Genomic DNA, 165,105 nt, shown 5'->3' with positions numbered 1-165,105 from the left:
CGTTCGGAACGGCGGATTGAGGCCGCCCATTTCCCCGCGAGACATCACTGCGGGCCTTCGACTTCGAGACGAACCCCAACGTGGACCCGGCGGTCATCCACACCCCGGCGACCTGCGAGTGGGGCAAGGAGGGCCTGCCGCTCTGCCTGATCGGCGACTCCGGCACGGGCAAGTCGCACCTGCTGAGCGCGCTGGGCACCGAAGCCTCGATGGCCGGCTACCGGGCATCTGGAACCTTTCGGACTCGCGGGGATCGAGCGCTGCCGGGGCTGGGGTTTCTGGAGCACGTACCGGTGTGAAGTAGCAACGCCGGTCGGCAGGCGGCTGGTTCCAGCAGTGGGCGCGAGGCGGGCGCCTCGGCCGACGAGTGCCTTCTACGAACCGGGGAACACCGTCCCACGCCATCGCTGCACTCCTTCTCCATACGGGAGGGAGCAGAGTAGACGGCTGAGGCGCCTGCCGTCGCCCGGTCCTGGATGTACAGGTCATCGACCCTCGTGACACACTGCGCCTGCCGTCGGCCATGATCGGCCAAACGTTCATAGGGGGAACAGTGCGAAGACTCGGCCTGTCCGCGGTGATGATCTCCATCCTGGCTGTCACCGGGTGCGGCGGAAGCCAGGACGGAGACGCCGCCGCGGCCAAGCCCGCCAAGAGCAAGGCGGCGTCCGCATCCCCGGCAACGCAGAAGAGCAAGGCCCCTGAGCGGAACCTGCAGCAAGTCGAGAGGGACCTGAGGTTCGCCGTGGCGCCCCACAAGCCCCAGATGCAGCCCCTACAGAGCGGATCCTGCATCGTGCACGGCGTGGCGCCCACGCGGAGGGTCCTCAGCAAAGCCGAATTCGAGGCGATCGTCGGGCGCTTGCAGAAGCGTGGGTGGTCGCCCCTGGGTCCGCTCCGCTACTCCGACGATGAGACCTACGGGAAGATGAGTTACCTCAGACTCCAATCCGGCGAGTGGGAGATCAGCCTGGGCTCGGCACCGATGCCCTCCGAGATGCGAGAGGCCTACGCCCCGAACGAGGGGTCCATCATCGCCGCCATCTCCTGGAAGTGCACCGGCGCCTGAGGTGGTGCAGGCGCCGCGGCAGTAGATTTCCATCCGGGTCCGGTCGTGGTGGGCACGAGGGCACTCGCCGGCGACCGCGAACAAGGGGCCCAGCCTCACGCGACGCCAGCAACGCCCGCAGCGCCTTCCGTGATCCTTACCGACGCCACGGCGGCACGACGTGTGGGGCCCCGCACGCCAAGCGAGCCGCCCGCGGCCTCACGGCCCGAGAGGGCATCTCGTACACCGCCGCCCGCCGCCGCACCTTGGCCGGGGCGGGCGGCGTCGGCCAGGAGCCGCGGCCGCCGATCGTCGTTCCGACCACCAGCACGCCGTGCCCGAAGGGCTGCGAGGGGTCCGGGCACACGTCCTTCCGGTGGGCCCGGCCCACGCCTGGGAAACGAAGTGGTTGCTCGCCCTGGTCTACGCGATGCTCACGGACCGGCCGAACTGGCACCCGAGCTGCTGCTGGACCGGGCACGGCTGCGGGCCGCCGTCGAGGCGGACGCCCTGGCGGCGGTCGACGCGGCCAAAGAGCCACTGGACCGCGCGGCCGCAGCGCCTCATGACGAAGATACCCGCGGTCTGGTGGGGCGAGGAGAAGCCGCGGATCGACGCGTACGCCGACGCAGTGGAGAACGACGACCGGGAGCTGAGCACCCGGGCAGGAGATCGACGCCCGGCACGTCGTGGACCGCCTCGTCGGCCAGTGGCACCGGACGTGGGAGCCAACCGTGCGGAACGCGTCGGGCGTCCTGGAACCGCCGGGCGTCCTGTGGGTCGCGGTCAAGGGTTGGTTGGATGCCCTCTTGGTCGGCCGGCACGGCGCCACGCACCCGGCGCCCAGGTCCGCATCGGCGACGGCCTCCTGCCGTGGTGTACGCCGTGGAGTGGGGCGGGGACGGTCCGCCCCTCGCCCACCGGGTGCGGGAGCCGGAGCCCGGCAGGCACAGCAACATGGGCCGCCGGGTGCCGGCCCCGACGAGTGACGTACCGGCCGGCCGCCGACCGCCAGGAGTAGGTGGTTGAAAAACATCGACGTCAGAACGTGCGCCCCCTGGAACTGCAACGACGAGCGAAGTCACCACCAGGCCTACGCGTCACGGCAGATGGCTTCCATGCCCAGGCCCTTCGTCCTTCATGCGCCGCGGCCTTCCAAGGTGCGTTGCGGACCCTGGCCCGGGTCCGTCCCCGAGAGGTGGCCCCGGCAGCTGCCACTCCGCCGCGCACCGGACACCGTGGCCCCCTGGTAGTCACGCCGACTCGGTGCAGAACTGCCCTACACCGCGGAGCGTGGTGCGCAGCCTCCGCTGGGTCGCGCGGGCTGTCGAGGGGCACGCCGCCACGCCGGGCGCCGCCGCGCCCGGCCTCGCCGCAGCTGTTCCGGCGCAAGCCGCCGAGTACTCCTCCGCGCTGAAGATCAAGGGCATGCAGTACGACGCTCCGGGCCGGGGCCCCAACAAGTACTCGGGCGGCAACACCAAGAACAAGTACCTGACGATCAAGAACTACTCGAAGACGGCGGCCGTGAACCTGAAGGACTACACGGTCAAGGACGCCGCCGGGAACACCTGCACCTTCAAGAACAGCCACACCCTGCAGCACGGCGACTACGCCAGCCAAGAAAGCCAACGACCACGACGGCAACATCACCTACCACGGCTGACCAACCAGCCCGAGCGGATGACCGGCCGCAGAATAGACACCCAGCAGCCGGCACCCCCTCCGCGCCCCGGACCACTGCAACTCGAAGCGAACGCCCCCGGACAGCACGCCATGACCGCGGCCCGTGCCCCGTACGCACGTGAGCAGGCAATCCTGGGCGGGTGGCCGGGAGAGCGCGGGTGCTCACCGGCAACGGCGGCCGTCGCGGGTGCGCACCTGCCTGTCAGCGGCTGGAGACGGCGCTGGCGGTGACGTCCGCCAGCTCTGCGGACGACTCGGGTATCAGACGGTAAAAGCCCTGAAGGCTGACCGAGTTCTCAAGACGGCCGTCCACCACGTACTTCAACTGGCGGGTCTGGCCCCGCCGGTTTCGCCAGGTGAGCCTGGCCAGCAGGTCGCTGGAGATGGGCGTATCGAAGCGCACGGGGGTGGCGTCCACGTGCACCGGGTCGGCGCCGCAGCCCTCGGCGCCGAGCATCGACCAGTCGTGGTGGCCGGGGTATGCCGGATCCTCCCACGTCGCGGGAGCCGTGCCGCAGCAGCCGTGCCGCTCGCGGTCGATCACCCGCATCCGGCTCACCACGAACACCTCGCGCCGGTTGACATGCAACGCGTACACCTCGTCCCCCGCACCAGCACCCGTCCATGCGGGCAGGGAAGAATGCACGCCACTGAACGCGACCGGCGGCCGCTCCCCCACCCGGCCGGCCCTGCGCAACGCGCGGCACACGTCATGGGTCCACAACACGGTGAAGGCATCAGACATGCAGTGATCATATGAACGAGCACTGACAAGCCCCCTCCTCGACCTCCCCGCCGTGGCTCATGAGCACGGGGCCCCGCGGCCACCGCGGCTGCGCCGCCCGCAGGGCACGTAGCGGTGAGGTTGCCTCCTCCGGTCAGGCGGTCACCAGGCTGATGTGGTGGCGATACTGCCGCCCCAGGTTTCCCGTTTGGTGCCCTCGGCGGAGTTCCACCACCAGTGCGAGAGTGTTCCGTCGGACGCGGCTCCATAGACGTGCTGGGTGTCACCGACCACTTGCGCCACCGGATCCGAGGAGATCGGGCCGGGCCACACGGCGTAGTTGTTGCCTGTGGTCGGGTCCCACCACCAGTGGGCGAGCGTGTTGCCCGTGATGCGGGCGAAGACATGCTGCTGTCCCCCGTGCACGAATGAGATGGGCGGTCCTGCGAGCGCGGTCGGGGTGCTCAGGACCTGACTCTTGACCACCTGGTCCGTGCTGTCCCACCACCAGTGGGTGAGCCGGTTTTCCGGGTCGGCGGCGTAGACATGCAGCTGGCCCTTTTGGACGAGGGCCGTGGCAGCACCCCTGGCCGATCCCGGCCAGAGTTCGTGGCGGATGCCCGGGCCCTTCGTCCACCACCAGTGGTGGAGCCGGCCGTCGGTGCCGGTGGCCCAGACGTGCTGCTGCTCGCCGTAGCGCACGGCGACGGGGTCACCGGCGAGGGTGCCCGCGGCGGCCCAGGCCTGCTGCTTCAAGGAGGCGGTGCCGGCGTCCCACCAGGTGTGCAGGAGCCGTCCGTCGGTCATGCGGACCCACGCGTGCTGTTGGCCGGAGGCGACGAAGCCGGTGGGTGCTCCAGCCACTGTGCCCGCGGCGAGCCAGGTTTGTGAGGAGAGGCCGGTCGTGCTCCAGAACCGGTGGATGAGGCTGCCGTCGGTCCCGCGCGCGAGGACGTGTTGTTGGACGGCGTCGTTGAAGGCGACCGTCTTCCCCGCGATGCCCGTGCCCCAGGTGCCGCGCTTGAGCGTGCCGTCGTCCTCCTCGAACCAGTGGCCGAGGTCACCGGCGGGTGTGGGTGCGAACAGGTGCAGCTGGTCTGGGCTGGTGGTGGCCAGGGCGCCGGTGTTCTGGTTCAGAGTGAGGGAGCCGGCACCGGCGGGGAGGTCCAGGTCGGCTTCGGTGAACGTGGCGAACCTGATGTCCTGATACTGCTTGGTGGTTCCGGCCTCGTAGAGGATGCCGAAGGTTCCGCCGCCCAGGACGGTCATGGAGCTGTAGGCGGAGTACCCGTCCTTCACGAGGGCGCCGTCGGCGGCATCCTGCCAGGTGAGACCCCCGTCGAACGAGGAGCGGATGGTGAGATCCTCGCGGTTCGGGCCAACCGGGGCGGCGAACAGAGCCCGGTCATAGCCGTCGCGGTTCATCTCGCGCAGGGCGAGGGTCGACGCCTGTATGCCGGTGCCGGGCAAGTCCATGTCCGGGAGGAGTGCGAAGTCGGACGTAAAGCTGAGCCCCTGATCACCAGAGACCGCGTAGACCGCCCTGTCCCTCGTCCCGGAGTCGCCTTCCTCATTGCGCGCCGTCACGAAGAGGCTGCCGTCACCGCGTTCGAACAGGCTCAGCTCCTGTGCCCCGATAGCGGGTTCGGCGCCGAGTGAGGAGGCGCCGAGCCTCCAGGTGAGGCCGCCGTCGTCGCTGTAGATAAGCGCTCCGCCCAGGTTGGCCGGCGCAGCCCCCGGTGCCACGCGTACCGTCATGCCGGCGACCAGGCGGCCGGCGTGACGGCCGTGGGTGAGCTGGATGGCGCTCGCGGGGCCTGTCGCCATCTGGCCGGCGTACAGGGCTCCCCAAGCAGTTGACCAGACGTCGGCGGAGATGTCGTCCGCGGCCGTCCAGTGCAGGCCGTCGTCCTCGCTGGCGATGCGGTGGATGTGGTCGTAGTTCTCGGTGTACAGCACAACGACCCGACCCGAGGCGGCGTCGACCACCGGCGTCACATTGTGGTAGATGTGCCCGGCGCTGTGCCGGGCCACCACCTGCAGGGCGCTCCACGCGCCGTTGACGTAACGCTTCACGACGATGTCGATGGAGGCTGTGTCAGAGCAGCTGCCAATCCGGCCCTCGGCGAAGGCGAGCAGGGTACCGTCGGCGGCCTTGACCACCGCGGGGGCCCGGAAGCACACGTAGGAGGCGGTGGCCCCGGCCTCTCGCTCGCCCTCGGTGAACACCGTCGTCTGCGATCTGGTCACCGGGGCCGCCGCCGCAACACCGGCGGGCAGGAGCAGCGCGGACAGCACCGCCCAGACCGCCGCAACCACAGTGGTCAGGGACGCGGCCCGCCTGCCGCCACTTGACCTCCGCACCCTGCGCGGCGGTCCTGGTCTGGTCGTCATTCCGACAGCACCCACGTCTCACTCCCCGTGCCCATGCGGGGACCGGGCGGCCGCGGCAACACTGGCCGGTTCCCCCTGGCGAATGGCGACCGCCCCGCCCTGCCACCAGGCAGTCTCAACGAGGCCGGTGAACCGCAGATGAGGAGAGGGTGAACGCGGCACCTGGCCCTGAAGGCTGCCAAGAACAAGCAGCGGCGTGCGGAGGGGCTGCCGGTGGAGTCGTCGGCCGGGGCGCTGTCTGAGGCGCGGCGCGAGTAGCTGGAGGAGATCGACGCCTCCTGGTGCCCGATCTGGCCGGTGACCTGGCAGCGGTGCTTCCACCTCGTCCGGATACACCTGGCGGCGAGGCGCTGCCCACCGAGACGGGCGACGTCCTGCGCCAGGGCGAAATTCTCGGACGGCGGGTGCAGTCGGTGCGGCTCGGCTGGGACCAGCTCACGAGCGTGCAGCTGTGGATGTGCGAGCAGGTTCTCGGAATTGAGTCCGCAGCCGAGGACGAGAAGCCGCGCCGTACACGGGCCGACAAATGGGCGCTGAACTACCAGGCCGCCAAGCAGTTCTACGAACGCGAGGGACACCTCCAGGTCCCAAGGAAGTGGGTTGAACGAATCGTCATCGGGGGCGACGGAGACGGCGGCGATGACAAGGAGGAACGGGAGCACAAGCTCGGGGCCCGGATCGGAATTCAACGCAGCCGAGCCGCAACCCCGACCCCGGAACGGATGGAGCTGCTGTCCGCGATCGGCATGCGATGGTCCTGATGGTGGACAGCGCTCCAGGTGCCGGAGCGGAAGCCAGCTGAGTGCAGGGAACCGTCAGTACGGGCGGGACTGTGCACTCGCCCCTTTACACAACACGCGGATCTGCAGCAGCGCCTCTGCCGAGATCAGCGTGCCGCTTCCACGGATAGCTGTCCCAGCCTGCATTCAAGATCGCGTTGCGGGCGAGGTTCCTTCCGCGGAAAGCAATATCGAGGGAGTACGTCGACGCCAGAGGGTCTGCCAGTCGTTCGCCGAGGAGCTGACTCACCGACAGGTCCCGCAGGGCCACGAGGTGCTCAAGTTCTGCGACGCTGCAGACGGTGACGGGAGTGTCCGTATTTGGCTGCATCTCCTTCTGAAAGGGCGCGTTGGCGGTGTGGAAGGGTTCCCTGGTCACTACCAGACCCTGTACAGGCCGGTTTGCGGCTATGTGACTGAACCTCGGGTTCTTGCTAGTGATCAGTGCTGCGATGGTCTCTACCTGCTTGTATGCGTGCTTGAGCTGGCGCAGGGCCGCGCTTGTTCGGTCCAGCACGCCAAGACACAGCTGCTGGGTAGGGTGCGTCGACTTCTGGGAGGGGAAGGCTCGGGGACGGTCAGCGCGAGGCGAGCGGCATCTCGGACTCGAAGCGGTCCAGGACATCCGTCCCGGCCTCGGCGAGCTCGATCGCCGCCCTCGGGCCGGCTCCGCCTGTACCGATCACGAGGACGGCGGTGGACAGACGTGTTCGGTGATTGCCATGTTCGTTCCGATCATTTGGGCCCTCTCCCAGTACGACCGGCTTACTCGGGCCGTGACACCGTGGCGGACGGGACGTGACACCGTGAGCGGACACGGTGTGCGCGTCACCGCGACGGTTCAGCAGCTCGACGACGCCGCGTAGGACGCCAGCTTGCCCGGGTTCGTCACCCGCATCAGCCGGTCGATGCCCTGGGTCGACGCGTCGATGGAGAGCAGCGCCACCGCCTTCCCGTCGGAGTGGACCAGCACGGCCGGACGGTCGTTCGCCTCGACCCAGCGCACCTGCGCCCCCGGCCACAAGCGCGGCGCGAAGGCGGTGAGGTACTTGGAGACGTGCGAGCGTCCGACCACCGGGATCCTGGAAGCTCCCCGGATGCCGCCGCCGTCCGCGTAGCTGACGACGTCCGCCGCGAGGACCTCCTCCAGGGTCCGGAGGTCTCCGGTTTGCGCCGCGGTCAGGAACACCTCCAGCAGCCGCTGGTGCTCGCCCCGGCTCACCTGTTCCCGGCGTTCAGTGGCGAGGTGCTTGCGGGCCCAGGCTCACGAGCTGACGCGCGTTGCCCTCGCTCGTCTCCAGGATCGCGGCGACCTGACGGTAGGAGTAGTCGAAGGCCTCCCTGAGCACGTAGGCGGCCCGCTCCACCGGGTTGAGCCGCTCCAGCAGAAGGAGCACCGCCATCTCGACGGCCTCCGCCCGTTCCGCCCCCAATTGCGGGTCCGCGCTGGTGTCGACCGGTTCGGGGAGCCAGGGCCCGACGTAGGCCTCACGCCGCACCCGGGCCGACCGCGCCGTACTGATGGCGAGCCGCGTGGTTACGGTGGCCAGGAAGGCGCCGGTTCGAGGATGTCCGCGCGGTCGGCCTTCTGCCATCTCAGCCACGCCTCCTGCAGCACGTCCTCGGCCTCGACCGTGCTGCCGAGCACGCGGTAGGCGATGCCGAAGAGCTTCGGACGAGCATCGACGAACTGCCGCGTCGCCTCCTCGATCGAGCCGAGGTCCTGGCCTGCGTGCATGGCGCCCCCTCAAACCGGGCTACGGGCCATGCTACGCCCGGCCCGCGGGTAGCGCCGCGCGGAGGGAGGGCGGTCACACACGCCACGGGGGACGCCGCTCGGGGCCGGCCGGAAGGCCCGTTCCGCCCTCCGTACGGTCCGTTCGGAGTCCGGTGAGGAGTCCGCCGTCACAAATCGGCATGCTGTCCGGTCCTCTTCTCAGCGAATCGCTACCACGCCCCACTGCGGTTGAGAGGGAGACCATGATGCTGACCCGCCGCCGGGACCCGTCACCGTGCACAGACTCGGGCGAGGGAGGACCGAGAAGCGGGACGGTCGCTCTGGCGGCCCTCCCCCGACCCGTGGCCGTGGAGGTAGGCGCGGGCGGGGTGCGCGGAGCGGTTCACGCGGGCGTCGGGCATGCCCTGGAACAGCGCGGATTCCGTCCGGACATGATCACCGGTACCTCGGTGGGGGCGTTGAACGGAGCCATCGCGGCGGCGCGCCCCGACCGTGCCGCCCCGTGGCTGGGGCACGTGTGGACCCAGCTGTGCCGCTGTGACGTGTACCAGCCGGGCTTCCCGGCCACGCGTGCCGGCATCTCCACCGACCGGGGCCTGCGCCGTCAGATCGAGCGGGACTTGGCGGAGGTGTCCGGTCGGCTCCCGACCGTCGCCCTGCCCGCCGGCACGGACGTCTGGCCCGCGCCCTGGGACTTCCGCCACAGCAAGCGGCTCATCGAGGCCGCCTCCGCTGCGGCCGGCCGCTTCCTCGACGAACTCAGCGTCGACGAACCAGTCCTCTGCCGGGCCGGGCACGACGCCGTCGCGTCGGTGACGACGTGGTGGTCACCGCGTCCCCCCTTTGCGGGGGCCGGCCTGTGAGTACGCTCGCGTTCCTCAACATCGGCATGCACGGTCACATCAACCCGACGCTGCCGGTCGCGGCTGAGCTGGTCCGTCGCGGCCACACTGTCACTTACCACACGTTCCCCGCCTTCCGTGAGGAGATCGCCGCCACCGGCGCGAACGTGCGTCTGTACCCGGGAGGAGACCAGCCTCTTCCCGACCCCCCGGCGCCCATCACACTGATGGAGGCGCTCGCCCGCACCTCCCTGGATCTGCTTCCCGCCGTCCTGGCCGACCTGCGCGACGACCGCCCCGACCTGATCGTCCACGACAGCGCGTGCCCGTGGGGGGCACTCGCCGCCCGCGTGCTCGGCCTTCCGGCGGTCTCGTCGTTCACCACGTTCGCCTACAACCGTCATGTGCCCAGCCCCACCCGCGCCTCGCGGGAGCTGCTGGCCGGGGCCGCGGCTCGCCCCAGGAACCTGGCGGGCTACGTGGGAGCCCGGCTGGCGCTGCGCCGCCGCTTCGCCGCGACGGGTGTGCCGCTGGTCGACCTGGCGGACATCCGGCAGCCGCTCAACCTCGTGTACACCTCCCGCGCGTTCCAGCCCGCCGTGGAGGAGTTCGACCGGTCCTACCGGTTCGTGGGTCCGAGCATCGGAGCCCGGCCGGACGACCCGTCGTTCCCTGTGAACCGGCTCCGGGACCCGGTTCTCTACGCCTCGCTGGGCACGGTCTTCAACGCCGATCCCCTGCTGCTGCGTACGTTCGCCACGGCGCTCTCCCCGTTGGCCGGGACCGTGGTGGTCTCCACCGGGCAGACCGACCCCGCCGCCCTGGGCGAGCTACCGGGCAACGTACTCGCGCGGCGTTCCGTGCCGCAGCTGGAGGTGCTGGACCGCGCGGCGCTTTTCATCACCCACGGCGGCATGAACAGCGTCAACGAGGCCTTGTTCGCGGGCGTCCCGCTCCTGCTCGTCCCGCAGGGCGCCGACCAGCCCATGGTCGCCCGGCGCGTCGTGGAGCTGGGAGCCGGACTGTCGATCCGTACCGAGAACATCACCGAGGACTCCGTACGCGCCGTCGCACGGCGCCTGCTCGAGGACTCCCGATACCGGGCCGCCACGTCCGGGCTGCGGGCCACCCAGCATGAGGCGGGCGGCTACCGGCGCGCCGCCGACGAGCTCGAGGGATACCTGCGCCCGACCGGTGCGGTGCCGGTGCACCCTGCTCCCGTCGATCCGCAGGGAGGCTGACGATGACACCCGCCGTCGCCGCTCTGCTGATGCTGGCCGGGCTGTCCGAGGCTCTCGGACGCGTCACCCCTGTCGCCGTACGCCGCCGAGGGGTGCCGCGCAGCCGGATCGTCCGGTTGGTCCTGGCCGGCGCGGTCGTCGAGGGCGCCGTCTTCGCGCTCTGGCCGCTGACGGCCTGGACCCTGGCCGAGCTCCTGCCGGCCTCGCCGTCGCCCGGTGACGGGCTGGACTGGACACCCGGACTCGTCACGCCCCTCGTGCTTTCGGCCGTGCTGGCGTTCCCGCTGCTCGGCCCCCTGCTCCACCTGCTGCTTTTCATGGGGGTCGGAGCCGGTCTCACCGGTCCGCTGTCCGCGGCGACCGGGCTCGGCTGGTGGACCGCGGCCGGCTGCGTGGCCGTGGCCGGCGTTGCGCTCGGTGTCACGGTCGAGGGCGTTCGGCGGCTGGTCGTGCGGATCAGCGTCACCGACACGGCGGAGACCTCATGAACGACTTCCTGCTCTGGGCCGTCGCTCTCGGACCGGCCCTGCTGGCCGAGGGCCTGCTGGCACGCTACGAGGTGCTGGCCTACGGCGCCGGCTGGCGGGCGCCGGTCACCGAACTCCCGGAGGGGGTCCCGTACGCGCGGGGCGCCGACCCGGACCGCCCTCCGGGCGCCTATCTCGTCTATCTGGACGGGATAGGCAAACGCCGCGTCCGGGACAGCCGGGACGGTGGGCAACTGGTCAGGGCCGTGCTGGCCGGTGCGCCGGAACTGCGGGTGCTGGGCCAGGTGCAGCCGTACTCCCCGCTGGCCGACCCGCTCGCCGACCGGCCGGTGTGGTCGTGGCTGCGCCGCCGCGTCGGACTGGTGCTCTTCCTGCACAACGTAATGCAGATCTTCGTGGCCGCGGACCGCCGCTACCGGCCGCTGTACAACCGGGCCGTCGGTTCACAGATCGCCACCCAGCTGCGACTGGCCGGCTACCGGCCCGGCAGCGGCGTCCCGGTCGTCCTGCTGAGCTACAGCGGCGGTGCGCAGGTGGCCACCGGCGCCGTCGACGAACTGCGCGAGCGGCTCGACTGCCCCCTGCTGCTCATCATGTTCGGCGGCTTCCACAACGGCGCCAATGACCTGACACGCGCCGAGCACGTGCACCGGCTCACCAGTTCCGCCGATCGGATCGAGCGCGTGGGTACCTGGATGTTCCCGCAGCGCTGGCCGCTGTTCCGCGGGAGCGGCTGGAACCGGGCCGTCCGCGCGGGGAACGTCACGGTGCACCGGTTCGACCCGGCCACCCACGTCGGACCGCGCAGTTACATCAGCCGAAGCACTCTGCTGCCCGACGGCCGCACCCATCTGGCCCGCACCGCCAACACGGTGGTGGAACTGATCCGCGCCCACTGCAGGAGCCAAGCGGCAGAGCGGCCGCTGCCCTGACGATCCGAGCTTCCGGTGTGACACTCACCAATCACCGAAGGCTCGCCGGCACGAGGCCGGCCGTAGAGGGTATCCGGTCGACGCTGCAGCACGACGCCCCGCCAACGGGTGAGACTCAGCGTTGGCGTGGCGGGGTGCGGGTGGCGTACCGGCGGTGGGCCGGTGCCGGGTGCCGGGTGCCGGGTGCCGGCGCGATCTTGCCGGCGGAGTTGATGTGCCTGGGGATCTTGCCCTCGAGGGGCTGCCGAAGAAATAGATACGTCATTTCATGGGTGCCCGGTTGCGCGTTCTGTCCCCCTTCTGACCGGGCAGGTGTGAGAAGTCCGGGGAGCGTCGAAGGTCGTCGGGGCGGCGAGCAGCGTCGGCACCGCCGCACCCGCCACCCCGTGTGTCGTCACGGCTCAGGAGAGCCAGTCGGTGTACCGGGTGTGAGCCAGACGGGCGTCCGTATCGGTGAGCACGTCGCCCTTGACGACCGCGAACATCCCTGCAGTGGGGTCGGTAACCACCGTGCGGCTGTCGCCCTTGCGAGAGAGGATCAGCCGGCCGAGGTCGTCGAGGGCAAAGACCTCGGGTCCGCCGATGTTGCGGATGCCGTTCAGTGGCGCGCCCACCGCGACCTCCGCCACCGCGGCGGCGACGTCCTTAGCGGCGATCGGCTGGATGGGCGTGGCCGGCAGCCGGACGCTGTCCTTGTCCGCCGTCCAGGTCAGGACCGCGTCCATGAACTCCATGAACTGGGTGGCCCGGACGATCGAGTACGGGACGGCGCCGCCCCTCAGAAGCTCCTCCTGGAGCACTTTGGCGCGGTAGTAGTCCAGTTCGGGCACCTTGTCCACGCCGACGATGGAGAGGATGACGAAGTGCCCCACCCCACCGTCCCCGGCCGCGGCCAGCAGGTTTCCCATGGAGGCCTCGAAGAAGGCCAGGGAGGCGTCGTCGAAGGTAGGGCTGTTCGTCAGGTTGACGACGACGCCGGCTCCCTCGACCGCCCGGTCCACCGCCTGGCCGCTGACGACGTCGACCCCGGTGGACAGCGAATGCGGTACCGCCTCGTGTCCGGCGGCGTTCAGGTTCTCGACGACCTGTGCGCCGATCAGCCCGGTACCGCCGATGACCGCGATCTTCATGACGTGCTTCTCCTCTTCCCGGAAACGTGTGGCTCCGGGAACCACTGTGTGCGCGCCGGCGGCATGCGGCGCTCCGAATGCTCCCGAAGAATGGACTTTCACGGGCCGTCGACGAAGGTGACCGTCTCCCCCAGGGCGGCCCTGCCCGTGCGCGCAGAGTTCGCCGCGGGCTCTTCGTAGCCGATCGACATTCCGCAGAAGAGCATCAGGTCGGGCGGCGGGGCCACGGTCTCGGCGACGGTGCTGTGGAACTTCGCCCAGGCCATCTGTGTGCAGCTGTGCAGACCCTCCTCGCGCAGCAGCAGCATCACATTTTGCAGGAACATGCCAACATCGGACCATTGCGGGTGCCCCAGGTCGCGGTCGATGTAGCAGAACAGCGCCGCGGGCGCCCCGAAGCACTCCCAGTTGCCGGACGCGGCCCGCTGGCGCGCCTCCGTGTCCTCGCGCGCGATGCCGAGGGCGCCGTAGCGCTGCTCACCGAAGGCAGCCCTCCGCTCGCGGTACGGCGACTTCAGATGCTGCGGGTACTGCTCGTACTCCGGCTCGTCGAAGGGGTCACCGGCGGCCAGGCGAGCCCCCGCGCGCTTCTTCAGGGCGGCCAGTGGACCGTCGCTGAGTACGAAGGCGTGCCAGGGCTGGAGGTTCGATCCGGAGGGCGCCCAGGCGGCGGCGGACAGCACGCGCTTGAGGACTTCTCGCGGGACGGGCCGGCCGGAGAAGCGGCGGACCGATCGCCGGCTTTTGACCGCCTCGTAGACATCCATGAGGTCACATCTCCTTAGTCACTCAAGATCATGGTTGCGATGATGACGGTATCATTCGCGACCATCTCGTGTATAACTAGATGCTGAGCCTGACCAGCGCCCGGCCGCTTCCGGGCGCCATACCGCTGTCTGGAGAACCCCATGGCCACGCTTCTGCACATCGACTCGTCCGTGTTCCCGGCCGAGGCGTCCGCGTCCAGGTCCGTCACGGCCGCGTTCCGCCGAACCTGGGAGGAGCAGCACCCGGAGGGCACAGTGATTTACCGCGACCTCGCCGCCGTCCCGGTCCCGCACATCACCGCGGACGCCTGGTCCGCCGGTTACGCCGACCCGTCCGAGCGCAGCACGCGCCAGTCCGCCGCGTTCGCCGCGCGCCTGGAGCTCATCGAGGAGCTGGAGCGGGCGGACGTCATCCTGATCGGGGCGCCCATGTACAACTACACGGTCCCATCCACCCTCAAGGCGTGGCTGGACAGCGTGCTCCTGCTCGGCCGCACGGCCGGCGAGGCACCCTCCGCACAGGGCACCCCCACCGTGGTGGTCGCCAGCCGCGGCGGCTCCTACGCGCCGGGCACCCCGCGCGAAGACTTCGAGTTCGTGCAGAACTACCTGGAGGCCGTTCTGCGCAGCACCCTGGGGCTGGACCTGGAGTTCATCGTCCCGGAACTCACCATGGCCCCGCGCAATCCGGCCATGTCCGAACTGCTCCCGCTCTTCGAAAGTTCGCGGGAGCGCGCCCACAGTGAGGCGGTCACCAAGGCGAAGGAGCTCACCGAACGTCTCACCGCGGACAACGGCAGGTGACGCCCGCGGCTGACCCGCCCGCCGACCGGAGCGGCTCGCGGCGCCGCCTCAGGGTGTGTCGTTCTGAATCAGGTCGGCTCCGGGCAACGGCGCCCTGCTGCCAGCCCGCGACCAGGCCAAGATCCAAACGACAACCTAGGCGTCGCTGCCGCCCGGATGCGCGAGGCGGGTCAGCAGACGCGTCAGCCGTTCGGTGTCGTCGGGGCCCAGGTCGGCGACCAGCCCTTCGGCCAGCGGCTCCGCCGCGACATGGGCCGCGTCGAAGAGCTCCAGCCCCGCCGGGGTGATCTCCACCGCCCGTGCCCGGCGGTCCCCGGGGACAGGCTTGCGCACGGCGAGATTCCTGCGTTCCAGGTCGTCGACGACCCGCATGATCCCCGCCTTGTCCGTCCCCGTCTCGGCCGCCAGGTCCCGCTGCACCGTGGGGCCGCGATCGACGAGCACGATCAGTACCGCGAAGTGCCGCAGCTCGATCCCGAGCGGCCGCAGTGCCTCAGACATCACCCCCGCCGCGCGCCAGTGCGCGCGGCGCAGCAGCAGCCCCAGGGCGAACGGCGAGACGTCTCCGGGGCGGTCGCTCGCGCGCGACGCGGCGTCCCGGGAGGAAGCGTGAACGGCCATGACGGCATCGTACCGCCGCCAAGTCACCCGATACCGTTTCACCTGAAACAGCGTTCGGTGCCCGCTCCGAGCAGCACGTCCGCCGCCTCCCGGGACCAGGACCGCGGAGTCGGTCGGGATGCTGCCGTGCAGGCTCTGCGCAACGGTTGCAGACCGATCCGTCAGGTGCGGCGGGCGCGGATCACGATGGCGGCCCGCGGCGATGGAGAGCACCGCGGCGCCACCGAGGAATGCGGTCCGTCCGCTGGTGCCGGTCTTGGCAAGGCTTGGCCGCGAGTCGCCCGCGGCCCGGAGGATCAGCTTGGTCACGTCGTCGGGGTTGGTCTCCTTGACGGCGTGCGGCGCGTCGACCTCGACGGTGGTGGCCTTGGCACGCTTCGCCATGAAACGCAGGTTGTCGGTGCCCATGGTGCGGTCGTCGGTGGCGACGAGGAACCAGGACGGGATGGTCTTCCACGCGACGGACTGTGTGGGCTCGTTGCCGGAGGCGGCGGTCGCAGGCCGCTGAGCGGCGGCAGGCACCTGGGTGCGACTCGGATCGAGCCGGTCGCTCAGGAAGACGTTGCCAAACTTCTCCGGTTTGAGGTGTAGGTCCACGTTGGTGGGGCCGCCGCCGAACGGTACGGGGTTCAGAGCCGTTGGCACCGGAGCGTGCGGGGCGTCCGTCACCCGGCTTCCCGGGTACTTGGCAAGGGAGAAGTCGACAGGGGTGAGAAGTCGGGCAATCCGGGAGCTGGAGTATCGACACCTGCCACCACCTGCCATCCCAGCTTGGCAGGGTGCAGCCGGCGGCGCGCCACCCCCGGCTGAGGCAGCGCGCCGCACACAAGGACAGTGCTGTGCCCGACGCTGGGCCGGGCCGTTGCCTGGCCCGGCCCGGTTGCGGAGCTCTGCGTCGCTTCCGCGGGGCAGGACGAGCTCGGCAAACGGCGTGGTGAGCGTTGGTTCCGGCAGCGTCCAGGTCATGCCTGAGGCCTTTCACGCCCGCTCGCTCTGTGCGCGTCTGGTCAGGCGGCACGGAATTCGTGAGCCGGGCCGCCGCGCCACTCCACCCAGCGACGGTCGTCCGGAACGGCTTCGTCGATGCCGACGCCCTCAAGGAACACCACCAGGTCGTGATCGCTGCAGACGGTGCCGAGTATCTCGTCCCGGCCGTATCGGTGCGCGCTGACCCTGCTGCTCCCGGAGATCGAGGGCCGGTGCACGACGACGGGCGCGCGACTCATACCTCCAGGGTGCTCCTGCCGGCCCAGGATCGCGAGCGACGGGATAGGGGTTGTTGCAAGATGAAACGGGCAGGGGAGCCGGTAAGTCCCAACAGTGCAGGCGGTGACTCGCATGTCTTTTCCTGCACGGTCCGGATCATCTTCCGCGCCCGCAGGAGAGGACATGAGTGCGGAGCTGGAACGACTGAGGGCGGAGAACAGACAGCTTCACGAGGCGGTCACCTCCCACGCCGTGGTCGACCAGGCCATCGGAGTCCTCGTCGCCCTGGGCCGGATAAGTCCTACGGACGGCTTCGCCGTGCTGCGCCAGGTCTCCCAGCACACCAACATCAAGCTCTCCGCACTGGCCGAGTGCATCCTCCAGCACGGCCGAGGTGCCGACCTGCCCGGCCCTGTGCAGACCGAACTTCTGACCGCGCTAAAAGAGCGTTTTGTCCCGACAGGGCTGTTTGATAAGTCGGGCGACGCAGCCGCTTGGATCAGGTGAACGTGCGTGCCACGATCGGGTCCTGAAAGCCCACAAGGACCGGTGTTGCGTGCGGGATCGTCCGTTGAGGCAAGGGGGTGCGCCGCGAATGGCCACCGGGGGAACAGCGCGGCTACTGATCAGCAACGGCGGTGACGCGACGTTGGAGCTGACCGTTGAGCCCTGGGCCGATACGTATCAGATTTTCCCGAAGCAGACGTGGGTCGTTGTCACCCACTCGCCTGCAGCGGATGGTTCATGGGCCGGGACTCTGCGTGGGGACGAGCCGTTCCAGGTCGACCATCAGCCCGAATCGGTCGCGGTGTGGGTCAACGGCAACTGCTTCCACCTCAGCGACGTGGAGGGGAACGCGATCGACTCGGCTGACTGGCACTGCCCTGTTCAGGGCTCTTCCTTCTGACTTGGTGCGCTCAGGCGTCGCGCCAGTTCGCGGTCGATTCGCGAGTGAGTCGTCGGCTTATGAGGTCGACCATGGCCACCTTGATCATGGCTTCGGAGCGGTGGGGGTGGGTCTCGTAGTCGCGGGCGAGGCGGCGGTGGTGCATGAGCCAGCCGAAGGTCCGCTCGACGACCCAGCGCCGCGGAATCACCTTGAAGCCCTTCTGGGCAGGATCGCGTCGGGTGACTTCGACGTCGATGCCGAGGGTGGCGCCGTGTTCGACGGCCTAGGACTTGTCCGGCCGATCATGTGACTACTTCGTCCACAGGTCGTTGATGCGGACATGGGGCGGGGAGATCTGACGGATGCCGAGTGGGAACGGCTGCTGCCCTTCCTGCCGGTGAGTAACGGTCGTTGCGGCCGGTGGCGGGATCACCGTCAGGTGATCGACGGGATTCTGCACCGGGTGCGGACCGGCGTTCAGTGGCGGGACCTGCCCGAGCGGTTCGGCCCGTGGAAAACCGTCTACGAACGCCACCGGCTGTGGTCAGCCGACGGCACCTGGGAACGTCTGCTGCAGCAGGTCCAGGCTGCAGCAGACGCGGCAGGTGAAATCGACTGGGACATCTCGGTGGACTCCACCATCGTCCGAGCCCATCAGCACGCGGCCGGCGCCCGCACCGATCCGCCCCCTGCGCCCGCCTCAAAGGGGGACGACGAGGTGGAACACCAGGACGAGACGCCGTGGCAGAGCCTCGTCGGCCGCCTGGTGGAGGTGGTGCTGGAAGTGAGGGCTTGGGTCGTTCGCGGGGCGGGTTCACCAGCAAGGTCCATCTGAGCGCGGACGGCCGCTGCCGTCCGCTCTCTCTGGTCATCACTCCAGGTCAAAGGGCCGACTGCACCCAGTTCAAGCCGGTCTTGGAGAAGATCCGCGTCCCCAAACTCGGCCCGGGCAGGCCACGCAAGAAGCCGGACAGCCTCGCCGCGGACAAGGCATACAGCAACGGGCCGTGTCGCGAGTACCTGCGGCGCCGGGGCATCCGGCACACGATCCCGGAGAAGACCGACAGCCATGCGGCCCGTCTGCGCAAGGGTTCACGCGGTGGGCGGCCACCGGGCTTCGACGAGGAGCGGTACAAAAAGCGAAACACCGTCGAACGGACTATCAACCGTTTGAAGCAGTCCCGAGCTGTCGCTACCCGTTACGACAAGCGCGGTTACGTCTACCTTGGCACCGCGACAGCGGCAGCCGTGGCGATCTGGCTCCGGACCTGAAGATCCGGGACGCAGCTCAAAGAACGCCCTCGGCTGGCCTCTGGTGCCCACACGGCACCTGGCCTCCGTTCTTGTCGAAGACCTCGGCATCGTCGCCAGAGTTCACCCAGACCGTGATGCCCTGACCATGCACGACCACATTGAACGGCGACTCCTCCGCCTCCGTCTTCGTCACCACCGTGAACTCCTCGCCCGGACGCATCCAGTGATCGGTTCCCCATGGCTCGACCCACAGGCAGAGCCTGCTGCTGGTCTCGTTGCTCACGCTCGTCTTCGACACGCTCGCACCCTAACCAGCAACATGATCGGCCGGACAAGTCCTAGGTGCGGTAGCCCGTGTCGGCCCATGCCTTCGTGACACGCGGGTGGTCTGCGGCGATGTTCGAGAGTACGTGGATGCCACCGACGTTGTCGGAGACGCTGGCGGCGGTGACCAGCACGGCCAGGAGGAGGCCGAGTGTGTCGACGCCGATGTGGCGCTTGCGGCCTGCGATCTTCTTGCCCGCGTCGATGCCCTGGCCGGCGGCCGGGACGTTCGCGGAGGTCTTGATGCTCTGGGCGTCCAGGACGCAGGCGGTCGGCTCGGCGTCGCGGCCTTCGGCTTCCCGGACCAGGCGCCGCAGGAGTCCGTTGAGCTGGTCGACGATCGCGTCCTTCTGCCAGGCGGCGAAGTAGCCGTAGACGGTCTCCCACGGGGCGAAGTCGTGCGGCAGGTACCGCCAGGGGATCCCGGTCCGGTCAACGTAGAGGATCGCGTCCATGATCCGACGCAGGTCATGCTCGGGCGGTCGGCCGATGTCCAGGCTCTTCCCTCTTCGTTCGGCCCGCCAGGCGGTCAGAGTCGGTTCCAGCAGTTCCCAACGGGCATCGGACAGGTCACTCTGATACACCCGCTGTCTGCGAGGCATGTTTCTGTAATACCGATGACGGCCACCCCACCACAGGGCGCAAACAGGTGTGACAGGGGGCGTGTTGGGATCAGACAGGAGCGAAGAGACCGAAACGGACCTTTGAAGGACGTCACCTGCCCCATCTGCCACAACAGACGTCCACTGCCTCAGCCGACCCGGAGCAGTCCGCCAGCTGGACTGTAACGAAGCAATACCTATCGGGATAAAACGCTCTTTAGGAACTCCTAACGGAATGATCTTCAAGATGGTTGGATCACTCCGGGACGGATTATCCGGGGGTGCGGGGTGGCGCGGCCGAAGCCATGGGAAGTCGACGACGAGCTGTGGGCGGTGATCGAGCCATTGCTGCCGAAGGTCGAGCGTCGGGCCCGGCACCCCGGGCGTAAGCGGCATCCTGACCGGTCGGTGTTCCAAGGCATCCTGTTCGTGCTGCACACCGGGATCGCCTGGGAGCAGCTACCGCAGGAACTCGGCTTCGGCTCGGGCATGACCTGCTGGCGCCGGCTGGCCGAGTGGACCAAGGCCGGGGTGCGGCCTCGGCTGCACGAGCTCCTCCTTGCCGAGCTCCTCAGCGCGAACGCCCTGGACTTCTCCCGTACGGCGGTCGACGGCTCCCACATCCGGGCGCTAAAGGGGGCTCCAAGACAGGACGAAGCCCTGTCGACCGGGGCAGGACGGGCAGCAAGCACCACCTGATCACCGACGCCACCGGCATTCCGCTCGCCGTCACCTTGACCGGGGGCAACCGCAACGATGGCACCCAGCTGATCCCGCTCCTCCAGGCCGTGCCGCCCGTGCGGGGTAAGCGCGGCCGACCCCGGCGCCGTCCGGGCGTGGTGCTGGCTGACCGCGGCTATGACCACGACAAGTACCGCCGCCTGGTCTGGGATCTCGGCGTGAAGCCACTGATCGCCCGCCGGGGCACCGAGCACGGCTCCGGACTCGGCACGCAACGCTGGGTCGTGGAGCGTGCGTTCGCCCATCTGCACTGCTTCCGCCGCCTACGGATCCGCTGGGAGATCCGCAACGACATCCACGAAGCCTTCCTCACCCTCGGATGCGCACTGCTCTGCTGGCGACGGCTGAACTCAACTATTGCTCACTAGTTTTTCTGCAGGGTGCGAGTGATACCGGCGATGATGGCGGTGGTCAGCATCCAGCCGAAGGCGATCAGCAGGTAGGACAGCCACTGGAGGCTACTGTTCGGCCAATACCACCCCGTGCGCTGACCCAGACCACCGAGGGGGATCAAAAGGTCGAGCGTGTAGACGAGGGGCTGGAACGGGCTGCCTTCGTCTCGTTTGACCGGGCTGGGAGAGTGAGTGCTAAAGGCCAGCGTACCCAGTAGGGTCAGCGCGAGGAGCCAGACGCCAGCCAGCCAGGGCCGATAGCCATAGCCCACGGTCACGTCCAGCAGGTGCCCCCATGCCCGGGCCGATGGGGACAGGGTGAGACGCCGGTGGCGCTGCTTGGCCAGGAGCACGCGGCGGGCGTCATCGTCATGGCCGATTTGCCGGTACCAGCCCGCGAGTTGCTCATACGGCTGCGGGACATAGCCAGGATTCCGGCGAAGCCAGGCCAGGCGACGGGCCACCCCATCCCTCGTGGGCGGTCCGTCGTCGCCTGCCGCGGACGGGGCGTCCCAGAATCGGATGGACCCGTAGGTGAACCCTTCCAGGAGCACCTCCCTCGGCCAGCTCTGCTCGCTGTCCTGACACCAGGTGGCCTGTGCGGACCGGAGATCCACCAGTCCAGAGAGCGGTGTTGCGGTTCTGTAGTCGAAGTCGCCCACATGCATGGATACGCAGTCCAGGGCTACGCCATCACCGTTCAGCTGGGCTCCTTCGAAGGTCAGCAGACCTTCTATTCGGGCCCTTCGCAGCAGTACGCCTCCTTGCGCGGCGAACCCCTGGGAACAGTCCACTGTCGAAGCGGCCATACCTCCTGCGGCAAGTGCAACGCCCGCGGTGTTCCCCAGCCGTGCGCCTTGCAGGAACAGGCCGCTGAGCAGCTGTGCGCCGGGCAGCCGCAGTCCGCCTTGCGTGGTGAGCCGCTGGCCGAAGACGCCGCCATTCAGGACAAGGCCGCCCGCGCGCACTGCCCACTCTTCCGGGTCCAAGATCCTGGCATCCGAGATCAGCAGATTCCCGGCCATGCGAGCGTTAACGAGTATGAGGGAGCCGCCTTCGAAAGTCGACCGCCTCAGGTCCAGGTCACCCTCGATCCGGGCGAGCTCGGGCGTTGATCCCCGGCACCCAGCTGTTCGTTATCTCGATCGTCCGAGTCGTTGCACCGTGCAGTTGCACCGCCTCGTCCAGCCGACAGCCCTGCAACGAGAACGTGTGACAAATCTCCGTCCCGGACAGGTTGAGACGACCGGTGATACGCGCCCCGGTGAGTCGCAAGGCGGCTACGGTGCCAGATCGGTCGTCGTTCGCGCCGAGCAACAGCGTCGCCACGACGGCCGCGCGGACAGTGCGGTCGGGGCCCCACCGGTCACCCGCAGGCGGAGCGTCCGTGTCGGGTACTCCTGTGCGCAGGTCAACGCGACGCCCCTCAGGGAAGGCATCCCACAGCTCGCGCTCCGGCGAGGTCAACTCGTCATAGGACAGCACCCATGCAGAGTAGTGATCTACTCACTCAGGCGCGCCAAGCGGGTCACCGGTTCATTCCGTTAGGAGTTCTAAAGCCCGCCGCTACATGTGCCGCGAGCTCCTCGCCAAGGCCCGACTCCACCCGATCGAGTCAGAAACCGACGACACCGTCCTGCCCACCGAACTCACCGCATAGCCTCGAAACGAGATCACCGAGTGGCCGTCGATACACCACTCCAGCGGACGTGACCGGAGCTGCTCCTGGCTCCGCGAGGCATCTGGTGGCACGTGCTGTGGCCCCTGCCCTGGTATCTCACCGGCCCGGCCGCCCTCGCCTGGGCATGCCTCCGCGCCCGCGAGAGGGCCGCACACGGGCAGGCGCCGGAGGGCGACGCCGACTCCCGAAGCGAGTGGGGCGAAGTCGCCTGACTGGACGACGCCGCATCCGCGTGGTCGGGCGCTGCACCGATAGGCACGAGGCAGGCCAATCCCGGCGCCCGGCGGCCAGGCAGTGATGACCGCTCGATGACTGTGATTTGGGGACCTGCTGGGTTGCGCGGGTCGAGCCGGTCTCGGTTAGGGTCGGTTGCAGTGCTTGGGAAGCAGGTGCTGCCCGCGGCCGGCGTGGAGGAAGCGGTCGCGGTCTTTCGTTGTGCCTGTCGTACCGCATCGCATTGGAGCTTCCCATGGGCCATCTGCCCCCGTACCCGAGTGGAGAGGCCGCCCCGACGTCGCACCCCGGATCGGTCCCGGCCGCGCAGAAGGGCCCGCGCTGGGCACAGGAGCAGCTCGATCGACGCAACCGCGCGCTGGGGCACGCCAGCGTCGCCCGCGCCCAGGACATCCTCGCCAGGCGGTACCGCCTGGAATGCGCCGATGCGGCGTTCGAGCTGCTCAAGACCTCGTCGCAGCAGTCCAACGTCAAGCTTCACACACTCGCCGACGCGGTCGTTCGCACCCCGGCACCGGACCTGGACGCGAGGTCGTGGCGCAGGCGGCCTCCGCCCGCCGGCAGATCACAGTGCGGGACGTGGGCACCGCGACCGTATTCGACGAGGCACCCCGTCAGGCCATCCTGCAGACGGGCAGCAGGGCCGCCCACAGCGTCCCCCCTGATCACCGTCAAGGGCCACGTGCTGGGCATGGTCTCCTCCCACCACGCACATCCCCTGCACGGCTTCAGCCGCCTCCAACTCGCCGCGTTGCAGCAGACGGGGACCGATGTCGGCCGGTGGCTGTCCTGGCACTGGGACACCGTTGTCCTGGACGCCCTGGAGCGCCTCCACGTCCAAGCTGTCGGCGCCTGCCGCTGACACATCCCGCCTGGGACGCGGGGGCTGCAACGGAGGAAACACGTCCTCGAAACTCACACGTGCCCTGAAGAGGGCGACGTCCGGGGTAACCGCCACCACGGCCACGCTCGGTGCGGGACTCCCACGCTCGCCCCTTCGGCGGGTTCCGCACCGTAGACAACGCGAACTGGACCCCGCTTGAGACTGGGGAAACACGTTCGCGAACGGCTACGTCGGCAACACTGTTGTCACAGTTGCTTCGAATTCGAAGCATAACCGTCCGCAGCTTCGTAGCGAAGGTGTGAACCGAAATGAAGGCAGTACGTTTCCACGAGTACGGCGCCCCCGACGTCCTGCGCTACGAGGACGTGGAGCAGCCCCTCCCAGGGGCCGGTGAGGTCCGGGTCCGCGTCGCCGCGACGTCGTTCAACTCCGTCGATGGCAACATCCGCGGCGGCTTCATGCGGGGCCCCATCCCGGTGGTACTGCCGCACACTCCCGGCATCGATGTCGCCGGCACGGTCGACGCGCTGGGCGAAGGCGTGGGCGGTGTCGCGGTCGGCGACGACGTCATCGACTTCCTGCCGATGGACGGTGACGGAGCCGCCGCGGAGTACGTCCTCGCACCCGCCGAGGCGCTGGCACCGGCGCCCAGGAGCGTCCCCTTGGCCGATGTCGTGGGTCTGACCGCGTATCAGGCGCTGTTCAACCGCGGCAGGCTGACGGCCGGGCAACGCGTGCTAATCAACGGCGCCGGAGGCACGGTCGGCGGCTACGCGGTGCAGCTGGCCAAGGACGCCGGTGCCCACGTCATCGCCACGGCCAGCCCGCGCAGCCGCGAGGCGGTCGCATCGGCCGGTGACGACGAAATCATCGACCACACCACCACCGACGTCACCGCGGCTGTGACCGAGCCGGTCGACATCGCGCTCAGCCTCGCCCCGGTCGCCCCGGCCGAACTGGCCGCGCTGGTCACCCTGGTCCGTCCGGGCGGGGTCGTCGTGAACACCACGGTCTGGATGCCCGCCCCCGGCGACGAGGAGCGCGGCGTACGGGGCATCGACCTGTTCGTCCGCAGCGACGTCGACCAGCTGGTGGCGCTGATCGTCGGCGGCGAGCTGCGCGTCGCCGTCACCGAGCGGGTGGCGCTGACCGAACTGCCGGCGCTGCACTCCCGTGCCGCCGAAGGGGCGGTGCACGGCAAGGTCGTCGTCGTCCCGTCCGCCGCCTGAGGGCGGTCCCCCGCCGAAGGCCGAAGGCGGCTGCACGGTCGGGGAGGCCGAGCCTGGCGAGGATGTACTCGATGTGGGTTCCCACGGTGCCCGGCGTGATGTACCACCGCTCGGCGATGTCCCGAGGACCATGGCCACTCCCCCGGCGTCCGCACATCGGTCATCCCACCGGTACGTGCGCTCTCCAGCGGCCGGCGGACGCCTCGTGCCGGCGGTGCCGTGCCGGACTCAAGTCCCCGCCTGCCACAGGGGCCGGGTGCCGAGTCCCACGGTGTCCAGGGCGAGTTCGGCGTACATCGCGTTGGCCCAGGAGAACCAGGGGCGGGTGAACCGGTGGGGATCGTCCTTGTGGAACGACTCGTGCATCTGGCCGGTGCCCGCGTCGGTCGCAAGGAGGGTCGTCAGTGCCCACCTGCGCTCAGTGGTGTCGTTACTGGTCAGCCCCTGTATGGCGATGGCGATGGGCCAGATATGCTCGTCGGGCGTGTGCGGGCTGCCGATGCCTTCGGCCGCTGTGCCCCGATACCAGGTCGGGTTCCGCGGTGAGAGGACGAACCCTCGTGTCGCGAGGTACACCGGGTCCGTGGTGGGGATGTTCGCGACGAGGGGCAGGGACAGCAGTCCGGGCATGTTGGCGTCGTCCATCAGTACCGCGTTGCCGTTGCCGTCCACCTCGTACGCGTATATCGAACCGAAGTCGGGGTGGCGCACGGTGCCGTGCCGTGCGGTGGCCGCGCGCAGCTCTGCTGCCAGTCGGGCGGCGTCCTCGGCGAGTTCGGTGTCGTGCGTGTGGTGGGCCAGTTCGGCGGCGCCGTCGAGAGCGGCGGCGGCGCAGAGGTTCGCCGGGACGTTATAGCCGAAGGCGCACGCGTCGTCGCTGGGCCGGAACCCGCTCCAGGTCATCCCGGTCCGGGTGACGGGCGTTCCTCGTCCCGCGTTCGGCAACGTGTCGCTCGATGGGCCGTTCTCGCGGCGGAAGCGGTAGGTGGAGAGGCGTTCGTGGTCCTGCTCCGTGCGCCACACCGAGATGACGGTGCGCGCGGTCCTGAGCATCCCGGGGACGTGGTCGGTCCGCCCGGTCGCCGCCCAGAAACGGTGGGCCAGCAGCAGGGGGAAGGCGAGGGAGTCGACTTCGTACTTCTGCTCCCACACCCACGGGTCCCCGCACAGGTCCTCGGGGTCGTGGGCCCGCCCGGAGGGTTCGGCGTTGAAGGCGTTGGCGTAGGGGTCGTGGGCGATCTGCTGGAACTGGCGGCGCAGCACGGCGAGCAGGAGGTGCTGAAGGGCGGTGTCGTCCTTCAGGAGTGCCAGGTAGGGCATCATCTGCGTGGAGGAGTCGCGCAGCCACATGGCGGGGATGTCGCCGGTCACGACGAAGGCGGTGCCGTCGGGCATCGGCCTGATGGTGCGGGCCAGGGTGTCGTTCAGGCAGCGGGTCAATGTCTGACCGGCGCGCGGGTCGCCGAGGTCGTCCAGCCGGTGAACGGCCTCTTGGACGATCGGGTGATCGGTGATGCTGGTGGGAAAGCTCATGGGTCGGCCTTTCGGCGGTCGGCCGTCGGCGGTCGGAGGCTTATTGACGGGATGTCAGACGCTGGTGTCAGGCGCTGGTGGGCGCTGCCCCGGTCCGTCCGCGGAGGGTGCGCCGTGGCGGACGACGCGGGTGGGGACGGTGACGCGGCGGGAGGCCCGCGGCGCCGCTTCGTCGTCCTGTTCGAGTCGGTCGATCAGCAGCCGTGCGGCCTGGCGGCCGATCTCGTCGGCGTCGTAGGAGACGAGGGTCAGGGGCAGACCGAGGACGTCGGACAGGTCGAAGTCGTCGAAACCGGCGACGGGCAGGGTGGTTCCGGATTTGTACAGGGCCCGGATCGCTCCCTGGCTGATGCGGTTGTTGGTGCAGAACAGCGCGGTGGGGCGTTCGGCCCGGCCGAGCAGGTCGAGAGTCGCGCGCTCCGCCGTCGCGGAGTCGACCAGGCCCTGGCAAATGAGGGCGTTGTCCGGTTCGACGCCGACTTCCTCGTGTGCCGCCCAGAATCCGCGCAGCCGTTCGGCGCCGGTGTACAGCGCCGGCGGGTTGCCGAGGAAGGCGATGCGGGTGTGTCCGTCGGCGAGGAGGCAGCCGGTGGCCTCGCGTGCGCCGTGGAAGTCCTCGACCAGGACGCAGTCGGTGTCGAGTCCGGCGGGCGGTCGTGCGGCGAGAACGACGGGGACGTGCCGCATGGCTCGGGCCAGATGCTGTTGCCGGCTGCCGGCCGGGACGACGATCAGTCCTTCGACCTGGTGATCGACGAGTCCGTCGATCAGTCCGGGTTCTCGGTCGGCCTGTTCGCCGGAGTTGCTGAGCACGACGCGCAGGCCGTACTCGGTCGCCACTTCCTGGACGCCGAGGGCGAGGCGTGAGTAGAAGGGGTTGGCGAGGTTGGTGACGACGAGGCCGATCATTCCGCTGCCTCCGAGGCGGAGACTGCGTGCCGTCTGGTTGCGGCGGTACCCCAGCCGGTCGACCGCCGCGAAGACGCGCTCGCGGGTCGCTTCCGACACGCCGGGGTCGTCCTTCAGTACACGCGAGACGGTCATGGCGCTGACCTGTGCCAGCTTGCCGACGTCGTGCATGGTCGGCCCACTGCCTCGGCGAGCGGTCATGCTCCTGTCCCTTCCTCTGCCTTCCTGCACCCGGTCCCCCTGTCCTCATGGCGCGTCCGGCGTGCCCTGTGCCCAGTGGGCGGCCCCGAGCAGGGGGGCCTCCTCGGGCTGCCGGGCCGGCAGAACAGGTACGTCCGGTCCGTCGGCCGGTGCCCGCCCCGTGGTGAGCGCGGGGTGGATCAGGTCCCACGACCGGGCCATGGAGCCACCGATGACCACTGCGGTGGCTTCGAAGCGGTCGATCCATGGAGCCAGGGCCTGGCCGAGTGCGTCGAAAGCGTAGCGGAAGGCTTCCTGTGCGGCGGCGTCGCCCTTCCTGGCGCGCGCGGCTATGTCACGGACGTCGGGGAGGTGCTGGTCCCCCGTCGCGCTGGTGAGGCGGGCGTAGTGGGCGCGGATGCCGCGCCGCGAGACCGTGTCCTCCAGTGGCCGGCCGTGCACCGTCAGGCGGTAGGCGTGTCCGCCGGGCGGGACAAGGGGACCTGAATGGACAGGACGGCCGCCGGACAGGAAGGAGGACCCCACGCCCGTGCCCAGCGTCAGGCAGACGACGTGGTCGTGTCCCGCGGCGGCACCGGAGCCGTACTCGCCGACGGCGAACGCGTCCGCGTCGTTGAGGAAGCGCAGCCGTTCGCACCGGTCGGCCAGGCGCTCGCGCAGGCCCGCGCCGACGTCGACGCCGTTCAGGGATTCGAACTTGCCGACGTCGGCGAAGCGGCCGACGCCGGTGGCGTAGTCGAAGGGGCCGGGCATCGCCACGCCCCAGCGCGGGCTGTGCCCGGCCGGCAGTGCGAGGGCGGCCCGGGCGATGGCGTCGAGGACGGCGTCGGCGTCCGCGTGGGCCCGCAGCGGCCTGCGGATCACCGGGGAGGGCACGGGGCGGCTCGCGGTGGGGTCGACGAGGGCCGCAGTGACGTGCGTACCGCCGATGTCGAGCACCGGGACCGGCCGCGACGCGTGTCTCGTGGTGGCCGTGATCACGGTTCGACCACCAGCGCCTTGACGATCCGCACCTCGTCGCCGCCCAGGGCGCGGACGCGGTACGGGCCGACCGCGGCGGGGATCGTGATGGTCTCCGCGAAGGCCAGGGTGTGGGTGCGGCCGTCGCGGGTCTCGATGACGGCGCCTTCGCCCGCGGCCACGTTGAGGATGTGGAAGCGCCCGGCGGTGTCGTCGAATATGTCGCAGCCCTGCGCCACGACGAGGCGGTGCACCGCGTAGAACATGTCGGGCAGTGCGCCCAGGACCTCCTCGCGCCAGCCCTCGCCGGAGCGCAGCGGACGCGGCTGCTGGATGAGGTCCTTCGTGACGTCCTCACCGCGCCGGGCCGTGTCCAGGTTGGCGAAGCCATGCTCGTAGGGCAGGGGCCGGGAGGCACCGGCGGCGTCCTTGCGCAGCCAGTCGTAGAGCCGCAGGGAGTACAGGTAGGGGGTGGCGCTCACTTCCAGCACCAGGTTTCCCGCGCCGGACGCGTGCGGTGTGCCCGCCGGGATCATGAACAGCTGGCCCACCGTCGCGGGGTGGGACTGGATGTGCTGCTCGACGGGCATCGGGGTGCCGTTGTCTATCGAGTCCTCCACCTGGCGCCGCATGACGTCGAGGTCGGCCTGACCGGTGAGGCCGAGCAGCACCCGGGCACCGTCCTCGCTCGCGGTGACGTAGTACGTCTCGTGCTGGGTGTAGGGCCAGCCGAACACCTCCCGCATATACCGCTCCCGCGGGTGGAGGTGCAGGGACAGGTTGCCGCCGCCCATCGTGTCCAGGTAGTCGAACCGGATCGGGAAGGAGGTACCGAAGGCACGGTGCACGTCCACACCGAGCATGTCCTCGGGGTGGGCGACGCACAGCAGTTGGAAGGGGACTTCGACCTGGGCCGCGTCCTTGTCACCGATCATGACCCCCGCTTCGGGCGCGATCAGCTCGTAGCCCAGGGCCGTGTTGCCCGACTGCGGGGTGAAGCCGAGTTCACTCGCTGCCCACTGGCCACCCCACGGGGTGGAGTTGAAGTACGGACGGGTACGGACCGGGCCCCGGGCCAGGTGTGCCAGCGTGCTGCGCAGTGCGGCGCCGTCCAGTGCGGTCGGGACGTCCGCGTTCTGTACGTCGATCCAGCGGTCGATCCGTCCGGCGATCGCGTCGCGGTGCCGGTCCAGTACGGGCCAGTCGGTGTAGAACAGGCGCACCAGGTCGCCAGGGACGGCGGGGCGCCCCAGGTTGACGCCGACGGGCAGCTCGCCCTTGGACACGGCCGCCTCGGCGTACCGCTTCGGCAGGTCCGCGTACCACAGCAGATCCGGCCCGCACAGTGACGCGCCCGGCCCGTACACCAGCGCCACTCCGTCCCGCACGGGCCGCTCGGGCCGTGGAGGGGAGTCGAACAGGTCCGCGACCCGCGCCTGGGACAGCGGGGTGAAGAACGGGTCGTCGGCGGAGACCGGCAGGGCCGTGATCCGCTCGTCGGCCGCCGCCGCGTAGTGGCCGCGCACATCGATCGGTTCGACGTCACGACCGGCGGCGCGTACGGCTCCCGCGAGGCCGTCGGCCAGCGCGGTCCAGTCGAGGGCCGCGGGGCCGTCGACCGCCAGGACGAGCGGGCCCGGCGGCAGATCCGCGGCCAGGGCCGGCCAGCCGACGGTCACCCGGCCGTCGACCGGCTGGTAGCTGGGGAGGGGGTCGTACGAACGAGACGCGGGCACATCTGCTCCTTACTCGGCTCCACTTGCGTTAACGATAACAGTGCTTGGCTGGAGGTGTCCACGGTCGATTCATGACCCAATGGAGCCTCGACCGCCCACTTGACCTGCATTTTTGATAACCCTCTCCATGCGGGGGGATTCTTTTCCCTTCGAAGTCTTGCTACCGACGGAATGGTGTCGTTAACCTCCACGCAACACGCACCGGGGCTGCTCCGGGGTCTCTCCGACGCCGCACACGTCCTGTGATTCACATCCGGCCATGCAGGTGGCCCGATTCCGTGAAGGTGATCAATGTCAGCATCGGGCAGGACCAGCAGTGCGGCCGTGCCGCTAGCTCGGCGCCGCTTCCTCACCGGGGTGGCCGCCGGCGCGGCCGCTCTGGCGGCCGGGGGCTGCGCGCGAGGAGCCAGCACGTCCGCGCAGCCGGGAACCACGAGCATTTCCAACGACAACGCCACCTGGGACGACGGCTACCGGGCGGCCGGCCGCGAACTGGAGAAGATCACCGGGTACACGCTGAGGCCGCTGTCGAATCCGTCGGTCACGTCGTACCAGCAGGTCGTGCAGATGACCCTGCAGACCTCGAAGTCGTCCGACCTGGTCAAGTGGGCGTCCGGCTACCAGCTCAAGCGCCTGGCGCGCGCCGGCGGGCTCACCGACCTGACGCCCGTCTGGAAGGGGTACGCGGCCAAGGGCTGGGTGCGCGGCACGTCGCGGGAGTCCGTCTCCTACCGGGGCAAGGTGTTCGGCATCCCGCTGTACGAGTCGTACTACGTGCTCTTCTACAGCAAGCCGGTGTTCGGGAAGCTGGGCCTGTCCGCCCCGAGCAGTTGGGACGAGCTGCTGCACTGCGCCGAAGTCCTCAAGCGCAACAGGATCACGCCCTTCCTCGCCAGCCAGGTGGGCAGCTGGCCGGCGATCGAGTGGTTCCAGGAGCTGGTCAGCAAGGTCGATCCCGGCTTCTACCAGCGGCTGGTCGCCGGCGAGGCCTCCTACACGGACGACCGCGCCCGCCGGGCCATGGACATCTGGCACGACTTCATGCGCAAGGGCTGGATGACGTCTCCCGACTTCGACCAGGCGCGCGGCCCCGGCGCGCTGAAGGAGGGAACGGTGGGCATGTTCCTGCACGGCACCTGGCAGGCGTCGGGCATGTCGGCGGCCGGGATGAAGCCCGGCACCGACTACGGCGCCTTCATCCTGCCGACGGTGCGTCCCGCCACCCCGAAGAGCGTGATCGCCGAGTCGGGAGTCTTCGTGGTGCCCAGCCGCGCCTCTTCCCACGAGGCGGCGATGGCGAACGTCGGAGCGTGGCTCGACCCGTCCGTCCAGCGGGTGTGGAGCGACTTCCTCCAGGACAGCTCCGCCAACCCGAAGGTGCGGGCCGGCAATCCGGTGGTGGCCGGACTCCAGCGGGACGTCGCCCGCAACCGCCGCACCGCACTGGTCCGCTACTGGGAGGCCGGCCCGCCCAGCCTCATCCAGGGCAACACCAACGACCTCGGCGGATTCATGGCCGGACAGACCTCACCGGCCACGACCCTGCGCCGGATGCAGGAGCGCGCACTCGACGAATGGGCGGCCTGGAAGCGAGACGAAGCATGAGCACCTCAGTGACCGACCGGCGCCCGCCGACACCGGCCGGCGGACCGGGACCGACCCGGCGCCCGACGCGGCGTCCCCCCTTGACGCAGAAGTGGGCCACCGCGCGTGAGCGCGTGACGGCCGGCGGGTTCATGGCTCCGGCCGTCCTCCTCGTCGCGCTGTTCCTGCTGGCCCCCTTCGTATGGACCATCTACCGCAGCTTCTTCAGCGACACCCGGACCTCTCCGTTCAGCTGGTTCGACAACTACTCGCTGTTCGCGTCCGACCCGGCCCTGTCCCGCTCCATCCAGAACACCCTGATGTGGGTGGTCGGCACGGTCGCGCTGCCGTTCGTGCTCGGGCTCGCGATCGCCTGCATGACCAACGCCGGCCGGTTCTCACGCCTCGCGCGGCTGTGCGTCGTGCTGCCCTACGCGCTCTCTGGATCCGCGGTGGCGGTGGTGTGGAACTTCATGCTCACCACCGACGGTGCCGTCAACCAGGTCCTGACCGGCCTGGGGCTCGACTCGCTGGCCCAGGGCTGGCTGCTGACCTGGCCGGGCAACACGGTCGTGATGATCCTCGCCAACGCCTGGCAGGCCACCGGCGTGGCCGTCATCCTCTTCCTGGTCGGACTGCAGTCCATCCCGCCCGAAACCCTGGAGGCCGGTGCCCTGGACGGCGCGAGCGGCTGGCAGCAGTTCCGCCACATCGTGCTGCCCCAGCTCCGCCCGGTGTCGATCATCGTGATCGGCATGAGCCTGGTCAACGGCCTCAAGTCCTTCGACCTGATCTGGGTGCTCACCCAGGGCGGCCCCGGACGGGCCACCGAGACACTCGCCGTGTCCATGTACAACGAGACCTTCCTCGAACTGCGGCCCGGCGCCGGAGCGGCGATCGCGGTCGTCCTCACCGTGATCGTGCTGGCCGCCTCCTGGCTCTACCTGCGCCGCCAGCTCGACGTGAAAGGCGTGTGACGATGTCCCTCGGCCGAGTTCTGCGCAACACCGTCATCGCCGTACTGGCCCTGCTGTGGCTGGTACCCACCTGGCTCCTCGTCGTCAACGCACTGGTGCCCGCAGGGAGTTACTCGGGCAGTCCGCACTGGCTGCCCCGGGACTTCGGGCTGTTCGGCAACATGTCCCAGGCCTGGGACAAGGCCAACCTGGGCCCGGCCCTCGGCAACAGCCTCCTGTACTCCGTGGTCAGCGCCGCGGCCGCCGCGGTGATCGCCGGCTTCGCCGCCTTCGCCACGATCATCATGCCCGTCAAGAGGCAGGCGTTGTGGTTCTGGGTGATCTACTCCGGCACCCTGCTGCCCCTCCAGGTCTTCATCAGGCCTCTGTTCCTGTCCTACGCGCACACCTCGCTCTACGACACCCAGACCGGTCTGGTGCTGATCTACACGGCGATCGCGGTCCCGTTCGCGTTCTTCGTCATGCGCAACTACGCCCTGACGCTGCCGCGGGAGGTCGTGGAGGCCGCCCGCATGGACGGTGCCTCGTGGTGGCGGGTGTTCTGGCAGATCCACGTTCCGCTGACCCGCTCCGCCATGATCGCCGTGTTCGTGTTCCAGTTCGTGGCCGTCTGGAACGACCTGATGTTCGGCATCACCATGGTCACCAGCCGCAACATCCGCCCCGTCATGGCCGCGCTCGCCGACCTGCAGGGCAACTACTCCAACGTCGGGCCGCCCATCGTCCTGGCCGGTGCCCTCCTGGTGTCGCTGCCGACCGTGGTGCTGTTCTTCTCCGCCCAGCGCTTCTTCGTCAGCAGCCTCAAGATCCACCGCTGAGCCCGCGTGCGCCCGCACCTCCCCCGTCATCGTCGCGAAGGGAACACCCATGCTGCGCTCGCTCCTCATCCGCGCCACCGCGCCCGCCGTCTGCGCCGGCCTGCTGTGGACCGCCGCCCCCGCGCATGCCCAGAGCCCCGCACCCACCCGCCCCGTCTCCTCCGACACCTGGGCCGACCGGGCCACCGGAACCTACCGCGCCCTGCAGAAGCACCTGTACGAGGGCCCCGGCGACCACGGGCTGTACCTGGAGCACACACCCCGGCAGGCCACCGACCAGGAGCACTCCTACCTGTGGCCGTTCCGCGAGGCAGCCCAGGCAGCCGTCGACATGCAGCGACTGCCGCGCACCGGGCCCGCCTACCGCCAGGACGCGGCCGAGCGGTTCGACACGGCCGAGCTGTACCACACCGGCGGCGAACGGCCGGGCTACCGGTCGTACCTGCCCGCCCCACTGGGCACGGGCGGCGACGTGTACTACGACGACAACGCCGTGGTCGCCCTCAGCCAGCTCGACCAGTACGAGGAGACCGGCGACGCACGGTACCTGCGGCGGGCCGAGCAGGTCGTGCCTGTCGTCTCCCGGGCCTGGGACGGCGACGCCGCCAAGGCGTGCCCAGGCGGCATGGACTGGTACGACGCGCCCGGCAACACCATCCGTGCCACCAACGTCACCGCCCTGTCGGCCCAGCTCGCCGCCCGGCTCTATGAGCACACCCGCAACCGCGCCTACCTCGACAAGGCGGAGCAGTGGTACGGCTGGGTGTACGCGTGCATGCGCAAGGCACCCGGCCTGTACGTCAACGACCGCGGCGACGACGGCAGCACCAACGAGACGCTGTGGACCTACAACTCGGGCGCCATGATCGGCACCGCCACCGCGCTCTACCGCGGCACGGGTGACGCCCGGTACCTGGAGAAGGCGGTGGCGGACGCCCGCGGCTCCCTGGCGTACTGGACCGGGGGCACCCGCCTGCACGACCAGCCGGCCGTGTTCAACGCCTTCTACTTCAAGGACCTGCTCGACCTGGACGCCGTCCGCCCGGACTCCGCCTATCTGTCGGCCATGAGCGCGTACGCCGACAGCACCTACCGGTCCAACCGGGACGCATCCAGCGGCCTGTTCCGCTTCCAGCCCTCCAACGGCGGCGACTACGACCCCGCCGCGCCGGCCGCGACCCTCAACCAGTCGGCCATGGTCCAGATCTTCGCCACCCTCGCCGACGCCACCCGCCGGGACCACCGGACTTCCTGACGCGGCGGACCGCGCCCCCGCTCCCCTCGACGCAAAGGACCTTCACGCACCATGCCCAAGCCACCGCTGACCCGGCCGTCCTGGTGGGACTCCGACATCGCGCGCGACCTCCTGAAGGAGCGCGTGGCCACCACCGCCGGCCTCGGCGGCCGCCAGGTGCGGCTGTCGGGAGAGCCGCTGCTGCGCCACGACGGGACGGGCGGACTGCTGCAGTCCATCCGGGTCGGGGTACTGCACCCCGGAGGCGCGCACCCGCGACCGCGCATCACCCGAGCCCGCGTCAGCACCGCCGGGGGCACCCCCGTCCGCTGCGAGACCGTGCCGGGACCGGGAGACGACGCCCGTCTCCTGGTCCCGGAAGTGGACGCACCCACCCCGCTCCTGATCGAACTCCCGGAACTCGAAGAGGGAACCCAGGTCGCCTTCGAGGCCCGGCCGCAGCGCCACTGGACGCTGCACCTGGTGCAGCACTCCCACCTGGACATCGGCTACACCGACCCGCAGGGCCGGGTGATGGCCGAGAGCCGCGCCTACCTCGACTCGCTCCTCGAACTGTGCCGCGACACCGACGACTGGCCGGAGCCGGCTCGTTTCCGCTGGGCCGTCGAGGGCTTCCACTCCTTCCAGGACTGGCGGGCCAACCGGCCCCGCCGCCAGGTGGAGAGCTTCCTGGACCGGGTACGCGAGGGACGCGTCGAACTGACGGCCATGCCGTTCAACCTGCACACCGAGACCTGCTCCACCGACGAACTGCACGAACTGCTGCGCCCGATGACCGAGCTGCGTGACCGGCACGGCATCGACATCACCACGGCCATGCAGACGGACGTGCCCGGCCAGGTGGTGGGCCTGCCCGACGTCCTCGCCGACAACGGCATCCGCTACCTGTCCGTGGCGCACAACTGGGCCGGCCGCGCCGTGCCCCACCTCGTCGGCGGGGAACACCTGCCCCGGCTGTTCCGCTGGCAGGCGCCGAGCGGCAACAGCGTCCTGGTCTGGCGGACGGACACGCCGCACGGCCTGGCCTACATGGAGGGCTCGATCCTCGGCTTCGACGAGTCGTACGACCACGTCGACGACCTGCTGCCCGCCTATCTCGGGGCCCTGGCCAGCTTCCCCTACCCCCACCAGGGGCGCGGGATCCCGGGCTTCCCCGCCCTCGATCTGCCCGGCACCGCCGACCCCTACCCCTGGGACGTGCTGCACCTGCGGGTGCTGGGCAAGTTCGCGGACAACGGCCCGCCGCGCCGCGTCATCTCCGACACCGTGCGCCGCTGGAACGAACAGTGGGCCTATCCGCGGCTGCGCGCGTCACGCAACCAGGACTTCTTCGAGGACGCCGAGAAGCGCGTCGGGGACCGCCTGGAGACCTACCGGGGCGACTGGACCGACTGGTGGGTCGACGGGGTCGGTGCGGGCGCCGTGCCGCTGGCGGCCACCCGGCGCGGGCAGGCTGCCCTCGCCGAGGCGCAGACCGTGGCCGGGTACGCGCACCTGATGGGCGTACCCGGCAGCACGGCCGTCACCTCGGCCGCACCGGAGGTCTACCGGTCCGCGTCGCTGTTCAACGAGCACACCTGGGGCGCCGGCGACCCCTGGACCCACGGCGACCACGGCCACGGGTCCGGCGAGAAGCAGTGGCACTGGAAGTACTCCCAGGCCATGCGCGCCCACGACGACGCCGAGACGCTCCTGGACGCCGCCTCCGCCCTGCTCGGCGAAGCCTTCGCCCCGTCCGGCGACGCGGCGGCGTCCTTCTACGTCGTGAACACGTGCAGCTGGCCGCGCACCGAGACCGCACGCCTCTTCCTGCCGGAGAGCACGGTCGCGCTCAGCGACGCGGTACGGGTTCTCGACGGGCGTACCGGCGAGCCGCTGCCCTTCGCAGAGGAGGCGCAGAGCAACGACCGCCACCGCGCGGCCGGGCGGTTCCTGCACGTGCCGGTCGCGGATGTGCCGGCCTGCGGCGCCGTGCGGCTGGACGTCGTGACCGGCGCCGACTCCCCGGCACCGGCCGACGGGGCGAACCCGCCCGCCGACGCCACCGTCCTGGAGAACGACCACCTGCGCGTGACGGTCGACCTGCGCGAGGCGTGCATCGCGTCCGTCGTCGACAAGTCGACCGGACGCGAAATGGTCCGCCAGGACGCCATCGTCGGCTTCAACGGCTACGTGTACGACGAGTACGCCACGGCCGGGGCGTTCAACCACCAGTCCAGCAAGACCGTGGCCGACGACTCGATGCACCTGCTCGCCTCCCGCAGCACCGCGCCGCCCGCCGCCCTCGTCGACCGCACCACGGACGCCACCGGGCAGACCCTGGTCTACGAGTGTGCCCCGGCCGGCACCCGTCGGCTCCGGGTGCGCGTGCACCTGCCGCACCACGCGGCCCGCGTCGACATCGAGAACCGTATCGACAAGGACGCGACCCTCACCAAGGAGAGTGCCTTCTTCGCGTTCCCCTTCGCCCTCGACGGCCCCGTCGTGCACACGGAGTCCACGGGCGGCGTCCTGGGCACCGACCGCGAGACCGTGCCGGGCTCCGCGGCCCACATGCGCGCCGTCCGGCGCTGGATCAGCCTGAGCGACGGCACCCGCCTGGTGGCACTGGCGACGGCCGACGCCCCGCTCGTCCAGCTCGGCGGGATCGCGATCCCCTACGTCCCCTATCCGCAGTCGCTGCCCCAGGAAGAGCCGGCGACCGTCTTCTCCTGGGTGCACAACAACATCTGGGACACCAACTTCCCCGCCCAGCAGGCCTTCGACCACGTCTTCCGCTACAGCGTCGGCTTCGCCACGACCGCGGAGAACGACACTGTGGGGGCCGACGGACTCGCCGTACGCGTCGCCGCCGTCACCGGCCACCCGCTCGTGCCGGTACGCGCCCGCGCCGACGCCGGTGCCGCGTCCCCGGCGCAGGCGCGGTTCCTGGCCCTGGACAATCCCCGGGTGCGGCTCGTCGGGGTGACGGTTCCCGACAGCGGCAAGCTCCTGGTGCGTCTACAGTCCCTGGCCGACGTCCCCGTCACATGCCGCCTGACCACCCCCTTCCCCGTCGTCCGCGCCGCCCTCACCACCTACCTGGGGCTGCCCCTGCGCGACATCAGCCCGGAACCGGACGGCGCGATACCGGTCGATGTACCGGTGCTCGCAACGGCAGCCGTGGTCCTCGATCTGTCCTCCGTCCCCACCGGTGGGTCAGCTGGGTAGGAGTTGCGCCCAGGTAGCGTTCACCAGCCGAGGAGTGCGGGGAGCGCCAGGTGGGGCTGGGTGACGCGGAGGAACCGACGGCCACCGCGGGCGGCCGTCGGCTCTTCCCTCCGGGGGCGTTGACGCCCCCGGGGTCAGGTCACGCGACTGCCCCAGGACGCCATCGACCACAACGTGAGCGGCACCCAGACCGTCCTGTCTGCGGCCGCCTCCTCCCGCCGCCCGAAGCGGCTGGTGTTCGTGTCGTCGGCGTCGGTGTACGGCTATGGCAACCCGGACGACTGGGCCGGCCCCGAGGACGAACACCGCAGCGTGCGGGAGCTACTGAGCAGCGTCTACGGGCGGATGCCGCCCCAGTTCGGGGAGGAGCGGCGGCTGCGGCCGCTGTCGGTGTACGCGAACACCAAGGCCTTCGGCGAGGTCCAGACCGACCTGACCCTGGGCCCGGCCGGGATCTCCTACAGCGTGGTGCGCTACTTCTCCGTCTACGGCCAGCCGCAAGTCATCAAGCCCGGCAGTCACTCGTGGGTGGTGGCCTGGTTCGCGGACCGCGCCGCCGCCGGGCTCCCGCTGCACCGCAACGGGGGCGGCCACCAGGTCCGCGACTTCGTCCGCGTCGACGACATTGCGGAGGGGACCCTGCGCGCCCTGACCGAGCCCGCCGCGGACCGGAAGACGGTCAACATCACCGGTGCAGGACCACGAAGCCGGTGGCGTCGGCCTGCGCCTGGACCAGCTCGGTCAGGGCGTCGACGAACGGCTGGGCGGGGCTGTCCGGCGGCAGGGTTTCGGCAGCCTGCTTCAGCCGCTCGTGCACGGTCGGGAAGAGCTCCTTGGCCCACGCGTCCTGTTCCTTGATACGCCGGGAGCCTGCCTCCAAGCTGATCTGCATGACGGTCCACTCCGGACAGTCGGAGGTGTGCCAGATCTCGTACGGCGTGCCGCCCGCGACGCGGACGTTCTCCCGGGCGGGGGCCCGCTGTGCAGTCCGACGTAAGGCGCTCGGCCGTGCTCTTCGGCCGAGCGCCTCCGTGTGTTCACTCCCCGCTCAAGGACGCCGTCACCCTGCAGCACGCAGGGTCACACCTCACGGATCGGGAGTCAGGACTTGCCCTTGCGGCCGGCGAGTACGGCAAAGACTGCCAGGAGCACTCCACATGCCACGGCGATCGCCCCGAGCACCATCGGTACGGCGTCACCGGTCGCGACTCCCGCGATACATCCGCTCAAACCTCCCACCATCAGAATGATGGAAAAGATCCGCACAGCGCGTACAGCGTCCGTCATCGGGGCGTCGCTCGCTGTCATTCTTACGTCACTCCCCTGTAGATCGTCTGGTTGACGTCTGATTGAACGTCATCCGTAGGTGATGACGTCGGCTCCGTAGTAGCCCGCGACGCCTCCCAACGCACAACTGCCCACCACGGCGGCACCAGCGCCGACCGCGCTGCCAACTCCGGCACCGACCACTCCTCCGACCGCAGCGGCGTACTGGATGGTTCCGGTTGATGCGGCTGCACCGATGCCCGACACGCAACCCGACACGCCGCCGAAGATTTTACTACCGGTGTCCAGAATGTCCGAGAAGCTGAACAAGCCGGTGGGGTCGGTCCGGTTGACCGGGTCGCCGGCGGCGTAGAGGTAGGGGTTGGTTTCCTGGCCGGAGGGGTCGGGCTGTGTGAAGCGGCCGAGGGTGGGGTCGTAGTAGCGGTGGCCCATCTTGTACAGGCCGGTCGGGTCGGCGTAGGCGCCGGCGTAGCGGTACGGCTGGGGGGCGGCCTCGGTGGTGGTGCCTCGGGGCGTGCCCGTCGGACCGTAGGCATAGGTGTGCGTCCGCTTGCCGGTGTCGTCGACGAGGCCAAGGACGTTGCCGGTGGCGTCGGTGAGGTAGTAGTAGGACTTCCCCCCAGTCGTCATGGAGTTCAGCGTGCCCGAAGGCTCGCGGATGAATCCCGTGTCGACACCGTTCGTGGTCGTGGACGCAAGACCCAGTGCGGTGTGGTGGAACCACGTCGAAGCGAGCTTGGTGCGCTCGGCATTGGTGGTGCCGGCGTGGACCAGGTCGTAGTTCGTGCCGCCAGTGGTGATGCCGGCGAGCTGGCTGTAGTCGGTCCAGGACTCGTCCGTGCGAGCGGTGCCGCTGGCTGCGTCGGTTTCGTTGCCGAGCTTGTCGTAGGACCAGCCCGTGGTGGAGCCGTTCTTACCGGTCAGCTCGCTGGCGTCATTGTAGGTGTACGTGGTGCCGCCCGGGCAGGCGCTTTTGCTGCCGTTCTGGCTGGTGAGGTTGCCGGCCTTGTCCCAGCAGTACAGCCAGGACGCCTTCCGTGCCCCCGCGGAGTCTGCCTCCAGGGCGTAGGAGAGGCGGTCCTGGGAGTCGTAGGTGTAGCTGGTCTTGAGGTTCGTGAGGTGGTCGGTGCGGGTGCGGATCTTGGTGGTGTCCTTGCCCACGCTGGCGTAGCTGTAGGTCAGGTCGACGAAGGTCTGCGTGCCCGAGGTGGTCTTGATGCGCTCGGGGCGGCCGTTGTCGTCGATGGTGACGGCCTGGGTGGTGCCGCCGGGGTAGACGGTCTTGGTGCGCTTGTCGTTGTTGTTGTAGTCGAAGTCGGTCTTCGCGCCGTCCGGGGCGACCAGGTAGTCCAGGCGGCCGGCCTTGTCCCAGGTGTAGTCCGTCGTCCCGGTCGGGTCGGTGTAGAAGTCGACGTCACCGCCCGGGGTGTACGCCAGCGCGGTCTGCGCGCCGTTCTGCAAGGTGCGGACGCTCTCGCGGTTGAGCTCGTCGTACTTCCACTTGGTGAAACCAGAGGCATCGGAGCGGGTCGTGACGTTGCCGTCACCGTCGTAGGTGTAGGTGACGGTGAAGTTGGTGGAGGAGACCTCGCGGACGCGGTCACGGGAGTCGTAGCCGTAGACGGTGGTGATGCCGCGGCCGTCCTCGACCGTCTCCACCCGGCCCAGCGCGTCGTAGGTGTAGGTCGTCTCCCCCAGCTGCGCCGGCGGCTTCACCTTGATCAGGTTGCCCTCGTCGTCGTAGGTGAAGGAGGTGACCTTGCCGTTGCCGTCCTTGGCCGTGCAGCGCTGGCCTTCGAAACCGCCGCACTCCGGGGTGGTCTCGTTGTAGGTGTACTCACGCGTGGCGCCCGCGGTGCCCGTCGTGGTCACCGACATCGTGTTGCCGTTGGCGTCGTACTTGTACGAGTCCTTGCGGCCGTCCGCGGTGGTGAAGTCGTTCGGCAGGTCCGTCCCCGCCACGGTCTGGTAGGCGGATACGGACGCCGTGGCGCCGAGCGGCAGCTTCTGGGATACGGCGTTGTTGCGGGCGTCCCAGCCGTAGGTGGTGGTGTTGCCGCCGGTTCCGTCCGTGCCGGTGCCCATCGCGTCGATCGCGGTCTGAGTGAGGTGGTTCTTGTAGGTGGAGTGCCGGGAGTGGCCGAGGGGGTCGGTGACCTTGGTGACCTCACCGTCCGCGTTATGCGTGTAGATCGTCTCGTCGCCGTCCGGGTCGGTGACCGTCGTCGTACCCGCGTCTGAGGGGGTGGCCGCCGTGTAGTCGTAGCGCCAGGTCGGGCCCGTGTGCCCGCTGCCCGACGTGCCGGTGGTCCGCTGCATCGAGGTAACGCGGTTGTGGCTGTCGTAGGTAAAGAGGGTGACCGTTCCTTCGGGGGTGGTCACCTTCGTGACCCGGCGGGAGGAGTCGTACTCGTAGGTGGTGGCCTTGCCGGCGGTGTCGGTGACCTTGGCCAGGTTGCCGGATCCGTCGAGGTTGAGGACTGCGGAACGGCCGGTGTGGTCCTTGGCCTGCCACTGGCTCGGGTACGTCTTGACGAGGTCGATCCAGCGGCCGGAGCGGGTCTCGGTGAGTCTGAAGCCCTTGTGCTCGCTGCCGTCGTCGTGCTGGTCGACGGTGATCGTGCCCTTGTTCTTGTCCGTGACCTTGGTAAGGGTGCCGTGCTCGTTGTAGGTGTCCTTGGCGCCGGACTTGCGGTCGGTCAGGGTGTAGCTGCCGTCCGCGTTCTTCTTCAGGTCCTTCGAGTAGCCAGCCGGCGTCGTGTAGGTGCCGTCCGACGCAGCTGTGAAGCGCAGCAGGTTGCCGGTGGCGTCGAAGACGTCCACCTCACCGTTGTTGATCTGCAGGTAGCGCTCATAGGCCTGCCACCAGCGCTGCGACACCTTCCCCCACGGCGCCTCCAGGGAGTTGTAGGTTCGGGGCAGCTGGAGCTTCTGGCCGACGCCGGCGATGTCGAAATCGGTCGCGGCGAGCATCAGGTTGCCGTTGGAGACGTTCACCCGCGCCACCAGGGCGTCGTCCAGGCGGGTGTCGAGGATCTGGTGCCAGGGCACCTCGCCCTGATCCTCGGGCAAGTAATCGTCCGTCGCCGCGGCAGCAACTGAGCGGGATGTGGAGCTCTTGGCAGGCTGCTCGCCCGTCGCGCGGGCCTTCTGCGCCGTCCGCCAGGCCGCAACCTCGGTCGACGGCTTGGCTTCTGCCTCCGACTCGGGCGCCTTGATCGAGCCGGCCGGGGTCGCGGGAGCCTCGACCTTGGTCGGCTTCGTCCACGGACTCTCCGGCTCCGGCAGCTTCGGCTTCGGCGTCGCCGCCAGACCGGGCGCTGCCGCGATCACCACAGCGGCCGTGGTGATCGCCGAAACGCAAGCGGTTCTGTGTGTTCTCCGGGCACGCCACATGGGCGTGCGCGCAGCACGCGAGTGCATCAGCTTCCCCCCACAGGAAGTCAGACCCGGCAACCCCAGCGGTCACCAGCGGCACACAAACTGTCACAAGAAGCACACAAACTGGCGCGGCGTCCCCCCGATGTACAGATACATGCGGGCCGGAACCAGCCCCACCGCTTCACCTCGACAAACCAGAACGTTAGCCCTGAAACCTCGCAGGCACCGGGGGGAATTATCGGATTCGTTACCGTTTCCGGAGGGCAGCTTGACCGGAATTATTCGGTTCAGGGTGCCAGCTGACTCACTGCGGTTCCCGACCGCCGCCTTTCGGCCAGGTTCAGACCTGTCCGATGGCCCGCCACGCAGGCTGAGCAGTACGTTCTCGCTGGCCATGGCGGAGAACAGGTGAACAGAAAAGTTGTCTCAGAGGGCCGGGTGCACGTCAGGTGCCGCTGTGCGCGCGGATTCACCAAATGCACACTTGGCGCGTCCTGCATGCGTGGTCCCCCAGCCCGCGGCAACCACCCCTGTCGTGAAGGGCATCCCCGCGATGAGCACACCGGGCAGACGCACGCCCTGCTCCCACCCCACCCGCCACCACCGCGTTCCCGCCCAGCGGCTCACGCGATCCGTCCAACAGGCCGGGCGTCTGCTGTCCTGGAACCTCGCCGCCGGCATGACCACCGCCGCCACCGACCTCCTCCTCGCACCACAGGCCGACTGGTGGCACATGCTGTGGCCCCTGCCCTGGTACATCACCAGCGCATCCATCCCGCTCTGGACCACCCTCCGCGCCCGCGAAAAGGCCGCGCACCAGCAATCACCCGGGGAAGACGACGACATCCACGACAAGTGGGGCCAAGCCGCCTGACCTGACGACACCACACCCGCCCTCAGCAACCGCAGCGTCCGTTCCCCGCGTCAGACGGTGCGGAAGTCGTGGGCGGGACCGCCGCGCCACTCCACCCACTGCGACTGGTCCAGGACGGCTTCAGGGGCGGCGACGCCGACGTGCTGGCATGGTTTTGGTCGGGGTGATGGAGGCATCCGGCGTTCTGTTTCCGATTGTTCGTCGAGGGTGTGCGATGGCGTCGATGCTGTGGTTACTGGAGGCGCGGGAAGCGTCTGCCCGCGAGCGGGTGGAGGTCCTGCGGGAGGAGGCGGCCCGTGCGGTTGCGGCCTTGGAGACCGGTGAGATCGAGCTGGACCGGCGGGTGATCGCGCGCGAGGAACTCGTCGAGGCCCTGGCCGTATCCGCCGCCGAGACCACTGGCGTCACGGAGGCCGAGGGCGAGGGCGAAACGGCTCTCGTCCCCGCGCCTGCGTCCGCGGCGGAGCCGGGTGCGATCGTGCCGCACTGGCAGGAGGGGCTGTCGGTGTCGGTGCTCTCGCCGAACAATCAGCGGATCTTGAACGTGCTTCAGGACCGGCCGGGTCTCGAGCCGGTGCGGGCCAAGGACATCGCGGCGGCCCTCGGGATCGAGGCGGCGGCGAAGGTCGAGGGAGTGCGGCCGAAGGGTGAACGCCTGGCCGAGCGGGGCTGGTTGCTCCAAGAAGCGTCGGGCGCGTTCAGTGCCGGCCGCAGGCTCGTGGCCTCGCCAGGCGGCGACCCATCCGCGTGATCATTGACCACTGGGTCATCGCCTCGCTGGTCGCGGGTAGCGTCTCGTAGTCCCGGCACAAACGCCGCGAGTGCATCAACCAGCCCAGGGTCCGCTCGACCACCCACCGCCTCGGCAGCACCACGAACCCCTTCGGATCGTCGGTCCGTTTGACGACCTCCACGGCCAGGGCGAGTTTCTCGCGGGCCCAGTCGATGAGGGATGGTGTAGCCGCCGTCGGCCCAGACCAGGCAGATGTCCCGGTACAGCTCACGCAGCCGGGTCAACAGGCCGGTGGCCGCCTCGCGGTCCCCAATGTTCGCGGCGGTCACGGCCACGACCCGCAGCAGGCCCAAGCAGTCAGTCACGATGTGCCGCTTCCGCCCATTGATCAGCTTCCCGCCGTCGAAGCCGCGTGAGGCGGCCGGCACCGTCGCGGCGGCCATCACCGACTGCGCGTCGATGATCCTCGCCGTCGGCTCCGCCTCCCGCCCTCGCGCTCCCGCACCCGGCCACGCAACCGGTCGTGGAACTCCGCGACTGGGCCGTTCTCGCGCCAGCGGCGGAAGAAGGCATAGCCCCGGGCCCAGGCGGGGAAGTCGGCGGGCATCGCCCGCCAGGAAATGCCGCCCGCGACCAGGTAGCGGATCGCGTCCAGCATCTGACGGTGGCAGTAGCCCTCGGGCTGTCCGCCCCGGCCCTCCAGCCAGGAAGGCGTGGGCAGCAAGGGCCGCACCGCCACCCATTCCGCGTCCGTCATGTCCGATGGATACCGGCGCTGCCGGTCGGAATGAGCGCCAGCGTTGCCGTACAAGTGCGCGAGGCAATCGCACGACACGACGGACGGGTTGAAGTCGACAGGCGCAACCGCGTACACATGTAACAACAGGGCCTCCTGGCGCTACTCGGATGGGGTCGCACGCCCGAGCTACCAAGAGGCTCTGCCTTCATACACGTACTGCCGGAAGACCACCCGACCAGGATCCCTGTTCGACCCGCACGTTCCAAGATCGTTTGAGATGCGGCTATTTAAGGCTTGGCCGGGTCAGGCAACGGGTTCTTCCGGGCGCCGTGGGACCAGGCGACCAGCACCACCAGGGCAGCGGCTGTGCCAGCGAGCGTCATGACCATGGATGGGGAGGAGTGGTCAACCACGACACCTCCGACCAGCGCCCCGATGGAAATGGTGGCCTGGAACGAAGCCGTGAAGAGCACGGAAGAGGCTTCGGGTGAATCGGGTGAGGCCTTGGCGAACCAGGTCTGCGAGCAGACAGGCACGGCACCGTAGGCAACGCCCCACAAAACCAGCAGGGCCACGGCGCCGAGATCCTCCTTGCCGAGCACCGGGAGCAGCACAGTCGCGCCGGCGATCATCAGGGCGGCGGCTGCGAAGGTGCCGATCGGATACCGCGCCACAGCCGATCCGCCCAGGAAGTTCCCGGCAATTCCTGCAACTCCGTACACGAGCAGATAGACCGTGATGAGCCCGGCGCTCACATGAGTCACCTGCTCCAGGAACGGAGTGACATAGGTGTAGGCGCCGAAGTGGGCGAGCACGACAAGGAACGTCATCACCAAGGCAAACCGAGTATTGACACTCCTGAGCATGCCCGTGAGCGCACTCAGACGAGTCGGCTCATCGGTCGGCAGCGGCGGGACCACCAGGAGCAACATGGCGAAGACACAGAGGGTCAGAATCCCCATGACAAGGAACGCGGTACGCCACCCCGCAACGTCTCCGATAAGCGTGCCCAGCGGGACTCCGAGCACGGACCCGAGAGGCACCGCGGAGAAGATCACGGCGGTTGCCCGGCCCACCGATTCGGCAGGAACCAGCCGGCTTGCCAGCCCCGCGCCGATGGACCAGAAACCACCGATGGTGACCCCGACCAATACACGTGAGACCAGGACCAGCCAGTAGCTCGGCGCAACCGCGGCCAAGAAATTCGCCAATGCCAGCAACAGAATAAACGTACCCAGCATGAGCCGACGATCGATGCGCCCCGTGGCGACAGTTACCACGGGCGCCGATACCGCGGCCAGAAAACCAGGCATGGTCATCATCAGACCAGCCATTCCATCGGAGATGGTGAAACTCGAGCCAATCGAGGTCAAAAGGCCGATCGGCAGGATCTCGGTGGTGATGATCGAGAAGATCCCCAACATCACCGAAATCACCGCCAGCCACGATACCAATGGCGATCGCGCCGGCAATGAAGGCGAGTCGATGGAAGTGGTGGTTGCTGTGGGCATGAATCCCGTCCTGTGTTGGGCCTCACATGAAGAGTGACACTATTTCAGCAGGAACAGGAGCCACCTTCTGGCAGTTTCGCGACGTCAACAACGGCTTCCGCGTCCGACATGTCCGAGGGATACGGGCGTTCCGGGTTCGGACGGTCGGCCGCGTTGCCGTACACATGCGCCAATCACACGATGGAGCTGCCGAGTTGAACTGAACGGGCTCGGACGCGTACAACAACGACACCAGGGCCTCCCGGCACTGCTCGGTTGGATTCGCATCCCGAGCTACCGAATAACCCTGCCTTCATGCGCGCACAACGGGAAGATCACCCCGGCGAGAAACCTGTTCGACCCGCACGTTCCACGATCAGTCGAGATACGGCTTCTAAGACGTCGTTTCTTATGGCTGGCTGCAGGCAGTTGGCGGACATGACCGGAGCGATGTCAGAGTCTGCGACTAGGGTTCGCGTCCATGGGCATCCACTGCGAGTACGTCCGTCTCTCCCCTGCTGAGCTGCAGCGGTCGTTGAGCGATCCGTCCTGGGCGCAGGAACACATCGACGAGCTGGGTGATGCCTGGGCGGAAGAGGACTCGCTTCCACCCGAGAAGGCACCGTATTTCAGCATCGAGAAGTCGTGGCACAAGCTGCACCACCTCATTGCCGCCCACGGTGGCATGCCGGTCGATGTCATCCACGGCGGGGCTGAGCTTCCGTTGGAGGACGACATGGACTACGGACCCGCCAGGTATTTGACCCCCGAGGACGTGGCCCGGGCCAGCGGCTGCCTTGCCACCACACCGTTTGACGAGTTGGCACGGCACTACGACCTGGCGGCCATGCGCAGCGCCGAGATCTACCTCCTGCCGGAGTCCGAGACCGGAGTCCCCTCGGACCTGGACACTCTGCGGCACCGCTACGAGGAACTGGCCCGGTTCTTCTCCACTGTCGCCACCGCAGGCGATGGCGTAGTCCTCGTGTTGGCCTGACACGACTCCCAGCCTGTCTGATCGGATCATCTGTCCAGACGGCGGTGGCAGATGAGGGCTGCGGCTATTCCGACGAAGGCGAGGAAGTGCTCGGCCTTGCGTTCGTAGCGACGGTGCAGGCGGCGGCAGCCGGCCAGCCAGGAAACCGTCCTTTCGACCACCCAGCGGTGGCGGCCCAGCCGCTGGGAGGACTCGATTCCCTTGCGTGCGATGCGGTGACGGATGCCTCGCTTGCGGAGCCATCGGCGCAGGTGGTCGTAGTCGTATCCCTTGTCGCCATGGAGCTTGGCCGGTCGTCGGCGGCGCGGTCCGCGCCGGGAGCGGATGGGCGGTATCCCACGCACGAGCGGTTCCAGGCCGAGGCTGTCGTGCATGTTGGCGCCGGAGATGCCCAGTGACAGGGGCAGACCGTTCCTGTCGGTGATCAGGTGGATCTTCGATCCGTTCTTGCCGCGGTCGGTCGGATTCGGTCCGGTCAGTGGCCCCCTTTTGCTGCCCGGACACTGACGGAGTCGATCGCACATCGCGACCAGTCCAGATCACCGCGGGCGCCGAGTTCATCGAGGACGACCCGGTGGAGACGAGCCCGCACCCTGGCCCGGCTCCACCGGGCGAAGCGCCGGTAGACCGTCGGCCAGGCCGGACCGAACACCGGCGGCAGTTGACGCCAGGTGCAGCCCGAGGTAGCTACAAAGATGATCGCCGCAAGAGTCTCGCGGTCACCTGCCCGCCGTCGCCCCCGCCCTGTGGACGCTGCACCTCAGTCGGTGGCACTACTCGCCGGAACAGGACCCACTATTCATCCGGCACCAACCGCTCAACCAGATCCGTCATGCACGGTTCAACGAGTGATCACGCCATAAGAAACGACGCCTAACAACGGCTAACACAGTGAGGTGGATGAGTCCTGGCTGCCGTGTCCGGCACGGGAGCTGAGCGTTCGGTTCGGTGTGGGGACGTCGCCGTGGATCGTGTCGGATGAACTGTGGGACCGTGTGGGCCGCTGCTGCCGCAGCGTGAGCGCAGGTTCCGGCATCCCGGTCGCAAGCCGTTGCCGGACAGGGACGTGCCGTGCGGGATCTTGTACGTGCTGCACACCGGGATCCCGTGGGAGTACCTGCCCAGGGGCCTCGGCTTCGGGTCGGGCATGCCGTGCTGGCGCGGGCTGCGGGACTGGAACGAGGCTGGCGTCTGGCAGCGGCTGCACGAGATTCTGCTGGCCGAACTGAACGCGGCCGCACGTCTGGACCGGTCCTGCTGTGTGGTCGACTCCTCGCACGTCAGGGCGCTAAAAAAAGGGGGGCAGCACACGGGCCCGTCGCCGGTCGACCGGGGGCGAGCCGGCTCCAAGCATCACTTGATCACTGACGGACACGGCACCCCGCTCGCGGTGCTGCTGACCGGCGGTAACCGCAACGACGTCACCCAGCTCCTGCCCCTGCTCGACGCGATCCCGCCGGTCCGCGGCCGGGTCGGTCGTCCTCGCCGGAAGCCGGACGCGCTGTTCGCCGACCGCGGCTACGACCACGACATCTACCGGGACCAGGTCCGGGCCCGCGGCATCGTGCCCGCGATCGCCCGCCGCGGCACCCTGCACGGCACCGCACTGGGCACCTACCGCTGGGTTGTGGAGAGGAGCTTTGCCTGGTTGCACGGCTTCCGTCGCCTGCGGATCCGCTGGGAGCGGCGATCCGACATCCACGAGGCGTTGCTCAGACTTGCCTGCTGCCTCATCACCCATCGGCAACTCAGGGCATTGCTCTGACACTGGAACCGCCGGGCACTCCGTGGATGTCCGTGGCTCATGCCATGATCCGGCCTCATGAGCGACCGATCGCTTTCGCCTGCCTGGCTGGCCTCGTGGACAGAGAGGGTCAGCGGGACTCTCACGGCCATGACAGGCGAGTTCGAGCATCGGCACGGCCTTACTCCTGGGACCAACCAGGTCCGGCCGGCCGACCACGATGATCAAGCCGCGGCTCGCACGCTCGCCCAAGTCACCCCTACACCAGCCGACCTGGCCACCTTCTATGAAAGCATCGGTGATGTCACCTGGGAGGACGTCGGCAACGGCTACTTCCTCAATCCGGCCGGTGACCTCCTGCTGCGGCTCCAGGAGTACGGCGTTGTCGACTTCGGCACGGACGAAAAGAGCCGTGGCCTGGTCATCGGCTCGAACGGCGGCGGCCTGATCTATGTCGCGGGGCCTGATGGGGCCGTTTACCGGACGCGGACGGCTTCGCTGGACGAAGCGGAGCTCGACAAGGTAGCCGATGGCCTACGACAGTTTCTGGAGCTGCTGGAGCGTTCCCTGACAAGGTTCAACGCCGACGGCGATCCGGGATATCTGTAAGCACAGGCCCGACGCCCATTTTGTTAGCCGTTGTACGTCAGTAGACGAGTTCTTCGAAGGGGGCGGGAGCGTCGAGGAAGGGTGGCGGGCCGGCCACCGGCCATCGCCCGCAGGCGATGGTGGTCCAGATGGCGCAGCCGGTGTCACGGCCGTCCCGGTAGGGCGAGTTCGCCGCCAGCGCGGTCAGCGTCGACAACTAGGGCCGCAGGTGGTTGCTCACCCTGATCGCTTCACGCGGATCGGCCACGCCGACGTGCACGTGGTACGCGCACGCGCTCTGCTCGTCGTCCAGTGCAGGGAAGAGCGACACGCTCTCCGCGTACCGTCAGCCCGGCGTTAGGGCACGAGTGCCGCCAGGCCGGTGATCGGGGCACCGCTGAAGGCGATGCGCGGGCGGGGTGCTGCTCGGCTGCTATGACACCGCTGACCGGCTCCGGTACACCAGCCGGACCCCACTCTGCCCCGCACCACCGCCGCGGTGGCGGGGCCGGTGACGGCTCCTACGACGGCGGTCCTCGGTGATGCAGATCTTGTACTTGCCCCGGGCTCTGGCGCCCGCCCGGTATGGCGCCCGGAGGGGCTTGAAGACGAGGCCTTCCTGTCCGGTAGACGTCCAGGTCAGCCATTGACGGGCGGTGTCCGGGTCGGCGGTGGACGGGCACAGCGTGAGCGGCGCGGTCATCCTGGTCTCGGCGAACAGCTCCTCAAGCGCGGTCCTGCGCCGGCTGCAGGGCCAGGGCGGTAGGTCTGTGCTGCCCTGGCGCATCAGGCCGAAGACGACGAGGTGAGCGGGGCAAGCCCGTGCGGCCGCCAGGGCGCCGGCACCACGGCGACGGGCGAGGCGTTGCTGGAGCCGCTCGAAGGCGAGGCGGCCGGACTCCCACACGACCAGCTCACCGTTCATGTGGGCTGCCGTGCCCGTTTCATCGCGGTTCTTCCGCGAGGCGGTGTGCGAGGTGGAGCAGGTCTGTCAGATGCAGCACCCGTCCGTCGAATCCTGGAAGAGGGACGTGGAGCGGCTGCGTCCAGCGGGCGGGGATTGCGTCCAGCCCGTAGTACGCCCCCGCGAGGCCTCCGGTGACCGCAGCGACGGTGTCCGTGTCACCGCCGAGGTCGATCGCCGCGCGTACCGCGTGCTCGAAGCCGGTCGTGGTGCGCAGGGCCCAGACGGCGGAGCCCAGACAGGGCCAGACGGCACCGTTGAACTCGGTCGCCTGCTCGGGGTGCCAGTCGGGCGCGAGGACGGTGGCGTAACGGCCGCGGTGGTCGGGGTGGACAAGAGCCAGGACGTCCGGGAGCGCGGCGAGGGGGTCAATGTCCTCGAACGCGACACGGATGAGTTCGTGGAAGATCGCGGTGCCTTCCCAGGCCGCACGGTCCCCGTGGGTGAGGGCAGCGATACGGCGGGCCGCCTCCATGGTGGCTTCCTGGCCGGCGGCCGCGAAGTGGACTGCGGAGGTCGACGCCCGCATCAAGGAGCCGTTTCCCGCTGCTCGTTGGTTGACCTGGAAATGGATCGCTGCGGCGAGGTCCCAGGGCATGCCGTTGGTCAGGACGTCTTCGGTCTGCAAGCCGATGTCTTTCGGCTCTGATGCCGCCCACCGCTGGAAGCGGGCGAAGATGTCCGGGAGATCCAGCCCGCCCCGCTCCAGCAGAGACTCCGCGACCAGGACGGCCATCTGCGTGTCGTCGGTGGCCTCGCCGGGGTCCCAGCCACCACCTCCGCACATCTCGCCACCCGAACCGGGCGCGGGAAACCGCGCAGAGAACGCTCCCTGGGGTCCAAACTCGAAGGGGGCGCCCAGAGCGTCACCCACCGCTGAGCCGACGACCGCGCCGGCGGCCCGCTGAATCCACTTCATTCGCGCAGGCTATCCGCGCCGCGCCGAGGGCCACACGACCCTTGGATCGTCGGGAACGCGGCGGTCATATCCGTGCCCGCGCGGGAGCGCGGGAGGACCCGGCCGTCGGCGTAGCGGGCGAGCTGCGCACGGAATCCGTCCTTCTCCAGACCTATGCATGTATCAGAGATATGGGCGGCTGCCCGGAACGGGCGGCGCAGTAGGGGGCGTCTTCTCGGACACTTCCGCCTCCGCCTGACGGTCCTGAGCCACGGGCCAAGGACCGTCAGGGGCCCGCCGTCAGAGGTCTCGTCGGCAGGGCCGACCCTGCGAACACGACAGCAGCCTGACCGCGGCAGGAGGACGGGACTGGCGCGGAAGGCCGGTAGGGAGGCAGCCGTCAGGATTCGAGTTCCAGGCAGGGCCCGACCTGGCGCCCCCGGCCCGACCCTGAACAGGTCCGCTGCCAGATGTGACGAGGCGTGCAGGGCCGGATCGGGTCGGACTGGTGTCTCCGCTCTCACGCACGACGAAGGCGCACCCGCTGTCCCTGGCTCTGGCTTTTGGGCTGTTGGGCGTGTCAGTCGAGGGGGCGGGCGTACATCTCATACAGCTTGAAGCGGCTTCGCTGACCGTGTGCTGGCCGACTGGGTTGCATATCACCCTTGTCTGGCCGCATCGGACCGCATGCCGCAGGGGAAGTCGTTTCACGGCAGCCGGTGGTCTCCGTTCTTCGGAACGGGGCGCGGCTTCGGCCGCATGTCTCCGCCGTAGGTCGTGTGGTAGTCCGGGACAACGATCCGGCTCATCGGGGTCTCCTGGTGCACCAGTGCGACGAAGGCGTCCAGGTCCATCGCGGGGTCCCGGCGCGGTGTTTCGCTCAAGGGCTCCTCGAAGTTGTCCCAGTGGACGGGTACGACGACGCCGGGCTGTCCGAGTGCTCTCAGCAGCCGGGGCACGTAGCGGGACGTCGAGGCGCTGGACGGCACCGCGATCATCGCGAGGTCGGGGCTCAGCCCCTGGACCGCTCGTTCGGAGAAGTCGCTGGCGCCCATCAGAAAGGCTGAGGGTCCGGCGCTGCCGGTCGTCACCTGGTAGGCGAGCGTGTCGCCCTCCGGCAGGTCGGAGATGATACGGGGGGCCGTCGGCGGTGGCGCGTTCAACGTTCCCGGCGCGAAGTAGGTGTGCCGCTTGTTGCGGCTGTGCAGGCTCGATACGACCTCGACCGTGATCCCGTCGAAGTCCAGCACCTCACCGCCCTTGACCACCGAGATCTGCCCGGGGTCGACGCCGAACGCGACCAGCAGGTGGAACGTGGTCTCGGTGCCGACGATCCGGGCACCGGTGGTCTTGGCTATGTACGGCACGTCGGCGATGTGGTCCCAGTGGGAGTGGCTGACCAGGACGATTTCAGGGCGGCCGATACGCTCCCGCACCAGCTCAGGATCGGACCTCAGCTTCGTCCCTGGTTTGAAGTTCCCGTCAAACAGGCCGGTCTTGAACCGGGTGATGTACGGGTCGAAGAGTACTGTCCGCTCCTCGACGTCGATGCGCCAGCCGGACGTGCCCAGCCAGCGGAAGGACGGCGAACCAGCCAGGGAGGCCCTGCGCGTCGTGGCGGTGTCGCTGGCGGTGGCGTGAGCGGGGGAGGCGAGAAGCGGGGCGGCCGCGCCGAACGCGGCGCCGCGCAGCACCGTGCGCCGGCCGAGATCCTGGATGCGCCGCTTCGGGCGGGGTGCGTCTGTGTCGTCGCTCATGCGGCCAGGAGATCAGGAGACACCCGCTACGGTCCAAGATCGAGATGTACGCGCTCTCATATGCATACTCGTATGGGACCAGGTCAGCTGCCGCGACGGTGGAGGAAGTCGACAGCGATTCGCGCCGCTGTGCCGATCGCCGCGTCGACGGCCGTACGTGATGAGGCCAGTTCCCGCGTGCGGGCGAAGACGGAGACCGCGTAGCGGCTGCCGTCGGGATACCGGACGACTCCCGCCTCCATGTGAAGGCCGGGAAGGGTTCCGGTCTTCGCCGCGACTGTCACCTCGTCAGGGAATCCCGACACCAGCCTGTGCCGGAACACCTGCCGGGACATCAGTTCCCGTACCCACGCACAGGCTTGCGGTGGGCCCGCCTCGTCGCACCAGATGAGGCGCAGCAGCCGGGTGATCTCACGGGGCGTGCTGGCGTTGGTCCGCGAGGGGTCCAGCACGCTCATCCGTCTTTTGCGGGCCTCCGGAAGCGCCGGGTAGCGGAGGGCGAACTCGCTCTCGTCGCGTGCGCCGACCTCGCTGAGCATCGATTGCAGCACATCGCGAGGACCGCCCACGATCCGGGTCCGTTCGAGGCGGAGCTCTTCGACCAGGAGCCGTACCGTGTCCAGACCGACCTGCGCCAGCAGCAGGTCCGCCGCCGAGTTGTCGCTCACCGAGATCGCGAAGAGGGCCAGGTCGCGCAGGGACAGTTCGACATCGTCCGCACAACCGGCCGTACCCCAGCCACCGAGCCGGTCACCGGCCGTGACCCGGACCCGTGCACGGGGGTCGAGCTGGCCGGCGGTGACCTGGCGCGCGAACTCGAGGACCAGCAACACCTTGAAGATTGAGGCGATCACGACGGGCTCATCAGCGCCAACAGCAACCTCGTCGACTGCCGCCCGCTCACCCACGGCCGCCGTGTCGCCTGCTGAACACCTGCCGACCGTCACCTCATCACAGCCCGGCTTCCCGCCGATGGGAACCGCGTGCAACAACCCCTCGGCTCCCGCCCCCGCGAAGGCCTCATGTATCCGGTCCTCGACCATCGCTTCGCCCCTCACGTAAGCTCGCTGGCTGTGGATCTCTTGCGCCACCTGCGCATCTTTGTCGCCGTTGCCGAAGAGCTGCACTTCAGCCGGGCCGCCGACCAGCTTGGCATGGCCCAGCCGCCTCTCAGCCAGGCGGTGCGCAGGCTGGAGACGGAGCTCGGCGCCGAATTGTTCGACCGGTCGCGCCGACAGGTCAAACTGACGCCCGCAGGCGCCGTGTTGCTGGATGAGGCCCGTTCACTGCTGACCGGAGAAAAGCGGCTGCGGACGCTGGCCCGCCGCGCCGGAGATGGCGAACTGGGGACCCTGCGCGCGGGCATACCCCCCGGCACGATGGTTGCCACGCTGTCGCTGCTGCTCGGCGCATGTGCGGAACACTATCCGGGCATGTCCGTCGATCTCCAGGAGATCACCACCGGCGAGCAACTGCGGCTGATCGCGTCCGGCGGGCTCGATGTCGGCCTCGTCCACCAGCCCGTGGACATCACAGGGCTCCGCATGGGTCCGGAGGTGTCCGTGGAACTCGGCGTCGTCCTGCCCCGCATCTCACCGCTGGCCCAGCTCCCGGAGGTCCCACTCGCCCATCTGGCCGGTCAAGACCTCGTGCTCCTTCCCCGTGAGCAGGCCCCTGGCTGGTACGACCGGATTCTGGACACCTGCCGGACCGGGGGCTTCGTTCCCACCGGACTGCGGCATGCCTCACGCCCCGAGCTTCTGTTGGCCCTGGTCAGCGCGGGGCACGGCATCGCCTTCGGCCAGGAGGCGGTGGCCGGCAAGGAGCCGCGTGTCGTCTGGCGGCCACTGTCAGGCCGCCCTCTCATCCAGCGGACCAGCGCGGTCTGGTCGGCCGTCCGATCCTCCCACCCGGCCGCCCCTCACTTCGCCGAGCTCGCAGCCGACGTACTCGCCCGCGACCGTACGGCGACCCTGCACGGCGACGACGGCGCGCCCGCGGAGACAGGGTCGCCCCGGCCTTGGGCAGTGGTGTATGACGAAGCAACGTGGCGCTGGTAGGCGTTCTCGACTCCGTGGATGACCGGGGATGCTTTCCTGGGCTTTTGCTGCGGTCGAGACGATCACCCTGGCTGCACTTGGCCCGAAATGGGTGGGACTTGTTGTGTGCCTTCTTCCAGTCGTCGGCGATCGTGAGTGTTCTGCCGACGGCGGCATTGGCGCCGGCTTCCTCCCATGCCTTGCAGTTGTTGCGGTTCCCAGGCATGGGCCGGCCGGTCACGACGACGAGCCGGGTATCGGCGTCGACAAGGACCCGGTGGTTGGTGGAGTACCGATAGTTCTTCGAGTGTTCGGCGATGGCGTAGTCGCTAGGGGGTGTGGTTTGGAGCAGGCCGGCCGCGACCGACGGTGCCTTGTGGCCGACCCGAGCGGGGTCTGGTGCGTCCAGCTGCAAGGCGGAGGAGGGCGACAACGCGATGGGGTCCCCCCGCGCGAGCGCAGTCGAGCGTCGGGGAGTTGGCAACCGACGACAACGCCCCCAGATGCGCGTGCCAGACCCCGCGACCCCGGCAAGATCTAAACGACACCCCCTAGTAGGGGCCAGAGTGCCGTCCATGATGAGCACTGCGTCCTTGGCGAACCGCTTGCGAGGCTGCAGGGCGAGCATCGGCCCGAGGCGGTTGATGATGCCGTCCGCTGCCGACTTGGATACCCCCGAGTAGCGGGCTGAGCTGGTGCATCGTCAGGTTTGTACGCCAGTAAGCCACGACCCGTGGTGCCCGGTCCTCCAGCGGAAGGCTCCGTGGCCGCCCCTTGCGGACCGCACCGCACCCTGGCGCCGCAGCACGGTCACGAGCTTCCAGGAACAGCGTGGGCTCAGCCCGGTGAACGGGGCTGTCCAGGACAGCTCCGATGCGTGATCACATCAGCTGTCGGTGTGAGGTCTCAGGAGTTCCTTGACGGTTTGTCGTCAGGAGATCCTTGACGGTCCCTGCTGGGTGCCCATGCCTTTGACGTAGAGCCTGGTGATCGGCTCGCGATTCTTGCGCGGCCGGACGGCGAGTTCGTCCTCGCCGTGCAGGCTCTGGTAGTGAGTGTCCTCGATGACGACGGTGACGAGCTTTCCCGCATGCCGCGGACCGAGCTTGATGAACTGACCGTTGATCATGAAGCGGCCGCTCGCATGCACCTTTCGCTGGGCCCGGAAGGCACCGGCTGGCAGGGGCGGAGGCGGCAGAGGGGACGTCCCCGTCCGTGGCACTTCGATCTGCCCCAGACGGTCGGCTGGAACCGGGCAGGGCCACGTCCCCGTTAGGGCGTCGTCGGCGATGGCGTGCATGAGGTGCCCGTCGAGGCGGAGAGTGATCGTGCGGCTGGCGAGGGCGAATCCGACCTGGTAACGGCCGCTGGCCAAGCGGACGAGCCCGTCACGATGGACCTTGCGGTCGACCTCGACCGGTTCACCGGCGGCGAGGATGGCCGTGCCGCTGCGGGCCCTGGGCAGGGCGGCGGGTGCGGGCTCGGGACCGGCCGGACGGGCGCCGTAGCGCATGGTCAGGTAGGCGAGATCCTCCGGTCGCAGCCGGGACGGGACCGTGGTGACGGGGTGCCCGTCGAGTAGGAAGTGGACGCTGCGGTGGTTCGCCCAGACCGTCAGCGTCCTGCCGGCCAGTGCTTGGTGGATGCCCACCCGCTGCCTGCCCGTGACCAGGGTGATCTCGCCGCTGGGTGGCACCCGCACTTTGAACTCGACCGCAGTGCCCTGCGGCGGCAGGGCGGGCGGTTCGACGACCTCGATGGACAACTCCGGCTCCGGCGCTGTCTGTTCAAGATTTTCATCATCACCGCGGAGGCGGACGGCAGTGTGGGGCCGGAAGAGGCTGATCGGGGGTGGCCGTGTTCAGGGCCTGGTGCGGGCGCTGGTGGTTGTAGGCCTGTACTCAGCCGTCGATCGCTTGCTGGGCCGCAGCCAGCGACTCGAACGGCACGACGTGATCGAGGAACTCCTCGCGCAGGGTGCGGTGAGAACGTTCGATCTTGCCCGTGGTGGTGGGTGACCGCGGCTTGGTCAACCGCTGGGTGATGCCGTTCTCCCGGCAGATACGCTCGAAGAGCACTTCCACCGGCTGCGGCCGTTGGTGCCGGCCGGTGAACTGCTTGCCGTTGTCCGTCAGCACTTCGAAGGGCACGCCGTAGCGGCGCATCGCGGCTGCGAAGGCCGAGCACACGGCGCGGGCGCTGGGCACGGCCACGACGGAAGCGATCACGACGAACCGGGAGTGGTCATCGATGCCGGTGACCATCTTGCATTCCCGTCCGTCGGCCAGCGGCACACCGCCGACCAGGTCCATCTGCCACAGGTGCATGGGCGCCTCGCGCTGCCACCGGCGGTACTTGCGCGGATGCTGCTGTTCCTGGGCGCGGACCAGGCCGTTGCGGGACAGCACCCGGTGGACCGTGGCCCGCGACGGCGCCGACTCCAGCCCGCGGACGGAGAGTTCATGGGCGATCCGGCGGGCACCCCACCGCAGATGCCGGCGGCGCAGCTCGCAGATCTCGGCCTCCATCTCGGCAGACAGGCCCGCGGGGCTGTTCCGCGGGCGCCGGGATCGGTCCAACAGGCCTGGCATACCCTCCAGCACGAACCTCCGGCGCCAGGTGTGCAGAGTCTGACGCGAGGTGCCGTACCGGGCGGCGACCTCCCCGATCGGTGACCCGCCGAGCACCTCGCGGACGGTCCGGTAGCGGTACTCGGCCAGTTGCTGTACATCCACGACCTCCGACCGAAGCACCTCCGCCCCACCGAGGGACGGGAGACGGCGGACGTCCAACCGAACGTGTCACCCACGTCCTGAGCACAAACGGTCAAGCATCTCCTGAGACCTCACACCGACAAGCAGAACCGCAAGATCATCTGACTTGTGACCAGCGATCAAAGGGCATCCTTTAGCAGTGGTGCCCATCCGGGCACTCGGGGAACAGCACTCCGAAGAGCAAGAAGAAAAGAATCGGCACACTGGACACCGCGGCCATGATCAGGAATCGTCCGCGTGCCTCTCGCCGGTCCCCGATCTGAGCTGCCACCAAGCCCGCTGTCGGCGCGAGCGCGGCAGTGAGCAGCGCCAGCAGGCCGAACGCCCAGCCGACCTCTCGTCGTACGTCCGGCAACCCCACCGCATACGCGATCGCCGGGATGAACAGAAGGAGGGGCGCAGATGCCCACCACCACGACAGTGCTGTGATGATCCGATCCGCTCGTGCAGGCACCAGGCCAGTCGATCCTCCTGCCCCTCGGCGGCTTTCCGGAGCGCTCCCAGACGATGGCATGCCCACATCGTAGGCAGCAGTGAGGACATGTGGTCGCCTTGGGCCCTGGTTCTCTAGCGAACGGGACAATCCAGGCCAGCTCCGAAACCGTGATCATGCCAGATGTCCCAAGGTCGTCCCGCTAGTGACCAGCAGTTACGGACAGCCCCGAGGGGCACAGAGCAGAGGGCTTTGCAGGTCAGCCGGACGTGCATGAAGGTGAGGACGGCGGTGATCATCTGTGCAGTGACGCAACACCACATCGACCGTCCGCACACATCACACACCACAGGCGGATCCTCACACGCCGGCACGGGCCGACCCAAGCGGCCAACATCGCGCCAGGTTTCGGACACCCTTAGAGGTCGTCTCAACTGGCTTGATCACTAGGCTGGCGACCGTGATGGCGATGGTGGAGCGTCTGGTGCCGGACGGGTTGTGGGAGTTGTTCGAGCGGGTGGTTCCGGCTGCTCCGGTACGCCCCCAAGGCGGCCGAGGCCGGTATGGGGACCGGCAGGTGCTGGCGGCCATCGTGTTCGTGGCCACGACCGGCTGCACGTGGCGCCAACTGCCGCCGGGCTTCGGCCCGTCCGGGCCGACCGCGCACCGGCGGTTCACCGAGTGGAGCCGGGCCCGGGTCTGGGGCAAGGTCCACCGCCTGGTGCTGGACGAGCTCGGTGCCGTCGGCGAGCTGGACTGGTCGCGCTGCGCGATCGACTCGGTGAACATGCGGGCGGCGAAAGGGGGGATCTGACGGGTCCGAATCCCGTAGATCGTGGCAAGAAGGGCTCGAAGATCCACTTGATCACTGAGCGGACCGGTCTGCCCCTCTCGATCGGTGTCTCCGCCGCGAACACCCACGACAGCCAAGGTATGGAACCCTTAGTGCGCGGCATCCCGCCGATCTGCTCCCGGCGCGGGCCACGTCGCCGTCGGCCCGCCAAGCTCCATGCCGACAAGGGGTATGACTACGGCCACCTGCGCGGATGGCTCCGATCCCGGAATATCACCCCGCGCATCGCCCGCAGGGGTATTGAATCCTCTCAGCGGCTTGGCCGTCACCGTTGGACCGTGGAGCGGACGGTGGCGTGGCTGGCCGGCTGCCGTCGCCTGCACCGCCGCTACGAGCGCAAGGCCGAGCACTTCCTGGCCTTCGCCGGAATCGCCGTTGCCTTGATCTGTTTCCGCCGGCTGGGCCGGGTGACCGGTTCACACGGCGCCGAGAAGGCCCGGGTCAGCTCCATCGAACTCTCGGCACGAGTCGCGGGCGACACCGAGCAACTCCGCCATGGGCACGGCGCGACGACTGGTCGCGGAGATGTCCTGGCGCGCCTCGGCGGACCACAACGGTGGAAACAGCGACAGTCCCTGATCGCTCTTCAACGCCCGGACCTCGTCCTGCCATCCGGTCCAGCGCAGATCCGTATAGAACTCAGCGAGCGCCCCGGAAACCAGCCAGGCCAGCCACGCCGAGTGGCCGGCCCCCAGTGCCTCCCAGCGAAGCGAATCCGGGGCGAAGTAGACGATCTCACCGGGTGCCCCGGGGCGGCCGGCGCGGGCGAGAGCTCCGCCGTTGACAGCGAAGACGCCACCCAACACGTCATGCGCCACCACCAGACCGGCATCGGGTTGCCAGGCGGAGTCGAACGCTCCCGGGAACTGATTGACCTGGGCCAGACTCGGCACCGCCCCCTCCAACGGGCTACCGAAGACCCGCACCCACCCGTTGTCCACCACGAGACCGCCGCAGTGCAGCACCACTGCACCCAGATACGACCTGGCCGTCACCTGCAGCTGAAGAAGCGATGTCCTGGCCACGTCGGTATCGGCCGGCAGCACCTCGACAGGTACTGACCCACCGCCGAGAGTCTCTCTGAGCTCTGGCCAGGCCGGTTCCTCGACGTCGATCAGCTGGTTCAACTCACGCATGCCCGCATCGTCGCACCCCCGCGTGGCGCCCCAACCGGAAGGGCGCTTCGATGACCCCCACCTATCGAGATGACGTCTTAGCCAGTGCTGCCCGTGATGCCAGGCATGCCTGAGCAACGTACGCACGACTATGTGCGCAACGGCCTGACCACCCCTTGTTCGCAGTCTTCGACGTCGCCACCGTTTCGAGGTGCACTTCACTGCGATTGGCGAGCCGCCCCGGTGCCCGCAAGAACTCGGAAGCCCTTGAGGCCGACCTCCGGGTCTGGGGCAAAAGGTGGGACGAAGGACCATTACAGCGCCCCTTCCCGTATATGCCGCAGCAATCCTTCCAGGGCAGATGATGTGCCAGTGGACCGGAATGCTCCGTCGGACCTCCCGGAGCGGGGCTGCCGGCATTCCGACGTGGTACGACGGCGTAAAGAGCAGGCGCGCGCGGCACTCCGCACCTGTTCAGAGTGCGCATATCACCCTACGGCCCAATTACCCCCACAGACCGTCCTCCGGGGCCCTCCTGAGTCGTTGGACACAGTCTTCGGACGCTAGGGTGACGGGCGCCTGACGGTTACCTGTCGCAGGCAACTGGGTTGTCGGCGTACGCATCTGCACACATGCGCTTGACTCCCAGAGGTTTGTCCAGTGTCCGACAACGTCGCACCGCTTGTGCCGAGAAGTGCCGACGTGGAGAGAAGAAGGTACGTGAGTTCCCTGCACAGCGCTCCCCGGCGCACTGGCGTCTCCCATGTCGGATCCATATCGCATGGTTGCGACGTCGACCCCGTAGGCCCTGACGTCAAACCGGCGGGGAAACGGTCGGCGGTCCCGCGGTTCGTTCTCGCCGCCACCCCCGCCCCCACGGGCACTTCCCCGACCCGGACCCGGGCCCGGACCTCTTCGGGCAGACATCGCCTGGCACCGGGAAGTGCCCGAAGAGCGCGCCGCGACTCGCACGCGCCGCGCCTCCTGGTCGGCGTGCGAGAACGAGCGGCGGACGACGGAGGGGAGGGGGTTCGAGCCTTGCCAGAGGCGTCCGGTCTTCGGGTCTGTGCTCTTTCGGCAACCGAACAGGGCTGGAGCGGACGGTGACGGGCAGGTTCGAGTTCATGCACCAGAGCTCCCACCCCGACAGACCGACCACCCCGGCAGACGATTGGAGCGGGGCCAACGCGGCCCACCTCGCTGCACCCGCTCGCATCGCAGCCGCCCCGGCCTCTGTGACTGACGAGGACGTCGCGCTGGTACGGGCCAGCCTGACAGTTGTCACTCCCCATGTGTCCGAGCTGGCAGCGCACTTCTACAGCATCCTGTTCTCGCGTTACCCCCAGGTCAGGGATTTGTTTCCGGCGGAGCTCGATGTCCAGCGGGAACGTCTGGTGCGCGCACTGCTGCGCATTGTGGAGCTGGTCGACGACCCCGACAACCTCGTGGCGTTCTGCTCCCGCCTGGGACGCGGCCATCGCAAGTTCGGCACGCAGAGCAGCCATTATCCTGCTGTCGGCGAATGCCTGCTGCAGGCCCTTTCCCACTTCGCGGGCCCGGCATGGCATCCGGCACTGGCGACGGCATGGCAGCGCGCCTACACGGCAGCCGCGGACGTGATGGTCCGGGCCGCGGAAGAGGACGCCCGTAGCCGCCCAGCCGTATGGGACGCGCACATCGTCGGGCATGTCCACCGGGGGCACGGAATAGCCGAGATCACGGTCCGGCCCCACCAGCCGTACCCGTTCGTGGCGGGCCAGTACGTGAGCATCGAGACGCCGTGGGCACCGAGGCAGTGGCGTCAGTACTCCCCCGCGAACGCCCCGCGTCCCAATTCCGAACTGACCTTCCACGTGCGAGCCGTGCGCGAGGGAAAGGTCAGCAACGCGCTCGTCCACCACGCTCGTCCGGGAGACCCTGTCCGACTCGGCCCGCCGGAGGGCGACATGGTCTTGCGTCCAACCCGCCAGCGGGACCTGCTCTTCGTGGCCGGCGGCACCGGCCTCGCCCCGATTCGCGCCCTGATCGAAGAGGTGGCCCAGGGCAGTATCGGCGACGCACGTGAAGTCAGTCTGTTCATCGGCGCCAGAACGGCGAACGAACTGTACGGACTCGATGACATGCTGCGCATGTCCCAGCGCTACCACTGGCTGCGCGTCCGGGCGGCGGTCTCCGATGAGCGCATCCCGGGCCTGGAAGGCACCCTGCCCGAGGTATTGGCGGAATTCGGCCCCTGGTACCGGCACGAGGCGTATCTGTGCGGCCCACCGCAAATGCTGAGCGGGGCCGTGCACGCCCTGCGGCGCCACGGTGTCCCGCCTCGCCACATTCACTACGACCCCTGGGACACCCCTGTGCTGACCGCACCTTTGGGACCGCCTCCGCCCGACGAGGAGGACGACCAGCTGTGAACGGCCCCGAGACACCGGGCTCTTCCGGAGAACACCTGCTGCAGCAGCAGCTCGGCACCACCGACCGGGCGGCCGTCTTCTACGACCGACAGGTGCACCCTTACCTGACCCCTGCCATGCGGGAGTTCATAGCCCGGCAGAACATGGTGTTCCTGTCGACCGCGGACTCGCGAGGAGCCTGCGACGCCAGCTTCCGCGCCGGGCCGCCCGGTTTCTGCGTCTCCCTGGACGACCGCTCGCTGACGTACCCCGAGTACCGGGGCAACGGCGTTCTGGCCAGTGCGGGCAACATGACCGAGAATCCCCAGCTCGGCATGCTGTTCATGGACTTCACCCATGACCACATAGGGTTGCACGTGAACGGAACGGTCCGGCTGTACACGGATCACGAGATCCGCGCGTGGTACCCGCTGCTGCCGACCGAAACCGCGCCCGGCCGCCAGCCTCACCTGTGGGTGCACCTCACCGTCGAGGAGGCTTACGTCCACTGCTCCAAGCACATCCCCCACCTCGAGCCGGCTCCACGCCCCCGCTCGGCCACGCAGCGAAGCCGCCCCAAGGACAGCGCGTACTTCCCGGAGCCCCTTCCGGTCCATCAGGCCTCCGAACCGGCCGGCGCCGAAGCCGGCCGCCCATCGTGGCGCGACCGTCTGCGGATCCGCCCCTGATCCATCCGCCAGTCCGACGACAGCTTCGCTCCCGTGCTCGGCCCACCGCTGGACGCCCGCGGGATCCCGACTGTCGCCGCCCGCGAAGGCGGCCCCGCGCTGGTGGTCACCCTCACCGCCTCGGCGCTCGCGCGGGTGTGCACGGTGGGGATGCATGGGGCCGTTCGCCTCGTGGAGGCCGTCGCCATACGTGGGCGCCCTCGCGGTGCACGTATGGCTGGCCTGGCCGGGTGCACAGCGGCCGCTGGGCGGTGAACTCATACTGGTTCGGGAGCAGTTGGAGCGAAGAGAAACGAGATGCAGATCGACGCCACCGAGCCGCAGCGGGGTCGGTTCGACATCTCGCCGCCGACCCGTCCGCCAAGCTCTGGTACGACGTCTACAACGTAGTAGAGGACTGGGCGTGCCGGACACCAGAGTCACTGGCCCCCGTTGACACCGGTGCTGGGACCGGCCCTACACCTACTCCTACGGCAGCAACCAACGCTGGGCCCCAGATGGCGGGACAGCCTGCCGATTCCCAGCAATGCGACCACAGTTGTGGGCCCCGCCACGTAGACGGGGCCCACAACCCGTCGTCCACCGGCCAGAGGTCAACCGCTGACCGTGATGTTCGAGCTTCCACTGCTCTGATAGCCCTCAGTGGCCATGATCATGTAGTACCTGAACTGGCCCATGTTCATGCCCACGCGCGCCCAGGCGTCGAAATGGTTGCCGGTGGTGATGGTGCCGGAGCCACTGGTCACCTTCGACTGCCGGACACTCCAGTACTGCTGGAAGGTCTTGGTGCCTTCCACGGAGGGGGCGTTGTACCGGGTCGTCTGGTAGATGTCGTAGGTGCCTCCGTCACTGGAGACGGTGCCCTTGTACGTACCGGTGGGCCGGTAACTGCCCCAGTTGTCGACGATGTAGTACTCCACCAGCGGGTTCGAGGTCCAGCCGTAGAGGCAGCCGTAGCCGTTGCCCGACGGGTTGAAGTAGCCGTTGTAGCGGACCGTCCGGCGTCCGCCGGTACTCCAGCCCTTGCCGGCGACGAAGTTGCCGCAGTTGGTCCACTGGGTGCCATAGCTGCCGCCACCGTTGAGCGTCATGGAGACGGAGCCGCCGCCGTCGGTCCAGAACGAGTAGTACATGCCGTCGGTGCCAGTCTGGTTGGTGGTGATGGTAGTGGCGGCGTGGGCTGTGCCGGGCAGCAGCAGCCCGGACGCGGTAGCGAGCGCGAGGGTGCCGGCGCCACCGAGGAAGCCTCGTCGGCTCATTCCGTTGAGAGGGGCGGGACTCTGCTTGATCCGGTCCTGCTGTGTGCCGTCCTGCTGCATGCGTTCTCCTGATGAAGGCTGGTGGGGGGCGGGCGGCTTCTGCCGCCCGCGGCCTTGCCCGAACCATGGCCGGGCCGCCCGGTCGTCACGCCGCGACCGGTCACATGTCGCGAGCGGACCGACGGCCTTCCTGTCGTTCGGTGGCCACAGTTTTCGTAGGACGCCATGACCCTGTCAACAGTTTCGACAGCCTTTCGGAAACCTTCCCTTCGCGGGCGGAGGCCTTAGCTAACACGAACTACATGGTCACAGCACCTCGCGCCCGAAGCATCGTGAGCAACGAGAAGAGGAACAGGAAGGGAAATACGCAATCACACGCACAATGTTCGAAACTTTCGACGACCTTAGGAGTCGAGTCGGCAGCCGGGAGACAGGCACGGCGAGACAGGCGGTGCGTTTAGAGCGCGCTGACGCGTTCTCGTACTCGCGGCGGGCCTTGCGCTGTGCCGGGACAGTCGGGGTGCCGTGGCCGCCGTCGAGGGGCTGGCAGCGGGCGAGCATCTGGCGGTGGATCGCCTGGATGGTGCTGACGCGCAGGCTGTAACCCTGGCCGCGTCGCACGGTGCCGCCGTGGTCGATCCCGGCCTGCTCACCTGGCGGTGCGGTGTGCCTGGCTGGAAGGTCTGGCGTGCGGGTGGTGACGGTACGGCTCGGCAGTACTGCCAGGGAGTGTGGTGATCCGCTGCCGAGACGCCGGCGTTCACCTCCCTTTGAGGGTCCGGACGCTGACGAAGTCGATCGCGCACCACGACCGGTCCGGTCTGCTGCGTGCGCCGAGTTCGTCCAGGACCAAGGCGGTGGAGCTTGGCCCATACCCGGGCCTCGGTCCATTCGTCACAGGTGCGTCGCCCGGCGTAGCAGACGGTCGATGTTCTCGCGGCTGCGTCTGTCGGCGGGGGTCTGGACGACGAGGCGGACGCCGGGGTGGTCGGTCAGTTCCATGCTGGTGGCACGCAGGATCACTTCGCCGATCCCCGTGATGTCGTAGTGCTTGTCGCACAGGTGCGGTGGAGCAACGTCGTGCGTGGCCCAGAGCCGAGAGAACAGCGGGCTGGCGGTGCGCAGACGGGTGACGAAGTCCTGCCACCGCGGGTCACCCGCGTTCTGGCTGTAGCGATAGCGGAACCCTGCCACGGCCTCGGGCGCCTGCTCGTCGCGGTTGACGATGCGGGGCTGCCCCTCCGGTGCCGCGAAGAGCTGCCAGAGGGTGTTGCGCTTGCCGGGCGGAGCACTGACCAGAGCGGGGTGCAGGGCCGCGTATGCGCGGTTCCAGCGCAGCACGTCGGTGCGGGCGTCGACCAGCATGGCGGGCAACGGGTCCAGGGCTTCCAGGACGGTGTCGAGGTGGCCGGGGAGCTCGGTCGGCGGATCGCTGATGACCGGGGGCTGGGGGACCTCGGCCAGACGGTAGAGGTGGTCGCGCTCGGCGGCATCCAGAATCAGCGTGCGGGCCACCGCGTCGAGCACCTGGGAGCTGACGTTGATCGGCCGCCACTGCTCCAGCCACGTGTACCAGGTGATGCCGACACCGGCCAGCTGGGCGACCTCCTCGCGGCGCAGTCCGGGGGTGCGTCGACGGACTGTCGCGGGTATGCCGACGTCCTCGGGTGAGACCCGTGCGCGTCGTGAGCGCAGGAAATCCCGTAGTTCGGCCCGGTTCGTGTTTGTCGGCACAGGTCCACTGTGCCAGAGCCTGGAGGCGTCGGCCTGGTGCTGCCAGTACCAGTATCACCAGGCTTCTGGCACCGGTGTCAGCACCAGGCGCAGGCTCGTATCGCCTGTGTTCCTCAGGACTCTTTCGGGACGTCTTGCACGACGTTCCCCAAGGACGGCTACCCAGATGAACGGACGACGAGTTCCATGAGCAACGCATTTCACAACAAGGTCGCGGTCGTGACGGGTGGAAGTGCCGGCATCGGGCATGCCACCGCGCGGAAGATCGCCGAAGGGGGCGGCACCGTCTACATCACGGGACGGGACCAGGACGCCGCGACGGCGGCGGCCGCGGACATACCGGGTGATGTCATCGGGGTGCGGGCCGACTCGCGCTCGACCGACGACCTCGGCCGACTCTTCGCGCAGGTGAAGCGGCGCAGCGGCCGGCTGGACGTGCTGGTCGTCAACGCGGCGGCCATCGCGACCGCACCGCTGGGAACCATCACCGAGGACGTCATCAGGACGGTCTTCGACGTCAACATCACCGGCACGATCATGGCCGTCCAGAAGGCGTTGCCGCTACTGGCGGACGGTGGTGTCATCGTCCTCACCGGCTCGATGGCCGCTCACAAGGCGTCGCGCGGGCGGAGTCTCTACGCGGCTTCCAAGGCCGGGGTCCGCGCTCTCGCCCGTACCTGGGCCCTTGAGCTGACCCCACGCGGGATCCGGGTGAACGTGGTGAGCCCAGGCCCGACAGATACGCCCCGTATCGCGCAGCTGGCCGCCACCGCCGAGGAACGCGAGGCGCTCATCGCCACGATGGGCACCGGGACCCCGATGACCCGGGCCGGTACCGCGGAAGAGGTCGCCGCCGTGATCTCCTTTGTCGCCTCGGACGCGGCCTCCCATGTCAACGGCGCCGATTACCAGGTCGACGGTGGTTACGGCCAGGTCTGACACCGGGCCAGGTCTGACACCTCTCAGGGCCGTCGTTTCTCCGCCGAGGCCCGCCGCCCCTACCGCGCCGGGACCACCTCCTGGCTCAACTGGTGCGACCCCGGCGACGGACTCGATCCTCACACCTGCGCACGGGCCAACATCGGGGCGTGGATCTTTGACGAGCACGAGAACGCAGCCCGAGCCACCCGGGCCGTGATGGTCTCCGCCGTCTGAGCTTCTGCTCGCTCTGGCGTCGCCGCCGGGGTCGACACCGAACTCGCACCCTGGACGTCTACGTCGGGTGCACCGTCGCCGGGACGTTCGAGCCCGACCCGCTCACCGGCCGTGTCATCAGCCCCGCTCACGACACCCACCTCTCTCGGGGCGCGCTGCTGACCGGGTCTTCCAACCGGGCCCGGGGCGCTCGCCTGGCCCGCTCCGACACGATCAACCGGTACGTGCGCGCCGTGGTCGCCTCCCACGAGGGGTTGGCCCCCTACGCGGACGTACTGAGCGCCGACTTCATTGCCGCGACCCCGGCACCGGGCAAACGCCCCTAGGACGGCGAGGGGACAACGAGTAGAGAGGGCTAAGAGGTCCTGACGAAGGCGTCGGACGTGGCGGTGGGTGATCAGGCAGACGGCGAGGCCAAGGAATGCTTCGTGGATGTCGTCGCGTCGTTCCCAGCGGATGCGCAGGCGGCGGAAGCCGCGGAGCCAGGCGATCGTTCGCTCGACGACGTAGCGGAAGGTGCCCAGGCCGGTGCCGTGCGGCTCGCCCCGCTTCGCGATCACGGGGCGGATGCCTCGTTGCCAGAGCAGGCGGCGGTACTTGTCGGGGGTCGTAGCCACGGTCGGCCAGCAGAGCGTCGGGGCGCCGGCGGGGTCTGCCGACCTATCCGGCGACGGCAGGGATCTTGTCGACCAGCGGCTGGAGCTGGGTGACGTCGCCCGCGGTTGCCGCCGGTCGGCGACACCGCGAGCGGGACGCCCTGTCCGTCGACGATGAGACGGTGCTTGCTGCCCGGCCGTGCGCGGTCGACCGGGCTGGGACCGCTTTTGGGCCCCGCCGGGCGGCCCGCACGTGCGAGGAGTCGATCACCGCCCGCTCCCAGTCCAGCCAGTTCTTCGACCGCAGCTTCTCCGGCAGCAACACGTGCAACTGGTCCCAGACACCGGCCTCGTTCCAGGCCGCCGCAAGGCGTCCCCAGCAGGTCGTGCCCGAGCCGAAGCCGAGCTCCTGGGGCAAGCACTCCCACTGGATGCCGGTGTGCAGGACGAAGAGAATCCCGGACAGGGCCTGCCGGTCCGGCACCCGCGGTCTGCCCTCGGCCTTCTTCGGACCCGGCTTCGGCAGCAACGGCTCGACCAGCGACCACAGTTCATCCGACACGACCCTCGGCCGCGACTGACGGTTTCCCATAACCAGACTCACGGGACAGCAGGCCGAGATTCTCATGATCAGCAGCCTTTGTCAGAGCCAGTTAGTGCCGGCGATCAGAGGGCAAGGAGCACAGCAGCGCCGACGCCTTCCCGTGCAGCGTGGGCCCGTCACGTTCGGCGCGGGACTTTCGGCAGTGAGGCCGTCCGGGGCGCCCGGAATCGGGTCGATCAGCCTTCTTCGGTCACGGCCGTGTGCGCGGCAGCGAGGATCTCGCCGGAGATCGGGAGCCCCTTGGTGGCCCGGGACAGGACCAGCGCACCGAACAGCGTACAGAGACGAACGAGGCCGTCATGGTCGTCACGGGCCAGGAACTGGGCGAAGTCGGCCACCCCCTCGGCGTAGACGCGACGGGCCTCACGTCCCTCGCCCCCGCCCTCCCGCGCGATGTCGGTGGCGAGCGCGGCGACCGGGCAGCCGTCCGCCGGGGCGTCGCGGTGCTCCACGGAGAGGTAGGCGTCGATCAGCGCTCGCTGGGCGGCGACGCGCTGCCCGTCGTGCCGCTCGAGCCCGGTGCTGTACCCCTGGGCGAGCTCGGCGAAGGCGTGCGCGGTGGCCTCGTCGACGAGCGCCTCCTTGGAGGCGAACTGCTTGTAGAAGGCGCCGTGGGTCAGACCGGCGGCCTTCATCAGGTCGGTGACGCTCACGTGGGTGCCATGCTCTCGGAACAGCCGGGATGCGGTGTCCACCACCCGCCTGCGGTTTTCCTCCGCCTGCGCCTGCGATACGCGGCCCATGACCAGCTCCCGTTTAGATGTCGACTGGCATCTATCGTAGCCCGTCGTTTAGATTGGAGTCATAATCTAATACAGGCGGGTGGCCCAATGGCCCCTGCCAGAACGTAGGAGCAGACATGGAACTGAAGAACGCGGTCGCGGTCGTCACCGGCGCCAACCGGGGCTTCGGTCGACATCTGGCCGCCCAGCTCGTCGAGCGCGGCGCCAAGGTGTACGGCGCGGCCCGGCGCCCCGAGACGGTGGACGTACCTGGCGTCATCCCGCTACTGCTGGACGTCACGGACGAGGCGTCTATACGAGAGGCCACGCGCGTGGCGTCCGACACGACACTTCTGATCAACAACGCGGGCATCTCCACCGGCGCGACACTGCTCGGAGGCGACATGACCGAGGTACGCCGGGACATGGAGACCAACTACTTCGGCCCGCTCGCCACGACCCGGTCCTTCGCCCCCGTCATCGAGGCCAACGGCGGCGGAGCGGTACTCAACGTCCTTTCCGCCCTGTCCTGGTTCCACCCGGCAGGGCTCGGTTCCTACGCCGCGTCCAAGGCCGCCGCCTGGGCTCTGACCGGTGCGACGCGCGACGAGCTGGCTCCCCGCGGAATCGCCGTCTCGGCGCTGCACGTCGGCTACATGGACACCGACATGGCTGCCGATGTGCCCGCCGGCCAAAAGGTCGACGCCGGCGAAGTCGCAGCCCAGGCCCTGTACGGCATCGAGACCGGCCTGCCCGAGGTCCTCGCCGACGAGACCAGCCGGCACGTCAAGCAGAGTCTGGCCGCGGCACCCCAACCGAACGCCGACTGACGCCAGCCCCCTCACCCCGGCGCGACCGGCACCGACGTCCAGCTGACCGAGGACCTGGCACCCGACCCGCCCTCCCCCACGACCGAGGTCGCTTCGTTCAGTACTGGGTGCGGCGTGCTCGGACGCGAGCGCTGCCCCGAGCAGTTCCGTGTCGTGGGCCACTACTGAAACGGACGCAGCAACTGGTGGAACAGGGCGAGTTGAACGGTGCCTGTCGGATGCGGGTCGCGTGTGACGTCTGCTGTGAGCGGGTCGGAAGAGATCGTTAGACTCACGGCACCCGGCGGCTCGAAGGGACGACACTTCCGTGCGCATGTACGACAATCCGGTGATCAGCGGGTTCCACCCCGATCCGAGTGTGTGCCGGGTCGGTGACGACTACTACCTGGTCTGCTCCAGCTTCGAGTACTTTCCCGGGCTTCCGCTCTTCCACAGCAAGGACCTCGTGCACTGGGAGCAGATCGGCAACGTGCTCGACCGGCCCGGGCAACTGCCGCTGCCCGTCCCCGGCGCCAAGGCGTCCGGCGGCCTCTACGCCCCGACCATCCGGCACCACGACGGCCGCTACTGGGTCATCAACACCAACATCGACGGTGGCGGCAACTTCGTCGTCTCGGCCCGGCGCCCCGAAGGCCCCTGGAGCGATCCCGTGTGGATCGACCTGCCCGGCATCGATCCCGACCTGGCGTGGGAGGAGGACGGCACCTGCTGGTGTGCCTTCTCCGGCCCCGAGGGGGGCATCAACATGGCCAGGATCGACCCGGTCGAGGGCACAGTGCTGGAGCAGCCCTTCGTCACCTGGTCGGGCAGCGGCCTCAAGTACCCCGAGGCGCCGCACCTCTACCGCATCGGCGACTGGTGGTACCTGCTGATCGCGGAAGGCGGCACGGAACGCGGTCACAGCGTGTCCGTGGCCCGCAGCCGCTCGCCGCGCGGCCCCTGGCAAGGCGCACCCTCCAACCCCCTGCTGTCCCACAGCGGCACCCCCCGCCCCATCCAGAACACGGGCCACGCGGACCTGGTGGAGGCTCCCGACGGCAGCTGGTGGATGGTACTGCTCGGTGTCCGCCCCCGCGGCTTCACGCCCGACGTGCACGTGCTCGGCCGCGAGACGTTCCTGACCCCGGTGGAGTGGGACGCGGACGGATGGCCCCTCCTCGCGCCCGTTCCCGTGAGCCATGCCGCCCCGGGCGGCGCCTGGCACCCCGTCCCGGCCCCGCCCACCCGCGACGACTTCGACAAGCACTCCCTCGCACCGCACTGGATCTCACCGTTCACCCGCCACGAGGGCTCCTGGTCGCTCACCGAGCGGCCCGGCTGGCTGCTCCTCGGCGCCACCGGCCCAACCCTCGACCGCCCCGGCTACACCTTCGTCGGACGGCGCCAGCAGCACCACGACTGCCGCGTCACCGCGCTGATCGACCCGGGCACAGGACGCGGTGGTCTCTGCGTGCGCCTGGACGAGGCCCACCACTACGAGGTGGAGGCAGGGGACGGGGAAGTCCGTGTCGTCGCCCGGATCGGGCCGCTGCGCCAGACCGTGGCCCGTCGACCGGTCCCGGCCGGGCCACAGCACCTCACCGTGACGATCCGCACGTCGGACCTCGTTCGCGCGTCACCCGAACTCACCGACGGCGGGACCACCGGGCCCGACACCATCGCCTTCGGGCTCGGCGACCCCGACACCCCGGACGCCCGACCCCTCGCCGAACTGGACGGACGCTACCTGTCCACCGAGGTCGCCTGCGGCTTCACCGGCCGTGTGATCGGCATGTACGCCACCGAGGGCACGGTCGCCTTCGACTGGTTCGAGTACGTCCCGACGCCGTCTGTGTGAGGCCCATGAACGGCCGTCCGCCTGTTCCTACATCGGAGCCGGGCGGCGAGGTACTCGCTCGCCGCTTCGAGTGAGTCGGTGTCGGGGCCGGTCAGTACCTGTGCGCAGACGGTCTCGCCGTCAAGGCAGTCCAGGCGGCAGCCGAAGGGATCCCTTGCGCACAAGGCCCGCGGTTCCAGCACCGAGTGCCGCTACCGCGGGCTTGGGGCCTGCACAGACCCGAATGAGAGGCGCCGCCCGGCTACCAGCCGGCCTTCACCGCGTTGTAGGCCGTACGACAGTCGGCGTTGGTGGCGTCCGCGGCCAGCTTCTCCATGGAGTCGCGCCAGACCGTCTTGGCCACCCTTTCCATGTCCCGGGTCTCGGCCGGGACATTGGGGGCGTGCTTCTTGATCGTCGCCAGTGCGGACCTGGCGAACTTGTTGCACACGGGTCCGGCGGCGTTCCGGTAGCGGCTGTCCAGGTCGGTCGCGACCGCCTGGCCGTTCTGGGTCGCCCAGGTGTTCCAGGCCGCGCACGCCACCTCGGTGAACACTGCCTGGTCGGCCTCGCTCATCCCCAACACCTGGGCCGTCATGGTGTTCTTGACCTTGTCCGGGACCGTGAAGTCCACGACGGGGAACTTGTCGAGTGTTTCGAGCAGCGCTTCCTGACATGCGGGCGGCAGCGGAGCGGCCTGTGCGGTGGAGGGGACGGCCAGCGTGGAGACGCAGACCACGGCCGCGGTGAGGACGGCGCGCCGGGCGGTACGCGAGACAGACATGGGGCGGTGCTCCTTGCAGTGGTGAACGGGTCGTTCCGGGCACCGATCCAGCGCCCGACAGCTGAACGATCACCGCCTGCCCAGGTCACGGGCGTATCGGCGGGACAGGGGGCGCACACGGGGTCGATGGCCGTCCGTGCGATGGGCGGAGCCCCCGAGCGGCCCCGGGGCAGCCGGGCGGTCAGGCGGGTCCCACCCTTTCCGGCGCCGGGCCGGACTCCGCCGGGGGCCGGTGAACGCCTGGGCCCTCGGTTCCTCCAGCGCCGCGGGGCGCCGGAAACGGCGGCTTCCTGTGCCGCACGAGCGCGTTCCGGGTACGTCGGCGGAAGACCAGGAATGCCGCCGCCGACGCGCCGGTGAGCCAGAGGCACTGGGTCAGGAGCGCCCGGCCGCCCGACGCGTCGGAGAAGGCGGCGGACATGCTGGCCTGTACCGCTCCGTACGTCGGGAGGAAGCGCACGACGGCACTGTCGGACCCGGAGCTGGAGAGGGGATTCTGCAGGGCGACGTCGAGGACGCTGATCATCAGGATGGCGAACATCCCTTCGACCTCGCGCCGGAGTACCGAGCCGAAGACCACGCCGAGCGCGCCGTAGGTGAGGGCGGCGCCGAACAGCGCTGCGGTGAGCAGCAGGGGCTGTCGCGGCGTCCAGGCGAACCCGGCGACCGCGGTGGCGTACACGGAGATCGCGACGCAGACCAGCGTGAGCGCGGACAGCTTGGCGAGGACGAGGTGGAACCGGGGGTAACCCGCCATCGCCAGCCGGCGGTCGAAGGCTCCCCCGGTGAACGTGGCCGCGAACATCATGAACCCTGCGATGAGGGTGACCGCGTTCAGCGCACCGGTGATCTGAGTGAGGTGGTTGCCGGGCGGGGAGAGCACCTCGCCGGTCGCCCGGAGCCGGAAGGGGGCGGGCTGATCGGGAATGGTCACATAGGCGAGGGCGATCCACACCGGGATGTACACGACCACCAGCAGCATGGCGAACCGGTTGCGGGCGTGTCCGATCAGCGCGTACCGCGATGCCGTGACGAACAGGGACAGGTGCCGCCTCACGCCGCGGCCTCCGTAGGCCGTTCCTGGATGTGCAGGCGCCCGCCCTCCAGGCGCCAGAGCTGGTCCAGCCGGTCGATGTCGTACGCGAGGTGCGAGACGACCAGCACCGAACGCCCTGCGTCGCGCAGCCTGGTCGCCAGTTCCCAGAAGCGCAGGTAGGTCTCCCAGTCGAAGCCCTGGTAGGGCTCGTCCAGCAGGAGTACGTCCGGGTCGTGCATGAGGGCCAGGGTCAGGTTGAGCTTCTGCCGCGAGCCCCCGCTGAGCCGACCCGCGCGCTGGTCGAGGTACTCGGTGAAGGCCAGTGTCTCCATCACCTCCTCGGCCCGTTCGAGCCCGGTGAGGCCGAACGCGCTCCTGAAGAAGTCGAGATGCTGGCGGACGGTGAAGGAGTCGTCCAGCACCACGGTCTGCGGACAGTAGCCGAACCTGCCGCCATGGTGCACGGTCCCCCGGTCCGGACGGAGTTCACCGGAGAGGATCTTCAGCAGGGTCGTCTTGCCCGCACCGTTCTCGCCGACGATCCCGGCCAGGGTGCCGGGCTTCAGCCGGAGGCCGACGCCCCTCAGGACGGCGTGCTGTCGGTAGGAATGGTGCACATCGTGGACGTCCATCGCTTCGCTCCGTGGTACCTGGCCTGCGGTGCGCGGAACCGGTCCGCACGTGCCCAACGAGTCGGCCGGGCGAGGGAAACGGCAGCCTGGAGAACGCCCCCTGCGGTGTCAACCTGGCGCCCGCCTGTCACGCGTGCGGCGGGAAGCCTGCCCAAAACCGCCTCGGTCGCAGTGGCGGCGGCTACCGTGACCGGCCTCCCGGAAGGTCGTACCCGTCTGACGTGAAAGGCCGGTCAGCCATGCGGAGAACATGCGTGATCGGAGCCGGCCCGTCCGGCCTGGCCGCGAGTAGAGTCCTCGCTTCGCGCGGCATCCCGTTCGACTGCTATGAGGCGGGCTCGGGCATCGGCGGGCTCTGGCGCTATGGCAACGACAACGGCATGTCGGGGGTGTACGCGTCGCTGCACGCGAACATCTCCAAGGAGAGCATGTCCTTCTCCTCGCTGCCGATGCCGGATTCCTACCCGGTCTTCCCGCACCACACCCAGGTCCTCGCCTACCTGGAGAGCTATGCGGAGACCTTCGGGCTGCACGGTCACATCGGACTGCGCACGGAGGTCTCCTCCGTGCGCCCTGTGGAGGGCGGCGGCTGGGAGGTCACCCGCCGGAGCCGAGGAGCGGCGGAGGCGGAGACCGATCGGTACACCGAGGTGGTGGTGGCCAACGGGCACCACTGGGACCCGCGTCTTCCGAGTCCCGCTGTGCCCGGGGCCGGGGTGTTCGAGGGCTCCGCCGTCCACGCGCACGCCTACCGCTCCCCCGAACCGTACGCCGGGCAGCGGGTTCTCGTCGTCGGGATGGGCAACTCCGGGTGCGAGATCGCGGCGGAGATCTCCCGTTCGGCGGCCCGGACGTTCCTCTCCGCCCGCGCCGTGGCGCACGTGTTCCCGAAGATGCTGCTCGGGCGGCCCGCGGACCACTGGGCGGTGAGCAGGGCGGCCGTGCTGCCCCGCTTCCTCAAGGACCCGGGGATGGCACTCCTGCTGCGGCTGGCCCGTGGGGCCCCCGCGCTCTACGGGCTCCCCGAACCGGTGCGGCGGCCTCTCGCCGCCCACCCCTCCACGTCGGACGAGCTGCTCGTCCAGCTGGCCCGGGGCGCGGTCACCGCGAAGCCCGGTATCCGCTCCTTCGGCAGGGACTCGGTGTCTTTCACGGACGGCAGCCGCGAGACCGTGGACGCCGTGGTGTACGCCACCGGGTACTCGCTGTCCTTCCCCTTCCTGGACCCCGCCGTCTTCGCCGCGCCGGACGGCCGCACCGAGCTGTATCTGCGCACGGTGCCGCCCCGGCTTCCCGGGCTCTTCTTCATGGGGCTCGCACAACCGGCTGGAGCGGCCTTCCCGTTGCTCGAACCGCAGGCCGAATGGATCGCCGACCTGATCGAAGGGGAGGTCCTCCTGCCGACGCCCGCGGAGATGACCCGGTCGATCGCCCGTGCGCGGGAACGGCACGACAAGGTCTACGCGCCGTCCTACCGGCACGGGATCGAGATCGACATCTGCGCCTACCGGCGGGCCCTTCGCCGGGAGCTCCGGGCGGGCAGACGCCGAGCGCGCCGGGCAGACGCTCGACGCCCCGACGCCGCGCCTCGTCCCGCTCCGGTGTCCGACACGGTGTGACGAGCCCTCCCGCACCGGTACGGGGCGGCAGGGCTGGTCATGTAACGGGCCGGGGCGGCACGGAGCCCGCGCCCCGGCCCGTACGCCCGCTCAACCCCGCTGCACGCTCTCGGCCAGCTCTCGCACGCCCTGTTCCCACAGCTCCGGCAGCAGCTCGCCCAGCGGCAGGGCGCGGTCCGCGACGAAGGACACCTCCGCCCAGTCGCCGAAGAACGACAGCCCCACTCCGCAGAGGTGTCCCGGCACGAGGAGCGGCAGCAGGGCCGTCCCCGTCACCCGGGTCTCCCCCAGGCTCCCCTTTTCGGCGAGCGGCATGGAGGTGGCCATGACGTTGGTGACGCGGGGGGACAGCATCCTGCGCAGGTACCACGCGGTGGGACGGTCCGGCATGTAGCGGACCAGGTCCTGAACGGCCTGTCGCCAGGTGTCGCCCCGCAGCTTCCGGGTCACCGCCATGATCTGGTCGAGCCGTCGCAGCGGCGCCTCCTCGTCCGGGGAGCCGTGCGGGCGGCCCGGGGCGGGGCCCACCGGCAGGTCGACCGGAAGGGCGAAGCAGCGGTTGCCCCAGGTCTGCTCCTCATCGGCCCGCCGCGCGTCGACGGGCAGCACGGCCGTCACCCGGGGCAGTGGTACACCGGAGCGGGCCGCCCACACCGACAACGCCCCGGCCAGCGCTGCGAGATGCGCGTCGTGGGCCGAGCCACCGCGTCCGGCGCCGATCAGCCGCAGGGTGTCCACGGGGACGCGCCCCCGCCACAGCCGCCGCTCACCGGCAGGGGCGAAGGCCGGGTCCGGGCGGTGACCGCGCACGGTGAAGGTGCGCGCCAGGAACCTCGTGGCCAGCGCGACGGCCGCGCCGAACCGCCGGGGCACGCCGAACACACCGCTCCCGCCCGGCAGTGGACGCGCTGACGGCTCCCCGTCGCCCAGCATCGCGCGGAACGTCATGGCGGCGGCCGAGCCGTCCTGGCAGGCGTGGAGGAAGCGGTAGCAGAGGGCGTACGCGTCGGGTTCGTGGCCGTGGATCAGCCAGACCCCCCAGTAGGCGCCGGGGGCGAACGGGGCGTTGAGCGCGCTGTGCAGGGCTGTGTCCCAGTCGGCGGGTCCGTCGGCCACCACCTCGTACACATGCCGGTCGACGGGGAAGTCCTCGGACGGCTGCCACCCGGGCCGCCTGCCTCCCGTCACCCGGCTGGTGAGCAGCGGCAGTTCACCGAGCCGGAACGCCACGTACGCGCGGAGATCGGCCAGGCTCGGGGGCGGACCGCTGAGATACGCGACGCCGCCCGCGTCCCAGCGGACCTCGGGGCGGCGGCGCTCCAGGTCGAGGAACGCGCGGTCGACCGCGTGGGTGGGATGACGGGGCGGGGGGACGGAACGCTTCGGCCGGTCGGACCCCGTAGAGGGGTCCGCCGGCGCGGTGGGCGGGGCGGACACGGTGGACTGCTCGGAATCGGGCATGCGGGTGCGGGCTCCCGTTCGGGCCGAGGCGGTCGCGATGACCACCGGTGGTGGGACAGAGGTACGGCAGCACGCGAAGGGCGGGGAATCCAATGGCCGGGCGCCCCACCCACCCGAGCCGGTCGCGCTGCCGGGACCGGCGGCTCACCAGGATGACCGGCGACCGGGGCTGCGCCGGCCGGCTGCGGTGGCCCGTCCCGGCTCCGCGGGCGGGCACCGGACGGTTCCGCGCCGGTCGCCGCCCACCCGCTCTCCGCACCTCGGGGCCTCGTTTTCCCGTGCCGCGGCGGGCCTCCGACGCCTGGCGCGCGCGGCCGTGTCCCGGGGCGCGGCCTCCGAGGGTGTGATCCCGGTGCACCGTGACGAGTTCCACCGAAAGAGGGACCGGCCCGAGCGGCGTGCACCGGCGGCACCCACGGTCGAGCGAGATCCTCCGTTCGGGTGGCCAGGACGGATCAATGGGTGTGTTCCGTCCGCCGTCTGCCATTGTGTGAAAACGCCGGAGATCACCAGGGTTCGAAGGCCTGGTGAGCCCTGTCCGGGACGGGCGTCGGCAGCGCCGGCGACACCGGCAGCACGGATCGGCGGGACGATCCGGACCGTGCGCGGCGCGATCGCCGACGACGACCCGCGCGGGACGGTCGACGCCGTGCCGCTCGTATCCGCTTCGGGTCCGCCGCACCGCCGGTGCTCCGCCTCCGCACGCCCCGCACGGCGGGGACCGCCCTTCTCACCGCTCTGGGAGCCACGCTCGTGCACGTCGCACTCACCGGCGCCACCGGATTCCTCGGGCTGCGCCTGTTACGTCGTCTGCTCGACACGCACGCGTGGGTGACGGTCCTGGCCCACGCCGGTTCGGGCGACGCGCTGCACCGCATCACCCGTTCCCTCGAACTGATGGGTGCGCCGAGCGCGTTCCTCGCACGACTGCCGGAGCGGCTGAGGGTGGTGGAGACCGATCTGGCACTGCCCCGGCTGGGCCTGTCCGCACGGGCGTTCCGAGAGCTGGCCGACGGCCTCGGCGCGATCTGGCACAGCGCGGGAAGCATCCATCTGGAGGGGGACCTTCCCGAGCTGCGGCGGACCAATGTCGAAGGCACCCGCCACGTCCTGGAACTGGCGGCCGCCGGGCGCGCGGAACCGGTGGTGCGCCATGTGAGCACCGCGTTCGTGGCCGGCGCGCGGCGCACCGGGGTGGCGTACGAGGACGAACTGGACGACGGCGCCGGTTTCGAGAACGCCTACGAACAGTCCAAGTACGAGGCGGAGCTGCTGGTTCACGCCTGGTCCCGCGAGCACGGGCGACCGGCCTTGGTGCTGCGGCCGAGCATCCTCGTCACGGACGTGCCCTCGCACCCGGAGCTGCCTTCGCACCCCCTGCAGGTCGTCGAGCGCATCCTGCGCGACGCGCGACGGGCGACCGTCGCCGCACCACCGACCGCCACGAGCTCTCCCAACGGGGCTCCGGACGGTTCTTCCCGCGGCGCTCATGGGTTGCCGGGCCCCGGGGCTCGGCCCCGGGTACGGACGGTGGGGCACCCGCACGGGCGGCTGAACCTGCTACCGGTGGAACACGCGGCCGACGTCATGGTCCGCCTGTCCGAACTGCCGTCCTCACACGGGGTCGACACGTACCACGTCGTCCATGACCGCGATGTCCCCGTGCCCACCGTCGTCGCCCTGCTGGAACGGCTCGTCCCCCTCTCGATCGACCTGGTCGACGCCAAGCCGGAGGACCCTTCGGCGCTGGAGACCATGATCGATTTCTACCCGGGCATCACGGCCTACCTCACCCACCGGCGGCGGTTCGACGACACCCGGGTGAGGACCCTGCTCGGTCCGGCGGCGGTCTGCGCTCCGGTCGGTCTCGATCGGCTGTGGTCCGGACTGGCCCCGAGGAGCGGGGCGCTCCCCCGGCCCCCGGACACCCCGCCCGCCCCTGCGCCCGCACCGTGCTCCTGAGCTTCCCGTACGTCGCAGACGGCGTACGCCCGACCAGCAGCAACCGTCCCGCCCCGTTGGAGCTTCCGTGTCCGTTCTCGCCGCTCCCCGCGCCCTTGCCGTGCGTCCGCCGGTCTTCTCCCCCCAGGGGATCGCCGACCGTGTCCGGCTGATCCGGGAACCCGTGCACGTCGTCAGCGGCCCGGACGGCCGGGAGCTGGGCCTCGCGACCGGGGCGCCGCCCGCCGGTCCGGTGCTGGGCACGCTGCCGCCGCTGTATCCCGAGTGGCTCGGCGGCCGGACCTTCTGCGAGGCGCACGGCGTCCGCTTCCCCTATGTGGCGGGGGAGATGGCGAACGGCATCGCGACCACCGGCATGGTCGCGGCGATGGCGCGGGCGGAGATGATCGGCTTCTTCGGTGCGGGCGGCCTGCCCCTCCCGGAGGTGGAGCGGGCTGTGCACTCGCTGGCGCAGGAGCTGGGGTCCCGCACGAACTGGGGAGTCAATCTCATCCACTCACCGGCCGAACCGGAGCTGGAGTGGCGGGTCGCGGAGCTTCTGCTGCGCTGCAGCGTCCCCCGGATCTCGGTGTCGGCGTTCATGGAGCTGACCCCTGCGGTCGTACTGTGCTCGGCGCAGGGCCTGCGCCGGGGTGCGGGCGGCAGCGTCGTCCGGCGTACGCGGCTGCTCGCGAAGCTCTCCCGTCCCGAGGTGGCCGAGAGGTTCCTCTCCCCCGCCCCGTCCGCTCTGCTGGACCTTCTTGTCGCGCGTGGCAGCCTGACCCGCGAGGAGGCGGCCCTGGCGGCCCTGGTGCCGGTGGCCGAGGACATCACCGTCGAGGCGGACAGCGGCGGGCACACCGACAACCGGCCGTTGTCGGTCCTGCTGCCGCGGATCGCCGCCCTGCGCGACACGGTCTGCCGGCGGTTCGGGTACCGGCGGCCGGTCCGCCTCGGCGCGGCCGGGGGCCTCGGCACCCCGGACGCGGTGGCCGCCGCCTTCGCTCTCGGCGCGTCCTACGTCGTCACCGGTTCGGTGAACCAGACGGCGGTCGAGGCCGGTCTGTCCGACGAGGCCAAGGCGATGCTGTGCGACGCGGACGTCGCCGATGTCGCCATGGCGCCGTCGGCCGACATGTTCGAGCTGGGCGTGAAGCTGCAAGTGCTGTCGCGGGGCACGATGTTCGCCCGGCGGGCCGGCCGCCTGTACACGGCCTACCGTGACCACGGCTCGCTGGAGGAGATCCCGCCCGCGCTGCGTACCGCCATCGAACGCGACGTGCTGGGCGCCCCGTTCGAGGAGGTCTGGCAGCGCACGCGTGCCTTCTGGGAGGAGCGCGATCCGGCGGAAACCGTCCGTGCGGAGGCCGACCCCCGACACCGCATGGCTCTGGTGTTCCGCTGGTACCTGGGCAGTTCCAGCCGGTGGGCGATCACCGGGGAGAGCGCGCGGCGGGCCGACTACCAGATCTGGTGCGGACCGGCGATGGGCGCGTTCAACCGGTGGGCGGCCGGCACCTTCCTGGCAAAACCGCCCCACCGGTCCGTGACGCAGATCGCCCTCAACCTGCTGGAAGGGGCCGCGACACTCACCCGCGCCCATCAACTGCGCACGTACGGCGTTCCGTTGCCTTCCGAGGCGTTCACCTACACGCCGCGCGAGCTGGCGTGAGCGGCCCCGCCGCGGCACCGTCCGCCGCCGCCCGACCCCGAGGAGAGACCATGTCCGGCTCCACCCCCCGCCAGGTCCCCATCGCCGTGGTCGGCGTCGGGGCACTGGTTCCGGGCGCCACGGACGCAGCCGGCTACTGGCGGGTCGTGACCGGCGGCCGCGACCTGATCACCGAGGTCCCCGCCTCCCGCTGGCGGGTGGAGGACCACTACGATCCGGACCCGGCCGCCCCCGACAAGACGTACGCCCGCCGGGGCGCCTTCCTTCCCGAGGTGGACTTCGACCCGATGGCCTACGGGGTGCCTCCCGCCAATCTGCCGGCCACGGACACCTCCCAGCTGCTCGCCCTCATGGTCGCCGACCAGGTGCTGAGGGACGCCGGCGGGACGTCCGGGATCGACCGGGACCGGACCGGCGTTGTCCTCGGGGCGGCCGCCCTCGAACTGCTGCCGCACATGTACGGGCGTTCCCAGCGCCCCGCGTGGCTGGCGGGGCTGCGGGAGAGCGGGCTGGATGAGGCCGAGGCGCAGGCCGTGTGCGACCGCATCGCCGCCCGCTTCGAGCCGTGGCGCGAGTCGACCTTCCCGGGGCTGCTGGGCAACGTCGTCGCGGGACGGATCGCCAACCGGTTCGATCTGCACGGCGTCAACCACACCACCGACGCCGCCTGTGCCAGCTCGCTGGCCGCCCTGTCGACGGCGGTCGGAGAACTGTCCCTGCGCCGGGCGGACCTGGTCATCAGCGGCGGCGTGGACACCGGGAACGACATCGGCATGTTCCTGTGCTTCTCCAAGACGCCCGCGCTCTCCCCCAGCGGCGACTGCCGCCCGTTCGCGGAGGCGGCGGACGGCACGATGCTCGGTGAGGCGGTCGTGATGTACGCCCTGAAGCGTTTGTCCGACGCAGAGCGCGACGGCGACCGGATCCACGCCGTGATCAGGGGCATCGGCACCTCGTCGGACGGCCGGAGCACAGCGATCTACGCCCCGCTGCCCGAGGGGCAGGAACGGGCCCTGCGACGCGCGTACGAGGAGGCCGGCTACCCGCCGGAGACCGTGGAGCTGGTCGAGGCGCACGGCACCGGCACGAAGGCCGGGGACACCGCGGAACTGGCCGCGCTCAACGCGGTGTTCGGCGCTTCGGGACGTCCTGACGGCCAGTGGTGCGCGATCGGCTCGGTGAAGTCTCAGATCGGGCACACCAAGTGCGCGGCGGGTGCGGCGGGGCTGCTCAAGGCAGTGATGGCCCTCCACCACAAGGTGCTCCCGCCCACCGTCAAGGTCGAACGGCCGAACCCGGCGGCCGCCGCCCCTCACGGCCCGTTCTACGTGAACACGCAGGCCCGGCCGTGGGTGCGGCCGGCCGGTCATCCGCGCCGGGCGGCGGTGTCGAGTTTCGGCTTCGGCGGCAGCAACTTCCACGTCACCCTGGAGGAATACGCCCCGCCGACCGTGCCCACCCCCTCATCGGGCACGCACGCAGGCACCCCTGCGCGCCCCGCGCCGAAGAACACGGGCCGCCCTGCCCTGCGCCACCGCACGGCGTCGAGCGAGCTGGTCCTGTTCGCCGCCGCCTCGCCGTCCGCCCTGGAGGAACGACTGCCCGAGGACGGACGGCCGCTGGCCGCGCTGGCGAGGGAGAGCCACGCCGCGTTCTCGCCCACCGCCCGGGTGCGGCTGGCCGTCGTCGCCGCCGACACCGATGACCTGCGGGGGAAGTACGCGCAGGCGCTCGCGCACATCCGGCGGCGCCCCGAGGCGTCGTTCTCGGCCCCTTCCGGAATCCGGTACGCGTACGGGGAGCCCGCGCCCGGCCGCATCGGCTTCCTGTTCCCCGGGCAGGGCTGCCAGTACGTCGGGATGGGGGCCGAGCTCGCGATGCTGGCCCCGACCGCGCAGGCCGTGTGGGACCGGCTGGGTTCCATCCGCTTCGACGGAAGGCCGCTGCACCGGGCCGTGTTCCCGCCGCCCGCCTTCACCGAGGAGGAGCGCGCCGCCCGAGCGGCCCTGCTGAACGCCACCGAGTGGGCTCAGCCGGCGCTGGCTGTGCACGCGCTCGCGCTGCTGGCGGTGGTGCGGGAACTGGGGCTGCGGCCGGACTGCGTGGCCGGCCACAGTTTCGGCGAACTGGTGGCACTGCACTGCGCGGGCGCCCTGGACGCGGAGTCGCTGGTCGGGCTGGCGCGGCGCCGCGGCGAGCTGATGCGGGAGGCGGCGGCCACCCCGGGCGCGATGCTGGCGGTGGCGGCGGACCGCGTACGCGTGGCGGAGGTACTGGCCGGCGGTGGCTTCGAAGACATCTGGCCGGCCAACCACAATTCGCCCCGTCAGACGGTGCTCTCAGGTTCGGCGGCGGCGGTCGAAAGGGCCAGGAGCGCCTTCTCGGCCGCGGGGATCGCCTCCCGCGGACTGTCCGCGTCGACCGCCTTCCACAGCCCGCTGGTCGCCCCGGCTGTTGAGCCGCTCGCCGCCCACCTGCGCACGGTGACGTTCTCGGAGCCCCGGATCGAGGTCTACGGCAACACGGACGCGGCACCCTACCCCTCCTGCCCCGACGCGGTGCGCCGCCGGGTCGCCGGACATCTCGCCTCGCCGGTCCTCTTCCAGGACCAGATCGAGGCGATGTACGCGGCGGGGGTGCGGACCTTCGTGGAGGTCGGCGCGGGGGCCACGCTCACGGGCCTGGTCGGGCAGATCCTCGGCGGCCGTGAGCACGCGGCCGTGCCCCTCGACCGGCCGGCCGGGGCGGGTGCCGACACCTTCCACGCCGCGCTCGGTGAACTCGCCGTGCGGGGCGTTCCCCTCGACCTCAATCCCCTCTGGACCCCCTACGCATCGCCCGTAACACCAGCGAAGGAGCGCGAGCCCCGAATGACCGTGAAGATCAGTGGAGCCAACTACGGTCAGCTCCCGCCCTCCGGAACCCCGCACGTCGAACCGACGCCCGCCCCGGACCACGGGCCGCGCCCCGACGCCGTACCGGCGGTCGCCGCCCCCGTACCGGCGGTCGCGCTGCCCTCGCAGGCCCCCGGCGACGTGCCACTGCCACCGGTGTACGAGCCGGCTGCCGCGTCCTCGCCGCAGGAGTTCGGCCCGTCGCACCCTGCGGAGGCGCCGGCTGACGCCCGCCCGGTCATCGGCGACGATCGGCAGCTCGCCGTCGAGAGCATCCACCGGCAGACGGCCGAGACCCACCTCGCCTGTCAACGTCTGCTGACGGACAGCCATATGGCCTTCCTGAGGATGACCGAGACGACCCTGGCGGCGCTGCTCGGTGCGCCGGTCCCGGGTGCGGCCCCGGGCATGACAGCGCCCGCTGCGCTGCCGCTCCCCCGCTCCGTCGGCCCGCTCGACGTACCGGCCGCCGTGGCGCCCCCGGTGGCGGCGCCGGCTCCCGCCGCGGTCGTCGGGGCCGCGACGCCGTATCCCGTCCCGGAGGCGAGCGACCCTCCGGCGAGCGCCGCGATGCGCCCCTCGGTGTCGGAGCCGGCACTACCGACCGAAGCACCGGCACGGGACGCGTCGGCGCCGGACCGATCGGCGTCGGAGCCTACTCCCTCGGAGCTGTCTTCCTCGGAGCTGTCTTCCTCGGAGCTGTCTTCCTCGGAGCTGTCTTCCTCGGAGCTGGAGGAGTTGCTCCTGTCGGTGGTGGCCGACCTCACCGGCTACCCGACCGCCATGCTGCACGTGGACATGGATCTGGAGGCGGACCTGGGCGTCGACTCCATCAAGCGGGTCGAGATCCTGTCGGCCGTGCGCCGCCGGGTGGGCGACGTGGCGGTCGGGGACGCCGGACGGCTCGGCAAGCTCCGCACCCTGCGGGAGATCACCGCGGCACTCGCCTCCGGCGCCCGGACCGCCGGGCCCGCGCCGGAGCCGGACGTCCCTGTCGTGCCCGCGCCCCGCGCGGACGCGTTCGAGCCCTCCCCGGCAAAGGCTCGCGCGGCCGCCCCGTTCTCCACGACCGTCGATGTCCCGGCCGTACGGGGCGACGGATCCGAGCCGTCCGCCGATGAGGCGGGGGTGGACGGGTGGACACCCCTGACCCGGCTGGTGCCGCGCATGGTGGAGTCCCCGGTGTGCGGGCTGGCCACGGCGGGGCTGCTGGACGGGCCGGTCGTGGTGAGCGGCGAGGACGTGGCGGGGTGCCCGGTCGTCGGCCTCGTGGCCCGGAAGCTGGCGGAGCGCGGTGTGGACGCCACCGCCGTGGCGGAGGTACCCGAAGGGGCGCGCGGCGTCATCCACCTCGGCGGCCTGTCCGCGAGCGGCACACCGGACGAGGCCCGGGAGGTCCACCGCTCGGCGCTCCGCGCGGCGCGCGCGCTGGCACCGCGGGCGGCCGGGGGCGGCGGCCTGTTCGTCACCGTCCAGGACACCGGCGGCGACTTCGGGCTCGGCGGACACGCGCCCGGCCGTGCGTGGCTGGGCGGGACGGCCGGACTGGCCCGGACCGCCGCGAAGGAGTGGCCGGACGTCCGGGTGAGGGTCCTCGACTGCGAGCGGGGCGGGCGGAATGACGAAGAGGTCGCCGACGCGATCGTGTGCGAACTGCTCGAAGGCGGAGCCGACACGGAGGTCGGCCTTCGTGCGGACGGCACCCGCGCCCTGCTGCGGATGGTGCCCGGCCCGCTCACACCCGGCGGCGCCCCGCGCATCGGCGAGAACTCCGTGATCGTGGCCACCGGCGGCGCCCGCGGGGTGACCGCCGCCGCGCTGCTCGACCTGGCCAGGACCCACCGGCCGCGGATCGTCCTGCTCGGACGGACGGAGGCGGCCGCCGAGCCCGCCGGTCTGGCATCGGCCACCAATGAACGGGCCCTCACCCGACTGCTCGCGCAGCGAGCCGGGGATGCGGAGGGGTCCTCGCCCGCCCGGATCGCGGAGGAGGCCCGGAGGATTCTCGCCGCCCGCGAAGTACGGACGACGCTGGCCGGGCTGGAGGCCGCCGGTTCGCCCGCCCGGTACGTCAAGGTGGATGTCCGGGACGCCGACGCCCTCACCGCGGCGCTGCGCGAGGTGCGCGCGACGTGGGGGCCGGTGACCGGCATCGTGCACGGGGCGGGCGTGCTCGCCGACAAGCGGATCGCGGACAAGACCGACGAGCAGGCCGAGCCGGTCATGGCCACGAAGGTGGACGGCCTGCGGGCGCTGCTGTCGGCGACGGCGGACGATCCCCTGGACACGATTCTGCTGTTCTCGTCGGTGGCCGCCGTGTTCGGCAACGCGGGCCAGAGCGACTACGCCATGGCCAATGAAGTCCTCCAGCAGGTCGCGTCGGCCGAGCAGGCTCGCCGCCCCGACTGCCTGGTGCGCTGCGTGGCCTGGGGCCCCTGGCAGGGCGGCATGGTCACCCCGGCCCTGGCCGCGCACTTCGGCCGGGCCGGGGTGCCGCTCATCCCCCCGGCCCAGGGCGCCGCGGCCTGCACCGCCGAACTAAACGGTGCGGCCGGCCAGGCCCGTGTCGTGCTGACGGCCGGCGACGGGCCGACGGCCGCGGACGAGCGGTTGCGCGCACAGGTGCTGGTCAGCTCGGACACCCTGCCGCAGCTGGCCGACCACGCGCCCGCCGGCGTCCCGGTGCTGCCCGTGGCGCTGGTCCTGAACTGGTTCGCGGGCGCAGCGGCAGCCTGGCTGCCGGCCGAGGGGCAGCTCGTCCTGCGTGATCTGCGGGTGTACCGGAAGTACGACCTGCCGGAGCTGGAAGGCGTGGGCCACCGGCTCACCGTGCTCGGCAGCCGGGGCGCGCCCGGCTCCCCGGCCGGGGTGGAGGCGGAGCTGCGGGGCGAGGAGGGGCCGGCGCATTTCCGTGCCGTCGTGGACACCGGCGACGGCGCGCCCGACCCGTCCCGCTGGGACACCCCGGCGGACCTGAAGCCGCTCGACGTGTCCGCGCCGTACGACGGGGGCGTCCTCTTCCACGGTCCCCGGTTCCACGCCCTGCGCGAAGTGCGCGGTGTGTCGGAGCACGGGGCGGAGGCGACGGTCGCGGGCCTGCGGTCCCTGGGCTGGCCGGGCGGGCGCGGTCCGCTGGATCCGGCGGCCGTGGACGGGGCGCTCCAACTGGCGCTGCTCTGGGGCGAGAAGGTACTCGGGGCCGCGACCCTGCCGATGGCCGTCGCGGAGTGCAGGGTGTACCGGCGGGGGCCGGTGGACGACGCCGTGCGCTGTGTGGTGCGGGAACGGAAGGTCCACGACACCGGGGCACGCTGCGACGCCGCGCTGATCGGCCCCAGCGGGTCCGTCCTGCTGGAGCTGACCGGCGTCGAACTCGTCAGCCGCCCCTCCTGACCGGGCACTTCCCCTCCTGTCCGAACCCGCCGTGAAGTGAGACCCGCATGCGTTTCGAACCGATCGCCATCGTCGGCCGGGGCTGTGTCCTGCCCGGCGCACTGGACCCGGACGGGTTCTGGGAGAACGTCGCCGCCGGGCGTACGAGTCTGACGGCGGCCCGGGAAGGCCGGTGGCGGCTGCCGCGCCACCGGGTCATGGGCACGGTGGACGACCACCTCGACCGCACCTGGACCGACATCGGGGGGTACGTCGAGGGATTCGAATCCGTCTTCGACCCGGAAGGCTTCCTCCTCCCCCCGGAGCGGATCGCGACGCTGGACCCGCTCTTCCACTGGGTGCTCTACGGGGTACGGCAGGCACTCACGGAAGCGGGCCGCACCACACCGCTGCGGCGCGGCGGGCTGATCCTGGGCAACCTGTCGTACCCCACCCCCACCGGGGCGGCCTTCGCCGAACACGTCTGGCTGTCGGCGCAGCGCCCTCAGCTCCGCGAAGCGCTGCTGACGGGTGGACGCCACCCCCGCCCCGATGCCCGCAACCGCTTCTCCTCCGGCCTCCCGGCCCTGCTCGCGGCCCGCGCGCTCGGGCTCGGGGCCGGGGCGTGGTCCCTCGACGCGGCCTGCGCCTCCTCGCTGTACGCGATCAAGCTGGCGTGCGACCGCCTGCACGACGGCACGGCCGACCTGATGGTGGCCGGTGCGGCCAGCCGGCCCGACCCTCTCTACCTGCACGTGGGGTTCTGCGGGCTGTCCGCGACGAGCCGCACGGGGCGCAGCCGCCCCTTCGACCGGGACGCCGACGGGCTGGTGCACGGTGAGGGCGCCGGGTTCGTCGCCCTGACGCGGCTCTCCGACGCCCGCGCGGCGGGGCTCCCCGTGTTCGGCGTGATCCGCGGGGTGGGGCTGTCCAACGACGGGCGGGGGTCCGGTCTGATCAGCCCGTCCGAGGAGGGCCAGGTGCGGGCGATGCGCCTGGCGTACGAGGTGGCGGGCGTCGCACCCGAGTCGGTGTCGCTCGTCGAGTGCCATGCGACGGGAACCCCGGTCGGCGACGCGGTGGAGGCACGGGGCATGGCCCGGGTCTTCGGGGCCTCCGACGACGTGCCGATCGGTTCGGCGAAGTCGAACATCGGGCATCTGCTGGCCTCGGCGGGCGTGGCGGGCCTGCTGAAGGTGCTGGGTGCGATGCGCGCCGGGGTGCGCCCGGCGACACTCGGCGCGCGCCGGCCGCTGGACGCCCTGTCGGGCACGCCGCTGCGCGTGCTGGACACGGCGGAGCAGTGGGCGGGACCCCGCAGGGCGGCGGTCAGCGCGTTCGGGTTCGGCGGGACCAACGCCCACCTGCTCCTCGACGACCCGGACGACGCTCCCCCGCCCTCCGTGCCCCGGCCGGCGTACGGACCGCGGCCCACCGCGCGGCGGGCCGCACCGGCGGACGGGGCACCCCAGGACCCGGTGCCGGGACCCGACGCGCCGGACACCCCGGCCGCGGCGGCCGACAGCGGTGCGCCGGGCGACCGTACGCCCGGGGCATGCGCGGTACCCGTGGCGATCGTCGCCATCGGGGCGCGGGTCGGGGAGGGAACGTCGGTCGAGGACCTCCGCCGGGCGGTGCTGGGCGGTGAACGGCGCGGCCCGGTCGCGGAGATCGCCGTGCAGCTGACGGGCCTGTGCTTCCCCCCGCTGGCCCTGGAGCGGACCGTACGCCATCAGCTCCTGGTGCTGGAGGCCGCCCGGGAGGCCGCCCGGACGGTGAACCTGCCCCGGGAGCGGACCATGGTGGTCATCGGTACCGGCGTGGACCCGGAGGTGGCCCGGGCGGGCGCGCGCTGGCGGATTCCCCACTGGCTGGAGGAGTCGGGTGTGCCCGTCACCGCGGCGTCGGCGGACCTCGCCCGGGACGCCTTCACCCCGCCCATGACGGCGGAGGGGGTGGTGGGCAGCATGCCGAACCTGGCGGCGAACCGCATCAGCACCCAACTGGACCTGGCGGGACCGAGTTTCACGGTGTCCGCCGAGGAGGCGTCCGGGCTGGTGGCGCTGGAGGCCGCGGCCCGCGCCCTGCGGTCGGGGGAGGTCGACGCCGCACTCGTCGGCGCCACCGACCTGTCCTGCGAAGCGGTCCACCGGGCCGCCGTGCGGGAGTCCGCTCCCGGCGTGGAGCCCGGTGACGCGGCGGTCGTCGTGGTCCTCAAGCTGCTGGACGCCGCCCGCCGGGACGGGGACACCGTCGTCGCGGTGCTGGACGAGGAAGCCGGCGGCGAACCCGACATGGTCATCGGCGACGGCCCGGACGCGGGATTCGATCCGGCCTCCGCCTTCGGGCGCGCCCATGCGGCGTCCGGGCTGGTGTCCGTCGCCGTCGCGGCGCTCTCGCTCCAGCACCGCGTGGTCCCCCGCCCCGACGCGTCCGCCGACACGACGGCCGTCACCCACACCGCGCGGGCCGTCGCCGTACCGGTTGAGGGGCCGGCCATGAGCGTCCGGCTGCGCGCCGGGGATCCCCGGCCGTGGCTGCCGGGACCCGCCCCGCGCCTGCGCGTCTTCTCCGGGGCGGACCGCGCTCAGGTGCTGGCCGCACTGGAGGCCGGGACCGAGTCCTCGGCGGGCCCGGCCCGGCTGGCTCTCGTGGCGGACGGCGGCACCGCCTGGGCGGAGCGCCGCGAAGCGGCCCGTCGCTGGCTGGCGGAGGGCGGGGCCCGCCCGGCGGATGTCCTGTACCGGGACGCGCCGGTCGGCGGCGAGACCGCCTTCGTGTACACCAACGGCTCGGCCGCGTACCCCGGGATGGGCCACGCGCTGACGCTGGCGTGCCCGGCGCTGGGCGAGAGCGTCCGTGCGGGGCACCGGGCGATCGGGACGCGGCTGCGCTCCGGGAGGGGGCCCGGCGTGCTCGACCAGATCTGGTCCGTCGCCGAACTGGCGGTCTTCCACACCGTGTTCAGCCGTGAGGTGCTGGGCCTGCGGCCGGACGCCGCGATCGGCTACTCCTCGGGCGAGTCGACGGCACTGGTCGCGCTGGGCGCGTGGCCGGACGCCTCGGGGCTGTACGAGGCGACGCGGGAGAGCGGGCTGTTCACCACGGAGCTCACGGGTGAGCTGCGGGCGGTGCGGCGCTACTGGCGGCAGCGCGGAATCGGCGGCGACCGCTGGTCGAGCTATCTGGTCGCCGCGCCTCTGGAGGCCGTCCGCGCAGAGCTCGCCGGGGAGCGGGCGGTCCATCTGATGGCGGTGAACGCGCCGGGGGTCTGCGTCGTCGGCGGCGAGTCCAAGGCATGCGCGGCCGTGGTCACCCGGCTGGGCGTGGACCGGGCCATCGAGCTGGACTACGACATGGCTGCCCACGCCCCGGAGTTGGCGGAGGTCCGCGAGGTGTGGCGCGAGGCCCACCGCCGCCCCACGGTCGAGGTGCCGGGGGTCCGGTTCTACAGCGGGGCCACCGGCCGGGCGTACCGTCCGACGACTGAGCGGGCCGCCGAAGCGCTCACCGCTCAGGGTCTGGGCACGATCGACTTCGCGGCGACGATCGAGCGGGCGTGGGCGGACGGTGTCCGCGTCTTCGTGGAGCACGGGCCCCGGAAGCTGTGCACCGGCTGGATCAAGCGGGTCCTCGGGGACCGGGAGTTCGTGGCCGTCGCGCTGGACGCCCCGGACGACACCGGGCTGCGGAATCTGTGCCTGGCCGTCGGCGAACTCGTGGTGGCCGGGGTGCCGGTGCGGGCCGACGCGTTGACCGCCCGGCTCGAGGAGGCCGCCACCGGTCTCCCAGCCCCCGGACCAGCCGTCACCGTTGCCGTACCCCTCACGCCCTGCCTGCCGCCCCTCGAGCCCGCCGTGACCGTTCTGCCCCGGGCCCCCGAGCTGGCGCCGGTGCCGGCGGAGCGGCCCGCTCCCGGGGAACGGCCCGGTGCCCCGGTTGCCGCCGGGCCCGCCGCCGCGGTGGGGCCGGTGGCCCGGCTGTCCGACCCGGCGTCCCCGGCGCCGGGGTCGCCGGGGGTCGCGGGCACGGTCGCCCGGCAGAGCCGGCGGGCCGCCCTGGTGCACGAGGAGATCATGGCCGCGCACGCGGAGGCCCACCGGCGGTTCCTGCATGTGTCCGCGCTGGCCGTCACGGCGCTGACGGCGGGCGGCAGGGCGGACGCCGGACGCGCGGCGGTTTCCCTGCCCCCGGGGGGCGTTGCCTCCGTTCCGGCGTCCGCCGCCCTCCCCGTACGACCGCCGTGCGCCCCGCCCGTCCCCGTGCGGCCGCGGGGCCCGGTACCGGCCCCGCGCCCCGGCACGGCTCCGGCTGCGGTCCCCGTCCCGGGGGCGAAGCCGGTGTTCGATCGGGCCCAGTTGGAGCACCTCGCCTCCGGGGAGATCTCCACGCTGTTCGGTCCGCGCTTCGCCGAGCAGGACCGGTACGCGGTGCAGACCCGGATGCCCGGACCACCCATGCTCTTCGCCGACCGGGTCACCGCCATCGACGCGGTGCCCGCGGCGCTCGTCCTGCCGGGGCCGGTCCGCACGGACGGGCGGATCTGGACGGAGACCGACGTCCTGACCGACAGCTGGTACCTGGACGCGACGGGACGCATGCCGGCCGGCGTGCTGATCGAGGCGGGACAGGCCGATCTGCTGCTGCTCAGCTGGCTGGGGGCGGACCTGCTCAACCGGGGCGAGCGCGCCTACCGCCTGCTCGGCTGCGAGGTGACGTTCCATGGCGGCCCGCCCCGCCCCGGCGACACCCTGTGCTTCGAGATCCATGTGGACGGCCACGCCGAGGCGGGCGGGGTCCGGCTGGCCTTCTTCCACTACGACTGCTACGTGGACGGCGAGTTGCGGCTCAGCGTCCGCGAGGGCCAAGCCGGCTTCTTCACCCCGGCCGAACTGGCCACCAGCGGCGGGGTGCGCTGGGACCCGGCCGAGCACGCTCCCGGCGACGACCTTCCGTTCGACCCTCCGGCCGTACGCTGCGAGCGGAGCCACTTCGGCACGGACCGGGTGCGGGCCCTGGCGCAGGGGTCGCCCGCGGAGTGCTTCGGGCAGGGCTGGGAGGCGACGGCAGCCCATGTGCGGACTCCCCTGCTCGACGGGGAGCGGCTGCGTCTGCTGGACGAGGTCACGGTGTTCGACCCCGTCGGCGGACCGTGGGGCCGGGGGTATCTGCGCGCCGAGACGGCGGTGTCCCCGGACGACTGGTTCTTCACCGGCCACTTCAAGAACGACCCCTGCATGCCGGGCACCCTGATGCTCCAGGGCGGTCTCCAGGCCATGGCCTTCTATCTGACGGCCTCGGGCCACACCGTCGACCGGGACGGCTGGCGTTTCGAACCGGTCGACACCCAGCCGTCCCGGACCAAGTGCCGGGGCCAGGCGACCCCGGAGTCCCGGAGGATCGTCTACGAGCTGTTCGTCCGGGGTGTCTCGGCCGGGCCGGTGCCGACGCTCCACGCCGATGTCCTCGGGTCGGTGGACGGCAGGAAGGCGTTCCTGGGGCGCGGCATGGCACTCCGGCTGGTGCCCGACTGGCCGTTGTCGCAGTGGCGGGACTCGGGCCCGCCCGCCGTGCAGGAGGACGGAGCGCCAGTGCCGCCGCCACGGCTCGGCGGGCTGTCCGGGCACCGGGAGGCAAAGGCGGTGGCCGTCGCGGCCGACGGATTCCGCTTCGACTACGCGTCGTTGCTGGCATGCGCCTGGGGCAGGCCCAGCGAGGCGTTCGGCACCATGTACGAGCCCTTCGACGGCACTCGCAGGGTCGCAAGGCTCCCCGGGCCGCCCTACCACTTCATGAGCCGCATCGTCTCGGTGGACGGCGTCCAGGGCGGCATGCGAGAGGGCAGCGTCGTCGTCGCCGAGTACGACGTACCGGAACGGGCGTGGTACTTCGAGCAGAACCCGTCCCGGTGCATGCCGCTCGCGGTCCTCATGGAGGTCGCGCTGCAGCCCTGCGGGTGGCTGGCCTCGTACGCCGGCAGCGCGACGACCAGCGAGCAGGATCTGCTGTTCCGCAATCTGGACGGAGTGAAGACGGTCACCGGCGAGGTCACCGCCGGGACGCGAACGATCCGCACCCGGGCCGAACTGACCCGTGTCTCGCGCAGCGGGGACATGATCATCGAGTCGTTCCGGGTGGTGTGCACGGCCGACGACGCGCCCCTCGCCGAACTCACCACGGTCTTCGGCTACTTCCCCCGGTCGGCGTTCGACGACCAGCAGGGGCTGCCGGTCCCGGCCGAGGAGCGCGCCCGTCTCGACGAGCCCTGCAACCGAGTGGTCGACCTGACCGCCCGCCCCGCCCGCTACTGCGCCGGGGAGCCGCGCCTGCCGGGCCGCATGCTGCTGATGCTGGACCGGGTCACGGGCTCCTGGCCGGAGGGCGGAACCGCGGGTCTCGGCCGACTGCGGTCGGAGAAGGACGTGCACCCGGACGCCTGGTTCTTCCGGGCCCACTTCTTCCAGGACCCGGTGCAGCCCGGTTCCCTGGGGGTCGAGGCCATGTGCCAGCTGCTCCAGTACCACCTGATCGAAGGCGGCGCGGCGGACGGGATCGCCCACCCCCGGTTCGAACCGGTGCTGCCCGGCCGGGAGACGGTGTGGACCTACCGGGGCCAGATCACCCCCGCCAACCGGCTGATCCGGGTGGACATGGACATCGTGGAGACCGGTACGGACGCACGCGGGCCCTATGCCGTTGCGGACGCGACGCTGTGGGGCGACGACACGTGCATCTACCGGGTGCGGGGGCTGGGGATGCGGGTGGTGTCGGGCCCCCCGCCCGTGCGGTGATCTGCTCGGCCCTCCAGCGCGAGGTCGGCCGCCAGGCCCGTACGACCGCCGTGCTGGCCGCCGCGGTGCCGGTTCGCGCCGGGCAGGTCGCCTTCCCCCCTGCCCCGGCGGTGACGCGTTCTGGGTGGGGCTGGTCGACCGGCGCCTCGCCGCGATGCAGGCTGCCGGCGCGGAGGGTTGAAGCTCTGATGGCCGTTCAGCTCTCCGCGTCGGATGGGGGCGGGTGCCAGGAGTGCGCCGGTGCGCCGGGCTGCTCGGTTGGCTGCGTTGAAGCCGCAGCGGACGGCGATCGACTTGGGGGCGGTGGAGAGGTAGATGTGGGGTTCCGGCAAACCTACCCACGCCAGTCCACAGGGGGATGCCTCCCCACCGTGCATATGCCCGGGCGGGAGCGCAGTCGCCGGCCTTGCTCCCGGTGGGACGGTGTCTCCTGCCACTCGTGGCCGCAGTACGGATTCCGCCACCGCATGAGCTTGGGCGAACCGGTCTGGGTCGACCTCGTGCCTCGAGGCGTCTCGCGGGACGTCCTGCTGTACGCGGAAGCGGTCCTGCCGACCGACTGAGGGCCAACCGCAGCGTCGTGCATGCGGGACGGCGCGGGCGGCGGCGACGTTCCCTGACGTTCCGCCCACAACGCATATGTGATCATGACGTGTGGTGGCTGGGGTGAGTTTCACACGATCGTGTAGGTCATGTGATGGGTCGTCACAGGCATTGATCTTGCCTTGTCTTGGAGAGAGTAGGACGAAGTGACCTCGTCACTTCGTCGATGACTCCCGTCGACGCTTTCCAGAGGACGACCACATGAACCAGATCAACGCCGCACGCCCGGACGCACCGGTGAGGGACGAGGCAGTTCCGTCGCGCTACGCGCTGAAGGTCGGCGACATCGATGTCACGGTGATCAGCGACGGGGTGCTGGCGATCAACCCTGCGACGCTGGCCACCAATGCCGACAAGGCCGAGCTGTCGGCCTGGCTCCGTGACAACTTCCTGCCGCCCGAGGTGATCGACTACCCGCTGAACGTTTCCGTGGTCCGGAGTGGGGACCGGACCATCCTCATCGACTCCGGGCTGGGTACGGAGTTCCCGGGCTTTCCCCGGGCCGGGCAGTTGGCCATGCGGCTGGACGCCGCCGGGATCGATCCCGCGTCCGTGACCGACGTGGTGCTCACCCACTTGCACATGGACCACATCGGGGGGCTGCTCGTCGAGGGCCTGAGGGGCCGACTGCGCAAGGACCTCCGGGTCCATCTGGCCGCCGCCGAGGCCGAGTTCTGGCAGGCGCCGGACTTCTCCCGCACCGCCATGCCGGCGCCGGTGCCCGAGACGCTCGTCACGACCGCCGCGCGGTTCCTGGATGTCTACCGCGGCCAGTTGCGCCCCTTCGAGACCGAGTTCGAGGTGGCGCCCGGCGTACGGATCGAGCGCACCGGCGGTCACACTCCCGGTCACAGCATCGTCCGCCTGGAATCGGGCGGAGAGCGGCTGACGTTCGCCGGTGACGCTGTGTTCCAGTGCGGGTTCGACCAGCCCGGCTGGTACAACGGCTTCGAACACGACCCCGAGGAGTCGGCTCGGGTCCGGATGGCTCTGCTGAAGGAGATGGCGGCGAGCGGTGAGCATCTGATGGCCAGCCACCTGCCGTTCCCGTCCGTCTGCCACGTGGCGACCGCCGGCAACGCCTTCCGTTTCGTGCCGACGGTCTGGGACTACTGAGCCTCGGCGGCGCTGCCGGTTCCGTCAGCCCGAGGGCCTGGGCGGGGCGGAGGCCGAGGGTCCGGTCCGGGTGAAGACGAAGCGGTGGCCGACCCCGCGTTGCGGCAACGCGCGTCGGGGCGGCCCGTCCATCGCGCATGGGTGTCCACAAGGACGACCACGTCCCTGATCACGACGACCCTTCGTCCGGTGCCCGGTGATCGTGCCGTGCACCGGACGGTTCCTCCGCGAGATGCCCCTACGGCTTGACGAGCACCTTGCTGAGGAGCGGACGGTGGTCCGAGGCCGCCGGGTCGTCCTTGAGGACCTGAGCGACCAGGGGCGTCACCCTGCGGGTCGCGTAGATGAGATCGATGCGCTCAGTCGGCGACTGAGCGGGGTAGGTTGCCCCGTCCCCACGCGCGTGCAGGGACTTGGCCCACGCATCGGTGTACGCATTCTGCAGCGGCTGCGACTCGGGAGCGGCCGGCAGCGCGTTGAAATCGCCCACAAGGATCCCCGGCTTCCTCGTGCCGATCAGATCCACCACCTGAGCCGTCTGCTGCAGGCGGTCGGCCTGTGAGCCGGCGGCCAGATGCGTGTTGTAGAACTCCACCTTCCTGCCGTGGACGTCGAGCGTGGCATGCAGCAGACCGCGCTGTTCCTGGCCCGGCGACTTGTACAGCCAGGTGTTGTCCGAGGCGGTGATGGGGTAGCGCGAAAGGATCGCGGTGCCGTACTGCACGCGGTGGCCGCCGGGCGCGGGCGGGCTGTTGTCGATGTTGGCGCCGAAGACGACGTGGTAACCCAGCAACTCCGCCAACTCCGCCGGCTGGTCCGCCCAGTCGCTGCGCGCCGAGTAGTGCTTGTCGACCTCCTGGAGGCCGACCACATCTGCGCCGCTCTTCCGGATGACGTTCGCCACGCGCGGCAGGTCGAGGACGTCGTCGGTGCCCTGGGCGTGATGGATGTTGAACGTCATGACGTCCAGGACACGGTGGCCGGGCAGCCGGTCGGCGGGGACGTCGTCAGCAGTGGCGGGACCGGCGGCTGCGGCGGCGAGCCCGACGGCGGCGGCGAGGACGGGCAGGGTCCGGCGGAACATGGAAGGCCTCCTGGTGCAAGTTCACTGACCAGGGGGATCATGAATCCGTCCGTCGACGTGCCGTCGACCGCAGCATGAAGATCAGTGGCTTCGCCGGCAACGGTCTTCCACCGCTTACACCGGTGAGTGCCGCCCTCGACTCCGTGATCACCTCGACTGTGTCGACCACGGTCACGCTCTACGGGTCGGCCGGCGCTCTGTTCCGTCCCTGGCGGAACTTCGACCCAAGGTGCCTCGTTGTCCCTTTCTGCCGGTTTTGGATAAAATCGCGCAAGGGGCGATGCTTATGGTGAGAAAGTTGCGGTTGCGCGGCCGTCTCGGTGAGTGCGACGCGCTCGACCGGTTGACGGGCACGGTGACGTCCGAACGCAGCGCCGTCCTGGTCGTACGCGGTGAGCCGGGCATCGGGAAATCCGCCCTGCTGGATCACTACGCCGAGCGAATCTCCCGGCACCGGGTCGTACGGGTGGCCGGGGTGGAGTCCGAGATGGAGCTCCCTTTCGCCGGTCTGCATCAGCTGTGCGCCCCCTTCCTCGGACATCTCGACAGACTCCCCGATCCTCAGAGCGAAGCCCTGGCCACGGCCTTCGGCTTGAGTTCGGGCCCCCCGCCGGACCGCTTCCTGGTCGGTCTGGCGGTACTCAGTCTGCTGAGCGATGCGGCCAACGAGGACCCCCTGTTCTGCCTGGTGGACGACGCGCAATGGTTCGACGAGGTCTCCGCGTAGACCCTGGGCTTCGTCGCGCGACGGCTGCTGGCCGAGCCGGTCGCCCTCGTTCTCGCCACCCGCGAACCGCCGGGGCAGGCGCCGCTTGCCGGTCTGCCAGAGCTTGTGCTGAAGGGTCTGGAGGACGCCGAGGCCCGCGCCCTGCTGGACGGGGCGTTGCGCGGCGAGCTCGACGACCGCATCCGCGACCGCATCCTCGACGAAGCGCGGGGCAATCCGCTCGCCCTGCTGGAGCTGCCGCGCGGCCTGACGGCGACGGAGACGGCCGAGAGCTTCGGCCCACCGGCCCCGGCGCCGACGGCCGACCGCATCGAGCAGAGTTTCCTGCGGCAGGTGAGCTCGCTTCCGGTCGCCACGCGCAGACTGCTGCTGGTTGCCGCCGCCGAGCCCATCGGGGACGCCGTGCTGCTCAGGCGGGCGGCACGGCAGCTGGGCATCGAACCCGGTGCGACAGCTCCCGCGGAAGAGGCCGGCATGATCGACATCGGTGCTCTGGTGCGCTTCCGGCACCCGCTCCTGCGCTCGGCCGTCTACCGGTCGGCCGGGCTGCTGGAGCGGCAGGAGACTCATCGCGCCCTCGCGGATGTGACCGACCGGGCCCTCGACCCGGACCGCCGGGCCTGGCACCTGGCCTGGGCCACCCTGGCCCCCGACGAGGCTGTCGCCGCGGAGTTGCAGACCTCGGCCGTCCGGGCGCAGTCGCGCGGGGGCGTCGCCGCGGCGGCGACCCTCCTGGCGTACGCGGCCACGTTGACGCCGGAGCCGAGGGTCCGGGCGGCACGGGCGGTGGCCGCCGCCTCGGCCAAGCTCCGGGCGGGCGCGCCCGACGCCGCGCGCAAGCTGCTGACCATGGCGGAAGGGGGCCCTCTGTCCGAGTTCGACCAGGCCCGCGCACACCTGTTGCGCGCGCAGATCGCCTTCGCCTCGAGTCGTGTCAGTCAGACCGCTCCCCTGCTGTCCGCCGCCCGTGGCCTGGTCCCCCTGGATGCGGCACTCGCCCGCGAGACCTTCCTCGACGCAATCTCGGCCGCGATGTTCGCCGGCCGGCTGTCCGCCGACGCCGATGTCGGCGCGGTGGCCCGAGCCGCGCGGGAGGCGCTGCCCGAAACGGAGGGGCCACGCACCGCGGACCTGCTCCTGAGAACTCTGGCGGTACGGTTCGGGACGGGGTACCGCGATGCCCTGCCGCTCGCGAAGCGGGCTGTGGGCCGGCTGCTGGTGGAACCGGACGCGGGCGAGGTACTGCGCTGGTCCTGGCTCACCTCGGCCGTCGCCGCCGACATGTGGGACGACGAGGGCTGGGCGGCACTGGCGGCGCGACACGTACGGACCGCCCGGGCCACCGGAGCCCTGAGCGAGCTTCCGCTCGCCCTGAACTCGCAGGTTCTCGTCGACCTCTTCGCCGGTGCGCTCGACGCGGCGTCGTTGCTGACCGCCGAGATTCCGACGGTGCTGGAGGCGGCCGGCGGCGACCTGGCACCGTACGGCGCCCTGACCCTGGCGGCCCTGAAAGGCGACGGGCCCCATGCCGAGCAGCTGATCCGGAGCAGCCTGGAGGACTCCGCAGCACGCGGCGAGGGGATCGGTGTGAGCATCGCGCAATGGGCCCGGGCGGTGCTCTGCAACGGCGCGGGCAAGTACGAGCGAGCACGCCAGGCCGCTGACCAGGCCGCCGCCCACACCAAGGATCTGGCGGCCGTCAACTGGGGGCTCTGTGAGCTGGTGGAGGCCGCGGTCCGCAGCGGGGACCGCGACACGGCCGTCGACGCCCTCGACCGGCTCGACGAGGCCACCCGCGGGGCCGGCACGGACTGGGCTCTGGGCGTCCAGGCACGCGCGCGGGCCCTGCTCGGCACGGGCACGGCGGCGGAGACGCTCTACCGGGAGGCGATCGAGCGGCTCGCCCGCACCCGCGTCAGGACGGAGCTGGCCCGGGCACACCTGGTCTACGGCGAATGGCTGCGCAGGGAGAACCGGCGCGAGGACGCTCGCGCCCAGCTGCGGACGGCGCACGCCATGTTCACCGGCTTCGGCGCCGGTGCGTTCGCCCAGCGCAGCGGCCGGGAGCTGCACGCTCTCGGTGAGCGGACGGTCGGCCGGCCTGCCGCCGCCCCGACCGCGCTCACCGCTCAGGAGACGCAGATAGCCCACCTCGCCCGGGACGGGCTCACCAACGCCGAGATCGGCGCCGAGCTGTTCATCAGCCCGCACACCGTGGAATGGCATCTGCGCAAGGTGTTCGCCAAACTCGGCATCACCTCACGCAGGCAGCTGCGGTCCTCCCTGGGTGACCGCCCCTTGGCGCCTGCCCCGGCCTAGGCACCGACCGGCGGATCCTGGACGGCTGCTTCCTGCGGAGGCTGGGGTCCGACCATGGGATCACTGGGGGACGGCTCCCGGAGCCGTTGGGCGTTCGTGGGTGAGACCACGCCAGTCGTGGGTCACGACTGGCAGGCGTTCAGAGTGACGCGGCCTATCGCGTCCCGCAGGATCCGCTGGATCTTGAGGGGCTCCGTCGCCGCGCCCGCATCTCCGCGGGCCCGCCTCTCCTCCGCGCTGTAGGCACGTTCCATCGCCGTCTGCACCGCGTGCAGGTCGTCGCCGGCCCCGTCCACCACGTAGTACATCCAGACGAGGCGGGAACCCTGAGCACGGAACGGCACTCCGATCAGCCACGTCACCGACTGGGCGCCGTCGGCACGGCTGCCCGTGCTCGGCCCGTTCACGGTCTGCCGGGCGCCGTCGTCCATCGGGCGGGTCCGGTCCGCGAGCTCGGCACCGGGAATGGTCTCAAGACCGGGAGGGTCCATCTCGAGCAGCATGATCTCGTCTCCGTTCCGGCTGCGTCGTAAGCCGGGAGGTCCCGGCGTGGGATCAGCGACGCACTGGTCGGTGGTCTCTTCACCCTGTTTGACTGGACGGCCCCTCGTTTTGTGACGGCCCCGTGGTGCGGACGGTGCACGGGCAGCCCCATGGGGACCGGCAGCCGCCCCGGCCCCGGTGGTCTGGTCCCGGACGCCACGAAGGGCGGACAGGAGCCGCTGGGGTGCGCCGACGGTGCGGCATTCATGGAGCACGCGTTCGTGTCGTCTGGCGGGCTGGTGACTCGGGCCAGGCTTGCCGGTGGGGTCGCCCCGGAGTGTGCCTGCGCTCGATGTCTCCCGTTCAGCCGGGTGACGTCAGCACCGGCATACCCAGCCCGTGCTGCTCCCGCTACCAGCATGTGGTGGGGCCGGCCGGAACCAGGGCATGTGGCACGACCGGCGCGGTGGCGGGCGCGGCTACCGGATGCGAAGCCTGAGTCCATGCTTCTGGTGGGGCGGGAGTTCCGCAGGCTGATCCGACGGCGCCGTTTCTGGTCTACCCCTTGGATTGGTTACCGTCCCTCTTGAGAGACACGGGGCGTTTGCAGTGCCGACCGGCGGATCGCCTCACTCCGCCCTTTCTTTCTCCCAGTGCACACCCCGCGTCCTCCTGTGGCGCCCTTGGAATGCCGTAGGCCGATACGTGAGGGCCCCTGGCAGGTCCGTGGCCCCGGGGTGGGCCGACCGTGGCGGTTCCGTAGCCCCCGGGGGGGGTCGGCCGGAGGGAGTGAGCTGCGGGCCGGGAACTGTCGTCACGGCCGTCGGTCAGTGCTCATCGGGACGGACGATCCGGAGGGCCGGGCGGCCCCGCCCGGCGGACGAGGTGCCGGTGCCGTCAGGCCCGTACGTCGGGAGAGCCTCGAGGTACACGTTCCAGGAGCCCGCGCCGTCTGTGCCGTACCGGTACTCGCGCCCCGGGTCGTGGGCCCGGTAGGCCGCCAGCGCGGTGAGACAGTGGGCCCGGCCGAGGAACGGACCGCCCACGTGCTGCCAACCCGGTCCCGGTGTGATGCTGCCGCCCCGGGCTTCCGGGCGCGGTGCCCGGCCCCGCACCGTCGCGCGGAGAGCCATCGCGGCTCGGTGTGCCGCGCGCGCCCTCCCTGACGCGCGGGAAACCAAAAGAGCCAAACGCACAGTGCCACCCGTCCCACTCGGAGTCACTGTACGGACCGATCATGGACCTCGTCTGTGACAAGGTCCCTCCGGGATTCCAGGCGGCAGTCGCGGCGTCACACATCAAGCCTTCGTGCGGTCTCTTGGGGTGAAAAGGATGTTCCGGAACATTCACCCGCGGGGACGCGCCATGAGTGCCGTCGTCCTCGCGCGGACAAGGGAAAGGTCAACCCGATGACATCAGGGAAGCCCACCGTCGTGCTCGTCCACGGCGCCTTCGCGGACTCGTCCAGCTGGAACGGCGTGGTGGAACGGCTCCAGTCCCATGACTACAGGGTGGTGTCCGCGAGCAATCCGCTGCGCGGCCTGACCAGCGACGCCGCGCACGTGAGGGAACTGGTGGCCGCCATCGACGGCCCCGTGGTCCTGGCGGGCCACTCCTACGGCGGCTCGGTCATGAGCGTCGCGGCGAAGGGACTGGGCAACGTCAGGGCGCTCGTCTTCGCCGCGGCCTTCCTGCCCGAAGTGGGCGAGAGCGCCATCGCACTGTCCGGCAAGTTCCCCGGCAGCACACTCGCAGACGTGCTCCGGCCGGTGCCCGTCACGCTGCTCGACGGAAGCCAGGCCGCGGACCTCTACATCGAGCAGAGCGCGTTCCATCAGCAGTTCGCCGCCGACGTTCCCGCCGAGACCACCGCGGTCATGGCAGCCATCCAGCGGCCCGTGACCGATGCCGCGCTGGGTGAGGGCGCCTCGGCCGCGGCGTGGAAGGACATCCCCTCGTGGGTTCTCGTGGCCACCGAGGACCGCAACATCCCGGCGCAGACCCAGCTCTTCATGGCCGAACGTGCGGACGCAACGGTCATGAGCCTGACCTCCTCGCACGCGGTCAGCGTCTCGCGTCCCGGCGATGTCGCGCGCCTCGTCAACGAGGCGGCACAGGCCACCGCCTGAGGGTCCGACGCTCACACAGAGCACCGTCGGGCGGTCGGCCGGGAGAGCCCCCGGCCGCCCGACGGGCGAAACGGCGAGTGAGGGGGCTGCTCAGCGACTTGGGACCGTCCGCTCGACGTGTCCGAGGTGTCGCTCGCGGTCCGAAGGGCGCCGGATAGGTCACACCTCATCGCACTCCTCGACGGCCGGCCGCCGACTCGCGGCCGGCCGTCCCGCGTTCCCGGAGTCGACAGAGCCGGCTGTCCGCCGAGATTCGCCCGTTGCCTCGGCCGGCGCCTCGCCGGCACCGGCATCACGCCGGCCGACCATGGCACGCCACCCACCGGCCGGCCGTCAACGGCCGCTCAGGGAGCGGGTGGTGGTGCGGGAGCGCCACGCGGTGGGGCGATCTTCGCGTACGTCGCCGTCCCCGCAGCCTGCGCGGGAACGACGGCGGCCGCTTCCGCGGGGGCGGCGGTGATGCCACCGCCCGGGATCCAGCCTCGGTCGACGACCTTCGTCTGCATGAGCCAGGCACCGGCCAGGATGAGCAGACCGAAGATCAGCATGCCGATCAGACCCGCGGTTCCGTCGAGCTTGCCGATGCTGCCGAGTACGGCACCGAACCAGCCGAAGTCGGCGTCGCCGAAGGTCGTGTTGGCCTCTCCGAACGAGCCGAGCGCCTTGAGCAGGATCGCCGGCAGGAACGTGATCAGCAGACCGTTGAGGAAGGAGCCCACCGCGGCGCCGCGGCGTCCGCCGGTGGCGTTGCCGTAGACGCCGGCCGCGCCGCCGGTGAAGAAGTGCGGCACCAGGCCGGGCAGCACCAGGGCCAGCCCGAAGGCCGGGTTGAACACCCAGATGAGCGCCGCCAGACCCGTCAGGCCGCCCAGGAAGCTGAAGATGAATCCGATCAGTACGGCGTTCTGCGCGTACGGGAAGACGATCGGGGCGTCCAGGGCCGGCTTGGCACCGGGCACCACACGGCCCGCGATGCCCTGGAAGGCGGGCACCAGTTCGCCGAGGATGGTGCGGACACCGAAGAGGATGACCGCGACGCCGATACCGAACTGCAGGCCCTGCATCACCGACTGCATGAGGTAGTTGCCCACGTCGGCCGCCGGGTCGCCGCCACTGCCGGCGAACGCCTTGAACGCCGCGTCCTGGCCGACCTTGGCCAGGAACAGCAGGGACATCACCAGGTAGATGAGGACCATCGACAGGGCGGTGGCGACCATGGAGTCACGCAGGAAGCGCAGTCCCTCGGGCAGCTTCATCTCCTCCGTGCTGCGACTGTTCTTGCCCACGAGCTGCCCCGTGGCGCCGGACACGATGTAGCCGGCGGTGCCGAAGTGGCCGATGGCCAGAGTGTCGTTGCCGGTGACCTTCTTCGTCCAGGGATGCGCGAAGGCCGGGAGGGCGACCAGCAGGATGCCCAGCAGCACGCCGCCGCCGAGTACCACCGCGACCGAGCCCTGCCCGGCGGTGGCCATGACGATGGTCAGCAGCGTCGCCATGAACAGCATGTGGTGGCCGGTGAGGAACACGTAGCGCAGCGGCGTGAACCGGGCCAGGGCCAGGCTGACCAGGAACCCGAGGATCATCAGCCAGGCGACCCGGGCACCGAACTCGCTCTGCGCGATGCCGACGATGGCCTCGTTGGTCGGAATCACGCCGTGGGTGCCGGTGGTGCCCTGGATCATCCGGCCCAGCGGATCCAGGGACGAGCTGACCAGCCCCGCGCCTGCCCCGACCAGCAGCAGGCCCAGGGTCGCCTTGATGGCGCCGCCGACCGTCTGCCCGACGGACTTCTTCAGAGCTGCCAGGCCCACCGCGGTGATGATGCCTATCAGGTAGGCGGGCTGGCTGAGTATCTCGTTGACGAGAAACTTCGCTGTGTCTATGACCCAGTCCATGACAGGTTCTTCCTCGTCACACGTCGTAGGTGTCGCGCAGGACCGCGTCGACCTCGGTGGTGCTGCTGAAGTCGCGGACGACCTTCACAGGGATGCCGACGTCACCCAGCGTTCTGGCTATCTCCTGAGAGGTGAGGATGGCGACGGCTTCCGACGCCTTCCCCTTGGCGGAGATGGTGTCGGTGGCCTCCACCGACACCTGACGGGACCACCCCCAGCGGTCCAGGACCTGCTCCAGGGTGTTCTTCAGGAACAGACTGGTTCCCACGCCGTTGCCGCAGACCGTGAGGATCTTCTGCTCCGACAGGGCCGGAGCGGCGTCCTTGGCCGAGGTGGCCCGCGAGCCGCCAGGGCCGCCGGTGCCGGTTGGCTCACCCTTGAGCACCCGCAGCACTTCCTCGGGGCTCGTCGCCTGCTGAAGGGCGCGGACGTTGTCGCCGTCGGCGAGTACCTTCGCCAGCGCCGCCAGCGCCGCCGTGTGCGCCTTCGAGTCGACGGCGGCCAGCGCCACGACGAGTTGCACCGGATCATTGGTCTCGTGACCGAAGACCACGGGGGAGGCCAGCCTCACCCAGGACATGCCGGTCTTCAGCACCGCGTCGAAGGGGCGGGTGTGGGCCAGGGCGAACCCCGGGGCGATCACTATGTACGGGCCGTTCTCCTCTACGTTCCGTATCATCGCCTCGGTGTACTCGGCCGTACTGATGCCCTCGTCGACCAGCACCTGCCCGGACGCGCGAACGGCGGACCTCCAGTCCTCCGCTTCTACGTCGAGCCGGATGCCGTCGACCGACAGAAGGTCGGTGAGTGCGCTCATGACAGTGGAACCTCCTTCGTGGGCGTAAGCCGGTCGGTTCCAGCTCATGACTGTTCCGCCGTTACACCCCTACTTGACCATCCGTGACCTGATATGTGACGCCGGTAAGGTGTGAGGTGCGTCTCGCCGTCCGGAAACAGGAAAACGGTCGACGACCAGGAATGGACGCGCCGTCGGGATGCCGCATGAAGTGGACACCGGGAGCGACTCCGGTGAGTCGTCGGCGTCCGCCCGGGCGAAGGCGCGCGAGGCGTGCCTGCGGACGCACCGGAACCGTCGCGGTCGCCCACCTCGACACGGAAGCCGTTCGATCCCGGACCAGCTCTGGCCTCCGTGACCGCGCCCATCGTGGAGCAGGCCTCGCGCGCGTCCGCTCCGGCGTTCTCCCGGAACATCGGGGAGAGGTCCACTACCTGACGCCCCGACCAGAACCCGGGACCGTGCCGACGCCTCGCCGGGATCGGAGGCAGGCCGCTGCCGGGCTTGAGTCTCCCCCCGGGAGAGGCCCCACGCTGGCGGACATGAACAGCAATGATCTCGACGAACGCGTCACCGTGGTGGCCGGCGGCAGCAAGGGAGCCGGGCTGGCGACGGCACGGCTGCTGCGGGAGGCGGGGGCGAGGGTCGTCTCCATCGCCCGCACGGCTCCGGCGACGGCCGACGTGGTCTTCGTGCCCGCCGACCTGAGCACACCCGAGGGTGTCAAGGCGTCGTCCGAGGCCGTGGCCGAACTGGTCGGCGTGCCGGACATCCTGGTGCATGTCGTGGGCGGCTCCCGCTCTCCGGCCGGTGGATACGCGGCGCTCGACGACGAGCGGTGGGCGCAGGAACTGTCACTCAACCTTCTGCCCGCGGTCCGGCTCGACCGCGCGATCGTCCCCGGCATGGTGGCTCGTGGTTCGGGCGCGATCGTGCACGTGACCTCCATCCAGCGCCGGATGCCACTGCACGACTCGACCCTGGCCTATGCCGCGGCCAAGAGTGCTCTGACCACGTACAGCAAGGGTCTCGCCAACGAGGTGGCCCCGGCGGGTGTCCGGGTCAACTCGGTCGCTCCCGGCTTCATCCGCACCGACGGCGCCGAGGCTCTGCTGGCACGCCGGATGAGCGAGAGCCGCATCACTCGCGAGGCCGCGCTCGGCGAGCTGATGCGGGTACTGGGCGGCATCCCCCTGGGACGGCCCGCGGAGCCCGAAGAGGTGGCCGAGACGATCGCGTTCCTGGTCTCGGACCGGGCCAGTGGCATCACCGGATCCGAGCACGTGGTCGACGGCGGCACCATCCGCACCGTGTGAACCTTCACCGTCACGACATGGGAGACAACCGTGCAGGACATCCGTGCCTTCGTCGAGGAGTACGTCGCAGCGGCGACGGGTCCCGACCGCGAGCGCTACCTCGGTCTGTTCCGCGACGACGCCGCCGTGCACGACGACGGGCGCAGCCTGAGAGGACTCGCGCAAGTGCGCCGGTGGCGCGAGGAGACGCCGAACGTCGACTACGACCTGCTGGAGGTGACCGGCACCCCTGCCGACTGCCGAGCCGTCGCGCAGATCTCCGGAGACTTCCCCGGCAGCCCGGTCACCCTCCGCTTCGCCTTCGAGCGCGACGCACGGGGGAAGATCACGGTGCTGACCATCACCCCCTGACCACGCGCGACCGGACGACGGACCGCCCACGAGGAGGAGCGCACCATGGCGGACAGACTGACGATCGGGGAGTTCTCCCGCATCACGCACCTGAGCATCCGCATGCTCCGCCGGTACCACGAGCAGGACCTGCTCGTCCCCGCCGAGGTCGATCCGGACACCGGCTACCGCTACTACTCCCCCGCGCAGATCCGGCCGGCGCTGACCGTCAGGCGCTTCCGTGACCTGGACCTCCCACTGGCGGATCTGCGGCGGTTCCTCGCCGCCGAGTCCGCGGACGGGCCGGACGACGGCACCGCACAGCAGGTCGTCGCGGCCCACCTCCGCAGGCTCGAGGACCGGCTCGGCCGCACCCAGCGGGCCGTCGAAGTGCTCCGGGAACTCCTCGACCCGGAGGCGGAGCGGGCGGTGACGCTGGAGGAACTCCCCGCTCGGCGCGTCCTGGCGGTGACCCTCGACGTACCGGAGGGAGCGGGCCTCGACTGGTACGACGAAGCCATGCGTGACGTGGACTCGGCAGCCGGAGAGCGCTCGGTCCTCCCACCTGGCGGTCGGTACGAGCACACCCTGTTCACCGAAGGCCATGGCCGCGCCACCGTGTACGTTCCCTTCGAAGCACCGCTGCCACCGGAAATGCCGGGCAGGGTGCGCGAGCTGCACCTGCCGCGGCGTACGGCCGCGGTCGCCACCCATCAGGGACGGCACGACGACCTCGACCTGACCTACGGCGCCGTGGGTTCCTTCGCCGCCCGCAACGACCTGCGCTCGCAGGATCTCGTCGAGGAGGTCTACCTCGTGGGGCCGCGCGACACCGACCGGCCCGAGCTGTGGCGCACCCTCGTGGCGTGGCTGATCGCTCCGGAGAACGGCTGACCCGCGATGGACGGTGCCGTCCGCGGCCCCGGCCGGCCGGGGCCGCGGGTCAGCGGAGGGAGTGGCCGGCGACGGGCCCGCACACGTAGTTGCCCGGCTCGTCGGGGTCGTCACTGATCCAGAACTGGATCCACAGCGCGGCGAACTCGGACCGGCTGAGGTGGCCGTCGGCATCCTGGTCCAGACGGTCGAACGCGTCTCCGGTCGTGATCCCCTGCCCGTGCCACAGGTCGATCAGCCGCTGGTGCTCGTTCCTCGAGATGCGGCCGTCACCGTTCTCGTCCACCGCGTCGAAGACCGTGTCGGCGGTGGCGGCCACGGCATCCTGCATGGTGGGCAGCCGGTCGACCATGGCAAGGAGGTCGTCCATGTCGATCCTGCCGTCGTTGTCCGTGTCGACGGTCTGCGAGAGGTGCTGCCACCATCCCAGCAACACCTCCTCCACCCGCGCGGCCAGTTCGCCGTCCGCCCGCACGCGGGGCAGTCGGCCCCAACGGGACGCGAGGGCAGCGAAGTCCTCCTCCTCCAGACAGCCGTCGCCGTTCACGTCGAAGGCGTTGAACATGTCCTGCAGCTTGGTCCGCTGAAACTCACTGGCCATCACAAGCCCCTTCTCTCGCGGTGCTGAAAGGATGCTGTCCGCGCGCGCCGGTCCCCCAACGGCGTGTGAGAGCGCGAGGTGTCACAGCGGCGCCGCCGAGCGCTCTGCCCGTGCGCCGAGCGCCGGTTTGAACGCGTGTCGCGCCCTCCGCCAGGCCGCCGGACACCGACCGGTCAGGCTGTGTCGACGCCGGTCAGGACGAGCGGAAGCCGGTCGCTCGCTCCCTCGACGAGACGGACCGGGATCTTCCAGTCCTTCTGGTGCACGTGGCATGCCGGGTACGGGACATCCGGGTCGTCGTCGCAGGACGCGGCCGTCGCGGAGACGTGCAGCATGCCCTCGGGCACCGACGGGTCGAGATCGAGGGAGCGGGACAGGTCGGTGCCCGCGCCCTCGCCCGCACGCAGCAGTCCGGGCGGGGTGGCGGAGACCAGGAGCCGTGTCGCGGGCCCGTAGCGCTGGTCCAGCTTCTGACCGGCGGGCGCCCGGAAGGCCACTTCCAGGCGCAGGGTGCCCGGCGCCGCCTCGGTCGTCCCCCGCAGTACAGCCTCGCCGGACCCGGTGCCCAGGGCGTCGTGCGGCAGCCGTAGCCGGGTCAGCCGGTGCCGGGCCGACTCGACGACCAGGACGTCGCCGCCGACGACCACGGCGTCGCTCGGCTCGCGCAGGTCGGTCGCCAGCGTGCTCACCTCACCGGTGGGCGGTGTGTAGCGGCGGAGAGCGTGGTTGTAGGTGTCGGCGACGACCACCGAGCCGTCCGGCAGGGCCGCGACGCCCAGGGGATGCTGGAGCAGTGCCCGGGCGGCGGGCCCGTCGCGGTGTCCGAAGTCGAAGAGTCCGGTGCCCACCGCCGTGCGGACCGTGCCGTCGAGGTCCACCCAGCGCAGGGCGGAGGTCTCCGAGTCGGCCACCCAGAGCCGGTCGTCCGTCGCGGACAGCCCCGACGGCTGTGCGAACCAGGCCTCGGGGCCGGGCCCGTCGACCAGCCCCTCGTTGCCGGTCCCGGCGGTGACGGTGACACTCCCGTCCCGCGGATCGTAGGCCCAGAGCTGGTGCACCCCGGCCATGGCGATCCACACCCGGTCGTTCCACAGGGCGACGTCCCAGGGCGAGGAGAGGCTCACGGCACGGGCGGCTCCGCGGCTGGGCTCGCCCGGTCTGTGCTGCCTGCCGGTCCCGGCCAGGGTGGTGACCTCGCCGGTGCCGGGCTCGTACCGGCGCAGGGCGTGGTTCACGGTGTCGGCGACGACGACCGAGCCGTCGCCGAGCAGGGCGAGTCCCTGCGGCTCGCTGAACTCGGCCCTGTCGGCCGGGCCGTCCGTGAAGCCCCGTCGCCCGCTGCCGATCCGCCGCACGGGGCTCTCCCCGTCCTCGGCGAGCTCCACCAGCTGGTGCCGGGTGGTGTCGCTGACCAGGAACGTACCGGAGGGCAGTGACACGGCCTTGCCGGGGAAGCGCAGGGTCGTCGGCTCCGGTTCCGGCGCCACGTACGGGGCGTCGCCGCGCCGCAAGGTGCCCTTGACCGTGTGCCGGGCCTCCAGTTCCTCGACCAGCCGCTGGATGGCGTGTGCGTGTCCCTCGCCCGTGTACTGGGCGACGACGTAGCCCTCGGGGTCGATCACGGCGAGGGTGGGCCAGGCGCGTACGGCGTACTGCCGCCACGTGACCCGCTCCGGGTCGTCCAGGACGGGATGCTCGACGCCGTAGCGCTCGACGGCGTCCAGGACGGCGCGGTGTTCGGCCTCGTGCGTGAACTTGGGCGAGTGCACACCCACGATCACCACGGTGTCCCTGTGCCTCTCCTCCAGCTCGCGCAGTTCGTCAAGGGCGTGCAGGCAGTTGACGCAGCAGAACGTCCAGAAGTCGAGGACCACGATCCGTCCGCGAAGCGCCGCGAGACTCAGCTCCCGGTCACCGGTGTTGATCCAACCGCCCCTGCCCACCAGCTCGGGGGCGCGGACCCGTGCATGCTTCACCATGGTTCGAGCCAATCACACCGCCCGCCCACGACCGGGAGCGTGCGACGCGTGCCCGTCCCGCGCGGGGTGCCCGGCACGGAGGCGGACGGCCTCCGCAACGACCTGCGCGTCGTGGTGCCGCGCGCCGCGCTCTCCGGGGTCTCCGTGCCGGGACGGCGGGCGGGCCGTCCGGTCGTGCTCCCGTTCCGTCACCTGGCGCGGCGGTGACGTGTCCGTGGCCCTGCGCACCGTGGCGCGGGAGGCCGACACCGCGGCGCGCAGCAGGTTCGGGCAGCACGTCGTCGCCCAGACCTGCCGGCGGTCGTCGCGAGGGGACTGAGACGGTCGGGCTCGGACCGCAGGACAGCGTTCATGGTCGCGGACGGCGCGGCGGACACGACACACCGTCGGAAAGGCGGTCGAGCAGGCTGCGGTGGGTCTCAAGGCGTTCACCCCCAACCGGAACAAGGGAGGGCTCCCGCAGGCCGCGACGCGGCACCGCAGCCTTGTGGGCGGCCCACAACAGGGGGAAGACCGTGGCGGGCGGGAGGTAAAGGAACGATCGTTCTTGACTGATCGTTCCTCAAGTGCTTGGCTAGCGGCCATGGGCAGGCCAAGGGCATTCGACGAAGACGAAGCGGTGCGCGCCGCTGTGACTCTGTTCGGCGGACGTGCGTATGACGGCGTGTCCGTCGACGACCTCGTCAGTCACCTCGGCGTGCACCGCAACAGCTTGTACAAGACGTTCGGCAGCAAACGCGGCCTCTACCTGACCGCTCTGCGCCGCCACCTCGCCGACGACGTCGGCCCGTTGCTCGACGACCTTGCCGGCGCACCGGACGCCGCGGCCGCTCTGCGGCTCGTCACGTCGACCGACCTCGGACTGCTTCTCCTCGCGATCACCGAACGCGCACCGGTGGACGAAGAGGTCGCTGCCGAGGTGAACGCCGCTTTGGCCGCCGTCGACCGGGCGGTCGCCGACGCGCTCGGCGTCTCCGCCGACCTGGCCACCGCCGTCACGGCCGCCGCGCTGGGCATCGTCCTGCGTGGCAACCCCGACAACGCCGCCACCGCGCTGGCACAACGCCTCAGTCCCCGCACCTGAAGAGGATTCCGACATGGCACTGATACGTATCGAAGGCGACGACCTCGTCGTCGTGATCGAGGGTCTCGACAAGCTCTGGGCCTTCAAAGGCAGCCTGACCATCCCGCTGGCCCACGTCCGTGGCGCGACCGTCGATCCCGGTATCGCCGCCGAACCGAAGGGAGTCCGCGCGCCGGGCTCCCACCTACCCGGCGTGATCATCGCGGGCACATTCCATCAGGAGGGCGAGAAGGTCTTCTGGGACGTCAAGGACCGTTCGAAGGCTGTCGTGATCGAACTCTCCGACGAGCAGTACGCGCGCCTCGTTCTCCAAGTCGACGACCCCCGCGCGACCGTCGCCCTGATCGAGGGCACCCTCGCCGGAAGGAGGTAGGCCGATGTTCCGCCACTTGGCAGCCGTCGCGACGGCACTGGCCGTCGTCACCGTCACTCCGGTCGAGGCGACTCCCGCCCTGGTGCCGGCCGTCGACCGCGACGTCGCCTTCACGGCCGACGGTACGACCGCGTACGGCACCCTGCACGTTCCCGAGCACCGCGCCGGGCAACGGCTGCGGGCGGCGCTGCTGCTGCCCGGCAGCGGTCCCACCGACCGCGACGGCAACCAACCGCCCGCGTCCTTACCCGACACCCTGGCCCAGTTGGCCGATACGCTGGGCAAAGACGGAGTCGCCACGCTGCGGTTCGACAAGTACGGCACCGGCCGCACCGGGCTCGGCACCTACCAGGATCGTCCGGAGGAACTGGATTACCCGGCGTTCGTCCGCCAGGCACGGGCCGGCTACGAGTCGTTGCGTGACCAGTCGGAGACCGACCCGCACGCGCTGCTTGTCGTCGGACACAGCGAGGGTGCGATGACGGGACTGCTGCTGGGCGGCACGGTGAGCCCGCGCCCGGCCGGCCTGGCGCTGCTGCAACCACAGGCGATCCGCATGTTGGACCTGGTCGCGTTGCAGCTCAGGGCTCAGATCGCCGAAGCGACCCGACAGGGTCAGTTCACACCGGAGCAGCAACGCACCGTCAACGCGGCCGTCGACGCCGCCGTCACCGCCCTGCGCGAACGCCGACCGGTCGACACCGCCGATCTACCCTCCCCGATCGCCCGGCTCTTCGAGGCGTTCCAAGGGCCGAACGCCCGGTTCGTGCGAAGCGACGACGCCGTCTACCCACCGGACACCGCCTTCGCGCTCCGGCCGGGAACCAAGGTGCTACTGACGTGCGGCACCCACGACGTCCAGGTCCCTTGTGATACGACGAACGCCCTGACAACCGCCTTGCGTCACGCGCATGCCCATGGACCGGGCCGAGTGGTGCTTCCGGGAGTGGACCATCTGATGCACGACACCGACCACCCGACCACGCTCGCGCCGCCCGTAGTCGATTCCTTGCACTGGTTGGCCCAACACTGACACCGCACGAGGGCACCCTCGGGCACGGGAGGCAGTGGAACATCCGACCGAGCATGCGGTTGCAGAGGCTGCGCTGAGCGGCAGCGTGCCAGTCCCCGTGCTCGTCACGCCGGCGGCGGTAGGGGGCCATGGCTCCGGACGGCCAGGGGGGCTGCGGTCACGCAGGCACGAGCGCTTCGCTCTACGCTGTTCGCTCAGCGCCTTTCGAGCAGGGCTTCGTGCAGGAATCCGTCCGACGCCCACGCAAACCACCACCACGGAGACTGCACGCCGCCCTCTGCGGAGGTCCCGAGGAACCCGGACCTGAAGGGCCACTCCCTGCCACCACCTTGCCCCTCCTATCGAATTTCGATAGATTGCCATCGCATTTCGATCGAAGGAGAGTTGATGGGAAAGATCACCATGGTGGCGCTGCGCACCGTACTCGTGGCGCTGCTCGCCGGTTCGCTGTTCGTGCAGACCGTAATGGTCGCGCTGCTGGCCGACGACATGGAGGGCGGTGTGCTCGCGGACCGGCGCGTTCCGATTTTGCTGATCGTGGTTCTGGGCATCGTCACGGCCCAGACCGTCCTCGTCTGCGTGTGGCGCCTGGTGAGCATGGTGCGACGTGGCAGCGTGTTCTCCGACGGCGCCTTCCGGTACGTGCACATCGTGATCGGCGCGTTCACCGCTGCGGCGGTCCTGGTCTTCGCCCTGGGCGTCGTCCTGGCGCCGGGCGAGGCCGTGGCCCCGGGCGTCGTCCTGCTGCTCGGCGGCGTCTCCTTGGCGGTCTTCGCGGTCGCCCTGATCGTGCTCGTGCTGCGGATGCTGCTCGCCCAGGCGGTCGCCCGCGAGGTCGAGGCGACCCGGATGCAGACCGAGCTGGCCGGGGTGATCTGATGCCGATCGTCGTCGACATCGACGTGATGCTGGCCCGGCGCAAGATGTCCGTGGGTGAACTCGCCGAACGCATCGGCATCACCCCCGCCAACCTGGCGGTCCTCAAGAACGGCCGCGCCAAGGCGGTCCGGTTCACCACGCTGGCCGCGCTCTGCGAGGTCCTGGACTGCCAGCCCGGAGACCTGCTGCGCTGGGAGGCCGAACGCCTGGCGGACGAGGCCACGCCCGCGGAGCGTCACCTGTGAGCACTCCGACCGGCACCGACTTCCTCGGGGCCACGGCCCGTACGGATGTCCTCGTCGTCGGCGCCGGACTGGCCGGCCTCCACACCGCTACGCTCCTCGCCCGGCAGGGCCACGGCGTCCTCCTGATCGACCGGCGAGCCAGTCTTGTCGGCGCGGTCCGCACCACGGGGATCTTCGTGCGGAAGACGCTCGACGACTTCCCGCTGCCTCCCGAGCACCTCGGCCCACCGATTCGACGGGTCGTCCTCTACCCGCCCGATCTGCGCCGCCCCGTCTCCCTGGTCAGCGGCCGCGATGAGTACCGCGTAGGAGACATGGCGCCTCTCTACACCGCGGCGGCGGCCACCGCGACGACCGCCGGCGTGCGCATCGTCCTGGGCACGCGCTACGCCGGACGCCGGGGCGACACGTTCCACCTGCTCGGTCGCGACGGGCCGACGGCTGTCCGGGCGCGGTTCGTCGTCGGTGCCGACGGAGCCCGCTCCAGCGTCGCCCGCGACCTCGGCCTTGACCGCAACCACCATCTGCTGGTCGGAGCCGAGGAGGTCTTCGAGCTGGCCGGACCCGAGGAACCACCGACCTTCCACTGCGTGCTCGACCCCTCGCTCGCTCCCGGCTACCTGGCTTGGGTGGTCAACGACGGGCAGCACGCGCATGTGGGCGTCGCCGGCTATGCGGAACGCTTTCCGGGCGGACTTCGCCAAGCACTGCAGCGGTTCAGCGCGTCAGCGCCCGGGTTGGCCGGCGTGGACCGTCCGGAAGCGGTGGAGCGCCGCGGCGGTCCGATTCCCGTCGGCGGCGTGCTGCGCCGGATCGGCTGCGCTGACGGCATTCTGGTGGGGGACGCGGCCGGCGCGGTCTCCCCGCTCACCGCCGGTGGCCTGGATCCGTGCCTGCGACTGTCGGAGTTCGCGGCCGAAGTCCTGGACCACGCGCTGCGTACCAGGCGGCCGGATGCGCTGTCCGCCTACGACGGAGCCGCTCTGCGCGCCGCTTTCCGAGGCCGGCTGACCCTGCGCAGGGCCCTGGCCCAGGTGCGCACACCGACCGTGGCCCAGGCGGCCTTCACACTGCTCCGCACGCCGATCGGCCGGGCCGCGGCAGGCCGGGTCCTGTTCGGCGACAAGTCCTTTCCGACTCCTGCCCGTTGACCGGGAGACCGAACACCCACCTCAGGCACGGGCCAGAGCCGCCTTCATCTGGTCGGCGAGGAGATGTCCCGAGCAGAAGGCCCAGCCGAGACGAGAAGCGTCATGGATCGGTACACCCACTGCTCAGTGAGGTTCTGCACGTGGCGCACCGATCCGGTGCCGGGCCGTGAAGCGCAACGAACGAGGCCCCCGCGCTGTCGTTCAGGATGAACCTGTGCGGTCCGTGTCGGGAGCCGGCCTTCGAGGTGTCATGGGTGAGCTCCCGTGCCGTCGCGAATCACTACGACAAGGTGTCCGGGGACAAAAGGACTACCCGCTCCCGGGGAACGGCCCGGACTCCGGTCGCGCAGTGCCCGTGCACCGTCCGCGGCGCTTCGTATTGGGCCGGGGAACAGAGCTGCGCGAGGGGCGTACGGGGCGGCGCGTGGGCCTGATTGAATCCGCGCCCACCCATACCCGTACGCGCGCCCCACTTGGGGTGCCGGCTGAACGTGAGCGGAGCCGCCCATGTCTCTCGGACCGCAGCCCTGGTACGAGCCGCCGAAGCGTGACGATCCCGCAGCCGGGGAGAGACCTCCGCCGGAGCCAGGGCAGGACGTCGGGAGCGAGGCGGCGCGGCTGGCGGTCGGGCTGCGGCTCGGTCTCCGGATCGCCGCCGTCTGGCTGCTCTACGCGCTGTCCGCCGCCCTCGTACCTGCCGCGTACGGCACACTAGTCGCCGGACCGGTGAGCCTCGGCGTGATCCTGGCCGCAGTGCCCCTTGCCGTCGGTGTGCACGCGCTGGTGGGGTACGGGCGCCGGCTCGACCGGCTCGGTTCGGGGCCGGACGCCCGGAGGTGGTCATGACCACGCTGCTCGACCCCTCGTCCCGTTCCCTCGTCCTCGCCGTGTTCTCCGTGTTCGTCGTGATCTGCCTGATGCTGTGCATCGTCACCGGAGCCGACGACGACGACCGGGCCCTCGTGCGGTCCGGCAGCCGGCGGCTGCGTTCCTGGCAGCAGGGCATCGCGATGGGCGGCGACACCACCACGGTCGCGACGGTCACCGTGCTGGTGGGCATGGTCGCCACGTCCGGCTTCGACGGCCTCGGCGTGATGCTGGGCAGCCTGATGGGCGTCGTGCTGCTCCTCGTGCTGATCGTCGAGCCGCTGCGCCGGCACGCGTCGTTGACGGTGGCGGACCTGCTGGACGCGCGCGGCAGCGGCGGCCCCACGGTGCGCGCCTCGTGGGGTGTGGTGACCCTGCTCGTCTGCTTGCCGCTCCTGGTCGTGCAGTTGGTGGTGGTCGGCAACGTGGCCGCGGCGCTCATCGGGCAGCCCGGTGCGCGGACCGGCTGCATCGTGGTGATCGGCTGTGTGATGACGGCGCTTGCCGTCATCGGCGGCATCCGGGGTACGGGCGTGGTGATGATCGCGAAGTCCGCGGTCACCCTGCCCGTGCTGGTGGTCGCCGCCGTGCTCGTGCTGCACCGCTTCGGCGGCAATCCCGGACGGCTGCTCGACGCCGCGGCGCACGGCTCGGGGCTGGGCGGGGCGTATCTACGCCCGGGCGGCTACACCGGTGAGGGCTGGGTGGGGGCCGTGAACCGGATCGGACAGATCTTCGGCATGTCGATGGCCACGCTGGCGATGCCCGCCGTACTGATGCGGGCGATTTCCACGAAGAGCCCGCGCGGTGCCCGGACCGTCGGCCGCTGGATGCTCGGCGAACTCACTCTCCTGTACGCCGCGCTCGCCGTCGTCGGCATCGGTGCGGCGGCGCTTGTCGGCGGGGCGTTGCGCGAGGCCGGTCCGTCGGCGCAGGTGTTCACGCCGCTGCTGCTCGGACGCGCGCTCGACAGTGGCGGTGTCCTGGTCGCGGCCCTGGCCTGCGTTTTGTTCCTCACGGCGCTCGCGGCCGTGGTGGACGTGACCCTCGCCGCCGGGATCGCTCTGGGACGGGACGTGCTGGACGCGTCCGGCAGGCGCGCGTCCGGCGCACCCGGCGACAGCCACGCGTCCGGTGGGCACGCGGCGGGCGGCGTGGACGGTGCCGCGTCGCGGTGGTCGGCGGCGTTGACGGGGTCGGCTGCCGCGCTGGTGGCGGTCTTCACCGCCGACTGGAACCTCGTGGTGGTCTCGACGCTCTGGCTCGCGGTCTGCGGCGCCGCCCTCGCGCCCGTTCTGCTGTACGCGCTGTACTGGCCCGGTTTCACCGCCCGCGGTGCGCTGTGGTGCCTCTGGGGGGCCACCGTGGTGAGCGTGGCGGCGCTGGCGGTGTCACCGTACGTGTCAGGTGCCCCTGCGGCGATCTTCCCGGACTACGACTTCAAGGTCTGGGACGTGACGATCCCGGGTCTGGTGACGGTGCCTGCCGGATTCCTGCTGGGCTGGTTGGGCAGTGTCACCGATCCCCGCCGTGGGGCGCGCCGCTTGTCCGCTCCGGAGCGGCACAGGGAACTGGACGCCGCCTGAGCGGGCCGTGCCGCCCGACGGTGACCTCCTGGGGCGGCACGGCACGGCCACCTGCCGGGCACGGGGTCGCCTGTCCGGTGCGGGGGCTGTCCGGTGCACGACTGTTCGTCACCTGGCGTACCCGGCACTGCCCTCCGTGCCGAACGGCGATCCCTGCCCACCCGGCACCACACACCACACACCACACACCACACACCGAGAAGGCCTCGGTCGGGCCGGGCGCAGCGCCGTCGATGCACTGCGCCCGCCGGGGGAGGCAATCGGCATGCACTCACCTCTCCCCCGGTTCGCTCTCATGGCGTGCCCCGCCCCTGCCCGCCGAGCGCTGCACCGAGTTCGAGGCCTGGCGGGGCCTGATCGCCGACATCACCACCCATGCGTCCCGGGTCGTTCGGCATCGCCGCGCGGCAGCGCGCCCTGCGACAGCTCTGACCAGGTCCTTCGGGGAGAGCATCAGGCCCGGGCGAGTTCCGCCGCGCCGAAGGAGACGTTGAAGCGGTCGCACCAGACGCTGACGCTGGTGTAGCGGGAGGGATCGACGTCGGCGGGCACGTCGTAGTTCTGGCTGCCCTTGTTGCCCTTCAACTTGCCGAGATCGACGTACTCCCCGTCGTCGAAGAGGTGCCAGCCGGCCTTCCCCTCCTTCACCGGAGCGTCGGTCAGCCACACGTGCACATCCGGGCCGTTGCTGGTGTCGAGGTTCTCCAGCCGCACGACGTGGGAGCCGTCGGTGAGCCGTACCAACTGCGCCGTGCCGGAGGTGGAATGTTCGTGGCTGACCAGTTCCCCGCCCGCCACCGTCCGCGGCCCGGCGTCCCGGGTCGGCGACGGCGCGGGCGCGGCGGCGGGCGGGGGCGAAGTCGTCACCGCACCGGGCGGGGAGGCAGTCGTCACCGCACCGGGCAGGGCCTCGTCCACGGTCTCGTCCTGCCACAGCTTCCACGGCTGGAACCAGTACAGCCCGAGGGTGCCACCGACCACCGCCAGTGCCAGCGCCCCGATGAGCAACGGCCTGCCTGCTGCCTTGCGTCCACGCCTCATGCCCGCCTCGCCCTCCCAGCGCCTTCCACCGGCGCCCCATTCAAGCCGAGGGACGGCACCCGGGGGGGCCGGAAAGGATGACGGAACCCTTACGCCGCTCCGCCGACGCCGACGCAGCCGGTAGCCGCGCCGTCCCCGTCGCCTCTCTCATGGCTCCGCAACACCGGGGCCACGCGCGTGTCTTCGTCCGCGAGGGCCAGTGGGACCGCTCGGCCGACACCGCGACCGGCCCCCTCACGAAAGCGGCTTCTCGGTTCGGCGACAACCACCCCGGTCAGGGGGCTGTCCCCCGTCGGCCGTCACCCACGCCGAGGCTGCGAGGCGTGGGAGGCCGACGTGTCAGCGGACGGCCCGCGCGAGGGCCTCGAGGATGCGGGCGGGCTCGCTGCGGATGACGTAGTTCGGGTGGACGTCGATCCAGCGCAGCACGCCCTCCGCGTCGACGATCGCCACGGTCGGCATGAGGATGTCGCGGGTACCGTCCGCGTTCACCTCGGTGAGGTCCAGGCCGAGCGAGGCCTGGGCGTGCTGGACGCGATCGGTCGGCCGCGTGACGATGCCCAGCGCCCGGCCGATGTGGTTGCCGGGGTCGGAGAGGACGTCGTAGGAGAGGTCGTTGGTCTGCGCCATGGTCAGCGAGCCGTCCGGCCTCTGCGGGCTGACCGCGATCATGGAGACGCCGCGCTCCGCCAACCGCGGGGCCAGTTCCCGCTCATAGGTGCGCAGCGCCAGGTTGCAGTACGGGCACCACGCGCCGCGGTAGAACACCACGACCGCCGGGCGGCCCTCGCGGACCTGCTGGAGCGTGGTGGCGTTCCCGTGCACGTCCAGCAAGGAGGCGTCGGGCATGAGGGATCCCGCTGTCGCGATGCCCGAGGGAACTCCGGCCGCGTCCAGCTCGGCCTGCTCGGCGCCGAACGCCTCGAGTGCCTCGGACGGAGTCCGGTCGGCCATGCCCTCGGCGAGCACCGCGGCCTGGTCGGCGATGGGTGTGGTGGTCATGATCGTCCCTTCGGCACAGGAGCGGCGGAGACATGTCAGTCGTAGTCCGCCACGCCATTTCTAGAGTGATGGCTCTAATGCTTGCCCTGCCGAAATTAGAATGTCAACTCTAGAAAGTGGTAGCTTGAGGAAATGACGAGCAGTACCGGGACGCGACGTCTGACCGCGAAGGGGCGGGCCACCCGCGACCGCATCGTGGCGGCGGCCGCTCAGCTGATGTACGAACGCGGCGTCACGGGCACGAGCACCGAGGACATCCTCAAGGCCGCCCGTGTGGCCAGCCCTTCCCAGCTCTACCACTACTTCGGCGACAAGCGGGGACTGGTCCAGGCCGTCATCGAGCACCAGACCGAGCAGGTCCTCGGCTTCCAGAAGCCGCTGCTGAGCCGACTGGACAGCATCGAGGCACTCGAGGCCTGGCGCGACGCCGTCGTCGAGGCGCAACACGCCCGAGACTGCCAGGGCGGCTGCCCCCTGGGTTCACTGGCGTCGGAGCTGTCCGACCTCGATCCGCAGGCCCGCGCCCGGCTCGTGGCGGGTTACGAACAATGGGGCAACGCCATCCGTGAAGGCCTGCGATCCATGCGGGAACGTGGCGAACTCGACGGCGGCGCCGATCCGGACCGGCTCGCCCTGGCGCTGCTCACCGCCTTGCAGGGTGGTCTGCTCATGACGCAGACCCGACGCGACACCATCGCCCTGGAGGCCGTCCTGAACACGATGATCGACCACATCCGCTTCCGCACGACGCCCTAGCCGCGCCCCTCGACGTATGGGGACCCGCCGCCCCGGCGGTGGCCCTCCTCACCCGCACACCAGCGCGCGCAGGCGGCGGTTGGTCTCCGTCACCGCCACGGTCAGGTCCCGGTACGGCTCGTCCCACGGGTCCTTAACTGGCTCTAACAAAAGCTGCTGATCATGAGGCTGTCGGCCGCTCTGCTCGTATGTCTGGTTATGGGAAATCGTCAGTCGCGGCCGTGGATCGTGTCGGATGAACTGTGGTCGTTGGTCGGGCCGTTGCTGCCGAAGCCGGGTCCGAAGAAGGCCGAGGGCAGACCGCGGGTGCCGGACCGGCAGGCGCTGTGCGGGATCCTCTTCGTCCTGCACACCGGCATCCAGTGGGAGTACCTGCCCCAGGAGCTGGGCTTCGGGTCGGGGATGACGTGCTGGCGGCGCCTGGCGGCCTGGAACGAGGCCGGCGTCTGGGACCAGCTCCACGAGCTGCTGCTGAACGAGTTGCGGTCGAAGAACCAGCTGGACTGGGAGCGGGCGGTGATCGACTCCTCGCACGTCCGCGCGGCCCGACGGGGCCCAAAAGCGGGCCCAGCCCGGTCGACCGCGCACGCCCGGGCAGCAAGCACCACCTCATCGTCGACGGCCAGGGCATCCCGCTCGCGGTGTCACTGACCGGCGGCAACCGCAACGATGTCACCCAACTCGAGCCGCTGCTCGACAAGATCCCCGCCGTCGCGGGCCGGGTCGGCAGACCCCGCCGACGCCCCGACGCACTGCTGGCCGACCGCGGCTACGACCACGACAAGTACCGCCGCCTGCTCTGGCAGCGAGGCATCCGCCCCGTGATCGCGAGGAGAGGCGAGCCACACGGCACCGGCCTGGGCATCTTCCGTTACGTCGTCGAGCGCACGATCGCCTGGCTCCACGGCTTCCGCCGCCTGCGCATCCGCTGGGAGAGACGCGACGACATCCACGAAGCATTCCTCGGCCTCGCCGTCTGCCTGATCACCCACCGCCACGTCCAACGCCTTTGTTAGGACCTTTAAGCCCGAAACCGCGCTGAGGGTTCTCCAGCCAGCTGCACCAGTGCCGGCCCAGGCACCACGGCCGGGCGGCGAACGCCTCGGCGAAAGCCGTGTAGCCCGCGCCGCGCTCACGCTGGTCACGGGCGGACGCCCGGGGCTCATGAACGTGGGGCACCAGTTACCGGTGTCGGCGATCAGCACAGGCAGGCCGGTCCGTTCGTGCCACCTGCCGATCACGTCCAGGGCCCGCTCCGCGCTCCGGGCCCCCGGAGAGGGGGACGTCTGCACCGACAGCACATCGACGTACGGCGCCAGGGCGTCCAGGACCACGTCGGGCACCCCCGCACGGGTGCCGTAGCGGTCGCCGAGGATCAGGTGGTGCGGGTCATGCCGCCGGATGGCCTGGCACGGGACGCCGGGGGCCTGCCGCCAGAGGCCTCGGCCTGGCCCACCTCATCGCCGCTCCGGATCAGCCCGACCCGGCCGAGACACCGACCGGAACCACGGCCTGGTGCCGGGCCACTCGCCCGTCACGGATGAAACGGGTCGTACGGCGGTGGCGTCGCCGTCGACCAGCGTCCGCCGGGTGTGACCTCAACCCCCGACCTCTCGAAAACCCAGTCGTCGCCGGGACTCCCCGGTAAGGAGGTCCCGACCAGCGCGGCTCCGTACTCGCACCTGCTTCTGCGCTTCGCTGAGGACGGGCCCTGCCGCCGGACCGGGATACGGCCTCACCCCCGGCTCACCAAGTGCACCGTCACCCGGCTCCGTTCAACACCTGCGGGCACCAACCAGTCGGCGCTCGACCGACCACAACCAAGCCCAGCCTCAAAGGCGCCCTGCCTCTACGTGCCGCGAACCTCCTTCGAATATGTGACCCATGCCACATCCAGTTCCTGTCAGGAATCGGGGCGCTGTTCCGCTCAAGTCACCGAGAGCAGCGAACAGACAGGAGCGGCACATGAAGCACCGCATCGTCGTCCTCGGAGCCGGCTATGCCGGGGCGTACGTGGCCGGGACTCTGGCCCGCCGGCTGTCCCGGCAGGACACCGAGATCACCGTGGTCAACGCCGAGCCGGACTTCGTCCAGCGGCTGCGGCTGCACCAGCTCTCGGCCGGTCAGGCGATCGAGGCTCCACAGCTCACCGAGGTCTTCGCAGGCACCGGGATACGGCTGCGCCTGGCCCGTGTCACCGCCGTCGACCCCGAGCGCCAGGTCGTCGCCGTGGCCGACGCCGACGGTGGCGAAGGCCACGGCGAACTCGGCTACGACACGCTTCTCTACGCGCTCGGCAGCCACGTCACCACCCACGGCGTCCCGGGCGTGGCCGAGCACGCCTTCGACGTCGCCGGCCGGCCCTCCGCACTGCGCCTGCGCAAGCGCTTGGACGTCCTGAGCAGGCGGGATGAAGGCGGGAGTGTGCTGATCGTCGGCGTCGGACTGACCGGCATCGAGACCGCCACCGAGATCGCCGAATCCCGGCCCGGTCTGTCGGTAACGCTCATCGCCCGCGGAGAGCTGGGCGCCCAGCTCTCCGCCGGAGCACGCCGCCACCTGCGCCAGGCCTGCGACCGGCTGGGCATCAGCGTCCTGGAGCACACCGAGGTCGAAGCCGTCGAAGCGGCGCGAGTGCTGTGCACCGACGGCACCGCCTTGACATCCGACGCAACCGTGTGGACGGCCGGGTTCGCAGTCAGCCCCATCGCCGCCGCCGGCGGGCTGGAGGTCACCGAGACCGGCCGGATCGTCGTCGATCGCACCATGCAGTCGGTCTCGCACCCGAACGTCTACGCCGCCGGCGACAGCGCCTACGTCGTCGGCGACAACGGCCGACCACTGCCGATGTCCTGCGCCTCGGCCGGATACACCGGCATGCAGGCCACCGCCGCGATCGTGGGACGCCTGACCGGCCGCACGATCCCGAACACCAAACTGGAGTACCTGGGCAATCACATCAGCCTCGGGCGGCGAGACGCGATCCTGCAGATGGTCGACGACGAAGCGCAAGCAAAGCAGAACTATGTGGGCGGCCGGAAGGCCGCGCGAATCAAGGCGGGCATCCTCAAGATGTCGCTGTGGACCACCTCGCACCCGACCTTCGGCCTGCCCAGGCGCAGACACCACCTGGCCCCCGTACCGAATGGATCAGCCGACAAGGCGATCGCGCACTCAGAGAAGACGGCAGCGTAGCCGCCCAGGGTGATCCGCGTGGACAGCACGGCCACTGATCGATTCGACACCAGCCGGTTCGAGGCCAGCCGGAACCGGCTGGCCTCGCTGGCGTACCGGCTACTGGGCTCAGCCACCGACGCCGAAGACGCCGTACAGGACGCGTTCCTGCACTGGCAGTCCGCCGACCGGCAGCAGATCAAGGTGCCGGAAGCATGGCTGACCAAGGTCGTCACCAACCTGTGCCTCGACCGGCTCCGCTCGGCACAGGCCCGCCGCGAACGCGCCGCCGGCGTGTGGTTGCCCGAACCGCTCCTCGCCGGCGACCCGATGCTCGGCCCGGCCGACACATTCGAGCAGCGCGAATCGGTCTCCCTGGCCATGCTGACCCTCATGGAGCGCCTGTCACCCCTCGAGCGGGCCGTCTACCTCCTGCGCGAAGCGTTCTCCTACAGCCACACCGAGATCGCCGAGATCCTCGACGTCACCGAGTCCGCAAGCCAGCAGCACCTCCACCGGGCCCGGCACCGCATCACCGCCACGCGCCGCCGCGGCGCCGAAGTCGACCCGGCGTCCGCCCGGGCCATCGTCGAAGAGTTCCTCGCCGCTGCGACCTCGGGCCGTATGGAACGGCTCGTGGCACTGCTCACCGACGACGCGATCGCGATCGCCGACTCCAACGGCGCGGGCCTGGCCAAAACGCTGCTGCGGTACGACACTCCGGAGCGCGTCGCCGCCATCGCACGAGCCGGTTTCAAGCCCACACCCGCGAAGCGGCGGCTCGCCGGCGGCCCGCCCGCCATCCACTACGCACTCGTCAACCGCACCCCCGCCCTCCTCTTCCTGCTCGGCGACCAGGTCACAGGCACTGTGACGTTCGACGTCACCGACGGCAAGATCGCGACCGTGCGCGGTATCGCCGCCCCCGCCCGCCTCGTCCGCCTCACCGGAACCTGGCGCCGGCACGGACCAAACTTCCCGCTCATCACCCAGTGGTGACCCCGACTCCCACTGCGGCCAGGCACCGTAACCGGTTTTCATGGGTGGTCACTAACCGCCTGTACACAAGCGTGAGGACCTCGTAAGAACACGCACCTTTGTCAATGCTCGCATGCTGCTTTCCCTCGTTGACGTTCGATGGATGGGAACTGGATGGCTACGGAGAGGTGAACAACCCGGCGACATCACGAGTTCGCCCTGCGCCCAGCCGGAAGGCCGGTCCGGATGTCACCGCCGGGCCCGACGCACCGGGCGGTGTCGTGTCGGCGGGCCGAGCCGGCTCGCGGTCGCAGACCCCGGGCCCCGGCGGACACTTGCGCCGGCTACGCCTCCCGCAGTGGCTGGATGACGCGACCGCTGACCTGGTGCGGCAGGACACGGACCCACAAGTCGCGCCTTCCCCCCGCCCAGGGGACGGCCCCACGCCTTCGCGCCAGGGCCTCCAGCGCCTCGCGCTCGACCGGGTGCTCGGCGGTACCCGCCAGCAGGACGCTCCAGCCCAGGCCCGTCATCTCGTCGACGTGGTCGGCCTCGAAGGCGACTGGCTCTCCCGCACGGATGCCCGCCACGCCGGCCGGATCCGTGCGATAGACGACGCTTCGTCCGTCCACGAGGAAGTTGACCGGCACCACCACCGGGGCCTCCTTGCCCGGGCCGGCCACGTAGGAGATGCGGCCGATGCCGTGCGTTCCCAGCCGCTGCCAGCACTCCTGCTCGGACAACCGCACCAGGACCGGATGCGCGGCTGGCCCACCCCGGCCCGGAGGCGCGTCGGTCCGGCCGGCCGTCAACTCCTCGTAGGGCATCTCCAACACGACCGCGAGCCGCGCGAGCGCCCCGGGGTCGAAGTCGCGGGCCCGGCTCTCGACCTCCCGCAAATACGTCGTGGACATGCCCGCTCGCCTGGCCAGCTCGTCGCGGGACATGCCCAGCTGCCGGCGCCGCACCGCCATCCGGTCGGCCATGCGCCCGGCCTCGGAGGAGGGCTGGGCCCCGTCATCTGACCGTTCTGGCTCGGCGTGCACGACTGTCCACTCCATTCCTTGCGCCTTCCTCCAGAGGAGCAGACGCACCGTCCGTCCGCCAGCGCAGTGAACCGGAGCGGAGCCCGCCGCACGCCGTGGGGCCGCATTCGTATCCGGCTCGGGGCTCGTGCGCGCCGAAGGTCCCGCAGGGCTGGGCCAGGCGGTATCGATGGGCGGCCTGTCCGGCCCTCCCCGCGGACCGCACGCTCGACGAACAATGGAGGTGGCGAATGAGTCGCGCGCCGAGAGGACCTCGACGGGGTCTCCAGAGCGCCGCGCGTACAGAACGGAGGCCACGGAAGACCGTCTCAGCACCCGGACGTCCGGCGCAGGAGCCGGACCGCCGGTGGGGTCACCAGGAGGGCTCCATGGCTCAGCTCCGACTCGACCAGCGGACGGTCACCACTTTGGTGGCCGAAGCAACGACCGCTCCGTCGATGCACAACGCGCAACCGTGGCGTTTCCGATTCCTCGCAGCCGAACGACTCGTGCTGCTGCGCGCCGATCCGGCCCGGGCCATGCCCCGGTCCGATCCGGGGAACCGCGCGCTGCACATCGGCTGCGGGGCGGCGCTCTTCAACCTTCGCGTCGCCGCGGTGCACGCGTCCCTCGTGCCACGCATCCGGTTGCTTCCCGACCCGCGGGACCCGTTGCTTCTCGCGTCCGTCCAGCTGGCCGATCTGTCGGAGGCACCGCAGGAGAAGGATCTGTGGCGGCTGCACCCGGCGATACGACAGCGACGCACAAGCCGTCACCCGTTCTCCGAGAGAGACATTCCCGAGAACGTCCGGGCCACGTTGCAGGCCGCTGCGGCACGAGAGGGAGCGACCTTGCTCTTCCCGGGTCTGTGGCACGTCGACACCCTGCTCGAACTGGTCCGCGATGCCGAGAGCCGCGACCTGGTGCGTGCGGAGGAAGACGAGGACCTGGTGCGCTGGACGAGACTCGGCGGTGAGGTGGACACCGCCGTCGACGGCGTCCCGGCGTACGCCTTCGGTCCCCGCAAGAGCGACGGAAAGGCCCCCGTCCGCGACTTCTCCGGACGCAGGCCGGTGCCCGACCGGGGAAGTGCGGCCTTCGAGCGCACTCCGCACCTGGCCCTGCTCGGCACCCGCGGTGACGGCCCCAGGGACTGGCTGGCGGCCGGCCAGGCACTGGAACGCGTTCTACTGGAGGGCACTCTGCGGGGGCTGTCCACGTCCTTGACCTCTCATCCGCTGGAGGACCGCGAGCTCCGCCTGCTGACCCGAGACCCCGGGTCGGGGGTCGGCCATGTACAGATGGTGCTTCGGCTGGGGTACGGGCCGAAGGGCCCGGCCACGCCTCGACGGCCGGTACCGGACGTACTGAGTGTCGTCTGACGGACTCTCTCCCCCACCGGGTCGGCCGGCATGGGCGACGGACCGGGCCGGCGGCGCCCGGATGCAGCACGAAGGGCGATGCGGTAGTCCTGGTAGAGCGCACCAAGTTCACCCAGCGGAGGCTGCCTGTGATGTCGTCGGCCGTCGGCGCGGGACTTGACGCCCGGGAGGCACGCTGTGGCTGAGCCGGGAGGCCACGAGGGTCCGGCGTCGACACAGCGCGCGAAGGTCTGTGAGACGCACACCGCGATGGTCTTCTTCGTGGAAGATCGCGTGTACAAGCGCAAGAAGCCGGTGGATCTGGGCTTCTTGGACTACACCACCCGGTCGTCGCGCCGCGCCGTGTGCGAGCGCGAGATCGAACTCAACCGGCGGTTCGCTCCCGACGTGTACCTGGGCCTGGGTGAGCTCCGCACCCCGGGCGAGCAAGAGGCCGAGCCGCTCGTGGTGATGCGTCGCATGCCCGATGATCGCCGTCTGTCGCACCTCGTCCGGACGGGGGCGCCCGTCGCTGACGACCTACGGGCCGTCGCCAGGCATCTGGCCGCCTGGCACTCCGCCGCCCCCCGGGGCCCCGCCATCGCGGAACAGGGGACCCGGGACGCCCTGGCGGCGCGGTGGGAGGCCAGTTTCACGCAAGTCGACGTCCTGGCGGCCAAGGGTCCGACCCGGGACGAGACCGGGGAGGTCGAACGGTTGGTCCGCCGCTATCTCGCGGGGCGCAAGCCGTTGTTCGATCTCCGCATCGAACAGGGGCGAGTGCTCGATGGGCACGGTGACCTTCTCGCCGACGACGTCTTCTGCCTGGGCGACGGACCGCGGATCCTCGACTGCCTGGAGTTCGACGACGCACTCCGGTACGTCGACGGTCTCGATGACGCCGCGTTCCTGGCCATGGACCTCGAGTCGCTCGGTGCGCCCGAGTCCGCGGCATTCTTCCTTGCCCAGTACGGCGAATACTCCGGTGACCCCGCACCGCCGTCCTTGTGGCACCACTACGTCGCCTACCGTGCCTTCGTCCGCGCCAAGGTCTCCTTGATCCAGGCGCGGCAGGGCGCGCCCGGCGCGCACGCGACGGCGCGACGGCTCGTCCGGATGGCGCTGCGCCATTTGAGGGCCTCGGCCGTCGGCCTGACGCTCGTCGCCGGACTTCCCGGCACCGGGAAGTCCACGCTGTCCGGCGCGCTGGCCGACCGTCTCGGAGCGGTGCTGCTCAGCAGTGACCGTCTACGCAAGGAGATGGCAGGGCTCTCCCCGCAGCAGACCGCCTCGGCAGACTACGGCGAGGGGCTGTACACCCCCGAGTGGACGGCCAGAACCTACGCCGAACTGCTGGACCGGGCAGCGGCCCTTCTGGCCCTGGGCGAATCCGTGGTTCTGGACGCCACGTGGATCGACTCGGCCCAGCGCGAGGCGGCACGGCATACCGCCGAGAGCGCGGGCGCCGACCTCGTGGCCCTGCACTGCCACGTGCCCGACGACGTGACAGCTGCCCGACTGAGCACTCGTGCCCCTGGCGCATCCGATGCCGACCTCGGCGTGGCCGAAGCCATGGCGGCCGAGGAACAGCCATGGTCCGGGGCGGTCGGCGTCGACACCGGCGGCTCCCTGGAAGCCGCGGTCGGCCAGGCGCTGGCAGCCGTCCGGCCCTGGGGCTCGGACCAGGCCAAGGTCTTTCGACGCCCCTACATGGAGCCGGACTGACGCATGACGACGACCCGACCGGCCTGTGAAGGAGCCGATCGTCTCCCTGGCCTAGGGTGGCGCGCCGCGCTTCCATGGAGTGAGCGGATCGACGTTGCCGCGCCGCACGGACCGAGGTGCCCATGGACCGCTTTCTCCTCGTCGCGCGACTGCGCCGCTCGACGGCGGTGCTCGCGTCCCCCCTCCTCGAGCGTGGGCTCCTCGCCGTCACGACCGCGGCTCTGACAGGTGGCGGCGTCGCCCACTTCCTCGACGCCGACGGCATCGCCGAGCTCTTCTGGGGACTGGGTACCGTGGCCGCCGTCATCCCCGCGGTGGGCTGGGTGCTGGTCGCACTCCGGCGGGGGCACGCCGGCGTGGACCTGATCGCCGTACTCGCGCTCGGCGGCACCCTGGCCGTCGGTGAGTACCTGGCCGGGGTCCTGATCGCGCTCATGCTGGCCACGGGCCGCACCCTGGAGGGGGCCGCTCAACGACGCGCCTCCCACGACCTGCACGCCCTGCTCGCACACGCGCCGCGCTCGGCCCGCCGTCGCACCGGCGACGGCGTGGTGAGAGTACCCCTGAGCGAGATCACTGCCGGGGACGCTCTGGTCGTCGGCCCGGGTGAGGTCGTCCCGGTCGACGGCCGCGTCGAAAGCACCGAAGCCGTCCTCGACGAGTCGGTGCTCACCGGTGAACCCCTCCAGGTCACACGCCAACGGGGAGAAGGGGCACGCAGTGGCGCGGTCAACGCCGGCGGCGCGTTCGACCTGCGCGCCACCGCCATCGAACAGGACAGCACCTACGCCGGCATCGTGCGGCTCGCCCAGCAGGCGGGTGCGGAATCGGCGCCGGTGGTGCGGCTGGCGGACCGGTACGCCGCCTGGTTCCTCCCGCTGGCCCTCGCCACGGCGGCACTGGCGTGGCTGGTCAGTGGCTCCGCGGTGCGTGCGGTCGCCGTTCTGGTGGTCGCCACCCCGTGCCCCCTGCTACTGGCTGCTCCGGTGGCCGTCGTCTCCGGTCTTTCCCGTGCCTCCCGCCGCGGTGTGGTCGTCCGGGACGGCGGAGCGCTGGAGAACCTGGGCCGGGCCCGCACCCTCCTGCTGGACAAGACGGGGACCCTGACCGTGGGCCGCCCGTGCGTCCTGGATGTGGTGGCTGCTCCGGGCCACGTGCCGGCGGAGGTCCTGCGAGTGGCCGCCTCGCTGGACCAGCTTTCGCCTCATGTGCTGGCCCAGGCGATCGTCGACGCCGCGCGGACTCGGAGACTGGAGCTGTCGGCGCCGACGGAGGTGACGGAGGAGCCGGGTCGGGGGGCCAGTGGCGTCGTGGAGGGCCACCGGGTCTTCATCGGTCGCGACGACCCCACCCGGGCGCGGCCGGCCTGGGCGAAGGCGGTCGGCAACCGCGCCCTCCTCGACGGGGCGAGCGTGGCATGGCTGACTGTCGATGAACGCCTCACCGGTGCCGTCCTGCTGCGCGACGCCCTGCGCCGCGACGCTCCGCACGCCGTGCGCCGGCTCCGGTCCGCCGGCATCGAGCGACTGGTGATGCTCACGGGCGACCGGGCGGCCACGGCTCAAGAGGTGGCGGCCGTTCTGGGACTCGACGGCGTCCGCGCCGAGCTCGGTCCCGCCGACAAGGTGGCCGCCGTGCGCGGTGAACGCGAGCACGCCGTCACGGTGATGGTCGGCGACGGGGTCAACGACGCACCCGCCCTGGCCGCTGCGGACATCGGTGTCGCCATGGGTGCCCGGGGCACCACGGCGTCCTCCGAGGCGGCCGACATCGTGCTCACCACCGACCGCGTCGACCGCCTGGCCGACGCCGTTGTCATCGCTCAGCGGTCACGCCGTATCGCCGTCCAGAGCGCCCTCGGAGGCATGCTGCTGTCGCTGGGTGCGATGGCCGCGGCCGCGCTCGGTCTGATCCAGCCCGCCGCCGGTGCCCTGCTGCAAGAGGGCATCGACGTCGCAGTCATCCTCAACGCGCTGCGCGCCCTGCGCGCCGACCACGCCGGGCAAGGGGTCCTCGCTCCTGCCACCGAAGCCCTCATCCACCGTTTCGCCGCCGAGCACGAGGACCTGCAGGACGTTCTCCAGGCGGTGCGCGACGCCGCGGACCGCCTCTCCGGTGTCCCCGGGCCGACGGCCCTCGCGAGCGTCGAGGAGGCGCACCGCCTGCTCACCGAGCGACTGCTGCCGCACGAGTACGCCGAGGAGCATCAGCTCTACCCGGCTCTCGCACCGGCTCTCGGTGGCCCCGAGTCCACGGTGACGATGAGCCGCGCGCACACCGAGATCGGACGTCTGTCCCGCCGCATCGCCACCCACCTGCAACTCGCTCGCACGAACGGCGGCCTGGCCCCCGAACAGCTGGACGACCTGCGCTCCTGCCTGTACGGCCTCAACACGGTGCTGCGTCTGCACTTCACCCAGGAGGAGGAGAGCTACTTCTCCCTGGCTCCGTGACGTGGCCCCACGAGTGAACCCAGTGCCGCGTCGAGACGGCGGCCGGCCTCTTCCGCCACGGGCGCCATGGCGTCGAGACCCGTGAGGGTGACCATGGTGTCGGGGTCGATCACCTCGACGATCACCCGGTCGCCGTCGCCGCGGACGACGACGTTGCAGGGCAGCAGGAGCCCGACGGACCGGTCGACCCCCAACGCCCGGTGCGCCAGCGGCGGATTGCAGGCTCCAAGGATCAGGTAGGGCTCGATGTCCTGGTCCAGTTTGGCCTTGAGAGTGGCCTGAACGTCGATCTCGGTCAAGACCCCGAAGCCCTGGTCGGCCAGGGCCTGACGGACGTCCCGCTGCACGTGCTCGAACGGGCCATCCAGCGTGATGGTACGGCCGTAACGCATGGGCTTCCTCCCGATTTCCGAGGTTTCCGGAGTACCCGGCCGGGAGCACTCTTCACACGAGGCCCCGTGGGAGTCCACGACGACCGACACGCCTTTCCGGCCGTCGGGAAGCCGACCGGGTACCGGTACGCGATCAACACGCATATGCGCCGCTCGTGCCCGAACAGTACCGTGCAGACACGGAACGCATCGGAACTCGGTGGAGGCAGGAGGCCGCATGGCAGGCACGGAACTCCGCAAAATCTCAGGCAAGGTGTACGAGAAGGAGTTGCGGCGCCTGCAGATTGAATTGGTGAACCTTCAGGAATGGGTTCTGACCGAGAAGAAGCGCGTTGCCGTGGTGTTCGAAGGACGGGACGCGGCCGGAAAGGGCGGCACCATCAAGCGGCTCACGGAACACCTCAACCCGCGGGTGACGCGGATCGTGGCGCTGCCCAGACCGACCGAACGAGAACGGACACAGTGGTATTTCCAACGGTACGTGGAGCAGCTTCCGGCGGGCGGCGAGATCGTTCTCTTCGATCGCAGCTGGTACAACCGGGCCGGGGTCGAACACGTCATGGGGTTCTGTACCGACGACGAATACCGACGATTCCTGCGTCATTGCCCTGTCTTCGAACGAATGCTTGTCGAGGACGGGCTCCTGCTGCGCAAGTACTGGTTCTCGGTGAGTGACGTGGAGCAGCAGGAGCGCTTTCGACGCCGCCTCCAGGACCCGCTGAAACGCTGGAAACTCTCCACGATGGACCTGGAGTCGATCACTCGGTGGGAAGCCTATTCCCGCGCCAAGGACGAGATGATGGCCGCCACGGACACCCCCGAGTCCCCGTGGTACGTGGTGGAGAGCGACGACAAACGCCGGGCGCGGCTCAACATGATCGCCCACCTCTTGGACTCCCTCCCCCATCACCGCGTGCCACCGCCTTCACTCAGGTTGCCGGAACGCCCCCCGCCGACGGGTTACACGCGGTCGCCCCGGGACCGGCAGACGTACGTCCCGGACCACGCGGCTCGCTTGTGACGGTTGCCCGCCCGTGACGCCGGGTTCCGGAGCCGCACGTCGAGGCGTCAAGTCGCCTGAGGCACCACAGCGACCGGGCAGGCCGCGTGCTGCAGCAGCGTGTGGGTGACCCGCCCGAGCTGAAGACCGAAGTGTCCCGACCTGTGGCGTGCTCCGACCACAACGAGGTCGGCGGCGGCCGTCCGATGGACCAGCACCTTGCGGGCCGGTCCTTCGATCGTCGTCTTGCGCAGCCTCACGCTCGGGTGTTCCGCAGCGGCTTCGGCCACCAAGGTGTCGATCAGAGCGGAAGCCCGCCGCTCGGGCTGATCCTCCGAGTCGTCACTCGGTGCCCCCTCGTCGGTGTTCTCGTACGCCGGGCACCGCCAGGCCCGTACGACGTCCAGCTCGCAACCCCGTACGTCGGCCTCTCGAAAGGCGAACCGCACGGCCGCACCGCTGGTGTCGGGGTCGCCGGCACCCAGCAGGACACGCTCGTGGGAGCCGGACAGCGCCGACTTCTCACCCCTGACAACGACCACCGGGCAGTCGGCCCGAGAGGCGACGGCGAGGCTGACAGAGCCGAGGAGCGCCCCCTTCAGCTCGCCACGGCCTCGGGATCCGGTGACCACGGCGGTGGCGTGCCTGCCTTCGGCCAGGAGGGCGGACACCGCCTCCGCCGGCACCGTGTCGGTGTCGACCGTGAGGCCGGGGTCGTACCGCCGGACGCGCTCCGCGGCGGTGCCGACGATGTTCTCGGCCATCACCTGCTCGGAGGGGCGCTCTCGGCCCATGGCCGGCAGTGCTCCCTCGTACCGCTCCCAGAGAGAGGCGTACACCAGGCGCAACGGGAGCCCCCGGCGCTGTGCCTCGTCCACCGCCCAGTCGATGGCAAGCAGGCTGCCGTCCGACCCGTCGACGCCTACCACCAGGGGGAGTGCCATCATCCCCACCGCCCTTCTCTCTTTCTGCCAGTTCGTGCAGCGGGATTACCACTTTCACGGTGGCACCGGGCGCCCGGGTCCGGCAGGGGGCGATCGGGTCCCTCCGAGGGACCTTCGGCCCCAACGACCGCATTTCGGGCGTGGAGCTGGGCCGGTCGGCCCACCCGTACATGCCGTCTCGGCCCCGTACCGAAGGCCGGGGGGCCCATGGCCCCGCATCATGCCTACGGGCGATCATGAAGTCAGGGGTATCGCGAGACGAGGCGATCGTCATGGAACGGATCCAGGTGACAAAGCGGCCCCGCCCACCACGACGGCCGGATCTTCCTGACCTGCGCACGCCGTCGGGTCGACGTATGCCCTACTAGGGCAGGCGGCACGACGAGGCCGGTCGGCCCTTCCGCCCCGGCGGATCCGCGTGGTGTCCTGGAGACGGCGGGAAGGGCCGCAGGGAACGCGGGGAAGCGGCCGGCGGCGGCGCACCGTGCAACGAGGATCCGCGAGAAGCGGATGTCCTTCCCGCTCTTGGTGTGCCTTCGCCGCCGTGGCCCGTCCGGCATCTGCGGCGGTCCTCCCGCGCCCGGCCCGGACCGCTCCCTCCGTCGTGGCACTCGGTTGGCCGCGCTTGTCCGGGGCCGACGGTCCCTCGGCAGTGCCCGAGAGGCCCATGGTGCCGGCGGCACACAAGCGGCAGGCTGATACCGGGGAAGAGCAGTCGCACCTGGCAGCCGCCCGAGCGACCGCCCCCGACGGACCGCGGGAAGTGGAAGGAAAGGAAACGATGACCTCCACAACTACCCTGCCCATAGCCATGCCGGCGCAGCACCGCGAACGTCTGCTGCGGCTCGCCCGCGAGGTCTCGTTCCCGCCTGGTGCGCGGCTGTTCGAAGAGGACCGGCCCGCCGATCGCTTCTGGATCGTGCGTACCGGAACGGTCGTTCTGGACATCCGCGTCCCCGACGGGCGCAACGCCGCCGTCGAGTCGCTGGGCCATGGCGAACTGCTCGGCTGGTCCTGGCACTTTCCTCCGTACCGGTGGCACCAGGGCGCCGAGGCACTCAGCCCGGTACGGGCCTGGGAGTTCGACGCGAAGACCGTCCTGACCACGTGTGCCGAGCACCCCGAGTTCGGCCGGGCGATCGCGTCCTGGGTCGGACAGGTGGTGGCCGACCGCCTACAGAAGACGCGTATCCGTCTGTTGGACCTGTACGCCCCGCACGGCAGCGGAATCCTGCCGTGAGTACGTCCCCTCAGGCCGGGTCGAGGAGGAAGCCATGCTCAACAGCCCTCGCACGGTGAATGACGTGATGACGCACACGGCCGTGGCCGTGGGTCCAGAAGCTCCGTTCAAGGACATCATCGCGCTGTTGGACCAGTGGAAGGTCAGCGCCCTGCCCGTACTCGAGGGCGAGGGACGAGTGATCGGCCTCGTGTCCGAGGCCGACTTGCTGCCCAAGGAGGAGTTCCGGGACAGTGACCCGGACCGCTTCACTCAGATGCGCCGCCTGACCGATCTGGCCAAGGCCGGCGGTCTGACCGCGGCGGACGTGATGACGGCTCCCGCCGTCACCGTCCACCCCGATGCGACCCTCGCCCAGGCCGCGCGCATCATGGCGCAGCGGAAGGTCAAGCGGTTGCCCGTCGTCAACGCCGAGGGACTTCTCGAAGGTGTCGTCAGCCGAGCCGACCTGTTGAAGGTGTTCCTGCGCACGGACGACGCCATCGCCGAAGAGGTCGGCCAGGAGGTTGTCACACCGCTCTTCCCCTCGCCGGCGGAGACCGTCCGGGTGGAGGTGTCGGACGGCCGCGTCACTCTCGGAGGGAGGGTCAGGGACACCTCGCTGGTGCCCGTGGCCGCCCGCTTGGCGCGCGCCGTGGAGGGCGTCGTCGACGTCAGGTGGGACCCGACGGACGTCAAAACCTCAGGTGAAGGAGATCAGGCGTTGCGGTCCAACGCGTAGTCAGCCCCGGGGCGCGTCGACCGCGACTCCATAGCCACCCCCACCAGGTGTGGGCAGGACGAACACATCACCCGCCTGCACCGCGATGAAGCCGCAGGCCGCCATCGGCAGGACAGCGCCCTCGCGCTCCACGTGGTGGTGTCCGAGGGCACCCGGCTCGCCGTCTCGACACGGACGCCGTGCGGACCGGAAGCGACGTGCGCTCCGGGAAATCCGGTCTCGGCCCGGCCGAACAGGTCGGGCCGCCCGGCAGTCGCTCCAGCACGCCGGTCATGTCTGCCTCCTTTCCACCATTCCATGATCGTCCCGTCGGGCCCCGCGGGGAAGGTCCTAAGGCCCCGGACGGTGCGCCGCAGCTCCTGCCTCCTCCGACTCTCCGGTCATGCGGTGCCTGGGGCCCGTCAGCACGCACCGCACGTCCACGACGCCCTCGACGGAGCGCACCAGCCGTTCGGCCAGCGGAACGAGCGAGGTGTCCGGCACCCGGCCGGTGAGGGTGACCACTCCCTCGTGCACCTCCACACGGACCGATCCGAGACCTTCCGGGAACCGGCCGCCGACGATCTCCCGGCGGACCTCCTCGGCGATGTCGGGGTCAGAGCGCAGGAACACCCTGAGCAGGTCCGCGCGGCTGACGATGCCCTGGAGCACACCTTCGTCGTCGACGACGGGGAGACGCTTGACCCTGCGACGTGCCATGAGGCGGGCCGCCCGGGCCACAGGTGCCTTCGGGTGGACGGTCACGGCGGGAGCCGTCATCAGATCCTCCGCGGTGACTGCCCGCGCCTTCACCAGCGCTCCGGGAGGACGACTCCGGGGGCCGCGCAGCTGGTCGCTGTCACGGAATTCCTCCTTGCGCAGCACATCTGCCTCGGAGACCACACCGATCACATGGCTTCCGGAGTCGATGACGGGAAGGGCGCTGATCAGCTGTGTCTCCATGGTTCTGACGATGTCCTTGAACGTCGCTCCACCGGCCAGGGCGATGACCCTGCGGGTCATGACGTCCTCAACTCTGTAGGCGTGGCCGTCCATGGCTGCCTCCCACCTGAGCGGAGAGTGTCCCGACAGCTTCAGTATCCGCGACCCTCCCGGCGGGAACACGGGGCCGAGTGGCCACGGGAAGCGGCCGGCCGGCCCTTCCCCACGTCCCGGGGTGCCGGTGACGCTTGTTCTGACCGGGCACGAGCGGCTACGGGCGGGTGAGCACCATGTCGGATGTGACCACTACGGACTTGTACGAAGTCACGATGGCCCTGTCCTACCTTCTCGAAGACATGAGCCGGCCCGCCACCTTCAGTCTGTTCGTGCGTGACCTGCCCTCCGAACGCGGGTTCCTCGTCAGCGCGGGCATCGAACCGGCGCTCGACTACCTCAGCGCCTTCCGCGTCACCCCGTCGGACGTGGAGGACTTCGCCTCCGCGCTGCACCGGCCGTACGCCGACCTCTCCCCGCTGTGCGGGATGACGTTCACCGGCGAGGTGCGCGCCGTGCCCGAGGGACGTGTGGTGTTCGCCGGAGAACCCCTGCTGGAGGTCACCGCGCCGCTCGCGGAGGCTCAGCTCGTGGAGACGTTCCTGCTCAATCAGGTGTCGCATCAGACGGCCGTGGCGTCGAAAGCGGTGCGGTCCGTCCTGGCCGCCGCGGGACGGCCGGTGGTCGACTTCTCGCTGCGCCGCACGCTCGGGACCTCCGCCGGGATGCAGGCCGCGCGCACGGCGGCGCTCACGGGGTTCGCGGGAACCAGCAACGTGGCGGCGGCGGTCCGCTGGGGCCTGCCCGCGTCCGGGACGATGGCGCACTCGTACGTCGAAGCGTTTCCGGACGAGGAGGCCGCCTTCCGCGCCTTCGCCCGCGCCCATCCGGGGCCCGTGACGTTCCTGGTGGACACGTACGACTCGGTACGCGGGGTCCGTACCGCGGCTCGTGTCCTGCGCGATCTGGGTCGGGGACCGGGGTGCGCCGTTCGGCTGGACAGCGGTGACCTCGGTGATCTCGCCCGTCGGGCGCGCGCCGAACTGGATCGCTCCGGTCTTCCCGGCGTCCGTGTCGTCGCCAGCGGCGGTCTGGACGAGTACGGCGTGGACACTCTGGTCCGTTCCGGGGCTCCCATCGACGTGTACGCGGTCGGCACCCGTGTCGGCACGTCCGCCGACGCTCCGTATCTGGACTCGGCGTACAAGCTCGTGGAGTACGACGGCCGCCCGGTCATGAAACTGTCGTCCGCCAAGGTCACGTCGCCAGGGCGCAAACAGGTTTTCCGCCGACCGGGTGGTGACGACGTCATCGCCCTGCGGGACGAGCCGGGTCCTGCCGGGGCGGAGCCACTGCTGCGCACGGTCATGCGTGACGGCCGGCGTCTCGGCCCGCCGGACACCCTGCCGCAGGGACACGCGCGGCTGAGGGCGGACCTGGCGGGGCTGCCCGCCGACGCTGTGCGTGTCCGGGCTCCACGGCCGGCCCGAGCCGTGTTCTCGGAACGGCTGTCCGAGCTGACCGCGGACCTCAGCGACCGCCTCCGCTCGTGATCAATACGTCCAGGTGTGCTGTCCGGCCGGCCCTCTCTCCACTGGCGCGGTGGCGTGGTACCGGGCAGCGTGGACAGGGGCGGACGACGCTTGTGAGCGAGGTGACCATGCAGTCCTCTGAGCCGACAGCACGGGTGGTCGTGGGTGTGGACGGGTCTCCGTCCTCCTATGCCGCGCTGCGCTGGGCCGATCGGTATGCGCGTGCCGTCGGTGGTGTCGTCGAGGCGGTCCATGTCTGGGACACACCGTCCGCCGTCGGTTTCGCCGGTCCGGCCATCGATCCCGATTTCGATCTGGAGCAGGCGCGTGAGCGTTTCGCGGCGGAGCTGGAGGCCACGTTCCCCGGCGAACGGCCGCCGGGTCTGAAGGAGATCCTCGTGGAAGGCGACCCGTCGGAGACCCTGATCCGTGCTTCGCAGGGAGCCGAACTCCTCGTGGTGGGCCGCCGGGGCAGGGGCGCGTTCGCACGGGCGATGCTGGGCTCGGTGAGCCAGCGCTGTGCTCAGCACGCGGCCTGCCCCGTCGTCGTCGTCCGACAGGAAACGGAAAGCGACCCGGTCCACTGATCCGTCTCACCAGCGGGCCGGCGGGCCACTGGTCCGGTGTCCGCGGAGCAAGGCGTCCCCACACCGTCGGCCGCGAGACGTCGCACGGGGCGGGAGCCGCCATACCCGCACGGCTTCAGTGCGGGCTCGTCTGCGTGTCGCGGGCGCTCTCCTCCGAGGGTGCGCCGCGCACCTCCAGCGTCGTCTCCGGCGCCCGGGCCAAGGTGTTCGCCACGGTGCAGTGCGACACCACCGCACGAAGGGCGGCCAGCTTCCCCGCCGGCAGGGTGGGGGCCGTGACAGTCAGGAGCAACGACGCGACGCGAGGCGGTCGGTCGTCAGCCATGTGGAACCCGGCACGGACGGAGAAGCCCTCCCGGCCGGCGCCGTGCCGGTCCAGAAAGCGCCCCGCGTAGTGCGCGGCGCACGAGGCCACCGCCGCCACGAACAGCTCCACAGGCGTGGGGGCGGTGTCCTTTCCTCCGTCGGCGAGCGGCTGGTCGACGGTCAGTACATGCCCACGGACCCGGACCTCGTAGGCGTCTTGGACGACCGGCACCACCTCGACGACTCCGGGTGCCGCACTGGGCTCCGGGTCGACGGCGGCTGCCTGGAACAGCAGCAGACCGGCGAGACGTCTGGCCTCCTCTGCCGTGAGCGACGTCCACAGTTCGTCCTCGTCGTAGGAGGCGAAGGACGTGTCCAGGACGACGCGCCCCATCCGGGTGGGCAGCCCCCGGGGGGTGAACCGGGTGACATTGATCGTACGACCACAGCGTGTGTGCAGTTTCATCTCGTCTCCCGCCGGGTTTCGCCGGTCGGCCTCATTGCCGTCGGCGGGTCCTGGTCCGGTCCCGCGCCGGCCGGGGCGCGTGTCTCCGGGCCCAGGGGCCCTGCCTCGTGCGCCGTGTGAGCACACGTGCCTCAAGAGCCGGACACGGAAGTGATACGTCGTCCTGTCAGACGTTCCGTCTCCACGGCAAGCCACATGGTGCGCCGTCCGCCGGCCCATGGCTCGGTGTGCGCCTTCTCCGCCAGTCGGCGTACCTCCTCCGGGTCCGTCACGGCCCTGCAACGACCGACCGCGAGGACACTCCATCCCTGACTCATGGGATCGTCGATGTGGTCGACCTCGAAGGCGACCTCGCTGTCCACGGCCGCGGCAGTGGCCGCGTCGGGGTCGGTGCGGAACGCGATGGTTCCCTGGGACACCACGTAGTTGAGGGGGAAGACCGCCGGGCCGTCCGGCGTGTTCAGCGCGAGGCGGCCCACTCCGTGTGCCGAGAGCAGGGCCCGGCACTCCTTCTCGTCGAGGTCGCGCAGTGTCGGATTGCGAAGAGCCGCTCCCTGCCCCGGTGGACGGTCGGCACCGCCTCCCTGCAGCTCGGCGTAGGTCGTGCCCAGGGCATCAGCCAGTCGCACGAGGCTGCCGAATCCCGGATCCGCGGTGTGGGTCTCCAGGTAAGCGAGATACTGCGGCGCCATCCGGGCCCGCCGGGCCACCTGCTCCAGGCTCAGTCCCCTGCGCCGGCGCGCCGCGGCCAGCCGTCGACCGAGGTCGCCGGCGCCGGCGGCGATCAGGGAGGAGTCCACCCCTTCGCCGCGGGACACGCCCGAAGGCGCCCCCTGCGACGCCTCCGCCTCTTCTGCCCCGTGGTTCACACGCGCGTCGGGGCCGGGGAACACGAGCGTGACATCCCCGGTGTCGGACCAGCGCACGTCGTACGGCGGAGTTCCGTCGTCGTGGTGGAGGCCGACGATCTCCCCGTCCCGCCGCGTGACGCCGGTGGACGGACTTTCGACGATCAGCCGGTCGCCGAGATGTGCGTACATGACCGCGCCCTCTCCGTCGAAGGAGTTCCTCACTCCAGCCTCGCGCGGGGACACCGCGCCCACCAGGCGGCCGACGGTCCCCGCGGGCCTGCCGAACGGCCCTCATCCTCGGCACGAACGCCCCAAGTCAGGGCGGCTCCGAGCGGCACGTTGAGAGTGAGGAAGTGCGGACTGCGGTGGCATCGGTGCTCCACGGCGGCTCACCGCCGAGAGGAGGCTCGTCATGCGGCACCGGACTGTAGGTGATCTCATGACCCGGCCCGTCGTCGACGTCCGAACGGACGCATCCCTCTAGGCGGTCGCCGAGGCATTGACCCATAACGACGTCACCGCCGTCCTGGTGGTGGACGGCGTCGGCCGCCTCATCGGCGTCGTGTCGGAGGCGGATCTCGTCCGCAAGGTCGCTCGGCCCGGATCCTGCCGAACCGGTCCGGCTGCTCCAGCCGACGGACCGCTCCGCCGGTGAGCACGTCACGATCGATGAGCTGATGACGGCACCCGCAGTGTGCGTGACCGGAGTGGAGCATCGTGGAGGCTGCGCTCCTCATGGTCACCGAGGAAGTCAAGTGTCTCCCCGTGGTCGACGAGGCGGACCGCTGGGTCGGCGTCGTCAGCCGCGGCGACCTCCTTCGGGTGTTCCTGCGCCGGGACGACGCACTGCGGGAAGAGACATCCCGTGCCGTGCTGATCCGGACTCGGGGTCCGGCGCCCACCGGCATGACGGTGGACGTGGACGAAGGCCGGGTGACCGTCGGGGGCCGCGTGGACAATGGGCAGCCGCTTCCCGTCATCGAACGGCTGTGCCTGGGCGTCGACGGCGTCGCCTCGGTCGATCTGCACGTGACCGGCCGGGAAGACCGCACGCGCCCCCTCGACACTCTCGGCCGAGCCCGCCCGACCACGCTTCACGTGGACGTGCCATGAGCGGGAATCCGACGGTCCACACCGGAGAGGCCGCCACCCGCTCCGCATCCCGGTTGTCGGACCCGCCGAGGGTCGGGGCCGGTCGACCCATCCGGATTCCCCGTGCGTGCCCGAACGGCCCCTGGTCGGCAGACCACCGCTGAGTGAGGCTGAAATCGACAGCCGGAGGTGGTCACGATGCGCGCAGGCACAACCATTCGGCGGTCCCTGTGGCGTTGGCGCCGCAATCCGCTGCGTCGCCGCGAGGACGTACTCGAGGCCTGGATCCTCCTGATCGTCTGGCTCGTCGTCGCCCTCGCGGGTCCCGTGGCCGGAGTGCTGGCGGCACACGCCTCGGCACACGGCGCCGCACAACGACGCGCGGAGCGGCACTCCGCAACCGCCACCCTCGTGTCGGACGTGTCCGGCAGTCCTCTGTCCACGGGGACGACTGGAGGCCGGATCGAGGCCACCGTGCGGTGGACGGCGCCTGACGGCACCCGGCACTCGGGCAAGATTCCCGTCGACGAGGCAATGAAGGCGGGCTCGCGGGTCACGGTCTGGACGGATCACCGGAACCAACTGACGACAGCGCCGCCCACCACCGCCCAGGCAGGGGTGGACGCGGCGTTCATGGGTGCCGCGTCCTCCTTCGCCGTCGTCACCGCGGCGGCCGCCGGCTACTACGGCGCGCGAGTCGTCCTCAACCGGCGTCGTCGCGCCGCGTGGGAGCACGAGTGGCAGGACATCGGTTCCCAGTGGGGACGCGCGGCCAGTTGATCCGGGACACGTCGTAGGGCTTCCACCGGCGCGACATGGAACGGTTCTCGGGTGGTGAGGAAGCCCGTGAGGGGGGAGGAGGAGCGATGAGCGACTTCATGGTCGTGGGCGCGGACGGTTCCGCGCCGGGTCTCGAAGCCGTCGTACGGGCGGCTGGTGGCGCAGGCTCTGTCCGCCGCTGCGGTCGTGGTGGGTCATAGGGGTCCCCATCCCTTCCAGGGAGCTCTGATCGGATCCCTCGCGACCGGGCTCGCCGCCCACTCCGAGTGCCCCGTGGTGGTCGTAGGCGAGCCCGAGAATCCGGCGGGTCCTGTGGCCTTGGGAGTCGACGGATCGGCCGCCGGAGCGGCTGCCGTCCGGTTCGCCTTCCGGGAGACTTCCGTGCAGGGTGCGGACATCACCGCCGTGCACGCCTGGACGGCCTGGAACGCGCCGATGCCGCCTCCCCGAGACGAGAGACCGAGCCCTACGCCTGTGAACCCGGCGTGCTCGCCGCGGAGGAAGGGCGGCTGCTGGCCGAGACGCTCGCGGGCATGTGCGCCCGCTCTCGCGAGGTGAGGGTAGAACGCAGCACCGTCCACGGAGCGGCACGGCCGACGTTGATCGAGGAAGGGGGCACGATCACGACGGAAGTCGCTCAAGGCTTTCCTGCCGGCCCAGCGTCCGGCGACCCGGCCCGGCGGACTCGACGCCCGCCGGGCCGGCCGTGTCACACCGCGTTTGCGGCGACGACTTCGCGCTTCGGGCCGCCGAGGACCACCTTGAGCGCTCCGGTGTCGGCTGCCGCGGAGAAGACCTCGTACGCCTCCTCCATGCGCTCCAGCGGGAACGTGTGGGTCACCAGCTGGCCGGTGGGGAGTCGGCCGGACGCCGCCATGCGCAACAGCGTCGGCGTGGAACGGGTGTCGACCAGACCGGTGGTGACGGTGACGTTCTTGCTCCACAGGTCTTCCAGGTGCAGGGTCGCCGGCTTGCCGTGCACGCCGACGTTGGCGACGTGCCCGCCCGGGCGCACCATGCGCGTGCACATCTCGAACGTCTCGGGGACGCCCACGGCCTCGATGACGACATCGGCGCCGAGGCCCCCGGTGAGGTCGGCGACCAGTTGCTCCGGGTCCTCGCGGGCGTCCGCCACGGCCTCGGCCCCGAGCTTCCGGGCGGCCTCCAGCCGGGCGGTGGCCAGGTCCACGACGACGATCCGTTCGGGCGCGAACAGCCGTGCCGTGGCGACCGCGGCGAGTCCTATGGGGCCGGCGCCCACCACGACGACCGTGTCTCCGGGGCTGACGCGTCCGTTGAGCACGCCCACCTCGTAGGCCGTCGGGAAGATGTCGGCGAGCAGCACGGCGTCCTCGTCGGTCACCGCGCCCGGCAGGGAGTGCACGGAGAGGTCCGCGTACGGGACTCGCACGTACTCGGCCTGAGTGCCGTTGATCAGGTGGCCGAGGATCCAGCCCCCTCCGCCGAGGCACTGGCCGTACACGCCCTCACGGCAGTAACGGCACCTTCCGCAGGCGGTGATGCAGGACACCAGGACGCGGTCTCCCGGCCGCACGGTGCGTACGTCCGTGCCCACCTCGACGATCTCGCCGACCGCCTCGTGGCCGAGGACGGTTCCGGGCCGCACCTCGGCCACGTCCCCCTTCAGGATGTGCAGGTCCGTCCCGCAGATGGTGACGGCGTCGACCCGCACGATGGCGTCGGTGGGCTCCTTGAGTTCCGGATCCGGTATGTCCTCCCACGCGGACCGGCCCGGACCGTGGAATACGTAGCCTTTCATCGTGATGCTCACTCTCCTTGTGCTCGGGAGCATCCGGGGCCACGGTGACCGGACCGCGCCGGGCGGGCCCACGACCGTCGGTACGACGGGGATTGCCCCACACCTCCAGACTGTCCCCGGCAGCACGAACCCGCTTGGGCCGGTCGGCCCCCGCCCGCCGCCTGCCGGCCCCGGGTCTGTTCGGTGTGCTCACGTCCGCTCCGGCACGACGACGACCGGGCAGGCCGAGCGGTGCAGGACGGCGTGGGCGACCCGGCCGAGCCGCCCCTGGGTGCGGCGGCCGATCACCAGCAGGCCGGCTTCCGCCGAAGCGGCGGGCAGCACCGCGCGTGCCGGGCCCTCGACGGTGTACCGACGCACGGCGACGTCGGGCGGTGCGTCTTCCAGGGCTGCTTCCAGTTCCCTGGCTGCCCGCTCCTCGTACCGCCGGGCCGGTTCTCCCGCCGGCAAGGGGTGATCGATCGTCTCGTGGGCGGGACAGCGCCAGGCCCGAACGGCCGCAACGGGCACCTGGCGCAGACGTGCTTCCATGAAGGCGAGCCGTAGGACCGACGCCGATACCTCGCCGACACCGACGACGATGCGGCCGTTCCGTCCTCCGATGGCGCGGTTGTCGTGGTTGCCGCGCAGCACGACGACCGGGCAGTCGCTCCCGGCGGCCACGGTCCGGCTGACGGAACCCAGCAGTCTGTCGGCGATGCCGCTGCGGCCTCGGCTGCCCATGACGATCATGGATGCGTTGCGCCCCGCGCAGATCAGGGCGTGCTCGGCCTCGTCGGGCACCGTCTCGGTGGTGACGACGAGGTCGGGATGCCGACGCCCGGCACGGATGGCGGCGGCCGCGAGGATGTCGTCGGCCTGCATGTCGGTGGAGGGCTTCCCCGGCTCACGGGCGAGCGCGGCGCCCTCGTACCGCTCCCACAGGTCTCCGAAGACCACCCAGAGGGGGACTGCGTGCAGGGCGGCCTCGTCGGCCGCCCAGTCGACGGCTCGCAGGCTGGGCTCGGAGCCGTCGACCCCGACCACTAGAGGCAGATACATGACGCCCCTCCTCTCGACCGGGATGCGTCAGGGATGGGCCACGACGGCGACGGGGGCACTGACACGGTGCAGCACCGCGTGGGCGACCGCACCGATGTGCACGCCGAGCGGGCTGGGCCGGATGCGCCGTCCGACGACCACCAGGGACGCCTCGTGCGACGCTTCGGCCAGAAGGTCGGCGGGGCTGCCGGGGCGGGATGCCTCGACGACCTCGACATCCGGGTACGACTGCCGCCAGGGCAGGAGCAGCCGGGTGAGGTCGGCGGCCTTCCTGCGGGCCACCCCTTGGTCCGGTACGCCGCCTGCGGTCAGCGAGGGACAGTACGGCGGTGGCCGCCATCCGCTGACCACGTGCACGGCCGTGCCGCGGCGCTGTGCCTCGTCGAAGGCGAACGAGAGCACGCCGTCGTCGGGGCTGCCGATGTCGAGTCCGACGACGACCGGCCGGCGGCGGTTGGCCGCGGGCGGCACACCGACGGAATCCACGACGTGTTCGCCGGCCGCCTGCTCACCGGCACGTACGAGGACCACGGGAGTCTCGCTGTGGGCGATCACGGACTGTCCGACGGAACCGGCCAGGAAGCCGCCGAGTCCGCTGGGCGCGCGCGAGCCGAGGACCAGCAGTTCCGCCCCGTCGGCGTCCCTGACCAGGGTGTCCGCCGGTGGGCCGGACCGCTGGTCACTGGTCACCACGACACCGGGGTGGCGCAGCCGCAGCCCTTCGCCCACCTTCTGCGGGACACGCTCGGTCCAGTGCTGGTGTGTCTTCGCGCCGAGGATCGAATCCTGGGCCAGGACCGCGGGAGCCGGCTCCCACACGTGGAGCAGACGTACCGGCAGGTCGCGCAGCTCGGCCTCGCGGGCCGCCCACTCGGCGGCGGCGTGGCTCTCGGGCGAGCCGTCGATTCCCACCGTGATCGTGCGGGTCATGTCGCGCACCTCCCGTGTCGGCCCTTCCGACTCCAGCGTGTCGCGCAACTGAGCCCCGGGGTAGGGCCACTCGTCCTCGGACACGGCCGAGGGTCCCTTCGGCGGGCCCGTGCGGCGAACCGCGGGTCGGCATGCCGGAAGCACCGTCCGCCGGGTGCCCTGCGGGTGTTCAGTGCCGCTCGCCCTTCAGCCGGTCCTCCGCGTGGGCGGCGACGACGGGGGCGGCCGGCACGAGGTCCGAGCCCTCGATCGGCTTCAGGACCTGGGTGAGGTCCGGCATGCTCGACCGCGGCTCCCGCCACGCGGTCACCCCGTCCCGCACGCCGTACGTCCCGCAGGTCACGTCCGGACGCAGTGCGGGCACACGCGCGAGGGCCTGCTCACCGTCCGTCGTCGGCCGCTGCCGGGGGACGGTCCTGTGCACGGAGCCGGTCTCCTACGGTCCGGCACCGAACGCGGGGGCCGGTCGGCCCCCTTCCGGTCTCACCCGCCCGGCCTGGCGGTCCCGGCACCCGGCGGGCCCCCTTCCCGCTCACCCCTTGCCGGTCGTCCAGGTCCGTCCGTCCGACATCACCCCGAACGCGGCGACGCCGGGCAGCGTGCCCAGCCACCCGCGGGCTTCGGCGCCCATGCAGTACGCCGCCGTCGCAAGCATGTCGGCCTCGGTGAGGGAGGGGCCGGTCACGGTGAGCGAGGCGAGGCCGTCCGTCGGCGGCGCGCCCGTGTGCGGGTCCACGATGTGGCGTCCCCGCTCGCCGGGCCCGGACGTGGCGATTCCCAGCGGGCCCCCGGGCGACTCGACCACCGCGGCGCAGGAGCCGGGCCGGAGGGGATGGGTGATGCCCACGCGCCAGGGGCCGCCGTACAGTTGCACATCTCCTCCCCCGTTGAGGCACACGTGCTCCGCTCCCGCCGCGCGGAGGAGGCGCGCGGCACGTTCCACCGCCCATCCCTTGACCAGGCCGCTCGGGTCGAAGACGCCCGAGTGCCACGCCGCGAACCGGCCGCCGGTGCGCCGGTGGGCGTCGGCGCACAGGGCGAGGACCTCGCTCAGCTCCGGTTGCCACTCCTCGGGCACGGGACGCCCCTGCCTGACCCGGTTGACGGCGCTGTCCGGCCGGAAGGGCGAGAAGACCTCGTCGACATGGTGCAGCGTGCTTTCGGCCGCGTCGAGGGCCCGGCGGAGGCCGGGTGTCTCCTCGGCGCGCACCGTGCAGGAGAACACCGTGCCCATCGTGTGCACCACCCGGTGCAGTTCCGGTTCACGCACGAGTCCGGTCCAGCGCACTCTGCAGAGAGCCGATGTAGCCCTCGCTCGTATAGGTGGCGCCCGAGACGGTGTCGAGGTGGGCGCTCTGCGCGTTCAGCGTCTCCCTGATGAGGGCCGGCACCGCCGAGGCGTTGATCTGCCGGCTGCGGGGATCACCGCCGGGAGACTGCACGGCGCGCGCGGCCACGATCCGCGAACCGTCGAGCGTGAGCTGCACCTGAACGGCTCCGTAGCGGGTCTGGACGGCGGGACCTGTGACCGTGCGTGTTCCGGAGGACGTCCCCCCGGTGCCGGTGCCACTGCTCGGCGTGGGCGTCGTGGCGGGAGGCAGGGCGCCGGCCGGCGGATGGTGAGGCTTGAGGGACAGTACGAGGACCGTCACGGTGACGGTGGCGGCGCAGGTCAGCGCGGTGCGGCGGACGGGGTGGGCGCGCATGGCGGGGCTCACAGTTCGAAGGACTCGTGGTGGATGCGGGACGCGGGCACCCCGGCTTCCCGCAGGGCGTCGTACGCGGCCAGGGACAGACCCCTCGGTCCGCACAGGTACACGTCGTGCCGGTCGACGTCCGGCACGATCGCCCTGAGCCGTTGCGCGGTGATCCGGGCGCGCGATCCGTCCGGGGCGTTGAGGACGTACACGAGGCGGGCGCCGCGTGCGGCGGCGACGGCTTCCAGTTCTTCGCTCAGCGCCAGTTCCTCCGTGCTGCGCGCCCGGTAGAGCAGCGTCAGGTCGCCGGGCGCGGCGGGCAGCGTCTCGAACAGCGTGCGCAGCGGGGTGATCCCGGTGCCCCCCGCGACCAGCAACACCTTCCGGCGGCTGCGTCGTGCGGCGGTGAGGGCCCCGTACGGCCCTTCCGCCCACACCCGGGTGCCCGGGCGGAGGGCGGCGACGGCCGCACTGTGGTCGCCGAGCGTCTTGACGGTGATGCGCATCAAGTCGTCGCGCGGCACGGCCGAGAGCGAGTAGGGATGGCTGGCACCCCGCATGCCGGGGGTCAGGAAGCGCCAGCGCAGGAACTGTCCGGGCCGGGCGTCGAGCCGGTCGAGCCGACGGCCCCGCATCCAGACGGAGTGCACACCGGGCCCCTCGGGCACGACGGCCTCGACGCGGATCCGGTGCCGGAGGTTGAGACGCACCGGGGTGAGGACGCGGAAGTACAGCACCAGGCAGGCCACGGAGAGGTACAGCGCGTACCACGCGGCGCGGGCGGGTGCGTTGCTCACGAAGTCCGCCCCGAGGGCCAGCTGGTGCGAGAAGCCGAGGAAGACCGCCGCGTACGTGAACAGGTGCAGGTGGTACCAGGTCTCGTAGCGCATCCGGCGGCGTACCGCGCGCGCCGAGGTGTAGCCGACGGCGAGCAGTATCAGCGCACCCGCCGTGGCCTTAAGCATCTCCGGCAGGTCGAACACGATCGTGCCGAGTTCCCTCACCACCGCCACCTGTGCCTGGGCGGCATAGCCGAGGACGATGAGCAGGACGTGCGCCAGGAGCAGGCCGATGGTCCAGCGGCCCGCCGAGGCGTGCCAGCGTGCGGCACGGTCGCTGCCGACCCGGCTCTCCAGCCACGGCACCCTCGCCATCAGGGCGACCAGCAGGGCGCACATGTATCCGCACAGGAGCCCCGTGATGCGCCCCGCACCGGTGAGCCAGCCGGCCGCGCCGACGACCGCGCCCGTGTCCCGCCACCACAGGGCGAGCACGGCGATGCCTCCGGCCCACGCGGCCGCCTGGAGCACCACGGCCCGTGATGCCCGCCACGGCGGGGCAGGGGCTCGGTGCCGCGCCGGGTGCGGTCGGTCGGTAGCGGTGGCCATGGACGTCTCCTCGGGGCAGGGGCTGTCCACTGTGGCGCCGCAATCTCTGAGCGGGCTCTGAGCGGCCCGGCCCGGCGGTACGGGGAGGGCGCAGAAGGCGTTCAGAGGAAATCCAGAGGGTTGCGGGAGATGCTGGGAAGGCCATGAACACACGCAGCGCAGCCCTGACCCGTTCCGACGGCACGCCCGTGCGCGTCCTCGTCGTCGACGACGAACCCGACCTCGCCGAGGTCGTCACCGGAGCCCTGCGCTACGAGGGCTGGGACGTACGCGCGGCGGCCTCGGCCGACGCCGCCGTCCGCGAAGCCCGCGCGTTCCGGCCCGACGCCGTCGTCCTGGACATCATGCTCCCGGACCGCGACGGGCTGTCGGTCCTGCGCGACCTGCGCGCCGAGCAGCCGCACGTGTGCGTGCTTTTCCTCACGGCGCGGGACGCCGTGGAGGACCGCATCACCGGGATCACCGCGGGTGGCGACGACTACGTGACCAAGCCGTTCAGCCTCGGGGAACTCGTCGCACGGCTGCACGGCCTGCTGCGCCGCGCCGGGATGACACGCGAGCGGGCGACCGACTCCCTGCTCGTGGTCGGGGACCTGGAACTGGACGAGGACGCGCACGAAGTCACCCGGGGCGGGGACCTGATCGACCTGTCGCCGACCGAGTTCCAGCTGCTGCGCTGCCTCATGCGGCACGCGCGTCAGGTGCTGAGCAAGACACAGCTTCTCGACCTGGTCTGGTCCTACGACTTCGGAGGCCGGGCCCACGTCGTCGAGCTGTACGTCTCGTACCTCCGCAAGAAGATCGACTCGGGCCGCGCGCCGATGATCCACACGGTGCGGGGCGCCGGATACGTCCTGAAGCCGGCGCCCCAGTGAGGTGGCCGCGTCTTCATACGCTGCGCGCCCGTCTGACCGCCGGGCTGCTCGTGCTGCTCGCTGTCGCGTGCGCCACGGTGGGCGGGGCGGCCGTACTGGAACTGAACGGGTTCCTCACCGACCGCCTCGACCAGCAGCTGACCGACACGGGCAGTGCTTTCGCGGCGAGTCTGGAGCACCCGGACACGGACCACGACGACCACGACGGAGACGAACGCGGTGACACCCGCCGCCAGGCCGCCGAGACGCTGGGGGTCCGGATCGCGGACGGCCGGGTGACCAACGCCGCCGTGGTCCGACAGGGCGACGCACCGGCTGACGTGGTCACCCTTGAGCTCGACGCCGACGACGCCCGGGCCCTCGCGGCTGTGCCCACGGACGGACAGGGCCACAGCGTCGAGCTGACCGGCCTCGGCGACTACCGGGTGATGGCATGGCAGGGGCGGGACGGCGACACGCTGATCACCGGCCTGCCGCTGGAGCCGGTCGAAGCGGCGGTCCACCGGCTCGAACTCGTCGCGGGCGGCGTCTTCGGGCTGGCGCTCGTCGGTGCCGGCGTCGCGGGTGCGCTCTGGGTGCGCTGGTCCCTGCGCTCCCTCAGCCGCATCGCCGACACCGCGACCCGGGTCAGCGAGCTTCCCCTCGCCAGCGGGACGGTGGCGCTGCCCGCGCGTGCCCCCGACACCCGGCCGCGCAGCGAGGAGGTCGACCAGGTCACCACCGCTTTCAACCGGATGCTGGGCCACGTCGAACACGCCCTGACCCAGCGCCAGCGCAGTGAGGAACGTCTGCGCAGCTTCTCCGCCGACGCGAGTCACGAACTGCGCACCCCCGTGGCCTCGGTGCGCGGCCACGCCGAGCTGGCCCTGCTCCACCCCGGGCCGCTGCCCCCCGAGGTGAGCCGTGCGCTGGAGCGGATCGCCGCGGAGTCCGCCCGGATGGGCGCCATGGTCGACGACCTCCTCCTGCTCGCCCGGCTGGACGCCGGCCGCCCTCTGGAGCACGAACCCGTCGATCTGACACGGCTCGTGCTGGACGTCGTCACCGACGCGCGCGCGGCCGGCCCGGAGCACCGGTGGTCCCTCGAACTGCCGCGAGAGCCGGTCGTCGTATCGGGCGACCGGCACCGCCTGCACCAGCTTCTCGCGAACCTCACGGCCAACGCCCGGCTGCACACACCTCCCGGCAGCGCCGTGACCGTGGGCGTACGACGGGACGACGACGGCACGGCCTGCCTCACGGTGACCGACGACGGCCCGGGAATCCCGCCCGCCCTGCGCGACCACCTCTTCGACCGCTTCGTCCACGGAGACGGCCCCCGCGGCGCCGACGGGGGCGGCACGGGTCTCGGGCTGTCCATCGTCGCCGCGGTGGCCGCCGCGCACGGCGGCACCGCGACCGTCGCCGGCGAACCGGGCACCACCACGTTCACCGTGCGTCTGCCGAGTCGACCGCCTGGATAGCCGCGGCCGACACGTGGAACTGCCGCGTCGCACTCGCGGGGTGCGCCGGACGTGCGGAGGAGCCAGTCTGGAAAAGGAACCGGCAGTGATTCCTTCAGGGCACTCCGCCGGGCTTGCGGCGTGTGCCCCCACCGACCTCAGGAGGCGGCCGTGAGTACGGAAGCGAACGGTGTGGATCCCGTCGACGTGGCCCGAGCGGCGTTCCGGTCCGTGGCCACCGGACATCTGGACCGTTTCACCGAACTGCTCCACGAGGACGTCGTCTTCGACGTCGTCCCCGTGGGCCTGCGCCGCGGCCGACAGGCGGTGCGGCAGTACTTCGAGGAGGTCCGCCGGGCCATGCCCGACCTGGTGATGACCCTGGAACACGCAGTCGGAGACGACCGGTACGCGGCAGTGCAATGGCGCATGACCGGTACCTTCGACGGAGCGCCGTACCAGGGTCTCGCCCCCACGAAGCAGCCCGTCGCCCTGCAGGGTGTCGACTTCGCCGAAGTCGACGCCGGACGCATCAGGCGTTCCCGAACCGTGTTCGACGGCGCCGAGCTGGGTCGCCAGATCGGCCTGCTGCCGTCCCGCGGTTCAGCGGCCGACCGTGCCGCCACCAGGGCCTTCAACGTGAAGACGCAGCTGACCGACCGCTGGCGGGCGCATCACCCGCGGCAACGCAGCCACGCTCCGTAGCGCTCCCGAGGGCTTCGCCGCCCGCGCGGACCGGCCGTCACCGCATTCCGGACCTGGGGGGACGCCGGGCGGGCGATCCGGGTGACCGCGTGCCCCCGGGGCCCTGTCCACCGGGCAGCGCGTGCCCGTCCCGTCCCCCGTCCGGCAGGGCGGCGACCGCCTCTCGTTCTCGGGCCGCCTGCTCGGGATGGCGACGCTGCCAGTACGGGTTGTCGTGCGACAGCTTGCTGGAAACCCGGCCGTACATGCCGAACGTGGCGATGACCAGTCCCATGACGAAGCTGAAGATCACGTTGGTCATTCCGAAGTCGAGGATGTTGGCTCGACGGTCCAGGACGAAGACGTGGAAGAACCCGCTCAGGACGAAGAGCGCGCCGATCGTCATGTTGAGGACCGAGGCGAAGTTGCCGCCGATCACCGCGCCCGCGAGCAGCGCCAGACCGACGACGGCGGAGATGACACTGAGCGCGACGTTGGTGGTCATGCCGGCGATCGTGTCGCCCGCCGTGTCGAACGGGCTCAGTGCGTCGGCGAAGCCAAGACCTGCGAAGACCAGCAGGACCAGCCCGCAGAAGCCCGCGCCGTAACGGTAGACGGTGGCCAGATGGTGATCGACGGGCATTTCGTCTTTTAGCCTCATGCCGGTGTTTCCGCGTGCGCGCTCGCTCCGGATGCATCTTCGGCGACAGGTCCCCCGGCCGGTACCGAGGCGTGCATCCGCCGCGGCCCCTGCATGCGAAGTGGGCAGTGACGACCAGGTGCGCGCCACGGCCGCACCCCCGGCCTTCCGGCAGGAGACGCTCATGCACGAGGTGGCGACGGACCAGGCGCTCGGCACCCGCGTCCGACGGCACGACGACGGCATCGGCGACCGGCGGGGGCAGGACTCGGTGATACGGCAGGTGCCGCTCACCTGGCGCGACCTGGGACTGGACACGATGGCATCGCTGCTGGTGGAGTCCTTCACCCGGCTCGGGAAACGCTGCTTCGCGGCCCGTTGCCAGTGGCCTCGCCTGCACCCCTTGAACGAACGCGCGGTGGGCGCGGTGGCGCATCATCCGCTGATCATGGCGGAGTCCACCCGGCAGCTCGCCGTCGCCCTGGAGTACGGCCGTCCCTCGGGGGCAGTTCGTGCTCGGCTCGAACCCGTTTCGGTCGGCCTGGGACTGCGGCTGCGGTCGTGGCCCGTGGAGCGTCGCAGCGCCACCGACGTGGACGTGCGGATGAGCGTGAGCGATCTGGTGACCAAGGCCGGCCGGCCCGTCGCCCACCGCGTCACGGCCGAATTCCTGCGCACAGGGGAACCCTTCGGATCGTGCAGCATGCGGCTCCTCCGCCGGGCGGGCTCGGCGGCACCCTCGGGAGAAGTACCGCTTCCGGGCCTGCTCCATCCCCCGGCAGCCGCGGTCGGTGCCGCGGCCGACGGTGACGTGATGCTGGCCCGGGGCCCTCGGGGACGGCTGGTGACCGCCCCGCGCGACCCCGGGCACCCGGTGTTCCTGGCCGGCCGGCCGGCGCGCATGCCCCTGCTGGCGATCCTGGAGGCGGGGCGGCAAGCGGTTCTGCTGGACAGTGGGATGACGGCTGCCGCGGTGATCGGGCTGCGGGCCGAGGTGTGCGCACCGGTGCCGTCGCGGGGTGCGCGGGTCGAGACCTCGAAGGAACCGGGCGGGTCCCGGTTCCTGGTCACCGCCGCCGGCCGCCTCGCCGCGACGGGCGCGGTGACGCTGTGGAGCCGATGATCGAGATCCGGGCGGGATGTCGTGGGCGGAACCGGAAGGAAAGAACCGTGGCGGCGAACGGACGACGGGACCGGGAACGACTCCTCTGTCTGGTGACCGGCGCCTCCGGATACATCGGGGGACGCCTCGTGCCCGAGCTGCTGGAGGCCGGTCACCGGGTACGGTGCCTGGCCCGCACCCCGGCCAAACTGCGTGACCAGCCCTGGGCGGCCGACGTCGAGAGCGTACGGGGAGACGTCACCGACCCGCGTTCCGTCGCCGAGGCCATGCGCGGCGTCGACGTCGCCTACTACCTGGTGCACGCCCTCGCGTCGGGCACCGGCTTCGAGGACACCGACCGCCGCGCGGCACACGTCTTCGCCCAGCAGGCGTACGAGGCAGGCGTGCGGAGGATCGTCTACCTGGGTGGTCTGACTCCGCGGGGCGTTCCCGAGCGCACGCTCTCCCCTCACCTGCGCTCCCGCGCGGAGGTCGGCCGCATCTTCCTCGACGCCCCCGTACCCGCCACCGTACTGCGGGCCGCGGTGGTCGTCGGATCGGGGTCGGCGTCCTTCGAGATGCTGCGCTATCTGACCGAACGGCTGCCCGTCATGGTGACACCCAGTTGGGTGCACACCCGCACCCAGCCCATCGCGGTCCGCGACGTGTTGCACTACCTGGCCGGGTCGGCCACCATGCCGGACGACATCGACCGGGCTTTCGACGTCGGCGGGCCGGACGTGCTCACCTACCGCGAGATGATGCGCCGCTACGCCACCGTGAGCGGACTCCGGCGGCGGATCATCGTGCCCGTTCCGGTGCTCACCCCCGGGTTGTCCAGTCACTGGGTCGGCCTCGTCACGCCGGTCCCGGCCTCCATCGCCCGGCCGCTGACGGAGTCTCTGCGCCATGAGGTCGTGTGCCAGGAGCACGACATCGCCCGCTACGTCCCCGACGCTCCCGGCCGGCCCCTGCCGTTCGACGTGGCCCTGGCGCTGGCCCTGCGGCGGGTCCGGGAGGCCCAGGTCGCCACTCGCTGGTCGTCCGCCTCCGTGCCGGGAGCCCCCAGCGATCCCCTGCCCACCGACCCCGACTGGGCCGGCGGCAGCCTCTACGAGGACGAGCGGCACCTGCCGGTCGACGCGTCCCCGGAGGCGCTGTGGAAGGTGGTGGAGGGCATCGGCGGGGAGAACGGCTGGTACTCCTTCCCGCCGGCCTGGGCCGTCCGCGGCTGGCTGGACCGGTTCGTCGGCGGTGTGGGTCTGCGCCGCGGCCGGCGTGACGCCCAGCGCCTTCGGGTCGGCGACTCGCTGGACTTCTGGCGCGTCGAGGAGATCGAACCGGGACGGTTGCTGCGGCTGCGTGCGGAGATGCGGCTGCCCGGACTGGCGTGGCTGGAGATGTACGTCGAGACGGATGCGGAGGGCCGTACCCGCTACCGGCAACGCGCCCTGTTCCATCCGCGCGGGCTGCTCGGCCACGCCTACTGGTGGTCCGTCTCCCCGTTCCACGCCGTCGTCTTCGGCGGCATGGCACGCAACATCGGCCGGGCCGCAGCCAAGGGACCGGTCACCCGCGGGAGTGAAACCCGGTCGCGACGCATCCGGCGTCGACGAAGCCGGCGAAGTGCGGAGCACTGAGTCTTCGTCCACGCACCACTGCGCCAGGAGTGACGCCATGACCGTCGCGGTCGTCCTGTTCACCTCGGACCTGCGTCTGCACGACCATCCGCCCCTGCACGCCGCGCTCCAGGCGGCGGACGAGGTGGTGCCGCTGTTCGTACGCGACACCGGCATCCACGCGGCGGGGTTCGACGCGCCCAACCGCAGGGCCTTTCTGGCCGACTGCCTGAGCGACCTCGACTCCTCGCTGCGCCACCGCGGCGGCCGGCTCGTGGTCCGCGACGGGCCGGTCGTCCGGGAGGTCCGATCGGTCGCCGCCCAGTGCGGGTCCACCGAGGTGCATGTGGCCGCGGGCGTCACCGGGTACGCCCACCGCCGCGAGGAACGGCTGCGCGAGGGACTCCGCGACGACGGCGTGTCCCTGCACGTGCACGAGCCGGTGATCACCGCTGTCGCTCCGGGAGCGGTGACGCCCGCGGGCTCCGACCACTTCGCGGTGTTCACTCCCTACTTCCGCCGCTGGTCCCGGGAGTCGCCGAGGAAGCCCCTGGCCGCGCCGCGCACCGTGCGTGTTCCGCGGGGAGTCCGCGGCGAGCCGCTGCCCGACCGTGCGGACGTGGCCGGTGCCTCGCCCGGTCTGCCCGCCGGCGGGGAAACGGCCGGGCGCGACCGGTTCGCACGGTGGTCGCGCTCCGGACTGTCGCGTTACGAGGACCGGCACGACGACCTGGCGGACGATGCCACGTCCAGGCTGTCGCCGTATCTCCACTTCGGTGCGCTCTCCCCGCTGGAACTGGTCCACCGGGCCCGCGCGCACGGCGGGCCCGGCGCCGAGGCGTTCGTCCGCCAGGTGTGCTGGCGGGACTTCCACCACCAGGTGCTGGCGGCCAGGCCCGAGGCATCGGTGAAGGACTACCGCACCCGGCACGACCGGTGGCGTGGCGAGGAGGACGCCGCCGAGGACATCGCCGCCTGGCGGGACGGACGGACGGGCTATCCGGTCGTCGACGCGGCCATGCGCCAGTTGCGCCACCAGGGTTGGATGCACAACCGGGCACGGCTGCTGGTGGCGGGCTTCCTGACCAAGACGCTGTACGTCGACTGGCGCATCGGCGCCCGGCATTTCCTGGACCTCCTCGTGGACGGCGACGTCGTCAACAACCAGCTCAACTGGCAGTGGGCCGCCGGCACCGGCACCGACACCCGCCCCCACCGCGTCCTCAACCCGCTCGTCCAGGCCAGGCGGTTCGACCCGGACGGCGTCTACGTACGGCGCTGGGTCCCCGAGCTCAGGAGCGTGGAGGGCGGGAAGGTGCACGAACCCTGGCGCCTGGCGGCGGCGGAACGCGGTGAACTCGACTACCCGGACCCGCTCGTCGAGCTCGCCGACGGGCTCGCGCGGTTCAAGCACGCCCGCGGCCGGGACTGAGGGGACGCGTCGTGCATTGGCTCTTCGGCGACCAGCTCGGCCCCCACTTCCTCACGCCGGGCGAAGAGGGGCCCGGGCCGGAAACTCCGCTGCTCATGATCGAGGCGCGCTCCGTCTTCCGGCGGCGGCGTTTCCACCGGGCCAAGGCCCACCTGGTGCTGTCCGCCATGCGCCACCGCGCGGCCGAACCGGGCGACCGCGTCACGTACGTACGCGCCGACACCTACCGTCAGGGACTGGCCCGGACCGCGCGCGGGCGCCCGGTCGGCGTCCACCACCCCACCTCGCACGCGGCTCTGCGCCTGGTGCGCGCCCTGCCCCAGGTGACAGTGGGGCCCGCCCGCGGCTTCCTCGTGCCGATGACCGGCTTCGCCGCCTGGGCCGAGGGTCACGGCGGCAAGCGCCTGCGGCAGGAGGACTTCTACCGCTGGGTCCGCCGCGGGCACGGCCTGCTCATGGACGGCGAGCAGCCCGCGGCGGGACGGTGGAACCTCGATCACGACAACCGGGAACCCCCGCCCCGCGAGGCCGCCTCCCTCCAGGTCGGCCGCCCGTACCGGCCCCGCGAGGACGACATCGACGAAGAGGTCCGCCACGACCTCGACCGCTGCGAACGCGACGGGGACGTCTCCTTCGTCGGACGGGACGGTCCCCGCCTGTTCCCCGCCACCCGGACGGAGGGGCTGCGGGCACTGCGACGCTTTGTCGAACACCGGCTCGCCACCTTCGGACCCTACGAGGACGCCATGCTCGCCGCCGACCCCGTCATGAGCCACAGCCTCCTTTCGTCCTCCCTGAACCTCGGCCTGCTCGACCCGGTCGAGTGCGTCGAACGGGCTGAGCGGGCTTGGCGCGAGGGCCGGGCGCCGCTGAACAGCGTGGAGGGCTTCGTGCGGCAGATCGCCGGCTGGCGCGAGTACGTCTGGCAGCTGTACTGGTACTTCGGCGAGGGCTACCGACGCTCCAACGCGCTCGGGCACACCGCCCCGCTGCCGGACTGGTGGAACCGGCTGGACGCGGACGCGGTCCGGGCGAACTGCCTGCGCACCGTCCTGGCCCAGGTCCGGGACACGGGCTGGACGCACCACATCCCCCGGCTGATGGTGCTCGGCAGTCACGCGCTCCAGCGGGGCTGGGACCCCGCCGCCGTCACGGACTGGTTCCACCGCTGCTTCGTGGACGGCTACGACTGGGTCATGCTCCCCAACGTCGTCGGCATGTCCCAGTACGCCGACGGCGGCCGGATGACCACCAAGCCCTACACCTCGGCGGGTGCGTACGTGAACCGCATGAGCGACCTCTGCGGCCCGTGCGGCTACCGGCCCGGCGACCGCACCTGCGAGCACGCGTGTCCGTACACCGCCGGGTACTGGGCGTTCCTCGACCGGCACCGGGAGCTGCTGGCCGGCAATCAGCGCGTCGCCCGGCCGGTACGGCAGTCGGACCGGCTCGCCGACCTCCCGGACGTGTGCGCACAGGAGCACGCGCGGGGTGACGCACCGCCATGAGCCCTCGCCGTTGCGCCGACGGGGTGAAGTCGGACCGCACCCCGTGCCGGAACGGGCAGAAGTCAGTGCATCCACAACAGGGCACCCGGCGGAAGCAGTGGCGTGCGGACAACCGAGAGTGAGAAGGGGCTGCGCATGCCTGGACTGCCGCCGATGGTGGCCCCGCCGGCCGAACAGGTCGACGACCCCGTCACCGCGACCGATGCGGCGAACGCGGTCGACGCCGTCCTCCGGGGGGTACTGGACGAACGGCTGCGCCACTGCCGTGCCGTCGACCCCCTCTTCGCCCGGGAACTGGCCGACCGTCTCGCGGCGCTGACCGCCCGGGGCGGCAAGCGGCTGCGTACCGCGTTCGCCCACTGCGGCTGGCGCGCCGCGGGCGGCTCGGGAGACGCCACCGCCGTCCTGCGAACGGGAGCCGCGCTCGAACTGCTCCAGGCGTGCGCTCTGGTCCACGACGACGTGATGGACGGCTCCGTGCAGCGACGAGGCGCACCGGCCCTGCACGTCGACCTGGCCCGCGGGCACTGGGCAGCGGGTATGCACGGCTCGTCGGAATCCTTCGGCACCTCGGCCGCCGTCCTCACCGGTGACCTGGCGCTCGCCTGGGCGGACGACCTGCTGACCGAGACGGCACTCGGTACGCCGCACGGCCCGCGCCTGCACGGGGAGTGGCGGGCGATGCGCACCGAGATGGTCGCCGGCCAGTACCGCGACCTGCACGCGCAGGCGGCACGGTCCTCCGGCGTCGACGAGGCGCTGGCCATCGCCACCTTGAAGAGCGCCCTGTACACCGTCGCGCGGCCCCTCGCGCTGGGAGCGGTACTGGCCGGAGCAGCCGACGGGGACGCACTGGAGGCGCTGCGGGCGGCCGGCCGGTGCGCCGGGCTGGCCTTCCAGTTGCGTGACGACCTCCTGGGCGCCTTCGGCGACCCCGCGCTGACCGGGAAGCCGGCCGACGACGACCTGCGCTCCCGCAAGCTCACCTACCTGCTCGCCGTCGCCGTCCGGCTCGCCGATGCCGCCGATGATCACCTGGCGGCCGCGGCGCTGGCTCCGGACGCGGACCCGAAGTCCGAGAAGGCCGTGCGGCAGGTGCGGTCCGCGCTGGTGCGCACCGGCGCCCGGGACCTGGTGGAGACGAAGATCGGGGAGCTGACGGACATGAGCCTCGCGCACTTCGACCGCTGCGGAGCGCGCCCGGCCGTGCGGCACGAGTTCGCCGCACTGATCGGGCGCGCGACGGGCGCGGCCCCGCGTGGCACCGGGGAGGTCGTGTGAGGAGGGTGCCGGGGCCGACCGACCACGTCGTCGTGGTCGGGGCCGGGCTGTCCGGGCTGGCCTGCGCCCTGCACCTGCTGGGGGCCGGCCGCCGGGTCACCGTCGTCGAACGGGACGCCGGTCCGGGCGGCCGGTCCGGCCGGGTACGGCTGGGCGGTTACGAGCTGGACACCGGTCCCACGGTGCTGACCATGCCGCACCTGGCGGACGAGGCGTTCGCCGCCGTCGGGGACAGCCTCCGCCGCCGCGTCGAACTGACGGCGCTGGACCCGGCCTACCGGGCCTGTTTCGCGGACGGTTCCGCACTCGACGTGCACACCGACGGCGAGGCGATGGAGGCGGAGGTGCGCCGCTTCGCCGGACCGGCGCAGGCGGCCGGATACCGCGATCTGCGGCGGTGGCTCGAACGGCTGTACCGGGCGCAGATGCGCCGCTTCATCGACACGAACTTCGACTCCCCCCTCCAACTGCTGCACCCGGACCTGGCCCGGCTGGCGGCACTGGGGGGATTCGGACGGCTGGACGGCCGCATCGGACGCTTCCTGTCCGACGAGCGGCTGCGCCGCGTCTTCTCCTTCCAGGCGCTGTACGCCGGTGTGGCCCCGGCCCGCGCCCTCGCCGCCTACGCGGTGATCGCGTACATGGACACCGTGGCCGGCGTCTGGTTCCCCAAGGGCGGCATGCACGCGCTCCCCCGCGCCATGGCCGACGCGGCGGCAACCGCCGGTGCCGATCTGCGCTGGTCGGCCGAAGTGGAGGCGCTGGAGCGGTCCGCAGGACGGGTACGCGCCGTTCACCTGGCCTCCGGAGAGCGCATCGCCTGCGACGCCGTGGTGCTGACGTGCGAGCTGTCCACCGCCTACGGGCTGCTGGGGCGGGCCCCCCGGCGGCCGGCCCGGCTGCGGCACTCTCCGTCCGCCGTGATCCTGCACGCGGGCACCGACCGCACCTGGCCGCACCTCGCCCACCACACCCTCTCCTTCGGCGCCGCGTGGGAGCGCACCTTCGAGGAACTGACCCGTACGGGAGAACTGATGAGTGACCCCTCCTTGCTGATCACCCGCCCCACCACGCACGATCCCGCCCTGGCACCGCCGGGGCGCCACCTCCACTACGTCCTCGCGCCCTGTCCCAACACGGACGTCGGTCCGGATGCCGTCGCGTGGCGTGACCTCGGCCCGCGCTACCGCGAGAGCCTGGTCGGCGTACTGGAGAGCCGGGGGCTGGAGGGGTTCGCGGACAGTGTCCAGGAGGAGCTCCTGGTGACGCCGCTCGACTGGGACGCGCAGGGCCATGCGGCGGGCAGCCCCTTCTCGGTCTCCCACACCTTCGCCCAGACCGGACCGTTCCGCCCGCGCAACCTCGTACGGGGGCTGGACAACGTGGTGCTCGCGGGCTGCGGGACCACCCCGGGTGTCGGCGTTCCGACCGTACTGGTCAGCGGCAAACTCGCCGCCGCGCGGGTCACCGGCGGTGCCGGGTCCCGGCCCGCCCGCACGCGTCGGTCCCCAGCCGTTTCCGACCCCTGCCCCGCCCCGGTCCCGGCAGGTGCCGATGACCCGTCGTGAACTGGACGCCGCCGGGATCACCGATCCCCTGCTGCGCGCCGCCTACACCCGGTGCCGCCGTCTCAACGCCCGCCACGGCAAGACCTACTTCCTGGCCACCCGTCTGCTGCCGCTCGAACGGCGCTCGGCCGTGCACGCCCTGTACGGCTTCGCCCGCTGGGCGGACGACATCGTGGACGACCTCGACCGGCACCGCACGGCCGGGGAACGCGACCGTGCGCTGCGCCGCCTGGAGAGCGACCTGGCCGACGGGCTGCGCACCGGAACGGGCCGGGAACCGGTGGTCCGGGCCGTCGCGGACACCGCCGACCGGTACGACATCGACCACGTGCTCTTCGCCGACTTCCTGTCCTCGATGCGTGCGGACCTGACCGTCACCCATTACCCCACCTACGCCGATCTGCAGGCGTACGTACACGGTTCGGCGGCGGTCATCGGCCTGCAAATGCTGCCCGTCCTCGGCACGGTCACGGACCGGAAGGAGGCGGCACCGCACGCGGCGGCGCTGGGCGTGGCGTTCCAGCTCACCAACTTCCTGCGCGACGTCGGCGAGGATCTCGACCGCGGCCGTGTCTACCTGCCCGGCAGCCTGCTGGCCGCGCACGGGGTGGACCGGCCCCTGCTGGAGTGGAGCAGGCGCACCGGGCGCCGCGACCGCCGCATCCGGGCCGCTCTCGTCGCGGCGGAGGCCATGACGCGGCGCGTGTACCGGACGGCGGAGCCGGGCATCGCCATGCTCGATCCACGGGTGCGTCCCTGCATCCGTGCCGCGTTCGCCCTCTACGGCGGGATTCTCGACGCGATCGCCGAGCAGGACTACACCGTGCTGCATCGTCGCGCGGTGGTGTCGCGCCGGCGTCGGGCGGCAACGGCCGCCGAGGGTGTGCTGTGCGTGGCCGCTGCCCGGTGGCGTGCCCGCACCTCGCCCCGGGTGGAGGCGGCGAGTGGTCCGGCAGCCGAGTGGCAGGGACCGGTGCGGTGAGTGGTCGACGGGGCGTCAGGCGGTGGTCGCCACCCGTGCGCCGACGCGGTGCGGGCCCCGACTGGGCGGCTCAGACTCCGACCTGGCGGCAGGCGCGGCCCTCGCTCATCGCCGACGCGCTCGAGCGGGCCTCCGCCCGGCCCTCCGGCAACTGGTTCGTGGTCGGCGCCTCCCGGCAGGTGCGCGCGGGCGACCGGCCGTACGGCCGGACGGTCGGTGGGGTGGAGGTCGTGCTGTGGCGCTCGGACGACGGCGAGCCCCGTGCCGGCTCCGGCATCTGCCCGCACCTGGGCGCTCCGCTGCGCGACAGCCGGGTGGTGTGCGGCACGCTGGTCTGCCACTGGCACGGGCTCGCCCTGGACGGTTCGGCGTCCGCCGGCTGGCGGCCGTTCCCGGTGCACGACGACGGTGTCCTCGTCTGGGTAAGGCTGGACGAGGTGGGAGGCGAGGAGCCCACCGAGCGGCCCGTCGTGCCCACGCGGCCCGCGACCGGCCGGGGGGTCGACTCCGTGTTCACGGCGACGGGGCGGTGCGAACCGCAGGACGTGGTGGCCAACCGGCTCGATCCGTGGCACGGCTCGTGGTTCCACCCGTACTCGTTCGTGGACCTCTCGGTCGTGCGGGAGCCGCAGGGGGGCGAGGACGACGCTTTCGTCGTCGACGTCTCCTTCCGGGTGGCCGGGCGGCTCGTGGTCCCGGTGCGGGCCGAGTTCACCGCGCCGGAGCCACGCACGGTCGTCATGCGCATCACCGACGGCGAGGGCGCCACGTCCGTGGTCGAGACCCACGCGACGCCGCTGACCGGGCCGGACCACAAGCGTCCCCGCACCGCCGTGGTCGAGGCGGTCGTCGCCGCGTCGGACCGGCCCGGTTTCGCCCTGGCACGGGCCGCCGCCCCCGTACTGCGCCCGTTGATGCGCCGTACGGCCGGGCGGCTGTGGCGCGACGACCTGGCCTACGCCGAACGGCGCTGGGCACTGCGCAGCACCGGCCGGTTTCCCGGCTGAGGACGCGGGCGCCGGTCAGGGAGCCGAGCGGTGCCCCGCGACGGCTCCGAACGCTCGGAGCACGGGTGAACGACCCGTCCGGGGGACCGTCCACAGGACCTGACCACGCACTCCCCGGTCGGCGAGCAGGGCGTTCGCGGCCAGGAAGCCGGTGGTGGCGGCTCGTTCCATGAGGGCGACGGGCAGGTCGCAGCGGATTCCGTCGCCGGCCAGGGTCAGCCAGGGATGCGGGGTACGCACGGTGGGGCGCCGCCGGTGGGAACCGACCTCGAACATCGGGCAGTCCGCGCGCCATTCGTGCCGGGCGTCGACGACGCGGGCCTCGCGGGTCTCCGGGTACACCTGGTGCAGCCGGTCGACGAGCTCGTCCTGCACCTCCTTCGGTTCGGCCGCCGGGTCCACGGCGTAGGCGTGCAGTTCCACGACGGATCCCCCGGTCCACGCGGCCCAGCGGGCGGCCTCGCCCTCGTACCGCTCCAGGACGCTGACGTTGTCCAGTCCGCCGTAGCCGCTGGTGCCGAGGAACCCGGGCCGGTCGGCGTCGACCGGCCGGTCGAGCCAGAGCCGCGAGACGAGGAACGGCGGCGCGGTGCGCAGGGCGGCGATGCCGTCTCGCCAGGTGTCGGTGCCCAGGCCGGGTGACGCCGCGACGGTCTGCCGCAGCCCCGCGGAGTCGAGGGCCAGCACCACCGCCTGGTGACGGTCGGCACCGGTGTCCGTGAGCACGTCCGCTCCCCCGTCGGCGCGGGGAAGGACCCCGTGCACCGGGGTGCCGGTGCGCACGTCGGCTCCGAGGCGTCGGAGGTAGGCGCCCAGTGGGTTCCACAGTGCCTGGGGGAAGGGTTCGACCGGCACGTCGAAGAGCAGGCCCTCGGACGATCCGAGGAAGTAGATGTGGAACATCAGCAGCAGTTCCGCGGCGGACAGCCGGCGCGGATCGGCGAAAAAGCTGCGGGAGAACACCTCGAAGGCCAGGTGGTGCGCCGCTTCGGGGAAGCGCACGCTCTCCAGGAACGCGGTGGCGGTGACGCCGTCGAAGCGTTCGTACACCTGGGGCACGCGCACGTCGAGGAGCGGCAGGGCGGCCCGCGGGTCCATCGCGGCGAGGTCGCGCCATCCGAAGGTGGGGCTGAGGGCGACGAATCCGATCGCGCTGAGGGGCGGGGTCCGCGGGACGCGGGCGAAGCCGTCGGTCAGGCCACCGCTGTGCCGCAAGGGGTAGTCGGGCAGCGGGGTGAGGCGGTCCAGGCCGGGGTCGGTACGGCGGAGCAGTCCGCGGAGGTTGTAGTACTGGCGGAAGAAGGCGTGGAACCCGCGGGTCATGGTCACGGCGCTGCCGTCGGCCAGGGTGGTGCGCCGGCCGGAGAGCCTGCCGCCGACCGCGTCCTCCTTCTCGTACAGCGTCACGCGGGCGCCGCGTTCGGCCATGAGGGTGGCCGCGGCCAGACCGGCGATCCCGCCGCCGATCACCGCGACGGACGGCTCGTCACCGCGTCCGAATCGGTCCGCACCGGGTGCGGGGAAGACGATCTCGGCCTTGCGGTCGCGGCCCCGTCGGGCGGCGGCGGTGCGGCGGACGGTCACAGGACGCGCTCCTCTGTCGTGGTGGGGTTGCCGTTGCGGGCGAGGAAGGTGTGCACGATGCCCGTCTGCCATCCGGCGACGGGGGCGACGCGCACCGAGGTCAGGCCGGCCCGCGTCAGCCGGGCGGCGAATTCGGGGGCGGTGTCGAAGGCGACGACGCTGCGCCGGAGGTGGCGGTAGAGGGAGCGGTCGCCGGTGAGGGTGCCCGCGGGGATGAC

The 165,105-nt window shown here is 70.8% G+C and carries 136 protein-coding genes and 17 pseudogenes (1 of these 153 only partly in view); 82 read left to right on the top strand and 71 right to left on the bottom strand.

Going from position 1 to position 165,105, the window contains the following annotated elements; genetic code table 11:
• Together R2E43_RS38910 and R2E43_RS38905 are read left to right on the top strand one after the other, a co-directional pair.
• Positions 1-248: pseudogene (locus tag R2E43_RS38910) on the top strand (ATP-binding protein); the annotation flags it as partial.
• A 332-nt stretch (positions 249-580) separates the two neighbouring features.
• The gene (locus R2E43_RS38905) at positions 581-1,069 is read left to right on the top strand and encodes a hypothetical protein (RefSeq protein ID WP_234308248.1); all 489 of its coding nucleotides are present in this window, start codon (positions 581-583) and stop codon (positions 1,067-1,069) included.
• Positions 1,070-1,471: 402 nt separating this feature from the next.
• Here R2E43_RS38905 and R2E43_RS38900 read toward each other — a convergent pair whose 3' ends face one another.
• Positions 1,472-1,708, bottom strand: a complete 237-nt coding sequence (locus tag R2E43_RS38900; RefSeq protein WP_332057093.1) for a hypothetical protein — start codon at positions 1,706-1,708, stop codon at positions 1,472-1,474.
• 633 nt (positions 1,709-2,341) lie between these two features.
• Between R2E43_RS38900 and R2E43_RS38895 the strand changes: the two genes are divergently transcribed.
• Complete coding sequence (locus R2E43_RS38895) at positions 2,342-2,965, top strand: lamin tail domain-containing protein (protein ID WP_408649135.1); 624 nt, start codon at positions 2,342-2,344, stop codon at positions 2,963-2,965.
• On the opposite strand, the gene R2E43_RS38890 is transcribed toward R2E43_RS38895, so the two are convergent.
• On the bottom strand, positions 2,937-3,479 hold the full coding sequence (locus tag R2E43_RS38890; RefSeq protein ID WP_332057092.1) for a hypothetical protein: 543 nt from the start codon (positions 3,477-3,479) through the stop codon (positions 2,937-2,939). The genes R2E43_RS38895 and R2E43_RS38890 overlap by 29 nt on opposite strands.
• A gap of 141 nt (positions 3,480-3,620) precedes the next feature.
• Complete coding sequence (locus R2E43_RS38885; RefSeq protein WP_332057091.1) at positions 3,621-5,777, bottom strand: exo-alpha-sialidase; 2,157 nt, start codon at positions 5,775-5,777, stop codon at positions 3,621-3,623.
• 356 nt (positions 5,778-6,133) lie between these two features.
• On the opposite strand from R2E43_RS38885, the gene R2E43_RS38880 reads away from it, so the two are divergent.
• Positions 6,134-6,613 carry a helicase associated domain-containing protein gene (locus tag R2E43_RS38880; protein WP_030872778.1) on the top strand — a complete coding sequence of 160 codons (480 nt, stop codon included), beginning with the start codon at positions 6,134-6,136 and terminating at the stop codon, positions 6,611-6,613.
• Positions 6,614-6,698: 85 nt separating this feature from the next.
• Here R2E43_RS38880 and R2E43_RS38875 read toward each other — a convergent pair whose 3' ends face one another.
• From R2E43_RS38875 to R2E43_RS38870, 3 genes and pseudogenes are all read right to left on the bottom strand, one after another.
• Positions 6,699-7,010 carry a hypothetical protein gene (locus R2E43_RS38875; protein WP_332057090.1) on the bottom strand — a complete coding sequence of 104 codons (312 nt, stop codon included), beginning with the start codon at positions 7,008-7,010 and terminating at the stop codon, positions 6,699-6,701.
• 238 nt (positions 7,011-7,248) lie between these two features.
• Positions 7,249-7,335 (bottom strand): annotated as a pseudogene (locus tag R2E43_RS39085) (FAD-binding protein); the annotation flags it as partial.
• 137 nt (positions 7,336-7,472) lie between these two features.
• A pseudogene (locus tag R2E43_RS38870) lies at positions 7,473-8,369 on the bottom strand (RNA polymerase sigma-70 factor).
• Between the two features lie 341 nt (positions 8,370-8,710).
• Here R2E43_RS38870 and R2E43_RS38865 point away from each other — a divergent pair.
• From R2E43_RS38865 to R2E43_RS38850, 4 genes are read left to right on the top strand one after another with little or no spacing between them, the layout of a single operon-like run.
• Positions 8,711-9,232 carry a patatin-like phospholipase family protein gene (locus R2E43_RS38865; RefSeq protein ID WP_332057089.1) on the top strand — a complete coding sequence of 174 codons (522 nt, stop codon included), beginning with the start codon at positions 8,711-8,713 and terminating at the stop codon, positions 9,230-9,232.
• Positions 9,229-10,452 (top strand): glycosyltransferase, encoded by a 1,224-nt coding sequence (locus R2E43_RS38860; protein WP_011026800.1) that lies wholly within the window; start codon positions 9,229-9,231, stop codon positions 10,450-10,452. The genes R2E43_RS38865 and R2E43_RS38860 overlap by 4 nt, the downstream gene beginning before the upstream one ends.
• Positions 10,453-10,454: 2 nt before the next feature.
• A complete protein-coding gene (locus R2E43_RS38855; RefSeq protein ID WP_030872775.1) occupies positions 10,455-10,940 on the top strand; it encodes a hypothetical protein in 486 nt (161 codons plus the stop codon).
• On the top strand, positions 10,937-11,872 hold the full coding sequence (locus R2E43_RS38850) for a hypothetical protein (protein ID WP_011026802.1): 936 nt from the start codon (positions 10,937-10,939) through the stop codon (positions 11,870-11,872). Before R2E43_RS38855 ends, R2E43_RS38850 begins: the two co-directional genes overlap by 4 nt.
• Positions 11,873-12,273: 401 nt before the next feature.
• Here R2E43_RS38850 and R2E43_RS38845 read toward each other — a convergent pair whose 3' ends face one another.
• Positions 12,274-13,002: an SDR family oxidoreductase gene (locus tag R2E43_RS38845; protein ID WP_332057088.1), complete on the bottom strand. Its 729-nt coding sequence runs from the start codon at positions 13,000-13,002 to the stop codon at positions 12,274-12,276.
• A 98-nt stretch (positions 13,003-13,100) separates the two neighbouring features.
• Positions 13,101-13,769 carry a nitroreductase gene (locus tag R2E43_RS38840; RefSeq protein ID WP_011026804.1) on the bottom strand — a complete coding sequence of 223 codons (669 nt, stop codon included), beginning with the start codon at positions 13,767-13,769 and terminating at the stop codon, positions 13,101-13,103.
• 141 nt (positions 13,770-13,910) lie between these two features.
• Between R2E43_RS38840 and R2E43_RS38835 the strand changes: the two genes are divergently transcribed.
• On the top strand, positions 13,911-14,573 hold the full coding sequence (locus tag R2E43_RS38835) for an FMN-dependent NADH-azoreductase (RefSeq protein ID WP_011026806.1): 663 nt from the start codon (positions 13,911-13,913) through the stop codon (positions 14,571-14,573).
• Between the two features lie 135 nt (positions 14,574-14,708).
• Here R2E43_RS38835 and R2E43_RS38830 read toward each other — a convergent pair whose 3' ends face one another.
• Together R2E43_RS38830 and R2E43_RS38825 are read right to left on the bottom strand one after the other, a co-directional pair.
• A complete protein-coding gene (locus R2E43_RS38830) occupies positions 14,709-15,863 on the bottom strand; it encodes a MarR family winged helix-turn-helix transcriptional regulator (RefSeq protein ID WP_332057087.1) in 1,155 nt (384 codons plus the stop codon).
• Between the two features lie 338 nt (positions 15,864-16,201).
• Positions 16,202-16,420, bottom strand: coding sequence for a hypothetical protein (locus R2E43_RS38825; RefSeq protein WP_332057086.1), 219 nt, complete (start codon positions 16,418-16,420; stop codon positions 16,202-16,204).
• A 163-nt stretch (positions 16,421-16,583) separates the two neighbouring features.
• On the opposite strand from R2E43_RS38825, the gene R2E43_RS38820 reads away from it, so the two are divergent.
• Both R2E43_RS38820 and R2E43_RS38815 read left to right on the top strand, forming a co-directional pair.
• Positions 16,584-16,907, top strand: a complete 324-nt coding sequence (locus R2E43_RS38820; RefSeq protein ID WP_011026809.1) for an ANTAR domain-containing protein — start codon at positions 16,584-16,586, stop codon at positions 16,905-16,907.
• An 88-nt stretch (positions 16,908-16,995) separates the two neighbouring features.
• Entirely contained in the window at positions 16,996-17,307 is a 312-nt protein-coding gene (locus R2E43_RS38815) for a hypothetical protein (RefSeq protein WP_030872760.1), read from the top strand.
• 10 nt (positions 17,308-17,317) lie between these two features.
• On the opposite strand, the pseudogene R2E43_RS38810 reads toward R2E43_RS38815, so the two are convergent.
• Positions 17,318-17,569 (bottom strand): annotated as a pseudogene (locus tag R2E43_RS38810) (transposase); the annotation flags it as partial.
• Between the two features lie 60 nt (positions 17,570-17,629).
• Here R2E43_RS38810 and R2E43_RS38805 point away from each other — a divergent pair.
• A protein-coding gene (locus tag R2E43_RS38805) for an IS5 family transposase (RefSeq protein ID WP_408649106.1) occupies positions 17,630-18,561 on the top strand; the annotation gives its coding sequence in 2 pieces (ribosomal slippage) (positions 17,630-17,962 and positions 17,965-18,561; 930 coding nt in all).
• A 16-nt stretch (positions 18,562-18,577) separates the two neighbouring features.
• Here the strand turns inward: R2E43_RS38805 and R2E43_RS38800 are convergent.
• Positions 18,578-18,841, bottom strand: coding sequence for a hypothetical protein (locus R2E43_RS38800; RefSeq protein ID WP_332055754.1), 264 nt, complete (start codon positions 18,839-18,841; stop codon positions 18,578-18,580).
• A 46-nt stretch (positions 18,842-18,887) separates the two neighbouring features.
• Positions 18,888-19,469, bottom strand: a pseudogene (locus tag R2E43_RS38795) (IS5 family transposase); the annotation flags it as partial.
• A gap of 288 nt (positions 19,470-19,757) precedes the next feature.
• Between R2E43_RS38795 and R2E43_RS38790 the strand changes: the two are divergent.
• Positions 19,758-20,578 (top strand): IS5 family transposase gene (locus R2E43_RS38790; RefSeq protein WP_408649134.1). Its coding sequence is split into 2 segments (ribosomal slippage): positions 19,758-20,100 and positions 20,100-20,578, totalling 822 coding nucleotides; the frame shifts between segments, so codons are not numbered across the junction.
• On the opposite strand, the gene R2E43_RS38785 is transcribed toward R2E43_RS38790, so the two are convergent.
• Together R2E43_RS38785 and R2E43_RS38780 are read right to left on the bottom strand one after the other, a co-directional pair.
• Complete coding sequence (locus R2E43_RS38785; RefSeq protein ID WP_319125366.1) at positions 20,575-21,627, bottom strand: hypothetical protein; 1,053 nt, start codon at positions 21,625-21,627, stop codon at positions 20,575-20,577. The two genes, R2E43_RS38790 and R2E43_RS38785, sit on opposite strands and share 4 nt — an antisense overlap.
• A gap of 58 nt (positions 21,628-21,685) precedes the next feature.
• Positions 21,686-22,087: a hypothetical protein gene (locus tag R2E43_RS38780; protein WP_319125367.1), complete on the bottom strand. Its 402-nt coding sequence runs from the start codon at positions 22,085-22,087 to the stop codon at positions 21,686-21,688.
• 665 nt (positions 22,088-22,752) lie between these two features.
• Here R2E43_RS38780 and R2E43_RS38775 point away from each other — a divergent pair.
• From R2E43_RS38775 to R2E43_RS38765, 3 genes and pseudogenes are all read left to right on the top strand, one after another.
• A pseudogene (locus R2E43_RS38775) lies at positions 22,753-23,007 on the top strand (ANTAR domain-containing protein); the annotation flags it as partial.
• Positions 23,008-23,199: 192 nt separating this feature from the next.
• The gene (locus R2E43_RS38770) at positions 23,200-23,379 is read left to right on the top strand and encodes a hypothetical protein (protein WP_234328738.1); all 180 of its coding nucleotides are present in this window, start codon (positions 23,200-23,202) and stop codon (positions 23,377-23,379) included.
• A 290-nt stretch (positions 23,380-23,669) separates the two neighbouring features.
• The gene (locus R2E43_RS38765) at positions 23,670-24,590 is read left to right on the top strand and encodes an NADP-dependent oxidoreductase (protein WP_332057085.1); all 921 of its coding nucleotides are present in this window, start codon (positions 23,670-23,672) and stop codon (positions 24,588-24,590) included.
• Positions 24,591-24,818: 228 nt separating this feature from the next.
• Here R2E43_RS38765 and R2E43_RS38760 read toward each other — a convergent pair whose 3' ends face one another.
• Genes R2E43_RS38760 through R2E43_RS38745 form a run of 4 tightly spaced genes read right to left on the bottom strand, consistent with a single transcriptional unit; the run spans position 24,819 to position 29,929 of the window.
• Positions 24,819-26,123, bottom strand: a complete 1,305-nt coding sequence (locus R2E43_RS38760) for a glycoside hydrolase family 125 protein (RefSeq protein WP_030872745.1) — start codon at positions 26,121-26,123, stop codon at positions 24,819-24,821.
• Positions 26,124-26,177: 54 nt separating this feature from the next.
• Positions 26,178-27,233, bottom strand: coding sequence for a LacI family DNA-binding transcriptional regulator (locus tag R2E43_RS38755; protein WP_161269927.1), 1,056 nt, complete (start codon positions 27,231-27,233; stop codon positions 26,178-26,180).
• A 45-nt stretch (positions 27,234-27,278) separates the two neighbouring features.
• Positions 27,279-28,214: an ROK family protein gene (locus R2E43_RS38750; protein WP_011026819.1), complete on the bottom strand. Its 936-nt coding sequence runs from the start codon at positions 28,212-28,214 to the stop codon at positions 27,279-27,281.
• Complete coding sequence (locus tag R2E43_RS38745; protein WP_319130468.1) at positions 28,211-29,929, bottom strand: class I mannose-6-phosphate isomerase; 1,719 nt, start codon at positions 29,927-29,929, stop codon at positions 28,211-28,213. Before R2E43_RS38745 ends, R2E43_RS38750 begins: the two co-directional genes overlap by 4 nt.
• A 291-nt stretch (positions 29,930-30,220) precedes the next feature.
• Here R2E43_RS38745 and R2E43_RS38740 point away from each other — a divergent pair, with 291 nt between their 5' ends.
• The 6 genes and pseudogenes from R2E43_RS38740 to R2E43_RS38715 form a co-directional block, all read left to right on the top strand.
• Positions 30,221-31,534, top strand: coding sequence for an ABC transporter substrate-binding protein (locus R2E43_RS38740; RefSeq protein WP_011026821.1), 1,314 nt, complete (start codon positions 30,221-30,223; stop codon positions 31,532-31,534).
• A complete protein-coding gene (locus R2E43_RS38735; RefSeq protein ID WP_030872739.1) occupies positions 31,531-32,490 on the top strand; it encodes a carbohydrate ABC transporter permease in 960 nt (319 codons plus the stop codon). The genes R2E43_RS38740 and R2E43_RS38735 overlap by 4 nt, the downstream gene beginning before the upstream one ends.
• Before the next feature lie 2 nt (positions 32,491-32,492).
• Positions 32,493-33,308, top strand: a complete 816-nt coding sequence (locus tag R2E43_RS38730) for a carbohydrate ABC transporter permease (protein ID WP_037898166.1) — start codon at positions 32,493-32,495, stop codon at positions 33,306-33,308.
• Positions 33,309-33,357: 49 nt separating this feature from the next.
• Positions 33,358-34,563, top strand: a complete 1,206-nt coding sequence (locus R2E43_RS38725) for a glycoside hydrolase family 76 protein (protein WP_030872736.1) — start codon at positions 33,358-33,360, stop codon at positions 34,561-34,563.
• A gap of 51 nt (positions 34,564-34,614) precedes the next feature.
• The gene (locus R2E43_RS38720) at positions 34,615-37,773 is read left to right on the top strand and encodes a glycoside hydrolase family 38 N-terminal domain-containing protein (protein ID WP_332057084.1); all 3,159 of its coding nucleotides are present in this window, start codon (positions 34,615-34,617) and stop codon (positions 37,771-37,773) included.
• Positions 37,774-37,920: 147 nt separating this feature from the next.
• A pseudogene (locus R2E43_RS38715) lies at positions 37,921-38,448 on the top strand (NAD-dependent epimerase/dehydratase family protein); the annotation flags it as partial.
• Positions 38,449-38,458: 10 nt separating this feature from the next.
• On the opposite strand, the gene R2E43_RS38710 reads toward R2E43_RS38715, so the two are convergent.
• The 3 genes from R2E43_RS38710 to R2E43_RS38700 form a co-directional block, all read right to left on the bottom strand.
• Positions 38,459-38,665 carry a hypothetical protein gene (locus R2E43_RS38710; protein ID WP_011026827.1) on the bottom strand — a complete coding sequence of 69 codons (207 nt, stop codon included), beginning with the start codon at positions 38,663-38,665 and terminating at the stop codon, positions 38,459-38,461.
• 209 nt (positions 38,666-38,874) lie between these two features.
• A complete protein-coding gene (locus tag R2E43_RS38705; RefSeq protein WP_030872731.1) occupies positions 38,875-39,081 on the bottom strand; it encodes a hypothetical protein in 207 nt (68 codons plus the stop codon).
• A gap of 48 nt (positions 39,082-39,129) precedes the next feature.
• On the bottom strand, positions 39,130-42,456 hold the full coding sequence (locus tag R2E43_RS38700; protein ID WP_332057150.1) for an RHS repeat-associated core domain-containing protein: 3,327 nt from the start codon (positions 42,454-42,456) through the stop codon (positions 39,130-39,132).
• A gap of 520 nt (positions 42,457-42,976) precedes the next feature.
• Between R2E43_RS38700 and R2E43_RS38695 the strand changes: the two genes are divergently transcribed.
• Positions 42,977-43,315 (top strand): hypothetical protein, encoded by a 339-nt coding sequence (locus R2E43_RS38695; protein ID WP_240804718.1) that lies wholly within the window; start codon positions 42,977-42,979, stop codon positions 43,313-43,315.
• A gap of 214 nt (positions 43,316-43,529) precedes the next feature.
• Entirely contained in the window at positions 43,530-44,066 is a 537-nt protein-coding gene (locus tag R2E43_RS38690; RefSeq protein WP_332057083.1) for a hypothetical protein, read from the top strand.
• 263 nt (positions 44,067-44,329) lie between these two features.
• Here the strand turns inward: R2E43_RS38690 and R2E43_RS38685 are convergent.
• The 3 genes and pseudogenes from R2E43_RS38685 to R2E43_RS38675 form a co-directional block, all read right to left on the bottom strand.
• Positions 44,330-44,491 (bottom strand): annotated as a pseudogene (locus R2E43_RS38685) (transposase); the annotation flags it as partial.
• A complete protein-coding gene (locus R2E43_RS38680) occupies positions 44,491-44,805 on the bottom strand; it encodes a transposase (RefSeq protein WP_231909081.1) in 315 nt (104 codons plus the stop codon). The gene R2E43_RS38680 and the pseudogene R2E43_RS38685, both read right to left, overlap by 1 nt.
• Before the next feature lie 269 nt (positions 44,806-45,074).
• A complete protein-coding gene (locus R2E43_RS38675) occupies positions 45,075-46,298 on the bottom strand; it encodes an MFS transporter (protein WP_011026832.1) in 1,224 nt (407 codons plus the stop codon).
• A gap of 460 nt (positions 46,299-46,758) precedes the next feature.
• On the opposite strand from R2E43_RS38675, the gene R2E43_RS38670 reads away from it, so the two are divergent.
• Entirely contained in the window at positions 46,759-47,274 is a 516-nt protein-coding gene (locus R2E43_RS38670; protein ID WP_030872722.1) for a YfbM family protein, read from the top strand.
• 26 nt (positions 47,275-47,300) lie between these two features.
• Here the strand turns inward: R2E43_RS38670 and R2E43_RS38665 are convergent.
• Positions 47,301-48,063: pseudogene (locus R2E43_RS38665) on the bottom strand (IS5 family transposase).
• A 122-nt stretch (positions 48,064-48,185) separates the two neighbouring features.
• Between R2E43_RS38665 and R2E43_RS38660 the strand changes: the two are divergent.
• Both R2E43_RS38660 and R2E43_RS38655 read left to right on the top strand, forming a co-directional pair.
• A protein-coding gene (locus tag R2E43_RS38660; protein WP_106517260.1) for an IS5 family transposase occupies positions 48,186-49,039 on the top strand; the annotation gives its coding sequence in 2 pieces (ribosomal slippage) (positions 48,186-48,273 and positions 48,273-49,039; 855 coding nt in all).
• 129 nt (positions 49,040-49,168) lie between these two features.
• Positions 49,169-49,627 (top strand): hypothetical protein, encoded by a 459-nt coding sequence (locus R2E43_RS38655; protein WP_011026835.1) that lies wholly within the window; start codon positions 49,169-49,171, stop codon positions 49,625-49,627.
• 37 nt (positions 49,628-49,664) lie between these two features.
• Here R2E43_RS38655 and R2E43_RS38650 read toward each other — a convergent pair whose 3' ends face one another.
• The 5 genes from R2E43_RS38650 to R2E43_RS38630 form a co-directional block, all read right to left on the bottom strand.
• Entirely contained in the window at positions 49,665-49,823 is a 159-nt protein-coding gene (locus R2E43_RS38650) for a glutamate-cysteine ligase family protein (protein ID WP_133171724.1), read from the bottom strand.
• Between the two features lie 216 nt (positions 49,824-50,039).
• On the bottom strand, positions 50,040-50,531 hold the full coding sequence (locus tag R2E43_RS38645) for an ATP-dependent DNA ligase (RefSeq protein WP_011026836.1): 492 nt from the start codon (positions 50,529-50,531) through the stop codon (positions 50,040-50,042).
• Between the two features lie 19 nt (positions 50,532-50,550).
• A complete protein-coding gene (locus R2E43_RS38640) occupies positions 50,551-51,489 on the bottom strand; it encodes an ADP-ribosylglycohydrolase family protein (protein WP_011026837.1) in 939 nt (312 codons plus the stop codon).
• Positions 51,490-52,175: 686 nt separating this feature from the next.
• The gene (locus tag R2E43_RS38635; protein WP_030871054.1) at positions 52,176-53,225 is read right to left on the bottom strand and encodes an MBL fold metallo-hydrolase; all 1,050 of its coding nucleotides are present in this window, start codon (positions 53,223-53,225) and stop codon (positions 52,176-52,178) included.
• 83 nt (positions 53,226-53,308) lie between these two features.
• Entirely contained in the window at positions 53,309-54,268 is a 960-nt protein-coding gene (locus tag R2E43_RS38630) for a serine hydrolase (RefSeq protein WP_030871052.1), read from the bottom strand.
• 39 nt (positions 54,269-54,307) lie between these two features.
• Between R2E43_RS38630 and R2E43_RS38625 the strand changes: the two genes are divergently transcribed.
• Positions 54,308-55,285 (top strand): LysR family transcriptional regulator, encoded by a 978-nt coding sequence (locus R2E43_RS38625; protein ID WP_030871049.1) that lies wholly within the window; start codon positions 54,308-54,310, stop codon positions 55,283-55,285.
• Positions 55,286-55,376: 91 nt separating this feature from the next.
• Here R2E43_RS38625 and R2E43_RS38620 read toward each other — a convergent pair.
• The 4 genes and pseudogenes from R2E43_RS38620 to R2E43_RS38600 all read right to left on the bottom strand — a co-directional run.
• Positions 55,377-55,592, bottom strand: a pseudogene (locus R2E43_RS38620) (IS5/IS1182 family transposase); the annotation flags it as partial.
• 222 nt (positions 55,593-55,814) lie between these two features.
• A pseudogene (locus R2E43_RS38615) lies at positions 55,815-56,132 on the bottom strand (transposase family protein); the annotation flags it as partial.
• Positions 56,133-56,195: 63 nt separating this feature from the next.
• Positions 56,196-58,017: pseudogene (locus tag R2E43_RS39080) on the bottom strand (IS481 family transposase).
• 154 nt (positions 58,018-58,171) lie between these two features.
• The gene (locus tag R2E43_RS38600; RefSeq protein WP_093455259.1) at positions 58,172-58,492 is read right to left on the bottom strand and encodes a hypothetical protein; all 321 of its coding nucleotides are present in this window, start codon (positions 58,490-58,492) and stop codon (positions 58,172-58,174) included.
• Positions 58,493-58,940: 448 nt separating this feature from the next.
• Here R2E43_RS38600 and R2E43_RS38595 point away from each other — a divergent pair.
• Positions 58,941-59,725, top strand: a pseudogene (locus R2E43_RS38595) (IS5 family transposase); the annotation flags it as partial.
• 15 nt (positions 59,726-59,740) lie between these two features.
• On the opposite strand, the gene R2E43_RS38590 reads toward R2E43_RS38595, so the two are convergent.
• Entirely contained in the window at positions 59,741-60,460 is a 720-nt protein-coding gene (locus R2E43_RS38590; RefSeq protein ID WP_319130575.1) for a DUF2625 domain-containing protein, read from the bottom strand.
• A 1,214-nt stretch (positions 60,461-61,674) separates the two neighbouring features.
• Between R2E43_RS38590 and R2E43_RS38585 the strand changes: the two genes are divergently transcribed.
• Positions 61,675-62,850, top strand: coding sequence for a globin domain-containing protein (locus tag R2E43_RS38585; RefSeq protein ID WP_332057081.1), 1,176 nt, complete (start codon positions 61,675-61,677; stop codon positions 62,848-62,850).
• On the top strand, positions 62,847-63,518 hold the full coding sequence (locus R2E43_RS38580; RefSeq protein WP_003978773.1) for a pyridoxamine 5'-phosphate oxidase family protein: 672 nt from the start codon (positions 62,847-62,849) through the stop codon (positions 63,516-63,518). Before R2E43_RS38585 ends, R2E43_RS38580 begins: the two co-directional genes overlap by 4 nt.
• 593 nt (positions 63,519-64,111) lie before the next feature.
• Here the strand turns inward: R2E43_RS38580 and R2E43_RS38575 are convergent.
• Positions 64,112-64,837 carry a glycoside hydrolase family 11 protein gene (locus R2E43_RS38575; RefSeq protein ID WP_332057080.1) on the bottom strand — a complete coding sequence of 242 codons (726 nt, stop codon included), beginning with the start codon at positions 64,835-64,837 and terminating at the stop codon, positions 64,112-64,114.
• A gap of 465 nt (positions 64,838-65,302) precedes the next feature.
• Between R2E43_RS38575 and R2E43_RS38570 the strand changes: the two genes are divergently transcribed.
• Positions 65,303-65,515: a hypothetical protein gene (locus R2E43_RS38570; RefSeq protein WP_189285312.1), complete on the top strand. Its 213-nt coding sequence runs from the start codon at positions 65,303-65,305 to the stop codon at positions 65,513-65,515.
• Between the two features lie 25 nt (positions 65,516-65,540).
• Here R2E43_RS38570 and R2E43_RS38565 read toward each other — a convergent pair.
• Positions 65,541-65,682 (bottom strand): annotated as a pseudogene (locus R2E43_RS38565) (IS5/IS1182 family transposase); the annotation flags it as partial.
• Entirely contained in the window at positions 65,672-66,511 is an 840-nt protein-coding gene (locus R2E43_RS38560; protein ID WP_332057079.1) for a helix-turn-helix transcriptional regulator, read from the bottom strand. The pseudogene R2E43_RS38565 and the gene R2E43_RS38560, both read right to left, overlap by 11 nt.
• A 186-nt stretch (positions 66,512-66,697) precedes the next feature.
• Between R2E43_RS38560 and R2E43_RS38555 the strand changes: the two genes are divergently transcribed.
• On the top strand, positions 66,698-67,450 hold the full coding sequence (locus R2E43_RS38555; protein ID WP_332057078.1) for an SDR family NAD(P)-dependent oxidoreductase: 753 nt from the start codon (positions 66,698-66,700) through the stop codon (positions 67,448-67,450).
• A 590-nt stretch (positions 67,451-68,040) separates the two neighbouring features.
• Here the strand turns inward: R2E43_RS38555 and R2E43_RS38550 are convergent.
• Positions 68,041-68,854 (bottom strand): annotated as a pseudogene (locus R2E43_RS38550) (IS5 family transposase); the annotation flags it as partial.
• A 188-nt stretch (positions 68,855-69,042) separates the two neighbouring features.
• Positions 69,043-69,609, bottom strand: coding sequence for a TetR/AcrR family transcriptional regulator (locus R2E43_RS38545; RefSeq protein ID WP_106517247.1), 567 nt, complete (start codon positions 69,607-69,609; stop codon positions 69,043-69,045).
• A gap of 116 nt (positions 69,610-69,725) precedes the next feature.
• Between R2E43_RS38545 and R2E43_RS38540 the strand changes: the two genes are divergently transcribed.
• Complete coding sequence (locus R2E43_RS38540; protein WP_003978761.1) at positions 69,726-70,418, top strand: SDR family oxidoreductase; 693 nt, start codon at positions 69,726-69,728, stop codon at positions 70,416-70,418.
• Positions 70,419-70,731: 313 nt separating this feature from the next.
• Complete coding sequence (locus R2E43_RS38535; RefSeq protein WP_332057077.1) at positions 70,732-72,255, top strand: glycoside hydrolase family 43 protein; 1,524 nt, start codon at positions 70,732-70,734, stop codon at positions 72,253-72,255.
• A 241-nt stretch (positions 72,256-72,496) separates the two neighbouring features.
• Here the strand turns inward: R2E43_RS38535 and R2E43_RS38530 are convergent, their stop codons facing one another.
• The 3 genes from R2E43_RS38530 to R2E43_RS38520 form a co-directional block, all read right to left on the bottom strand.
• Positions 72,497-73,018, bottom strand: a complete 522-nt coding sequence (locus tag R2E43_RS38530) for a hypothetical protein (RefSeq protein ID WP_332057076.1) — start codon at positions 73,016-73,018, stop codon at positions 72,497-72,499.
• A gap of 181 nt (positions 73,019-73,199) precedes the next feature.
• Positions 73,200-74,075 (bottom strand): ABC transporter permease, encoded by an 876-nt coding sequence (locus tag R2E43_RS38525; RefSeq protein WP_011026861.1) that lies wholly within the window; start codon positions 74,073-74,075, stop codon positions 73,200-73,202.
• Positions 74,072-74,686, bottom strand: coding sequence for an ABC transporter ATP-binding protein (locus tag R2E43_RS38520; protein WP_332057075.1), 615 nt, complete (start codon positions 74,684-74,686; stop codon positions 74,072-74,074). Before R2E43_RS38520 ends, R2E43_RS38525 begins: the two co-directional genes overlap by 4 nt.
• 254 nt (positions 74,687-74,940) lie before the next feature.
• On the opposite strand from R2E43_RS38520, the gene R2E43_RS38515 reads away from it, so the two are divergent.
• Positions 74,941-76,305 carry an NAD(P)-binding domain-containing protein gene (locus R2E43_RS38515; RefSeq protein ID WP_332057074.1) on the top strand — a complete coding sequence of 455 codons (1,365 nt, stop codon included), beginning with the start codon at positions 74,941-74,943 and terminating at the stop codon, positions 76,303-76,305.
• A 90-nt stretch (positions 76,306-76,395) separates the two neighbouring features.
• Here R2E43_RS38515 and R2E43_RS38510 read toward each other — a convergent pair whose 3' ends face one another.
• Complete coding sequence (locus tag R2E43_RS38510) at positions 76,396-77,742, bottom strand: hypothetical protein (protein WP_332057149.1); 1,347 nt, start codon at positions 77,740-77,742, stop codon at positions 76,396-76,398.
• 777 nt (positions 77,743-78,519) lie between these two features.
• Between R2E43_RS38510 and R2E43_RS38505 the strand changes: the two genes are divergently transcribed.
• From R2E43_RS38505 to R2E43_RS38485, 5 genes are all read left to right on the top strand, one after another.
• Complete coding sequence (locus R2E43_RS38505) at positions 78,520-79,728, top strand: SDR family oxidoreductase (RefSeq protein WP_332057073.1); 1,209 nt, start codon at positions 78,520-78,522, stop codon at positions 79,726-79,728.
• Positions 79,729-79,795: 67 nt separating this feature from the next.
• Positions 79,796-81,379 carry a PfaD family polyunsaturated fatty acid/polyketide biosynthesis protein gene (locus R2E43_RS38500; RefSeq protein ID WP_332057072.1) on the top strand — a complete coding sequence of 528 codons (1,584 nt, stop codon included), beginning with the start codon at positions 79,796-79,798 and terminating at the stop codon, positions 81,377-81,379.
• 50 nt (positions 81,380-81,429) lie between these two features.
• Entirely contained in the window at positions 81,430-87,666 is a 6,237-nt protein-coding gene (locus R2E43_RS38495; protein WP_332057071.1) for an SDR family NAD(P)-dependent oxidoreductase, read from the top strand.
• 47 nt (positions 87,667-87,713) lie between these two features.
• Positions 87,714-94,436: a beta-ketoacyl synthase N-terminal-like domain-containing protein gene (locus R2E43_RS38490; protein WP_332057070.1), complete on the top strand. Its 6,723-nt coding sequence runs from the start codon at positions 87,714-87,716 to the stop codon at positions 94,434-94,436.
• Positions 94,437-95,240: 804 nt separating this feature from the next.
• Positions 95,241-96,155 (top strand): MBL fold metallo-hydrolase, encoded by a 915-nt coding sequence (locus R2E43_RS38485; RefSeq protein ID WP_265700944.1) that lies wholly within the window; start codon positions 95,241-95,243, stop codon positions 96,153-96,155.
• 238 nt (positions 96,156-96,393) lie between these two features.
• On the opposite strand, the gene R2E43_RS38480 is transcribed toward R2E43_RS38485, so the two are convergent.
• Entirely contained in the window at positions 96,394-97,239 is an 846-nt protein-coding gene (locus tag R2E43_RS38480; RefSeq protein WP_332057069.1) for an endonuclease/exonuclease/phosphatase family protein, read from the bottom strand.
• 286 nt (positions 97,240-97,525) lie between these two features.
• Here R2E43_RS38480 and R2E43_RS38475 point away from each other — a divergent pair.
• Positions 97,526-100,285: pseudogene (locus R2E43_RS38475) on the top strand (helix-turn-helix transcriptional regulator).
• 122 nt (positions 100,286-100,407) lie between these two features.
• Here R2E43_RS38475 and R2E43_RS38470 read toward each other — a convergent pair.
• Positions 100,408-100,788, bottom strand: coding sequence for a hypothetical protein (locus R2E43_RS38470; protein WP_193484155.1), 381 nt, complete (start codon positions 100,786-100,788; stop codon positions 100,408-100,410).
• Between the two features lie 807 nt (positions 100,789-101,595).
• Entirely contained in the window at positions 101,596-101,901 is a 306-nt protein-coding gene (locus tag R2E43_RS38465) for a hypothetical protein (protein ID WP_332057068.1), read from the bottom strand.
• A 276-nt stretch (positions 101,902-102,177) separates the two neighbouring features.
• On the opposite strand from R2E43_RS38465, the gene R2E43_RS38460 reads away from it, so the two are divergent.
• Entirely contained in the window at positions 102,178-102,897 is a 720-nt protein-coding gene (locus tag R2E43_RS38460; RefSeq protein ID WP_011026874.1) for an alpha/beta fold hydrolase, read from the top strand.
• Between the two features lie 344 nt (positions 102,898-103,241).
• Here the strand turns inward: R2E43_RS38460 and R2E43_RS38455 are convergent, their stop codons facing one another.
• On the bottom strand, positions 103,242-104,792 hold the full coding sequence (locus tag R2E43_RS38455) for a PTS ascorbate transporter subunit IIC (protein ID WP_003978740.1): 1,551 nt from the start codon (positions 104,790-104,792) through the stop codon (positions 103,242-103,244).
• A 16-nt stretch (positions 104,793-104,808) separates the two neighbouring features.
• The gene (locus R2E43_RS38450) at positions 104,809-105,609 is read right to left on the bottom strand and encodes a PTS sugar transporter subunit IIA (RefSeq protein ID WP_016324970.1); all 801 of its coding nucleotides are present in this window, start codon (positions 105,607-105,609) and stop codon (positions 104,809-104,811) included.
• 521 nt (positions 105,610-106,130) lie between these two features.
• On the opposite strand from R2E43_RS38450, the gene R2E43_RS38445 reads away from it, so the two are divergent.
• The 3 genes from R2E43_RS38445 to R2E43_RS38435 are packed head-to-tail and all read left to right on the top strand — an operon-like array spanning position 106,131 to position 108,128.
• The gene (locus R2E43_RS38445) at positions 106,131-106,904 is read left to right on the top strand and encodes an SDR family oxidoreductase (protein ID WP_332057067.1); all 774 of its coding nucleotides are present in this window, start codon (positions 106,131-106,133) and stop codon (positions 106,902-106,904) included.
• A 30-nt stretch (positions 106,905-106,934) separates the two neighbouring features.
• The gene (locus tag R2E43_RS38440; RefSeq protein ID WP_093455277.1) at positions 106,935-107,255 is read left to right on the top strand and encodes a nuclear transport factor 2 family protein; all 321 of its coding nucleotides are present in this window, start codon (positions 106,935-106,937) and stop codon (positions 107,253-107,255) included.
• Positions 107,256-107,300: 45 nt separating this feature from the next.
• Positions 107,301-108,128 carry a MerR family transcriptional regulator gene (locus R2E43_RS38435; protein WP_093455278.1) on the top strand — a complete coding sequence of 276 codons (828 nt, stop codon included), beginning with the start codon at positions 107,301-107,303 and terminating at the stop codon, positions 108,126-108,128.
• A 49-nt stretch (positions 108,129-108,177) separates the two neighbouring features.
• Here R2E43_RS38435 and R2E43_RS38430 read toward each other — a convergent pair whose 3' ends face one another.
• Together R2E43_RS38430 and R2E43_RS38425 are read right to left on the bottom strand one after the other, a co-directional pair.
• Positions 108,178-108,729 (bottom strand): EF-hand domain-containing protein, encoded by a 552-nt coding sequence (locus tag R2E43_RS38430; RefSeq protein ID WP_319120005.1) that lies wholly within the window; start codon positions 108,727-108,729, stop codon positions 108,178-108,180.
• A gap of 173 nt (positions 108,730-108,902) precedes the next feature.
• Positions 108,903-110,708, bottom strand: coding sequence for an NHL domain-containing thioredoxin family protein (locus R2E43_RS38425; RefSeq protein ID WP_332057066.1), 1,806 nt, complete (start codon positions 110,706-110,708; stop codon positions 108,903-108,905).
• A 48-nt stretch (positions 110,709-110,756) separates the two neighbouring features.
• Here R2E43_RS38425 and R2E43_RS38420 point away from each other — a divergent pair, with 48 nt between their 5' ends.
• The 9 genes from R2E43_RS38420 (at position 110,757) to R2E43_RS38380 (ending at position 117,926) form a co-directional block, all read left to right on the top strand.
• Complete coding sequence (locus tag R2E43_RS38420; RefSeq protein WP_246549842.1) at positions 110,757-110,915, top strand: hypothetical protein; 159 nt, start codon at positions 110,757-110,759, stop codon at positions 110,913-110,915.
• Between the two features lie 376 nt (positions 110,916-111,291).
• Entirely contained in the window at positions 111,292-111,792 is a 501-nt protein-coding gene (locus tag R2E43_RS38415; protein WP_046247583.1) for a TetR/AcrR family transcriptional regulator, read from the top strand.
• Between the two features lie 13 nt (positions 111,793-111,805).
• Entirely contained in the window at positions 111,806-112,165 is a 360-nt protein-coding gene (locus R2E43_RS38410) for a hypothetical protein (RefSeq protein WP_003978731.1), read from the top strand.
• A gap of 4 nt (positions 112,166-112,169) precedes the next feature.
• On the top strand, positions 112,170-113,198 hold the full coding sequence (locus tag R2E43_RS38405; protein WP_016324977.1) for an alpha/beta fold hydrolase: 1,029 nt from the start codon (positions 112,170-112,172) through the stop codon (positions 113,196-113,198).
• Between the two features lie 387 nt (positions 113,199-113,585).
• On the top strand, positions 113,586-114,077 hold the full coding sequence (locus R2E43_RS38400) for a DUF2975 domain-containing protein (protein ID WP_016324978.1): 492 nt from the start codon (positions 113,586-113,588) through the stop codon (positions 114,075-114,077).
• The gene (locus R2E43_RS38395; RefSeq protein WP_003978728.1) at positions 114,077-114,322 is read left to right on the top strand and encodes a helix-turn-helix domain-containing protein; all 246 of its coding nucleotides are present in this window, start codon (positions 114,077-114,079) and stop codon (positions 114,320-114,322) included. Before R2E43_RS38400 ends, R2E43_RS38395 begins: the two co-directional genes overlap by 1 nt.
• A complete protein-coding gene (locus tag R2E43_RS38390) occupies positions 114,319-115,473 on the top strand; it encodes an FAD-dependent monooxygenase (protein ID WP_003978727.1) in 1,155 nt (384 codons plus the stop codon). Before R2E43_RS38395 ends, R2E43_RS38390 begins: the two co-directional genes overlap by 4 nt.
• Before the next feature lie 507 nt (positions 115,474-115,980).
• Positions 115,981-116,319, top strand: a complete 339-nt coding sequence (locus tag R2E43_RS38385) for a hypothetical protein (RefSeq protein WP_003978726.1) — start codon at positions 115,981-115,983, stop codon at positions 116,317-116,319.
• Positions 116,316-117,926 carry a sodium:solute symporter family transporter gene (locus R2E43_RS38380; protein ID WP_016324979.1) on the top strand — a complete coding sequence of 537 codons (1,611 nt, stop codon included), beginning with the start codon at positions 116,316-116,318 and terminating at the stop codon, positions 117,924-117,926. The genes R2E43_RS38385 and R2E43_RS38380 overlap by 4 nt, the downstream gene beginning before the upstream one ends.
• Before the next feature lie 453 nt (positions 117,927-118,379).
• Here R2E43_RS38380 and R2E43_RS38375 read toward each other — a convergent pair whose 3' ends face one another.
• Positions 118,380-118,967: a DM13 domain-containing protein gene (locus R2E43_RS38375; RefSeq protein WP_003978724.1), complete on the bottom strand. Its 588-nt coding sequence runs from the start codon at positions 118,965-118,967 to the stop codon at positions 118,380-118,382.
• A 339-nt stretch (positions 118,968-119,306) separates the two neighbouring features.
• Positions 119,307-119,969: a peroxiredoxin-like family protein gene (locus R2E43_RS38370; protein WP_003978723.1), complete on the bottom strand. Its 663-nt coding sequence runs from the start codon at positions 119,967-119,969 to the stop codon at positions 119,307-119,309.
• A 132-nt stretch (positions 119,970-120,101) separates the two neighbouring features.
• On the opposite strand from R2E43_RS38370, the gene R2E43_RS38365 reads away from it, so the two are divergent.
• The 4 genes and pseudogenes from R2E43_RS38365 (at position 120,102) to R2E43_RS38350 (ending at position 124,898) form a co-directional block, all read left to right on the top strand.
• Positions 120,102-120,725 (top strand): TetR/AcrR family transcriptional regulator, encoded by a 624-nt coding sequence (locus R2E43_RS38365; protein ID WP_003978722.1) that lies wholly within the window; start codon positions 120,102-120,104, stop codon positions 120,723-120,725.
• 162 nt (positions 120,726-120,887) lie between these two features.
• Positions 120,888-121,741: pseudogene (locus R2E43_RS38360) on the top strand (IS5 family transposase).
• A gap of 949 nt (positions 121,742-122,690) precedes the next feature.
• Complete coding sequence (locus R2E43_RS38355; protein ID WP_003978719.1) at positions 122,691-123,920, top strand: NAD(P)/FAD-dependent oxidoreductase; 1,230 nt, start codon at positions 122,691-122,693, stop codon at positions 123,918-123,920.
• A gap of 18 nt (positions 123,921-123,938) precedes the next feature.
• Positions 123,939-124,898, top strand: coding sequence for a sigma-70 family RNA polymerase sigma factor (locus R2E43_RS38350; protein WP_332057065.1), 960 nt, complete (start codon positions 123,939-123,941; stop codon positions 124,896-124,898).
• Between the two features lie 323 nt (positions 124,899-125,221).
• Here R2E43_RS38350 and R2E43_RS38345 read toward each other — a convergent pair whose 3' ends face one another.
• Positions 125,222-125,923, bottom strand: a complete 702-nt coding sequence (locus tag R2E43_RS38345; protein WP_003978717.1) for a helix-turn-helix domain-containing protein — start codon at positions 125,921-125,923, stop codon at positions 125,222-125,224.
• A 368-nt stretch (positions 125,924-126,291) separates the two neighbouring features.
• Between R2E43_RS38345 and R2E43_RS38340 the strand changes: the two genes are divergently transcribed.
• The 3 genes from R2E43_RS38340 to R2E43_RS38330 all read left to right on the top strand — a co-directional run bounded on the left by R2E43_RS38340 (position 126,292) and on the right by R2E43_RS38330 (position 131,441).
• The gene (locus R2E43_RS38340; protein WP_011026893.1) at positions 126,292-127,284 is read left to right on the top strand and encodes an Acg family FMN-binding oxidoreductase; all 993 of its coding nucleotides are present in this window, start codon (positions 126,292-126,294) and stop codon (positions 127,282-127,284) included.
• A gap of 177 nt (positions 127,285-127,461) precedes the next feature.
• Entirely contained in the window at positions 127,462-128,988 is a 1,527-nt protein-coding gene (locus tag R2E43_RS38335; protein ID WP_319216877.1) for a bifunctional aminoglycoside phosphotransferase/ATP-binding protein, read from the top strand.
• A gap of 122 nt (positions 128,989-129,110) precedes the next feature.
• Positions 129,111-131,441 carry a heavy metal translocating P-type ATPase gene (locus R2E43_RS38330; protein WP_332057064.1) on the top strand — a complete coding sequence of 777 codons (2,331 nt, stop codon included), beginning with the start codon at positions 129,111-129,113 and terminating at the stop codon, positions 131,439-131,441.
• On the opposite strand, the gene R2E43_RS38325 is transcribed toward R2E43_RS38330, so the two are convergent.
• Positions 131,420-131,833 (bottom strand): DUF302 domain-containing protein, encoded by a 414-nt coding sequence (locus R2E43_RS38325; protein ID WP_011026896.1) that lies wholly within the window; start codon positions 131,831-131,833, stop codon positions 131,420-131,422. The genes R2E43_RS38330 and R2E43_RS38325 overlap by 22 nt on opposite strands.
• A gap of 217 nt (positions 131,834-132,050) precedes the next feature.
• Between R2E43_RS38325 and ppk2 the strand changes: the two genes are divergently transcribed.
• Positions 132,051-132,854: a polyphosphate kinase 2 gene (gene ppk2, locus R2E43_RS38320; RefSeq protein ID WP_003978711.1), complete on the top strand. Its 804-nt coding sequence runs from the start codon at positions 132,051-132,053 to the stop codon at positions 132,852-132,854.
• A 47-nt stretch (positions 132,855-132,901) separates the two neighbouring features.
• On the opposite strand, the gene R2E43_RS38315 is transcribed toward ppk2, so the two are convergent.
• Positions 132,902-133,786, bottom strand: a complete 885-nt coding sequence (locus R2E43_RS38315; RefSeq protein ID WP_191848989.1) for a universal stress protein — start codon at positions 133,784-133,786, stop codon at positions 132,902-132,904.
• A 772-nt stretch (positions 133,787-134,558) separates the two neighbouring features.
• On the opposite strand from R2E43_RS38315, the gene R2E43_RS38310 reads away from it, so the two are divergent.
• Positions 134,559-135,017: a cyclic nucleotide-binding domain-containing protein gene (locus tag R2E43_RS38310; protein WP_030862045.1), complete on the top strand. Its 459-nt coding sequence runs from the start codon at positions 134,559-134,561 to the stop codon at positions 135,015-135,017.
• Between the two features lie 34 nt (positions 135,018-135,051).
• Positions 135,052-135,738, top strand: coding sequence for a CBS domain-containing protein (locus R2E43_RS38305; protein ID WP_162495069.1), 687 nt, complete (start codon positions 135,052-135,054; stop codon positions 135,736-135,738).
• On the opposite strand, the gene R2E43_RS39070 is transcribed toward R2E43_RS38305, so the two are convergent.
• Both R2E43_RS39070 and R2E43_RS38300 read right to left on the bottom strand, forming a co-directional pair.
• Positions 135,739-135,951, bottom strand: coding sequence for a hydantoinase B/oxoprolinase family protein (locus R2E43_RS39070; protein ID WP_106517053.1), 213 nt, complete (start codon positions 135,949-135,951; stop codon positions 135,739-135,741).
• Between the two features lie 117 nt (positions 135,952-136,068).
• Complete coding sequence (locus R2E43_RS38300; RefSeq protein ID WP_265700934.1) at positions 136,069-136,740, bottom strand: CBS domain-containing protein; 672 nt, start codon at positions 136,738-136,740, stop codon at positions 136,069-136,071.
• A 209-nt stretch (positions 136,741-136,949) separates the two neighbouring features.
• On the opposite strand from R2E43_RS38300, the gene R2E43_RS38295 reads away from it, so the two are divergent.
• Both R2E43_RS38295 and R2E43_RS38290 read left to right on the top strand, forming a co-directional pair.
• Entirely contained in the window at positions 136,950-138,266 is a 1,317-nt protein-coding gene (locus R2E43_RS38295) for a nicotinate phosphoribosyltransferase (protein WP_265700933.1), read from the top strand.
• A 107-nt stretch (positions 138,267-138,373) separates the two neighbouring features.
• On the top strand, positions 138,374-138,832 hold the full coding sequence (locus R2E43_RS38290) for a universal stress protein (protein WP_189285210.1): 459 nt from the start codon (positions 138,374-138,376) through the stop codon (positions 138,830-138,832).
• Positions 138,833-138,947: 115 nt separating this feature from the next.
• Here the strand turns inward: R2E43_RS38290 and R2E43_RS38285 are convergent, their stop codons facing one another.
• Both R2E43_RS38285 and R2E43_RS38280 read right to left on the bottom strand, forming a co-directional pair.
• Positions 138,948-139,604, bottom strand: coding sequence for an OsmC family protein (locus R2E43_RS38285; protein WP_231909086.1), 657 nt, complete (start codon positions 139,602-139,604; stop codon positions 138,948-138,950).
• A 131-nt stretch (positions 139,605-139,735) separates the two neighbouring features.
• A complete protein-coding gene (locus tag R2E43_RS38280; RefSeq protein WP_161269935.1) occupies positions 139,736-140,644 on the bottom strand; it encodes a pyridoxamine 5'-phosphate oxidase family protein in 909 nt (302 codons plus the stop codon).
• Positions 140,645-140,984: 340 nt separating this feature from the next.
• Here R2E43_RS38280 and R2E43_RS38275 point away from each other — a divergent pair, with 340 nt between their 5' ends.
• The 4 genes from R2E43_RS38275 (at position 140,985) to R2E43_RS38260 (ending at position 142,885) form a co-directional block, all read left to right on the top strand.
• Positions 140,985-141,110, top strand: coding sequence for a hypothetical protein (locus R2E43_RS38275; protein WP_308428313.1), 126 nt, complete (start codon positions 140,985-140,987; stop codon positions 141,108-141,110).
• A gap of 62 nt (positions 141,111-141,172) precedes the next feature.
• Entirely contained in the window at positions 141,173-141,568 is a 396-nt protein-coding gene (locus tag R2E43_RS38270; RefSeq protein ID WP_332057063.1) for a BON domain-containing protein, read from the top strand.
• Between the two features lie 177 nt (positions 141,569-141,745).
• Entirely contained in the window at positions 141,746-142,327 is a 582-nt protein-coding gene (locus R2E43_RS38265) for an Rv1733c family protein (RefSeq protein ID WP_003978700.1), read from the top strand.
• Between the two features lie 156 nt (positions 142,328-142,483).
• The gene (locus R2E43_RS38260) at positions 142,484-142,885 is read left to right on the top strand and encodes a universal stress protein (RefSeq protein ID WP_322746956.1); all 402 of its coding nucleotides are present in this window, start codon (positions 142,484-142,486) and stop codon (positions 142,883-142,885) included.
• A gap of 151 nt (positions 142,886-143,036) precedes the next feature.
• On the opposite strand, the gene R2E43_RS38255 is transcribed toward R2E43_RS38260, so the two are convergent.
• From R2E43_RS38255 to R2E43_RS38225, 7 genes are all read right to left on the bottom strand, one after another.
• Positions 143,037-144,107 (bottom strand): zinc-dependent alcohol dehydrogenase family protein, encoded by a 1,071-nt coding sequence (locus R2E43_RS38255; protein ID WP_265697205.1) that lies wholly within the window; start codon positions 144,105-144,107, stop codon positions 143,037-143,039.
• 189 nt (positions 144,108-144,296) lie between these two features.
• Positions 144,297-145,148, bottom strand: coding sequence for a universal stress protein (locus R2E43_RS38250; protein WP_003978697.1), 852 nt, complete (start codon positions 145,146-145,148; stop codon positions 144,297-144,299).
• 27 nt (positions 145,149-145,175) lie between these two features.
• Positions 145,176-146,078: a universal stress protein gene (locus tag R2E43_RS38245; RefSeq protein ID WP_191848985.1), complete on the bottom strand. Its 903-nt coding sequence runs from the start codon at positions 146,076-146,078 to the stop codon at positions 145,176-145,178.
• A 169-nt stretch (positions 146,079-146,247) separates the two neighbouring features.
• On the bottom strand, positions 146,248-146,502 hold the full coding sequence (locus tag R2E43_RS38240) for a hypothetical protein (RefSeq protein ID WP_332057155.1): 255 nt from the start codon (positions 146,500-146,502) through the stop codon (positions 146,248-146,250).
• 108 nt (positions 146,503-146,610) lie between these two features.
• Positions 146,611-147,348 (bottom strand): FAD:protein FMN transferase, encoded by a 738-nt coding sequence (locus R2E43_RS38235; protein ID WP_016324996.1) that lies wholly within the window; start codon positions 147,346-147,348, stop codon positions 146,611-146,613.
• Positions 147,341-147,784, bottom strand: coding sequence for an FMN-binding protein (locus R2E43_RS38230; RefSeq protein WP_030862077.1), 444 nt, complete (start codon positions 147,782-147,784; stop codon positions 147,341-147,343). Before R2E43_RS38230 ends, R2E43_RS38235 begins: the two co-directional genes overlap by 8 nt.
• A gap of 8 nt (positions 147,785-147,792) precedes the next feature.
• On the bottom strand, positions 147,793-149,163 hold the full coding sequence (locus R2E43_RS38225) for a ferredoxin reductase family protein (RefSeq protein WP_332057062.1): 1,371 nt from the start codon (positions 149,161-149,163) through the stop codon (positions 147,793-147,795).
• Positions 149,164-149,306: 143 nt separating this feature from the next.
• Between R2E43_RS38225 and R2E43_RS38220 the strand changes: the two genes are divergently transcribed.
• From R2E43_RS38220 to R2E43_RS38210, 3 genes are all read left to right on the top strand, one after another.
• Positions 149,307-150,038, top strand: a complete 732-nt coding sequence (locus R2E43_RS38220) for a response regulator transcription factor (RefSeq protein WP_003978691.1) — start codon at positions 149,307-149,309, stop codon at positions 150,036-150,038.
• Complete coding sequence (locus R2E43_RS38215) at positions 150,035-151,501, top strand: sensor histidine kinase (protein WP_003978690.1); 1,467 nt, start codon at positions 150,035-150,037, stop codon at positions 151,499-151,501. The genes R2E43_RS38220 and R2E43_RS38215 overlap by 4 nt, the downstream gene beginning before the upstream one ends.
• A 150-nt stretch (positions 151,502-151,651) precedes the next feature.
• Complete coding sequence (locus R2E43_RS38210) at positions 151,652-152,185, top strand: ester cyclase (protein WP_016324997.1); 534 nt, start codon at positions 151,652-151,654, stop codon at positions 152,183-152,185.
• 37 nt (positions 152,186-152,222) lie between these two features.
• On the opposite strand, the gene R2E43_RS38205 is transcribed toward R2E43_RS38210, so the two are convergent.
• A complete protein-coding gene (locus tag R2E43_RS38205; protein WP_093455295.1) occupies positions 152,223-152,825 on the bottom strand; it encodes a DUF4383 domain-containing protein in 603 nt (200 codons plus the stop codon).
• Positions 152,826-152,925: 100 nt separating this feature from the next.
• On the opposite strand from R2E43_RS38205, the gene R2E43_RS38200 reads away from it, so the two are divergent.
• From R2E43_RS38200 to R2E43_RS38165, 8 genes are all read left to right on the top strand, one after another.
• Positions 152,926-153,927: a hypothetical protein gene (locus R2E43_RS38200; RefSeq protein ID WP_003978687.1), complete on the top strand. Its 1,002-nt coding sequence runs from the start codon at positions 152,926-152,928 to the stop codon at positions 153,925-153,927.
• A gap of 47 nt (positions 153,928-153,974) precedes the next feature.
• Positions 153,975-155,546, top strand: a complete 1,572-nt coding sequence (locus R2E43_RS38195; RefSeq protein ID WP_030862091.1) for an SDR family oxidoreductase — start codon at positions 153,975-153,977, stop codon at positions 155,544-155,546.
• A 37-nt stretch (positions 155,547-155,583) separates the two neighbouring features.
• A complete protein-coding gene (locus tag R2E43_RS38190) occupies positions 155,584-156,957 on the top strand; it encodes a cryptochrome/photolyase family protein (RefSeq protein ID WP_136207240.1) in 1,374 nt (457 codons plus the stop codon).
• An 11-nt stretch (positions 156,958-156,968) separates the two neighbouring features.
• Positions 156,969-158,465: a cryptochrome/photolyase family protein gene (locus R2E43_RS38185; RefSeq protein WP_016325000.1), complete on the top strand. Its 1,497-nt coding sequence runs from the start codon at positions 156,969-156,971 to the stop codon at positions 158,463-158,465.
• Between the two features lie 135 nt (positions 158,466-158,600).
• A complete protein-coding gene (locus tag R2E43_RS38180; RefSeq protein WP_037666999.1) occupies positions 158,601-159,746 on the top strand; it encodes a polyprenyl synthetase family protein in 1,146 nt (381 codons plus the stop codon).
• Positions 159,743-161,314, top strand: a complete 1,572-nt coding sequence (crtI, locus tag R2E43_RS38175) for a phytoene desaturase family protein (protein WP_136207241.1) — start codon at positions 159,743-159,745, stop codon at positions 161,312-161,314. Before R2E43_RS38180 ends, crtI begins: the two co-directional genes overlap by 4 nt.
• Entirely contained in the window at positions 161,301-162,296 is a 996-nt protein-coding gene (locus tag R2E43_RS38170) for a phytoene/squalene synthase family protein (protein ID WP_093455299.1), read from the top strand. The genes crtI and R2E43_RS38170 overlap by 14 nt, the downstream gene beginning before the upstream one ends.
• On the top strand, positions 162,293-163,303 hold the full coding sequence (locus R2E43_RS38165; protein WP_136207242.1) for a DUF5914 domain-containing protein: 1,011 nt from the start codon (positions 162,293-162,295) through the stop codon (positions 163,301-163,303). The genes R2E43_RS38170 and R2E43_RS38165 overlap by 4 nt, the downstream gene beginning before the upstream one ends.
• Positions 163,304-163,318: 15 nt before the next feature.
• On the opposite strand, the gene R2E43_RS38160 is transcribed toward R2E43_RS38165, so the two are convergent.
• Both R2E43_RS38160 and R2E43_RS38155 read right to left on the bottom strand, forming a co-directional pair.
• Complete coding sequence (locus R2E43_RS38160; RefSeq protein ID WP_136207243.1) at positions 163,319-164,887, bottom strand: FAD-dependent oxidoreductase; 1,569 nt, start codon at positions 164,885-164,887, stop codon at positions 163,319-163,321.
• Positions 164,884-165,105, bottom strand: partial view of a class I SAM-dependent methyltransferase gene (locus tag R2E43_RS38155; protein WP_093455302.1) — the 3' end only. It continues 519 nt past the right edge of the window; only the last 222 of its 741 coding nucleotides appear in the window; its start codon lies beyond the right edge, outside the window — the gene reads right to left on this strand; it ends in the stop codon at positions 164,884-164,886. The genes R2E43_RS38160 and R2E43_RS38155 overlap by 4 nt, the downstream gene beginning before the upstream one ends.

This window comes from Streptomyces violaceoruber, assembly GCF_033406955.1.
Classification (GTDB): domain Bacteria; phylum Actinomycetota; class Actinomycetes; order Streptomycetales; family Streptomycetaceae; genus Streptomyces; species Streptomyces violaceoruber.
This window is presented reverse-complemented; position numbering and strand designations above follow the sequence as displayed.

Excerpts from the sequence above, each read along its gene's own strand:
- R2E43_RS38905 (WP_234308248.1), top strand. The coding sequence starts at position 581 with ATGATCTCCATCCTGGCTGTCACCGGGTGCGGCGGAAGCCAGGACGGA.
- R2E43_RS38890 (WP_332057092.1), bottom strand. The coding sequence starts at position 3,479 with ATGTCTGATGCCTTCACCGTGTTGTGGACCCATGACGTGTGCCGCGCG.
- R2E43_RS38855 (WP_030872775.1), top strand. The coding sequence starts at position 10,455 with ATGACACCCGCCGTCGCCGCTCTGCTGATGCTGGCCGGGCTGTCCGAG.
- R2E43_RS38850 (WP_011026802.1), top strand. The coding sequence starts at position 10,937 with ATGAACGACTTCCTGCTCTGGGCCGTCGCTCTCGGACCGGCCCTGCTG.
- R2E43_RS38845 (WP_332057088.1), bottom strand. The coding sequence starts at position 13,002 with ATGAAGATCGCGGTCATCGGCGGTACCGGGCTGATCGGCGCACAGGTC.
- R2E43_RS38840 (WP_011026804.1), bottom strand. The coding sequence starts at position 13,769 with ATGGATGTCTACGAGGCGGTCAAAAGCCGGCGATCGGTCCGCCGCTTC.
- R2E43_RS38835 (WP_011026806.1), top strand. The coding sequence starts at position 13,911 with ATGGCCACGCTTCTGCACATCGACTCGTCCGTGTTCCCGGCCGAGGCG.
- R2E43_RS38825 (WP_332057086.1), bottom strand. The coding sequence starts at position 16,420 with ATGAGTCGCGCGCCCGTCGTCGTGCACCGGCCCTCGATCTCCGGGAGC.
- R2E43_RS38820 (WP_011026809.1), top strand. The coding sequence starts at position 16,584 with ATGAGTGCGGAGCTGGAACGACTGAGGGCGGAGAACAGACAGCTTCAC.
- R2E43_RS38815 (WP_030872760.1), top strand. The coding sequence starts at position 16,996 with ATGGCCACCGGGGGAACAGCGCGGCTACTGATCAGCAACGGCGGTGAC.
- R2E43_RS38785 (WP_319125366.1), bottom strand. The coding sequence starts at position 21,627 with ATGGCCGGGAATCTGCTGATCTCGGATGCCAGGATCTTGGACCCGGAA.
- R2E43_RS38765 (WP_332057085.1), top strand. The coding sequence starts at position 23,670 with ATGAAGGCAGTACGTTTCCACGAGTACGGCGCCCCCGACGTCCTGCGC.
- R2E43_RS38760 (WP_030872745.1), bottom strand. The coding sequence starts at position 26,123 with ATGAGCTTTCCCACCAGCATCACCGATCACCCGATCGTCCAAGAGGCC.
- R2E43_RS38755 (WP_161269927.1), bottom strand. The coding sequence starts at position 27,233 with ATGACCGCTCGCCGAGGCAGTGGGCCGACCATGCACGACGTCGGCAAG.
- R2E43_RS38740 (WP_011026821.1), top strand. The coding sequence starts at position 30,221 with ATGTCAGCATCGGGCAGGACCAGCAGTGCGGCCGTGCCGCTAGCTCGG.
- R2E43_RS38735 (WP_030872739.1), top strand. The coding sequence starts at position 31,531 with ATGAGCACCTCAGTGACCGACCGGCGCCCGCCGACACCGGCCGGCGGA.
- R2E43_RS38730 (WP_037898166.1), top strand. The coding sequence starts at position 32,493 with ATGTCCCTCGGCCGAGTTCTGCGCAACACCGTCATCGCCGTACTGGCC.
- R2E43_RS38725 (WP_030872736.1), top strand. The coding sequence starts at position 33,358 with ATGCTGCGCTCGCTCCTCATCCGCGCCACCGCGCCCGCCGTCTGCGCC.
- R2E43_RS38720 (WP_332057084.1), top strand. The coding sequence starts at position 34,615 with ATGCCCAAGCCACCGCTGACCCGGCCGTCCTGGTGGGACTCCGACATC.
- R2E43_RS38710 (WP_011026827.1), bottom strand. The coding sequence starts at position 38,665 with ATGCAGATCAGCTTGGAGGCAGGCTCCCGGCGTATCAAGGAACAGGAC.
- R2E43_RS38705 (WP_030872731.1), bottom strand. The coding sequence starts at position 39,081 with ATGACAGCGAGCGACGCCCCGATGACGGACGCTGTACGCGCTGTGCGG.
- R2E43_RS38700 (WP_332057150.1), bottom strand. The coding sequence starts at position 42,456 with ATGTGGCGTGCCCGGAGAACACACAGAACCGCTTGCGTTTCGGCGATC.
- R2E43_RS38690 (WP_332057083.1), top strand. The coding sequence starts at position 43,530 with ATGGCGTCGATGCTGTGGTTACTGGAGGCGCGGGAAGCGTCTGCCCGC.
- R2E43_RS38680 (WP_231909081.1), bottom strand. The coding sequence starts at position 44,805 with ATGACGGACGCGGAATGGGTGGCGGTGCGGCCCTTGCTGCCCACGCCT.
- R2E43_RS38675 (WP_011026832.1), bottom strand. The coding sequence starts at position 46,298 with ATGCCCACAGCAACCACCACTTCCATCGACTCGCCTTCATTGCCGGCG.
- R2E43_RS38670 (WP_030872722.1), top strand. The coding sequence starts at position 46,759 with ATGGGCATCCACTGCGAGTACGTCCGTCTCTCCCCTGCTGAGCTGCAG.
- R2E43_RS38655 (WP_011026835.1), top strand. The coding sequence starts at position 49,169 with ATGACAGGCGAGTTCGAGCATCGGCACGGCCTTACTCCTGGGACCAAC.
- R2E43_RS38645 (WP_011026836.1), bottom strand. The coding sequence starts at position 50,531 with ATGAACGGTGAGCTGGTCGTGTGGGAGTCCGGCCGCCTCGCCTTCGAG.
- R2E43_RS38640 (WP_011026837.1), bottom strand. The coding sequence starts at position 51,489 with ATGAAGTGGATTCAGCGGGCCGCCGGCGCGGTCGTCGGCTCAGCGGTG.
- R2E43_RS38635 (WP_030871054.1), bottom strand. The coding sequence starts at position 53,225 with ATGAGCGACGACACAGACGCACCCCGCCCGAAGCGGCGCATCCAGGAT.
- R2E43_RS38630 (WP_030871052.1), bottom strand. The coding sequence starts at position 54,268 with ATGGTCGAGGACCGGATACATGAGGCCTTCGCGGGGGCGGGAGCCGAG.
- R2E43_RS38590 (WP_319130575.1), bottom strand. The coding sequence starts at position 60,460 with ATGCGTGAGTTGAACCAGCTGATCGACGTCGAGGAACCGGCCTGGCCA.
- R2E43_RS38575 (WP_332057080.1), bottom strand. The coding sequence starts at position 64,837 with ATGCAGCAGGACGGCACACAGCAGGACCGGATCAAGCAGAGTCCCGCC.
- R2E43_RS38555 (WP_332057078.1), top strand. The coding sequence starts at position 66,698 with ATGAGCAACGCATTTCACAACAAGGTCGCGGTCGTGACGGGTGGAAGT.
- R2E43_RS38545 (WP_106517247.1), bottom strand. The coding sequence starts at position 69,609 with ATGGGCCGCGTATCGCAGGCGCAGGCGGAGGAAAACCGCAGGCGGGTG.
- R2E43_RS38540 (WP_003978761.1), top strand. The coding sequence starts at position 69,726 with ATGGAACTGAAGAACGCGGTCGCGGTCGTCACCGGCGCCAACCGGGGC.
- R2E43_RS38535 (WP_332057077.1), top strand. The coding sequence starts at position 70,732 with ATGTACGACAATCCGGTGATCAGCGGGTTCCACCCCGATCCGAGTGTG.
- R2E43_RS38530 (WP_332057076.1), bottom strand. The coding sequence starts at position 73,018 with ATGTCTGTCTCGCGTACCGCCCGGCGCGCCGTCCTCACCGCGGCCGTG.
- R2E43_RS38520 (WP_332057075.1), bottom strand. The coding sequence starts at position 74,686 with ATGGACGTCCACGATGTGCACCATTCCTACCGACAGCACGCCGTCCTG.
- R2E43_RS38495 (WP_332057071.1), top strand. The coding sequence starts at position 81,430 with ATGTCCGGCTCCACCCCCCGCCAGGTCCCCATCGCCGTGGTCGGCGTC.
- R2E43_RS38490 (WP_332057070.1), top strand. The coding sequence starts at position 87,714 with ATGCGTTTCGAACCGATCGCCATCGTCGGCCGGGGCTGTGTCCTGCCC.
- R2E43_RS38485 (WP_265700944.1), top strand. The coding sequence starts at position 95,241 with ATGAACCAGATCAACGCCGCACGCCCGGACGCACCGGTGAGGGACGAG.
- R2E43_RS38480 (WP_332057069.1), bottom strand. The coding sequence starts at position 97,239 with ATGTTCCGCCGGACCCTGCCCGTCCTCGCCGCCGCCGTCGGGCTCGCC.
- R2E43_RS38470 (WP_193484155.1), bottom strand. The coding sequence starts at position 100,788 with ATGCTGCTCGAGATGGACCCTCCCGGTCTTGAGACCATTCCCGGTGCC.
- R2E43_RS38465 (WP_332057068.1), bottom strand. The coding sequence starts at position 101,901 with ATGGCTCTCCGCGCGACGGTGCGGGGCCGGGCACCGCGCCCGGAAGCC.
- R2E43_RS38460 (WP_011026874.1), top strand. The coding sequence starts at position 102,178 with ATGACATCAGGGAAGCCCACCGTCGTGCTCGTCCACGGCGCCTTCGCG.
- R2E43_RS38455 (WP_003978740.1), bottom strand. The coding sequence starts at position 104,792 with ATGGACTGGGTCATAGACACAGCGAAGTTTCTCGTCAACGAGATACTC.
- R2E43_RS38450 (WP_016324970.1), bottom strand. The coding sequence starts at position 105,609 with ATGAGCGCACTCACCGACCTTCTGTCGGTCGACGGCATCCGGCTCGAC.
- R2E43_RS38445 (WP_332057067.1), top strand. The coding sequence starts at position 106,131 with ATGAACAGCAATGATCTCGACGAACGCGTCACCGTGGTGGCCGGCGGC.
- R2E43_RS38435 (WP_093455278.1), top strand. The coding sequence starts at position 107,301 with ATGGCGGACAGACTGACGATCGGGGAGTTCTCCCGCATCACGCACCTG.
- R2E43_RS38430 (WP_319120005.1), bottom strand. The coding sequence starts at position 108,729 with ATGGCCAGTGAGTTTCAGCGGACCAAGCTGCAGGACATGTTCAACGCC.
- R2E43_RS38425 (WP_332057066.1), bottom strand. The coding sequence starts at position 110,708 with ATGGTGAAGCATGCACGGGTCCGCGCCCCCGAGCTGGTGGGCAGGGGC.
- R2E43_RS38415 (WP_046247583.1), top strand. The coding sequence starts at position 111,292 with ATGGGCAGGCCAAGGGCATTCGACGAAGACGAAGCGGTGCGCGCCGCT.
- R2E43_RS38410 (WP_003978731.1), top strand. The coding sequence starts at position 111,806 with ATGGCACTGATACGTATCGAAGGCGACGACCTCGTCGTCGTGATCGAG.
- R2E43_RS38405 (WP_016324977.1), top strand. The coding sequence starts at position 112,170 with ATGTTCCGCCACTTGGCAGCCGTCGCGACGGCACTGGCCGTCGTCACC.
- R2E43_RS38400 (WP_016324978.1), top strand. The coding sequence starts at position 113,586 with ATGGGAAAGATCACCATGGTGGCGCTGCGCACCGTACTCGTGGCGCTG.
- R2E43_RS38395 (WP_003978728.1), top strand. The coding sequence starts at position 114,077 with ATGCCGATCGTCGTCGACATCGACGTGATGCTGGCCCGGCGCAAGATG.
- R2E43_RS38385 (WP_003978726.1), top strand. The coding sequence starts at position 115,981 with ATGTCTCTCGGACCGCAGCCCTGGTACGAGCCGCCGAAGCGTGACGAT.
- R2E43_RS38380 (WP_016324979.1), top strand. The coding sequence starts at position 116,316 with ATGACCACGCTGCTCGACCCCTCGTCCCGTTCCCTCGTCCTCGCCGTG.
- R2E43_RS38375 (WP_003978724.1), bottom strand. The coding sequence starts at position 118,967 with ATGAGGCGTGGACGCAAGGCAGCAGGCAGGCCGTTGCTCATCGGGGCG.
- R2E43_RS38370 (WP_003978723.1), bottom strand. The coding sequence starts at position 119,969 with ATGACCACCACACCCATCGCCGACCAGGCCGCGGTGCTCGCCGAGGGC.
- R2E43_RS38365 (WP_003978722.1), top strand. The coding sequence starts at position 120,102 with ATGACGAGCAGTACCGGGACGCGACGTCTGACCGCGAAGGGGCGGGCC.
- R2E43_RS38355 (WP_003978719.1), top strand. The coding sequence starts at position 122,691 with ATGAAGCACCGCATCGTCGTCCTCGGAGCCGGCTATGCCGGGGCGTAC.
- R2E43_RS38340 (WP_011026893.1), top strand. The coding sequence starts at position 126,292 with ATGGCTCAGCTCCGACTCGACCAGCGGACGGTCACCACTTTGGTGGCC.
- R2E43_RS38330 (WP_332057064.1), top strand. The coding sequence starts at position 129,111 with ATGGACCGCTTTCTCCTCGTCGCGCGACTGCGCCGCTCGACGGCGGTG.
- R2E43_RS38325 (WP_011026896.1), bottom strand. The coding sequence starts at position 131,833 with ATGCGTTACGGCCGTACCATCACGCTGGATGGCCCGTTCGAGCACGTG.
- ppk2 (WP_003978711.1), top strand. The coding sequence starts at position 132,051 with ATGGCAGGCACGGAACTCCGCAAAATCTCAGGCAAGGTGTACGAGAAG.
- R2E43_RS38310 (WP_030862045.1), top strand. The coding sequence starts at position 134,559 with ATGACCTCCACAACTACCCTGCCCATAGCCATGCCGGCGCAGCACCGC.
- R2E43_RS38305 (WP_162495069.1), top strand. The coding sequence starts at position 135,052 with ATGCTCAACAGCCCTCGCACGGTGAATGACGTGATGACGCACACGGCC.
- R2E43_RS38300 (WP_265700934.1), bottom strand. The coding sequence starts at position 136,740 with ATGACCCGCAGGGTCATCGCCCTGGCCGGTGGAGCGACGTTCAAGGAC.
- R2E43_RS38295 (WP_265700933.1), top strand. The coding sequence starts at position 136,950 with ATGTCGGATGTGACCACTACGGACTTGTACGAAGTCACGATGGCCCTG.
- R2E43_RS38290 (WP_189285210.1), top strand. The coding sequence starts at position 138,374 with ATGCAGTCCTCTGAGCCGACAGCACGGGTGGTCGTGGGTGTGGACGGG.
- R2E43_RS38285 (WP_231909086.1), bottom strand. The coding sequence starts at position 139,604 with ATGAAACTGCACACACGCTGTGGTCGTACGATCAATGTCACCCGGTTC.
- R2E43_RS38280 (WP_161269935.1), bottom strand. The coding sequence starts at position 140,644 with ATGTACGCACATCTCGGCGACCGGCTGATCGTCGAAAGTCCGTCCACC.
- R2E43_RS38265 (WP_003978700.1), top strand. The coding sequence starts at position 141,746 with ATGCGCGCAGGCACAACCATTCGGCGGTCCCTGTGGCGTTGGCGCCGC.
- R2E43_RS38255 (WP_265697205.1), bottom strand. The coding sequence starts at position 144,107 with ATGAAAGGCTACGTATTCCACGGTCCGGGCCGGTCCGCGTGGGAGGAC.
- R2E43_RS38250 (WP_003978697.1), bottom strand. The coding sequence starts at position 145,148 with ATGTATCTGCCTCTAGTGGTCGGGGTCGACGGCTCCGAGCCCAGCCTG.
- R2E43_RS38245 (WP_191848985.1), bottom strand. The coding sequence starts at position 146,078 with ATGACCCGCACGATCACGGTGGGAATCGACGGCTCGCCCGAGAGCCAC.
- R2E43_RS38230 (WP_030862077.1), bottom strand. The coding sequence starts at position 147,784 with ATGCGCGCCCACCCCGTCCGCCGCACCGCGCTGACCTGCGCCGCCACC.
- R2E43_RS38225 (WP_332057062.1), bottom strand. The coding sequence starts at position 149,163 with ATGGCCACCGCTACCGACCGACCGCACCCGGCGCGGCACCGAGCCCCT.
- R2E43_RS38220 (WP_003978691.1), top strand. The coding sequence starts at position 149,307 with ATGAACACACGCAGCGCAGCCCTGACCCGTTCCGACGGCACGCCCGTG.
- R2E43_RS38205 (WP_093455295.1), bottom strand. The coding sequence starts at position 152,825 with ATGAGGCTAAAAGACGAAATGCCCGTCGATCACCATCTGGCCACCGTC.
- R2E43_RS38190 (WP_136207240.1), top strand. The coding sequence starts at position 155,584 with ATGACCGTCGCGGTCGTCCTGTTCACCTCGGACCTGCGTCTGCACGAC.
- R2E43_RS38180 (WP_037666999.1), top strand. The coding sequence starts at position 158,601 with ATGCCTGGACTGCCGCCGATGGTGGCCCCGCCGGCCGAACAGGTCGAC.
- R2E43_RS38170 (WP_093455299.1), top strand. The coding sequence starts at position 161,301 with ATGACCCGTCGTGAACTGGACGCCGCCGGGATCACCGATCCCCTGCTG.